Genomic DNA, 229,332 nt, shown 5'->3' on the forward strand with positions numbered 1-229,332 from the left:
GGCGCAGTTCGCCCTGGGCCTGGGCCTCGGCAGTCTGGCGGTGTGGCGCGGCCGCTGGCCGGCCGTCGTCCTGCTCGGGGCGGACGCCCGGATCCTGCTCGACCCGAGCGTCTACACCTACTACACCGCGTCGATCATGCTCGGCACGCTGCTCTGGGACACGGTGGGGCAGCGGCGGCTGGTGCCGTGGTGGAGCTGGATCGCCCTGGTCGCGCTGTACGGGGGCACGCTGTTCCTGCCGTCCGACCCGGCGCGCGGACTGGTCCGGCTCGCGTTCGTGGTTGTCTCGGCGGGGTGCGTACTGCTCCTGCCCGCCCAGCGGCAGCGCGGCACCGGCCGCCGTCCCCCGGGCCGGGGAGGTTCCGGGGGCGGGCCCGGCGGTGGCCTCCCGCAGCAGCGGACGGGTCGGCGGCGGGCCGGCCGGCGGCGGACCGCGCCGTCCCCGGCGTCCCCGGCGTCCGGGCGGCGGGCCACCGTCCAGGCTCCCTAGGGCCGGTCGGACACACCCCGGGAGCTGCCGGACCACCCGTCCTCCCGGCCGTCGAACAGCAGCGCCGCCAGGCCGAGCCCGGCCGCCGCTCCCGCGCACTGCGCGAGGACGAAGCCGGGGACCGAGCCGGGCGCGATCCCGGTCCAGCCGTCGGTGAGGGCCCGGCCCAGGGTCACGGCCGGGTTGGCGAAGCCGCCCGAGGAGGTGGCCCAGCAGGCCGCGACCACCCAGAGGCCGACCAGCGCCGGGACCAGCCGACCCCGCCCGGCGGCGGTCGCCCCGGTCACCACCAGCAGCAGCGTCCCGGTGGCCACCGCCTCACCGAGCCACAGCGCGCCGTTCCCGCGCGGCACCGCCGAGAGCCGGAACACGGGGTGCCCGAACATCGCGTCGGCGAGTCCCGTGCCCGCCACCGCGCCGACCGTCTGCGCGGCGGCGTAACCGACCGCCTCGCGCAGCGGGAGCCCGGCGGGGGTGCCGCGACCGGTCCACCAGGCACCCGCGGTGATCAGCGGGTTGAGGTGCCCGCCGGAGACCGGGCCGAACAGGGTGATCAGTACCGTCAGGGCTGCCGCGGCGGCGCCGGCGTTCGCCAGGAAGCGCAGCCCGGCGTCCGAGGTCAGGGCGTCGGCCTGGCGGCCGGAGCCCACCACGACGAGGGCCAGCAGCGCGGTCCCGACCAGTTCCGCCGCCAGCCGTCGGCCCGGCGGCGGCGGTGCGGCGGTCCGGTCGGTCGGACCGGTCACGGCGGCCGGGGAGGAGGCGGTCGACCGGGAGACGATCGCCAGCGAGTCGGTCGGTGGCGTGGGCCCCGGCAGCGGCGCTCCGGGCGGCACGGGCGGTACGGGCGTGGTCACGCGCACATGCTGGTGGCCGTCCGCCCGTCCCGGCAATTGGCCGGACCCCACAAACCGGGGCCCGCCCGGCCCGGCCGGATCGGAGACTTCTCCACCGGAACCCGACACTGGACTTGACCCTCACGCAACGGGAGGAGGCAGGGTCGTGGTCAGCACGAAGGGAGTACCCCGATGAACAGCGAGGACGAGGGCGGCCGCACCGGACACACGGTCGGCGCGGTGGCGCGGATCGCCAAGGTGACCGTCCGGACCCTGCACCACTACGACGGGATCGGCCTGCTGTCCCCCCGGGGCCGCACGCGGGCCGGCTACCGACGGTACGACGAGGCCGACCTCGGGCGGCTGCAGCGGATCCTCTTCTACCGCGAACTCGGGTTCCCCCTGGAGGAGATCGCGGCCGTTCTGGACGACGACTCGGTGAGCCCGAGCGAGCACCTGCGGCGTCAGCACCGACTGCTGACCGACCGCATCGCCCACCTGCGGAAACTGGCCGCGGCCGTCGAACACGCCATGGAGGCAGAGAAGATGGGTATTCAGCTGACCCCGGAGGAGAAGTTCGAGCTCTTCGGCGAGGACTACCGCGAGGAGTGGGAGGGCGAGGCCGAGCGGCGCTGGGGCGACACTCCGGCCTGGGCGGAGTCCCAGCGCCGCACCGGTGGCTACGACAAGGGCGACTGGGAGCGGATCAAGGCCGAGGCGGACGCGCTCAACGCCCGCCTGGTCGAGCTGTTCACCGCCGGCGAGCCCGCCGACGGCGGCCCGGCCACGGACCTCGCCGAGGCGCACCGGCAGCACATCCGCGACAACTTCTACGACTGCACCTACGAGATCCACCGCGGTCTCGCCGGGATGTACGTCGCCGACCCGCGGTTCACGGCGGTCTACGAGCAACTCGCCCCGGGCCTGGCCCAGTGGTTGCACGACGCCGTGCTCGCCAACGCGGCCCTCCGCACGGGCGGCGGGCAGGACTGACGGCGGGCAGGACCGACGGCGGCCCGTCCGTCGGGGCGGCCCGTGCGGCCGGTGCCGTGCGGTACGTGCCGCGCCGGGCACCCGCCCGGGAGGTCACGCCACGCCGCGGCCGAAGGAGCGGCGGTAGGCCGTCGGAGAGGTGCGCATGACGCGCCCGAAGTGGTGCCGGAAGGTCGCGGCGCTCTCGAACCCCACCGCGCCGGCGATCTCCTCGACGCTGCCGTCCGGCGCCTCCAGCAGCGGCAGGCTGGCCGCGACGCGCTGGCTGATCACCCAGCGCATCGGGCTGGTGCCGTTGCGGGCGGTGAAATGACGCAGGTAGGAGCGATCGGACATCCGGGCGGCCCGGGCGAGCGCGGTGACCGTGAGCGGGTCCGCGAGGTGGTCCAGCGCCCATTGCATCGAGCGGGCGACGCCGTCGTCCTCCTCCTCGACCGGCCGGACGGCGGCCTCGATGAACTGGGCCTGGCCGCCGTCCCGGTGCGGCGGCACGACGAACCGGCGGGCCACGCTGTTGGCGACCTTGGCGCCGTGGTCGCGCCGGACCAGGTGCAGGCAGAGGTCGATCCCGGCCGCGCTGCCGGCACTGGTCAGCACCGATCCGTTGTCCACGTAGAGCACGTCCGGGTTGACCCGGACGGCCGGGTGGCGCTGTCGCAGCAGTTCGGCGTACCGCCAGTGGGTGGTGGCCTCGTGGCCGTCGAGCAGGCCGGCGGCGGCCAGGGCGAAGGCCCCGGAACAGATCGAGACGATCCGGGCGCCGCGCTCGTGGGCGGTGCGCAGCGCCTCCACCAGGGCGGGGGAGACCGTCCCGCCGAAGGCGTTCGGCACACCGGGGACCACCACGGTGTCGGCGGCGGCGAGGTCGTCGAGGCCGTGCTCGGCGGTGAGGGTGAACCCGCCGACCGAACGGAGCGGCGTGCCGGGGCGGTCGGCGCACACCCGCAGCCCGTACCAGGGGGAGGCCAGCAGCCCGCTCAGCTCGGGCCGGGCGAGGCCGAACACCTCGACCACGACGCCGAGTTCGAACGGGGTCATGCCGTCGAAGGCGTAGACCGCGACCTCGTGCACCGGCTCCGGCCGACGCCCGATGGTGACGGCCACGGGGCCCGTGACGGTACCGGGGGCGGTACCGGCGCCCGCACCGGCGATCACGGCATCGGCGGCGGTCGCGCGTTCCTCGGGCATGGGACCCCCTGCTGACGGGTGCTGGCGGAATGCCGGTGAGTGTAGCCGTTCCGGCCAGTTCGAAATTTCCTTCGAACCATCCGCAACTCCTGGGGAGGATGGGCGTCTGACAGGGTGAGGGCCGATCCGGCGCGGGCACGACCGCACCGGTGCCGGGCTTCGCTCACCGGCCGAGTCCGACTACCACGGGGAACCCACCATGCGTCCGTCCACTGTTCGGCGTCTCGTCAGGACCGTTCCACTGGCGGCCGTCGTCGCCGGCGCGGCCGGCTACGCGCTGCTGCCGGCCGAAGCGGGCGCGGGCGCCCGGTCGGTCCGGAGCGCGGCGTCGGCACCCTCGGGCGTGGCGCTCGTCGCACCGGTGGCCGACGCGCGGTCCGCCGAGGACGGGATGTCGCCCACGGCGGCGGCGCCGGGCGCGAGCACCCCGGCCGGGACGCCGGGCACGGGTCCGGCGGGCACCGCGTCGGTCGCACCGACGGGGTCCGCCCCCGGGGCGGCCGCCCCGACCGCCGGGACCGGTCCGGCGTCCGCGGCCGCGAAGCCGGCCGGTCCGGTCCCCGGGGCAGGGCCGGCACCCGCCGGGGCCGCCCGACCCTCGGGCCTCACGTCGGGCCCGGCCCCGGTCACCGCTCCGAACGGCGGCCCGTCCCCCGTGTCCGGCACCGCCCCGGCCTGGCCGGAGGAGATGCCCGGCACGGTCGCCGAGCGCGTGGACGTCTCGATCCGCTCGGTCAGCGGCGCCTGGGAGATCCGCGGCGGCGGCAGCTACTTCGAGTTCGAGGTGACCTGGGCCAACGCCACCGACCGGCGCTTCGACGAGATCGTCCCGGTGGTCCGGGTGCTCCCGTTCGACCACCCGGCCGCCGTGGCACGGCTCGGTGCGACGGCCAAGGGCCTGCTGGACCGCAAGGACATCGACGAGTGGCGCGAGGTCAAGCCGGACCAGAAGGGTGTGGACAGCGGGCCCCAGCAGGGCGCGTTCGCGCTCGACCCGGGCGAGAGCCGGGCCGTCCGCTACCGCCTGACCCTGGCGGCCGACAGCATGTCGGGTCGGCTGCCGATCCAGGCCGACGGCTATGTCGGGCGCGGTGCCAAGGCGGTGTCGGTCGGCGGTACCCAGGCGCGGATGAACGTGACGACGGGGCAGCCGGTCCGGTTCTCGGCGACGAAGGCGACGGACATGACCGCCGGCCGGATCCCCACCGAACTGCGGGTGGAGCTGGCGAACCTGGACGCCACCGGCGACCACACCGTGTCGCCGCTGGTCAGGGTGACCGACCCGCTCGGCCGGAACACCACGCACGGCCTGGTGCCGGGCGACCTGTCGGCCGAGGTGCTGGTGGACGGTGAGTGGCGCCGGCTGTCGGGCGCGCTCGACGCGGACGGTCAGGTCCGGCTGGACACCGGTGGGCTCACCCGGGTGCTGGCGCCGGGCGAGACGGCCGTCTACCCGTTCCGTTTCAACGTGCCGAAGGGCTGGAGCGCCGGCAGTGGACTGGAGTTCACGGTCGGCGGGACGGCCGACGGCGGCGCCCTCCCGACGCAGAAGGCCCGGCCGCGGATCACCTGGATGGCGGACGACATGCCGAAGGCGTCCTCCTAGCCGCGCGCCGGAGCTCCGGCGCACCGCCGGCTGAGCCGAACGGCGCACGCCCCGCTCCGGTGCCTGACCGGTCCGGTGCGTGACCGGTCCGGTGCGTGACCGGCCCCGGCCTGCGGGCGGTCGCGAACGACACCGGGCCCGCCACCCAATGACGATGTCCTGACGCACCGGCCGAGCCGGGCCGCGGTCGGGGGGAAAGCGAAGACGGATGTCCATGGCCATCGGGCGCGCCGCCCAGGACGCCGACGGGCGGGGGTTCGGCCTCCGCCGGCTGGCGGCGCTGCTGTTCGGCGCCCGGGAGACACAGGGCGCGAGCGAGATCCTCGACGTCCCGGTCACCACGCGGACGGCCGGCCGGCGCCGGGCCGGCTTCCGGCTGCTCGCCGGCGGCGGCACCCGCGAGGCCGGGCCGACGCTCACCGAGCTCTACCTCACGCACCGGCTGAGCCTGGTCCGGCTCGCCGTCCTGCTGGTCGACCATCAGGACCAGGCCGAGGATGTCGTGCAGGAAGCTTTCGCCAAGCTGTACCAACGGCACGGGGACGAGCTCGACGACCTCGACAACGCGCTCGCCTACCTGCGCACGGCCGTGGTCAACGGGGCGCGCTCGGTGCTGCGTCGCCGTCGCACGGCCCGCGACTACGTGCCGCCGCACGTGGCGGACGCGCCCTCGGCGGAGGACCACGCCGTCCTCCACGACGAGCACCGCCGGGTGCTGGTGGCCATGCAGGAGCTGACCGCGCGCCAGCGCGAGGTGCTGGTGCTGCGCTACTGGTCCGACCTGTCGGAGTCGGAGATCGCCGAGATCCTCGCGGTCTCGCGCGGTACGGTGAAGTCGACCGCGAGCCGGGCTCTGGACGCCCTGGAGCGGAAGCTGGAGAGCGCCCGATGAGCGACGACCGCCCTCCCGCGTCCGGCCATGAACCGGACGGCGCCGGTTCCGACTCCCAGCACCCCGACCCCGAGCACCCCGATCCGGAGTGTCCCGATCCCGAGCATCCCGAGCCCGTCCGCCCCGAGGCCGTCCGCCCCGAGCCCGTCCGCCCCGAGCCCCCGCGCCCCGGCCCCCACGGGGACGGTCCGCGCGGCAACCGGAGTGCCGCGGGCGGCGCCGGCGTCACCGCCCCGGTCGGCGGGGAGTCGCCGATGGAGCGGCTGCTCCGGGAGGCCCTGGCGGCCCGGGCCGCCAGGATCACCGCCCAGGACCTGCGCCCGGCCGACCCGCCGAAGGGGCCCCGCAACCGCAGACGGCCCGCCTACCTGGTCGGCCTGCCACTGATGGGGCTGGCCGCGGCGATGGTCGTCGGCGTGCTCACCGTCCCCTCCGACACGCTCGCCGACAAGGGCGACGACGCGCCGGCGGCGACGATGAGCGACGGTCCGCAGCCGACCCGGGGCGGGGACGGGGCATCCCCGACCGGCTTCGCCGCGCCGCCCGCGGACGGGACCGCCGGTCCGGTCGGGGAAGCGGACCGGGCGACGGCCGGAGGTCCGCCGCCCGCGCCGGGAGCCGGCACCGGACCGGTCCCGCCCGGTGAGCAGGGGGACGTCCCCGCGGCGCCGGGGGCCGGGGCGGGAGCGCCGGTCCCGCCGCCCGGCGGTGCGGGGGCCGGGGCGCAGTCCGCTCCACCGCCCCCGGTGGCACCCGCGCCCGCCCCCTCGGGAACGGTTCGCCCGGGCGGCGGTGTCACGCTGAGCTTCGACGGCCTGGCGGGGACGGAGGCGATCGTCGGCGCCGGTCCGACGACCTTCTCGGTGACCTGGCGCAACACCACCCAGCGGCCGTACGACGCGGTGGCCCCGGTGGTGTCGGTCCGGACGCTCACCGGCACCGTCCGGTCCGGCCGGTCGGTGCGCGGCCGGCTCCAGCGCGAGGAGGAGGGCGGCGGCTGGACGGACGTCCCGCTGACCGTGGGTTCGGGCGCCTATCTGGCCTCGGGCGACGCGGCCGCGTTCCCGCTCGCCGCGGGGGCCGTCCGGACGGTCCGCTACCGGCTGGACCCCGCGATCGACAGCGCGGAGGGGACCCTGCTGATCGAGGCCCTGGCCGTGCTGTCGACCACGCCGGAGCGGTACGAGGAGGGTTCGGCGCTGGCGCCCCTGCTGCTGACGAGCGCCCCGGCGGCCAGCCGGACGGCGCCCGAGCTGAGGATCACGTCCACGCCGAGCGACGGGGTGATCGCCGGGCGGCCCAGCTACTTCTCGATGACCATCAGCAATCCGGGGGCGGCGCCGCTGGCCTCGGTGGTGCCGACCCTGGTGCTGACCGGTGCGGACGCGGCCAAGGTCGTCGTCGAGACCAGGTACGGCGGGGGCGCCGCGGTCCGCAGGCTCCCGGTCGCGCCGGACGGCAACGGCCAGCTGGTCGTCGACACCTCGCTGCTGGAACGGCTGATGCGGCCGCGCGACTCGAAGTACCTGGAGTTCCAGTTGAGCGTCCCGGAGGACTGGAGGCCCGACGCCGACTTCGCGATGGTCGTGGGGGCCAGGGGCGACGGCCGGGACGCGGCTCCGGTGGTGCTCCGACCGAGGTTCGTGCCGGCGGCGGCGGACTTGTGACCGTCCCGGCCGGCCCGCGGCCTCCGTTCGGGCCTCCGCGTCGGCCTCCGTACCGGTCTCCGCACCGGCCGACGGACGTCGGCGGTCCGGCCCCACTGCTCGGGGGCCGGACCGCCGACGTCCGGGTCGTCCGGGTCGTCCGGGTCGTCCGGGGCTCACCCGCCCCGGCGCGCCGTCGGACGCGGGCCGTCGTCAGCCCTGGTTGAACGAGGCCATCCACGCCTCGACGTCCTCGGCCCGGCGCGGCAGGCCGGCCGACAGGTTCTCGTTGCCGTCGGCGGTGACCAGGATGTCGTCCTCGATCCGGACGCCGATGCCGCGGTACTCCTCGGGGACGGTCAGGTCGTCCTGCTGGAAGTAGAGGCCGGGCTCGACGGTGAGCACCATGCCCGGCACGAGCAGCGCGTCGACGTGCTCCTCGGTGCGGGAGTGGGCGCAGTCGTGGACGTCCAGGCCGAGCATGTGGCCGGTGCCGTGCAGGGTCCAGCGGCGCTGCAGGCCGAGCTCCAGGACCTTCTCGACGTCGTACACCGAGGCGTCCAGCAGGCCCCAGGCGAGCAGCCGCTCGGCGAGCACCCGCTGCGAGGCGTCGTGGAAGTCGCGGAAGCGGGCGCCCGGCTTCACGGCCGCGATCCCGGCCTCCTGGGCATCGTGGACCGCGTCGTAGATCTTGCGCTGGAGCTCGTCGAAGCGCCCGTTGATCGGCAGGGTGCGGGTGACGTCGGCGGTGTAGAGGGTCTCCGTCTCCACGCCGGCGTCCAGCAGCAGCAGCTCGCCGGGGCGGACCTCGCCGTCGTTGCGCACCCAGTGCAGAGTGGTGGCGTGCGCGCCGGCGGCGCAGATCGAGCCGTAGCCGACGTCGTTGCCCTCGACGCGGGCGCGGCGCCAGAAGGTGCCCTCGATCCAGCGCTCGGAGGTGGCGACGGCCTGGCCCAGCTCGCGCACGCAGTCGGTGAAGCCGTTGACGGTGGCGGCGCAGGCGGCGCGCAGCTCGCCGATCTCCCACTCGTCCTTGACCAGCCGCAGGCCGCTCAGGAACTCCTTGAGTTCGGCGTCCTTGTCGGCGTCCAGCACATCGGCGAGCGCGGCCTCCAGGCCGGCGTCGTAGCCGCGCACGATCCGGGTCGGCACGCCGTCGGCGGCGCGGTCGGCCAGCTCGTCGGCGGCCTTGCGGACGTCGCGGACCGGCAGGCCGAGCAGCTGCTCCTGCTCGGTGAGGCTGTGCCGGCGGCCGACCCACAGCTCGCCGTAGCCGTCGAGCCAGAACTCGCCGTTCTCGCGGTCGGAGCGGGGGAGCAGGTAGAGGCCGAAGTCGTGGCCGGTGGCACCGGTGGGCTCGGCGACCAGCACGGCGTCCTCGGTGCGGTCACCGGTGAGGTGCACGTACTCGCTGGAGGCGCGGAAGCCGTAGTCGGTGTCGTTGGAGCGGATCTTGAGGGTGCCGGCCGGGACGACCAGGCGTACGCCGGGGTGGGCGGCGGAGAGCGCGGCGCGGCGCTCGGCGGCGTAGGCGGCCTGCGGGACCGGGGTCAGGCCGTGCAGCTCGGTGTCGGCCCAGCCGGACTTCATCGACGCGGCGAGTTCGTCGGAGACCTCGGAGTAGAGGCCGTTCTTGCGGCCCTTGAACTGCTTCGGTTCCTCGTCGCCGCCGGCGGCCTCGGGGTTCTCGGCCACTGCCGGGGTGCGGTCCTCGGTCACGTACGTCGCCTCCTTGCGCGTGGTGCCGCCCGGGGCGCGTCGGATCACGACACAGGTGGGCGGCCGTGCGTCCATGGTACGGACGCCCGGCCGTTCACCCGTTCGGGCCTTCACTCGAACGTGTCAGGCCGGGTCGGGGTGGGCCGTGCGGGGCGGGCCGTGCGGTGCCGGGCACTGGTACCGACACCGGTACGGCACCGGCACCGGGCGGTCACTCGAAGCGGGCGGCGAGCAGCATCAGGTCGTCGGTGGCCGAGGCGGCGCCGGAGCGCCGGGGGGCGGCCGTGCCGTCCCGGTCGGCCGGGTCCTGGCCCGCCGCGCGGCGGTCGGCCCGCTCCCGCCGGTCGGCCTCCCGCTCGGTCGCGGCCGCCAGCAGGTGGGCGCAGAGCCGTTCGGGGTCGGTCCGGACGTCCCGGGGCGCGTCGGCGGCGGCCCGGCGCAGATCGGTCTGTCCGGAGTGCAGGGTCGGGCCGAAGCGGCGGGCCAGCCCCTCGGTGTAGAGGATCAGCGTGTCCCCGGGCTCGGCGGTGAACTCGACCCCGGGCGCCTCCCAGCAGGAGAGCATGCCGAGCGGCGCCGAGAGCGAGGTCTCGACGAACTCGGCGCCGTACCTGGTGACCAGCACCGGCGGGCAGTGGCCGGCCCCGGCCAGGGTGACCCGGCGCTCCTCCGGCTCCACCCAGGCGTACACGGCGGTGGCGCTGCGGGTCGGCTCGGTGGTCTTGAGCAGCAGTTCGAGGTCGCCCAGGACGGACACCGGGTCCTCGCCCTCCAGTACCGCGTACGCCCGCAGCGCGGCCCGGACCCGGCCCATCGCGGCGGCCGCGCCGGGCGCGGAGCCGGGGCCGGCACCGGGGCCGTCGCCGGAGACCGACCCGACGGTCAGCCCGACGGTGCCGTCCGGCAGCGGGATCGCGTCGTACCAGTCGCTGCCGCAGGAGCGGTCCAGTCCGGCCGGGGCGAGCCGGGCGGCCAGCCGGAGCCCGGCGGGCTGCGGGAGGCGGTCGGGCAGCAGGCCGCGGCGCAGCGCCTCGGTGGTGCGCCGGACCTTCTCCGCGTCCAGCTGCTTGGCCAGCAGCGGTGCGGCGACCTCGGAGTAGCGGCGGGCCAGCTCGCGGCGGCGGTCGGTGGGGTCGGCGGGGCCGTCGTAGAACCACAGGGCGGCGGCCAGCGGACCGTCCTCCTCGGTGGCGAGCGGCAGGCCGTAGCAGCCACCGAGGCCGAGCTGCCCGGCGAGCTCGCGCAGCCGGGCGCCGATCGCCGGGTCCTCGGCGAGGTCGTGCGACCGCACCTCGGCGGGCCGGTCGTGCTCGCGCAGCAGCCGGGCGAGCAGGCTCTGCTCGGGCGGGACGGTCTCCAGCGCGCCGAGGCTGGAGCGGTCCAGGCCGAGCCCGACCGGCTGGCTCGGGCCGCCGCCGGGCAGCACGGTGACCAGCAGGGCGCGGTCGGCGCCGAGCAGCGCGGTGCCGGAGGTGAGGACGGCGTCCAGGGTGGCGGCGAGGCCGCGGGCGCGGGCGAGCCGCTCGGTGTGCTCGTGCAGGCTGGCGAAATCGGACAGTCGTCCGGCCAAACGGTCCTGCACACCGCTCGCGGCCGGGGCCGTGTCGTCGGTAGCGCCGGGGTCCGGTGCCGCGTCCGGGTCGTCCTCCGGGCGGCGGTCCGCGCCCTCGGGGCGTCCGCCGCCCGGCTGGGCGGCCGTGGCCGGGCCGTGGAAGCCCGGCGGGTCGAGGACGGAGAGGCCGCTGGTGCCGCCGGGCTCGACCGGCTCGGAGGACGCCGACGGTGGGGGGGACTCGGTCATGCCGCCACTCCTGACGCGGTGGTACGTGTCACGCGGATCATGCGGAACCCCCCGGGAACGGCCGTTGTGGAGCGAGTACGGCCAAAGGGGCGCGTTTCGCCTCGATTCGCTACTACTCGTCATTGATCGACAGCAATGCCACCACTTCTACACAGGCCATTCGGGGCATGTCCAGAGTCATGACAAGGCGGGTGGCCGGTTCCGGGCCCGGTGGGGCCGGTCGGGGGGCGCGTTCTGCTCCGCGCGCGCCGGTCGGTCGCGCCACGGTTCGTCGGGGCGCGACGGCTCCGCTCGGCGGGCATGGAGCGGCCGGTCAACGGGCAGAACCGAGGGGACGGTTCCGGCGGCCGTCCGGATCGTATGCCTTTACCGCCGGCCGGCCGGGCCGGCCGGAAGCGACTCACTCGTACGGTGGAACCAAGCGCGCCCGGGCGGCGTCCATCCGGTCGCATACGGGATTCTCGTTCCAAGGGCTGTTCTATTCCACGGCCCTTTCACATCGTGCTCCACCGCGTGCTCCAGGCCCGCGCCGCAGTTCGAACCGCCGTCCGCACCGCCGCTCGCCCCGTCCGCCGTTCGGCCCCGGCCCGGCCCCCGGTCCGTTCCCTCCGTCCGGTGCGCGGGCCGTCCGGCGTCCCCGGCCGGTGGTGGCGGCCGGTCCGGCGGCCGCGGGCCGGAGCCATCGAGCGGTCACGGAAAGGAACGGGTGCCAATGCGTGACAACCCACTGCGCGACGACCCGAGGAACCGGGCGGCCCGGGCGGCCCGGCTGGCCGGGGCCCTGTCGGCAGCCACCGAACACCGCTGGCCCGTGGTCCCCGGGACCGTCCTGCTCGCCGGCGGACTCTGCTCCTGCGGCGACCCGGACTGTCCGGCCCCGGGGGCCCACCCGCACGACCCGACCCTGCTCGCGGCCACCACCGATGCCCGGATGGTGCGTTGGTGGTGGGAGCGGCGCTGCCCCGACGCGCCGGTGCTGGTCGCGACCGGCCGGACGGTCTCCGCGGTCAGCCTGCCGGCGGCGGCCGGGGCCCGCGCGCTCGCCTACCTCGCCGCGCTCCGGCTGCGGCTCGGCCCGGTGCTGGCCATGCCCGACCGCTACGCGATGCTGGTCGCCCCGTACTCGCTCGACGCGCTCGGCGAGATGCTCGTCCAACTCCCCTGGGTGCCGGGGTCGTTGCGCTACCACGGAAGTGGCGGATTCCTGCCGCTGCCGCCCGGCGGCGGGGCCGGCGACCGGGTGCGCTGGGTACTGCCGCCCCGTCAGGGCGCCGACGGCGGCGTCTGGCTGCCCCAGGTCGGTCCACTGCTGGGCGAGTTGGTCGACGCGGCGGTCCAGCTCGACAGCGGCCGTTCGGCGTACTGACGGCGCGGCCGGGCCGTTGCCCGCGCGGTGCGACCGGGGACCGCCGGCGTATCGATCGGGCACGGCCGACCCGCGTTGGCGTGGGATGTTCGGAAAAACAAAAGATCCGGCCGCTGGCGACGGGGGATGCACCAGCGACCGGACTCTTTAGACAGTAACAAGGATCCGCGCCCGCGCCAATTTCCAAGACGCCCTCGCAGCCCGGAAATTGCGGGTTTCGGGCGACAATGTGACGCGTATCACGTCGATCGGGCGGGCGGCCGCCTTCCTTGCGACCCGCCTTTAGTTCAGGGTGACCTGACGGTTCACCAGGTTCGCGCGGGCCCGCCGCTCGTCCGCGGTCAGCGGGGCCGGGTCGGCCAGCGTCGCCGCGAGGAGTTCGGCGAACTCGGCGGCCGGCTTCTCGCAGTCGGCCGCGGTCATGTCGAGCGGCAGGTCCCAGACCGGCACGGTCAGGCCGTGCGCCCGGAACGAGCCGACCAGCCGGGTGTCCGGGCCGAGCGAGGACTTCTCGGCGGCGGTCAGCCGGGCCAGCGCGTCCAGCAGCTGCTCCTCCGGCACGGTCATGACCCAGCGCAGGTGGTTCTTGTCCGGGGTGCCGCACCAGTACGCCGAGTCCAGGCCGGCGAGCTTCTCGGTCGGGATCGCCGAGGCGTTGGCGCGCTCCAGCGAGGCGGCCACCTCGCCGGTGGCGGTCTCCGCGTCCTCCAGCCAGAACTCGAAGCCGGTGTGCACGGCCGGCTCGAAGGCGGCGGCGGGGTCGAGCAGGTCCTGCAGGCGGCGGCCGCCCGGCACGGTCCGGCGGGCCGGCACCGGCGAGCCCGGCTCGGCGGCCAGGGCCAGCTCCAGGGCGTCCCCGAGGTCGCGGCTCAGGTCGCCGGAGGAGGACTGGGTCTGCAGGCCCAGCAGGATCGAGCCGTCCTGGCGGCGCAGCGCCGGCCAGGCCAGCGGCAGCACGGTGGCCAGGGTCACGGACGGGACCTCGCCGTTGGCGGCCTCGGCCACCCCGGCGGCCAGCGTCAGCGGGACGGTGGCGGCGGGCACCAGCTCGCGCAGCGCCACCCAGTCGGCCTCGCCGGCCAGGCCCTCGAACGGGCGGTGCACGAGCTCCTGGACCGCGTGCGAGGCTTCGCGGCCGTGGCACGCCTTGTAGCGGCGGCCCGAGCCGCAGGGGCAGTCCTCGCGGGCCCCGACCACGGGGATGTCGCCCGTGACGGCGGGGGTGGACTGGCTGCGCTGCGGCGCCTTCTTGGCGGCCTTCTTGCCCATGGTGCGGCTCTCCCGGGAACGGTGGTGTTGTGCTCCGGGCAGCCTACTGACGTTCCCCGGGAGTGTGGCGCACACCGGACCCGGCTCCGGACCGGGATCCGGGCCGGGACGCGGGTACGACCCGTCGCCGGGCGGCGCCCACCGGCGGCCGAGCCGCCGTCGCCCACCGCCGACCGCGCGGTGTCCGCCCGCGTGGCCGGTGCCGTCCGTCGTCCGTCGGCCGTCGGCCTCAGGGCTCCCGGTGTCCGCCGGCCGTCCGCCGGGCGTGCCGGGCGCGGGCCGGCAGGGCCGCCCACACCGTCACCTCGCCCGGGGCGTCGCGCACGCCCCAGTCGCTCGCCAGTTGGTCCACGATGCTCAGCCCTCGGCCGCCGTGCGAGGTCAGCGAGGGGCTGGACGGTGACGGGCGGGTCGGCGACCCGCCGTCGGTCACCTCCAGGGTGAGCACCCCGTCGGCGTGCATCTGCCACCGGACCAGGACGCCGCCGGTGTCCTCGCCGGGCTCGCCCGCGGCGGTGGCCGGGCCCGCCGGGCCCGCGGCCCGGGACGGCCCGCCGACCAGCAGCGGTTCCGCCGCCTCGGCGCGGGCACCCCGGCCGAGGGCCGGCAGCGGCCCGAGCGGCCTGGCGTAGCGGCAGGCGTTGCTCAAAAGTTCGGAAAGGATCAGAACAGCATCATCAATGACCGGTTCCGGTATCTCGCGGTCTCCCAGATCTCGACGCAGTCGGCGCCGTGCGACCCCGACACTCGATGGGCCGTGCGGCACTGCCATGGTCGATGAAGTCGGCACTTCACGCGCCACCATCAACGCCACCCCCGGACCTCCTTCAGCGTATGCCGAGGGATGGATGCCCCTTGGCAATACGTCGGAAACGACCGGGCGGCGATCCCGCACGGACATTTCAGGCCGGTGCACCGACGGTGCGCGACAGGTGATTCGGCGCTCACCCTCCGTCGTGAAACTGTATGAATTGCGCCAGAAATCGTTGCCGAAAGGTTTGAGTCCCTACCAAGACGGTCAACGAGTCACGGTGGTTGAACGGTTCACCACGGCTTCACGACCTGCCCGTGCGCCACGGCACCCCGTCCGGCGGCCGGCTCGCCGCGGTACCGCGCGGCCCGGCCCCGCCGCCCGGCGATGCCGGTGCCCACGGCCCGGACCACGGCTGCGGACGTCAGCGGCCGAGCTGGGCCAGGACCTCCGCCGGGCGGTTGGTGATGATCGCCGACACCCCGAGATCCAGGCACAGCTCGACGTCGGCCGGCTCGTCGACCGTCCACACGTGCACCTGGTGGCCCAGTTCGAGCAGCCTGGTCACCAGCCCCGGCCGGGCCCGCACCAGGTCGATGCCCGGCCCGGCGATCCGCGCCCCGCCCGGCAGCGGCGCGCCGGGGCGCAGCCGCCCGCGCAGCACCAGGCCGCGCTCGAACAGGAACACCCGGGGGTACTGCGGCGCCGCGGCCGCCACCCGGGCCAGCGCGACGGAGGAGAAGCTCATGATCCGGGCGTTGACGCCGTGGCCCGCGCCGGTCCCCGCCGTCCCGGCGCCCCGGCCCCCGGTCGCGCCGCCGATGCCGAACCGGTCCAGCGTCCGCAGCAGCTCGGACTCCACCCGGCCGCGGAACCGCACCGGGTGCTTGGTCTCGATCGCGAGGTCCACCGGCCGCCCGGAGTCCACGACCAGCTCCAGCAGGCTCTCCAGCCGCAGCACTCCGCGCAGCTCCGGGTCCTCGCTCGGCCGCCCGGTCTTCCAGGCGCCGAAGTCGTGCGCCTCCAGCTCGGCCAGGGTCATCGCGGACACCGTGCCCCGGCCGTCCGAGACCCGGCCGATCCGCCGGTCGTGCACGCAGACGAGCTGCCCGTCGGCGGTCACCCGGACGTCGCACTCCAACGCGTCCGCGCCCTCGGCGAGCGCCCTGCGGTAGGCGGCGAGGGTGTGCTCGGGCAGGGCGTGCGAGGAACCGCGGTGGGCGATCACCTGGACGGGCCGGGTGGTGCGGGCCGTCACGGGCGAGACATCAGGGCTGGTCACGCCCTCCACGATAGGCGGCGGAAGTGACGCGGAGGCGACGTCGGCCCCAACCCGGAGGGCCGACTTCGTCACTCCGTCGCGCGTTCGGGGTCATTCCGGCCGGCGCGTCGGAGGGCGCCCGGGCCGCCGCGCCCGGGGCGTTCCGGCGGCGGTGCCGGGGTGTTCCGGCCGGTGCTCCGCAGGCGTTCCGGCCGACGTTCCACCGGTGTTCCGTGGGCGTTCCGCCGGAATTCCGCGCGCATTCCGCCGCAATTTCCGGCCGCCCTCGGGTCGGCCTCGGTCCGGCCGTCCGGTCAGCGCGCGTCGGCGGCGGTCCGGCCCCGGGTGAGCGGGGTGAGCGCCCAGGTCGCCAGGGCGGGCACCAGGAAGCCGAACAGCGAGGCCGAGGTCCACTCCTGCGGGGTGAAGTGCAGCACCTCCTGCGCGGACGTCCAGAAGTCCGTCCACCAGCCGGCCACCGCGGTCGGCGCGATCAGCTGGTAGACCGCGAAGCCGAGCGCCCACGGCAGCAGCATCAGCCAGCGCGACGGTGCCTCGTCCGAGAGGTCCCAGCCGCGCCGCCCGGCGCCGAGGAAGTAGTCGACCGCCAGCACCGCGAACATCGGCACGAAGACCGAGCCGATCAGCCCCAGGAAGGCGTAGTACGAGTCGGTGAACGCGGTGATCTGCAGCGCGAGCACGGTGATCAGCGCACCGGTGGCGCCCGTGAGCACCCGGCGGTCGACCTTCGGCAGCAGGTTGTGGATCGACATCGCGGTCGAGTAGACGTTCGCGAAGGACTGGTCGGTCTCGCGCAGCACCAGCACCAGCAGGAACAGCCAGCCCGCCCACACGCCCAGGAAGGAGTCGAAGATCCGGTCCGGGTCGCCGTCCGCCTGCAGCAGCGCCATCAGCCCGAGCACGTAGCACCAGACCTGCGCCACCGTGTAGCCGGAGAAGCTGCCCCAGAACGCCGAGCGCGGGGTCCGCGAGTGCCGGGTGTAGTCGGCGGCGAGCGGGACGAAGGAGATGGACACCGCGATCATCGCGTCCGTCGCCCGCAGGAAGCCGTGCCAGTTGCCCGCGCCCGGGTCGGTGATGCCGTTCCGGCCGAGCTGGACGGTGAAGTAGACCATCGCCACCGCCACCGCGACGGCGACGAAGCGGCGCAGCACGGCGATCGCGCCGAGCGGCCAGATCGTCAGCGCGGTGGTGACCGCGCCGGCCAGCACGACGAAGAGCCAGCGGTAACCCTCGGTGCCGACGACGGTCTGCGCGCCGAGCGCGATCGTCAGCAGCTCGTACACGCCCCAGCCGACGCACTGGACGATGTTGAGCACCGTCGGCACGTAGGACAGCCGGGTGCCGAACAGTCCGCGCAGGGTGGCCATGGCGGGCGCGCCGGTGCGGGCGCCGATCAGCGCGGCGACACCGAGCATCGCGGTGCCGACCACGGTGCCGGCCACGATCGCGGTCACGGCGGCGGCCAGCGACAGCTCGCCGCCCTTGGCGCCGAGCACGGTCGCGGCGGTGCTGAAGCCGATCAGCGAGACGCCGAGGTTCATCCAGAGCGCGAAGTGGTCGCGGAAGCGGAGGGTGCGGGGCGGCTCGGTGTCCAGCACCAGCGGCGCCTCGACCCGGGCGGCGGGTTCCAGGACGGCGGTTGCCGAGGACGAGGACGTCGAAGCAGGCGGCATGGCCGATTTCTCCCTACGCCGGCATTACCCGGACAGGTTCCGGCGGTCTGCGCCCCCTCGACGGCTGTCCACGGATCCCGTGGCGTACGGTCGACCGGCGCACTCTCAGCCTGGTGGGTCCAAGCTCCCGCGTGTCAGTTCGAAGCGACAGGCTAGCGGGCACGGCGAGGAACGCCAAGGCCAGGGGGCCGGACGGGCGGCGCCGGGGGGCGTCCGTCTGGCCGGGCTAAGGATTCTTATGAGTTCTTCAGAAGGCTCCTTACGGCAATCGAATCGAGTGTGCGAAAAACTATGGTTGTTGGTCCTGTCAGCGATGGAGGTCGTCCGTGAGCAGCGAGCGCGAGGTTGGGTCCACCGGGCCGCAGGGGGAGCAGCCCTCCGGCGGCCAGGGGGTGGTGGGTTCCCCTGCTGACGGTCCGGCGCAGCAGAGTGCGGCGGTCCCGGCGCCCGCGGCGGAGCAGCCGGCTCCGGCCACCGAGGGGGGTTCCGGCGGGTTCACGCCCACCGTGGCCTTCGGCAAGCTGACCGCCCCCGAGCCGGCGGCCCCGCCGGCCCCGGCGCCCGCCGTGCCCGGCGCGCCGCCGGCCGTCGAACCCGGCTACCTGGACGCCCCGCCGCCGGTCCTGCCGCCGGCCGCGCCCGCCGCCCCGGCCGCCCCGCAGGGCGGCAACCCGTACGCGACCCCGGCCCCCGGCACCCCGGTGCCCCCGGCCCTGGCCGCGCACGACCCGTACGCGGCGCCGTCCGCCCCGCACGACCCCTACGCGGTGCCCGCCGCCGCGCAGCACGACCCGTACGGGGCGCCGGCCGCCCCGCCGGCCCCGGGCGCGACCGGGCAGCACCACCACCCGTTCGGCGCCGGCCAGCCGCTCGGCGGCTGGGGCGCCCACGACGTCACCCCCGGCGCGCCCGGGGCCCCCGGCGGCCCCGGCGGTCCGCACGGCTACCCGGGCGACTACCCCGGCGCCCCCGGCCACGGCGGCCCGCGCAAGAAGCGCGGCGGTGGCCTGATCGCGCTGGTCGCGGCCGTGGCCCTGGTGGCCGGCGTGGCCGGCGGCGCGGTCGGGGTGGCGATCGCCGACCGCGACGACAGCTCCGTCAGCGCCGCGGCCGACCGCAGCTCCACCACGGTCCAGGCCAACAACACCCAGAAGAACGAGCCCGCCCCGGGCTCGGTCGCCGGCATCGCGCAGAAGGCGCTGCCCAGCGTCGTCACCATCAAGGCGCAGGGCAACGGCGAGTCCGGCACCGGAACCGGTTTCGTCTTCGACACCGAGGGCCACATCCTCACCAACAACCACGTGGTCGCGCCCGCGTCCAGCGGCGGCAAACTGACCGTCAAGTTCGCCGACGGCAGCTCCTACGGCGCCTCCGTGCTCGGCCGCGCCGAGGGCTACGACGTCGCGGTGATCAAGCTCGACAGCCCGCCCAAGGGCAAGCTGACGCCGCTTCCGCTGGCCGACTCCGACAAGGTCAACGTCGGTGACTCCACCATCGCCATCGGCGCGCCGTACGGCCTGGAGTCCACCGTCACCACCGGCATCATCAGCGCCAAGGACCGCCCGGTCGCCTCGGGCGACGAGACCGGCTCGCAGGCGTCGTACATGAACGCGCTGCAGACCGACGCCTCGATCAACCCCGGCAACTCCGGCGGTCCGCTGCTGGACTCCTCGGGCGCGGTGATCGGCATCAACTCCGCGATCCAGTCCAACGCCTCCGCCAACGGCCGGGCCGGCTCCATCGGCCTGGGCTTCGCGATCCCGGTCAACCAGGCCAAGTGGGTCGCGGACACCCTGATCAAGACCGGCAAGCCGGTCTACGCCAAGCTCGACGTGCTGCGCAACGACGACTACAAGGGCGACGGCGCGCAGATCCAGACCCGCGACGTCCAGGGCCAGCCGGCCGTCACCCCCGGCGGCGCCGCCGACCAGGCCGGCCTCAAGCCGGGCGACGTGATCACCAAGCTCGGCGGCAGCCCGATCGAGAACGGCCCCGCCCTGGTCAGCAAGATCTGGACGCACAAGCCGGGCGAGACCGTGGACGTCGAGTACACCCGCAACGGCCAGACCGCCACCACCAAGGTCACCCTCGGCACCCGCGTCGGCGACAACTGACCCCCGCCCCGCCCCGGAAACCCGGTGCACCGAACCCCGCCGGACCCGTTAGGCTGACCTCCGCCTGGAGAGCTGCCCGAGCGGCCTAAGGGAACAGTCTTGAAAACTGTCGTGCGGTGACCCCGTACCGTGGGTTCGAATCCCACGCTCTCCGCCGGTAGGAGATGAACCACCTGCTCAAGGCGGGTGTCGACCTGAGGGTCGGCACCCGCCTTTGTGCTTGTCGGGGGTGGGGAGGTGTCCCGTTTTCACCTGAACGGGGGGTTTGTGGGGGATGCGTCGTTCTGGGGAGGGCCGGGTCTCGTGTGTTCGGGCGTAAGGGGCGAACTGCCCTGGGCCCGGCAAGGAGAGACGCATGGCCTGGTACCCCGGCGCGGAGAAGATGGAGCTCCAGCCAGAGTCGGACGAGCAGCCGGCGATCACGCCGACGCAGGTGATCTTCCACAGTGTGGCGGCGCCGTGGACGCCGCGGCGGATGTACGAGTACTGGCGGGACTCGACCAACCTGGAGTCGCACTTCGGGGTCGGATACGACGGCGGCGTGGGACAGTTCGTCGGCACCGAGACGCGGGCCGACGCCAACATGGGTGCCAACCGCAGGGCCGACGGCACCGGCGCGGTCAGCGTGGAGACGGCCAGTGACGACGGGAGCACCGATCCCTGGACGGACGCCCAGGTCGGCGCTCTGATCGCGCTCGGGGTGTGGCTGCACCAGCGGCACGGCGTCCCGGCGCGGATCTGCCCGCGGTGGGACGCGCCCGGATTCGGGGTGCACCGGATGTTCCCGGAGTGGTCGGACGGCGGCACGGCCTGCCCGGGGGACGCCCGGGCCCGGCAGTTCCGCGAGGTGGTGCTGCCCGGCATCGTCGCGGTGATCGGCGGCGCGCCGGTGCCCACGCCGCGCGGGGACTCCGGTCCGGCCGGCGACCCCGGACCGGCCCGGTACCGGGTGACGATCAACGGCCTGGAGTACGGCTACGGCGCGCACGGGCCGCAGGTCCGGGAGGTCGGCGAGGCGCTCGTCCGGCAGGGCTTCGGCCGGCACTACGCGTCCGGTCCGGACGAGGACTGGCGGGACGCCGACACCCTCAACTACCAGGACTTCCAGCACGGTCTGGGGTACTCGGGGCCGGACGCCGACGGCGTGCCGGGCGAGGGGTCGCTGCGCCGACTGCTCGGCCGGCTGCCCTCGTCGCGCCGGGTGTCGCTGGCCCACGTGGTCGCGGCCGCCCGTACCGACCCGGGCGCCGAGCAGGGGCACCAGACCTACGGGGGCGAGGTGCGGATCGTCGAACAGGCCCTCGCGGACGAGGGCTTCCTGGAGCAGCGCTGGGTGGACGGCTCGCTCGGCACCCGGACGGTCCAGGCGTACGCGGCCTTCCAGCGCAGCCTCGGCTACGCGGGGGAGGACGCCAACGGGCTCCCCGGCCAGCGCAGTCTGCGCACGCTGGGGGACCGGAGGGGGTTCGATGTGACCGACTGAGCGCCGCCCGCCGGGGACGGCGGGACCGGCGGTGGTCCCGGGGCTTGACCATGACACGGTGTGAGGGCCTGCACTGGAGGGACCATGTTGAACATCGGAGACTTCGCCAAGCACGGTCGGGTGTCGGTCCGGATGCTGCGTCACTACGACGCCATCGGGCTGATCCGGCCGGCCCGGGTCGACCCGTCGAGCGGCTACCGCTGCTACGAGGCGGCCCAACTCGCCCGGCTCAACCGGGTCATCGCCCTCAAGGAACTCGGCTTCACGCTGCAGCAGGTGCGGGCCGTGCTGGACGAGGAGGTGGACCCGGCGGAGCTGCGCGGGATGCTTCGGCTGCGGCGGGCCGAGCTCGCCGCGGCCATGGCCGCGGACGCCGAACGGCTGGCCCGGGTCGAGGCGAGGCTCCGGACGATCGAGAGCGAGGGGACCATGTCCGCACAGGACGTCGTGGTGAAGCGGCTGCCGTCGGTCCGGGCGGCCGAGCTGGCGGGTGTCGCGGCGAGCTACGAGCCGCAGGACATCGGGCCGGTGATCGGCCCGCTGTTCGAGGAGCTCTGCGGTCGCCTGGCGGCGGCCGGCGTCGCGGCCGCCGGGCCGTCCGTCGCCCGGTACGAGGACACCGGGGAGGGCGACGGTTCGGTGCTGATCCGGGTGGCGGGGGGGGGGGCCCCCGGGGGCCGCCCCCCCCCCCGGGGGGGGGCCCGGGGGGGGGGGGGGGCGGGCCCCCGCGGGGGGGGGGGGGGCCGCGGGGGGGGGCCGGGGTGGGGGGGTGGGGGGGGGGGGGGGGGGGCCGGGCCCGGGCGGCCCCCCCCCCCGCCACGGGAGAGGAGCACGGTTTCGCGGTGGTCGACCTGCCGGCCGTCGAGGCGGCGGCGACGGTGGTGCACCGGGGCCCGATGGACGAATCGCTGGGCTCGTTCCAGTCGCTGGCGCGGTTCGTCGAGGAGAACGGCTTCCGCTCGGACGGGTACGCCCGGGAGCTCTACCTGGAGTGCCCCGAGGACCCGGCGCACTGGGTGACCGAGCTGCAGGAGCCGGTGGTCCGCGCCTAACCGGCACCGTCCCACCCGTCCACCGGCCTGTCGCCCGCCCGCCCGCCTCGTCCCGAGCGCTCCGGCCCGACCCTTCCGCACCGCCCCGGCGTACTTGCCGGTCGGTCGGGCGGCGGGCAGAGTGCGAGGACGGGGCGGGCGGCGGACGGCGGAGGCGGCGATGAGTGATCTGACGGACCGGCTGGCGGAGGGCCTCCCGCCCGGCGCGATGGCCGTGGACCCGGACGTGACGGCCGCCTACCGGCACGACATGGCGGACTTCTGCCCGGCCGGCACCCCCGCCGTGGTGGTCTTCCCGGAGACGGTCGAGCAGGTGCAGCACGTGCTGCGCACCGCGACCGCGCTGCGCGTCCCGGTGGTTCCGCAGGGGGCCAGGACCGGTCTGTCCGGCGCCGCCAACGCGGTCGACGGCTGCGTCGTGCTGTCGATGCTGCGGATGAACCGGATCCTGGAGATCGACCCGGTGAACCGGATCGCGGTGGTCGAGCCGGGGGTGGTCAACGCCGAGCTCTCCCGGGCGGCCGCCGCCGAGGGGCTCGCCTACCCGCCCGACCCGTCGAGCTGGGAGTCGTGCACCATCGGCGGCAACATCGGCACCGGCGCGGGCGGGCTCTGCTGCGTCAAGTACGGCGTGACCGCCGAGTACGTGCTCGGCCTCGACGTGGTGCTGGCCGACGGGCGGCTGCTGTCCACCGGCCGCCGGACGGCCAAGGGCGTGGCCGGCTACGACCTGACCCGGCTCCTGGTCGGCTCCGAGGGCACCCTGGGCGTGGTGGTCCGCGCGGTGCTGGCGCTGCGGCCCGCTCCCGCCCCGCAGCTGGCGCTGGCGGCGGAGTTCCCGAGCACGGCCTCGGCGGGCGCGGCGGTGTGCGAGGTGATGGCGCGAGGCTTCACGCCCTCGCTGATGGAGCTGATGGACCCGGTGAGCGTGCGCGCGGTCAACGAACTGGGGCGGATGGGCCTGCCGGAGTCGACCAGGGCGCTGCTGCTGGTCGCCTTCGACGGCCCGGACCGGGTGGCCGAGCTGGCCGCGGTCGGCGAGCTGTGCCGGGCGGCCGGGGCGACCGAGGTGGTGCCGGCCGAGGACCAGGCCGAGTCCGAGCTGCTGCTGGAGGCGCGCCGGCTGGCACTGCCGGCGCTGGACCGGCTGGGGACGACGATGATCGACGACGTGGCGGTGCCGCGTTCACGGCTGGCCGAGATGCTGGAGGGGGTCGCGGCGATCGGCGAGCGGACCGGGCTGACCATCGGGGTGGTGAGCCACGCCGGGGACGGCAACACCCACCCGATCGTCATCTTCGACGCGGCGGACCCGGAGCAGTCGGCCCTGGCGCAGCGCTCCTTCGACGAGATCATGGCGCTGGGACTGGAGCTGGGCGGGACGATCACCGGGGAGCACGGGGTGGGGCTGCTCAAGCGGGAGTGGCTGGCGCGGGAGCTGGGACCGGTGGCGATGGAGCTGCAGCGGCAGCTGAAGGCGGTCTTCGACCCGCTGGGGATCCTCAATCCCGGCAAGGCGGTTTGACCTCCCCCCGGCGCCGGGCAACGAGGTATTGTTCTCCGGATTTTCAGACTGTCGCAGGATGGCTGGAATTATCGACACGGTAGCGTGACCGCACCGGCGGGGGGCGTGTTTGTTGTCGTCGCGCGCCAGGGTGGTGCGCCGGATTGTCCGTGTGCCCCCCTCGCGCCACCCCAGGAGACTCGGTCGTATCCGACCGTTCGGGCGAAATCGCAGGTCGGTGGCGGTGTGTCGGCGCGCTTCCAGGGTTGGACGCAGTTATGCGCGGGGCTGCTGGATATCACGCTAAAGGGCGAAAAGGGCACTGGGAGGTGGTGCTTTGTCGATTTGTTGCGGAAGTCTGTGACCCGGCGTCGCAGCCCGCAGGTGTTCGTCTGGCCGGCGAACTCCCGCACCCAATGCACGATTACCGTTTCTTGGAGGCTCCCATGGCTCGCAACCGAATCCGTCGTACCGCCGGTGTGCTGCTCGCGGCCCCGCTCGCGGCCGGGCTGCTGCTCGCCGGTGCCGGCGCCGCAGCCGCCGACAACGGCGCGCTCGCCAACGACGGGTCGAACAGCGGGGTGGTGTCGAACGTCGGGACGGGCAACGTCTTCGGCTCGGTCGACGGCAACTACATCTCCACCCAGCAGACGGCGACCGGCTCCGGCGCCTCGAACCAGGCCAACACCCTCGCGGTGAAGGACAACTCGGGCACCATCCTGGCCGGCCAGTCCAACAAGAACTACAGCATCGTCTTCGCCCCGATCTTCCACTGAGCACCCGGGTGATCGGGCACCGGGACGCCCCGGGTGCCGGCACCGACCGGGAGCCGTCGACGGCGGGGGCGCCGTCGGCGGAGGACCGGGGCCGGCCGGGGCGGACGCGGGTGGGCTGAGCACCCGCGACGGGTCCGGAGCGGACCGCGAAGTGGATCGGAAGAACCGCGATCGGAACGGATCGCACAGCGCGCAACCGGGCAGCGGAAAGGGTCACCGCGAACCGGTCCCGTGGGCGGCACCGAGCATCGGTGCCGCCCACGGGCGTGTCCGGGCGTGTCGCGGTGTGTCCGCACGTGTCCGCACGTGTCGGGACGTGTCAGGACGTGGCCCGGCGCCCACCGGTGCCACCCGCGCGGGCCGCGGTGCCGGGACCGGGCCGGTGCGGGGCCCGCGCCCTGGGCCGTCACCGTACGGCGGTACGGTTGCGCTCCGACAGTGCACCCCCGAGCCCGGCGCCCCCCGGCGGCCCGTCCGGCGAGGGGCTGCGGCCGCGGCAACCGGAAGGAAGGGCGCGATGGCAGCCGAGGACGAGGGCCCGAGCGGCCCGGGCGGGACCACGCCCGCACCCGGCTCCGGGCCGGGCCCGGAGCCGCGCCCGGAAGCGCGGCCCGAGCCCCGGTCCGTGCCCGAGCTGATGCTGGGCCGCCCGCCGATGGCCCGCCCGCTGCCCGGCTTCGACACCGCGGCGGCCCCGGCCGAGCCCGGCCCGCTCCTGGTCGACTGGCTCGCCACCGCCCTCGACGCCGGGGTGCTGGACCCGCAGGTGTTCACCCTCTCCACGGTCGACGCCGACGGCCTGCCGGACGCCCGCGTCCTGGTGCTGCGCGACGTGGACCCGTCCGGCACCGGCTGGGTCTTCTCCGCCGCGGCCGACAGCCCCAAGGGCCGCCAGCTCGCCGACCACCCCGCCGCCGCGCTCACCGTCTACTGGCCCCGACTGGGCCGCCAGGTCCGGGTCCGCGGCACCGTCGAACGGGCCGCCGACCTGGTCGCGGCCGCCGAGTTCGCCACCCGCTCCCCGGACGCCAGGATCGGCGCGCTGGTCGGGCGGCAGAGCGAGCCGCTGGCCTCGCCGGCCGAGTACGAGGAGGCGGTGGCGGTGGCGCGGCGCCGACTGGAGGCCACCCCGGACGCGGTCGCCGCCGGGCACGCCGTCTACACGCTCTGGGCGCACGAGGTCGAGTTCTGGCAGGGCGAGGCCGAGCGGCACCACGTCCGGCTGCGGTACACCAGAACCGGTCCGGTGCTCACCCCGGAGTGGTCGCGCACCCTGCTCTGGCCCTGAGGCGGGTCCGAGGCGCCCCGAGGGACTGAAGCACCCGAAGGACCTGAAGTACCCGAAACACCGCGGCGGACGGCCGGGGGCACGCATCGACCGGATACGCGTCCCCGGCCGTCCCCGGCCGTCCCCGGCCGTCCCCGGCCGTCCACAGTCGGACAGTTGGGGCCCTCAGGTCGTCGGGCCGTCGGGCCCCCGACCGCCCGTCTCGGCGCCGCCCGTCTCAGCGCCGCCCGGTCAGGGTGGCCCCGACACTGGCCACCACCACGCAGCCGATCCCCGCCAACTGGGCCGCGCCCAGCAACTGCCCGAGCACCACCAGCCCGACCAGCGCGCTGACCGCCGGCTCCAGGCTCACCAGCACACTGAACACCCGCTGCGGCATCCGCCGCAGCGCGGTCATCTCCAGCGCGTAGGGGATCACCGGCAGCAGCAGGGACACCCCGGCGACCGCGAGCAGCAGCATCAGCGGCGAGGCGTCCGGCGCGGACAGCCCGTCCCACGCCTCGCCGAGCCCGAACGGCGCCACCACCAGCGCGCCGACCGTCATCGACACGGCCAGCCCCTGGAAGCCCTGGAACGCCGCCCCGACCTTGTCGGTGAACAGGATGTACGCGGCGTAGCAGGCCGCCGCCCCGAAGGCGCAGAGCAGGCCGACCGGGTCGAGTCCGGCGCCGCCCTCCCCGCCCTCGCCGAGCAGCGTCAGCAGGGCCACGCCGCCGGCCGCGAGCAGTGCCCACAGCAGGTGGCTGGCGCGGCGGGCGAAGTACAGCGCCACCGCGAGCGGACCGAGGAACTCGATGGTGGCGGCGGTGCCCATCGGCAGCCGGTCGATCGCCCCGGCGAACAGCAGGGTCATCCCGGCCGAGGCCATGCCGAGCAGGCCCGCGGCGGCCAGGTCGCGCGGCCGGCGCCCGCGCAGCCGGGGCCGGGTGACGGCGAGCAGGACGACCGCCGCGAAGCCCAGCCGGAGGAAGGTGGTGCCGCTGACCCCGAGCGGGCCGAACAGCGGCTTGGAGAACGCGATCCCGGTCTGCACCAGGAACATCGCCGTCAGACAGAGCAACGGCGCCGGGATCCTCTCCGGGCGCCGCAGGAAGTTCGGGAACCGTCGGCCGGACGGCCGGCCGGGTCCCGGGTCCGGTGGCAGCCCCTCCGCGGGCGCCCCGCCTCGTCGCCAGCCGCCCCGCTCGCCGGCGGGCTCGCCCTTCGGGGCGGGCGGCATGGCAAGCGCCTCGGCGACGGCGGTGGCCGTCGTCGGGGCGGAGGTTTCGCTGAGGTGGGGCGTGGGCATGAAGGCGAGTTTGCCGTAAGGAGCCACTGGGCGGCAAGCTCGTTACAAATATCGGGACGGATACGGACGGGTGCGTCCGAAAGGGTGGGCTTTCCCGGTGCGTACGGCGCGGCGGCCACGGTTGTCCGACGTTCCGTCAGTATCAAGGCGGCGTGCGCTATCTCCGTCCCGCGGCCCTCGCCGCCGCCTCCTTCGTCCTGCTGCTGGCCGCCGGCGGTCCGGGCGCGAGCGCCGACGAGACCGCGCCGGTGGTCGCCGCCGTCCCCCGGATCCGGGCCACCGTCCTCCCCGACCGGGTCGGCCCGCCCACCGCCCGGGCCCGGGACCTCTTCACCGGCGCGGCCTTCGACGCCTGCACCGCGCCGCCGCTGGAGACCATGCGGGCCTGGCGCGACTCCTCGCCGTACGGGGCCGTCGGCATCTACACCAGCGGGAGCCAGCGCGGCTGCGCCCAGCCGAGGCTCGGCGCCGACTGGGTGCGGCAGGCCAGGGCCATGGGGTGGCGCTTCCTGCCCGTCCACGTCGGCCTCCAGGCGCCGTGCAGCGAGCTGAGCCGGAAACCGAAGCGGATCGACCCCGCCCGGGCCGTCCAGCAGGGCCGCGAGGAGGCGGCCGAGGCGGTCCGCGGGCTCAAGGCGGTCGGGCTGGGCAAGGGCAGCCCGGTCTTCCTGGACATCGAGTCCTACCCCGTGCGCGACCCCGCCTGCGGGCAGGCCGTGGTCGACTTCACCCTTGCCTGGACCCAGGCCCTGCACCTCGCGGGCTACCGTTCCGGCTTCTACTCCAGCCTCGATTCCGGCGTCGCGGACCTCGCCGCGGCCGCCCGGGCCGGCAGTTCTCCGCTGCCCGACACCCTCTGGTACGCCCGCTGGGACGACCGGGCCGACACGGCGGGCGGCGGGCCGCTCGCCCCGGACCTCTGGGTCGGGCACCAGCGGGTCCACCAGTACCGCGGCAATGTCGAGGAGACCTACGGCGGGGCGACGCTCACCGTGGACCGCGACCAGGTCGACGCCCCGCTGGCCGGCTGAGGCGGCGCGGTCGCTGCCGCCGGGCGGGGCCGGTCCCCCGGCGCGGGCCTACTCCCGCAGGGCGAGCCCCAGGAAGCCCAGGCCGCCGCAGTGGGGGCAGGTCTGCGGGATGTGCCCGGTGCCGGTCCGGCCCGCGCGCAGGCCCATCCGCGCCTCCGTCCGCACGCCCTCCGCACAGCAGGGGCACGGCATCCGGAGCCCGGTCGGCGGTGATCCCGCCCTTCGTTCGTCACGCCCGTCACCCATGCCCCCAGTATCCCGTCCGTCCCGGTGGCCGTGATCGGGGCAACTGGGCGGGAATGCTGACAGCGAGGGTGCGGCGCGGCACAATCGGGCTCTACTGCCCCGTATTACCGCCCAGTAGCCGGTCTCCGGTCGGGCCGGGGGCAGTACCGCCGCAGTGCAGCCCAGGTCGAGGAGGACCCGTGTTCAGCACGATGCAGGACGTACCGCTCACCGTCGCCCGAATCCTTGAGCACGGGTCGACCGTCCACGCCCGCTCCACCGTCACCACCTGGGACGGCACCGGACCGGTGGTCCGGACCTACGCGGAGGTCGGGGCACGGGCCGCGCGGCTGGCCTGGGCCCTGCGGGACGAGCTCGGCGTCACGGCGGACGACCGGGTGGCCACCCTGATGTGGAACAACGCCGAGCACCTGGAGGCGTACCTCGCGGTGCCGGCGATGGGCGCGGTGCTGCACACGCTCAACCTGCGGCTCCCGGCGAACCAGCTGGCCTTCATCGTCGATCACGCCGCCGACCGCGTGATCATCGTCAACGGCACCGTGCTCCCGCTGCTGGCCGCCGTGCTGCCGCGGCTCGCCCCGACGCTCAAGCACATCGTGGTCAGCGGCCCGGGCGACCGCTCGGTGCTGGCCGGCTTCGCGGGCGGTGTGCACGACTACGAGGAGCTGATCGCCGACCGGCCGGTCGAGTACCCCTGGCTCACCGACATCGACGAGCGCCGGGCCGCCGTGCTCTGCTACACCTCCGGCACCACCGGCGACCCCAAGGGAGTGCTCTACAGCCACCGGTCGGTCTACCTGCACTGCCTCCAGGTCAACACCGGCGACAACTTCGCCTTCACCCCGCGCGACACCGCCCTGCCGGTGGTACCGATGTTCCACGTCAACGCCTGGGGCATCCCGCACGCCGCCTTCATGTCCGGCGCCAACCTGCTGATGCCGGACCGCTTCCTCCAGCCCCGGCCGATGGCCGAGATGATCGCCGCAGTGAAGCCCACCGTCAGCGCGGCCGTGCCGACGATCTGGAGCGGGCTGCTGGACGAGCTGGACGCCGGCGACTACGACACCTCCAGCCTGCGGATGGTCGTCATCGGCGGCTCGGCCTGTCCGCCCTCGCTGATGCGGGGGTACGAGGAGCGCCACGGCATCCGGGTCATCCACGCCTGGGGCATGACCGAGACCTCGCCGCTCGGCTCCTTCGCCCAGCCGCCGGGCGGCCTCACCCCCGAGGAGGAGTGGCCCTACCGGGTCAGCCAGGGCGTCTTCCCGGCCTCCGTCGAGGCCAGGCTGATCGGCCCGGGCGGCGAGCGGATGCCCCACGACGGGGCTTCGGCGGGCGAGCTGGAGGTGCGCGGCCCGTGGATCGCGGGGGCGTACTACGGCGGCGCCGGGCAGGATCCGGAGCGCCCGGACGACAAGTTCGCCGAGGACGGCTGGCTGCGCACCGGCGACGTCGGCACCATCACCGCGGACGGCTATCTGAACCTCACCGACCGGGCCAAGGACGTGATCAAGTCCGGCGGTGAGTGGATCTCCTCGGTGGACCTGGAGAACCATCTGATGGCGCACCCGGAGGTGGCCGAGGCCGCCGTGGTGGCGGTGCCGGACGAGAAGTGGGGCGAGCGTCCGCTGGCGACCGTCGTGCTGCGGCCGGGCGCCACCGCCGGGCTGCCGGAACTGCGGGCCTTCCTGGCCGGGCGGATCGCGTCCTGGCAGTTGCCGGAGCGCTGGGCGATCGTCGAGGCGGTGCCGAAGACCTCGGTCGGGAAGTTCGACAAGAAGGTGATCCGCGCCGACTACGCGGACCGGAAACTGGACGTCACGCTGCTCGGCAAGGACTGACGCCGCCGGAACCGCCAGGGCCGGCCGCCCCCGGGAAGGGGGTGGCCGGCCCTTGGCGCCGGTCCGGTACCCGGGCCGCTCCCGTGCCCGGTCAGCCGGCGGCGGCGACGCCCGCCTCGCCCATGGAGCCGATCCGCCCGAGCAGGTCGACGATCCGGGACTGGACGTCCTCCCCGGTCGAGCGTTCGGCGAGGAAGAGGACTGTCTCGCCGGTGCGCAGCCGGGGCAGCTCGCGCGGGTCGAGGTCCACCGAGGTGTAGACGACGAGCGGGGTGCGGTGCAGCCGGTCGTTGGCGCGCAGCCAGTCCAGCAGGCCGACCCGGCGGCGGCGGATCTGGAGCAGGTCCATCACCACCAGGTTGGGCTGCACGCTGCTGGCCCGGGCGACGGCGTCGTTCTCGTCCACCGCGTGCTCGACGTGCATGCCGCGCCGTTCCAGGCTGCCGATCATCGCGACGGCGATGTCCGGATCGCTCTCGACCAGCAGGACGCGCGGGGCGTGGTTCTCGCCGTCGCGCGGGGCGAGGGCGCGCAGCAGCACGGCCGGGTCGGCGCCGTACGCGGCGTCCCGGGTGGCCTGGCCGAGCCCGGCGGTGACCACCACCGGAACCCGGCTGTTGAGCGCGGCGGTGCGCAGCGACTGCAGCGCGGTGCGGGTGATCGGGCCGGTCAGCGGGTCGACGAAGAGCGCGGCGGGGAATCCGGAGACCTGGGCGTCCACCTCCTCGCGGGAGCGGACGATCACCGGATGGTAGCCGCGGTCCTGCAGTGCCCGGCTGGTGGCCGGGTCGGGCTCGGGCCAGACCAGCAGTCGGCGAGGTCCGCCGTCGGGGGCGGGCGCCAGTGCCGGGCGTTCACCCGGCTCGGTGCCGCCGGCCGCCGGGGCGATCGGCAGGGCCGTCGGGGCCGTCGGAGCGGGCGCGGCGGCCAGCTCGGCCATCGGTCTCGGCGCGAGTCGGACCTCGGCGGGCGCGGACCCGGCCGCGGGTACGACGGCGGCACCCGGTCCCGGTCCGCCGGGGGTACCGGGACCGCCGGCGCCGCCGAGCGGCCGCGGCGGGGCCAGTTCGCCCAGTCCGGTGCCGACCGGCCGCGGTCCGCCCTCGCGGCGGTCGCCGCCGGGTGAGCCGGGGGTGTCGGGGCCGACCGCGTCCGGCAGCGCCGGGGCCGCCGATGGCAGCGCGGGCAGTGCCGCGGGCGTGCCCGCTCCGGGGCCGTCGGGTGTGCCCGCTCCGGCGCCCTCCGGCGCGGCCGGGCCGCCGTTCTCGCCACCGGGACCGGGCGGGACGGCCAGTCGGCGGCGGCGGCCGGTCGGCGTGGGACCGGCGGGCTCGGCCGGGGCCGGGGCCGGGCCGGTCGGCAGGGCGTGCTCCAGTCCGGGGTAGACCGGGGTCTCGGGGACGCCGGGCAGGGCGAGGCCGCCGGAGGAGTCCTCGGCGCCGGGCAGCGCGCGGCGGCGCCGGGACGGCCGGGGCTCGGTGCCGGAGTCGTCGGGGCCGACCGCTCCGTCCGGACCGCCGCCGGTGGCCGGGTCCTCGGAGGAGGGGCCGGGGCCGAGGGCGATCGGCGTGCGCGGGCCGTCCGCGCTCCGGCGCGCTTCGTCCGCGCCGGTGTCCCCGTCCCCGTCGCCGGGCTCCGGGGCCGGGCGCCCGCCGTCGACCGGGACGGCGTAGGCGGTGCCGGAGCGGCCGTCGTCCTTGCCCCAGGGGTCGCTCTGCGGGCCGCTCGGGCCGCCGAGGACCTGCCGCCCGTACGCGGGGTCGTTCCCGGTGCCGTTCCACTGCTCGGGGACGGCCCGCTCGACCCGGGCCGGGGCGTTCGGCCACTGGTCGGCCGGGATGTCGGGGGAGCCGCCGGGGCCGGGGGAGTCCTGGGCGGGGTCGCGGTCGGCGGCCGGCAGCTCGACGGCGGGGCGTCCGCGTCGGCCCCGGCGCTGCTCGGGGGCCGGGGCCCGGTCGGTGCCGGGCTCGGCGGCCGGGTCGGCCGGCGGACCGTCGGGGGCGGAGCCCGGGGAGTCGGCGCGCCCGCCGTCCCGGGGGGTGCCGTCCGCCGGAGTGCCGTCCGCCGGAGTGCCGGCGGGGATGCGATCGGCCCCGGGGCCGGCCGCGTCGGGACCGGTGGCCGGGGAGCCCTCGGCCGCCGGCTCCTCGGCGCGCGCGGTGGGCAGCTGCGGGATGCCCGGCAGGTCGGGCAGGACGGCGCTGTCGCTCTCCTTCGGCCGGTCCGAGCGGCCCTCGGCGCCGGCGCGCTCGGCGGCGGCCTTCGCGGCGACCGGGTCCAGCGGCAGTTCGACGACATAGGTGGTGCCGGCGCGACCCGGCAGCTCGTGCGGCTGGAGCACCCCGCCGTGGCGCTCGACCACCGCGCGGGCTATCGGCAGGTGGACGGGGCTGCCGCCGCGTCCGGGGCCGCGGATCTCGACCCGGGCGACCTCCCCGCGCTGGGCGGCGGCGAGCACCACGGCCGGGGTGGTGCCTCCGCCGGTCGGCAGGGCCGGGGTGCCGGGGGCGGCGAGCCCGGGGGAGGGCAGGTCGGGCTCGGCGTCCAGCGACAGGCCGACCCCGCTGACGTCCGCGACCAGGTGGGCCAGCGCCTGGGCGAGCCGCTTCTCGTCGGCGATCACCTCGACGGCGGCGGCGTGCACGGAGAACCGCACCCGCCCGGCACCGACCAGCTCGCCCGCGAGCTCGACGGCCCGGCGGACCACCTTGTCCAGGGCGACGGGGACCCGCTCGGCGGGCTTCTGCCCCTCCTTGCCGTCCTTGCCCTCCTTGCCGTCCGCGCCCGCGGCGCTCTCCTCGGCCTCGGAACGCTGGTGGGCCAGCACCCCGTCGATCAGCTTGCCGAACCGGCGGCACTCGTCGGCGAGCCGGCGCAGCGTCCAGTTGGCCTCCGGCCAGAGCTGTCCGGCCGGATCGGCGGCGAGCGCGTCGATCCGCCGGTGCAGCGCGGTCAGCGCCCCGCCGAGCTCGCTCTCCAGGACGGCGGTGAGGTGCTCGTTGCGGGCGACCAGCGCGAGTTCGCGGCTGCGGTCGGTGAAGGTCATGACCGCGCCGACCAACTGGTCACCGTCCCGGACCGGGGCGGTGGTGAGGTCGACGGTGACCGGCCGGCCGTCCTTGCGCCACAGCACGGTGCCGCGCACCCGGTGCTTGCGCCCGGAGGTCAGGGTGTCCAGCAGCGCGGACTCCTCCAGCGACAGCGGGGTGCCGTCGGCCCGGGAGTGCTGGATCAGCGGGTGCAGCTCACGGCCGCCCAGCTCGCTGGCCCGGTACTCCAGGATGTGCGCGGCGGCCGGGTTGACCAGGACGCAGCGGCCTTCGAGGTCGACGCCCAGTACGCCCTCGGCGGCGGCCCGCAGGATCATCTCGGTCTGCTTGTGCTGGCGGCGCAGCTCGGCCTCGATGCCGAGCCGGCCGGTCAGGTCCCGGACCAGCAGCAGGAGCAGGTCGGAGGAGCGGGAGCCCTCGCGGTACGGGTCGTAGGGGACCATCGGGGAGGCCGCGTAGCCCCGGCCCTCGCTCGCGCCGGAGCCGTCGTCGTCGAAGTCGTTGCCGGAGACCTCGACCGGGAAGGTGGTGCCGTCGGTGCGCCGGGCGGTCATCCGGACCGGGCGGTCGAGCGCCTCGTCGTCGCGGGCGGCCGGTCGCATCGAGCCGGGGATCCGGCTCGGGTCGAACTCCGGGAGGAGATCGAGCACGCCCATGCCGACCAGCGAGGTGCCGGGCGCCTGGAGCGCGTGTACGGCCGCGTTGTTGGCGTCGACGACCGTGCCGTTGCTGTTGACCAGCAACAACGCGTCGGGCAGGGCGTCGAGTATGGCGGCGAGGCGAGCAGCGCCTCGGATCGGCCTGCTGCTCACGTCGACAGGTCTCCTCGGCTTCAGGGCAGCTCTCTCCGGAGAGGGCAGTATCTCATTCTTCTTTGCGGCGAGGACGACCCGCCTAGTAACGTTGTCGGCGGTTGGTGCCGGGCCCCCGGGTTGTGGCATCATCACTGGCACAAGGAACGGGTCCGCGCACGCGGGCTTGCTCCATGTGGAGGAGGCTTCGCCTAGTCCGGTCTATGGCGCCGCACTGCTAATGCGGTTTCGGGGTTATTCCTGATCGAGGGTTCAAATCCCTCAGCCTCCGCAGCCGGGAGCCCCGTCGACGATCTTGTCGGCGGGGCTCTTCGCATGTCCGGACCCGGCCGGTGGGGGCGTCCGAGGTGCCCGGATCAATCGATTTCGTCCCGCGCCGCAGGTCATGTAATGTTGTTCCCGCACCGCCCCGCTGGCAACGTTCACCAGGGCGAGCGCTCATAGCTCAACGGATAGAGCACTTGACTACGGATCAAGAGGTTGCAGGTTCGAATCCTGCTGAGCGCACCAAACCCCGCAAGGCCGGATCCGTCCGGCACTTGCGCTCATAGCTCAACGGATAGAGCACTTGACTACGGATCAAGAGGTTGCAGGTTCGAATCCTGCTGAGCGCACCAGAAGAGAACCCCCGGCCCTGGCGGCCGGGGGTTCTTTCGTTTCCGGTCCGGCTCGGCCCGTGCCGGACCGGACCGGACGGGGCCGGGGCGGCGCTCCCGCTGTCGAGGCCGGCGGTCCCGGCGGTCCCGGCCCCTCCGGCGTTCCCGGCCGTCCCGGCACGAAGGACGCCCCGGCACATCCCGGCTCAATGGGTGGAATGCGGTCCTTTCGGGTACATCCCGTCTCGCCGGGGCCCCGAGGCTGCCAATCGGGTGTCATACGGCCCACAGCGCAAGTGTCGCGGTATGACCGGACCAGGATCGTGATTCCGTTTTGTCACATCTTGTGTCCAGACTGCCCGGCCATCCAGGTCGCCCGGCAGCCGATGTGAAGGAGAGCCGGATGAACCGACAGTTCCCGGCTGCGGCCGGTGCCGCCGCGGTCCTGGTGGCCGGGCTGCTGATCGGTTGGAACCCGCCGCCCTCGGCCGCCCAGCAGTCCCCCGGGGCCTGGACCGCCGAACGCGGCGCGGTGCTGCCCTCCGGACTCTCCGTCCGACTGGACTTCTCCGCCGACCCCGGGATGTCGGTCACCGCCGGCCCGGGGAAATTGGCGGACCGCGCCGGCGGCGGCCGTTCCCGCGCGCTCTACGCCGACGGACTCCGGCCCGGAGACCCCGCCCAGGCGTTCCGGATCGCCGAGGACCGTCCGCAGGCGGACGGTTCCTGGCGCACCGTCGGAACACTGCGGCTGACGTTCTCCCGGGCCGTCCGCAATCCCCGGCTGCACCTCAGCGGGCTCGCCGGAATCAGCACCGGGAGGACCGGTTCCACCGGCACCGCGACCAGGCTCACCCTGACCGGGGGCTCACCGGCCGCCCCCACCCTGGTCAACCGCACCGACTGGCCCGGCTGGACGGTCGACGGCAACACGGTCGCCCCCGCCCGGGCCGACGGCGGCGCCGACGGTGACCCCGGGTCCGCGGCCGAGGGCAGTCTGGAGCTGGCCGGCACCTTCCGCTCGGCGATCTTCCGGGTCGAACGGCGGTCGACCGCCCGGGCCGGCTCCACCACCGCCCCGCCCCCGCTCACCCAGGCGTACACGGTCACCCTCGACGAGGGGGTCGGCACCGCGCCGCAGGGCTACGGCAACGCCTCCCACCTGCTTTCCGACCTCTATCTGGGCGGTGACGCCGCCACCCAGGGCGCCAAGGCCGACGGGCGGCCCAGCTGGCTGTTCCGGCGGCCCGACGCCGGTCGGGCGGACGGAGTCGGCGGCGGCCCGGAGGGCGGCTCCGCGGCGGGGAGCGGCGGGGAGGACGGCGGGGCCAATCCGCCCCCGCCGCAGCTCCAGCCCGGCCGGGGCGAGTACCAGGGCGCCGACCCCGCCGTCGGCTACCCCGCCGAGGCGGCGATCGGCCACGACTACCGGCTCACCCTCCCGGTCGCCGTCGGCGACTCGTCCGCCACCCTGGCCGGCTGGGTCGACTTCGACCGCAACGGCCGCTTCGACGCCACCGAGCGGGTGCAGACCGAGATCACCCCCGGCGAACACAGCGCCTCGCTGAACTGGACCGTCCCCGCCGACGCCGCCTCCGGCGAGACCTGGGCCCGGCTGCGGATCGGCCGGGACGCCGCCCAGCTGGTGCCGGCCGGCGGCTTCGCCGACTCCGGGCAGGTCTCGGACCAGCGGATCCGGCTGACCGTCGGGGCCGCCCGTCCGGAGATCGTCGAACCGGTCGACGGCACCACCCTCGCCGACGCCCGCCCCCGGATCTCCGGCGAGGGCGCGGTGGCCGGCGCGACCGTCGAGATCCGCGAGGGCGACACCGCGCTCTGCCGGACCAGGGTCGCCCGGGGCGGCGACTGGTCCTGCCGCCCGGACACGGCGCTGACCCCGGGGCGGCACAGCCTCACCCCGGTGGAGACCACCGGGGGCGGCGTGGTGCTGCTCGGCGAGCCGGTGCGGGTCACCGTCAAGACCGCGCCCCCGGGCGCACCGGTGCTCACCCTGCCCGAGTTCACCAACGACCCGGGGCTGCAGCTGGCCGGTACCGGCGAGCCGGGCAGCACCGTGACCGTGGCCGACCGGTCGGCCGGAACGCGCGAGGCGGCCGCCGGTGGCGGTGGCGCCGGCGGCCAGGGGACCGACCTGTGCAGCACGGGGGTCCGGGCCGACGGCGGCTGGTCCTGCCTGCCGGTGGAGAACCTCGCGGACGGTCGGCACCGGCTCACCCCGACCGCCACCGACCTCGCCGGGAGCCGGACCGCGGGTCAGGCGGTCGAGCTGGTCGTCGACACGGTGCCTCCGGACCGGCCGGTGCTCACGGTGCCGACCGCCGGGGAGACCCTCCGGGTCGCCCGGCCCCGGCTCGCCGGGAGAGCCGAACCCGGGGCACAGGTACTCGTCACCGCGCGGCCGGAGCGCGCCGCCGAGACCGCGCGGATCGTCGCCTGCGGGACGACGGCGGCCGTCGACGGCAGTTGGGCGTGCACGGCGAACCGTGATCTGCCGGAGGGGGAGCAGTGGCTGGTCGTCACCGCGACCGACCTGGCGGGGAACGGTACGGCGGCCGACGCCGTGGGCGTCACCGTCACCGCGGCGGGTGCGGCGGCCACGCCGACGCCGACTCCGGACCCGACTCCGGACCCGACGCCCACGGTGACTCCCTCGGCGGCTCCATCGGTGGGTCCGGCTCCGGTGGCGACCGCCGTGCCGACGCCGGTGCCGACGCCCACGGGGGCCCCCACGGCGGTGACGGTCGTGCCGTCCTCGTCCCCCACGGCCGAGCCGACGGCGTCCGCGCACCCGACGCCCACGCTCTCCCCGTCGCCGACCACGGCGGTTCCGTCCGTGGCCGCCTCGCCCTCGGTACCGGCGCCGTCGACTCCGACGGTGTCGTCCACTCCGTCCAGCCCGTCGACCCCGTCCACCCTGTCCACGCCGCCCATTTCATCGGCTCCGTCGGTGCCGTCGGTGACGGTGGCCGAGCCGGTTCTCGATCCCGTTCCGCCGGGGTTGCTGCCGGTTGTCGTTCCGCCGGTGGTGGTCCCGCCCGCGCCGTCCGCCGCTCCGGTGACGGCGGCTCCGACCGTGCCGTCGAACCCGTCGAACCCGTCGAACCCGTCGAACCCGTCGACCCCGTCCGCACCAGCCACACCGTCGAACTCGTCCACGCCGTCGACTCCGACGGTGTCGTCCCCTCCGTCGGCTCCGTCGGTGTCTTCGGCTCCGTCGGTGCCGTCGGTGACGGTGGCCGAGCCGGTTCTCGATCCCGTTCCGCCGGGGTTGCTGCCAGTTGTCGTTCCGCCGGTGGTGGTCCCGCCCGCGCCGTCCGCCGCTCCGGTGACGGCGGCTCCGGCCACCGGCGGCCCGTCCCCGACCATCTCCCCGACCATCTCCCCGACCGCTTCCGCCCCGACGTCCCCGAGCCCGACCACGCCCTCGACCCCCGCCCACACCACCGCACCGACGCCAACGTCTACGGCCACCGCCGTCACCACCCCGAGTCCGACCGCGACGGCGACCGCGACGGCGGCCGTCGCTCCGACCACCGGGGCGGACCCGGCTCCGGCGGAGGTCTCCGTCCCGGATCGGGACCGGTCCGACCGGGCCCGGGGTCCGGCCGCCCCGCCCGAGCGCGGGCAGCAGCGGGCGACCGAACCGGTGGACCCCTCGTCGCCGGTGGCCGCCGACCAGCAGCGGTCGGACGCCTGGCGCGGTGCGTTCGCCGGAATCCTGCTGATGCTCACCGGGATCGGACTGATCACCCGTCGGGTGCTCGCCCGGGGAACCGGGGTCCGGCGGCGCTGAACCGCTCCCACCATCCGCTCATGTGCCTGCGCGTCAGCCCGGCTTCGGATGATTCGTCAGGAAATGTCGACACACATAAGCTCAAATGTCGCATTTGATGACGTATGAACTTAGCCTGGCTCTGGCACTGCCCGTCAGATCCGGGCCGCCCGTTGCGCGACACACTGAACCTGAGGATCCGTGCATGGACGTCACCCGCGACTCTTCGCAGCGACCCGACCACCTGCCCAAAGCACTTCCCCCGGCCCTGCCGGAACGTTCCGCCTCCGGCTCCAGCCCGCTCGCCAAGGTGCTGCGGACAGCCGGGGCGGCCGACGGCGGTCCGCCGACCACCCCGCTGACGGTCCTCCCCGGGCCCGCCGGTTCCTCCGTCGACCCGCGCGATCCGCTGGAGGGGGGCGGGCCGGCCACCCGGCCGGTCCCGGTGGCCCCGGTGCCCCCGGTTCCGGCCCAGGACCCGGAGGCGGGCCGGGCCGGGACGTCGGCCGCCGCCACCTCGCGCCGGCCGCCGCGTGCCGACCAGGCTCTCCGCGAGCGGAGCGCGGCCGTCCTGCCCGGCTGGGTCGCCCTGCTGGCGCTGCTGCTCGGCACGGCCGCCGTCCTGCTGGTGCTGGTGCGCGACGGGGTCGTCCCGCACTGGGACGTGCTGCCCGACCTGCGCCCTGACACCGTCCGGGCCGACGGCCGGGCCGAGGTGACCGCTCGTTCGGTGGCCGCCGTGACCGCCGCCGGGCTGCTCGTCGTGCTCGCGCTCGCCGGACTGCTGGCCAACGCCGGTGGTGAGACCCGGGTGCTCACCCGCTGGGGCCGCTACCGGGGCACCGTCCGCCGCACCGGCCTGGTCTGGGTCAACCCGCTGCTGCGCCGTCGCCGGGTGGACGTCCGGCTGCGGCACTGGCGCAGCGAGCCGGCCAAGGTGGTCGACCGCACCGGTACGCCGATCGTGGTCCGGCTGCTGATCGTGTGGCGGGTCAAGGACACCGCCCGCGCGACGCTGGCGATCGAGGACCACGAGGGCTATCTGCGGGAGCAGGTCCAGGCGGTGCTCACCCGGACGGCCTCCACCCTGCCCTGCGACAGCAACGCGGCTCCCGGGCCGGCCCTGCGCGACGGCCAGTGGTTCGCCGACGAGCTGACCCGGGCGCTGGCCGCCGAGGTCGCCCCGGCCGGGCTGGAGGTCTACTCGGCGCAGCCGCTGGCACTGGACTACGCGCCGGAGGTGGCCGAGTCGATGCGCCGCCGGCGGCTGGCCGACCTGGACGCGGGCCTGCGCACGGTGCTGGTGGACGACGCGGTGGAGGCGGCGGCGCTCGCCGTGCGCCGACTGGAGCGCGCCACCGCGCACGAGCTGGACGAGGCCGCCCGGAGCGCGCTGATGGAGCACCTGCTGGTCGCCTTCGTCGCCCCGGCCGGAGTGGCCGCCTCGGTACCGCCCCCGGCCGCCCGGGCCGGGCGGAAGGAAGGACGACCGGCATGAGGATAGCCACCGGTACGGACGTCGGCCTCGCGTTCGTGGACGGGACCGCCGACGGGCTCGACACGCTCGACACGCTCGACGGGTACGACGGGTACGACGCCCGCCAGGGCTTCGAGGGCCCCGGCGGTTCCGAGGGCCTCGACACCCCGGACGGTTTCGAGGAACGCCTCGGCGGCGGTCCCGCGATCGCGGGCTGCGCCTGCCCGCACTGCGCGGCCCGGCCGCGCACCGCCGGACCGGCGCGGCCGTCCGGGGGCGGCCGAATACACCGGGCGGTGCGCACCGCCTGCCTGGCCACCACCGTGCTGGCCGGTGCCGGGGTGGTCGGACTGACCGCCGGAGCCGGGACGGCCCAGGCGGCGCCGGGCAAGCAGGGCTGGGACGGTTCCAAGTACTGGTTCAAGAACGCCCGGGGCGAGTGGCGCTGGACCGACCACTACAGCGTGTACGCGAAGGCCGTGGGCGGCTCCGCCTCCGCCGCCGGCACCTCGTCCGGCACCTCGTCCGGCTTCGCGGCCGGTGCCCAGGCCGGTTCCGGCGGGTCCACCGCGCAGCCCGCCGCACCCGAGGGAACCGTCCGGTCCGCCGGCCCGCGCCAGGGCTGGGACGGTTCCAGGTACTGGTTCAGGAACGCCCGGGGCGAGTGGCGCTGGACCAGCCACTACGACATCTATCTCGACCGCACCGGCCGGTCGGGCGGGGGGACGCCGGCCCCGGGCCCGACCGCCTCCTCGGACCGGGCGGAGTCGGTGATCGGCTACGCGCTGGCCCAGCTCGGCAAGCCCTATGTGTGGGGCGGCAACGGGCCCTCCGGCTTCGACTGCTCCGGTCTGGTGCAGCAGTCCTTCCGGCGGGCGGGCGTCGAGCTGCCGCGGGTGGCCGACGACCAGTACGCGGCGACCACCCCGATCACGGAGGACCGGCTGCGCCGGGGCGACCTGCTGTTCTGGTCGGACAGCGGCCGGGCCTCGGGGATCCACCACGTGGGGATCTACCTGGGCGGTGGGAAGTTCGTCGAGGCACCCCGGCCGGGGAAGCCGGTCCGGGTGTCGACGATCAGCGACGGCTTCCGGCCGACCCACTTCGGCCGGCCCTGACGGCAGTGGCTCCGGCGGCCCGCGTCGTCCACAGCCTGTGGACGACGCGGGCCGCCGGACGACCGGCCGAGGGTCGGTCGGCCGAGGGTCAGGCGGAGGCGTCGTCCAGCAGCGCGGTCTGCGCCGGGGTGAGCTCCAGCGCGGTGGCGGCCAGTAGCGGCGGGAGCTGGTCGACGGTGCGGGCACTGGCGATCGGGGCGGTGACGGTCGGCCTGGCGGCGAGCCAGGCCAGGGCGACGGTGGCGAGCTCGGCGCCGTGCTCGGCGGCGACGGTGTCCAGCGCCTCCAGGACCTTGGGGCCGCGCGGGTCGTCCAGGTAGCGGCCGGCCCCCACGGCGCGGGCGCTGCTCACCGCGGCGCCGCCCGGGCGGTACTTGCCGGTGAGGAAGCCCGAGGCCAGCGCGTAGTAGGGGAGGGTGGCGAGGCCGTGCGCGGCGACCACCTCGGCCAGCGGGCCCTCGAAGGTGTCGCGGGAGACCAGGTTGTAGCGCGGCTGGACGGCCACGTACTTCGCCAGGCCCTCGCGCTCGGCGAAGGCGAGGGCCTCGGCGAGCCGGTCGGCGCCGATGTTGGACGCGGCGACGGCGCGCACCTTGCCCTCGCGGACCAACGCGTCCAGGGCCGTGACGAACTCCTCCACCGGGGTGTCGTCGTCCTGGTGGGTGTAGTAGAGGTCGATGTGGTCGACGCCGAGACGGCGCAGCGAGCCCTCGGCGGAGGATTTGACGGTGGCCGCGCGCAGGCCGCGGGCCTCGGGGTGCAGGCCGACCTTGGTGGCGACCACGACGGAGTCGCGGTTGCCGCGGCTGCGCAGCCACTTCCCTATGATCGCCTCGGACTCGCCGCCGGTGTTGCCCGGAACCCAGGAGGAGTAGGTGTCGGCGGTGTCCAGGAAGTTGCCGCCGGCCGCGGCGTAGGCGTCGAGGACGGCGAAGGACTCGGCCTCGTCGGCGGTCCAGCCGAAGACGTTGCCGCCGAGGGAGAGCGGGAACACCGAGAGCTCGGAGTCGCCGAGCTGCGCGTAACGGGGGGCGTCGCTGCGGGAATCGGTCATGGGCCGAGTCAACCCGATCGGAGGGGCGGGCATTCCGGGGTCGTGGGGGACTTCACATGCTTGTCGCACAGTCGTAGCGCCGAGACCGGGTGTCGTGGCGGTCCGCGGATTGGTTAGAGTCCCTGCCATGGCTGACAACGACTACGACCCCGCCGGCAGCACCCAGATGTTCCGGGCCTTCGTCGACGAGACCCCGGCACCCCAGGCGCCGGGCTCCGTCAACACCTACGGCGCCAGCGGCGGCCGCACGGGCAAGGTCGCGGCGATCGCCGTGGCCGTGCTCGTGGTGCTGGGCGCCGTCATCTGGCTGGCGGTCAAGTAACCCTCGTGACGGGTCGCCTGGCGGCCCGGCGGCCGTACGGCCGCCGGACCTGCGTCAGCAGGGCTTCCGCCAGGCGTCCAGTTCGAGCTTCTTCTGCATCGAGCTGAAGCCCAGGGCCTTCGTCTTCGCGCAGAAGCGGTCCGTGCCGAGCTTGTACTCGACGTGGAACACCGCCTTGCCCGCCTGGATGAACGGCGAGAGGCGGCCGCACTCGTCGAACTGCGCGCACTCCTCGTTCACCGCGAAGTCGAAGTCGCCCAGCAGGGCGGGGATCTGGTCCAGATCGTTCTTCAGACCGATCGCCAGGCCGCGTTCGTGGGCGAGCGTGGCGAGCATGCGGTTGTAGCGGAGCTGGTCGTCCGCGGTCAGCGGGAAGCCGCTGTTCTGGTTGTACGCCTCGATGGTGTCGGGTTCGACGGCGTCGAAGCCCTTCTGCCGGCACATGTCGAAGCGGGCCGCCATCAGCGGCCGCAGCTGGTCGAGCTTGCGGATGTCGAACCACTTCTCGCCCTTCCAGCCGTTGCCCGAGCCCTGGAGGGCCTGGGCGAAGGCGGCGGCGTCGGGGCGGAAGTCCTCCCAGGAACCGGCGTTGATGTAGCAGATCACCTTGCGGCCCTTGGCGTGCAGCGCGGCGACCACGGCGGCGTCGGTCTCGAAGCCGTCGATGTCGTAGACCGGGACGTCGACGGACTGGTCCACGCCGCCGCCGAGCTGCCACTGCCAGGCGAGGCCGGGCGTGGGCTGCCAGCGGGCTCCGGCGGGTGCGGCCGGCGTGCCGGGCGCGGCCGGAGTGCCCGGGGTGCCGGGGACGGCCGGAGTACCGGGGGTGCCGGGTCCGGTCGGGGTGCCCGGCGTGACCGGGCGGCCCGGAGTGGCGGGCGTGCCGGGTGTCCCCGGGGTACCGGGCGGGACCGTCGGCGTGCCGGGAGCCGGCACCGTCGGCGAGTCCGGGGCGGCGGGGGAGGTGGACGTGGCGTCCGGGGTGCCGGGGGTGCCCGGCACGGGGGCGGCGGTGGCCGCCGGGGGCTGCGCGCCGGTGGCGTCGGCCGAGGGGTCGTCCTCGTCCTCCGAGCCCGAACTGCTGCACGAGGTCGCCAGCAGGGCGACGGCGGTGGCGAGGGCGAGGGCGGCGGCCAGGGGCCGGGTGCGGCGGGTCACGGTGCTCGAACTCCGGGTGGGGTCAGGTGGGTTCGGTGACGGGCCGACCGGCGGTCAGCTCGTGCGGCAGGGTGCGCCAGGGGTTGTCCCCGGTGCCCGGCACGGCGCAGCCGACGCCGGCCCGGCGGGCGGCGATCAGCGCGGCCGCCTCCCCGGAGCGTTCGGCGGGCACGTCGTAGACCAGGTGGCAGAACCGGGCGGCGGCGTGCCGACCGGTCCACAGCGGCAGGGCCAGCTCCTGGTACGCCGTCCAGTCGCCCTCGAAGGTGACCAGCAGGTCGGCCAGGCCGACCTCGGCGTACCCGGGGTCCGGGTGGTCCCCGTGGCCGAACACGACTGTGGTGCAGCCGGCGGCGCGGGCCGCGGTCGCGAGGCGCCGGTAGTGCGGCAGCGCGCCGGGCGCGGCCGACACCTGGTCGAGGTAGACGCCGGTGATGCCGTGGCGCTGACGGTACGTCAGGATGTCGCTCACCACGGCGGCGTGCGGTCGGCGGCCGTAGTCGGTGTCGGCGTAGCCGAGCAGTGGCAGCCCGGCCGCGCGGAGCTCCTCCGCGGCCTCGGCGAACACGTGGTCGGGGTCGCCCGGCCCGTCGGCGAGGTTGAGCACGACGGCGGCGATCCGCCGCGGGTCGGCGGCGGCGACCGCCTGCCAGGCCGCCGGGTCCACCGCGGGGTGGACGTACAGCGGCACCAGCAGGCGGCCGTCGTGGTGGCTCGCGCCCGTCATGCGGTGACCAGCGGTTCGGTGGAGAGCCAGAGGTCGCGCAGGGTCTCGTCGAGACCGGTCTCCGGGTGCCAGCCGAGCGCCCCGGCGGCGGCCGACACGTCGGCCTGCTGCCAGGAGACGGCGGCGGAGCGCTCGGAACCCGCTCCGCTCTCGTCGATCCGGCCGGTGAATCCGGCGGCCGCGACCAGACCCTCGGCGATCGCCCGGACCGGCCGGGCCCGCCCGGAGGCCAGGTTGAGCAGCCGGGGCAGCGGACCCTCGGCGGCCACCGCGAGGGCGACCGCGCGGGCGATGTCCCGGGCGTCGACGAAGTCGCGGTGGGCCGAGAGGTCCCCGACCCGCACGACGCCGTCGGTGCCCTCCGGCGCGGCCCGGCGCAGCTCGGCGGCGAGCCGGCCGGGCAGCGAACCGGCCGGGGCGCCGGGGCCGACCGGGTTGAACACCCGGAGCACCACGGCGTCCAGCGGCGAACCGGCCACCGCGAGGGAGCCGGCCAGCTTGGTGGCGCCGTAGACGCCGACCGGGCGGGCGTCGGCGTCCTCGGCGAGCGAGCTGCCGGGGGCGCAGACGCCGTACTCGCCGGCCGAGCCGATGTGCACCAGCCGGGCCTTCGGGGCGCCCTGTTCGAGCGCCTCGCAGAGCACGGCCGGGCCGCGGGCGTTGACCTCGGCGAGCTTGACGGCGCTGCCGGCCACCGCGCCCGCGAAGTTGACCACCGCGTCCGGGGCGTGCGCGGCCAGTTCCTCGCCGAGCGGGCCGGCCTGGGCGGTGGCCAGGTCGAGCCGCAGGTCGTGGTCCGGCCGCCGTCCGGCGGTCAGCACGGTGGCACCCGGCAGGGACCGCAGGGCGGTGGCGGCGTGGCGGCCGAGGAAGCCGTCGGCGCCGAGCAGGAGAATCCTCACGCGGCCCGTCCGTCGTTCTCGGGGCCGGTCGGTACCGCCGCGGCCGGCTGCCCGTCGGCGTCGACGGCGGTGCGGGGGGCGGGGACCGGGTGGTCCTGGCCGTTCGGCACCGCGTACAGGCCCTCTCCCGCGGCAGGAGCGGCGGCGGCCGGCCCGTCCGGGAGCAGCAGCGAGCGGTTGAGCGGGAACTCGGCGTTGGCCCGGTCGTAGTCGTCCGGGCGGCCGATGTCGAGCCAGTAGCCGTCGAACTCGTAGGCGGACGGCGGGGTCTTCGCGGCCAGCAGGTCCAGCACCAGCTCGTCGAACCCCAGCGGCAGACCCGGGGTGTACTTGGCGAGCGCGGTGCGGGAGACGCCGTACACGCCCATCGAGACCCGGTAGTCGATGCTCGGCTTCTCCTGGAACCCGGTGATGGCACCGTCCTCGGCGGTCAGCACGCCGAAGTCGATCTTCACCTGACGGGCGTAGGTGGCGATGGTGAGCGGGGCCCCGGACGACTCGTGGTGCTTGAGCACCCCGGCGAAGTCCAGGTCGGTGAGGACGTCGCCGTTCATCACCAGGAAGTTGTCCGGCAGTCGGTCCTGCATGGTGAGCAGCGGACCGAGGGTGCCCAGCGGGCTGTCCTCGACCGCGTAGCCGACCCGCAGCCCCCACTGGGAGCCGTTGCCGACGTAGGCGCGGATGATGTGGCCGAGATGGCCGATGGCCAGGGTGACGCTCTGGAAGCCCGCCGCGGCGAGCTGGCGCATCACGATCTCCAGGATCGCGTGCTGGTCGCCGATCGGGACGAGCGGCTTGGGAAGCGCGGTGGTGTACGGGCGGAGTCGAACGCCCTTACCGCCGGCGAGGATCACTGCGTGCATGGTGGTTCCCCCACGGAAGTCGGTGCGACAAGGGGCCTTCGGTGCCGGAGCGGACGGAAGGCGGGACCGGGTCAGACGTTGTAGATGTCGGTCTTGTAGCGGGCCAGGTTCGACGGGTCGCGGAAGAACTCGATGGTCTGCTCCAGGCCCTCTTCGAGGGAGTACTGCGGGGTCCAGCCGGTGGCGGCGCGCAGCCGGGAGGCGTCCGCGACCAGGCGCATGACCTCGGAGTTGGTCGGGCGGATGCGCTGCTCGTCCTCCTTGACCGTGACGTCGACGCCCATCAGCTTGCCGACCAGGGTGACCAGGTCGCCGACCGAGATCTCGCCGCCGGTGCCGGCGTTGAAGGTGCGGCCGACGACGGCCTCCGCGGGGGCGGTGCCGACGGTGCGGAAGGCCAGCGCGGTGTCCTTGACGAACATGAAGTCGCGGGTCGGGCGCAGGTCGCCGAGGGTGATCTCGGTCTCGCCGGCCGCGAGCTGGGCGATCACGGTCGAAATGACGGCACGCATCGACTGGCGCGGGCCGAAGGTGTTGAACGGGCGCAGGGTGACGACCGGGGTCTCGAAGCTGGCGTGGTAGCTGTCGGCCAGCCGGTCCCCGCCGGCCTTGGAGGCGGCGTACGGGGACTGGGTGTTGATCGGGTGGTCCTCGGAGATCGGCACGGTCTGCGCGGTGCCGTAGGTCTCGCTGGTCGAGGTGTGCACCAGACGGGGGATGTCCAGGTGGCGCACGGCCTCCAGGACGTTCAGGGTGCCGGTGACGTTGGTCTCGATGTACGAGTGCGGGGCCTGGTAGGAGTAGGGGATCGCGATCAGGGCGGCCAGGTGGTAGACCGCCTCGGTGCCCTTCACCAGGCCGTTCACGGAGCCGGGGTCGCGGACGTCGCCGAGGACGATCTCGACGGAGTCCAGCACCTCCTTGGAGAGGGTCTCCAGCCAGCCGAAGGACGAGAACGAGTTGTACTGGACCATCGCGCGGACATGGTGCCCGTCGGCGACCAGGGCTTCGACGAGGTGGGAGCCGATGAAGCCCTCGGCTCCGGTGACGGCGACGCTGCTCATGGTGATTCGCTTCCTGTGTCTTTCGGGGACGTGTACTGCACGGACCGGCCGGGTGCGATGACGGTGTGGTGACCCGGCCGGAGGTGGTTCGGTCGGTACTGGTTCCGTGGTGCGCTGTTCAGCTGTGCGGCGGTGCCTGTTCAGCGGTGCGGGTTCAGCGGGCTCCGCGTCAGCGGTGCCTGGTGGTGCGGCCGAGCACGGGCCCGGCGATGGCGGTGAGGACGGCCGCCGCGGCCCCGCAGCCGATCAGCTGCAGGACGGTGGGGTCCGCACCGGTCAGCAGTCCGGCGCACTCGGCGCCCGCGGCTGCCAGACAGATGAGGGCGGTGCTCCAGCTGAGCCCGAAGGCGTTCAGCAGCAGCGCCAGCCAGAGCGAGCCGCCCAGCAGCAGCAGCGCGCCGAGCTCCGGGACGCCCAGCGCGGGGGCGCCGGGCCAGAGCACGGTGGCGGCGGCGTCGAGGGCGGCCACGGTGGTGAGGTAGATGAAGAGGCAGCCGAGCAGCACTCCGCCGGTGCGGCGGGCGAACTCGACCGGGGTGTGACTGGTGCGCAGCGCGGCCACGGCCATCGCCCGGTAGCGGAAGAGCAGCCACTCGGCGAGCCCGAGGCTCAGCGTCAGGGCGATCATGGCCGGCCCCGTCGGGCTGGTCGAGACGCCCTCGGCGCTGCCGGTGCGCACCGCCTGGTGCACGGTGACACCGAGTCCGGCGATCAGGGTCAGGGTGCCGACCGCGAGTCCGAACAGCAGGTGCGGGAGCTCCTTGGCCAGCGGCAGCCGCAGCGGGACCGGCTCGGCCTCGCCGCGTCGGCAGCGCAGCAGCTCCCGGGCGGCGAGCCAGACCGCCAGTCCGAGCGAGGCCAGCAGCACCGCGGTGCGGACGACCTGCGGCACGTCGACGGCGAGCACGACCCCCGCTCCGACGGCCGACGGCGCCAGCGCCAGCAGCAGGAACTTCTCCCGGCCGAGCACCAGCAGCACGGTGGCCGCCGCGAGGTAGCCGGACTGCCCGGCGGCGAAGCACAGCGCGCCCAGTGGTCCGCCGACGACGTAGCCGGCGCCGGCGGCGGTCAGCGCGCCGAGCGGCGCCCCGATCGCCAGACAGGTCGCGGCCGACCGCCGCCGCCCCCGGCCCAGCCAGGCGTAGGAGCGGTGGGCCAGGGCCTGGTTCCAGGACCAGCTGACCAGGGTCGCGACGGACAGCGCGAGCATGCCCGAGGGCAGTCCGAAGCGCATCCGGTCGGCGGCGAAGAGGTTGGCGCCGAGCAGGTAGCCGAGGCCGGGCAGGGCGAAGACCAGGCCGCGCACGACGCACCGCCACGGATCGGCCCGCCACGGGTTGGCGAACTCGGCACTCGGGCCGGGGTAACGGCGCTCGACCCGTTCGAACAGCTCCTCGGCGAGGGTGAAGGAGTCGGGGCGACCGTACAGCAGGGCCGCCTGCTCGTCGGACAGGCCGTCGGACTCCAGGATGGCCGCGATCTCGTAGGGGTGGACCGCGTCCGAGCAGATGTCGCGCAGCCGGTCGGCGAGTTCGTCCAGCGGGTCGGCCGAGAGGTGGAGCTGGTCCGGCACCGCCGGGCTCTGCTCCGGCAGGGTCGGGCGGCGTCGCTTGAGCGGCAGCACCCGCAACTGGACGGTCTCGTCGACCGCCTCGTCGGGAACAAGACGGAGAGGACCACTCACGCGGTCACCTCGCTGCGCTCGGAGAGACCGGCGTCCTGCTCCCAGTCCGGCTCCGGCGGGCCGTCGGTGACGGCGACCACGCCCTCGGGGAGCCAGCGGGCGGTGCCCAGCAGCTCGGTGTAGATGCCGCGGAAGCCGTCGATGTTCTGGCGGAGCGTGAACTGGTCGATCACCCGCAGCCGGGCCTGCTCGCCGAGCCGGGCCCGGCGCTCCGCGTCGCGCAGCAGCTCGATCGCGGCCGCTGCCATCGGCTCGGGCTCGCGCGGGGGGACGACCAGGCCGGTGTCACCGACCGCCTCGCGCACACCGCCGACGTCGGTCGAGACGGTGGCGCGGCCGCAGGACATCGCTTCGATCAGGGTGAACGGGAAGCCCTCGCTGATCGAGGAGAGCATCACCACGTTCCCGGCCGCGTACGCGTCGGTGATGTCCGCGACCCGGCCCTCGAAGATCACCGAGTCCGCGGTGCCGAGCTCGGCGGCGAGGGCCTCGCACTTCTCGCGGTACGCCTCGCCGCCCTTGGGCGTGCCACCGAACAGCCGCAGCCGGGCGTCGGGTATCTCGCGCCGCACGATGGCGAACGCGCGTATCAGCGTCTCCAGGTCCTTGATCGGGTCGACCCGGCCGGCCCAGCTGAGCGTCGGGGTCTCCGGCTCGGGCCCGGCCGGCGGGAAGGCCGCCGGGTCGACGCCGTTGTACACGGTGCGGATGTGAGTGGAGGGGGTGCCGCCGCGCTCCTCCCAGCGCCGGTTGTACCGGTTGCCGGGGGTGACCAGCGCGGCCCGCCGGTAGCTCTCCTCGGCCAGCATCCGGTAGAAGCCGAGCAGCAGTGCCTTGACCGGCCAGCGGTACGGACCGGTGCGGTAGCCGAGGTAGCGCTCGCGCAGGTAGATGCCGTGCTCGGTCAGCAGAAACGGTACGCCGTACTGCTGCGAGGCGATCAGGCCCGGCAGCGTGGCGAGGCCGCCGCTGGCGGCGTGCGCCACGCCGTCGCGCGGCGGCTCGACCGAGAGCGGACGCAGGGCGTGCTCCAGCAGGTCGGTGGCGTTCAGCGCGTCGTGCATGGTGGGCCGGGAGACGGCGGTGGAGAGGTAGTCGCGGGTCCACACGTGCTGGAGGGTCCGCAGGGCGCGCTCGCTGCGCAGCGCCGGGCTGAGCAGCCCGCGCCGGGCGAGGTCGGCGAAGCCGTACAGCTCGGTGCCGAAGTGGGTGGTGTAGACCGGGTCCAGGATGGAGTGCAGGAAGCGCTCGTAGGCGTTCAGGAAACGGCGCATCTCCTTGCCGCGCGGTGCCTTGGCCTCCGAGGCCGGGCCCCACAGCGGTGCCGTGGTGACCGACCGCACGTTGGCGGGAAGCTCCCAGGCCAGTGCTTCGTGGCCGGTACCGGTGACGGCGACGATGTCGAACTCGACGTCCGGCATGCCCTGTACGAGTTGGTCGCACCAGACACTCACGCCGCCGTGCTGGTGCGGGTACGTCCCCTCGGTGAGCAGGGTGACGCGCATTTCTGTCCCCCCTCCTGTTCTTGCCTCAAGCGCCCGGCCGTGTCGGCCGGTGGGTGGTGCCGGTGGCGGGCCGGGGGAGCCGACCCGCCACCGGGTTCACCTGTCTAGCGGGTGCCGGGAGTACCGGCGTTCTTCTTCACGGTTTCGGTCTTCCCCCCGGAGACCTTGCCGTGCGGTGCGGTGTCGCCCTTGCCGGCGGCCTTCCCGGTGGTACCGGTCGCCTTACCAGCAGTGGTACCAGCAGCGGCGTTCTTGCCCGCCACCGGGGCCCCACTACCGGGGACGAGGGTCGGCGCGTCGGTGCGGTCGGTGTCGCCCGGACCGGCCGGGACGGCGTCCGCGGTGCCCTGCGGAACGACCTTGGTGTCGGCCGGCGCCGGGGCCACGACGGACTTGGCCGCGACCGACGGGCTGGTGCCGGCCGGAGCGGCCGGGACGGCCGCCGAGGCGAGCTGCAGCTGGACCGAGCTCTGCAGCTGGCCGGGCTTGACCCAGCCGGACAGCGAGCCCGCGTAGGCGGTGCCGAACGCGGCGGTGCCGATCGCGAGCTGCTGGACCGTGCCGGTCGGCATGGTGGCCTGGACCTGGACGCCCGACGGGGCGGTGACCCGGACCGTGTCGCCGACGCGGTAGGCGGTGACCTGGCCGGCGGTGACGGCGTTGCTCCAGGCCGCGCGGCGCTGGAACTCCAGACCGAGGTCCTTCTGCGCCAGGTTCACGACCGGGGTGTTGTCCGCGTGCAGCGAGCGGTAGGTCGAGAGGACCTTCTCCAGCACCGGGTAGACGATCCGGTCCTCGGACAGGTTCGACTGGTGGATGAAGTGCGGCCGCGGGTCGTTGTTCAGCACGTGGCCGAGGTCGATCCGGGCCTCCAGCGGCACGATGTACGACTGGTAGCCGGTGTTCACGTCGAGCGGGGTGGGCAGGCAGGTGGAGTTGGCGTTGTTCTCACAGACGCCGCTGCCACCGTTGGCCACACTGGTGTAGATCCAGTTGTACTCGTCGGTCTCCTCCTTCGCCGTGGCGGCGTTGTAGAAGACGTTCATCGGGTAGCGCGGAACGGTCAGCGCCGCGCCGACGGCCCGCTGGGCGGACTCGCGGGAGGCGTCGCTGGCGGTCCACTTGACCCCGTTGGCGGCCAGCGACGGGGCCAGGTACGGGTTGTCGCTGGTCTCCTGCGGCGCGGTCAGCAGACCGGAGTGCTCGCCGGTGACGAGCTCGCTCTTGTCCAGCTGCAGGCCCCGCGCGGCCGCCCAGTCCAGGTTGTTCTTGATCTGGGAGGTGATGGTGGCCTGGTCGACCCAGACGGTGCTGCCCGCGGCGTTCTTGGTGCACTTCCACGGGACCACCGTGACGTCCTGGAGGCAGCCCAGGTACGGGTGGGTGTAGGTGTGGTTGACCCACCGGTAGCTGCTCTGGTCGGCGATCATCTGGTCGACCACCGGGTCGGTGGTCGTCTCGTGGTCGGCCTTCCAGTCCTCGCTGCCGCCGCCGTTGAACACCATGTCCATGGTGAAGTTGTTGGCGGTCTGCCACTGCTTGGCGTACTGCGCGTCGGCGACCGTCATCCGGATCGGATTGGCGGTCTCCGGGGTGCCGGGCGGGCAGGTGACGTCACCGGGGGTGCACTTCAGCACCGTGTCCCAGCGGTCGTCGGCCAGGAAGACGTCGTCGACGTGGGCCGCGAAGTAGTTGCGGTCGTAGCCGAGGTGGACGCCCTGGGTGATCCAGTCGACGATGCCGCGGGCCAGCAGCCGGTACTGCTGCTGGTACTGGTTGTAGACGAAGGTGACGACGAGTTCCTTGCGGCCGTCGTGCGCGTACTCGCCGACCAGCGAGCCCTTGGCCGTGCTGCCGGGGATCGGCACCTCGACCAGCGGCGTGAACGTGGAACCGGCCGGCAGGTCGGTCCGCGGGGTGGACAGGTAGCCGTAGCTCTCGGAGATGGCCGGGTCGTTGTCCTCGAAGGGTATGGTGCCCTTGAGGTACCCGAACGATCCGCCCAGGCCAGTGGTGGTGACCTGGCCCTGGAAGCCGTCCAGGGTGCCCATGTACCCGGGGTTGACGGCCCAGTTCAGGCCGACGTCGGGGCGGGCGTAGGTGTACGCGTCGACCTGGCGGACGCCGAACGCCGCCTCGTAGGTGGCGATCGCGGCCATCTCGGCCGAGCCGGCCGTGAACGGGTTGTCGTTGGGCAGGACGATGCCCTGGTACTTGCCGCGCGGCTGGCCGTTCAGCGTGTCGCTGAGGAAGGCCGCGTCGATCACCGGACGCCCGGCGTCGTTGAGATCGACGAGCTTGTACGGGGTGCCCTGGCTCTTGAGTTCGGCCGCGATGGCGGCTGTGGCCGGACCGCCGTCACTGATCACCAGGACGGTGAGGTCGATCCGGGGCGCGGTGGTGGCGGCGTGCGCGAGGGACGACTGCAGGCCACCGGCCAGCAGAACGGCTGCCGCGCAGGCGGCAACTCTTCGGGTCGCTCGACCCATGTTGTCTTTCCTCCCCTGGGCAGGGCGCTCCGCTGCTCGCGTTCACCTGCCCTGTAGCTGTTCGAGGGCAGCAGGCTGCCCGGCGCCCATCCTGGTGGAACTTGCGTTCCTGGCGGGACCGAATGGGCAGGAGTGCAGCGAATCTGTTACCAACGTTCATGGTCGGGCCATGAGCGCGCTGATTGTGGCCGAAACCGTACCGGCTGCGCAAATAATCAATTAAAAATTAAAACCCTGGAACCGAGCGTTACCGCTGATCACCCATCGTGTGACCAGGTGGATGAACCGGACCCTACACTGGCCGCGTTGCCCGTGACACTCTCGCACATCCTGCCGTTTTGATGGGCAGGTTCATGCAATATCGCTCACGGTTGTGCCATGTCACCGTCCGAATATCCAATGGGGGTCGCAGCGTGACCGATCAGCCGACCGGGGCCGCCGATATCCCGGCCGCCCGCAGCCTGGGCCTGTTCGGCGCCGTCAATGCCCGCGACCTCGGCGGCTACCGCACGGCCGAGGGGACGGTGCTCCGGGCCGGCGTCGCGCTGCGCAGCGACGGGCTCCACCGCCTGACCGACGAGGACCTCGGGCGGCTGGCCGGGCTGGGCCCGCTCCGCATCGTCGACCTGCGCAGCGGCGACGAGGTCCGCGACGCGGGGGCGGACCGGACGGCCGACGGTATGACCTCGCATCACCTGCCGGTCTTCGCGGCGCACTTCGACATCCACGCGACACTGCGCTCGGCGCTGGCCGATCCGGATCCGGCCGGGCAGCGCGCCCTGCTCGGGGACGGCCGGGCCGGGGCCATGATGACCGGCCTCTACCGGTGGTTCGTCACCGATTCCATTGCCCGCGAACAATTCGCCCGGGTGCTGCGGCTGCTGGCCGAGCCGGGTGCCGCGCCGGTGCTGTTCCACTGCTCGGCCGGAAAGGACCGGACGGGGTGGACGGCGGCGGTACTGCTGACCGCTCTGGGGGTGGACCGGGAAACGGTGTTCACGGATTATCTGCTCACCAACGAGCGTTCCGCCGCCGTGGTCGGGACCGTCCTGGAGAGCCTGCGGGCCGGCGGTCTGATGAGCGAGCCGGAGCTGCTGCTTCCGGTCCTCCGGGCCGAGCGGCACTACCTGGAGGCGGCCTTCGAGGAGGTCGCGGCCGGCTGGCCGGACTTCGACGCGTTCTGGGCGGACGGACTCGGGCTGGACCAGGGCGTGCTGGCGGGCCTGCGGGCCAATCTGCTGGACGCCGGGGCCCCGTCGGACCTGGTGGCCCCGGTGGGCGCGACGGCTCCGCGGACGGCTCCGCAGGCGGCATCGTAGGGTGGCTTCGCAGGTGTTCCCGTGAGCGTTGCTCGGGAGCTTGGAGGCGCCTTGCGGCGCCCGGGGCGGGGCCCCGGGCCGCCCGGCTCACCCCTCGGTGGTCAGTCCCTGGCGCAGCTGGGTGAGGGTCTTGGTGAGCAGCCGGGAGACGTGCATCTGGGAGATGCCGATCTCCTCGCCGATCTGGGACTGCGTCAGATTGCCGAAGAACCGCAGCATGATGATCCGGCGCTCGCGCGGCGGCAGCTTGGCCAGCAGCGGCTTGAGCGACTCCCGGTACTCCACGCCCTCCAGCGCGAGGTCCTCGTAGCCGAGCCGGTCGGCCAGCGGGCCCTCGCCGTCCTCGTCGCTCGGGCTGGAGTCGAGCGAGCTCGCGGTGTAGGCGTTCCCGACCGCCAGGCCCTCCACCACGTCCTCCTCGCTGACACCGAGGCAGGTGGCCAGCTCGGCGACGGTCGGGGAGCGGTCGAGCCGCTGGGCGAGGTCGTCGCCGGCCTTGGTGAGCGCCAGCCGCAGTTCCTGGAGGCGCCGGGGCACCCGCACCGACCAGCTGGTGTCGCGGAAGAAGCGCTTGATCTCGCCGACCACCGTCGGCATCGCGAAGGTCGGGAACTCGACCCCGCGCTCCGGGTCGAAGCGGTCGATCGCCTTGATCAGGCCGATCGTGCCGACCTGGACGATGTCCTCCATCGGCTCGTTGCGGCTGCGGAACCGCGCCGAGGCGTAGCGGACCAGCGGCAGATTGAGCTCGATGAGGGTGTCGCGGACGTAGGTGTGCTCCGCGCTGCCCGGGGCGAGGGCGCCCAGCCGCAGGAACAGCGAACGGGAGAGCGTCCGGGTGTCGAGCGCGGCGTCCGGCGCGGTGGCCGGCCCGGCCCCGGCGCCGGGCCCGGTGTCCGGTGCCGCCCCGGAGCCGGCCGTGGTGTCCGGCGCCGTTCCGGAGTCCGGCGCTGTCCCGGCCCGCTGGAGCGGGATCTGCGCGGCGGAGGCCGCTTCAGCGTGGATCTCCGCAGTGCCCAGGTCTCCGGACATGCACCCACCCCCTCGTGACTGACGGTCCAACGGGTGCCGCCGGGGGAACGTTCCCGTCTCCCGGCCGGCCCTCTTCCCCCCTGCATACCGGCTCACGCTCCCCGGCAAACCCGAACGTCGCAAGATGTCACGCGGCGGTGACGCCGCGTCGTCGGGCCGTGACGCGGCGGACCGGTCAGTCGTCCCAGGAGTTGCCGGTCCTGAGCCTGGTCAGGATCCGGGACAGCAGCCGGGAGACGTGCATCTGGGACATCCCCAGCTCGGTGCTGATCTGCGACTGGGTCAGGTTGGCGAAGAAGCGCAGCATGACGATCCGTCGCTCCCGCTCGGGCAGCTGCACCAGCAGGTGGCGGACCATGTCCCGGTGCTCGACCTCGGCCAGCGCGGAGTCCTCGTAGCCGAGCCGGTCGAGCAGGGCCAGGCCGCCCTCGTGCTCCTGGGCGGCCTCCAGGGAGGCCGCGTTGTAGGCCCGCCCGGCGTCCAGGCAGGCCCGGACGTCCTCCTCGGGGATGCGCAGGCTGGCGGCGATCTCCGGCACCTTGGGAGTCCGGCCGTGGACCACGGTGAGCTCCTCCATGGCCCCGCTGACCTGGACCCAGAGTTCCTGGAGCCGGCGCGGAACGTGCATGGTGCGGACGTTGTCGCGGAAGTAGCGCTTGATCTCGCCGAGGATGGTCGGCAGCGCGTAGGTGGGGAACTGCACGCCGCGGCCGGGGTCGAACCGGTCGATGGCGTTGATCAGGCCGATCGTGCCGACCTGGACGACGTCCTCCATCGGCTCGCTGCGGCTGCGGAAGCGGGTGGCGGCGTACCGGACCAGCGGGATGTTCGCCTCGATCAGCGCCGCCCGGACGCGTTCCCGCTCCGGGGCGTCGGGGGGCAGTTCGGCGAGCCGCTCGAACAGCACCCGGGTGAGGGTCCGGATGTCGACGGCGGGACGCCCGCCGGGGCCGCGCAGGCCGTCCGGGCGGAGCTCGCCGGCCGGGCCGATCACGGTGGCGAGCACCTCGTCGTCCGGTGCGCTCCCTGGTGTCCGCACGGACACGTCACCCCTCCCAATGTCGACAACGGTGGGACCTGCGGCCGAGGGTCCCGTCTCGCTCACCACCTCGCCATGTCCGGCAAAACCGGTCATAGCATCACAAGGCGGGCGCATGTCGGGCAAGTACCGCGCGGAGGTGTGTTGATGCGGCGCCCGGCGCCGACCGGTCCCGCCGGGGGCTCGGCGGGGGATCAGCGGGGGCTCGGCGGGGCGTAGGCGGAGATCGTTCCGGGACAGAGCAAGGCGCCCCGCCCGGGTGTCGGGCGGGGCGCCGCGGGCCGTCCGGGGGACGCGCCGGCCGGGGCCGGGGCGTCCGCCGGACGGGCCGCCGGGGTCAGACCTCGATGTCGGCGATCACCCAGGTGGCGAACTCGCGCCACTGGGCGGCCGCGGCCTGGTGGGCCGGGTGGGTGAGGTACGCCTGGAGGGCCTCGCGGTCCTCGACCAGGCTGTTGATGGCGTAGTCGTGGGCGATGTCACGGTCGGTGGTGTTCCAGCCGCACTCCCACTCGCGCAGCTCGGGGACGACCGGGCCGAGCTCGGCGAAGGCCCGGGCGCCGGCGAGCGCGCGCTCGTCGTCCTTGCCGATGCCTTCGTTGAGCTTGAACAGGACCAGGTGGCGGATCACGGTGCCGCTCCTCGCGGACGGGGTCGGATGTCGGGCCCACCGTAGCCGGTGGGGCCCGGCCTACTTCACCAGGCCGGTCATGAACGTCCCGATCGCCTTGGCGGCGTTGGAGATGCCTTCGAAGCCCAACTGCACCAGCTCGGCCGAGCGGGCCGGCGAGGTGATGATCGTGTAGAGCACGAAGATGAGCAGGAGGACCATTCCGATCTTCTTCGCCTGCGCCATCCGGTGACCTTCCTCCCTGCTGTGGGCCGCCGTCCTCCGGTCCCCGAGCGGCCCGTGCAACGGGCAGCTTATCCACCCGGACGGTCTATCAAGTGAGCGACGCGTTCACCCGGCGGGACGAAGGTCCCCGCGACAGGGGCCTTTCTCCGGGTGCCGGGGCCGGTCGCGGACGGCAGGATGGGTGATGTACCGAGGATCTGGCAGGAATCACCGGTACGTGGATCCGGGGCCCCCGCTGTGGGACCGGGCGCTGCGACTTCCCCCCGACGCGGCTCCCGGTTGTGGGACCCCGCCGGGGGAGCGGTCAGTCCCCCCGAGCCGCTCCCCCCTTCCAGGCTCCGTACTCGACAGGCGTTGGTGGTCATCGGCCGACGGGTACGGAGCCCTTTTTCATGCCCGGGGCCGGGTCCGCGCCGGTCGGAGGGCGCCCCGCTCGCCCCCGGCGCGCGGAAACGCCGAGGGCCCGTCCGGTTCAACCGGACGAGCCCTCGGTCTTGCTGGCGGTAGCGGTGGGATTCGAACCCACGGTGAAGTTGCCCCCACACACGCTTTCGAGGCGTGCTCCTTTGGCCGCTCGGACACGCTACCGAGGGGAACTCTACCGGACGGGTGGCGCGGGGACGAAATCCGTATCGGGGGCCGTCGGCGCCGGTGGATCAGCGGTGGGTGTCGAAGAAGGCGCGGAGCTGCTCGCCGCATTCGTCGGCGAGGACGCCCGGGATCACCTCGGGGCGGTGGTTGAGCCGCCGGTCGCGCATCACGTCGAAGAGCGAGCCGGCCGCGCCGGCCTTCTCGTCGAGGGCGCCGTAGACCACGCGGTCGATCCGGGAGAGCACGATCGCGCCCGCGCACATGGTGCAGGGCTCCAGGGTGACGACGAGGGTGCAGCCGCTCAGCCGCCATTCGCCGACCCTGCGCGCGGCCTCGCGGACCGCCACCACCTCGGCGTGGCCGGTCGGGTCGCCGACGGCCTCGCGCACGTTGTGGCCCCGGCCGAGGATCTCGCCGTCCGGGCCGAGGACGAGGGCCCCGACCGGGACGTCCCCGGCGGCCGGCGCCAGGGCGGCCTCGGCGATGGCGAGACGCATCGGCGCCGCCCAGCGGTCGCGGACCGGGTCGGGGCGGACGGGGGCGGGCAACGGCGGGATCGGGAGGGCGGACTGCATGGCATCCAGTGTCCGGCACGGTGCGGGCCGGGCGGTCCGGGTGGTGGACACGGGGTGTTATCGGACGGCCTCCAGGACCTCGCCGCAGCCGAGCGCCTCGGCGATCTCCTCCAGGGCGTCACCGGGCACCGCGCCCTCGCCGCTGAGGGACAGCAGGGCGTCCGCGGCGAGTCCGAACTCGGTCAGCAGATGGGCGTCGCCGAGCGGGCCGACCGGGACCCCGCCGTGGCCCTCGCCGTCCTCGTCGTCGTTCTGCTCGGCGGCCTCGGCCTCCTCCTCCAGCTCGGCGACCAGGTTGTCGAGGTCGCCGAACTCGCTCTCACCGGCCTGGTCCACCAGTTCGTCGGTGAGTACCGAGCCGTAGGAGCTGCGGGCGGCGGCGGCGCCGTCCGACACGAAGATCCGCGGGTCCTCCTCGCCGTCCACCCGGACGATGGCGAACCAGGCGTCCTCCTGTTCGATGAAGACCAGGACGCTGTCGTCGTCCTGGGCCGCCTCGCGGGCCAGTTCGGCCAGGTCGGCGAGGGTTTCGACGTCGTCGAGTTCCGTCTCGCCCACATCCCACCCGTCCTCGGTGCGAGCAAGCACTGCAGCGAAGTACGCCACCAGGGACACTCCCAAGATCTCGTCTCGGCTGTCGGCGCGCTCGGGCGACGCGGAACTGGCCGCCCCCGCGCCAGAGGCGGTCCGCTGTTCGGACCGTCCCATCGGAATCGTGACAGAAAGCCAGGCTCTGCGGGGGGTGTTCTGCAGCGCGTCTTTGCAGGTCGTGTCGGAAGGGTTGGCCGCCGGACGGTGTACGGCGACCGGGTGGCAGCGGGACTGTGGAGAACCTGTGGAGGGCCCGTCAGATCCGGAAGGTTCGCATCCGCATCGCTTCGCGCATCCGGCGTTCCTTGGTGCGGCGGGGTTGGACCCGCTCGCGCAGTTCGCGCGCCTCGGTGAGCTCGCGCAGGAAGACAGTGCGGCGCCTGCGGCGCTCCGCCTCGGTCTCCGGGCGGTCCGGGGGCGGGCCCGAGAGGCCGCCCGACGAGGTCGGGGCCTCGTCCGCCGAGCCGTTCCCGGGGTTCGGGTTGCTCGTCATAGGACCTGACTTTCCCAGATCGGCCGGGTTGATACCACAGGAGGCCGTTCCGTCCGGACATTCGCGGTGCGTCACCGCGCGTCACGGCAGAGTGAGCACCGGACGGCGCGGCGCGCGGCGCCGCCTGGCACGGCGTGTCGTACGGGCGTCCGGGCGCGGGCTAACCTCGACGCATGCGGATCCACGTCGTCGACCACCCCCTGGTCGCCCACAAGCTCTCCACCCTGCGCGACGAGCGCACCGACTCGCCGACCTTCCGTCGTCTGACCGACGAGCTGGTGACCCTCCTCGCGTACGAGGCCACCCGGGACGTCCGCACCGAGGAGGTGGAGATCACCACCCCGGTGGCCGTCACCACCGGTACCCGGCTGTCCTACCCGCGCCCGCTGGTGGTGCCGATCCTGCGGGCCGGCCTCGGCATGCTGGACGGCATGACCCGGCTGCTGCCGACCGCCGAGGTCGGGTTCCTGGGCATGGTGCGCAACGAGGAGACCCTGGAAGCCTCCACGTACGCCACCCGGATGCCGGACGACCTGTCCGGCCGCCAGGTGTACGTGCTGGACCCGATGCTGGCCACCGGCGGCACCCTGGTCGCGGCGATCCGGATGCTGATCGAGCGCGGCGCGACCGATGTCACCGCCGTCGTGCTGCTGGCCGCCCCGGAGGGCGTCGCGGTGATGGAGCGCGAGTTGTCCGGCCTGCCGGTCACCGTGGTGACCGCGGCCGTCGACGAGCGGCTGAACGAGAACGGCTACATCGTGCCGGGCCTCGGCGACGCGGGCGACCGCCTGTACGGCACGGCGGGCTGAGCCCCTCCGCACTCCTCCGGCGCCGTCCGGAACCCGTCCCGACACGCGGACGCGACGGAGCCCCCCGGTGGTGAACCGGGGGGCTCCGTCGCGTCCGCGTGTCCGGGGCTCGCCCCCGTGCGGCTCAGCAGCTGCCGGTGCTGCTCGGGGCGGGGACCGGCCGGGTGGCCAGGGCCAGCGCGGCGGCGGCCTGGGTGTCGTCGAGCAGCGTGTTGTAGCTGTCGCCGATGACGAAGTCCACGGTGCCGTCGGTCCGGGCGTCGGCGGTGCTGGTGGCACCGGCGATCACCGAGCCGACCAGGGTGGCCGCTCCGGCGCCGGTCGGGCCGGCGACCACCTGGGCGGTGCCGGGCACCTTCTTGTCCAGCTCCGCCGGGGCGTTGCCGACCTTGCCGATGGTGAAGCCGCGCTTCTTCAGCTCCTCGGCGGTGCGGGCCGCCAGGCCCGCCTTGGCGGTCGCGTTGTAGACGTTCACGGTGACGGCCGCGGGCTGCGGGACCGCCGCGGGATCGATCGGGGCGGTGGCCGAGCCGGGGACGGTCGGCGCCTCCGGGGTCGGGGCGGCCAGCGGTTTGCCGGAGGGTCCGGCGCAAGCCTGGGCGGAGGCGTTCTTGCCCTTGCCGCTGAAGATGTCCCAGAGCTGGACGCCGCCGAGTCCGATCAGCGCCAGTGCGAGCAGCGCGCCGAGCAGGGCGAAGACCTTGCGGCTCTTCTTCGGTGGACGGCCCAGCCGCGGATACGCGTTGCCGGTGATCCGGTACTGCTTCCCCTTCAAACCTTGGGGAGTCAACATGCTCACGGTTTGTCTCCCCCTCGTGCCGGGGCGGGGATCGGGTGACGGTGGGCACGGCGTCGCGGGAAGGCGATCGCGGCCGTAGTCAGCAGATTAGTGCCGTACAGCGGTGAAGGTACTAAACGATCATCATCCGGAGTACTCCGAGACCCGAATGGCGGCACCCGGGGACGAACGGACCGCCCCCCGGTACTGACCGGGGGGCGGTCCGACACGTGCGGCCGGGTGGACCGGCCCGGTGGTCATTCCATTTCGAGGACACGGGCGTGCAGCACCTGGCGCTGCTGGAGCGCGGCGCGGACGGCCCGGTGAAGTCCGTCCTCCAGGTACAGGTCGCCGTGCCACTTCACGACATGCGCGAAGAGGTCCCCGTAGAAGGTGGAGTCCTCCGCCAGGAGGGTCTCCAGGTCCAGTTGTCCCTTGGTGGTCACCAACTGGTCGAGTCGCACCGGGCGCGGGGCGACGTCCGCCCACTGGCGGGTGCTGGTACGGCCGTGATCCGGGTACGGCCGACCATTGCCGATGCGCTTGAAGATCACACGGAAAGCCTACCGTTTGGGCGGCGGATGGCCCAGCAGCCGTGGCGTCGCCACGCGCACCGGTGCGAGCTGCGGGCGGAGGATTGCGGCTGTTTCATGGGAAATGTCGTGTAGATCCCCAGGGATCGAATCCCGTTCCTGCGGCCCGCGGGGCCGCCGCACCGCCCGGGAGGGTGCCCGATGTCCGATCCCGTTCCGTCCGCCGTCCGGGAGATCGCCGACGGGTACGCCTTCACCGGGCCCGTGCTGGACCTCGGCGCGGTGCTGCTGGACGGCACCGCGTACGCCGGGGCCCCGGTGCGGCTGCCGCTCGCGGTGCTCAACCGGCACGGGCTGGTGGCGGGGGCCACCGGCACCGGCAAGACCAAGACCCTCCAGCTGATCGCCGAGCAGCTCTCCGCCCAGGGCGTGCCGGTGTTCCTCGCCGACATCAAGGGCGACGTCTCCGGGGTGGCCGCGCCCGGCGAACCGGGGGAGCGGACCGCCGCCCGCGCCGCCGAGGTGGGCCAGGACTGGCAGCCGCGCGGCTGCCCGGCCGAGTTCTACGCGCTCGGCGGCCTGGGCACCGGCATTCCGCTCCGGGCGACCGTGACCAGTTTCGGTCCGCTGCTGCTGGCCAAGGTGCTGGACCTGAACGAGACCCAGGAGTCCTCGCTCGGCCTGGTCTTCCACTACGCCGACCGCAACGGTCTGGAGCTGTACGACCTCAAGGACCTCACGGCGGTCATCACCTTCCTCACCTCGCCCGAGGGCAAGGAGGAGCTGAAGGGCATCGGCGGCATCTCCGCCGCCACCGCCGGGGTGATCCTGCGCTCGCTCACCCTGCTGGAGAACGAGGGGGCGGGGGCGTTCTTCGGCGAGCCCGAGTTCGACACCGCCGAACTGCTGCGGACGGCGGACGGGGGCGCGGGCGTGGTCTCGGTGCTGGAGCTGCCGGCGGTGCAGGACCGGCCGCGGCTGTTCTCGACCTTCCTGATGTGGCTGCTCGCCGACCTCTACCAGGAGCTGCCGGAGGTCGGGGACCTCGACCGGCCGAAGCTGGTGTTCTTCTTCGACGAGGCGCACCTGCTGTTCAAGGGCGCCTCCAGAGCCTTCCTGGAGGCGATCACCCAGACCGTCCGGCTGATCCGTTCGAAGGGCGTCGGCATCTTCTTCGTCACCCAGACGCCGAAGGACGTGCCGGCCGACGTGCTGGCGCAGCTGGGCAACCGGGTGCAGCACGCGCTGCGGGCGTTCACCCCGGACGACGCCAAGGCGCTGAAGGCGACCGTCTCGACCTTCCCGAAGTCGACCGCCTACGACCTGGGGGAGGTGCTGACCTCGCTCGGGACCGGCGAGGCGGTGGTCACGGTGCTGTCCGAGAAGGGCGCGCCGACGCCGGTGGCGGCGACCAGGCTGCGGGCGCCGCAGTCGCTGATGGGGCCGATCGGGCCGGCGGCGTTGCAGGCCGCGGTGGACGGGTCGGCGCTGGTCGGGAAGTACCGGGACGCGATCGACCGGGAGTCGGCGTACGAGAAGCTGGCGGCGCGGGCGGCCCGGCCGGAGGCGGAGCCGGTGCCGGACCCGGCTCCGGCGCCCACGGACGGCGGGGAGCCGGTGCGGGAGCGGGCGCCGGGGCGGGCCCAGGAGCGGGAGCAGGAGGGCGGTGGGCTGCTCGGGGCGCTGATGAGCAACCCGGTGCTCAAGTCCTTCGCCCGGTCCGCGGGGACGCAGCTCGGGCGGGAGATCTCCCGGAGCCTGTTCGGCACCTCCCGACGGCGGCGGTGACCCGGTGCCGGTGGTCGGGGGCCGGTGAGGGGCCTCAGGACAGGGCGGCGCCGATCCGGTCCAGCGAGGACAGCCGCATCAGGCCGTAGTGGTAGAACTCGACCTCCGGCACCCCCAGGCCGCGCAGCACGGCGATCTTGGCGGCGAGGTTCTCCGCTCCGTCGCAGTCGGAGGCCATCGGCCGCAGGATCACCGCCATGTCCTGCGGGCGCACCCCGTGCAGGGCGAAGGCGGCGACCTTTTCGCGGACCGCCTCGGGCGTGCGGGCGTAGCCGAGCGTCTCGATCTGGTGGGCGGCCTTCGCCAGGCCCGGCAGGTCGATCCCGGACAGCCAGCCGGTGCCCGGTCCGCCGCCGTCCATGAAGCTCAGCCGCATGCCGTGGCGGGTCGCCTCCTCGGCCAGTTCGGCGGCCAGGGAGGTCACCGTCGCGGCCGAGGCGTCCACGTACGCGGCGACCGCGCCGTCCGCCAGCTCGTCCAGCGCGGCCGGCTCGGCGGCCGCCGCCTCGTCGGCCAGCCGGCGGCGGAGCTCGGCGCGGACCGTCGCGGCCACCTCCTCGGCGGGGACGCCCGCGCGGACGGCGGCGGCCCGGCAGTGCGCGCAGAAGCAGAGCCCGAGCAGCGCCTCGGCGGCCGGGCCCAGCTCCTCGAAGTAGCGCTCGTGGTGGTAGCCGTGGCGCAGGCCGTGGAAGTGCAGCGACTCCGCCCGGATCGCGTCCACGCCGTACCGGGCCAGTTCGGTGACCAGGGTGCGGGCGTACTCGCGGACCTCCGGGTGGGCCGGGCACAGCTCGGTGAGGTGCCGGTCGCCGAAGGCGTTGGCGGGGGCGCAGTCCGGGTGCTCGAAGCCGAGCCGGTCGTTGTGGCAGAAGACCGTCCACGCGTGCAGCTTCAGACCGCGCCGGCGGGCCTCCCCGGAAGCCTCGGCGAAGGGGTCGCGGTCGCCGATCGCGGTGGACGGCGCGGGCCGCAGCCGACGGCCGGACCAGCGGGCCGGGTCGGGCCGGAAGTACGCCGCGCCCGGCTCCAGGTAGCGGATCACCCGGCGGGGGTTGTGCGGGAAGACGTCACGGGCCTCGTGGTAGACCGAGGCGAGGGTGACACCGCCGACCCCGGCCCGGTCGGCGAGGTTGCCGAAGAAGGTGTCGGCGCCCTCGTCGAGGAGGTCGGTGGCGAAGGCGAGGACGGACGACTCCACGGTGCGGCTCCGGAGCAGGGGGCGGGTGCTCGCCCACGCTAACCGGCGGGGTGCGGAATGGTCTATACCTGGCTGCGGTGGCGCGCCGGGGGCGCCCGCCCGGGGCCGGGGGTCAGATGCCCAGGTCGTCGAGTTCCTTGAGCAGCGCGGAGGCCGGGCCGCTGGGGGCGGCGCCCGCGGCGGGAGCGGGGGCGGCCGGCGCCCGCCGGGTCCCGCGGTCGCGCAGCAGCCAGGCGCCGAGGAGCCCGCCGACCAGTCCGCCCAGGTGGCCCAGCCAGCTGACCCCCTGGGCGCCCGGCAGCACGCCCAGCAGGAGGTAGGAGTAGAGCGCGGCGACGACCACGCCGATCACCGTGTCCAGCGGGTTGCGGTCGAAGATCCCGCGCAGCACCACATAGCCGAAGTACCCGTAGACCACGCCGCTGGCGCCCGCCGTGACGGCGTCCGGACGCTCGAACCACCAGACCGCCAGCCCGCTGGACAGCACGATCAGCGCGGTCGCGAGCAGGAAGCGCCGCATGCCCCGGTACGCGGCCAGGAAGCCGAACGCGAACAGCGGCCAGGAGTTGGCCTCGACGTGCTCCCAGCCGAAGTGCAGGAACGGCATGGTGAGCAGGTCGGGCAGCTCGTCGAGCCGGCCCGAACTCATGCCGTACTCGTACGAGAGCCGGTAGTCGTCCAGCCAGTTCGCCACCTGGACGGCCCAGATGACCGCCAGCACGCCGAGCATCGTGAACAGCGCGGTACGGGAGTCACGGAGCGGTCGGGCGAATCGCGGAGCCATGCTCCGACTGTAGGGCCGGGCCGGGGGGTTGGTCACCCCACTAAGGTGAATCCTGTCCCACGGTCCGCGTGTCCGGACCCGGGCCCCCCTTTCCCGCCGTGCCGAGAGGTGACCCTCCATGAGTGTGCGTCCGCCGCTGCCGTACGAATTCCTGCCGCAGGTGCCGTCCTTCGAGCTGACCAGTGAGGACATCGCCGAAGGCGGCACGCTGGCCGAGGAGTTCATCCACGCCGGGGGCAACCGGTCGCCGCAGCTGGCCTGGTCGGGTCTGCCCGAGGGCACCCGCTCGATCGCCGTCACCTGCTACGACCCGGACGCGCCGACCGGCTCCGGCTGGTGGCACTGGCTGGCCCTCGGCCTGCCCGCCGACACCGCCGGGCTGGCCCGCGGCGCCGGGGCCTCCGACGGCGACCTGCCGGGCGAGCGCTCCTTCCACGGGCGCAACGACTTCCCGGGCAACCAGTACGACGGCGCCGCTCCGCCGCCCGGGCACGCGCACCGCTACGCCTTCGCCGTGCACGCGCTCGACGTGGACGCCCTGGACGTCACGGCCGACACCCCGGCGGCCCAGATCGGCTTCCACATCACCTTCCACACCCTGGCGCGGGCCGTGCTCACCGCCGAGTTCGGGGTCTGAGGACCGCCGCCCCGGAACGTCGCCGACGTCGCCGCCGCCCGTTGACCCGCGGGCGGCGGCGACGTTCGTTTCCGGGCCCTCTCGGCTCGGGCCCGGTCCGGTCCCCGGTTCAGTCCCCGGTTCAGTCCCCGGTGCGGTCCCCCGTCCCGGCCGGGGCGGCGGCGCGGTCGGCGCGGTCGGCGAGGGTGCGCAGCAGGGTGCGCAGCTCGGGCGGCGAGTGGACCTCGAAGTCGCAGCCGGCCATCAGCAGGCGCATCGCCAGCCAGTCCAGGGAGTCGGTGCGGGAGCGCACCCGGCAGGTGTGCTCGTCGACCGGTTCCACCTCGGTGTCGCCGTAGCCGCCCAGGCGCTGCCGGGCGTCCTCGGCGGAGAGGCGCAGGGTGGCGTCCAGGGTGTGGGCGGAGGACTCCCGGCGGAGCTTGCTCGCGACGTACGCGGCGGCGTCCTCGGCCGGGAGCGGGCGCGGGGTGAAGCGGGCGCCGGTGGCGAACGGGTCGCTGACCCGGTCCACCCGGAACAGCCGCCAGTCGTCCCGGTCGAGGTCGAAGCCGACCAGGTACCAGCGGCGGCCGGCCGACACCAGGCGTTCCGGCTCGACCTGGCGGCGGGTCTCGGCGCCGTTGCCGGCCCGGTAGCCGAAGCGCAGGCGCTCGTGGTTGGCGACGGCGTTGGCCATCACGGTGAGGTCCTCCGGGTCGACGGTCGGGCCGTCCCCGCCGAGCAGCGGGAGGGTGGCCCGGTCGAGGGTGGAGACCCGGTGGCGGAGCCGGGAGGGCAGCACCTGGAGCAGCTTGCCGAGGGCGCGCACCGATGCCTCCTCGATGCCGACCACGGCGTGTCCGGCGGCGGCGCGCAGGCCGACCGCGATCGCCACCGCCTCCTCGTCGTCCAGCAGCAGTGGCGGCATCGCGGTGCCCGCGACCAGCCGGTAGCCGCCGACCGGGCCCATCGCGGCCTCGACCGGGTAGCCGAGCTCGCGGAGCCGGTCGATGTCGCGGCGGATGGTGCGGGGGCTGACGCGGAGCCGTTCGGCGAGCTCGCTGCCGGGCCACTCGCGCGGGGTCTGGAGCAGGGACAGCAGGCTGAGGAGTCGTGCCGGGGTGTCGGTCATGGGGTCCAGGGTGCCGGAAGTCGCGGCCAGGATCTGACCTACATGCTTCCTAATGTGGTCCACGTGCTGATGACGAACGGCGACGAGGAGCGTGCGGTGCAGAAGGATTCGGGTTCGGCCGGGGCGGCCGGACCGGTGACGGTGTCGGACCGGCGGAGGTGGATCGCGCTGGCGATCGTGATGACCGCCTCCTTCATGGACCTGGTGGACGTCACGATCGTGAACATCGCGATCCCGAGCATCCAGGAGTCCACCGGGGCGTCGTTCTCCGCGGTGCAGTGGGTGACCGGTGGCTACGCGCTGGCCTTCGCGATCGGACTGATCACCGGTGGCCGGCTGGGCGACATCCACGGCCGGAAGCGGCTCTTCCTGGTCGGCATGGCCGGCTTCACGCTCGCCTCCGTGCTCTGCGGTCTCGCGAGCGGCCCCGAGGTCCTGGTCGCGATGCGGATCCTCCAGGGCGGGACGGCGGCGCTGATGGTGCCGCAGGTGCTGTCGATCGTCCACGCGACCTTCCCGGCGGAGGAGCGCGGCAAGGTGTTCGGCCTGTTCGGCGCGGTGGTCGGCCTGGGCGCGGTGAGCGGGCCGCTGATCGGCGCGCTGCTGACGGAGTGGGACCTGCTCGGGCTCGGCTGGCGGCCGATCTTCCTGATCAACCTGCCGGTCGGGATCGCCGGCCTGGTGCTCGGCCGGATCTACATCGGCGAGTCGAAGGCCGAGCGGGCGCTCCGGCTGGACCTGCCGGGCGTGCTGCTGGCCAGCGCCGGACTGCTGATGCTGATCTACCCGCTGACCCACGGCCGGGAGGCCGGCTGGCCGCTCCGGGGCCACCTGATGATGGCCGGGAGCCTTCCGGTGTTCGCGCTGTTCGTCGCCTACGAGCGGTTCAAGACCCGGCGGGACGGCTCGCCGCTGGTGGAACTGTCGCTGTTCCGGGTGAAGTCCTTCGCGGCGGGCATCGGCGTCCAGCTGACCTTCGGTGTGGTGTCCGGGATCTTCTTCCTGGTCTGGACCCTCTACATGCAACTCGGCCTGGGCTGGAGCCCGCTGAAGGCCGGCGCGACCGGTGTCCCGTTCTCGTTCGCGGTGTCGACGGCGGCCGGTGTGTCGGTGCAGCAACTGGTGCCCCGGTTCGGACGGAAGGTGCTCCAGGCGGGGGCCCTGGTGATGGCCGTCGGCGTGCTCGTCTATATCGCGGAGGCACACCGGTACGGCACCGGCATCGCGCCCTGGCAGATGGCGCTGCCGCTGGTGGTGATGGGTGCCGGGATGGGCCTGATCGTCGCGCCGATCACCAACGCGGTGCTGGCGGACGTTCCGCCGGAGCACGCCGGCTCCGCCTCCGGCCTGATCAACACGGTGAACCAGGTGGGCCTGGCGCTCGGTCTGGGGCTGGTGTCGGTGGCGTTCTTCGACGCGGTGCCGTCCGGCACGGCCGCGGGGCCGGCGTTCGTGGGCGCGTTCCAGCACGCGATGTGGTGGGTGCTCGGGGTCCTCGCGGTGGTGTTCCTGCTGATGTTCGCGCTGCCCGGGCGGCAGTCGGCGCAGGCCGCCCCCGCCGCCGTCGGGGAGGCCGAGCGGGAACTCGCCCTGGTCTAGCGGCTGGCCCCTCGGTGGCAGCCGCGGGGCGGGGCCCCGACCGGAGGCTCAGGCGCGGACCTTGGTCCTCGCCTGGGCCTCCTTCGCCGCCTTCTCCTCCTTGGCGGCGCGCTTCACCTCCTGCTTGGTGGCCCGCACCTGCTCCAGCGACTCGGGGCCGGTGATGTCCGCGACCGAGCGGAACGCGCCGTCCTCGCCGTACGCCCCGGCCGCCTCGCGCCAGCCCTCCGGCCGTACGCCGTACTGCTTGCCGAGCAGCGCGAGGAAGATCTGCGACTTCTGCTTCCCGAACCCCGGCAGGGCGTTGAGCCGGCTGAGCAGCTCCCGCCCGGTCGCCACGTCCTTCCAGAGCGCGGCGGCGTCCCCGTCGTACTGCGCCACCAGGAACTGGCAGAGCTGCTGCACCCGTTTGGCCATCGCCGCCGGGTACCGGTGCACCGCGGGCTTCTCGCAGAGCAGGGCGACGAACTCCTCCGGGTTGTAGGTGGCGATCTCGTGCGCGTCCAGGTCCTCGTGCCCCAGCCGCCCGGCGATCGTGAGCGGTCCGGTGAACGCCCATTCCATGGGCACCTGCTGGTCCAGCAGCATCCCGACGAGCGCGGCGAGCGGGCTCCGCCCGAGCAGTTCGTCGGCCTCGGGCTGCTGCGCGAGCCGCACGGTGACGTTCATGGGCTGACCTCCTCGGAGCGTGGACTCGGGTCGCGCCCAGTCTGCTGGACGGGCGACGAGGGGGCCGCGTCAACACGCCATGACCAGCTGATTCCTTGGAACGGGCGGTTGGTTCGTCGGCGGACTCCCGCGCGCCGGCGGCGCCGTCACTCCAGCCCGAGGGTCAGATGGGGGTACCCGAGGCGGATCCGCTCGCCGAGGCCGGTGTCGGCGCCGGGGCCGAGGCCGGCGATGAACGCCTCCAGCCGGGCGGTCGCCTCGGGGACGCCGGTGGCCTCCCCCTTGAACTCGAACTCGACGAACTCGCCCAGGCCGGCGACCCGGTCGAAGGCGACCGCGACCCCGTCGACGTGCCACTCCTCGCGGGTCTTGTCCACGACCGTCAGCTCGGTGAAGTCCAGTGAGGCGAGCAGCCGCCGCACCGCCTCGGCGTCGGCCACCGTGCTCTCGTACTCGTCGCAGTGCGTCTTGAGCGGCGAGGCGATGGGGTGGAACCGCTTGAAGTTGACCGACGCCGCCCCGTCCTCGACCCGCACCCGCAGCCACTCGGAGACCACCTCCTGGCCGAGGAAGTCCCGGTGCGGCGCGTTGTAGTACGTGTCGACCTGCCGGGACGGCCGCCCCGGCCTCCCTCCGAGCGCGACCAGCCGTTCCTTCAACCCGGCGGCCGGGCCGACGAGTCGGAACTTCTGCTCGACCTCGGTGTACTCCACGGCGGTGTGCCCCTGTCGGTGGTCGGATGCCGGATTCGCCGGTGCGGCCCGGGTGCTGGCGCCCTCGGCCGGTGCGGTCCGAGCGTAGTGGGTTGGTGGGGGGAAGGGTGGGGTGGAGCCGATCAGTCGTACGGGTGATCCATTTCAAGGGGGAGGATTGGTCAGGTGTTCGACTGGAGCGGGCCTAACTGGGCTATCTCATATGACTGTTCCGGTTCCGCGCCTGGGAGCGTCGGAGTCGGGTAATGCTGAGTCGGCCTTGTCGACGCGTCCAGAAAGGCTCGCCCGGTGTCCCAGCCGTTCGAACTGCCCTCCTTCTACGTGCCGCACCCGGCGCGGCTCAATCCGCATCTCGACGAGGCCCGGACCCATTCCTCGGCGTGGGCACGGGAGATGGGGATGCTGGAGGGGTCGGGAATCTGGACCGGGGCGGACCTGGAGGCCCACGACTACGGGCTGCTCTGCGCCTACACCCACCCCGACGCCTCGGCCGAGGTGCTGTCGCTGGTCACCGACTGGTACGTGTGGGTGTTCTTCTTCGACGACCACTTCCTGGACGTCTTCAAGCGGACCAACGACCGGGTGGGCGGCAAGGCGTATCTGGACCGGCTGCCGCTGTTCATGCCGACCGATCCGGCGGCGGCGGTGCCCGAGCCCACCAATCCGGTCGAGGCCGGGCTGGCGGACCTCTGGCGGCGGACCGTGCCGGCGATGGGCGAGGACTGGCGGGCGCGGTTCGCCGAGAGCACCCGGAACCTGCTCGACGAGTCGCTCTGGGAGCTCGCCAACATCAACGCGGGCCGGGTCGCCAACCCCGTCGAGTACATCGAGATGCGCCGCAAGGTGGGCGGCGCGCCGTGGTCCGCCGGGCTGATCGAGTACGCGGCCGGTGCCGAGGTGCCGGCCGAGGTGTCGGGGTCGCGCCCGCTGCGGGTGCTGATGGACGCCTTCTCGGACGGCGTCCACCTGCGCAACGACCTGTTCTCCTACCAGCGGGAGGTCGGGGAGGAGGGCGAACTCAGCAACGGTGTCCTGGTGTTGGAGAAGTTCCTGGAGTGCGGCACGCAGGAGGCCGCGGACGCCGTCAACGACCTCCTCACCTCGCGGCTCCAGCAGTTCGAGAACACCGTGGTCACCGAGCTGCCGCAGTTGTTCGCCGACACCGGGCTCGACCCGGTGGGCCGAGCGAGGGTGCTGGCCTACGTCAAGGGGATGCAGGACTGGCAGGCCGGCGGGCACGAGTGGCACATGCGGTCCAGCCGGTACATGAACGGCGGCGGCACGGCGGCCGACGGGCCGACCTGGTGGGACCCGTTCGCGATCGGCGGGGTCGGGACGTCGGCGCTGGACGTCCTGCGGTCCGGCGGGGCGCTGGACGATCTGGCCGATGAGCTGGGCTCGTTGAGCCGGAGCGGGCCGGTGACGCGGGACTGGGCGCCGACGGTCGGGGCGTCGCCGGTGGCGGCCCTGCTCGACGCGCTGCGGGGGTCGGGTGCCTCGCTGGAGTCTCCCGGAACCGGACTGATCGGCGGCTCGCACGGGGACGTCGGGCCGGGGATCCGGCGGGCCCGGTCGCACGCGCATGTGCCGTTCCAGGCGGTCGGCCCCTCCCTGCTGCCCGAGTTCCGGGTGCCGTTCACGGTCGAGCCGAGCCCCTATCTGGAGGCCGCGCGGCTCAACGTCATCGCCTGGGCCGACCGGATGGGCCTGCTGGAGCCCCGGCCGGGGGACCCGACCGCGGGCGCCTGGGACGCGGCGAGCACGGCCGACTACGATCTCGCGCTCTGCGCGGCCGGCATCTACCCGAATGCCAGCGCGGACCAACTCGACCTCGCCACCGCGTGGTTGATGTGGGGCACCTACGCCGACGACTGGTTCCCGAAGGCGTTCGGCCAGCCCACCGACCTGGCCGGCGCCAAGGCCCTGCGGGCGCGGTACCTGCTGCTCATGCCGGTCGACGGCGAGCCGGGCGCGGAGCCGCTCAACGCCATGGAGCGCGGGCTGGCCGACCTCTGGGCGCGGACCACCGGGCCGATGGCCGCGCCGGACCGCGCGACGTTCCGCACCGCCGTCGACACGATGCTGCTGGCCTGGATCTGGGAGATCGACAACCAGGGCCGGAACCGGATCGCGGACCCGGTCGACTACCTGGAGATGCGCCGCGCCACCTTCGGCTCCGACCTCACCATGAGCCTGTCCCGGCTGGCGCACGGCAAGGTCGTGCCGGACGAGGTCTACGCCAGCGGTCCGATGCGCTCGCTGGAGAACGCGGCCGCCGACTACGCGGCCCTGATGAACGACCTCTTCTCGTACCAGAAGGAGGTGGAGTTCGACGGCGAGCTGAACAACGCCGTCCTGGTGGTGCAGAACTTCTTCGACTGCGACTACCCGGCGGCGGTGCGGATCGTCGACGACCTCATGCACTCCCGGCTGGACCAGTTCCGGCACGTGGTGTCCGAGGAGTTCCCGGTGCTGGCCGAGGACTTCGGGCTGGACGGGCCGGCGCGGGCGGTGCTCGCCGGGTACGTCGAGGAGCTGGAGAACTGGATCGCGGGAATCCTGCTCTGGCACCGGGGCTGCCGCCGGTACGGCGAGGAGGACCTCCGGCGGCACTTCGGCCGGGACGCGGCCGGTGCGGCGGAGGTGGCGGTGGAGCCGGTGCCGCCGGCCGGCGGCGTGGTCGGCGCGCCGCTGGGGCGGCCGACCGGGCACGGGACCTCGGCGGCCTCGCCGACGGGCGGCCTCGGCCGGGTCGCGGTCGGGTCCTGACCGGGCGCGGGGCCGATCGGACGTCCGCGGCGGCCCGTCGGGGGCCTGGTCCCCGGCGGGCCGCCGGGCTCTGCGCGCGCGTACCGGCGGGGTACTGGCTAGGGTGGCGAATCGGGACAAAATGCCACACGAGAGGCTTCGCCATGCCCGTGCTACCCGAGGGAACGCCCTGCTGGGCCGACGCGATGTTCACCGACCTGGAGGGCGCGAAGACCTTCTACGGCGACGTACTCGGCTGGACCTTCGGTGAGTCCTCCTCCGAGTACGGCAACTACACCCAGGCGTACTCCGACGGCAAGGCGGTCGCGGCGATCGTCCCGCCCATGCCCGGCCAGGACGGGACGGCGGTGTCGGCGTGGTGCCTCTACCTCGCCTCGCCCGACGCCGCCACCACCGCCGAGAAGATCCGCGCCGCTGGGGGCGAGGTCCTGATGGGCCCGATGGCGGTCGGCGAGTTCGGGTCGATGGTGATCGCCAAGGACCCGGCCGGGGTCGTCTTCGGCGTCTGGCAGGGCGGCACCCACGAAGGCTTCGAGAAGCAGGGCGCGTCGGGCGCGTACACCTGGTCCGAGGTCATCACCCGTGACCCGGCCGCCGCCGACCGCTTCTTCCCCGCCGTCTTTCCCTACGCCGTGAAGCGGATGGACACGGAGCAGGCGGACTACAAGATCTTCCACGTCCGGGATCAGCCGGTGCTCGGCCGGATGCTCGCCGGGCCGACCGACCTGCCGCCCGAGGCGCCGAACTACCTCAGCGTCTACTTCGCCGTGGACGACTGCGACGCCACCGTCGCCAAGGTCACCGAGCGGGGCGGGAAGCTCTACTTCGGCCCGATGGACAGCCCGTTCGGCCGCTTCGCGGCGGTCGGGGACCCGCAGGGCGCGGCGTTCGGCGTGATCGACCTCGGGCGTACGGCCGGCGACATGCCGGTCATGGTCGCGGAGTGAGCGCGCCGCCTCCGGCGGGGGCCGCCGGGCTCGGCGGGGAGCGGGCGGACCTGCTGCAGACCCTCGACAAGCACCGGGGATTCCTGCGCTTCACGGTCCGCGACCTCACCGACGAGCAGGCCGCCCGGCGCACCACGGTCAGCGCGCTCTCCCTGGGCGGGCTGATCAAGCACGTGGCCGGGACGGAGGCGGTCTGGACGCGGTTCATGGTCGGCGGCGCGGACGCGATGGCGTCCGACCCCGCCGACTGGGAGGCGCAGTTCAGGATGGCCGAGGGGGAGACCCTGGTCGGGCTGCTCGCCGGGTACGAGCAGGTGGCCGCGGCGACGGACACACTGGTGCTGAGCCTGCCCGACCTGGAGCAGGCGCATCCGCTGCCCGCCGCGCCGTGGTTCGAGCCCGGCGCGGTCTGGTCGGCGCGGCGGGTGCTGCTGCACATCATCGCCGAGACGGCGCAGCACGCCGGGCACGCCGACATCATCCGGGAGTCGCTGGACGGCGCGCGGACGATGGGCTGACCCGGGCGGTGGGCCGATCCGGGCGAGGGCGGCCGAGGCGGGCCGTGCGGGCCGCGGTTCAGGCGGGCAGGGGTTCAGGCGGGCAGGAGTTCCACGCCGAGCAGCTCGCGCAGCGCCCGCTCGCCGTCCGGCGTCACCCGCAGCGCGCGGCCGGAGCCGATCCGCTCCACCCAGGCCCGGTCCAGCGCCGTCCGGCAGAGCAGCGCGCCGAAGGTGCCGCCCAGGTGGTTGCGCCGCTCCGTCCAGTCCAGGCAGGTGCGGACCAGCGGGCGGGCGCCGGGGCGTCCGGCCCGGGGCGGCAGCTCCGCGCCCAGCTCGGCCAGCCACGCCCGGCCCCGGGCGGTCAGGGCCGGGCCGTCCTCCTCGGTCACCAGACCGCGGGCGAGCACGGCGTCGCCGACCGTCACGCCCAGTCGGCCGGCGAGGTGGTCGTAGCAGGTCCGGGCGCGGGCCTCGGCGCTCAGCCGGGTGCTCTCGCGCAGGGAGCGCGGGCCGGGCGCGCCGGTGTTCGCCGGTCCGGCCGCCGCTCCGCCCGGCGTGACGGCCGTCGGCCCGGCCGGGGGCGTGAAGGCGGAGAGGTCCTCGATCAGGGTGGCGACCTCCGGTCCGGCCAGCCGGACGTAGCGGTGCCGGCCCTGCCGCTCCTCGGCCAGCAGACCGCCGTCGATCAGCCGGGAGAGGTGCTCGCTGGCGGTGGACGGTGCCACGCCCGCGTGTCGGGCGAGTTCGCCGGCGGTCCAGGCGCGGCCGTCGAGCAGGGCCGTGCAGAACGCGGCTCGGGTGGGGTCGGCGAGCAGGGCGGCCAGTCGGGCGAGGGACATGCGTCCATGGTGCCCCCGGGACGGTTCGGTGCGGGCCGAAACGTTCCCGCCCTAGCCTGGGCTCCATGGCCGACACCACCGCTGCCGTCACTCCCGGCGCCTCCGGGCGGGACGACCGTCCGCCGGGCGCCGTCCCGCTCGACACGCCGTTCGCCGCCCTCCACCGCCGCCCCGGTGAGCCGTTGCTGCTCCCCAACGCCTGGGACCACGCCTCCGCCGCTCTCCTCGCGGAGCAGGGCTTCGCCGCGATCGGTACCACCAGCCTCGGTGTCGCGGCGGCGGCCGGGCTGCCCGACGGGGCCGCCGCCACCCGGGACGAGACGCTGCGGCTGGCCCGGCGCCTCGGCCGGTCCGGGCGCTACCTGCTCTCCGTCGACGTGGAGGGCGGATTCAGCGATGACCCGTCCGAAGTCGCCGCGTTGGCGGTCGAGTTGGCCGAGGCCGGAGTGGTCGGCATCAACCTGGAGGACGGCCGTCCGGACGGCACGCTCACCCCCGTGACCGTGCACGCCGCCAAGATCGCCGCGATCAAGGCCGCCGTGCCGGCGCTGTTCGTCAACGCCCGCACCGACACCCACTGGCTCGCCGTGCCGGATCCCGCCGAGGAGACCGACCGCCGGCTCGCCGCCTACGAACGGGCGGGCGCGGACGGCCTGTTCGTCCCCGGGCTGACCGACCCGGCCGCCGTCGCGCGGATCTGCGGCACCGTCACCGCCCCGCTGAACGTCCTCCACTCCCCGGCCGGCCCCACCCTGGCCGAACTCGCGGCCCTCGGGGTGGCGCGGGTCAGCCTCGGATCGCTCCTCTACCGGACGGCCCTCGCGGCCGCCGTCTCGACCGCCCTCGCCGTCCGTGACAGCGCCCCGGCGGCCACCGCGGGAACCCCCGGGTACGCGGTCGTCCAGGCGCTGCACGCCGACGGGCGGTGAGAGCGGAGGCGCCGCACCCGTGCCGGGGCTCCGGGGCGGTCGGAGGGATCAGTCGTCGGTGAGGTACCGGCGGCCGGGTATCTGCTCGAAGATCAGGTTGGTCCGGGTCTGCGCCACCGCCGGGTGGGTGGTGAGGTGGTCCACGACGAAGTCGCGCAGCTCCTCCGGCCCGGCCACACCGACGTGCAACAGGTAGTCGTCGGACCCCGCCATGTGGAACACCGCCAGGACGCCGGGCAGGTCGGGCGCGGTGCCGCGGAAGCTCTCGTTCTGCTCACGGGTGTGCGCCCGCAGCCGGACCGAGATCATCGCCTGCAGCGGCAGCCCGATCGCCGCCGGGTCGATCTCGGTCCGGAAGGCGCGGATGATGCCGCGTTCGCGCAGGACGCGCACCCGTGCCAGACAGGTCGAGGGGGCGATGCCCACGGCCTCGGCGAGCGCGTTGTTCGGCGTGCGGGCGTTCTCGGCGAGGACGCGCAGAATCGCGCGGTCGACGTCGTCGACGGGCGCCCGGTGGGCCTGCGGATAATTCGGCACGCCGCCCAGAGTCGCCGACCCGGCCGCAGATTGGCAAGGCCGACCCGGTCGATTCCGAATCTTGTGCGGAAGACTTTCGCGGAGGCGGGGAGAAGTTCCATCCTGGCGGGCGAGCGGCTCCGGCCGACCCCCGCCCAGTGAACCCGGAGTGCCGCGCCCATGAGCCCCACGACCGCCCCTGCTCCGGTCCCCGCCCCGGCCTCCGTCCCGGCCCCCGCGAACAGCCCGGACAACGCCGCCCCCGCCGCCCCCGTCGCCCTCGCCGACCTCGACGCGGAGCCGGAACGCGGGGACTTCGCGATACCCGCCGAGGGGCTCACCGACGGCGAGCGGCTGCGCGCGCTCGACCGGATGGACGGCTACCTCACCCGCAAGCGCCGGCACCTGGTCGGTTACCAGGCCACCCAGGAGCTCGCGGGCAGCGCGCTCGACCTCGCCCGCTTCATGCTGAGCAACATCAACAACCTCGGCGACCCGTTCCAGAGCGGGGGCTACAAGCCGAACACCAAGGTCGTCGAACGCGCGGTGCTCGACTACTACGCCCGCCTCTGGCACGCCGGACCGTCCTACGACCCGGCCGACCCGGAGTCCTACTGGGGCTACATGCTGTCCATGGGCTCGACCGAGGGCAACATGTACGCGCTCTGGAACGCGCGCGACTACCTCACCCGGCCTGGCGCGCCCCGTCCGGTGGCCTTCTACTCCGAGGACACCCACTACTCCTTCGCCAAGGCCGTCCGGGTGCTCGGCGTCGACACCTTCGCCGCCGTGGGCGCGGCCGACTACCCCGGTGAGTGCCCGCTCGGCGGGGACTGGCCCGCCGAGGTGCCCTCGACGCCCGGCCCGTCCGGCCTCTCCTGGGACGGCTCCGGGGCGGTCGACATCGACGCGCTCGCCGTCCTGGTGGAGTTCTTCGCGGCGAAGGGGCACCCGGTCTTCGTCAACTTCAACCTCGGCAGCACCTTCAAGGGCGCCCACGACGACGTCCGGGGCGCGTGCGAGCGGCTGCTGCCGGTCTTCGAGCGGCACGGACTGCTGCCCCGCGCCGGGGACGACGCCCGCCGGGGCTTCTGGATCCACGTGGACGGCGCGCTCGGCGCCGGCTACGCACCCTTCCTGCGGATGGCCGCGGCCGACCCGGCGTTCGGCTGGACGCCGGAGGCCGATCTGCCGGAGTTCGACTTCGGCCTCACCCTGCCGACCCGGGAGGGCGGGCAGGTCGACCCGGTCGCGTCGATCGCGATGAGCGGGCACAAGTGGGCCGGGGTGCCGTGGCCCTGCGGCGTCTTCATGACGAAGACCAAGTACCAGCTCGAACCGCCGACCCAGCCCGAGTACATCGGTGCCCCGGACAGCACCTTCGCCGGATCCCGCAACGGCTTCTCGCCGCTGGTGCTGTGGGACCACCTGTCCCGGCTCTCCTACCGCGACCAGGTCGACCGGATCCGCCGCTCCCAGGAGCTGGCCGCGTACCTGGAACGCCGGCTCCGCGAACTGGAGGACGAGACGGGCGCCGAACTCTGGCCCGCCCGCACCCCGGGCGCGATCACCGTGCGCTTCCGCAAGCCCGGCGCCGCGCTGGTGGCCAAGTGGTCGCTCTCCTCCGAGAACGTCTCGACCACCCCCGGCGACCCGGCCGGCCTGCGCGGCTACGTGCACGTCTTCCTGATGCCCTCGGTCGACCGCGCCAAGCTGGACGCCCTCCTCGCCGACCTCGCCCGGGACCCGGTGATCCTCGGCACCGACGGCCGGGCCTAGGCCCTACACCTGCTCCCCGGCCTGGTCGGCGCCCCCCGTGCGGGCGGTGATCAGGCCGGACTCGTAGGCGGCGATGACCGCCTGGGCGCGGTCGCGGACGTCCAGCTTGCCGAAGATGCTGGTGATGTGGTTCTTCACGGTGGAGTTGCTGATGTCCATGGACCGGGCGATGCCGGCGTTGTCGAGGCCGGTGGCCATCAGTCGCCAGACCTCCACCTCGCGCGGTGTGAGTTCGCCGGTCACGGCGGTGTCGACGGGCGGCGGCGGGGTGTCGACGGGCGCCCGGACGTAGGTGGAGATCAGCCGGGAGAGCAGGCGCGGCGCGACCACCGCCTCGCCGGCGTGCACGGTGCGGATCGCCGCGCCGAGGTCCTCCGGCGAGACGTCCTTGGGGAGGAAGCCGTGGGCGCCGGCCCGCAGCGCGGCCACCACGTACTCGTCCATGTCGAAGGTGCTGAGCGCCAGGACCTTGCAGCCGGGCAGGGTACGGGCGAGCTCCTCGGTGGCGCCGACGCCGTCCAGGACCGGCATCCGGATGTCCATCACCACGACGTCGGGGAGCAGCCGGTGGGCGAGGGCGACGGCCTGTTCGCCGTCCTCGGCCTCGCCCACCACCTCGACGGACGGGTCGGGCGAGAGGATCAGTGACAGACCGCGCCGGACCAGCGGCTGGTCGTCCACGAGGAGAACCCGGATCGGGGGCGTCGTGGTGGTCATCGGGGCACCTTTCCGTGCTGGACGGCCGCCTCGGCGGTCTCGTCCGGGGCCAGCGGCAGTTCGGCGAGAACGGCGAAGCCGCCCTCGGGCCGTGGACCGGTCCTCAGCGTGCCGCCGTGCAGGGCGACCCGTTCGCGCATGCCGACCAGGCCGTACCCGCCGCGCTCCCCGACGGCCGGGCCGGTGTCCGACGACGCGAAGCCCGCCCCGTCGTCCAGGACCTCGACGGTGATCCCGTCCGGGCGGTAGTCGAGCCGGACGGTCGCGCGGGCCGGTCCGGCGTACTTGCGGGCGTTGGTGAGGCCCTCCTGGACGATCCGGAACACGGTCAGGCCGACGGTCGGCGGCAGCGGCTGCTGGGCGCCGCGGACGCTGAGTCCGGTGGGCAGTCCGGCCCGGCAGGACTCCTCGACCAGCCGGCCGAGGTCCTCCGCCCCGGGCTGGGGCGAGGGCGGGGCGGCGTCCGGTTCGTCGCCGGCCCGCAGGACGTTCAGCAGCTGGCGCATCTCGCGCAGGGCCAGCCGGCCGGAGGACTCCAGGGTGACCAGGGCGTCCCGGACCACCTCCTGGTTGTTCAGGTTGGCCCGGGCGCCGCCCGCCATCAGCTGCATGGTGGTGATGTGGTGGGCCACGATGTCGTGCAACTCGCGGGCGATGCGGCGGCGTTCCTCGGCCACGGCCCGGTCGGCCAGCAGTTGGCGGTTGGCCGTGACCTCGCGCTGCCAGCGTGAGATCGCGAGGCCGCCGGCGGACACCAGCGCGGTGGAGGCGGTGGCGGCGATGAACTGCTCCCCGGAAGGGACGCCGAAGCCACCCTGGCTCAGCATCGTCGACACCGCCGTCACCACGCCCGCGACGGCCGTGACGCGGCCGCTGCAGTGCCGGGCGACGGTGTACACGGCCACCGTGATGACGGCGCCGAAGCGGGAGCCCATCGGCGCCAGCACGTTGGCCAGGGTCTCCAGGACCAGGACGGCGGCGAGCGCCTGGGCGGGGTACTGACGGCGGGCGAGCAGCGGCAGGCCCGACAGCAGGAGGACGAGGAAGCCCGGCACGCTGATGCTGGTGGAGCTGTTGACCTGGCTGAAGAGCAGGTAGGCCATCAGGTCGAGCAGGCCGGCGCCGACGGCGACCATCGCGTCGGTATGGCTCCACGGAGTGCCGTCCGTGAAGCGGGCCAGCAGCGGGGAGCCGGACGGGTCCCCGGGACCGGGCCGGCCGTCGGGGTTGTCCGTGGCCGCTCCGGGGCGCTGACGCCCGTCCATCTCGGTCCTCCCGGGCTGATCAGCGATGACGCCCCCCATTCTGGCACCGGCATGCCGGACCGGTCGTGGTCCCCGGGGCCGAGAGCAGGGGGCCGGGCCCAGGACCACGGTCCCGGGCCCGGGCGGGCCGGGGGAGCAGGACCCCCGGCGCGGATCGTCCGTCGCCCCGACGCCCGGCGCCTTCCGGGCTGGTGTTCTGGGAACAGGCCGGGAACCCCCGGTTTCGAAGCCGACGTTCGCGTCCAGCCACCGGAGGGCAGCGTGATCCGCGCACTGACCCGTTTCTCGACCAGGAACGCGTGGAAGGTCATCGTCCTCTGGGCGGTGGCGGGCATCGGGCTGACACTGCTGAGCCCGATGCTGATCTCCCGCGTCACCCAGTCGCAGAGCGGCGACTTCCTGCCCGCGAGCTACGACTCGGCGGCGGCCCTGCGGATCGCCGAGAAGAACTTCGGCATCGACCCGGACGCCACCACGGTGACGGTGCTGGTCGCCCGGACCGACGGCAAGGCCCTCACCCCCGCCGACGAGAAGCGGATCGGGGCCGAGGCGGAGAAGCTCGCCCAGCGCCGGGTGGAGATGCCCCGGGAGAAGGACGAGCCGGCCTTCCTGGTGCCCGACCGCTCGCAGACCCCCAAGGTCGCCCCGGCGATGGTCGCCCCCGACCGGACCTTCGAGCTGCTGTCCGCCGAACTGACCGGCAACGCCGCGGACGGCGGGGTCCAGAAGGTCTACCAGGCGTTCCGGGACGCCACCCGCGCGCAGTTCGCCGAGGCCGGGATGCGTACCGGCTTCACCGGCGGCCTGGCGGAGGTCTCCGACTCGGCGGAGGACAACAAGACCGCCACCACGATCGGCGGCGCCCTGGTGATGGGCCTGATCGTGCTGCTCAACGTGCTGGTGTTCCGCAGCGTGCTGGCCGCCGTGCTGCCGCTGCTCGCCGTCGCCTTCATCAGCGGCGCGGCCACCGGTGCCGTGGCCGGCGCCGCGTCGCTGACCGGGCTCAAGCTGGACGCCTCCACCCCGGGCCTGATCGCCGTGGTGCTGCTGGGCATCGGGATCGACTACCTGCTGTTCCTGCTCTTCCGGTTCCGCGAGCACCTGCGGGCCCGGCCCGACCAGCCCGCCCGGGAGGCGGCGGCCGAGGTGGCCGGCCGGGTCGGTACGGCGATCACCTCCGCCGCGCTGACGATCGTGGCCGCCTTCGCGACCCTGAGCGTCGCCAGCTTCGGCCAGTTCCGCTCGCTCGGCCCGGCCATCGCGGTCGCCGTCCTGGTGATGCTGCTGGGCAGCCTCACCCTGATGCCGGCCATGCTCGCCGCCTGCGGCCGCAAGATGTTCTGGCCCTCCCGCAGCCTGCGGCAGCAGCCGCGGGAGGGTGTCGCCGCCCGCTTCGGCGCGCTCGTCGCCCGTCGGCCCGCCGCGATGCTGTTCGCCTCCCTCGCCCTGCTCGGCGCCCTGACCGCCGGGACGGTCGGGATCCGGATGGACTACGGCCAGGGCGGCGGCTCGAAGACCGCGGCGGCGGCCACCGCCGCCGAGATCTCCCGGGCGCTGCCGGCCGGCGTGTCCGACCCGACCGGCGTCTACGTCACCGCCGCCGGCAACGGTGCCGTGGACCCGGGCAAGCTGGCCGGCCTCTCCCGCGCCCTCGGCGGGGTCGAGGGGGTAGGCCAGGTCGGCGGCACGGTGCTGAGCCCGGACGGCCGCGCCGCCCGGATCGACCTCTACCTGACCGCCGACCCGCAGAGCGCGAAGGCTCGCGAGCTGGTCTCCGGCCCGGTCCGCGACGCCGTCGCCGCGAACACCCCGGCCGGTACGAGCGCCCATGTCGGCGGCACGGCGGCGATCTTCGCGGACATCTCGGTCGCCGTCGACCACGACCTGGCCGTGGTCTTCCCGGTCGCGGCCGCCCTGATCGCCCTGATCCTGCTGCTGCTCCTGCGCAGCCTGCTGGCCCCGCTGGTGCTGATGCTCGCGGTCGGCCTCGGCTTCGCCGCCACCCTCGGCGCCGCGACCCTGCTGTTCCAGCACGGGCTGGGCAAGCCCGGCGTCAACTTCACCCTGCCGCTGGTGCTGTTCCTGTTCGTGGTGGCGCTGGGCACGGACTACAACATCCTCATCACCGACCGGATCCGGGAGGAGATGCAGCGGCCCGGTCCGGTCCGCGGCGCCGTGGCCCGGGCCGTCCGTCACACCACGCCCGCCATCGCCACGGCGGGCCTGGTCCTGGCCGGCTCCTTCGCCACCCTCGCCACCACCCCGGGCAGTGAGCAGGTCGCCTTCGCGATGACGCTCGGCATCCTGCTCTCGGCGCTCGTGCTCTCGCTGGTGCTGGTCCCGGCGCTGGCCGTGCTGCTGGGCCGGGGACTCTGGTGGCCGCTGCGGCCCACCCCGCGCCACGCGTCGGACCGGGCGGAGGCGGTGGCGCCGGACCGGGAGCCCGCCCCCGAGTGGACGAACGTCTGAGCGGCTGAACGCCCGCCGTCCGAACACCCCTCGTAGCCCCGGTGCCCGGCCTGCCCCCGCAGGCCGGGCACCGGTCGTTACGGGAGGTGTCCGGCCTCCGTCACCGTTGCCTCCGCCGCGGCCGCCACCTCCGCCGTCGCCACCTCCGCCGTCGCGCTCGGCAGCAGGCGCCGGTAGGCGACGCCGAGTTCGGCGATCCCGCGGGCCAGCCCCTCGCAGCCGACCGTCGCGTAACTGAGGACCAGGGCCGGCGGCCGACCGGTGTCGCTGAGGGTGTGGAAGCGCCCGCCGCGGATCAGCACGGAGCGGCCGCGGGCCGCGCGGATCAGGGCGTCCTCGTCCATGGCGGGCGGGAGTTCGAGGTACGCCTGCAGCCCACCGTCCCCGCCGAGCACCCGGGTGCCGGGCAGGTGGCGGGCGACCTCCCGCCGGACGACCTCCCGCCGGCCGGCGAACTCCGCGCGCAGACGGCGCTGGTGGCGGTCGAGCCCGCCGGTGTCGATGAAGCGGGCGAACGCGAGCTGCTCCAGGCCCGAACAGCCGATGTCCCAGCCCGCGCGCACGTGCTCCAGCGAGGCCATCAGCTCGGACGGCGCGGCGAGCCAGCCCAGCCGCAGCGCGGGGGCGAGGACCTTGCTGGCGCTGCCCGCGTAGACGACCCGGTCCGGCGCCAGGCTCTGCAGGGCCGACGGCTGGCCGGAGCCGCTCCGGAAGGCGTTGTCGTAGTCGTCCTCGATGACATAGCCGTCGACCGCCCGGGCCCAGGCGATCAGTTGCTCCCGGCGGGCCCGGCTCAGACAGGCGCCGGTGGGGAACTGGTGGCCGGGGGTGGTCAGGACCGCGCGGGCGCCGGACCGTTCGAGCAGGTCGACGCGGATGCCCTCGGCGTCGACCGGGATGCCGACCGGCCGGACCCGGGCGCTGGCGATGAACTCCCGCTCGCCGGGGTGCCCCGGGTCCTCCACGGCCAGGGTCCGGTGGCCCCGGTCGCCGAGGACGCGGCAGAGCAGGGCGAGGCCCTGGGCGAAGCCCGAGGTGATCATGAGGTCCTCGGAGCGGGTGCGCACCCCGCGGACCCGGCCGAGGTAGCCCGCCAGGACGTGACGGGTCAACGGGACCCCGGCGGGCGGGGAGTAGCTGAGCTCGCGGTGACCCGCGCCGGCCAGCGCGACGGTGACGCTGCGGATCCACTCCTGGCGCGGGAAGGCGAGCAGGTTGGAGGTGCCGGTCCGCAGGTCCCAGGCGGCCTCGCTGCCGTCGCCGTCCACCGGGGCGGAGGCGGAGGTGGCGGCCGCGGCGGTGAGCGCGGAGGACACCGGGGCCAGGCCGCCGCCCTCGGCGACCGAGGTGCCCGAACCGCGCCGGGTCACGAGGTAGCCCTCGGCGGTGAGTTGTTCGTACGCCTCCACCACCACGCTGCGCGAGACGCCCAGGTCGGTGGCGAGCTGACGGCTGGAGGGTAATCGCGTTCCGGCGCGCAGGGTCCCGTCCTCGACCAGGCGACGGACCGAGTCGCGCACCTGGAGGGCCAGCGGGACGCGTGAGCCGCGATCGACGTCGAGGGCCAGATGCCAGGCCAAGTGGCCTCCTGTGCAGAGGGCGAAGTGGTATGGACCGAGCATTGTCACATTTGATGGACTCCTTCCGCACAGGCATTCGCCGCGCGGGAACGCGCGAGGGGCCCGGGGCATGCCGCGCGGGCGGCAGGGCCGTCGACCGGGTTCCGCCGAGTGGCCGAGTGGACGGAAGTGGCACCAACAGATGTCCGGGAATTGGCCGCAGTGGACGCGGCCGGGCTCCCTATCGTCGGTCAGGTCATCAACCCAGCTCGGACGCGAAGGACTCACCTCATGGACCGGACCAGCGCCCTGAAGGTCATCGTCGACGAAAGTCTTCTGGCGCGGGTGCCCGGCTACGTCCTCGGACTGATCGCCGTCCCGGTGGTCGACGTCGCGGCGGCCGCACCGGAGGTCGACGACCTCCTCACCGCCGCCGAGGACGCCGTCCACGGGCTCTCCCTGGGCAAGGCGGAGGTCTCCGCCCTGCCCCCGATCGCCGCCTGGCGGGACGCGTACCGCAGCGTCGACGTCAACCCCAACCGCTTCCCCTGCGCGGCGGAATCGGTGCTGCGACGGGTGGCCAAGGGCGACCGGCTGCCGCGGATCAACGCCCTGGTCAACCTCTGCAACGCCGTCTCGCTCGACAGCCGGCTGCCGGTCGCCTCCTGCGACGTCGGCGACATCACCGGGGAGCTGGCCGTCCGGCTGGCCCACGGCGGCGAGACCTACCTGCCGCTGGGCGCGCCGGAGGCCCCGGAGCAGCCGGAACCGGGCGAGGTCGTCTACGCGGACGCCCAGGACCGCGCGCACTCGCGGCGGTGGAACTGGCGGCAGAGCGAGGTGATCAGGACCGACGTCGGCCGACGCCGGCTGCTGCTCACCGTCGAGGCGGTGCACGAGGGCGGACGCGCGGACGTGGAGCGGGCGCTCGACCGCCTCGCGGCCGCGCTCGACGCGCTCGGCGCGGTGCGTCGGCGGCCGGTCGTGCTCGACGCCGCCGAGCGCGGGGCCGAGCTGTTCGCGCCGGACCAGGACGTCGCGGGGCAGGACGTGCCGGAGCAGGACCTGCCGGAGCAGTCGGCCGCCGAGTCGTCCGTCGTCGCGGGTTGATCGTCGTGGGAACCGGCCCCGGTGCCGGACCGACCGCTACCTCCAGGAGAACCCGATGAACCCCGCGATCCTGATCGTCTACCGCCCCGCCGCCGGCCGCTACCTCGCCCAGTTCCGCAGCGTGGTCCAGGCCGCGACCGAGCTCGGCCACCACCCCGTCGTCCTCGTGCCCACCGGTGAGGTGCCGCCCGAGGTCGAGGGGCTGACGGTGCGTGAGGCCGAACTCGACTCCACCCCGGCCTTCCGGGCCGCGGTGGACGCGATCGCCGCCGAGTACCGCCTGGTCCGGATCTTCCCGCTGTTCGAGGGCGACGTCCTGCCCGCCGCCCGGTCCCGCCGGGACCACGGCATCCCGGGACTGACGCCCGACCAGGCGCTCAACTTCCGCGACAAGAACGTGATGCACCGCCGCGCCGAGGAACTGGGCGTCCGGGTGGCCCGCTCCTGCCGTCCCGACACCCTGGGCGCGGTCGAGGAGTTCGCCGGCCGGACCGGCTACCCGCTGGTGATCAAGCCCTACGCGGGCTGGGCCTGCGGCAACACCTACCGGGTCGACGGCCCGGAGCGCCTGGCCGAGGTGTGGGCGGAGATGGGCGACGACCGGCACGAGTACCGGGTCGAGGAGTTCGTCCGCGGCACCGAGTTCCACGTGGACTCGCTGCTCCAGGACGGCGAGGTCGTCTTCGAACAGCTGTCGCGCTACACCTACTCGGTGCTGGAGTACCGGGACGAGCCCGGTGGCACCATCTCCCGCAAGCACGACCTCAGCAAGCGCGAGCAGCGGATCCTGGAGCTCAACGCCACGCTGCTGCGCGGCTTCGGGATGCACACCGGCGTCGCGCACGTCGAGTTCTTCCTGCTCGACGACGGCGAGGTCGTGTTCGGCGAGGCGGGTGCCCGGGCCGGCGGCGGCTCGATCGTCCCCGCGATCCAGGCCGGGCGCGGCATCAACCTGGCCGGCGAGTGGGCCCGGCTCGACCTCGACCCGGGGCACCGCACCGAGGCCCGGCTCGGCCCGGAGATCGGCACCGAGTACCTGTCCTCGGGCAAGTACGGCCGGATCACCGGGATCAGCTCGCCCGGGGACCTCAACGCGCTCGACGGCGTCCTGGACGCGGACGTCTGGAAGGGCGTCGGCGACGTGCTGGCCCCGCCGGTCGCCTCCAACGACGTGCTCGGCTGGTACGTCTGCGAGGGCAGCGACTACGACGACGTGCTGGCGCGGTTCGGCACCGTCCGCGACGCCTTCCTGGTCGAGACCGAGTCGGCGGTCTGACCGGGATGGCCACGAGCACCGGAGAAGGGACCGCCGCCGCCCCGAAGAGCTGGCCGGCCAGGTTCAAGGAACTACCGCTCCCGCTGCGGGTGCTGTTCGTGACGTCCTTCGTCAACCGCGCGGGCATGTTCGTCTTCCCGCTGCTCGCCGTGTACCTGGTGCGCAGCAAGGGACTCGGTACGGCCGAGGCGGGTCTGCTGATCTCGGTCGGCTCGACCGGCCTGCTGGTGGGCTCGCTGCTCAGCGGTCCGGTGTGCGACCTGCGCGGCCGCCGGGACGCCCTGGTCGCCGCCCTGGTGCTGAACGCCGTCGGCTACCTCGGCCTCGGCACCCTGGACGGCCCGCCGTGGACGTACGCGCTGTACCTGTTCGTCGCCCTGGTGGGAATGGGCATGTTCGGCCCGGCGGCGAACACCCTGATCGCCGACCTGGCGACCCCCGAGCAGCGGCCGTTCTCGTACACGGTCAGCTACATCGGCAACAACCTGGGCATGGGCATCGGCCCGCTGCTGGGCGGGGTCGCGGCCGCGTACTCGTACCACGTGATGTTCGCCGGCAACATCGCCGTCGGCCTGCTGTGCGCGGTCGTGATCAGGGTATGGGTGCCCCGGGACACCCGCACCGGCACCGCCGCGCCCAAGGCGGCCCGCGGCGGGTTCCGGTTCGGCGGCGTCCACGGTCATGTGCTGTGGATGGTGCTCGCCTCGTTCTTCTACGTGGCGCCGCTGATCGGGCTGGAGTACGCGCTGCCGCTGGCCGTGACCACCGAGCTGAACGCCTCGGCGGGGCTGGTCGGCGTCGTCTACACGGTGAACAGCGTCGTGGTGGTGGGTCTCGGGCTCCAGTTGGAGAAGCGGATCGCCAGCTATCCGATCCGCACCCTGCTGCTGGTGGCCGGGGTGCTGTGGGCGCTGGGGCTGGCCGTGCTCGACTTCGGCTTCTCGCTCGCGGCGGTGCTGGCGTCCACCGTGGTGTGGACGCTCGGGGAGATCATCGCCTCCGTGGTGGTGCCCACCTACATCGCCGACCACGTCGACGAGCACCGGGTCGGCCGCTTCATGGCGCTCAACGGCTTCGTGCTGGGTCTGGCCCGGCTGGTGGTGCCGTTCGGCCTCGGGCTGATCTGGCAGAACCACGGCGCGCGTCCGGTGCTGCACACCATGCTGGTCACGCCGCTGGTCGGCATCGCGGTGTTCGCGGTGCTCCGTATCCGGTCCTCGGCCGCGAGCGCTCCGGCCGGTCCCCAGGACGCGCCGGTCGGGCCGGGTTCCGCTCCGGCCTCCACCTCGGCTTCCCCCTCCACCTCGGTTTCCCCCTCAGCCTCCGCTTCCGTCGAAGCCGGACCCGGACCGGCCGATGCCGTCCGCTCCGGCGCCTGAACCGTGTGACCGTCCGATCGACCGCCGTATTCACGCATTCCGGGAGGGCCCGATGATCACCAAGTTCTTGCTGCCCGAGGACCGAATCCCCACCACCTGGTACAACGTGCTGGCGGATCTGCCGAAGCCGGTGCCGCCGATGCTGCACCCCGGCACGAGGGAGCCGCTCACCCCGGCCGACCTGGCGCCGCTGTTCCCCGAGTCGCTGATCGCCCAGGAGTTCAGCACCGAGGCCGAGATCGACATCCCCGGCGCGGTGATCGACGTCTACCGCCAGTGGCGGCCCAGCCCGCTGGTCCGGGCCCACCGGCTGGAGCGCTCGCTCGACACCCCGGCGCGGATCTACTTCAAGTACGAGGGCGTCAGCCCGGCCGGCAGTCACAAGCCCAACACGGCCGTGCCGCAGGCGTACTACAACAAGCAGGCCGGGGTGGAGAAGCTCACCACCGAGACCGGCGCCGGTCAGTGGGGCAGCTCGCTCGCGATGGCCTCCGCCTACTTCGGCCTCGAATGCGAGGTCTTCATGGTGAAGGTGAGCCACCAGCAGAAGCCCTACCGACGGGCCCTGATGGAGACCTTCGGGGCGACGGTGCACGCCAGCCCCAGCGAGCTGACCGACGCCGGCCGGGCCGCGCTCGCCGCCGACCCCGACGCCAGCGGCAGCCTGGGCCTGGCCATCTCCGAGGCCGTCGAGGCCGCGGTCAAGAGCGGCGGCCGGGCCAAGTACGCGCTCGGCTCGGTGCTCAACCACGTGCTGACGCACCAGACGGTGATCGGCCAGGAGGCGCTGCTCCAGATGGAGTTGGCGGAGGACTACCCGGACATCGTGATCGGCGCGGCGGGCGGCGGCTCCAACTTCGGCGGCCTGGTCCTGCCGTTCCTGCGCGAGCAGCTGCGCGGGGGCCGCTCGGTGCGGGCGCTCGCCGTCGAGCCGGCCTCGTGTCCGACCCTCACCCAGGGCCGCTACGAGTACGACTTCGGCGACACCGCGGGCCTCACCCCGCTCACCATGATGCACACCCTCGGCCACGACTTCGTCCCGCCGAGCATCCACGCGGGCGGCCTGCGCTACCACGGCATGGCGCCCATCATCAGCGCCCTGAAGGACCTCGACCTGCTGGAGGCGCGGGCCGTCCCGCAGACCGCCTGCTTCGAGGCCGGCGTCCTGTTCGCCCGCAACGAGGGCATCGTCCCGGCGCCGGAGTCCACCCACGCGGTGCGGGCGGCCATCGACGAGGCGCTGGCCTGCAAGGAGAGCGGCGAGGCCCGCACCATCCTGTTCACGCTGTCCGGCCACGGGCACTTCGACATGCAGGCGTACACGGACTACTTCGCCGGCAAGCTCAAGGACTGACGGGACGGCTCAAGGGCCGGCGAACGCCCAAGGACCGGCGATACGGCCCAAGGACCGGCGATACGGCCCAAGGACCGGCGATACGGCCCAAGGGCCGGTGAACGCCCGAGGATCGGCGAGAAGGCTCAAGGACTGACGAGTACTGAGCGGTGACAGGCGGGCGAACAGCCGGACGGGCCCTCAACACGGGCCCGTCCGGGCGCCCGTCCCCGTAGGGGCAGACTACGAGGGGGAACCACGTGCAAGGAACATCTCCGCATCCGATCGTGCTCGGGATCTGCGGCTCCGAGCGGCCGGGCGGCAACACCGACCTCGCGTTGGAGTACGCGGGCCGCCTGGTGCGGGAACGGGGCGCCGAGTTCCGGACCGTCCACCTGCGCGAGCACCGGATCTCGCCGTGCAGTCCGTGCGGCGACTGCAACCAGCGGACCGCACCCTGCGAACTCCGCGACGACATGCCCGCGATCGTCGAGCAGATGAAGCAGGCGGACGCCATCGTCTACGCGACCCCGGTGCACGGCTTCGGCCCCGCCCATCTGATGCAGATCTTCATCGAACGGGCCGGCGTCGGCTTCCTGCGCTTCGACCGCCCCCTGGCCAACAAGGTGGGCGGCATCATCGTCGTCTCGCGCCGCTACAGCGACGCCGCGGTGCACAGCCAACTGGTCGACAACCTGCTGCTCAACCGCATGATCCTGGTCGGCAGCGGCTTTCCGGCGCTGCTTCGCAACACCTCGCCGCAGCCCCAGCTCCAGGACGCCGAGGGCCTGGAGGCACTGGAGCGGATGCTCCACCGCATGATCGACATGACCCAGCTGCTCCGCCGCCACCAGACGGCCGACGGCCGGCCCGTCCTGCCGGTGGACGACCGCAACGAGCGGGTGTCCCGCGCCCCGCGCGTCGTCCTGCCGGGGCAGCGGACCTCCTCGGAGAAGCAGGTCAGCTGAAGCACCGCCGATCCACCGATACCCCTTTACCGACGTGTTGTTGAGGAGTGCCATGTCCACCGAGACCGAGATCGGCGACCAGACCGGCGACCGGACCGGCGACCACACCGGCGATCTGGCCGGCAGCCGGAGCGGCAATGAGAACAGCGGTGCGACCGGGACCGGGGCCCCCGTCCTGGTCGGTGTCGACTTCGACCTGATCCCCTGGGAGAAGTGGCAGAAGCCGGGAGCCGAGGGCCGGGTGAAGATCGCCTACACCCAGGGCCTGCGGGTCCGCCTGATGGAGCTGCCGGCCGGCTTCGACGAGCACGAGTGGTGCCTGCGCGGGCACCAGGGCTACGTGCTGCAGGGCGAGTTCACCATCCACTTCGAGGACCGTTCGGTGCCGTGCCGCCCCGGCATGGGCTTCGTGATCCCGGACGACGAGAAGCACCGTTCGCAGGGCGCGGAGGGCGAACCGACGGTCGTGTACGTCGTCGACAAGGTGGTGCCGACCGCATGAGCGCCGACACCACGGGGGCCGACCGTACCGGGGGCGCCCCGGCGTCGCCCGCGATCGATCCCCGGATCGACGAACTGCGGCTCTCCGTCGACGCGCTGGACCGCCGGATCGTCGCGCTGCTGGCGGAGCGCACCGCCGTGGTGCGGGAGCTGACCGGATTCAAGCGGGACGAGGAGACCGTCCGCTCCCCGGGCCGGGTGGAGCAGGTCGTCGCCAAGGTCCGGGGTCTGGCGGACGAGCACGGCATGCCGCCGGGGATCGCCGAGGCCACCTACCGCACCTTGATCGACGAGCTGACCCGGATGCAGATGGTGCTCCTGGAGGAGCGCCGGGCCGCCGCGGCCGGTTCCGGCGCCGGTTCCGGGGGCACCGCCGGAGAAGGGCCATGAGCCGTCGGCATCCGGCCGACCTGCGGGCGGCGCTGGCCGCGCTGGACCTGATGCCAGGAGAACTGGTCCGGGTCCGGGAGGAGGTCCCGGCCCGGTTCGGGGTCTCCTCCCGCTACGCCCGGTGGGCCGGCGCCCCGGCGGCGCCGCCCACCGGCCCCGGCCCGGCCGTCCTGTTCGAGCGGGTGACGCCCTCGGGCCTCGCCGCGGGGGAGGACGGCACCACGTCCGGGGGCGCCGGGCCGGCCGAGGACGGCATCACGTCCGAGGACGGTGCGGAACCCGGGGCCGGGGCCGTCCTGATGGGCCTGTACGGGACCAGGCGCCGGGCGGCCGCCCTGCTCGGCGCCACCCCCGCCGAGCTGGCCCACCGGCTGCTGGACGCGGTGGCCGCACCGCTGCCGCCGGTACCCGCCGCCGACCCGGACCGGTGGGCCCGCAGCGACCGGAAGCCGGACCTGACCACCCTGCCCGTCCCGGTGCTCACCGACGAGGACGCCGGCCCGTACCTCACCCTCGGCGCGGTGCTGGCCACCGATCCGGCGACCGGTGTGCGCAACCTGTCGATCCACCGGATGTGCGTCCAGGGCCCCGACCTGCTCACCATCTGGATGGTGCCGGGGCGGGACCTGGAACAGGCCCACCGCAACTCCCTCGACGCCGGGCGGCCGCTGCCGGTGGCGATCCACCTCGGCCTCGGCCCCGCTGTCCTGCTCGCCTCCTGCTGCCCCACCTCGCTCGTCCCGACCGGGACCGACGAACTGGCGGTGGCCGGGGCGCTCGCGGGCGCGCCGGTGGAACTCCTGCCCTGCCGCACGGTGGACGCCGAGTACATCGCCCACGCCGAGTACGTGCTGGAGGGCGAACTGCTGCCGGACACCATGCCGGAGAACCCCCGGGGCGCCGCCGCCACTCCGGAGTTCCTCGGCTACCAGGGCACCGCGCACCCGGCCCTGCCGACCGTCCGGATCACCGGGATCACCGCCCGGCGCGGCCCGATCCTCCAGGCGGTCTCCGGCCCCGGCCACGAACAGTCCGTCCTGCTCGGCTTCGGCATGGAGGCCGCGGTGCTGGCCGTACTGCGCCGCCGCGGCGCCCCCGTCCGGGCGGTGCACTGCCACACCGCCGGCGGGGGACAGCTGATGGTGGTGCTCCAGTGGGCGGCCAAACGCTCGGCCGAGGACGACGCGCTGGTGCGGGAGGCGTCGCAGGCCGTGCTGGAGGAGTTCCGGATGGCCAAGCTGGTGCTGTCCGTGGACGAGGACGTGGACGTGGAGTCCGACCAGGACCTCTGGTGGGCGATGGTCACCCGGTGGCAGGCCGACCGGGACCTGCTGGTCCTGCCGGACCGGGAGGGCTTCCCGCTCGACCCGAGCCAGTCGGTCGCCTACTCGCCCGCGCTGTCGGCGGACGGCCGGACCGCGAAGGCGGTGTTCGACTGCACCGTGCCGTACGCGCAGCGGCACCGCTTCCGGCGGGCCCGGTTCACCGAGGACCCGGGCCCCGGCTCCGGCTAGCGGCGGTGGCGGCCCGGACCGTCGTGGCGGTCCGGACCGTCGTTGCCGCTCGGGCCGTTGTGGCCGCTCGGGCCGTTGTTGCCGCCCGGGTGGTCGTGGCTTCCCGGACCGCCGTGGCCAGCAGCGCCGTGCCCTCGGCGATCCGGGCGCCCGGGAGGGCCGCGTAGCCCATCAGGAAGGTCGGTTCGGCCGGCGGCTCCCCCACGAAGTACCCCGAGGCGGGGTACACCCGCACACCGAGCGCCGCCGCCCGGCGCACGATCTCGTCCTCGCCGACGCCGCGCGCCCCGGTGAGGGTGACCAGGACGTGCAGACCGGCGGCCGCCCCGGAGATCCGCACCTCGGCGCCGAAGTGCGTGTAGAGGCCGTCCAGCAGCGAACGGCGGCGTTCCCGGTACAGCCGGGTCATCCGGCTGACGTGCCGGGCGTAGGCCCCGGTGGCGACGAAGTGCGCCAGCGCCTCCTGGGTGACCGTCGGGGTCAGCCGGTCGGTGATCCACTTGATGCCGAGGAACGGCTGCACCAGTCGCTGCGGCACGATCGCGTAGCCGATCCGCAGCGCCGGGAAGAGCGTCTTGCTGAAGCTCCCGACGTAGACCACCGTGCCCTGGTGCCGGGCGGCGGCCAGGGCCGGCAGCCGCTCGGCGGCGAAGGTGAACTCGTTGTGGTAGTCGTCCTCCAGCACCGTCGCCCCGCGCCGCCCCGCCCAGGCCAGCAGCGCCCGCCGCCGGGCCTCGGACATGATGAAGCCGGTCGGGAACTGGTGCGAGGGCGTCACATAGACCAGCCGCACCCGGTCCGGGTCCTGACCGTGCGCCCGGACGTGGGCGTCGATGTCCGCGACCCGCAGCCCCTCCTCGTCCACCGGCACCGGCACCACCGTGCCGGAGGCGGAGCCGAAGACCTGGCGCAGCACGGTGTGGCTCGGGTCCTCGATCACCACCACGTCGCCCGGGCCGACCAGCAGCCGGGCCAGGATGTCCAGCGCCTGGGTGGCCCCGCTGGTCACCAGGATGCTGTCGGGCGGGGCGTCCAGCGCCCGGCTCTGCCGGACCAGCGTCGCGATCTCCGCCCGCAGCGCCGAGGACCCCTCCGCCGGCCCGTACCCGAGCGCGGCGACGTCCGCCCGGGCGTACGCCTCGTGCACCGACTGCCGCCAGCGCGACACCGGGAAGTTGGCCAGCGCGGGGGTTCCGTGCCGGAAGTCCAGCGCCGCGCCGGCCCGGTGCATCGGCGGCGGCTCCCACGGCTGCCACAGCGCGTCCCCGCCGTCGGTGGCGAGCGGCGGCTGCGGCGCCAGCGCCGTCCGGGCCGGACCGGGCTCGGACCCCTCCCCGGCGGCCCGCTCCGCCACCCTGGTCCCCGAACCCCGGCGGGCCGTCAACAGCCCGTTCGCGGTGAGCAGTTCGTACGCCCGCAGAACCACCGTCCGCGACACCCCGAGCTGCGCCGCCAGCTCCCGCGAGGCCGGTACCGCCTCCCCGGCCCGCAGTCGCCCCGACCTGACCAGCCCGGCGATCCCGTCGCACACCTGCTGCTGCAGGGGCGTCGCACTCCCCCGGTCCAGCACGATCAGCAGCTCCGACGATCCCACGCCTCTCCCTCCGGCCCCGTTTTCCCGAAGTGTCGCATGCACGACACCCCGTCAGCGCGGCCCGGCCGTCGGGAGATCGGCGCTACTTAGGACCGGAACTGACCTAGATGACTTCTACTGTCTGTTCCGAAGGCAGTGACCGGAACGGTGAGGGAGAGGGATCCACCATGATTCTCGTGATCGGTGCGACCGCGCACTTCGGGCGGCAGACGGTGGAGGCGCTGGCGGGCGCCGGGCGCAAGGTGCGGGCGCTGTCGCGCACGCCGGAGAAGGCCGGACTGCCCGAGGGCGTCGAGGTGGTCGCCGGGGACCTGACCCGGCCGGAGACGCTCGGGGCCGCGCTGGACGGCGTCACCGAACTGTTCCTGGTGCTGCCCTACGGCATGGACGTGCAGCCGCTGCTGGAACAGGCGCGTCGGTCCGGGGTGCGGCAGATCGTGTTCCTGTCCTCGGGCGCCGTCGTCGACGGCGCGGACCCGCAGCCCGACGTGATCGCGGCCTACCACGCCCGGGTGGAGCGGGAGATCACGGCGACCGGCGTCGACCGGACGTTCCTGCGGCTGTTCTTCCCCGCGATCAACTCGCTGTCCTGGGCGATGCAGTTGCCGGGCGGCGACGTCGTCCGCGGCCCGCACGCCGCGGCGGCCGCCTCGCTGGTCCACGAGCGCGACGTCGCCGAGGCGGCCGCCGCCGTGCTCGGCAGCCCCGAACACTTCGGCCGGGTGTACGAGCTGACCGGCCCCCAGTCGCTCACCCAGACCGAACAGGTCGAGGCGCTCGGCCGCGCCCTGGGCCGCGGGCTGAGCTTCGAGGAGGTCCCCGCCCCGGCCGTGCGGGAGCAGCTCGGCCGGTTCATGGACGCCGACTTCGTGGCCGCCCTGCTGGACCTGATGGCCGCCACCGCCGGCAAGCCGGCCCCGGTCAACGACACCGTCGAGCGGCTGACCGGCCACCCCGCCCGCCCCTACACCCGGTGGCTCACCGACAACCTGGCGGCCTTCCGCTGACGGGCCCGACCGCCGAAGGCCCGGACCGCCTGCCTCGGTCCGGGCCTTCGCGCTGCCATGGCCGGCGGGGCGGAGGAACGGCATGTCTGGTGATGCAGATGTACATCGGATACACCCCGCATGCTCAGCGGGGCATGCTCAAGATCCCCCGCCCGGACGCCCTGCGGATCCTCTACCGCCTCACCGAGCTCCAGCGAGGACTGGACGAAGGGGACACGACCGCCTTCGACATCAAGGCCCTGCAGGGGCACAGCTCGCGCTGGCGTCTGAGGGTCGGGGACTACCGGGTCGTCTGCACGATCGAGGGCGGCCGACTGATCGTTTGGGTCCTCGCCCTGGGCAACCGCCGCGACGTCTACCGAAACCTGTAGACGCCGGGCGCCCCGGCCGTCACGGGGTGCGCTGCAGCTCCTGGGCGGGTGCCTCCTCGGCGGGGGCGTCCTGGGCAGGGGCGGCGGCCGTGTGCCGCGGTGGGGTCGTGGCACCCGCTGCGGGGGACCGGCGGCCGCCGCTCGCCGAGGCCGGGCGCAGCAGCACGGCGCAGACGAGGGCGGCCAGCAGGGCGAGGGCGGCGGAGACGACCAGGCAGAGCCGGAGGCCGTCGAGGAAGGACCCGCTCAGCGCGGAGAGCGCCGGTCCGGTGGCAGGGCCCAGGTCGAGGCCGGCCACGGCGCCGAGCCCCTGCTCCCGGGCGACGGCGAGGACGTGGCCGCCGGTCTCCGCCGGCACCGCGGCGTCGGCGAGGCGGTCGGGCAGGGCGTCGAGGGCGCGGGTGGTGAGCAGGGCACCGAGCACGGCCGGGCCGAGAGCGCCGCCGAGCTGGCGGAAGGCGTTGTTCCCCGCCGCGGCCATCCCTGCCAGGTGGTGCGGGACGGAGGAGACGGCGGATGCCGTCATCGGGGTGAGCACGGTGCCCACGCCCAGGCCGAGCAGGACCAGGCGCCAGGCGAGGGACCCGTAGGAGGTGCCGGCGTCGACGCCGGTCAGCGACAGCAGCGAGCCACCCATCACCACCAGACCGGTGGTGATCATGACCCGGGCGGAGATCCGGTGCATCAGCCGTCCGACGGGGACGCCGACGACGAGGGACGTCCCGGACACCAGGATCAGCCGCAGTCCGGCCTCCAGCGTGGTCAAGTGCTGCACGAGGCCGAAGTACAGGCTCAGCACGAAGAAGAAGCCGATCAGCCCCAGGAAGCTGATCATGGCGATCAGCGAGGTGGCCGCGAAGGCGGGGCTGCGGAACAGCGCCAGGTCGAGCATCGGGCTGCTGCTGCGGCGCTCCACCACGACGAACAGGACCGCGCTCACGGCGCCGAGCACCAGTGCCGCCACCACCTGGGGCGTGCCGAAGCCGTCGGCGCCGCCCTCGATCACGCCGTAGACGACCGCGGTGACCGCGACGGCCGCCGTGATCTGCCCGGGCCAGTCCAGCCGGCGGCCGTGCGGCGCGCGCGAGTCGGGCAGCAGGAAGGCCGCGACGGCCAGTACGACCAGGGACACCGGGATCGGCAGGAGGAAGATCCAGCGCACCCCGACGTGCTCCAGCAGCACCCCGGCGATCAGCGGTCCCACGGCCAGCGAGGCCAGCATGGACGTGGCCCACAGGGCGATGAACCGGCCGCGTTCCCGGTGGTCGGGGACGGCATGGCTGATCAGGGTCAGCGTGGTGGGCAGCAGTGCCGCCGCCCCCAGGCCGGAGGCGGCCTGTCCGACCCAGAGCGCCTGCACCGAGTCCGAGGCCAGCGAGACGGCCGCGCCCAGCGCGCAGAACGCCATGCCCGCCTGGAACACCCGCTTGCGGCCGTGGACGTCGCCCCACACCCCGGTGGTGAGGATCAGCGCGGCCATCGGCAGCACGAAGGCGTCCGACACCCAGGACAGCTGGGAGGTCGAGGCGCCCATCGCCCGCTGGATCGCCGGCAGGCTCACCGAGACGGTGGTCACGGGCAGGTAGGCGACGAAGACGCCCAGGCAGGCCATGACGAGCGTGACGCCTCGTCCGGCCCCGGGGCGCTGCACCGTTGCGGAGTTCACGAAGTGGTTCCTTCGACTGCGGGGTGCCGCGCGGGCACCGGCTGTTGCGGGCGCGGACCAGCTTCACCCGGGCGGTCGAGAAATCCCCAAGTGATCCCCGGAGATGCGGAACAACATCCATATCGGCTTCTGACCGTGTGACCATTCCTCCATGTACGACGATCTGGACCGCAGGATCATCCACGGTCTCTACTGCGCCCCGCGGGTTTCCTTCCGCCGCCTCGGCGAGGTCGTCGGCGCGTCCGAACAGACCGTGGCCCGCCGCTACAACGCGCTGCGCCGCGACGGGGTGATGCGTGTCGTCGGGCTGAGCAACCCGGTCTCCCAGGGGCAGGTGGAGTGGATCACGCGGCTGCGGTGCCGCCCGGACGCCGCCGGGCCCGTCGCCGACTCCCTCGCCCGCAGGCCCGAGGTCGGCTACGCCAGCGTCGCCTCCGGCGGATCGGAGATCATCTGCACCATCCGCTCGGCCGCCGACACCGGGCGCGACGACGTCCTGCTGCGACAACTCCCTAAAGCCGCCTCGATCCTGGACATGAGCGTGGACCTCCTCCTGCACCAGTTCAGTCCCCCTGGCACGGCGGGCTGGGCCGGGGGCAGGCGCGCCCTCACCGACGAACAGGTGGGACAGCTGACGGCGCGGCGTCCCGTGCCCGTGCCCGTACCCGTGCCCCCTGTGCCCACGCCCGCCTCGACCGACGCGGACCGCCCCCTCTTCGAGGCCCTGGCCGAGGACGGCCGGGCCTCCCACACCCGCCTGGCCCAGGCCACCGGCTGGTCCGCGACCCGCGTCGCCCGCCGACTGGAGACGCTGGAAGCCGCCGGCTCCCTCACCTACGGCATCGACATCCTGGCCGAACGGCTCGGCTACGACCTCAACGCCGTCCTCTGGCTCCAGGTCGACCTGCCCGGGCTCCACCGGATCGGGGAGGAACTCGCCCGGCACGAGGAATGCCCCTTCGTCGCCGCCACCAGCGGCAGGCACAACCTCATGGCCGTCGTCATCTGCGAGGACACCCCCGCCTTCTACCGCTACCTCGGCAGCCGCCTGGCCGGCGTCGAGGGCATCCGGGGCTACGAGATCAGCATCCGCGCCCGCCGCCTCAAGCAGTCCGTCTCCCTCGTCCACCACGGCCGCCTGATCCACCCCGCCCTCGCCTGACACCGGCACACCGCCACCGGCCGGCCGCCGCAGGAGAAAGATGAAGGCCCGACCGTGTGACACGGTCCGGCCTTCTGCCCTCTGCCGTTCTTGGGCAGATCCCTCGTCGGTTATCTACAGCAGTCGGACGATATGCAGAGCAAGGACGCGGCGGTATTTCGACCTGAACTCGCGGATCCTTCCAGCGTCCGATGCAGTGATGAAGCGGTCACGCCTCTGTTTCTGCGGATGTGACCTCAGGCTGAAGAAGCTGAACTGGCACGGCGCTGGTGCCGTGCAATGATGGACTCACGCCGGAGATACCACAGCGTCCCGAAATGAGAGCTCAGGAGCGCAGAGAAATCATCGCCGGGGATGAGTTCCAGCCGGGGCTCTCTGGCGGCGAGCATCACCGCCCCTCGCGTGAACCGTCCGCAGGTGACCAGCACGCCTTTATTCGCACGCTCGGTCGACACCACGCCGAGCAGAGATCGGACGATCTCCACGCCGACCGGGGAAGAATGGGCTTTGCACTCGATCAGCACGACTTCTCGCTGCCCGGGACCTTCCTTCACGCTCACGACGTCACGGCCACCGTACCGCTGGGGCGGGGTGAGTGTTGCGGTGTAGCCCATGGCTTCGTACAGCGCGCTGGTCAGGCACTCCAACTCCCTGGGGCTGAGGGAGAAGAGCAACTCTCGCCCTTGGGCGTCCGGATCCAGCCGCCTTGCCCGAATGACCGCCATGGCGTCACTCAGGCCATCGATCCTCCCGTCCGGGAGCATCCAGAAGTGCGCGGCAAGATAGCCGTGAATCACGTCGATCGCGCCCTTCGGGGCGAAGGGCAGAAGATCAAGGCACCAGCGGACTCCGGGGTGCGGTCTGCTCTTCTTGCCCATCCACCGGTGCAGCCTGCGCACATATTCGAAAGGAGTATCGTCATAGGTGCTCTCGTCCTTGCCGCTCAGGATGGCTTTGAGCGTTCGGAAGTCCGCATCGAACGCGGCGTCCTCGAACAGGAATCGGCGAAGGAGTCGAAGTACGGATTCCTCGGAGCGTGAGCCTGCGGACGCGAGGTACGCGTCTCGCAGTTCGTCGGTCGGAAAGGACCAGTCCTGGATCTTTCCGGGCGGCTTGTGCTCGTGCTGTGCACGGCTCTTGACGTTCTCCAGCGGATCGGGCCCAATGACCGCGTCCAGCCATTCTTCGAGGCGTGTGTCCCAGTCGTGTCCAACTTGGATCTGGGCCTCGAAGTCCCCGTCCGTCGCTCCACTGCGCGCCATGCGAGTCATCCTGGCATTCCCCTGTGACACAGGGCTTGCGCACGATGCACTGAGTCGCCGCCCACTCGGGAGCAATGAAGGTCAGGGGCCTTCGATCAGGCGCAAGAGGCCCGAGCCCATGCGGCGGGCCGGCTCCCGCCCGGGCAGTCCCCGAATCTCGCGCTGGTACGGGCCTCCGCCGCGCACGCGTCGGCGTGCTCGACCTTTCTCCTCCTGCTCGATGTGCCGAGGCAGCCCGTGATGGCGATCACGGTCTGGTCCTCGATTGCCATGGCCCAGTACCAGCCCATCACCGAGCCGGTGTTGACCGGTGCCGGAAAGGGGATCGGTGACACGCTGCGGGGCGAGATCGTGAGCCCACGACGAGGATGCCCTGAGTGCAGTCTGCTGCGACTGCGTGGGGAAGCTCAAGGAGGGAAGCGGCGGCTCGGGGTACGTCCGGGGCGGACGTACCCCGAGCGATCACCCGGCGCCCGTCAGCACCGCCGAGTGGCGCATCGCCGCCCGGACCTCCAGCCCCCAGGACGGCATCGTCCACATCGGCGACACCGTTCATCTGTGGGGGCAGCGGCCGCTTCCTGGAGACCGGCCAACGTGACCGCCGCCGTGGGTGGCAGGGAACGCCGAAGGCCCCGGCCGGTTTCCCGGTCGGGGCCTTCGTGCTGCCATGGCTGGCAGAGGCGGAGGATACGAGATTCGAACTCGTGAGGGGTTGCCCCCAACACGCTTTCCAAATGTTCGTCCGACTGTCCAGGAGCGGTCGCAGGCGTCCTGACCTGCGGCGGAACGACTCGCCGGTCGGGCGCTGAACGCCCCCGGACGGGGGTGAATGCAACCAGAACTGCAACCACGACGGGCCGCAGTCCGGGACGGGGACCGGCAACCCCGTTGCTGCTCTGACCGCACCTTGGTAACTTCGCATGGCTATGCAGGCTCGGGCTCAAGTGCCGGGCGTGACGGCGACCCGCTTGGTCGACCATGCGAACGAGCACGTAGCTCGGGTGACACGTCGGTACGCGGGATCCTCTATTGCCCGCGACGGTGGTGCTGACGCACACGTGCGTTGTGCTGCCGTCTCTGAGACGTGAAGCGAGCCAAAAATGGTCCATTCGTTCATCGCGCACACGAGCCCGGGGCGATGCAGGGTATTCGCCCTCGTCAAGGACCCTGATGACCGGTTGGAGGTGGTCACCACGCTGGGGGCCGGCGATCTCCATCTGAGTGGCGAGCTCATCAGTGCGCTCAACGACTTCCTGTCCGACCGGGACAACGCGGCCCTCCAGACCGTGCTGGACCGTGCCCCGAGCCCGGTGCGTATGGCCGTGCAGCAATTCCTCAAGGACAAGTGCGCACCTGAGGCAGGAACATTCACCACATACGGGCCAATCGACATCGTCCGCCATGCCGTCTACTTCAGCAGGATCGACGAAGAACTCGAGGACTACCTTGAGGGCGCCTACATGATCGGGCTCGGCATCCGCATGTCGAACGAGCGCGGTACGGACGGCGACGTCGGTTGGGTGATTCAGTTGCTCAGCGACGAGGTCTCCGTGCCTGCCAGCGACGAGCCGCGTACGTGGGCGCTTCCCACAGAGGTGAAGCTTCTGAATACCTGGACCAGCAAGCAGCCGCTTGCCGGCCTCGGGCCCGTTCGCAGTGCGCTCAAGGCTGCGGCGGGTGCGAGCGCGGAGGGGCACTGGGTCAGGATTCACACCCTGCTCCACAGCGACCGCGACGAAGACTTCGAAGGCAGCGGGACTTCGGAGTTCGTCGTTGACGTCTTCGACGCGCCGATTCCGCTGCAGGAACTGGACGAGTAGGGCGCAAAACGTGATGTGCGCCCCGACCGAGGCTGGTCGGGGCGCATGTTTCAGGAGATCGATTCCGGCCTGCCGGTGTGTTCTAAGCCTCTGTCTCCGCCGTCGGCGCCCGCCCGATGATGGAGGAGAGCGCGCCCCGATACGTCGTGCCCAGCGCCGTGACCACACCGACCACTGGTCCTGGGCCGCTGCTCATGCGGCTCACGTAGTTCTCCGGGAGCAGTACTCGGTCGCCCACTTTGAGGTGATCGCCACCTCGCCACCGGTACGCGTACCCACCGACATCTACGACCTGATCGCCGCCGACTTCATAGATGCGAGTGGCCTCGTCGATCCGTTGCTCGAGTTCCTTAACCCGCCGCTCCAACCACTCGATCTTCAGCTTTGATGAACTGGCTCCAGACTCGCAGCCGACCTTGTACCCCTCGCTCCAGCCCTGTCGATGCGCCTTCGCTACTGCGCGATCTTCGTCCGTCGCGTGCGTACCACAGGCGACATCCGAACCGGATATGCGAACGCGGCACGGCTTGCCAGTGCGCGTCGGCCGCCCACAGGTTCGCTCCTCGTTTTGCGCCATGCTGGCCCTCCAGTGGTCGAGTGGATCGACCATAGTCCCAAGCGCCCGTCCAGGCGTACGAGTTCAGTGCAACGGAGACCACAAGCGAGGCGTTCGAGAAGGCGAATTGTGAGGGGTTGCCCAAACATGCTTTCCAATTCTCCCGAACGCCGTCCGCCGGGGTTCATACCTGTCCTGACCTGCAACGGAGCAAACGGCTGGGCGACGGCTGAACCTGGCTGGACGGGGATGAATGAGACCAAAACTGAGACCAGGATCCGTCGCCCAGCGGGCGGTCTGTTGCTAGCCGACCGACACTTGATCATGTGCTTAGACCACCGGACCGAGCGCCGACCTCGTTCACAGTGTGTGATCGGCTCGTGGTGCGACGATTCGCCGGGCGCGACTCGGTGGAGGAGCTGACGAGCCTCCTCCACCGTGCCTACGCCGATCATGCTGCAGCAGGGCGGGCCTTCTTTGCCTCCTACCAGTCGGTGGAGGACACGGCCAGCCGACTGGGAAAGGGCGAGTGCTGGTCGGCAGTGCTGGGGGCAAAGCTGGTGGGAACCGTGACGCTGGCGGCCCCACACAAGGTGCCGGACGGCTACCCAGCTCCGGCGGGCGCGGGCTCGTTCTGGCAGCTGGCGGTGGACCCCGCGTATCGGGGGACGGGGCTTGGGCAACGGCTGTTGACCCTGGCGGAGGAGCGGATCATAGCTCTCGGGGCGACCGAGGTGGTCATCGACACGTCGGTCGAGGCGATCGAGTTGGTCGACTGGTACCAGCGGCGGGGATATGTGCCGGTTGGGACCTGGCGGTGGGATGTGACCAACTACGAGAGTGTTGTGCTCCTGAAGGGCCTTGCCGCCAGCTGACTGGTGGGTCAAGCGGGTCGTACCGGAGTCGATCAGATCTTGGCCTTGCGCCATGGAGCGGCGGGATCCGAGAGCGTGTCGAGAATCAGCTCGCACCAGGTCACGGCAGCATTGACCGTCAGGCGAGCATGACGTACGCCAAGCCCGGACGGTGCGCTCGCCTGACCGTGACCGCTGCCGAAGCCCTGGTTTCGCAGCTCGGCAACGCCGATCGCGATGTTCACCGATCCCGAAAGGATCTTCTTCACGGCTTTGCTGCCGTCGGGCCCGTCGGGAGCCGAGGCGGCATCGAGCTTCAGCGCCTTCTGGACTGTGCTGATCAGAGCGGGGAGCGCGGCGTTCCTATCGACCTCGACGTTCAGCTCCCGAAGGGCTGTCTTCGCCGTCGCCTCGATGAGCTGCTTGGCCGCGCCAATGGCCCCGTGTGGGTCGGTCGTCAGGTCTCGCCGAATTCGTTCCAGCTCGATCGTGATGCCCGAGGCATCGCTCAGGGTGCTGAGGTCCCGGACAAGTACCGGGGGGTTGGACCAGGAGATCCTCCCCTCCCTGTCGAGGGTGAAGCCGTCCCGCTCCAAGCGCACCCTGATGTCGTCCAGCCATTTCGGCGTGCCCTGGTCGTCCGGGTTCCGGTATGCACGGATGAAGTCCTCGAAGACCAGGAGCGCACGCCGTACGTGGTTCGGATCCGACCAGTCCACGCCCTCCGCGTACAACATGAACTCGGTCCGCCGCTGGCCTGGGTCTTGGTACTTCAGCTCGTCTGGCGGAATGGGCGCGAACCCGTGGTCCTCCCACAACTCGGCCACGATCCGGACAGTCAGGTCCGTGGCCAGAGAGCGGAAGGCGTTGCGGGTTGCGGGGCTCACCAGCTCCCGCCGTGCGGTGACGGTCATGGTCTGAAGATAGGAGCAGACCCCCATGCCGTCACGGTCTTTTCCCGAAAGGGGCAGCCGCTCCCTGCTGCAACTGTCTGACCAGTCAGTCTCGGCCACCGAAGCTGAGACCTTGGCGAAGGGTTGTGGGCGCGGTTCCGGGATCGGAAACGCGCCCACAACGCGCAGATGTCGGGCGTGGGACCGCTACTGGGCGAGGTGCTGTGCGGCCTCCTGGGCGGCGATCGTGAGGGCTTCGTCGAGGGCTTCGGTGCGGCGGCCTCCGGCGCTGGCGATGGCTCCCTTGCCGCCGGCTCCGCCGCCGACAGCACGGGCTGCGGAGGTGAGGATCTGGCTGGCCTGGGTGTCGGCCTCGTGGAGACTGCGGGTGATTGCGGCGGCGAGCAGGGCCTTGCCCTGGTGCTCGGTGCCGAGGACGACGACGGCTCGGCCGTCGTCGAGGAGGTCGACGGTCCCACTGGCAAGGCGACGGAGCTCGTCGGGGCCGAGGCCGGTCACCTTCTGGGTAGTGATCCGGCCGCCGGCGACTGGGCGCGCCGCTGCGGCGAGCCGCTGGGCTTGGTCGCGCAGCTCGGCATCCTTGAGACGATCGAGTTCCTGCTGGGCGGTGGTGAGGGCGTCGAGGCGCTTGCGCAGGGCTTCGGGAGCGTCCTTGGGGCGGGTGCCGAGGAGAGCGGAGAGTTCTTCGAGGAGGCGGCGTTCGGTGTCGTAGTAGTTGAGGGCGTCGCGGCCGGTGAGGGCCTCGATGCGGCGGAGGTTGGAGCCGATGGAGGCTTCGCCGAGGATACGGACGGGGCCGGCGTTGGAGCCGTGGCCGACGTGGGTGCCGCCGCACAGTTCGCGGGAGAAGTCGCCGATGTCGACGACGCGGACGTGGTCGCCGTACTTCTCGCCGAACAGTGCCGTCGCCCCGGCGGCCTCCGCGTCGGCGCGGGAGGCGTGCCAGATGCGGACCTCGGGGTCGTCGAGCAGGTGGTCGTTGACCAGGGCCTCGATGGCGGCGAGCTGGGTGGGGTCGACGGCGGAGAAGTGGGCGAAGTCGAACCGGAGCCTTCCGGTGTCGACGAGAGAGCCGTGCTGGCGGGCGTGGTCGCCGAGGGTGCGGCGAAGCATGGCGTGCAGCACGTGGGTCGCGGAGTGGGAACGCGCGACGGCATCCCGGCGCCCGCCGTCGACGACGGCCTCGGCGGCCTGGCCGCTGCGGATCTCGCCTTCGAGGACGCGCACGGTGTGGACGTGGAAGCCCTCCAGGCCGAGCCTGGTGTCGAGCACCTCCAGGACGGCGCCGCCGCCGGTGCGGATGATGCCGGTGTCGCCGACCTGGCCGCCGGACTCGGCGTAGAACGGGCTGCGGTCGAGGACCAGCTCGAGGGTGCTGCCCTGCTCGGCTCCGGGCACGACGGTGCCGTCGGCGATCAGGCCGAGGACGCTGGCCTCGATGGTGAGGCGGTCGTAGCCGACGAAGTCAGTGCGGCCGTGGCGGGCGGACAGCTCGCGGTAGGTGTCCTGGCGGCGCAGGGCCTCGGCGGTCTTGGCTTTGCCACCGGCCTTGGCACGCTGCTGCTGCTCGGTGAGCAGGGCGGCGAAGCGGTCCTCGTCGACGGTCAGGCCGGCGTCACGGGCGGCCTCGACGGTCAGCTCGACGGGGAAGCCGTACGTGTCGTGCAGTTCGAACGCGGTGTCCCCGGCGAGGGAGGTGGAGCCGGTGGTGCGGGTGTGGGTGATAGCGGCGTCCAGCAGCCGGGTGCCCTGGGTGAGGGTGCGGGTGAAGGACTCTTCCTCGGCGGTGACGACCTGCTCGATCAGCGTGGACTGGGCGTTCAGCTCGGGCCAGACGTCGCCGAGGTTGCTGACCACGCTTGCCGTGGCGGCCTGGAGGACCGGGCCGTCGATCCCGAGCAGGCGGGCGTGGCGGACGGCGCGGCGCATCAGGCGGCGCAGGACGTAGCCGCGGCCGTCCTTGGAGGGCAGGACACCGTCGGCGATGAGGAAGGCGATCGAGCGGGCGTGCTCGGTCACGACCTGGAAGGAGACCTTCTGCTCGCCGCTGCCGGGGTAGTCGCGGCCGACGAGCTCCTGGACGGTCTTGAGGGTGGGCAGGAGCAGGTCGGTGCTGCAGACGTTCTCGACGCCCTGGAGGATCGCGGCGAGGCGGTCGAGGCCGAGGCCGGTGTCGATGCTCTGCCGGGCGAGTTCTCCGAGGATCGGGAAGTCGCCCTTCTTGTCGCCCTCCCCGCGCTGGTACTGCATGAAGACGAGGTTCCAGATCTCCATGTAGCGCTCGCCGTCGACGGCGGGGCCGCCCTCGCGGCCGAAGGCCGGCCCTCGGTCGTAGTTGACCTCGGAGCAGGGCCCGCACGGTCCGGGGACGCCCATGGACCAGTAGTTGTCCTCCATGCCCAGGCGCTGGATTCGGTCAGCGGGGACGCCGATCTTCCGCCAGAGCTGCTCGGCTTCGTCGTCGTCCTTGTAGACGGTGATCCAGAGCCGGTCCTTCTCCAACTGGTAGCCCTTGGTCAGGAGTTCCCAGGCGAAGGCGATGGCGTCGGCCTTGAAGTAGTCGCCGAAGGAGAAGTTACCCATCATCTCGAAGAACGTGGCGTGCCGATTGGTGCGGCCGACGTTGTCGATGTCGGAGGTGCGCGCGCACTTCTGGATGGTGGTGGCGCGCGGGTACTCCGGGGTGACCTCGCCCAGGAAGTAGGGCTTGAACTGGTTCATACCGGCGTTGGCCAGCAGCAGGGTCGGGTCGGAGGGGATCAGCGGGCTGGACGGGACCTGGCGGTGACCGCGGGAGGCGAAGAAGTCCAGGAAGGTGGAGCGGATCTGCGTCGAGCGCATAGCGGAATGGCCCTCACGGAAGAGTCGTGGAGAGGTGGGGGGTGATCACACGCCGAGCCGGGCCGAGAACAGGGACTGAGGGGTTCTCAGTTCTCCAGCTCGACGCAGATAGCTCGCGCCCCCACGGTGTAGACCATGACTCCAGATCCATTGCTCTGAGGTGGCGCAGCCGACACCGGACGCAGCGGTCCGCTGCGACTGCACCACCAACAGTAGCGGGTCTGGGGTCAAGATCGCTTGGCGTACTCGTCGGATTGGCCGCTGCCCACCAGAAGGAGCAGCGCACCGGCGAGGTCGCCGGCATGGGGGAGGGCGAGGTCAGCGCCCGCCCGGGCCAGGGACTCGGCACCCGCGAAGCCCCAGCCAGCGCCGATGGCCCGTACGCCGGCTGCCCGGGCCGCATGCATGTCGACCTCCATGTCGCCCACGAACGCGGCGTCCCGCGGGGCGACGCCGAGTCGGCCGAGGGCGAGCAGCAGCCCATCAGGTGCGGGCTTGGGCGCGGCGTCCTCGTAGCAGACGACCGTGTCGATCAGGGCGAGAACGTTGGACGGGAGGAGCCAGCTGGCCCTGCGGCGGCTCCGCAGGGTCACGATGCCGGTGGCTGTACCGGACTCCCGCAGCGCGGCGAGGGTGCCGGTGACGAACGGGAAGACCTCGGCGTGAAGGCTGGCGGTGGCGGTCGCCGCGTCCCAGGCGTCCTCGTTGATCGCTCCCCGCATCCCGAGAGTCGCCAGTACCTGCTCGCGCGGTGTGGTGGCGGCATCGGCCGGGAGGTCGGCGACGGTGATCCGGCGGTCGAGGGCCGAGGTCGCGTATCCGGCCAGCGTGGCGAGTTGGGCGGCTCGGCTGTCGACGAGGACGCCGTCGAGGTCGAAGAGGACGGCCCGCTTCACGCGGCATCACCGGTCCGCTGGGCGGGCAGGTCGGCCTCGGTGAGCAGGGCGTGGAGGGTGACGCGGTGGTCGGCCAGCAGCATGCGGCCGCCGAGCGGGCGCTCCAGGACGCACAGGGCATCGGTGACCGGCACCCCGGCCATCCGCAACGTACGGGCCATGGTGAGCAGTTGACCACCGGAGCGGACGACGTCGTCGACCAGGACGGTGCGGCGGCCGGTGATGTCGGCACCCTCGATCTGGCGGCGGGTGCCGTAGCCCTTCGGGCGACGGCGCAGGAAGGCGGCGGGCAGGCCGGTGGCCGCCGACAGCGCGACGACGAGCGGGACTCCGCCCAGCTCGATGCCGGCCAGCGCCTGGGCGTCGTCGGGGATGAGAGCGGTCATCGCGCGGGCCGTGTCGCGCAGCAGCGAGGGGTCGGCGGCGAGGCGGTACTCGTCGAAGTAGGCGCTCAGCTGAGTGCCGTCGGCGAGCCTGAACGGGGCGTTCACGCAGGCGGTTTCGGAGAGGCGGGCGGTGAGGCCGGCCAGCGTCGGGCTGGTGGTCATGCTCCTCCGATCGGGCTGGTGTCGAGCGTTGTCAGGTGGGTGCGGAAGTCCTCGGCGGTCTCGGCGGTACGCAGGAAGCCGAGGGACCGGGTGGGCGTTTCGAAGAGCCACTTCTCCTCCTGCAGGAAGGCGAGCAGGCGAAGGGCAGCCGGGCCGGTGACGCAGAACGGCACGGGGCGGACGGTGGTCGCGTAGTAGAGCGCGGCGGTCAGCTCGTGGAGGGTGCCGACGCCGCCGGCCATGGCCACGATCACGTCGGCGTGCTCCAGGTAGTGGTTGAGCCGGGCGCCGAGGTCGGGCAGGTGGACGGACAGGGTGGCGTGACGGTTGAACGCGCCCCACTCGTCGTGCTTGCCGATCAGGGTGACCGCGGTGACGGTGGCGCCCTGGGAGGCGGCTCCGCGGGCGGCTGCCTCCATCAGGCCGTTGTAGCCGCCGTGCAGCAGCTGGTACCCGGCCTTAGCCAGGCTCCGGCCGATCTCCTCGGCCAGGGTCTCCTCCGCGGCGGAAGCCGGGACGACGCCGCCGAAGAAGACGGCGGTCAGGGCCTCGCGGGCCCGGCTGGCGGCCGGGCCCGCAGGGTGGAGTGCGTTCACACCAACTCCTGGTACGTGCGGTAGGCGGTGACGGCGTCGTGCAGGTTGTGGAGCGCATGCGGGCAGGCCCGCTCCACCAGGGCGAGCACCCGCTCGATCGCGCCGTTGACGTCGGTCGCCTCCGGGATCGCGGGGCCGCTGATCGCCGCGTCCAGGTCGCCCAGGCAGGCCCGGCCGATCGGGGTAACGGCGATCTCCTCGCGCAGCTGGTACCAGCCCCAGAACTGCGAGGCCGGCGCGAGGGCGGTCTTGATGAGGTTCTTCGTCGCGGTGTGCAGCCGGTGCCACTCCGAGTACGCGACGAACCGCTGACCACGCTTGATCCGCTTGTGCAGGAGCACGGCCAGGACCAGGTGCTCGATCAGCAGCTCGGTGCACGTGCGCGGCCGTGCGAGGAAGGCGGCGGTGAAGCTCTCCGCCACCGCGACGTCCGGCGTGGCCGCCGGTGCGGGTTCGCGGTCGAGGATGACGGCGCTGCTGACCGTCTCCCGCAGACGCGGGATGCGGGAGGCGGGCGCGAGGTAGAGGTCGATCTGGTGGAGTCGTCCGTCGTCGGGGACTAGGAAGACCATCCCGAGGCCGCCGAGGTCGGCGACGATCGTGTCGCGCCAGCCGGGCAGCAGGGCCCCGGCCTCGACGGACATCAGGGTGTCCAGGGCCTCGACGAAGGCCGGCAGCTGGGCGTCGTGCACGCCGACGACGAAGTCGAGGTCGGAGAGGCGGTCGGCGGTGCCGTGGGCCAGCGACCCGCGGACCATCAGGTGGGTGACGGCCGGGGAGGTGGCCAGGATGTCGGCGAGCTTTGACAGCAGCGGCAGCTGGGCGGGCCGGTTGGCCTGGGTGATCTCTGCCAGTTGCAGGGTGGGCATGCGCTTCTCCCTTCGGAGTGTGGGATTCGTGGGCGCGGGCTGCTGAGGCAGTCAGAGCGTGAGGGCGAGGAGGCGGCGCTTGGCCGCCGTCCAGCGCGTCGCGGCCTCCATGTCGCCGAGCGAGGTGTGCAGTTCGGCGATCAAGTCGTAGGCCGTTCCTTCCGGCAGGTCGTAGGTGTAGAAGAGCCGCAGCAGCATCCGCTCGGCCGCCTCGGTGTAGCCCAGGGTGGCCATGTTGCGGGCGGTCTCCAGCCGTTCGGCCAGGACCGTCTGGTCGGCGGCGGGCAGCGGCTTTGCGACCGTCGGGTGGAGCGTGGGGCGGCGGGCGAGGCGCCGGTAGGTGTCGTCGGCGTACACGTCGGCGATCAGGTGGATCCGGTCCGGGCCGAGCAGGTTGCACACCCCGTGCGCGTAGGTCGGGGTGAGTCGCCAGATCCGGCCGCCCGCCATGTGCACCTTGGTGCCGCCGGTGACCAGGAAGGCGGAGCTGTTGGTGTGCAGCGGGATGTGCAGCCGGTGCCGCTCGACCTGGTCGAGTTCGTCGTAGTCGCGGTGTTCCCAGAGGAAGGCGTTGCCCTCCAGCCGGGCGAGCCGCACCCACATGAAGTCCAGGCCGAGCTCGGCCAGGAATGCGGCGGTGGCCGGCATCTTCCCCAGCAGGCCGGTCGGGCGGGCGGCGCAGTCGCCGATCGTCACGTCGGCGGCGTCGCCGGAGGCGTTCATGAGCGAGGTGGTCCACCAGCCGCCGGACTGGTAGGCGCCGTACTCTGCCTTCCACGGCGCCTTGGCGGTCAGGGCCTCGTGGCGCATCCGCTCCAACTGGGCGGAGTCCACGGAGTCCAGCTGGGCGATCTGCCCGGCCAGAGTGGTCAAGGTGCTGTCCATCGGTTCCCTCCCGTTGCCGGCCCCCGAGCGGCGAGCCGGTGTGCACGTAGTGCTGGATGGGGCGGTTCGGACGGCGCTACCGTTCGCAGCTGCCGATCTCACGCTTCGCTGTCGGAGATTCACGGAAAGCGAAGTGCCGCTCAGCATGGCCTCGGAGGCGGTGGCACCGATACGACGTGGCCGCCGTCACGAATACGCCGTCATCTCCGGCGCTGAGGCGTGGTCGATGGCGTCGTGCGTCATGACTGCCGTCATGGCTGCCGTCATCTGGGCCGCAAGGCCGCCGAAGGGGTTTCCTGCCGAACGCTCGTGGCTATCGTCGAATCAGACGAACGGGGACCGGAGAGGATCTGCGGTGGCTGAAACTCCCACGCTCTTACGGGTCTTGACGCTGAGGCGGCACTGGCAGGTCTACGAGACCTTCAAGATTCGGTTCGAAGGCGCCGCAGCCCGCCTCGCCAAGGCCGAGACCGACCCGCGCCTGGCAGGGCTGTCGGTCTCCAAGCGGCAGTTCGAGCGCTGGTACGGCGGCGCCGTGAAGACCCGGCCCTATCCGGACCAGTGCCGGGTCCTGGAAGCCATGTTCGGCGGCATCAGCGTCGACCAACTACTCGGACCCGCACGCCCGCGGCCCGATGTCCGCGGGGTGTCCCCGCTCGTCGTCCCGCCGCCACAGCCGGTCCCTGTCCTCCTCCCATCCGAGCAGGCACAGGTACTGCCTGCTGGTGGCCTGTTCAGCAGCGAGGCCCGCCTCGACGCGGGCACCACGGAATTGGAAAGGCAGGTCGCGATGGCGGCTCGTCGTGCGCTTCGCTTCACCGCGATGGCGGAAGGAAGCAGTATCGGCCCGGAGACCCTGGGCCAGATTCAGGACGAGGTACGGCGACTCACCGTCGCGTATCCCAAACTCGCCCTGCCGACCCTGCTCGGCGACCTCGTCGAGGTCCAGGATCTGACCTTCCGGCTCCTGGAACACGGCCGCGTCAAGCCCCTGCAAGCCCGCGAGCTCTACCTGCTCGCCGGCATCACCTGCGGCATGCTCGCCAAGGCCAGCCACGACCTGGGCAACCCGAGCGCCGCCATGATGCAGGCCCGCACCGCTTTCGTCTGCGCGGACAACGCCGACCACCACGCCATGCGCGCCTGGGTCCGGTCGCTGCAGTCGCTCATCTCCTACTGGGCGGGCCGCCCGGCCGAGGCCGCCGACTACGCCGACCTCGGGCAGGTCGCCGCCGGCACTGTCCGAGGCACCACGAGCGTCTGGCTCGCCTGTCTCTCCGCTCGCGCCCACGCCCTGCTCGGTGACGGCGAGGCGACCCGCGCTGCCATCCAGCGTTCCGAGGACGCCCGTGCCGTGGCCCAGCCCGACGACCTGGACGGCTTCGGCGGCATCATGACCTTCCCCGTGCCCCGACAGCTCTACTACGTCGCCGAGGCCACCGTGCACCTCGGCGAGGATCCCGCGCTCGGCGAGCGCCAGGCGGAGGCCGCCGTCGCCGCCTACCGCACCGCGACCGAGGACGAGTGGGCCTTCGGCGACGAGGCCGGCGCCCAGACCGACCTCGCGCTCGCCCGCCTCGCCCGAGGAGAGATCGACGGCGCAGCCGAGGCCGTCCGGCCCGTGCTCGACCTGCCTATCGAGCAGCGGAATTTCGGCATCATCAGCAGTGCCCAGCGCGTCTACGCGGCCCTGCCGTCCGGCGGCCGACGAGTCGTCGGGGCGGTGGCCGATCTGCGTGAGGAGATCGAGGCGTTCACCGCCACCCCGACCTCGGTCCTCATCCGGTGACCGCGCAGGTAGGCTCCGCGGCCATGACCCCAGTCCACCTGGCCGGCCCCCGCCTGGCACTGCGCGAGATCGAACACGAGGACACCGACGCCCTCCTGGCCATCTACGGCGACCCCGAGGCCACGCGGCACCTCAGCTTCGAACCCCGCACGCGAGACCAGGTCCAGGCGATTGTCGACCGCTCGATGAACTCCGCGCAGGACAACCCGAGGACCGAGTTCGCTCTCGCCGTGACCCACCTTGGCGAGCACCGGCTGATCGGGTACGCGCGCCTGGCCGCCGAACCCCAGCAGGCCGCCACCATCGGCTTCGCTCTCCACCAAGCGGAGTGGGGCAAGGGGCTCGGCGTCGAGATGGTCGACCTCCTGTGCGCGCTCGGCTTCAAGTTTCTGGGTCTGCACCGCATTTGGGCCGCACGCTCACCGCTCAACGAGCCTTCTGCGCGAACGCTCCTGCGCGCGGGTATGACCGAGGACGGCCGCATCCGCGACCACGTCTTCGTCCAGGGCGCGTGGCGGGACTCGATCACCTATTCGATCCTGGAGCACGAGTGGACACCGGTCGACGGACTGCAGGCCGTTGGGACGGTCGTGTCCGATGGTGCGGAGAGCGCTCAGTCACCCGGCGGCCGACCTGGCGGAGATGTGCCAGGGGAGAGGTGACGTCGTGCTGACCGAGTTTTCCGTGCCGCACATGGTGATCCCTGGTGTAACTGAGTTCGCCCGTGGAGGGCTGCCCGACCCGCCGTCGACCGATGACGGAAACTGCCGGGTCGGCGAGGATGCGCTGGGCGTGGTCGGGGACGGCTGAGCGGATGTCGCCGGCGAGGGTGTTGGTGATCTCCGGCTTCGGTTGGCGGTGGGCTAGGGCTGCGGCCTGGTCGTAGGCGGTCTGCTGGACGGCCTGCTGGGCGTGGCTGCATGCCTGGTGCCAGCGGCCGGACACGGCCATGGATTGCCTCCTGCCGGAGGAGCGGTGCCCGGTGGGAGCGAATGCGATGGCTCGGCCAGAGAGGCTGTCAGTCGGATGCGGGCGTGTCGCCGCCCCATCCGGTGGATCTCTGCAACTGCAAACCAAAACTGCAACCATGCAACGCCGAAGGCCCCGGCCGGTTTCCCGGTCGGGGCCTTCGTGCTGCCATGGCTGGCAGAGGCGGAGGATACGAGATTCGAACTCGTGAGGGGTTGCCCCCAACACGCTTTCCAAGCGTGCGCCCTAGGCCACTAGGCGAATCCTCCGTGGGAGAGCTTAGTACATGTTTTGGGGTGCTCGCGACCACGTATCTCGCAGGTAGGGGGTGGGGGTGGCCTGGGGATGGTGGGGCGGGGTGGTGGTGGAGGGGAGGGGCCGGGATCCGGTAGTGTTGGGGCCAGCCCCTCGTGTGGCGCTAACTCTCTGAACTCCCCCAGGGCCGGAAGGCAGCAAGGGTAGGAGGGCTCTGGCGGGTGCACGAGGGGTCTTCGCGTTTCCGGGGGCCGGTGGGGCACGGGGTGTCGAGGGGCGACGCGTTTGTCGGTCCGTCCCGATATCGTCGGGGGTGTGTCCCTAGCCCTGTACCGCCGCTACCGCCCCGAGACCTTCGCGGAGGTCATCGGGCAAGAGCACGTGACCGCTCCGCTCCAGCAGGCCCTGCGCAACAACAGGGTCAATCACGCGTACTTGTTCAGTGGCCCGCGCGGCTGCGGCAAGACGACGAGCGCGCGCATCCTGGCCCGCTGTCTGAACTGCGAGCAGGGGCCGACGCCGACGCCGTGCGGTGAGTGCCAGTCCTGCACGGACCTCGCCACGGGCGGGCCCGGGTCGATCGACGTGATCGAGATCGACGCGGCCTCGCACGGTGGTGTGGACGACGCCCGGGACCTCCGCGAGCGGGCGTTCTTCGCGCCGGTGCACAGCCGGTACAAGATCTTCATCCTGGACGAGGCGCACATGGTGACCTCGGCCGGCTTCAACGCGCTGCTGAAGGTGGTGGAGGAGCCGCCGGAGCACCTGAAGTTCATCTTCGCCACCACCGAGCCGGAGAAGGTGATCGGGACGATCCGGTCCCGGACCCACCACTACCCGTTCCGGCTGGTGCCGCCCGGCACGCTGCGGGACTACCTGGCGCAGGTGTGCGGCCGGGAGGGGATCCAGGTCGAGGACTCCGTGTTCCCGCTGGTGGTGCGGGCGGGCGCCGGTTCGGTCCGTGACTCGATGTCCGTGATGGACCAGCTGCTGGCCGGCGCCGCCGAGGGCGGTGTGACGTACGGGATGGCCACCTCGCTGCTCGGGTACACGGACTCGGCGCTGCTGGACGAGGTGGTGGACGCGTTCGCCGCGCACGACGGGGCGACGGTGTTCCAGGTGGTCGACCGGGTGGTCGAGGGCGGTCACGACCCGCGCCGGTTCGTCGCGGACCTGCTGGAGCGGCTGCGTGACCTGGTGATCCTCGCCACGGTGCCGGACGCGGGGGAGAAGGGGCTGATCGACGCCCCGGCCGACCGGATCGCCGTGATGCAGGCGCAGGCGGACGCGTTCGGGGCGGCGGAGCTGAGCCGGGCGGCGGACCTCGTCAACACCGGGCTGACGGAGATGCGCGGCAACGCGGCGCCCCGGCTCCAGCTGGAGCTGATCTGCGCCCGGGTGATGCTGCCGGGCGCGTACAGCGACGAGCTGTCGTTGCAGGCGCGGCTGGACAAGCTGGAGCGGCGTGCCGCGAGTGGCGGTTTCGCCGGCGGCGGGGGTTCCGGCGCTCTCGGCGCTCTCGGAGGTGTCGGCGGTGTCGGCGGTCTCGGAGGTGCGGCCGCGGCCGCACCGATGACGGTGCAGCCGGTGGTGCAGCCGGTGCAGGCGCCGCCGGTGGTGCCCGAGGTGCCGCAGGTCGCGCCGCAGCCGTCCGTGCAGGCGGCGCCCGCCCCCGCGCAGCCGGCCGCCCCGGCGCCCGGGGCGTGGCCGATCAAGCGGAGTTTCCCGCCCGCCGGGGAGGCGCCCGCGGCGGAGACCCAGGCCCCCGTGGCCGCGCCGGCCCCCGCCCAGCCCGCTCCGGCCGCCACCCCGGCACCGGCACCGGCCCCCGTCGCGCCCGCGCCCGCCCCGGTGTCCGGCGGGCAGCCGTCGGCGGCGGCGCAGCAGGGCGCGGGCCAGGTCCGGCAGCTGTGGCCGCAGATCCTGGAGGCGGTGAAGAACCGGCGCCGGTTCACCTGGATCCTGCTCAGCCAGAACGGCCAGGTGGCCGGATTCGACGGCAGCGTGCTCCAGGTCTCGTTCATCAACGCGGGTGCCCGCGACAGCTTCGTGAGCAGTAACAGCGACGACGTGCTGCGGGCCGCGCTGGCGGACGCGCTCGGCGTGGACTGGCGGATCGAGTGCATCGTCGACCCGTCCGGCGGCACGGCGGGCCCCGGTGGCGGCTCCGGTGGTGCCGTTGCCCCGAGCGGCAGTGGCGCCGCGGGCGGCTGGGGTGCCGCCCCGGCGCGTCCGGCGGCGCCCGCGCCCCAGCCAGCACCGGTCGCGCCGGTTCCCGCGGCCGCGCCCGCTCCGGCACCCCGTCCGGCCGCCGCGCCGATCCCGGCCCCGGTCGCGCCGGTGCCGCCGCCCGTCCAGGCGCCGACCCCGCCGCCCCCGGCGTACCCGTCGCAGGCGGTGGCCCCGGAGGACGACGTACCGGAGGAGGACGACCCCGATCTGAACGAGGACGTCTTCTCCGGGCAGGAGCTGATCATCCGCGAGCTGGGCGCCACGGTGCTGGAGGAGATCCGGCACGGTGGCAACTGAGCAGCACGTAGGCTCGTCGAGGACGTTGTAGGAGCGGACCGAACGCAAGGAGTGAGCCGTGTTTCCCGGTGGTGGCCAGCCCAACATGCAGGCGCTGCTCAAGCAGGCGCAGAAGATGCAGCAGGACCTCGCCCAGGCGCAGCAGGAGCTGGCCGAGGCCAAGGTGAGCGGTTCGGCGGGCGGTGGCCTGGTCGAGGCGACGGTGACGGGGTCCGGCGAGCTGGTGGCGCTGACCATCGCGCCGGCCGCCGTCGACCCGGAGGACACCGAGACGCTGGCGGACCTCGTCCTGGCGGCCGTCCGGGACGCCAACCAGGCCGCGCAGAAGATGCAGGCCGAGCGGATGGGTCCGCTGACCCAGGGCCTCGGCGGCGGGATCCCGGGCCTGCCGTTCTGAGGGTGAACGGAACCGTGACACTGGGTACGGCCCGGGGCACCGGAGCGTACGGGGCGGACGGCCGGGTCCGGAGTTCGGACAACGGACCTGTGTGATTAATGCGGGAGTCGGGCGTCGGGCGGTGCGCCCGGCGCCCGATTCGTTGGATGATGGCACCGGAGCACCCCGCGCGGGTGCCACCGGTCCAACCCGAGGGAAGGCGCGACGTTGTACGAGGGCGTGGTTCAGGACCTGATCGACGAACTGGGCAGGCTGCCCGGCGTCGGGCCCAAGAGCGCGCAGCGGATCGCCTTCCACGTCCTTCAGGCCGACCCGGTCGACGTCCGCCGGCTGGCGCACGCGCTGCTGGAGGTCAAGGACAAGGTGCGGTTCTGCGCCGTCTGCGGCAATGTCGCGGAGGCCGAGCGGTGCCGGGTCTGTCTGGACCCGCGCCGCGACCTCACGGTCATCTGCGTGGTCGAGGAGCCCAAGGACGTCGTCGCCATCGAGCGCACCCGGGAGTTCCGCGGCCGCTACCACGTGCTGGGCGGCGCGATCAGCCCGATCGAGGGCGTCGGACCGGACGATCTGCGGATCCGCGAACTGCTGTCGCGGCTCGCGGACGGCACTGTCACCGAGCTGATCCTGGCCACCGACCCCAATCTGGAGGGGGAGGCGACCGCCACCTATCTGGCCCGGCTCTGCAAGCCGATGGGCCTGAAGGTGACCCGCCTGGCGAGCGGCCTGCCCGTCGGCGGGGATCTGGAGTACGCGGACGAGGTCACACTCGGTCGCGCCTTCGAAGGGAGACGACTGCTCGATGTCTGACCGGACGATCAACCAGCAGCCCCACGCGCCCCATCAGGCCGGGCCGGAGGAGGAACGGGACACCGCGCAGGTGCCGCGCCCTCCGCACACGCACGCGCACGGCTCCGAGCCGGACGACTTCGCGGTGCAGATCGCGGACTCGGTGGAGAGCTTCGTGCTCTCGGTGACCGAGGTCGCCAAGGGCGACGAGCCCGGCAGCGCCGTCTCCCTCCTCCTGCTGGAGGTCTCGCAGCTGCTGCTGGCCGGCGGCCGGCTGGGCGCCATCGAGGACGTCGTCCCCGAGGACCGCTTCGAGCCCGACACCGGTCCGGAGCCGGACGGCGAGCAGCTGCGGGAGCGGCTGGCCGTGCTGCTCGCGCCGATCGACGTCTACCACGAGGTCTTCGACCCGTACGGGCCGCCGGAGAAGCCGAGCGCGTTCCGGATCTCGGACGACCTGGCCGGGGTGGTGAGCGAGCTGCAGCACGGGCTCACCCACTACCGCGAGGGCCGGGTCAGCGAGGCGCTCTGGTGGTGGCAGTTCTCGTACCTGTCCAACTGGGGCACGACCTGCACGGCCGTCCTGCGGGCGCTGCAGTCGCTGATCGCGCACGTCCGGCTGGACAGCCCGATCGGGGCGGCGCCGGACGGGGCGGACACGGACAACGACGGGCTCACCGACGAGCAGCTGGAGCAGCAGGCCGGTGACCTGATGGCGGCCGAGCTCGGCCGGGGTCTCTAGGGGCCGGCGCCCGGGCGGGAAGCACGGGGACGCGGGCCGCCCGGGGCCCCGGGCGGCGGGAGTGTGACGGAAACCTCACTCCTGGCCGCCGGACGGAAAACCCCGGGGCGGCCGTCCCTCCCCCCGTCGATTCTTCGGAACGGCGCACGCCTGCCCGCAGACCTGCCGGTGGCGGTATCCACACCCCCGCTCACCTGCCGAAACGTGTGTCTCATCATATGGAAAGCGGAGGTCGGGGCACCCCCGCTCGGTAGACTGGCGCCGACCGCACAGCCCCCGCCACCCGGGGGTGCGGGGGCCGAGCGCCCCCGGAAACGACACAAGTCGAGGAGCGCACGTGGGCCTTGTCGTGCAGAAGTACGGCGGCTCATCCGTTGCGGATGCCGAGGGCATCAAGCGCGTGGCCCGTCGAATCGTTGACGCCAAGAAGGCCGGCCATGAGGTCGTCGTCGTGGTGTCCGCGATGGGCGACACGACGGACGAGCTCATCGAACTCGCGGAGCAGGTGTCACCTCTCCCCGCCGGCCGCGAGTTCGACATGCTGCTGACCGCTGGAGAGCGCATCTCCATGGCGCTGCTGGCCATGGCGATCAAATCCCTGGGCCACGAGGCGCAGTCGTTCACAGGGAGCCAGGCCGGCGTCATCACCGACTCCGTCCACAACAAGGCGCGCATCATCGATGTGACGCCGGGCCGCATCCGCACCGCCCTGGACGAGGGCAACATCGCGATCGTGGCCGGCTTCCAGGGCGTCTCGCAGTCGAGCAAGGACATCACCACGCTCGGCCGGGGCGGCTCGGACACCACCGCCGTCGCCCTCGCCGCCGCCCTCAAGGCGGAGGTCTGCGAGATCTACACCGACGTGGACGGCGTGTTCACCGCCGACCCGCGCGTGGTGAAGAAGGCCCGCAAGATCGACTGGCTCGCCTACGAGGACATGCTGGAGCTGGCCTCGTCCGGTTCCAAGGTGCTGCTCGACCGCTGTGTGGAGTACGCGCGCCGCTACAACATCCCGATTCACGTACGCTCGTCGTTCTCGGGTCTTCCCGGGACGATCGTCAGCAACGACAACCCGCACCAGCCCGAAGGGGGCGAGATGGAGCAGGCCATCATCTCCGGAGTCGCCCACGACACGTCCGAGGCCAAGGTCACGGTCGTCGGCGTCCCGGACAAGCCGGGCGAGGCGGCGCGCATCTTCCGCGCCATCGCCGACGCCGAGGTCAACATCGACATGGTCGTGCAGAACGTCTCGGCGGCGTCGACCGGTCTGACCGACATCTCCTTCACCCTGCCGAAGGCCGAGGGCCAGAAGGCCATCGACGCGCTCGACCGGGTCCGGGAGGGCATCGGCTACGAGTCGCTCCGCTACGACGACGCGATCGGCAAGATCTCGCTGGTCGGCGCGGGCATGCGCTCCAACCCGGGCGTCACGGCGACCTTCTTCGAGGCGCTCTCCGCGGCCGGCGTCAACATCGAGCTGATCTCCACCTCGGAGATCCGGATCTCGGTGGTCACCCGCGCCGACGACGTCAACGCGGCCGTGCAGGCCGTCCACTCCGCCTTCGGGCTGGACAGTGAGACGGACGAGGCCGTGGTCTACGGGGGCACCGGGCGATGACCCGGCGGCCGAACCTCGCCGTCGTCGGCGCCACCGGCGCGGTCGGCGAGGTGCTCCTCGGCCTGCTCTCCCTCCGTCAGGACATCTGGGGCGAGATCCGTCTCGCCGCCTCCCCGCGCTCGGCCGGCCGCAAGGCGTTCGTGCGCGGGGAGTCCGTCGAGGTGCTCCCGCTGTCGGAGGAGCTCTTCGAGGGGGTGGACGTCGCGCTGTTCGACGTCCCCGAGGAGATCGCCGCCCGCTGGGCGCCGATCGCGGCCGCCAAGGGCGTCGTGGTGGTCGACAACTCCGGCGCGTTCCGGCTGGACGACGCCGTTCCGCTGGTGGTGCCCGAGGTCAACGCGGCCGCCGTCCGGATGCGCTCGCGCGGGATCGTGGCGAGCCCGGACTCCACCACGCTGACCATGATCGCGGCGATCGGCGCCCTGCACGCCGAGTACGCCCTGGAATCGCTGGTGGTCGCCTCCTACCAGGCCGCCTCCGGGCTCGGCCGGGACGGCACGGACGCCCTGCGCGCGCAGCTCGCCCAGGTGGCCGGCACCGAGGTCGGCGAACAGACCGGCGACCTGCGGGCGGTGATCGCCGACCACGGACCGTTCGCCGCTCCGCTCGCGCTCAACGCGGTGCCCTGGGCCGGTGTGCTGACCGACGGCGGCTGGTCGTCGGAGGAGCGCACCGTGCGCGACGAGTCCCGCAAGATCCTCGGCCTGCCCGGCCTCAAGGTCTCGGCGACCTGTGTGCGGATCCCGGTGGTGCGCACCCACGCGCTCGCCGTGCACGCGGTGTTCGAGCGCGAGGTCACCCAGGAGCACGCCCACGAGATCCTCCGCGACGCCCCCGGGGTGCTGCTGTACGACGACCCGGCGGCGGGCGAGTTCCCGACGCCGAACGACGCGGTGGGGACGGACCCGGTCTGGGCCGGCCGGCTGCGGCGCGCCCTGGACGACCCGAACGCGCTGGACCTCTTCCTCTGCGGCGACAACCTGCGCCGGGGCGCGGCGCTGAACGCCCTTCAGATCGCTGAGCTGGTGGCGCGGGAGATCGCCGAGCGGGCCGCGGTGACCGATGCCGATGACGCCCGCGGTGTCGCCGCCGGCGCGGCCGGTGCCGGTGGTTCCGATGGTTCCGGTGGTGCCGGAGCGGGTGCCGATGCTGCGGGGGTCGGCGCCGAGGGTGCCGGGACGGGTACGGACGGTGTCGGCGCGGCCTGAGTCCGCCCGTCCACCCGGAGTCTGCGCGGTTTGTTCGCGGACTGCTTGACGAATCCTCGCCGAATTCCCTGGAGGGGCGTTCGGCCCATGCGCGAGAATGTGCCGCGGGCCGGGCAACCATGACAGGGGATCGAGTGTCCAACGGGCGTGGCGAACGTGATGGTGGGGGCAGGAGCGGGTATCTCGGCGGCAGCCGCGGTGACGTTCCCGTCGCGTGTCCAGTGGCCTGCGGATAGGCCGGAAGAAAGCCAGATGACGGCAGTTGCACCCGGTGCCGCGGGTCCTGGCGCCGGTACCGCTGCCGGTGCCAGCGAGGACCTGCTCACCGAGACCTATCAGGCGCACTACCGCTCCTTGCTGCGGCTGGCGGCGCTGCTCCTCGACGATCTGTCGAGCTGTGAGGACGTGGTCCAGGAGGCGTTCATCCGGGTGCACGCGGCCAGGCGGCGGGTGCGGGAGCCGGAGAAGACCCTCGCCTATCTGCGGCAGACCGTGGTCAACCTGTCCCGGTCGACGCTGCGGCGCAGGATCCTCGGGTTACGGCTGCTGCCGAAGCCGATGCCTGACATGGCCAGTGCAGAAGAAGGCGCCTACGATGCGCTGGAGCGGGACCAGTTGAAGGTCGCGCTACGGGGTCTGCAACGCCGTCAGCGGGAGGTGCTGGTGCTGCGCTACTTCGTGGACATGACGGAGGCGCAGGTCGCCGAGACCCTCGGCATCTCGCTCGGTTCGGTGAAGGCGTACGGCTCACGGGGGCTCGCCGCGCTGAGGGTCCAGATGGAGGCCGGGCATGGCTGAGGGCGGTCGGATGGATGACGGCGATCGGACCGGTGACGGCGATCGGGCCAGTGGCGGTGGCAGGGCGGCCGACGGCGGCAGGTTCGGTGACGGTGGCGGTGTGGGCGGCGGTGGCACGGCGGCCGGGGGCGGCCGGGCGGACGCTCCGGCGTCGGCCGGCCACGAGGAGCTGCTGGTACGGGAGTTGATGCTGCGGGCCGTCGCCGAGGTCCAGCCGGAACCCGGCGGGCTGCAGCGCATCCGGCGGGCGGTGCCCCGGCGGAGGGCAGCCCGGCGCGGGGCCTGGACCGGCGCCGCCGCCGTGGCGGTGGTCGCCTCCTTCCTCCTGCCCGCCCTGCACACCACGGACCACCTCGGCCTGTCCGGCGGCCCGGGCGCGTCCGGCGCCGGGAGCGGCAGTTCCTCCCCGAGCGTCGCGGGCACCCTCCCCGGCGGGGGAGTCGGCACGGCCCACCGGCCGCCGGTTCCCGACAGCGGGACACCGACCGCCCCCGGCAGCCCGTCCGGCAGCGTCGGCAGCGAGCCGAGCGCCGGCGCAAGCGGTACCGGCCAGGCGTCCGGTACCTTCGCCCCGAGCCCCGGCACCACCGGCGGCGAGGCCGACAGCCCGGTGCTGGCCCTGTGCACGCGGGCCGACCTCGGACAGGGCACCGCGCAGATCGGTGCCCCGGACGCGAACGGCCGCGTCTACGGCTCCTTCACGATGACCAACGTCTCCGGCCGCAGCTGCCGGCTCGGCGGGCCCGGATCGGTCACGGTCACGGGCCGGACGGGACCCGCCGGCGCCGCCGGCACCACGGGCGCGGACGCCGGGAGGATCCGGATCGCCTTCCACACCGCCGGCGACCCGGCGACCGGTCTGCCCGTACCCGGGCCCTCGGCCGGCCCGGCCGCGGGGAGCGATGCCGGGAGCAACGGCCTCGTCCTCGCGCCTCGCGCCGCCTACCGGGTCGACATCGCGTGGATCCCGGACCCGGCGGGATGCCCCGTCCCGGGCGGGACGACCTCGCCGAGCGCCTCCGCCGGGTCCGGGGGAGCGGGCTCGACCGGCGGCGGTACGGCGGGCGGGGGCGGAGCGACCGGCGGCGGCGCCACCGGGTCCGCGACGGGCGAGGGCGGTGCGACCGGCGGCCCGGGAACGGGCGGGGGCGGCGCACTGCCGGGGGCGGGCGGCGCCAATGGCGGGAGCGGTCCGACCGCCTCAGGTTCGGGCGCGGGTTCCGGTTCGGGCTTCGGTTCGGGTTCCGGGCCCGGCGCGGGGGCGAGCTCGGGCGGCACCGGCACGGGTCCCGTCGGCATCGCGGCGACCGGTGCCCGGCCGGGCGGCGGGCCGGGGATGTCGACGGGCGGCCCCGCCGGGGCGGGCCTGGCGACCGAGGCGGCTCCGCCGGCCGGTCCCACCGGGGCGCCGAGCACGGCACCGCAGCCGAGCGGCTCGACGACCGGGGGGAGCACCGGGACCCCGAGCCCGTCCGCGAGCCCGGCGCCCGGGCCGGGCAAGGCTTCGGCGAGCGTCACCCTGGCGTACACGCCGGCTCCGGGCAATCCGGCCGCCGCCCGCGTCGTCCTGGCCGACGCCTGCGCGGGCACGGTCTACCGCACCGCGCCGCGGGCGGTGGCCCCGGACGCCCAGGCCCCGACGCCCGACGCCTCGCCGTCGGCGGGGTGACGGGCGGCGGGTGACGTCCTCGTCGGCGCGCCCGCTGACACCCGCCCGTCGCGCACCCGCCCGCCACGGCCGCCCGCTTCACCCGCCCGCCTCGGGCCGGGCGGGAGAAGTCGGCGGGGCCGACTTTCAGGCCGAGATGGGGGCCGGGGGACGGGCGGAGTGTGAGGAGTGGTTACCGTGGGGGGTGTGTACCGGTTTCTCCTCACCCCGCGCTGGCTGAGCGGCACCGCGCTGGCCGTGGCGGCCGTGGCGGTGTGCGTCTGGCTCGGTTCCTGGCAGCTCGGCCGGTTCGAGGACCGGGTCTCCTCGCACGAGGAGATCAGCCGGGCCGTGAGCGACGCCGGCGCGCCCCGTCCGCTCGGCGAACTGCTCGCCGCCGACCGGCCGCAGGTCACCACCGACACCGTCGGCCGCGCCGTGACGGTCACCGGCACCTTCGACCCCGAGCACCAGCTGCTGGTCCCCAACCGGGTGCTGGACGGCCGGCAGGGTTACTACGTGCTGACCCCGCTGCGCACCGCCGACGGCCGGACGGTCGCGGTCGTCCGAGGCTGGGCACCCGGGGCGCCGCCGGCCGGGGCGACCGCGCCCGGGGCGCCGGCGGACGCGCCCACCGGTGAGGTGACCGTCGGCGGACGGCTCCAGGCCGGCGAGACCAGCGGCAGCAACGGCGCCGTGGCCGGCGGCCTCCCGGACGGTCAGCTCGGCACCATCAACCGCGCCGCCCTCGTCAACAAGCTCGCCCTCGACGGTTGGTACGACGGCTGGGTGTCCGCCGACGTCGCGCCCGACGGGCTGACCCCGGTGCCGACCGTCCAGCCGCAGGGCGGCGACGGCCTCTCCCTGCGGGCGTTCCAGAACCTCGGCTACACGCTGGAGTGGTTCGTCTTCGGCGGTTTCGTGGTGTTCATGTGGTTCCGGCTGCTGCGCCGCGAGGCGGAGGCCGAGCAGGACCGGGCCCTCGGACTGGACCCGGTCCTGGACTGACCGGCCGACGGCGGCGCCCCGCGCGAGGGGCGCCGCCGTCGTCGCGTCAGCGGGTCGGCTTCGCGGGCGGCACGGCCGGAGCCGCCGGCTTGGACGGGGGCACCGGCTTGGTCGGAAGCACCGACGGTGCGGCGCCCGACGGCGTCGGCGACGGTGGGACGGTCGGCGACGGTGAGGTGGTGGGCGGCGGGTTGTCGCACCGGCGACCGTTGCCGTTGCCGCTGCCGTTGGAGTCGTCGTCCGAGTCGTACCGGTCGGTGTGGTGACGCGTCGTGCGGCCGCTCTTGGAGCTCTTCGACCCCTTGGACCCCTTCGAGCCCGACTTGGCGAGCAGCACCGCACCGCCCTCCGGCCCGCCCCCGGCCACCGCCGTGCGGAAGGCCGCCTTCACCACCGTGCCGCCGGCCGTCGGCGTGGCGCCGACGGCCGGCGCGGACGAGGCGGGGGAGGAGGGCGAGGAGGAGGACGATGTCGACGGCGAGACCGGCGGCGGGCAGGCCGCGCTCCCGCCGCCACCGCCGTCCTGCCCCGAGCAGCCGGTGAGCACCAGTGCTCCGGCCACCCCCGCCCCCAGGATCGTCAGCAGGCGTCTCACCCGTGTCCCCCGTTCGCTACTTCTCGCTGTCCGCCCGATTCTCGCCGACCGGGAGGCCGCCGAGGTGCCGACGGACGAAGTCGATCTCCAACCGCAACTGCTTGATCCGCTCGTCCACGACCAGCGAGCCGTGCCCGGCGTCGTACCGGTACACCTCGTGCGGCTTGCCGAGCCGCTCCAGCCCCTCGACGTAGTTGTCGATCTGCTTGATCGGGCAGCGCGGGTCGTTGACCCCGGCACTGATGTAGACCGGCACCGCGACCCGGTCGAGGTAGGTCAGCGGGGAGGAGGCGGTCCAGCGCTCGGGCACCTCCTCGGGCGTGCCGCCGAAGAGCGTGCGGTCGATCGCCTTCAGCGCCTCCATCTCGTCGTCGTACGCGGTCAGGTAGTCCGCGACCGGAACGGCGGCGACGCCGAGGCTCCACAGCTCGGGCTGCACGCCGAGCCCGAGCAGCGTGAGGTAGCCGCCCCAGGAACCGCCGGCCAGCACCAGCCGGTCCGGGTCGGCCAGTCCGCTCTCCACCGCCCAGCCGCGCACGGCCGCGATGTCCTCCAGCTCGATCAGGCCGACCCGCTCGCGCAGCGCGTCCGTCCACGCCTGGCCGTAGCCGGTCGAGCCGCGGTAGTTGACCCGGACCACCGCGAAGCCGTGGTCCAGCCAGGCGGCCGGCCCGGCGGCGAAGGAGTCGCTGTCGTGGTGGGTCGGGCCGCCGTGGATCTCGAACACGGTCGGGAACGGGCCCTCGCCCGCCCCGGCCGGCCGCTGGACCAGCGCGTGCACCCGGCCGCCCGGGCCGTCCACCCAGACGTCCTCGACCGGCACCGAACCGGGCGGGACGGCGCCGGGCGCGCGCAGCACCACCGTGCCGGCGGTCGACCGCACGGCGGACGGGTCCGCGGCGGAGGACCACAGGAACTCCACCGTGCCGTCGGGGCGCGGGGTGGCGCCGCCGACCGTGCCGCGCGGGGTGTCCAGGCGGGTGAGCACGCCGTCGTCCAGGGAGTAGGAGAACAGCTCGCTGCGCGCCTCGTACTCGTGCTCGATCAGCAGCGCGCGGGCACCGGGACGCCACTGGGCGGAGAGGTCGCCGGGCAGTTCGCGGCCCTGCTCGTCGCGGAGCGCCAGGGCGGTCTCGGTGCCGGTCGCGACGTCCCAGATCATCGGCTCCCAGCGGCCGGTGCGCTGATGGGCGACCAGCAGCCGGGTGTCGCCGTCGACGGGGGCGAAGCCCAGGCAGGCGACCCCGCGCGGGTGCTCGTGGCCGGTGACCTCGTCCAGCTCGGCGACGGTGGGAACGGTGGTGGGGTCGTCCGCGCCGTCACCCCGGGCCGCTTCCTCGCCCTCGCTCTCGCCCTTGCCGGAGAGGCGGACGACCCGGATCGCGCCGTGCATGGCGTCACCGTGCTCGGTGTGGTCGATGGCCAGCAGGGTGCCGTCGTGGCTCAGGTCGCCGACCCCGCCGTACTCCGCGTGCCGGTAGATCTCGACGGCCTCGGCCGCGCCCGGGCGGCGCAGGTGCAGGGTGGTGCCGTCCTCGTCGGTGGACCGGCCGACCACCACGGTGCCGTCCCGTCCCAGCGCCAGACCCGCGTCGTAGGACGGGGCCAGACCGGGGACGGCCTCCTCGTCCGGACCGGTGGCGCCCTCGGGCCGGCCGGCGAACGGCTGGCGGCGCCAGACGCCGTACTCGTCGCCGTCGCTGTCGTCGAACCACCAGATCCACTCGCCGTCCGGGGACAGCTCGGCGTCGGTGGTGCCGTTCGGCCGGTCGGTGGCCCGCCGGTGGGTGTCGGTGGCGCGGTCCCAGGCGTAGACCTCGTAGGTGCCGCTGGAGTTGGACACGTACAGCGCCCGGTCGGGGGCGTCCTCGGCCCAGTCCGGCAGGGAGACCCGTGCCGCCCTGAACCGCTGCTCCCACGCCGGTACCGCGCTCTTCTCCTCGCTCATCCACCCACCCAACCAGATCGGGGCGAGGAAACGGAACGGGACGGGGAAACGGGGGTGGGGAGGACCGGTACGGCCCTCCCCACCCCCGTTCGTTCGTGCTCCCCGGTCCGCCGCCCGGTCCGCTCCGCCGATGCGCTCGGTCGATGCGCTCACCCCGTCCGGCGGGGCAGCAGCTGGACCAGGCCCGCCAGCAGCACCTCCAGGACGGCCAGCGCCCCCAGGCTGTGCCCGAAGGCCGCGGCCGGGTCCGCGGCGCCGTAGTAGAGGATGCCGATCAGCGCGACCCCGAGCGCTCCCGCGACCTGCTGGACCGTGGCCACCAGACCCGCGGCCGAACCGGCCAGCCGGGGTTCGACGCCGGCCAGCACCAGCGAGGTCACCGGAGCGATCACCAGACCCATCCCGAGACCGTCCACGAACAGGCCCGGTGCCAGCCACCAGACGCCTCCGGCGGAGCCCGCCAGGTGCACGGCCGCCCCGAGCAGGCCCAGGCCGGTGGCCATCAGCACCCCGCCCAGCGCGATCGTCTGCCGGCCGAGCCGGGCGGCCACCCGGTGCGCGGTGGTGGAGGTCAGCAGGTAGCCGAGCCCGATCGCGGTGAAGACCAGGCCCGCCCCGAGCGCGTCCAGGCCGAGGCCCGGCTGCAGGTAGAGGGCGAGCACCAGGAAGAACGGTGCCTGGCCGAGCCAGAAGACCAGCTGGGCGAGCAGGCCGACGGTGAACCCGCGGTCCCGGAACAGCCTGGTGTCGATCAGCGGCGAGCCGCCCGCCCGTCCACGCCGGTGCTGGTGGACGACGAGGAGCGCGAGCAGCGCCGACGTGCCGCCCAGGCAGAGGCCGGTCCACAGCGGCCAGCCGCTCTCGCGGCCCTGGATCAGCGGCAGCACCAGCCCGGTCAGAGCGAGGGAGACCAGCACGACGCCCACCGGGTCGAGGCCCGGCCGGTGCGGGGCGCGCGACTCGGGCAGGCAGCGCCGCACCAGGGCCAGAGCGGCCAGGCCGACCGGCAGATTGAGCAGGAAGCAGCTGCGCCAGTCCAGGCCGAACAGGTCGGCGCGGATCAGCACTCCGCCGATCAGCTGGCCGAACACCGCGCCGAGCCCCATCGTCAGCCCGTACATCGCGAACGCCCGGGCCTGCGCCGCGCCGCTGTACGCGGTCCGCAGGATCGCCAGCACCTGCGGGCCCATCAGCGCCGCGGCCAGGCCCTGGGCGACCCGGGCACCGACCAGCGCGCCCGCCGTCGGGGCCAGTCCGCAGGCGGCCGAGGCCAGGGTGAACAGGGCCAGGCCGAGGCCGAACATCCGGCGGCGGCCGTACCGGTCGCCGAGGCGGCCGGCGGTGATCAGCCCGACGGCGAGGGCGAGGCCGAAGCCGGCCACCACCCATTGGACGGCGGCGGGGCCGGCTCTCAGGTCGGTCTGGAGGGAGGGGATGGCGACGTTGACGACGAAGACGTCGAGGGCGGTCATGAAGGTCGCGGTCAGCAGGATCGGCAGCAGACCGCGCGGGGCGGGGGCGGTCGGGGCACCGGTCGGGGTGGTGGTCGAGGCGGTGGTCCGGGCGGGGCGGGCGGTCAGGGTGCTGGACAAGGTCTGCTCCAAGGGGGCGCGGTGGCGTGTGCGGGGTGGGGCCCGGGATCAGGCGGCGGGACCGGTGAGGGGACCGGGACCGGCCGGGGCGGGCGTCGGTGCCGCCCGCCCCGGTGGTGCTTCCGTCCTCCGGCGTTCTCCGGCGTCCGCCGAACGCCGGAGGACAGTGGAGGACAGCGGCCGACGCCGGACGGTTCAGGCGCCGGGGACGCGGTCGAGGAAGCCGTACACCGAGGCGATCCGGCCCTCCGCGTCGGCGACCAGCACGTCGAAGCCGATGACCAGCGGCTCCTCCCCGGCCGGGCCGAGGTTCCACGTGAAACGGGCGATGTCGTGGTGGGCGTCGACCGGGCCGAGGGTGAACACCAGGCCGGGGAACTGTCCCTGCGCCGCGCCGATCAGCGCGTCGACGCCCTCGCGCCCGGTGACGGCGGCCAGCGGGTCGGTGTAGCGGCCGTCCTCGGCCCACGCCTCGTCGATCAGCTTCCGGCGGGCGGCCGGGTCGGTCTCGTTCCACGCGGCGAGGTAGCGGGCGGCGAGCTGTCCGAGGTCGGTGGTCAGGTCGGCGGTCATGGTCTTCTCCCTTGTCCGGTGCGGTGGTTGGCGGGCTGTTCCCCGCTGGTCGAAAACTTACGGACGCCGGGCGGCGGGCGAATCCGTCACGGATAGGTAGGGGGTACCGAGGTGGGCGCCAGTAGGGTCGGACCAGCGGGGTTGCGGGGAATCGGGGGAGGGAGTCCGGAGTGCTGTACGGGCGGGAACGGGAGCGGGCGGCCGTCGACGCGCTGCTCGACGGGGCGCGCGGCGGGCGCAGCGGCGTCCTGCTGCTGCGCGGCGAGCCGGGGATCGGCAAGACGGCGGTGCTGGAGTACGCGGTCGCGGCGGCCGGTGACGGGTTCCGGGTGGTGCGGGCGACCGGTGTCGAGTACGAGGCCGAGCTCCCCTTCGCCGGGCTGAGCCTGCTGCTGGCGTCCGGACTGGACCGGTTGCACGCCCTGCCCGGACCGCAACGGCGTTCACTGGAGGGCGCGTTCGGGCTCGGCGAGGCCACCGGAGGCGCCGACCGGCTGCTCGCCGGGCTGGCGACGCTCGGGCTGCTCGCCGAACTCGCCTCCGAACAACCCTTGTTGTGCGTGGTCGACGATGTGCAGTGGCTGGATCGCTCATCGCTGGACGCGCTGTTGATCGCGGCGCGTCGGCTCCAGGCCGAGGGCGTCGCCCTGCTGCTCGCCGCCCGGGACGCGGGGGCCGGTGTGGATGTCGGCGCCGGGGCGGACATCGGCGGCGTGAGTGTCGGTGGGGCGGGCGGCGGTGCCGGGACGGACCTCGGGCCGCTGGCCGGCCTGCCCGAGCTGCGCCTCGCCGGCCTGGACGAACCGGACGCCGACCGTCTGCTCGACGACCGCACCGGTGCGGCCCTCACCGGTCCGGCCCGCCGCCGGCTGCTCGCCGAAGCCGCCGGAAATCCGCTGGCCCTCGTCGAACTCCCCTCGACCGAGGCGGAACTGGCGTCCGGCGGGCTCGCCCTCAGCAGCCGGCTCCGGATCGCCTTCCACGGCCAGGTCACCGGCCTGCCGCCCGCGACCCAGACCCTGCTGCTGGTCGCCGCCGCCGAGGAGAGCGGCGAGCTGGACGTCGTCCTGGCCGCCGCCGCGGCCCTCGGTGCGGGCACCGAGGCGCTGGCGCCCGCCGAAGGGGCCGGACTGGTCGCCGTCGGCGCCGACCGCCGGTTCGCCTTCCGGCACCCGCTGGTGCGCGCCGCGATCCTCCAACGGGCCCCGCTCCAGCAGCGGTTGGCCGCCCATCGGGCGCTCGGCGGGGTGCTGGAGGAGGGTGACCGGCGGACCTGGCACCTCGCGCTCGCCGCCACCGCGCCCGACGCCGGCCTCGCCGCCGCGCTGGAGCGGACCGCCGCCCGGGCCGAGGCCCGGGGTGCCCACGGCGGCGCGGCCGCCGCGTACGAGCGCGCCGCCGGGCTCACCCCCGACCGCGACGGCGCCACCCGACGTCTCGTCCTGGCCGCCGAAGCGGCCACCGAGGAAGGGAAGTTGGACCTCGCCGAGGCGCTCGCGGACCGGGCCGCGGCGCGTACCGACAGCGTCTTCGCGCACGCGCTGCTCGACCAGGTCCGGGCCGTCGCGCACTTCTGGCGCGGTGCCTACCCGGCCGCGTACCGGCTGCTGCTGGACGCCGCCGCGACCGACATCGAACCCGCGCACGCGGCCCGGATGCTGCTCCAGGCGTTCCACGCCGCCTGGTACGTCGGCGAGGGGCCGGTGGCCACCGTGCTCGACCGGCTGGCGGCCCTGCCCCTGGGGGCCGACGAACCGCTCGCCCCGCTGGCGCGGCACCTGCCGGCCGCCGTGCTGCCCGCCCTGGGGCGTCCCGCCGGCCCCCTGCCCGACGTCCGCGCCACCGCGGCGGCGGCACGGCGGGCCGGGGCGGAGAGCCCGGTCGACCTGGTGCAGCTGTGCGGCGCGGCCCTCGTGCTCGGGCGGGACCACGAGACGCTGGAGCTGGCGGCCGAACTCACGGCCGAGGCCCGGGCCAAGGGGACGGTCGGGGTGCTGCCGACCTTGCAGTTCTTCCTCGCCGAGGCCGAACTCTTCCACGGCCGGCACCGCGACGCCGAGGTGACGGCGTCGGAGGGCCTGGCGCTCGCCCGGGACACCGGGCAGAGCCAGTGGACCAGCCAACTCGCCTCGCTGCTGGCCTGTGCGGCGGCCTTCGAAGGGGCCGACGAGCGGTGCGCGGAGCTGGCCGCGGCGGCGCTGGTCCCCGGTTCGGCCGCGCCCGCCGCCGGGGAGCCGTGGGCGCACTGGGCGCTCGCCCTGCTGGACCTCGGCCGGGGTCGCGCGGCGGCCGCCGCCGACCGGCTGCACGCGCTGACCACCGGGCCGTACCGTCACCATGTCGGGGCCACCCGGGCGGTCCCCGACCTGGTCGAGGCGGCCGTCCGGCTGGGCGAACCGGAGCGGGCGGCCGAGCCGTACGAGCGCTTCGCCCGCTGGGCGGGCGCGGCCGGCACGCCCTGGGCGGAGGCCCTGCGACTGCGCTGCCAGGCGCTGCTCGGGCCGGACGAACTCGCCGAATCCGCCTACCGGGCGGCGCTCGACCTGCACGAGGGCGCCCACCGCCCGTTCGAGCGGGCCCGCACCGCCCTGCTGTACGGCGAGTGGCTGCGGCGGGAGCGCCGCCGGACCGACGCCCGCCCGCACCTGGCCGCCGCCCTGGAGACCTTCGAGCGGCTCGGCGCCGCGCCCTGGGCGGACCGTGCCCGCACCGAACTGACCGCCACCGGTACCGCCGTTCCGGCCCCGGCCGTCGTCGAGGGCGAGGGTGCGGGCGCGCTGGCGGCGCTCACGCCGCAGGAGTTGCAGATCGCCCGGCTGGCGGCCCGGGGGCTGACCAACCGGGACATCGCCGCGCAGCTCTTCCTCAGTCCGCGGACCGTCGGGCACCACCTCTACAAGGCGTATCCGAAGCTGGGGATCGCCTCGCGGACGGAGCTGGCGGCGTTGTTCCGGGCCTGAACCGGAATCGACCCCATTGCAACGGAGTGCGGGGCGGGCATTGCCTTTCGACTTCGTCTTCATTGCAACGAAGTGCCAGTTCTCCCGTATATGAAGGGCTTCATGGCTCTTGAGTCGTTGACGAAACCATAAACGCAATGTAGCTTCCTGGGTGTTCGAAGGTTCACGAACACAATCGGGTGGGAGCGTCACCATGACCAGCAACAGCAATGGCTTCACCGACGAGGGTCTGCGCAAGGTGCGCGAGGTGCTGACGAGGCACGTCGAGTCGGGCCGGGTCCCCGGAGTCGTCGCCCTGATCGGCCGGGGGGACGAGACGCACGTCGAGGCCATCGGCACCATGCGCCACGACGGCGGCGCACCGATGGGCCGGGACACGATCTTCCGGATGGCCTCGACCTCCAAGCCGGTCACCATGGCCGCGGCCGCGGTCCTGCTCGACGAGTGCCGGATCCGGCTGGACGACCTCGTCCAGACCTGGCTGCCGGAGCTCGCCGACCGCCGCGTCCTCAAGCGGATCGACAGCCCGCTCGACGACACCGTTCCGGCCCGGCGGCCCATCACCGTCCGGGACGTACTGACCTCCACCTTCGGCCTGGGCATGGACATCACGGCGCTCGGCACCCCGATCATGGGCGCGATCATCGAGAACGGCCTCACGCCCGATCTGCCGCAGCCGATGCCCGAGCCGGACGAGTGGCTGCGCCGCCTCGGCACGCTCCCGCTGATGCACCAGCCCGGTGAGCGCTGGCAGTACCACATCGCCAGCGACCTGGTCGGAGTGCTCGTCGCCCGGGTCACCGGCCAGTCGTTCGAGAGCTTCCTCCGCGAGCGGGTCTTCGGCCCGCTGGGGATGACGGACACCGGCTTCCACGTGCCCGCCGAGAAGATCGACCGACTGCCCGACCTCTACGCCCCCGACCCGCAGACCGGGGAGTTCCACGTCTGGGACCAGGCGGCGGACGGCCGTTGGAGCAAGCCCCCGGCGTTCCCCGGCGGTGGCGGCGGCCTGGTCTCCACCGTCGACGACTACCACGCCTACTTCCGGATGCTGCTTCGCGGTGGCCTGCACGGCGGCGAGCGGATCCTCTCCCGCCCCGTGGTCGAGCTGATGACCACCAACCGCCTCACGCCGGAGCAGACCGCCCTGCGCGAGGCGCTGGCCAAGGACAACGTGCACCTGTCGTACGGCCAGGGGCAGCACGGCGGTTGGGGCCTCGGCTCGGCGGTGCGGACCTACCGCGGTGACTACGCCCCCATCGGCCAGTTCGGCTGGGACGGCGGCAGCGGCACCTCCACCTACGCCGACCCGGAGCACGGCATCGTCGGTCTCGTGCTCACCCAGGTCGGGATGACCGTCCCGAACCCGGCCCGCCTCATCCACGACTTCTGGACCACGCTCTACCAGGCCGTCGACGCCTGACGGGCCGGGCCTTCCCGCTCCGGTGGCCGCGGTGGCCGGGCCCGGTGGCCGGTCGCGGTGGCGGGGCTCGGTGGCTGGGCGCGGTGCTTGGCTGCAGCCGTCAGGCGGAGTCCCGGAGGGCACTCCCGGAGGTCCCCCCGCCCCGGACGGCCAGGTCCCGGCCGAGCGCGTACGCGGCCGAGACCAGCGTCATGTGGTGGTGCCAGCCGGTGAACGAGCGGCCGGAGAAGTCCAGCAGGCCGAAGTCCGCGCCGAGCCGGTCCACGGTGCCCCGGGTGGCCGAGGTGGCGTCCAGCAGCCCGAGCACGACCGGGGCGTCCTCGGCCAGATCGGTCAGCCAGTACCGCTGCTGCCCGCCGTCGTCGCCGTCGCACTGCGCCCACAGCCGGTGCACCGCTCCGCAAGCCGCCCCGGGAGCCGCACCCGCCGCGCCGGGCGGCAGGACGGGAGTGCCGCGCAGCACCGGCTGCGGGTCCGCCGCCGTCCGCGGCCGTCGCCGGGGGAAGAGCGATTCGGCGGACACGGCTTCCTGGTGCACCCGCCCGTGCCGGCCCGTGGTGGCCTGGAGCACCGGTCGGACGGCCTGGCCGCCGCGGACCTCCAACAGGTACGGGACCGAGCGGTGGGCGAGCGCGGCGGCCAGCCGGACCGGGTCCTCCGCCGCGTCGAGGCCGACGACCAGCGGCGCCACCGGATGGTGCGCGGCGAGCCGGTCCACCATCCCGACCAGCAGTTCACCCGCCGACCGCGGACCGACGTCCCCGGGGATCCGGGCCCGGGCGCGCCGCTGCGGGTCGTCCGTCCAGCTCGGGTCGAGCAGCAGCGCCCAGTCCACCGGGACGGCGTCCCGGTCCGTGGCCACGAAAAGGCCGCTCGCCGCCTGACATTTGACGGTCCGTCCGGTCGCCGGGTCGAATCGCCGATGGACACCCACCACCTGGTCGCCGCGCCTGGGCACGACCACCAGCGCGGCGGTCCAGGCCCGCACCGCCCGGGGCCCGGCGGCGAGCTCGGCGAGCACCCGCCGGGCCGGACGCCAGTCCCAGGGGCTGCCGTTGATGAACTGCTGCAACGAGAGCGACACGGTGGCCGCCGCCGGTCCGGTGGCCAGGCCGGCGGCCATGTTGGCCAGCGACTTGCGGCCCGGTACCGCGAGCAGCCCCTGCAGATAGGCCCGGGCCCAACGCCGCTGGTCCGTCCGCCCCAGATGGGCGAAGACCAGCTCGGCGAACCGGGACACGGCGGCTTCGCCGACCGGTGAGAGGGGTTGCACGTCCATATGCTGAGCTCCCCGCGAGCGTACGGTGCCGTTCCCCGGAGGATAGTGAACGATCCCCCCGCCCCGACCCCCCGCCGCCCCCACGACCCGCTTTGGCGAATTCCGACCTCCCCACTGGCCGACGCCCACGCCACCCCCGCAGCCGCCGCCGCGGTCGCCGCGTCCCCGGCCGCAACCGAAACGTGAGCACCCACCAACGCTCCCGCCCTCCCTGCGGCACCGTCACTCGCAAGGCCGGGCAGCAACGACAGAGGCTCTGCCGGATCTCTCCGGCAGAGCCTCTGCACTGGGTCGGGGTGGCGGGATCTGAACCCACGGCCGGGAACCGGGGCACGTGCCCGACGTCGGCGGGTGTCCGTGGTAGCGCTGTTGGCCGCTCAACCGGTCCGGCAGTCCGAGTCGAGCGGAATCCCTCACTGACGCCAGCGCTTGCGATGCTGCCGTACGCAATTGAAGTCGATCTTGTGCTTGGGGTGCGTCCGAAGCACGCCCATCTCGATGCCTCCCTTGACGATCGTGAGATCGTCACTCAGGACGATGGCACCTGAGTCAAGCATGACGTGGCAGTTCGGGCAGAGGCAAAGAACGTTCGCGGTGACATCAGGCCCGTTGTGGGGGCTGCCAAGGGCTTGGATATGGGCGCCCTCGCTGTAGCTGCCGCCGGGAACCTCAATGCGCAATGCGCAGATCTGACACTGGTTGTCGTGCCATGCCTTGACCTGCCGCTTCACAGCGCTACTGCGGACGATGCGCTGCACCGTCGTGGCTACCCGGTCGGGCGTTTCACTGCCAGTGGAAGGTTGTCCGGAGTCGCCGTCGAACGGGAGTTCGTCGATCTCCGGTAGGTATGCCGTCTCTATGGCGGGCGGGACCGGGGTCCCCTCGTGTGCCTCCATGCGGAACTGCCATATCAAGTGACCGTCAATGCCGAGCTTGCTGCCGTAGCTCGTGACGCGGAACAATCCGTCGTACCGATAGCCCGACTTGGGCGCATACTTGGACCCCTTGTGCGCCCCGCGCAGCACTCGGACGAGGAGTCCTTCCAGATAGCTTGTGACCAGGGCAGCGTTCCCCGGGTCCTCCAAGGTTTGATCGGCAACCTGGTTCTTCGACGAGTCCTGTCCACCGTGGCCGGTGTAGACGACTACGTCTCCGTGGTCCTCGTCGTCCTTGTAGCCACCGGAGAGGACGATCGATTCAGCGCCGGTCGCCTTCGTGCCACAGATGCCAGCCTGTAGCGGACGATGCACACCCGCCGCATGGGCCAGGCGGCGGGTGCTGAATTCCTGGCCGACGTAGGCGTCGCGCGGCTCACCAATCATGGACCCAGCCTCGCACGGTGTGATGACGACCTGCGCGCGATTTACGCGGCGTACGATCACGGCCATCACGCTTGATTCATGGCGCGGGGCGTAGCGGCGGGTGGTGCCCTCGCTGGCCGCCGTCAGCTCAAGCTCGACACCCCCGCCTGCACACTGGCGCGCTGTGCGCCCTTGATCCGCCTCGCACCCTCCAGGTGTTCCGGGCGGTCGTCGGTACGGCAGAAGGGATCAACGCACCGGGCTTCGCGTGAGCCGGGACACAGCTTCGTGTCCCTCTTCTCCCGAGGTACTGAGGCTCGGTCACCCAGTCGGACACGCACAACGCCAGAGGGCCTATCGGATCTCTCCGATAGGCCCTCTGGACTGGGTCGGGGTGGCGGGATTTGAACCCACGGCCTCTTCGTCCCGAATTATGGGCTGGGTGGTCGCTGAGGTCATCTGGGCAGGTCAGGGGTGGTGCGAAGAGCGTTGAAGGCCACTGCGGGACGGACTGGTTGCTGTACTTTGCTGCTGTACTTCTGGAGCCTGCCGATGCAGGCTGCGAGCCGGTCTCGGCGCCCTCACGGCCAGGTGCCGACCAGCACCGGCTCGGGCAGCAGCGCGATCCCGGTGGCGATCTCGACCTGGGCCGAGAGTTCGGTGAGGGCCCGGGCGAAGCTCGTTGCCGTCGCTCCGTCGTGGGCGGTGAGGGTGAGGGTGCGGTGTTCCGAGCAATGGATGCCGGTGGCGATCTTGTAGCCCGGGCGGTAGCCGATGTGTTCCAGCAGCCAGCCTGCGCTGGCTCGGAGCTGTCCGTCGCTGTCGGTGTGCGTGGGACAGCCGGCGGCGGACAGGCGGGTGGCCTGGGTGGTGGTGACGGGCGGGTTGAGGAAGACCGATCCGGCCTGGCGGGCGGCGGGGCCGTGGGGGTCGAGGAGAAGTCCGCGGCGGTGGCGGTTGGCGAGGACGGCGGCCGTCACCTCGGCGACGGGTGGTCGGGAGCCGACGCGGACGCCGAGTTCGTCGGCGAGCGGCTGGTAGGTGATGGCGGCGGCCGGTGAGCGGGTGAGGCGGAAGGTCGCTGTGAGGATGGTCCAGCGGCCGAGGTTGCTCTTGAACCGGCTGTTGCGGTGGCGCAGGCGGCACGCCCTCGCAGGCAGGGTCCGCATGCGGGCCGCCTCCCAGTCCCACACCGTCAGGTGGTCGAGGGCGTCGGCGATCTGCTGGCCGTAGGCGCCGGCGTTCTGGACGGGGGCGGCCCCGGTGGTGCCGGGTATGCCGGCCAGGCACTCGATCCCGGCCAGGTGTTCGGAGGCGGCCCAGGCAGTGAGGTCGGTGAGCGGGTGTCCGGCCTGCACGGTGACGTTGGCTGTGGTGTCGTCCACGCGGATGGCGGTGATGCCCCGGGTGTTCATGACCAGGACGGTGCCGGGATGGCCGTTGTCGGAGGCGATGACGTTGCTGCCGTGGCCCAGCACCACGGGTGCCTGTTCGTGGCGCTGCCCGATCGTCCTGACGGCGTCGGCCCAGTCGGCGGGGGTGGAGATCGTCAGAACGTGCTCGGCTGGGCCGCCGAGCCGCAGGGTGGTGAGGGACGCGAGCGTGGTGCTGGGCACGGGTGGCCCTCCTAAGGTGCGTCGGTGATCGCCTTGAGAGCGAGGGCCCGGAGCGGGGCGAGGCGGGTGCGGTTGTCCTGGTGGTGGTAGACGGCGTTGGTGCAGATGGCCAGGTACCGGCCGGTGGTCGGGGCGAGGTAGAGGCTGGTGCCGGTGAAGCCGTGGTGATAGGCGACCCGGCCCTCGTCGGCGAGGATCCAGGCCAGGCCACGGTCGAGGCCCGGCTCGATCTCGGCCTGCGGCTGCATGCTGTGGGCGAGCCAGCGGCCCAGGGGCCCATCGGTGGCGTGCGAGGTCAGCAGGTGGGTGGCGAAGGTGGCGAGGTCGGCCGGAGTGGTGAACACCCCGGCATGGCCGGCGACTCCGCCGAGCAGGGCGGCGTTGTCGTCGTGCGGCATGCCCCACAGCCGGGGCCCGCCGGTCAGCCGCTGCTCGGTCGGGGCGACCTGAGCTGAGCGCGGCACCGGTCCGTAGGTCGTGCTGGCCATGCCGAGGTGCTGCCAGAGCTCTGCTGCCAGCTCGTCCAGGCGCTGGCAGCGGTAGCGGGCCAGGGCCAGGCCGAGGAGGATGAAACCGCGGTTGATGTAGCGGTGACCGCCTCCGGGCTCGGCGATCAGCGGCTCTCCGCAGATCAGGTCGGCCAGCGGCTCGGTGCGGTTGCGGTACTGGTCGAGGCGGGTGTCGGCCCGCAGGCCGGAGGTGTGCGACAGGATTTGGCCGACCGTCACCTGGCCGCCGGGTGCCTCGGCCGGGATGCCGGGCAGCAGCTCGCGCATCGTGGTGTCCAGGGTGAAGCCGTCCATGTGGGAGGTGCCGGCCAGCAGCCAGGTGGCCAGGACCTTGGTCAGAGAGGCCACGTCGTACACCGTGCCCGGCCCCGGACGGGCGCCGCCGCACTCTGGGGCGACGACGCCGGAGGCCAGGTAGCCGGGTTCGGTGTCGAAGGTGCCGTGGGCGATGATGCCGCCGGGCACGGTGCCGTCTGCGGTCATCAGGTCCAGGCAGTCGCGCAGGTCGGCGAGCGCGTTCGGGGTCCACGGCGCGGTGAGGGTCACGGTTACTCCTGGTCGATCGTCAGGTGGGCACCGAGCGCGGCCAACTTCGGCAGCAGGCTGCCGTATCCGCGCCGCAGGTGGTACATCCCTCGGATCGTAGAGGTGCCCTCGGCGGCCAGGGCGGCGATCACGAGCGCGGTCACCGCCCGGATGTCCTCCCCGGCCACGTCGGCGCCGCTGAGGGCGGACCGGCCTCGGACGGTGATCACCGAGCCGCTCGCGTTGACGGCGGCGCCGAACGCGGCCAGGGCCGGCAGGTGGGTGTCGCGCTGGGTGTAGATCCGCTCGTCGATGCGGGAGTTGCCCTCGGCCTGGGTGAGGAAGGCGGTCAGCTGCGGTTGCACGTCGGTCGGAAAGCCCGGGTGCGGGCCGGTGGCCATCTGTACCGGTCGCGGCCCGGCCGGGGTGCTCACGGTCGTTCCGCCGTCCAGCGGGTCGAGCTGGATTCCGGCGTCGGCGAACACCGACACCAGCCCGTCCGGGAACGCGGCCGGCGGGAAACCGTCCAGGTGGACGGTGCCGCCGGTGATGGCGGCGGCCAGCGCGAGAGTGGCGGCCTCCAGACGGTCCGGTGGGACGGTGAACACCCCGCCCCGGATGTGGTCGATGCCGGTGACGTTCAGGGTCTTCCGGCCGCGCCACTCGATGCCGACGCCGGCCTGCGCGAGCAGGGCAGCGGTGTGGGTGACCTCGGGTTCCACGCTGGGGTTGAGGATCACGGACGTGCCCGAGGTTCGGGCGGCCAGCAGCATCGCGGTGACCGTCGCGCCAAGGCTCGGCCCCCACGAGCGGGTCTCGGCGTCGGTGGTGAACGGCAGCCGTTTGCCGGTGAATCGGGCCCGTACCCGGCCCCGGCTCACCTCGACCTCGGCCCCGGCGGCTTCCATCGCGGCCAGGTGCCGGTCGATGTAGCGGGCGCAGAAGGCGTCCCCGCCAGGGGTGGGGAAGGTGACCTTGCCGGCACGGGCCAGCAGGGCGCCGCCCATCACCGCGGTGGTGCGGATGCGCCGTCCGAGGTCGTCCGGGATGACGGGGAAGTAGGAGTCGGCCGGTCGGGTGGCGAACTCGTCGCCGGTCACGGTGGCGCGGGTGCCGGTGCGGTGCAGGATGTCGGCGACGACCAGGGTGTCCAGGATCTCGGGTGCACCGGCCAGGGTGAGCGGGTCGTCGGCGAGGATCGCGGCGGCGTACAGGTGCAGGGCGATGTTCTTGCTGCCCTGGACGGTGGCGGTGCCGGCGAGGCGGCAGCCGCCGGTGATCCGCACGGCCCGCTCGTCGGTCGTCGTGGTGGTGGCGGTGGTGGGCATGGTCACCTTCCCTGGCTTCCGGCCGGGAAGAAGCCCCCGACCTGGGTCTTCGGGTAGAGCAGGGTGTGCGCGCCGATGAGGGTGGCGGGCTGGAGGACGGTTCCGGCGGGGACGATCACCCCGTCGCCGATCACGGCGCCGAACTTGGTCTGGCCGGTGGCGACCCGGTGGCCGTCGAGGTGGGCGCAGACCTCTTCGGTGGCCGGTTCGGTGACCGGCCCGGAGGTGACCCGCAGGCCGGTGGTGGACACGAACGCGCCGATGTTGACGCCGAGGCCGAGCACGGAGTCCCCGACGAAGCTGGTGTGCTTCATGAACACCCCGCCGGTGAGCAGGGAGCGGGTGACCTCGGCGCCGAAGCCGATGCGGCAGCCGGGGCCGACGACGGTGTTGTCGCGTACCCGGGCGCCGGCCTCGATGACCGCACCGGGGCAGACCAGCACCGGTCCGGTGACGAACGCACCTTCGGCGACGACGGCCCCGGGCGCCACGATCACGTGGCCCCGGACGCTGGCACCGGGCTCGATGATCCCGGTCGCCTCCGGCAGCGGGATGTCCAGGTTGCCGGCGAGCAGGTCGGTGATCGCCTTCTTGATGCCGAAGACGGTCGGGCAGCAGTTCAGCAGCTCCAGCACGACCGGGTCGGTGACGTGTTCGGTGTCGAAGTAGTACTCGGGGGTGGTGCGGTAGTCGATGCGCTGCAGCTCGGTGTGCAGCGCGGGCGCGTCGGTCAGCCGGTGCATGGCTGGATCTCCTCTCGGGCGAGCGAGTGGAAGAAAGGGGCGGGGCCGTCACGGCGGCCCCCGGGGCCTCAGGAGGCAGGAAGGTCGGGCACGGTCGCCGCCGCCTGGGGGCCGGCCTCGGCCGTGTGGTTGTGGACAGCCAGGCCGAGCAGGGCAAGGACGGGTAGGTGCAGGGCGGCCCAGGAGGCGGTGAGGAATGCGCCGAGCCGGTCGCGGTCCGGCGGGGCGGCGTGCCGCCGGCTGGCGGGCGGCGGGGAGGTGCTGGGCGTTGGCATGGGAGGGCCTTCGGCAGCAGGGGGAAGGGTGGACGTTCCCCAGTGAACCGCCGGGCGAAAGGCCGGATCCGTAGCCGGACTACGGGCCGTAGTCCGGCTACGGGTCAGATGATCTGGACGCCCGCTCGGGCGGCGAAGTCCCGGACACCGGGCAGCTTGTGGTCGTGCCGCAGCAGGGTGGTAGCGAGGTCGCGGACGGCACCCCGGCGGATCTCCTGCGGGGCTGCCTCCTCGGCGGCCAGCAGGGCCCGGTAGCACTGTTCGGGCTTGCCCCACTGGTCGAACGCGCGGGCCACGTCGGTGAAGAAGCGGGCTTGCCGCTCGGCGGTTGGCAGTGCGGTGGGGTCGATCGTGGAGGCCAGCTCGATCGCCCGGCCGGCGTCGCCGAGCTCGTAGTGCACCGACAACTCGTGCAGCGCGACGCCTTGGACACCGTCCACCAGGCCGGAGGTCCGGCCGGCAGCAGCAGCGCTGTCGGCGGCTTCGCGGATCAGCGAGTGCGCGTAAGCGCGGTCGCCGGTCTTCGCGGCGGTGTAGGCCGCGGTGGCGTACAGGTCGCCACGGACGGCCAGGCGGGCGGACTCGGGCACCGTGGTGTCGGCGAGGAGGTCCTCGGCGGCGACCACCACGATGTCGGTTGCCCGCGCCAGGCTGCCCTGGCGGCGCCAGGCGCTGGAGACCATGCGCTGTGCTTCGGCGACCACCAGCGGGTCGCCACCGTCCCGGGCTGCGGTGAGCGCGCGGTCGGCGGTGATGGCCACCAGGTTGTTGTCGCCGATCTTGATGCACAGCCGAGCCGCGAGGTTGTAGAGCCGGGCGACGTTGCGCGCCCGCTCCTCGGTGCTGCCGACCATCTGGGCGGCGGCGATCCGGCTCGGCAGGGCCTCGGCGAGCGCGTCGTACTTGGCTGCCTTGAACTCACGACGGGACGTCAGGAGGGAAGCGGCAACCGTCTCGTGGGTGAGCCCGCTGCGGGGCGCCGGAACCCGCCCTGTCCCGTAGAGCAGCAGGTCTTCCAGGCCGGCCAGTGGTGAGGCTGCCTCGGCGTGCGCGGCCTGCTGGCCGGCGACCGGGGTGAACAGGGCGGCAGCCGCCAGGGTCAGGAACGGGCGGCGTCGCACATCGTCCTCCTCGGCAGCGGAACTGCTCGTCAGCGTAGCCGAGGTGGACTTGCGGGGGCGGGACCTCGGCCGGTCGGAGGCCGGTTGCGGTAAGGCCATCAGCTCGCTGAGCTCGCAGCTCAGTACCTCCGCAAGGCGCCGGAGTAGGGTCAGGTCCTTCACCTGCTGCAAGTCCCGTTCGACCAGCGACATCCAGACCTCGCTGCGGTCGAGCTCAGTGGCGAGGCGGAGTTGGGTCCACTCCATCTCGGCGCGACGGAGCGCGATGAACTTGCCGAACGTGATGCCGTTGCCCCCCACGCTGGCCCCCGGTGCCGTGTTGAAGCCACTACGGATCGCTACCGTACCGATGGTCGGGGCCACGGTGTAGGGCTTTCGGACCGGAGCTGGCATTGACCGCGTTGTTCGGGAAGGTGTGGCGCTGCTGGTTCGTGGGCTGGCCCTGGAAAGCCTGAGGCCCGCCGTGTAGGCGAGCCTCAGGCTGTGGATCACGACCAGGTGGTGCCGGCGAGCAGGCCGTCGAAGGTGAGTGCCCGCATGGCCGTGTCGTAGTCGTCCTATTCGTGTTCAGGGGCGGTGAAGTGCAGGTCGAAGTACGCGCGGGTGAGGTCGGGCTCGTGCCACTCGGCCGCGCAGCGGCATCGGACGAAGACCTGGTGGCGAACGTTGGGGAAGGGCCGGTCAGCTGTGCTGGCTTGCCTCTTGATGCTGGGCTTCGACGGCGATGAGGCGGATGGCGAGGGCGCGTCCCTCGGTGGTGAGGCCGTCGAGGACCTGGCGGGTGTGGAGGCTGTCGGGATGGCGGGCGAGGTCCAGGAGGGCGCCCCAGTGTTCGGCGATGGCGGTCAGCTGCTGCTGGTCGCGGCGGACGGCTTCCTGCCGCTGGCCGAGAGCCTCGGTCGCGATGTCGAGGGTGAGGTGGCCTTCGGTGACCTGGACGGCGAGGTCGGGAGCAAGCAGGCGCAACTGGTCGTGCTTGGCCTGGGCGGCCTCGGTCGCGGCCTTCCGCTGGCGGACGATGTCGGCGGCGGCATCGAGGCTGGCCTTGCCATCGCGGACCTTCTCGGCGAGGTCGGGGGCGTTCTTGAGCACGGTATTGGCGAGGGACAGACGGGTGCGGCTGATGTCGTGGAGCTTGGCATGGCCGCGAAGGGAGTGTCCCGAAAGTGAAAGCGCCATGGCGTGGATCATGGCGCGCTGGCCCTCGCTGAGGTGTCGGCGCCGCACGTTGGCGGCGATGATGTAACTGGTCTGGTCGGTGCCGGTGTAGGTGGTGAAGCGGGGTTCGGCGCCGACGATTTTGCAGGCGGCGAGGCGGTTGCGGCCGTCGAGGAGGACGCCGTCGGGGTCGAGGACGATGGGCATCTGCAGGCCGAACTCCTTGATGGATTCGGCGAGGTCGTGCATCTCGTGCTCGGGGATCATCGGGAAGTTGGCGGCGAGCGGGTGGACCTTCAGAGGTAGCTCCGTGGTGGGTGGGGTGCCGGGGCACCGGGTCGGTGCCCCGGCGTGAGGAGTCGGCCGGGCGCGTGGGCTCAGCGGGTTCGGTGCTGAGAGCTGGCGGGTCGTGCGGCGGCCGGGGGGATCGGGTTGACGGGGTCGGTGGGGGTGGTGTGCGCGGCGGTTCGGGCGGTGGCGGCGCGTACGCGGGCGGCTTCGGCTGCGGGGTTGTGGTTGGGGTTGCGGCTGGTGTGCTGGATGCGGCCGAGGAGGACCTTGGCAGGCAGGCGGGCGGTGGTGAGTTCGCGTTGGGCGGCGGCCTCCTGGAGAAGCTGTCGGGGCTGGTGGCCGAGGGCGGTGGCGTCGGCGAGGACGGTGGCCAGGGCGGGCCAGTTGGGGTCGGTGAGGATCCGGGTGGCGTGGTCGGGGACGGCGGAGCGGACGTCCCCGGCGAGGGTGTTGGTGGTCTCCGGCTTGGGCTGGCGGTGGGTGAGGGCGGCGAGCTGGCCGGCGGCGGCCTGGTCGTAGGCGGTCTGGAGGTGCTGGACGGCCTGCTGGGCGGCGTGGGCCTGCTGGGCGTGGCCTCGGGCGGCGTGCCAGCGGCTGGTGAGGATCGCCGCCCATACGAGGGCCGCGATCATCACGGTGAGCGCGTTGCCGTCGGGCCCGTCGCCGGCGTGGAGGATGTCGCGGGCGGCCCGGCGCAGGTCGGCGGCGCTCTGGTGGTGGGCGCGGACCTGGGAGCGCTGGGCGCGGGCGAACACCCGGGTGGCGGCTCGCAGTTCGGCCCGCAGCTCGGCGGGGGCCTGCTGGGCGGTGGCGTTGATGATGTCGCCCAGCGCGGTGATCTGGGCCTGCGCGAGCGCGCCGCCGTCCTCGCCGCCGGTTCCGCCGGTGGTGTCCTCGGTGAGGTGCCGGTGGACGGTGTCGAGGGTGTCGGTGGCGCGGTGCCAGCTGGTGGTGGGCCGGTTGCGCCGGGCGGTGGGGTGATCCTCCGGTGCGGTGGCGGCGAGGCGGGCCTGGAGCTTGGGCAGGGAGAGGTCGGGGGCGATCTTGCCGCCGGGGATGTAGATCTGCTCGCCCTTGGCGTTGGTGTCGCCGGGTCGGCCGACCGCGTAGCCCTGGAGGTCTCCGGAGGGCAGGCGGCGGGGCTTGACCTCGACGCCGTCTGCCTGGAGATAGGCGAGGAGTTCCTCCACGTTGCCGGCGTGGGGGATGGCATCGCGGATGCGGTCCTGCAGCCAGGCGCGGCTGGTCTGCTGCCAGCCGAGGCGGTCGGCCTTGTGCATCTCGGCCTGGGTGGGGCGGCGCTCGCCGGTGCGGTCGCCCGGCTTCACCTGGTGGAGGCCGAGTTCCTTCTCGATCTTGCGGGCTTCGGCCTGGGCGTGCTTGCCGCTGTTGTGCTGCTTGGGGCGGCGGCCGTCCTGGCGGACGGTGGTGGCGAGGATGTGGATGTGGTCGTCGGCGTGGCGTACGGCGATCCAGCGGCAGCCGTGCGGGTCGTGGTCGGGGGCGATGCCGGCGGCGTGGACGATGCGGCGGGCGATCTCGCCCCACTCGGCGTCGGAGAGGTAGCGGTCGCTCTTCGCGGCGCGGACAGGGCAGTGCCAGACGTGGTCGGTGACCTTCTTGCCGAAGCCGCTGTTGTGCAGGTTGACCGGCTCGTCGAGGATCCGGGCGAGCTGGGTGAGGGTGGCGTTCGGGTTGCGGCCAGGGTCGCGCAGGCCGAGCGGGCTGAAGGAGGCGACGATGTGCGGGTCGGTGTGCTCGTCGTGGCGGCCGGGCCCGTAGAGGTAGGCGAGCAGTCCGCGGGTGTTGTGGCCGGGGGCCTTGATGGAGGGAATCACGCTGCCAGGCATCCTTCCGGGGCGTGGTGGGTGGTGGGTATGAGCAGGGCTTCGGCGATGTCGGTCAGCAGTCCTTCGAGGCGTTCCAGGCGCTCGCGGCTGTCGGGTTCGAGGCGGTCGTCGCGGTGCAGCACGTGAACCATCTGGTTGATGTTGTTGCCGACGGCGTTGATCTCCCGGAGGACCTCGGCCCGGAACTCCTGGAGGGCGAGGCGGTCGGCGTGTAGGGGCAGGTCGACGGTGAACTCGCCCCGGATGAACGCCAGCGAGATGTCACCGACGTATCCGGAGACCGTGTTCCCGTATCCGTGGCGGTCGGCGGCGTCCAGCAGTTCGGCGTGTTCCGGCGGGGTGTAGCTGACCGGGCCGACCCGCTTGCGGCGGCGCTTGCCGGTGTGCTTCCGGATCTTGCCCTTGGGCATCGGCTGGGCGCCCTCGGGGGCGTTCAGTTTCGGGACGTCGAGGGCTGCGGTGTTCTCGTGCAGGAATGCGGTACGGGCAGCGCGAACGCTCTCGTCGTCGACGGCGGCGGGCGTCTCGTCGGCGCGGGCATGGGCGAGGATGTCGAGCTGCAGGAAGTTGAGTTCGTCCGGGCCGAGGGCCTTTACCTGGCCTGGCGCGCCCTCGCGCCGGGCCTCCTCCGCCACCCCTGGGGCGGAGGACCCCAGTCCCGCGCGAAGTTTCGGAGACTGGGTACAACTGGCTCCGCCAGGAGCCGAGTTACCGAAAGCGCGGAGCAGACGGCCGAGCAGCCTACCGCCCTTGGGGCCCTGTTCGGGAACGGTACGGGCAGGGTCGTGGTGGGGCTGCGGGTCGGGCACGGGATCCTCCGGACTTCTGTCGGGACAGGCGGGTGCGGGCACGGGGTGCGTGCGGGATACGGGGTGATGGTCGGGCCGGAAACCCGGTTCGGCGGTGCCGGATATCCGGTGTAGAAGCCGGGGGTTCGGGACTTCCGGAACACCCGGCTGGCGATATGCGGGGCCCGGTGATCACCGGTCAGCGCCGGTGAGGGGCCACTCGCCCGGTCCGGCAGCGGCCGATGCTCGGGCGAGCGGCCGGGGCGTCAGGCGGCCGAGAGGCTGGTTTGCGCGTCGGCCTGCCGGGCGGCCTGTTCGTCCTTGAAGCGCTGGGTCAGCTTGCCGAGGCGGTCGCTGGCGATCGGTATGCCAGCCTTGCGCAGGGCGGTCCTGATGACGGCCTGGGTGGGGCCGTGCTCTTCGACGGCGGGGCGGACGGTCTCGGCCAGCTCGTCCATGGAAGCGGCGGGCTTGCGGCCGGTGCGCTTGGTGCCTACCACCGGTTCCCGCTCGTCGGGTCGGACAGCGCCGTCGGGGCCGAGCACCGGTTCGTCGCCGGGCGGGCCGTCCTGCTCCGCGTCCTCCACCGGTGCGGGCTCGGCCGCCGGGGTGGGCTCGGGGCTTTCACGGAGCGGGCGTTCGCCCTCGGTGCGCTTCGGGTCGGTGGTGGTCGCGGTCGCGGTGGTGTTGTGGGCGAGGAGGGTGCCGCCGAAGAAGGCGAGGGCGGGCCATCCGGCGACCAGGATCCGCAGCCAGGCGGGGACGTGGGCGAGGTCGAGGAGTCCGGCGGTGGCGACGTTGGCGCCGAGGGAGGCGGTCAGGGCGATGGCGAACCAGGTCCAGGCGGTGCCGGCGGGTCGTCCGGTGGTGCGCAGGGTCCGCATGCGGTGCCAGGCGGCGACGAGCAGCAGGTCGACCGAGACGGGGTAGGCCCAGGCTTTCCAGTCGTGTTGTCCGGCGGCTTCGGCGATGTCGTGGAGGTGGGCGAAGGACAGGGCGCCCGCGATGGCGGCCTGTACGAGGACGGGGTCCAGGCGGGCGCGGCGCGGTGGAGCGGTGGCGGTCATGCGGAAGGTGGTCCTCGCGGGTCGGGGTGGTGGTTTGCGGGCTTGCCGTCTTGCCGTCCCGGCCGCTGGGGAAGGGGTTCCGGCTGGGGCGGGTGAGGCTGGCCGGGGGTGTCACGGCTGCGGCGTGTTCAGGTTCGGGACGGTGTGTGCATCCGTCTTGGGACTCGTATCCGTCCCGCCTTCATGGCCTTTGACCTGCTGTTTTACGGCAGGGACGGCTGGGACGGCACAAGACGGATGTGTTTCCCGTCCCCGAGGTGGCCCGCCGCTCGCGCTGTGGTTTGGGCGGCGGCGGGCCGGTGGAGGCGTGGGCCGGTTGCCGTCCCGCTGCCGTCTTGGCCGGGCGTGGTGCCGTCTTGGTGCGGCGATCAGTCCCGGTGGCAGGTGCTGTGACCTGCGCTGTTACGGCAGGGACGGCAAGGACGGCAGTTCGGCGATGGGGTCATCTGCTGCGCGCGCCCGCGTTCTCGTCCGTGGCCGTGGGGGTGCTCGGGTGGACGGTGGGGCAGTAGCGGCGCCAGGCGTCGAGGAACTTGTGGCGCGTATAGCCCTTGCGCTGGGTTCCGTCGCCGAGGCGCACGTTGCCGGAGGTGATGCCGAACTCGCGGAGCATCGAGCCGAGCCCGCGCGGGGTCAGCCCACCCCGGGCCGACTCGGCCCACGGGGCCTCGTCGAGGCCGTTGAGCGTGAACAGCAGTTGGTCGGTGGTGACGCTGTCCGGGTCACCGGCAGCGTGGAAGCTCCGCCGGATGTCGGCGAGGATCCGGGCGCCGCCGGGGTTGTCCTCCTGGCGGGCGAGGCGGGGCCAGGGGCCTCCGGCGAGGTCGGCGGTGATCACCAGGGGCTCCCAGGTGTCAGCCGCGCGGTCCTCGACCGGCATAGTGGGCTCCAGGCAGAGGGCCTGATCGGCGAGCGGTGCCGTCCAGCGGGCGATCTTGTCGCGGATCGCGTGCAGGGCGGGACGGTCCCGCATCGTCCGGTACGGGCAGACGCTCTCACCCTCGGCACGGCGGCGCATCCGGATCACGACCGACCGGTCCATGATCGTGTCGGGGAGGTCGCCGATGCCGGCGATGGCCGCCATGGCGAAGGTGTGGAACCTGCGGGGGGTGTGGTCGTTGCCGACCACGCGCAGCACGTACCGGTCGCGCTGGTGCCCGGCGTTGAGCAGGCCACGCATCTCCTCGTTCTTCTCGGCCATCTTCGGGCTGCCGAAGATCGTGTCGGCCTCATCCACCAGCAGGGTGGGCGGCTCCTCGGTGATCGAGCGGAAGACCGCAGCCGGGGTCGAGTTCACCGTCAGCACCGGCTGGTGCACCGTCTCCGTGAGCACGTCGAGCAGGCGCGACTTGCCGCACCGCTTCGCCGGGCCGACTACGGCCAGGCGCGGCGCGTGCTGCCACGAGCCCTGCAGGTGGGTCGCGGCGACCCACAGCGTCGCGGCGTCCAGCGCCTCCTCGGAGGGCAGGATCACGAACTTCGCGATCAGGGCCCTCAGCTGCGCGAGCAGGTCGGTGCCCTCACTCGCCTCGGTGTCCGGTATCAGGTCGGTCCCGTCAGGCGTAGCGGGCTCGGCCGGTGCCGCCTCGGCGTCGGGTCCACAGGCTGTGGACAGCTGCTCGCTCTGCTGGGCGAGCAGGTAGGTGCCGGGCTCGCCGGCCTTGGCGACGGGCGGCCAGCCGCCGACGGTCGGCGTGGTGGTGGGGGCTTTGGTGGTGGGGCGGGAGGCAGTACTCTCGGTCATGGAGATCCTCACTCGGTGGCTCCGGGGGGCAACCCGGTCCGCCGTAGGTCGACTGTCCTGGGATGGGCGGTGGCGAGGTTTTCGATCAGCCCCCGGTGTTCGTAGCGCCGGGGGCTTCGCGTTTTTTATCGGGACACTCGGGCCGCTGCCCGGCCCGGTGCAACCTCCTTTCGGTTGAGTTCTTCATGCTGTCGAGGAACAACGTAGCGGCAGGCGGGACTCCCGATCAAGCGATTCAGGCATGAAGATCTCAACCCTTTGCCGCATGTTTGCAGGTGGACGTGACTCGTGGAGGGTTTGTGTAGACCTATCCCAACCCTTTGACGGTTGGATATTCCATGCTGCTACTGTCGACCCCGTCGCCGCGTCGCACCTGCTCGCAATCGAAAGGAGGTTGGTATGGTCAACCCCATGGTGCATCGGTATAAGGCCCTGGAGGGCGAGGCCCTCGTGGCCCACAACCTGAAGGTCTTGCGCAAGGCGGCCCGCCTCTCCCAGGAGGACGTGGCCGAGCGCATGACCCGGCTCGGCTTCAAGTTCCACCAGACCCAGGTCGCCAAGATCGAGAACGGAACCCGCCCGGTCCGCTTCGACGAGGTGATCGGCCTGGCCAGGGCTCTCAGCGTTCCGGCTGGCAACTTCATGACCGAAGCCGTGGCCGGCCCGGACGAACCGGACTACGAGCTGCAGGAAGCGGGCTTCGCCGTTGAGAAGGCCGAGCAGGAGTGGAGAACCGCCCACGACCTCGAACAGGCCGCCAAGGCCCGGTACGGAGAGGCCCTGCGCACCTACGAGGAGATCGCCGAACGCCTCGAAGCCCAAGGCATCGACCTCGGCCCCTCCGGCGCTGAGCCCACGTGGTACCCGGCCCCCAACTCCCAGTGGGACCCGCTCCGCAAGGGCCCCTCGGCCGACCGGTAAGCGAGCTCGCCCAGCTCGCCCAGGGAGCGACGGCCTCGCGGAGCATCATCGCCGCGACCCGGCTCGCAACCTAAAACGGTCAGCCCGGCTCACGGGTCCAAGATCGTTTTAGGTGCCGAGCCGAGGCCGCCGTAGTGTGCCCGTCCCACCCACCACCTACCTCTGCTGCCCGACCCTCGGCGCTACGAACGCCGAGGGCCATCGGCAGCCCACCAACCCACCGCCCATCCCACACAGTCGCCAACGGCAGCGCGTTGCCCCGCGCCGCCGCGAGAGAGGACGCCCATGTCCACCCCCATGACCGCCATCGAGCGGAAGTGGTTCACCACCGCCGAGGTCGCCGACATGCTCGGCTTCGGCCTGTCCAAGACCAAGATGCTCGTCCTCAGCGGCCAGATTCGCTCGGTCGTCATCGGCCGCAACCGCCGCATCCTGCCCGCCTGGGTCGACGACTACGTCGCCCGCGTCGTCGCCGCCGAGGAGGTGGCTGCCTGATGGGCAAGCGCGGCAACGGCGAGGGGTCCATCTACCCCTACCGCAACGGCTTCGCGGCCTACGCCTGGGTGACCACGCCCACCGGCAAGCGCGACCGCAAGTACGTCTACGGCAAGACCCGCACTGAGGTCCACGACAAGTGGCTCAAGCTCCACAACGCCGCCAAGGCTGGCCCCGTCGCCACCAGCACGCCCACCATGGAGCAGTACCTCGCCTTTTGGCTGAAGGAGGAGGTCGAGGTCAACCTCAAGCCGCTCACCGCAGCGACCTACGAGACGGCCGTACGCCTCTACATCGTGCCGTTCCTCGGCTCGAAGCGGGTCGACAAGCTCAGCGTGCGCGACGTGCGCGAGTGGCTGAACAAGCTCGGCACCGCGTGCCAGTGCTGTGCCCAGGGCAAGGACGAGCGCAGGGACAAGGACCGGCGCAAGTGCTGCGCGATCGGCCAGTGCTGCGAGCAGGTCCTGTCCAAGCGCTCCGTCGCCGACGCCCGCACGGTCCTGCGCAGCGCGCTCACCTACGCGATCAGCGAGGAGATGATCTCGCGCAACGTCGCCCAGCTCGTCAAGATGGCGAAGCCGCGCAGCCGCAAGGTCGTCCCGTGGTCGGTCGAGGAGGCCAGCCGCTTCCTGGAGTCCGCCCGCACCGCGCGCGACCCGCTGTACGGCGCCTACGTGATGATCCTGGTCCTGGGTCTGCGCAAGGGCGAGGTGCTCGGCCTGCGCTGGTCGGACGTCATGCTCGACCGTGGCGAGATCCTCGTCCAGCAGCAGCTCCAGCGCGTGCGGCGTCGGCTGCTGCAATCCGAGGTCAAGACCGACGCCTCGGAGTCGATGCTCCCGTTGCCCGAGATCTGCCGCGCCGCGCTGCTGCTGCGTCAGAAGCGACGCGAGGCCGACAAGCTGGCCGCCGGCGAGCTGTGGACCGACTCCGACCTCGTCTTCACCACGCGATACGGGACGCCGATCGAGCCGCGCAACTTCAACCGCCGCTTCGAGTTCCGCTGCAAGGAGGCGGGCGTGCGGCTGATCCGTGTCCACGACACCCGCAAGACTTGCGGCACACTGCTGGCGGCCCTGGACGTCCACCCGCGTGTGGCGATGCAGATCCTCCGGCACTCGCAGTTCGCGGTGACCATGGAGATCTACACCCAGGTCCCGTCCGAGGAGACCCGAAAGGCCCTCCGCAAGCTCGGCGCAACGCTCGACAGCGGCCACGCTGCGAGTTCGGGAGACGGTGGGGGCGAGGTCGCAGAGGAGGCGCCCGGCAAGGCGCAGTGACCCCTGTGCGCCGTCAAGGCCCGCGGGCCCAGTTGCGGAGACGCGACTGGGCCCGCGGGCCTATCTGGAAGAGCCGTGACTACATCAACGTCAGACCGGCTTTGTGGCATCGCCCTTCTCAGCATGATCGGCCACAACGGCGTAGAACCACTTGGCGATTTCGGCGATCAGCTGTGCCCGACCCGGGGTGCTGGTGAAAAAGTAGTCGCTCATCTTGTTGTGTGCGCCCTGGTTGTCTGCGACCGCACCCGTGACGGCATCGTCGAAGTCGGGGGACTCGGCGAACTGAGTCGCGGTGTTGACCTCGGCCTGCCGCACGAGGTCCTCATCGTCCAACAGGGCGCCCAGCAAGGTATCGAGGAAAGCCACCTTCTGGGAAGCCGTGAAGTCCTCGTTGCCGAACAGGTCGTTGAGTCGATCCAGGACAGCCTGGAAGGCGACCAGCTTCGGATCATTCTTAGTTGCCGACCCCGCCCCCGACATGCCCTTGAGGGCAACGTTCTCCCTGCCCAAGGCGATGTCGGTCTTGCCTCTGTCGACGTGCTTGACGCTCTGCAGCACGACGTCGGACAGGTCAATCGGGGCAGTGAAGTTGTCGGGCCTGATCCGGCGTTCCAGCAGCCGCAAGTAGATGGAGCGCTTCTCCAGATCCGCATCGCCGTAGTCGACGATCTGGCTCATGAAGTCATACAGGCGCACGAACGTGCCGACGTCCTTGCGGAACATGTTGAGCTCTGCCAGAGCAGCCTTGTCCCCCTCGCCGCCGTTCGCGACAAGGGCAGCGGTGTACCGGTCCTGGAACTTTCGCTTCCCGGGGCTTACAGCGGCCGCCAGGGCGTTGTTGCCCTTGTTCTTCACGAACGCCTCGGCGCACTGGTCGAGCTCGGCCAGCGTGTAGATCCCGGAGGTATCGAGTTTGGCGGAGAGATCGTGCACCAGATTCGGGTCAGTGGACTGCTCCAGGTGCGCGTCCGTGTAGTACGGCTCGAACGCCTTCTGGATCTTGCTCGGTTCGTTCGTGAAGTCGACAACCTGCGTCATTGCCGTGGTCTTCTGAACACCTGACGGGGTGACATAGGTGCGGTTCAGGCGTGAGAGTGTCTGCACCGCTGTAACGCCCGACAGCAACCGGTCGACGTACATGGCGCACAACAGCGGCTGGTCGAAGCCGGTCTGGAACTTGTTGGCGACTATCATGACCTTGTACTCATCGCCCTTGAACGCCGTGCGCAGGTCATGCACTCCCGGGTTCATCGAGGACTCAGTGAAGTCATCCGGGCCGGACTCGGAGTCCTCGACCTTTCCGGAGAACGCCACCAGGGTGCCGTAGCCCAGGCCCTTCTTGGCTATGTAGTTGTCGATTGCCAGCTTGAAGCGCACGGCGCCTTGGCGGGAGTCGGCTACAACCATTGCCTTGGCGTGTCCGTCCAACAGGTGCGCGATGTTGGAGCGGAAGTGCTCGACGATGATCGCGGCCTTCTGGGCGATGGTCTGCGGGTTGAGCTTCACCCATCGCATGACCTGCTTGGTTGCTTCGCTCTGGTCGACCTCCGGGTCGCCGGCGGCAGCGTTCTGACCGACCTGGAAGGCCAGCTTGAATGCGTGATAGCCCCGTAGGACGTCCAGGATGAAGCCCTCCTCGATGGCTTGCTTCATCGAGTACACGTGGAACGACTGCGGAGGCAGGTCTGTGCCGTCGGACACCCGGCCGAACAGCTCCAGCGTCTTGCCCTTGGGCGTGGCGGTGAACGCGAAGTAGGAGATGTTTTCGCTGGCGGCTCGTTCGGAGGCTTCGGAGGCCAGGATCGACTCGATGTCGACTTCTCCGCCTTCCTCGATCTCCTTGAGTTCTTCGGAGGTCAGTACGGCCTTGAGCTTGGCGGCAACCTGGCCGGACTGGGATGAGTGCGCCTCGTCGGCGATGACTGCGAACCTCTTGCCCTTCAGGCCCTTTGACTGCCGGATCTCGGCCATAGCGTGGGGGAAGGTCTGGATGGTGACGACGATGATCAGTTTGCCGTCGGCCAGAGCCTTGGCCAGCATCCCCGACTTGGAGGAGCCCTCGCGGGCGGCCTCCCTCCGGTCGATGGCCAGCACGATGCCCTGGTCGTTGTCGATCTGCTTGATCGCGTCCTGCAACTGTCCGTCCAGCACGGTGCGGTCGGTGACCACTATGACCGAGTCGAACACCTTTGTGTTGTCCACCTGCAGGCGGGCCAGGCGATGTGACAGCCAAGAGATTGAGTCGGTCTTCCCCGAGCCGGCCGAGTGCTGGATTAGGTACCGGTGCCCGGCGCCTTCCTGGAAGACCGCGTCGGTCACCTGTGTGACCGCCTCCCACTGGTGGAAGCGCGGGAAGCGCAGCACGGCCGACCGTGTCGTTTTGCCGGAGATCGGGTCGGTGTGCCGGTCGTGCTTGATGTACATGAAGCGGCCGAAGATGTTCAGCCACGCATCCCTCTGCAGCACCCGTTCCCACAGGTAGGACGACGGCGACCCACCGGGGTTGAGCGGGTTGCCCGCTCCGCCGTCCTCGGTACCCCGGTTGAACGGCAAGAAGAACGTCTTGTCCCCGGCGAGCTTCGTGGTCATCCAGACCTCGTCGTTGGACACCGCGAGGTGCACCAGCGCGCCGCGCCCGGAGGTGAACAACGGCTGGACGTGCTTGCTGCCTGGGTCCTTCGGCTGCCGGCTGGTCTTGTACTGCCGCTTGGCGTCCTCGACCGTCTGCGTGAAGTCCGTCTTGAGCTCGGCCGTCGCCACAGGCAGGCCGTTGATGAAGAACACGAGGTCCACGCTGCGCTGGTCGGCGGTGGAGAAGTGCACCTGCCGCATCACGCGTAGCCGGACCTTCTCGTAGTCGGCCAAGGTCTTCGCGTTCAAGGTGGATTCAGGCTTGAACTGGCACATGCGGAGCTTGGCTGACAAGTGCTTGAAGCCGTGGCGGAGCACGTTGAGAGTGCCACCACCATTCTCCATGTCAATCGACAGTAACTTCACAAGCCGATCCAGCACTTGCCCGCGCTGCTTGGCCTCGTCCGCAGCGCCCGCCTTGACGACCTTGGCCAGCTCACCTGCCTGGGTGTCTTGGAGCCACCCGAAGAAGTCCTCTGGAAACAAGGCGCGTTCACGGTCGTAGCCAGTGTCGTCCTTGGAGTAGAGCCAGCCATCGCTAGCCAGGTACTCGCACAGTTCCTTCTCGAACTCGACCTCGTTGTGCTGGGCCATCAGCCCTCCTGACGGACGTCGATCTGACCGGTCACGGCCGCAGTGATGAGAGCAGCGCGCCGTTCTTGGGACAGTTGGATCACGCGCTCGGATTCGGTGATCAGGACATCGATCCGAGCGATCTGCTCACGCATGCGCGACACAGCCTGGCGCTGAACGTCCAGCGAAGGAAGGTCCATTGGTAGGTTGAGGATGTCCTCCAGGCTGATGTTTTGCATCGAGTGAGATGCGCCAGTGGCTTCGACTTCGATCAGCCCTCTGAGGCGAGGAGTTCCCAGAACCGTCGCCACGTAGCGCGGGTCTGCCGTTTCCTTGTCGAGGTCGAGGGCATACAGCTTGTCGGAGAGCATCAGGCACGGGAAGTCGCCTTCAACGACCGCTGCGCTTCCCAGCAGATCACGGGTGTTGGCCCGGGAGATCACCAGCTGACCTCGCCGGACGACCCGGTCAGGCCGGGGCGCCTGGTCCTTGGGAAGCTCCTTGTTCTCGTCTGGCCGGAAAACCCCGCCATTAGCGGCGCCAGCCTTCAGGACCGCCCAAGTCTCTACGCCGTCGGCGGGCCACGGGTAGCACTGCGGACTCCAACCCTGCGTCACTCCGGTCACAACGTGCTTCAGCCGCTGCCCAGTGGTGAGAGGCACAACCGAACTGAGTACTGCCGTGCTCACGGCGCCACGCCGCTCGCGCAGCAGGTCAACGAGAAGCTGCTGTTCCTTGATCAGTGTGTCGATCTGCGTGGTTTCACGGTCGAGGTAGTTGGCGATCCACTCCTGCTCATCGAGGGTCGGCAAGGGGATGCGGATGTCACCCATCTGGTCCCAGTACAGCCGCCATTGGGAGGGCCTGATCCCCGTTGAGCGCACTCTGTACTCCCCGACCATGTGTCGCGATCGGAGTGCGTAGTGCATGTATCGGCCCGAGACAGAGCCGGGCACAGGGCGGAGGACTTCGTAGTCCCCGCTGACGATCCCTCGGTACTCGGACACTCCGAGAGACCCCTGCCAAGCCTTCATCCTGTTGACGACGAGGTCACCAGGACGGACGAGCAGGTAGCGTTCAACATTCTCGGGGGTTTTATTGAAGTTGTCGGCCCGGGACGACTTGGGGATTACCCCGTGGTCACGGTAGACGGAGAGGACTTCCTCGTCCGGACGATTGGCCTCTCCTGACGGGACATAGAGGTACTTCAGGCGGATGTGCCGAGTCCCTGTCATGCCTCGACCTCCTGCAGCAGTCCCATGATCTTGGCGATCTGCGCTTCCAGGTCGCGGTCAATTTCAGCAAGCGGGCGCGGTGGGGTGTATGTGTAGAAGAGTCGGGTGAAGGGGATCTCGTAGCCGACCTTCGTCTTCTTCGTGTCGATCCATGCGCCCGGGACGTGGGGTGCTACCTCAGCCTCGAAATACGTCTTGACAGTCTCTTCCCGCCCGATATCGCCGAGTGTGTTGCCACCGTATGTGAACGGGACATTTTCTGTGTCGCGCTTGGGGACGTCCGGCTCAGGATTGCCCTTGGCGTCCAGAACGATCTCTGCCGAGTCGTCCGGCTTCCCCAGGCCGATGGCCAGGCTGCGGTACTGGGAGGGGGTCAGCTTCAGCCCGGCTGCGCTGAACGTCCCACGAACAGCCGCAACGAACGTGTCCCGGCTCAGATAGACCCGGTTACCCACGTCAGCAAGCACAGTCAGGAACGGTGCCGGGTCACTGCCCTTGCCGAACGCCTTGGCGAGCGCCTGGTCGTCCAGATCGGCGGCGCGGGACGCTGAGAAATTCAGGCGCAGGGGGCGCTCGACGGTGATCGTCCAGTAGCCGAACTCCGAATTCTTAAGGATCTTGGAGTTCTCGTTCTCGGTGAAGGCGTCGTAGAGCTTCACGATCCGCTCGCGGGCGGATGCGTCGATCTCCTTGCGCTTGGCGCCCATTCCCTTGGGCATCTTTGTCCACATCTCGGACGCGTCGATCAGCTGCACCTTGCCGCGGCGGTTTGCCGGCTTGGCGTTGTCAAGGATCCAGACGTAGGTGGGGATGCTGGTGTTGAAGAACATGTCGATGGGTAGCGCGACGATCGCGTCCACCATGTCGTTCTCCAACAGCCACCGCCGGATCTCCGAGGATCCGGACTCCGCAGCGCCGGTGAAAAGCGGGGAACCGTTCAGCACGATGCCAGCGCGACCACCACCCTCGCGGGCAGGGCGCATCTTGTGAGCCAGGTGTGCCAGGAAGAGCATCTGGCCGTCCGAGACTGGTGGCAGACCAGGGGCGAAGCGGCCGGTCGGCCCGCCCTTCTTCTGCTCCCCCTTAACCGCCGTTTCTGATGCCTTCCAGTCCACCCCATAGGGGGGGTTGGACATGCAGAAGTCGAAGGTCTTGTCGAAGAACTTGTCGTCAGCCAGGGTGTCGCCAAGCCGGATGTTGCCGACGTCTTGTCCCTTGCCGATCATGTCCGATTTGCAGATGGCGTAGGACAAGTCGTTGATCTCCTGCCCGTACAGCCGCAGGCGGGCCTGGCGGTTGCGCTCCAGGAGACGTTCCTCGGCCACTGAGAGCATGCCGCCCGTGCCAGCGGTGGGATCGTAGATCGTGCGGATGGTGCCCGGCTCGAGCAGGGCCTCGCTGTCCTCTGCGAACAGCAGATCGACCATGAGGCGAATCGCGTCGCGCGGCGTGTAGTGCTCGCCGGCCTCCTCGTTGGAGGCTTCCGCGAACTTGTAGATCAGGTGCTCGTACAGGTCGCCCATCGCCGCGTTGGGGACGGTGTCGGGGTGCAGGTCGACGTCGGCGAACTTGGAGACGATCAGATACAGCCGGTTCTTCTCGTCGAGCCGGTTGATCTCGGCCTCGAACCCGAAGCGCTCGAAGACGTCGATGTTGCCGGAGAAGTGCGAGATGTAGTCGATCAGGTTGGCGCGCAGGCCCTCGGGGTCCTCAAGCAGCCGAGCGAAGTCGTACTCCGAGGTGTTGTAGAAGGTCAGGCCGGTCTTGCGCTTGACCTGGACATCCAGGGCTCCGCCCTCGTGCTTCTCGGCCAGGGCGCGGACCTCGTCGCGGGTGGGTTCGAGCAGGCAGTCCAGGCGTCGAAGGATCGTGAACGGGAGAATGATGCCGCCGTACTGGTGCGGCCTGTAGACGCCCCGCAGCTGGTCGGCGATCGACCACACGAAGTTACCCAGGATGCTCAACTCAGTCCCGCTCTCTGACTGCCGGTGGTGTGGGCCAATCATCGCGGAGGCCACCGACACGCTCGGCTGAGTCGCCGTTGGTAGCGCGAGGGGGCGTCCGGCCCTGCCGACACTTCCTCAGCAGCCGTTGCTGGCGGTCGGGGAAGGCCAGAGCAGTTGCTGTACTTCCGTGCTGGCAGAGACGCCAGAGGCCCTACCGGATTTCTCCGATAGGGCCTCTGACCTGGGTCGGGGTGGCGGGATTTGAACCCACGGCCTCTTCGTCCCGAACGAAGCGCGCTACCAAGCTGCGCCACACCCCGGTCCTGCTGTTTGTCGCTCCGTCTCCTTTGCGACGAGTAGAACTCTACCGGACGCTTGCCGAGAGACGAAATCCGGTTTCTCGGCGGGTGGGGCGAGCGGGGTGGGTGGGTCAGTGGGGGGTGGGGGTGAGGGTGAGGAGGGTGGCTTCAGGGGGGCAGGCGAAGCGGACGGGGGTGTAGCGGTTGGTGCCGCAGCCGGCGGAGACGTGGAGGTAGGAGCGGCGGCCGCCGGCCTGGTGGGTGGAGAGGCCCTTGACCCGCTTGGCGTCGAGGTCGCAGTTGGTGACGAGGGCGCCGTAGAAGGGGACGCAGAGCTGGCCGCCGTGGGTGTGGCCGGCCAGGATCAGCGGGTAGCGGTCGGCGGTGAAGGCGTCGAGGACCCGGAGGTACGGGGCGTGCACGACGGCGAGGGAGAGGTCGGCGTCGGCGGAGGGGCCGCCGGAAACCTCGCTGTAGCGGTCGCGCCGGATGTGCGGGTCGTCCAGGCCGGTGAACTCCAGGTCGAGGCCGGCGACGGTGAGGCGGCCCCGGGTGTTGGTGAGGTCGAGCCAGCCGGCGGCGTCGAAGGCGTCGCGCAGCTTCTCCCAGGGGTTGTGGACGGCGCCGGTGATGCCGCGGCGGGCGGTGCCGTCGGCGTTGTTCATGCCGTGGCTGCCGCTGCGCATCGCCTGGAGGTAGCGGGCGGGGTTCTTGCGGGCGGGGCCGTAGTAGTCGTTGGACCCGAACACGTAGACGCCGGGGAAGTCCATCAGTGGGCCGAGCGCGTCGAGGGTGGCCGGGACGCCTTCCGGGTCGGAGAGGTTGTCGCCGGTGTTGACCACCAGGTCGGGCCGCAGGCCGGCGAGGCTCTGCAGCCAGCGCTGCTTCCTGCCCTGGCCGCTCACCATGTGGATGTCGGAGACCTGCAGTACCCGGATGGGTCGGGCGCCTCGGGGGAGGACCGGGACCTCGACCCGGCGGAGGCGGAAGGAACGGACCTCGTACCCAACGGAGTAGGCGAGGCAGGCGGCGCCGGTGGCGGCGATTCCGAGGGGAACGGAGTACAGCGGTCGCATCGGTCCATGCTCTCAGACGGCGGATCAGCAGGTGAACTGTCGGGGTGCGCCCGGGGACACGTCAGGTCACTCCTCGGGCCGTTCGCGGCGGGCGCGCAGGGCCCGGACCTTGTGGCGGTTGCCACAGCGTTCCATCGAGCACCAGCGCCGGCGGCCGGGGCGTGAGGTGTCGACGAAGAGCAGTTGGCAGTTGTCGGCGCCGCATTCGCGGATCCGGTGCGCGTGCGGGCCGGTGAACAGGGCGATGGCGTCGCGCGCGAGGGTGGAGGCGAGCTGGTCGCCGTCGCCGGGCAGGGGTGGCGCGGAGGTGCCGTCGGGGGCGATCTGCGGGGCGAGGGGCGGTCTGGCGGCGGTCCGGTTGAGGAGGGCGTGGTCGGCGGGTTCGTCGGGGGCGCGGGTCCCGCTCGCGCGGGCCGCGGTGAGGCGCCAGAGGGTGTCCCGCAGGGCGCGGACGGCGGTCAGCTGGTCGTCGCTGATCCGGACGGTGCCGGGGGGCAGGGCGAGCCGGGACTCTTCCAGCCATTTCAGCAGGTCGGACGGCTGGTGCAGGATCTCGTACCGCGAGTGGCGGCCGGGGCCACCGGTGGGCAGCAGTTCCAGGCAGAGCGCGCCGGGGTCGAAGTGGAAGCGCGTTCCGCCGGGGGACTGCAGGACCAGGCCGGGGGTTCGCTCGTCCGTCATGTAACCAGTTTAAGAGGTTATTAATGGTGGAGGGAAGGGGAGAGGAGGGGCGGCGGGGCACGGGGTTAATGGTGCGCATCGGATCGTGGCAGGTGGGAGACTCGGGGCCATGACGACGCTCAAGGAGCAGCTGCACGAGGACCTGACGGCTGCGATCAGGGACCGGGACGAGCTGCGCTCGTCCACCATCCGGCTCACGCTGTCGGCCGTCACCAGCGAGGAGGTGGCGGGGAAGACGAAGCGCGAACTCTCCGACGCCGAGGTGCTCAAGGTGATCGGTCGGGAGGCGAAGAAGCGCCGGGAGGCCGCGGAGGCGTTCGGCAGCGCCGGCCGGGCCGAGCAGGCCGCCCGTGAGGTGGCCGAGGGTGAGCTGCTGGCCGGCTACCTGCCGAAGCAGCTGTCCGACGACGAGCTGGCGGCCATCGTGGCCGCCGCCGTCGCCGAGAGCGGGGCGACCGGTCCGCAGGGCATGGGCGCCGTGATGAAGCTGGTGCGGCCGAAGGTCGACGGTCTGGCCGAGGGTGGCCGGGTGGCCGCCGCGGTGAAGTCGGCCCTGGTCGGCTGACCGCTCCGGGAACCGCCCGAGGCGCTGACCGCTCCGGGAACCGCCCGAGGCGGAGTACGGGGCGGAGGACGAGGCAAAGGGGCGCCCCCCGAGCGAGATGCTCGGGGGGCGCCCCTTTCGTCCTGCCGGAGGCCCCGCGGGCCGTCCGGTCACAGGGACCGGTCAGCGGGTCCCGTCAGCGGTGGCCGTTCAGCGGTGGCCGTTCAGCGGTGACCGTTCAGTGGTGGCCGCGCCCGCCGTCGCCGCCGTTCCCGCCGATGACCCCCGGCGGGAAGGTGAACCCGCCGCCGATCACGCCGCCGGCGTTGGTGCCGCCGGCGCCGGGGTTCGGGTTGGCCGGCGGCGGCGGGTTGCCGCCCGCGTTCGGGTCGCCCGGGTTGGGCGTGGCAGGGGCGGTCGCGCCCGGGGTGGCGTTCGGGTCCGGCTTGGGGGCCGGGTCCGGGATGTCGATGGTCTGGAAGGTCTCCTTGGGGGAGCCCTTCAGCGCGCCGTCCATGGCCATCTTCCAGATCGGACCGGGGCCGGTGGCTCCGAAGACGCCGTCGGCACCGTAGTAGGTGTCGCCGATCTTCATGTTCTTCATCTCGACGCCGCCGGTGGGGCCGCCGATCCAGACCGCGGTGGCGAGCTGCGGGGTGTAGCCGCTGAACCAGGCGGCCTTCTTCTTGTCGGTGGTACCGGTCTTGCCAGCGATCTGGCGGCCGTCCTCCAGGCCGAGGGTGGCGCCGGTGCCCTTCTCGGTCACGTTGAGCAGGACGGTGTTCAGCGCGTCGGCGGTCTGCTCGGAGAACGCCTGGGAGCAGGTGGTCTGCGGGACCTTGACCTCCTTGCCGTCGACCGTGCTGATCTTGTTGATCGCGATCGGGGTGCAGTGCTTGCCGCGGGCGGCGAAGGTCGCGTAGACGTTCGCCATGGTCAGCGGCGACATCTCCTTGGTGCCCAGGGTGATCGAGGGCACGACGTCCAGCTTGGCACCGGAGGCGGTGGTGGTGATGTTGAGCTTGTCGAGCATCTGCTTGACGGGGCAGAGCCCCATGTCCTGCTCCATCTGGACGAAGTAGGTGTTGACCGAGAGGGCCATCGCCTGCTTCAGCTCGTAGGGGCCGACCTCGCTCTTGCTCTCGTTCGGGACGTAGCGCTCGTTGCCCTTGTAGGTGTTCTTCCAGGTGCCTTCGCAGGTCTTCATCGTCGGCCACTCGATGCGGTTCTCGGACGGGTACGGCTTGGTGGGCGCCATACCGTTCTCGAGCGCGGCCGCGGCGATGATCGGCTTGAAGGTCGAGCCGGGCTGGAAGCCGTTGCCGCCGCCCATCGCCGCGTCGACGTTGAGGTTGACGACGGTCTGGTTCTTGGACGGCTCCAGGCCGTACGGGCGGGTCTGGGCCATCGCCAGGATCTTGCCGGTGCCCGGCTCCATCATGGTCGCGGCGGCGGACACCGGGTCGGTGACCTTGACCTTGCCGGTGACGGCGGCCTGGGCGGCGGCCTGCTTGTCCGGGTCGAGGGTGGTGTAGATGTTCAGACCGCCCTGGTCCCAGAACTTCTTCCGGTCGGCGGCGTTCTTGCCGAAGGCCGGGTCCTGCTTGACCACGTGCCGGACGTAGTCGCAGAAGAAGCCCATGCCCGCCTGGGCGGTGATGCAGCCGTTCTGCGGGTCCTTGTACTTCAGGCCCAGCGGGGCGGCCTTGGCCTCCTTGGCCTGGTCCGCGGTGATGTGCTTGTTCTCGACCATCTTGTCGATCACGGTGTTGCGCCGCTTCACCGAGTTGTCCGGGAAGCGCACCGGGTCGTAGAGGGAGGGGTTCTGCACCAGGCCGGCCAGGGTGGCGGCCTCGGCGACGGTGAGGTCCTTGTTGCTCTTGCTGAAGTACCGCTGGGAGGCGGCCTCGATCCCGTACGCCTGGTGACCGTAGAAGGTGATGTTCAGGTAGTTGGTGAGGATCTGGTCCTTGGTCAGATCCTCCTCCAGCTTGATCGCGACCTTCAGCTCCTGGATCTTGCGGCCCAGGGTCTTGCGCTGGGCCTCCAGGACGGCGGCCTGGTCGTCGCCGGCCTTCTCGACGTTGACGTTCTTGACGTACTGCTGGGTCAGCGTCGAGGCGCCCTGGGAGGCGGTGCCGCTCTCCGCGTTCTTGCTGATCGCGCGGAGCACGCCCTTGAGGTCGACGGCGCCGTGCTCGTAGAAGCGGGCGTCCTCGATGTCGACCTGGGCCTGCCGCATGTACGGGGACATCTGGTCGGCGGTGAGGACGGTGCGGTCGCGCTCGTAGACCTTGGCGATCAGCCCGCCCTTGGCGTCGAAGATCTGGGTCGCCTGGGTGAGCGGCGGCGTCTTGAAGTCGTCCGGGATGTTGGAGAAGCCCTCGGCCGTGTTCTTGGCGGTCAGGCCGAGCGCGCCGACGGCGGGCAGGGCCATGCCCGCCAGCAGCACGCCGGACAGCACGCTGACCCCCAGGAACTTCACTCCGTGTCCCGCGTAGCTCAGCGGTGACCCGCGGCGCTTGCCGCGCGGAGCTCCGGTGTTGCCTGGGGGCTGGGGTGCCTGGGGGCGCTTCGGTGCCATGGGGAGAACCCTACGTTGCCGAATGCCGCACACCGGGGCAGGTGTTCGCCTAGGCTTGTCACAAGCTTGCGACAGCTTCGCTGCGTCAGCATTGATCACTCTTGTGAGTGATGAGAATTGCCCGAATTATCTACCTTCGGGGCGTTTTTGAGGCAGCTGTTGGTCGCTGCACCCCTGTGTCCGGTAGCACTGTGTGACGGCTCGCGTGGCGAGAGTGGTGAACGCGGCCCTGGCAATGCTTGCGACCTGCGATCACTCCAACGAGTGAGCTGATCGCCACCCATAGTCCAATCGGGTCATTCGAGATTGAGCCCGAAGGGGCTGTTGCAAGCTGTCGTTCTTCCGTAACGTCCTCAACTGGCAACGGTGAATATGCCGTTGCCGCCGTGGGGGAGCCTCGATTCGGGAGAGGACGGCGCCGGCATGGGCTGGGTAGACGACTGGAGTGCGCAGGCCGCCTGCCGCACGAGTGATCCGGACGAACTGTTCGTCCAGGGGGCGGCACAGAATCGCGCCAAGGCGGTGTGCAGCGGGTGTCCCGTGCGCACCGAGTGCCTGGCGGACGCACTGGACAACCGGGTGGAGTTCGGGGTCTGGGGCGGAATGACCGAGCGCGAGCGCCGGGCGCTGCTGCGCCGTCGGCCGACCGTGATCTCGTGGCGGCGGCTGCTGGAGACGGCCCGTACCGAGTACGAGACCTCGCTGGCCACCGGCGTGATACTGACGGACTACGCCCAGGCGGGCTGAGTCACCGTCGCACGGTCCTCGGCCGTGCGGAGCACAGCTGGGACGCACGACCCGGGTCGGGGGGCTCGGGTCCGGAGGTCCGGGTCGACGGCCCGGACCGTACCGGGTGCGACGACGCTGAGCGGTACGACACACGGACCGGACCCGCTCGTGGGTCCGGCCGGACGGGTCCGTCCTCGGACGGGTTCGGTCCGCCGGGCCGGAGCGCGGCGGCGAGCGCCGGGTGTCAGTCCGCTGATCCGCTGAGCCGCTCGCCGATCGTTCGCAGTCCTTCCAGGTCGTGGACGTCCCCGGGCAGCGCGGCGACCTCGACGATCGGCACGTCCGGGTACACCGAGACGAAGCGGTCCCTGGTCCGCCGCTCGCGCACCATCACCTGCATCCGCTCGGCGTGCAGCCGCAGCAGCCCGGCCGCCAGCAGCTCGGCGTCCGGCGACACCTGCTCCGAACCGTTCTCCTCCAGTGCCTCGGCCGCGGCCAGCGCCCGCTCGGCGGTGAGCTGCGGCGCGCCGGTCCCGTGCACCCGGTTGAGCACCAGTCCGGCCAGCGGCATCCGGTCGGCGGCCAGCCGGTCCACGAAGTACGCCGCCTCGCGCAGCGCGTCCCGCTCCGGGGCGGCCACCACCAGGAACGCCGTGCCCGGCGCCTGGAGCAGCTGGTAGGTGCGGTCCGCCCGCTCCCGGAAGCCGCCGAACATCGAGTCCGTCGCACTGACGAAGGTCTGGACGTCGGTCAGCAGCTGAGCGCCGAAGATCTTCCCGAGGGTGCCGGTGAGCAGGCCCATCCCGGCGTTCAGGAACTTCATCGCGGACCGCCCGCCGACCTTGGCCGGGGCGGTCAGGATCCGGATCACCTTGCCGTCGAGGAAGGAGCCGAGCCGGTTCGGCGCGTCCAGGAAGTCCAGCGCGGACCGGGACGGCGGGGTGTCGACGACGATGAGGTCCCACTCCTCGGCCGCCCGCAGCTGGCCGAGCTTCTCCATCGCCATGTACTCCTGCGTGCCCGCGAAGCCGGCCGACAGGGACTGGTAGAAGGGGTTCTCCATGATCGCGCGGGCCCGCTCGGGGTCGGCGTGGGCCAGCACGACCTCGTCGAAGGTCCGCTTCATGTCGAGCATCATGGCCTGGAGCTCGCCGTCGCCGGTGACGCCCTTGACGATCCGCGGGGTGTTGTCGAGCTCGGTCAGACCCATCGACTGCGCCAGCCGCCGGGCCGGGTCGATGGTGAGCACGACGACCTTGCGTCCGCGCTCGGCCGCCCGCAGGCCGATCGCCGCCGCGGTGGTGGTCTTGCCGACACCGCCCGAGCCGCAGCAGACGATGATCCGGGTCTTCGGATTGTCGATCAGCGCGTCCACGGCGAGCCGGCTGCCGTCGCCGCCCGCGCCGTCCGGTCCGCCGGTGCCGTTCCGTCCGCTGTCGTTCCGTCCGCCGCCGTTCTGTCCGGTGGTGCCGGTCCGCCCGCTCACGCTGCCCCCTGACGCTTCAGTTCGCCCGCCAGCCGGTAGAGCGTGCCGAGATCGACGCCCTCGCCCAGCAGTGGAAGTTCGTACGTCGGGAGCTTCAGGTGTTGCAGGTCGGCACGCCGGGCGCGCTCCAGTTCCACCCGCTCGGCGTGCTCCCGGGCCTGCGCCAGCAGTGGATCGATCAGCGGTTCGACCGCGGCCCGGACGGTCTCCGGCTTGCGCGAGCGGCCGCCGAGGCCCGCCTCGCCGAGGGCCAGCGCGACCTCCTCGCGGTGGTCGCCGTCGACGGCCGCCACCGCCGCCGCGTCGAGCAGCGGCGGCCGGACCATGTTGACCAGCACCCCGCCCACCGGCAGACCGGCCTCGCGCAGCTCGGCGATGCCGTCGACGGTCTCCTGGACCGGCATCTCCTCCAGCAGGGTGACCAGGTGCACGGCGGTCTCCGGCGACTTCAGCACCCGCATCACGGCCTGCGCCTGGCTGTGGATCGGCCCTATCCGGGCCAGCCCGGCCACCTCGGAGTTGACGTTCAGGAACCGGGTGATCCGGCCGGTGGGCGGTGCGTCCATCACCACCGCGTCATAGGTCCGCCGTCCGTCCGGGCCCTTGCGGCGGGCGGCCTCGCAAGCCTTGCCGGTCAGCAGCACGTCCCGGACGCCGGGGGCGATGGTGGTCGCGAAGTCGACGAAGCCGACCTTCTGCAGTGCCTTGCCGGCCCGGCCGAGCTTGTAGAACATGTCGAGGTATTCGAGCAGGGCCTGCTCGGTGTCGATGGCGAGCGCGTGCAGCTCCCCGCCTCCCGAGCCGCCGGCCGAGCCGCTTCCCGAACCGCTGCCGGAGCCGCCGGCCGGGCCGCCGCCGGAGCCGCCTCGCGAACCGCCGGCCGAGCCGTTCGCCGGCAGGCCCAGCTGGGCCGGGGTGACGGTGGCGATCCGGCGCTCCTCGTAGGGGAGTGCCGCTATGCCGAACAGCTCGGCGATGCCCTGCCGGCCCTCCACCTCGATCAGCAGGGTCCGGCGGCCCTCCGCGGCGAGCGCCAGCGCCAGCGCCGCGGCCACGGTGGTTTTCCCGGTCCCGCCCTTGCCGCTGACCACGTGCAGCCGTACGCCCTCCCAATCGGGATCGCGCCGGGCCGCCTGGCCGGGGGTGCGTGCCACGCTCCGTCTCCGTCCGTCTCCGAGGGCCGGCACCACGCAGGTGCCCTCCCGCGAGGGTAACCAGGGACCGCACCGGATGCCGGGACTACCCGGGGCGCCGGACCTGAATCATGCCCGCTTTGTGGGCCACCTCACACGCGGGAGCGCGCCCGGGCCCGGACCGGGGCCGATCGCCGGGACGGAACGTCTAGAGTCTGGCCATGACCAAGTGGGAATACATGACGGCACCTCTGCTGGTGCACGCCACCAAGCAGATCCTGGACAACTTCGGCCACGACGGCTGGGAGCTCGTCCAGGTCGTACCGGGTCCGAACCCGGAGCAGCTGGTGGCCTACTTCAAGCGGGAGAAGCAGGCATGAGCAAGGTCGAGGAGAAGCTGGCCGAACTGGGTCTGACCCTGCCGCCGGTGGCCGCCCCGGTCGCCGCCTACGTGCCCGCGCTGCGCACCGGTGACTTCGTCTTCACCTCCGGCCAGCTGCCGATGGTGGCGGGCAAGCTCCCGAGCACCGGCAAGGTCGGCGCAGAGGTCACCCCGGAGGAGGCGAAGGAGCTCGCGCAGATCTGCGCGCTGAACGCCCTGGCCGCGGTCAAGTCGGTGATCGGTGACCTCGACCTGGTCGAGCAGGTCGTCAAGGTCGTCGGCTTCGTCGCCTCCGCCCCCGACTTCACCGGCCAGCCCGGCGTGATCAACGGCACGAGCGAGCTGCTCGGCAAGGTGCTCGGCGACGCGGGCGTGCACGCCCGCAGCGCGGTGGGCGTCACCGTGCTGCCGCTGGACGCCCCGGTCGAGGTCGAGATCCAGGTCCGCGTCCGCGCCGGAGCCTGACCGGAAGACCGGAAGACCGATGAACTGATGGACCGGCCGCGTCTGCGGTCGGACCCGAGCGCCCCCGGTGTCCCCGGTACCCCGATCCGGCGGACACCCCCGGGGCGCCCGACACCCTCAACGCCCCGCCCGCCCCGGACCTCGTACGGAGTCCGGGGCGGACGTGTGTCCGGCCAGGACGGCCGGGACGGCCCCGGTCCCGCGGAGGGACGGTCCCGCACAACGGATCACCCCTGTCCAAGCCCGCCCCCGGGCGCTTAGCATCCGGGCATGGACCAGCGAGCAACGACGCTCCCGATGCCCCCCGGCTGGCCCGCCCGGATCCGGGCGGCCGACGCCGGTGAGCTGACCCCGCCCGTGCCCCGGCAGTCCGCCACCGTGGTGCTGCTCCGCGACACCGGGACGGACGCCGGCCCGGAGGCGTACCTGCTGCGGCGGCGGACGTCGATGGCGTTCGCGGCCGGGATGTACGCCTACCCGGGCGGCGGGGTCGACCGGCGGGACGCGGAGGCCGAGCTGGGCTGGGCCGGTCCCGGCCCCCAGGAGTGGGCCGGACGACTCGGCGTGGACGCCCGGACCGCGCAGGCCGTGGTCTGCGCGGCCGTCCGCGAGACCTTCGAGGAGGCCGGCGTCCTGCTGGCAGGTCCGGACGCCGACAGCGTCGCCGAGCCCCGGGACTGGACCGCCGAGCGCGCCGCCCTGGAGGCCCACGAGCTCTCCTTCGCCGACTTCCTGCGCGACCACGGGCTGCTGCTCCGCAGCGACCTGCTGGGCGGCTGGGCCCGGTGGATCACGCCGGCCTTCGAGGAGCGCCGGTACGACACCTGGTTCTTCGTCGCCGCCCTGCCGGCCGGCCAGCGTGCGGCCCGGGAGGTCGGCGAGGCGGACCGGGTCGCCTGGCTCACCCCGGCCGAGGCCGTCCGCGGCTACGAGGAGGGCCGGTTCGGGATGCTGCCGCCGACCGTCACCGTGCTGCGCGAACTGCTGCCGGTGCGCAGCGCCGCGGAGGCGCTGGGGGCGGCGGCGGACCGTTCGCTGGAGCCGGTCCTCGGCCGGGCCGAGGTGCGCGGGGAGCGACTGACCGTCCGCTGGCCGGGGTACGACGAGCTGACGATCGACGGTACGTTCCCCGAGGGGCGCGTCGGCTGACCGGCGTCCCGCCCGTTCCGCCCGCACGCGTTCGACCTCGTTCCACCCTGCTCCATCCCTGTCCCGTCCCTGTCCCACCCCGTTCCGACCCGTTCCGCCCCTAGTGATCCGTACGAGAAAGGACCGACGCCCGATGACCCACAACGACGTGGCTCGCCGGACGGCACCCGAGATGCCCGCCCGCCGCCTGAACCCGCGCCGCCCTGCCTGCGAGAGCGACTCCGTCAGCTTCACCGAGGTGGCCCAGCGCGCCCTCACCCGGGCGCTGCCGCTCCGGGCCCTGCCGCTCAGGGCGCTGCACCGCGATACCGGGGACCGCCGGTGAGCGGACTCCTGCCGGGCGACCCCGCCGCCGGGATCGGCGGCGAGGCAACCCCCCGTGCGCTCTGCGTGCTGGCGCCGAACCCGTCCCCGATGACGCTGGACGGCACCAACACCTGGCTGCTCTCCGAGCCGGGCTCGGACCTCGCGGTGGTGATCGACCCGGGCCCGCTGCACGAGGGCCATCTGCGCCGGGTGATCGAGACCGCCGAGCAGCGGGGCAAGCGGGTGGCGCTCACCCTGCTCACCCACGGGCACGCCGACCATTCCGAGGGGGCGGCCCGGTTCGCCGAACTGACCGGCAGCGAGGTCCGCGCGCTGGACCCGGCGCACCGGCTCGGTTCGGAGGGGCTCACGCACGGGCAGCGCCTCGACGTCGGCGGCCTCGATCTGCGGGTGGTCGGCACCCCCGGCCACACCTCGGACTCGCTCACCTTCCACCTGCCGGCCGACGGCGCGATCCTCACCGGCGACACCGTCCTCGGGCGGGGCACCACGATGGTCGCCCACCCGGACGGCAGGCTCGGCGACTACCTGGACTCGCTGCGGCACCTGCACGGCATGGCCGCCGAGCACGGCGTCCGGACGGTGCTGCCGGGGCACGGGCCGGTGCTCGCGGACGCGCTCGGCGCGGTGGACTACTACCTGGCGCACCGGGCCGGCCGGCTGGCCCAGGTCGAGACCGCCGTCGAGGCCGGCTGCCGGACGGCGGCCGAGGTGGTGGCGCGGGTCTACGCGGACGTGGACCCGGCGCTGTGGCCGGCGGCCGAGCTGTCGGTCCTCGCGCAGCTCCAGTACCTCAGGGACCACGGGCTCATCCCCGACTGACCGTCCGCTGCATGCGTGCCTGCGTGCCTGCGTGCCCGCGTGCGTGCCTGCCCTGCCTTCCGGGCCTGGAACCGGAACCGGAACCGGAACCGCGAAAGGGCCCGTACGCCGGAGCGTACGGGCCCTTCGCACGGGCTCGGGGCCGTGGACTAGCGCGAGCGGCGGGAGAGCCGCTCGACGTCCATCAGCACGACCGCGCGGGCCTCCAGCTTCAGCCAGCCGCGGCCGGCGAAGTCGGCGAGCGCCTTGTTGACCGTCTCGCGGGAGGCGCCGACCAGCTGGGCCAGCTCCTCCTGGGTCAGGTCGTGCGCGACGTGGATGCCCTCGTCGGACTGCACGCCGAAGCGGCGGGAGAGGTCCAGCAGGGCCTTGGCGACGCGACCGGGCACGTCGGAGAAGACCAGGTCGGACATCACGTCGTTGGTCCGGCGCAGGCGGCGGGCGATGGCGCGCAGCAGGGCGATCGAGACCTCGGGGCGCGCGTGCAGCCAGGGCTGGAGGTCGCCGTGGCCGAGGCCCAGCAGCTTGACCTCGGTCAGCGCGCTCGCGGTGGCGGTGCGCGGGCCCGGGTCGAACAGCGACAGTTCGCCGATCATCTCGCTGGGGCCGAGGACGGCGAGCATGTTCTCGCGGCCGTCCGGCGAGGCCCGGTGCAGCTTGACCTTGCCCTCGGCGACGACGTACAGCCGGTCGCCGGGGTCGCCCTCGTGGAACAGCGACTCGCCGCGGGCGAGCGTCACCTCGGTCATGGAAGCGCGCAGCTCGCCGGCCTGTTCGTCGTCGAGTGCCGCGAAGAGTGCGGCGCGCCGCAGAACGTCGTCCACGTGCTTCCTCCTTCTCGGCCGGCCGGCCGTCAAGCCCTCCGGCACAAGTTCGTACAGTGCTCTGCATCACCAAGCATGGCGCATGTCGCTCCGATCATATGAGGAGGGGGTGTGCCGAGGTGTGTTGCGCGGGGCCATTCGTACCGCCGGAACGGCCGCGGCCCCCGGCCCAGGACGGCTCGGGCACCGGCTGGAGGACCTGCCGGAGGACCGGTTCGGGGACCGGCCGGGGAAGCGTCGGACGGTCCCCGGGCTCACCCGGTCCGGCCGGCCGCGTCCACCGCGAGCAGCGCGTCGGCGACGGCGGTGCGCGCGTGCAGGACGGCGTGCCCGGCCCGTCGCGCGCTGGTCAGCCCGGCCGCGCGGAGGGCGGTGAGGTGCTGGGAGGTCCCGGCGGTGGAGAGCCCGGTCCGCCGGGCCAGCTCGGTGGTGGAGGCCGGCGCGTCGAGTTCGGCGAGCAGTCGGGCCCGGGAGCGTCCGAGGACGGCGGCGAGCGCCTCCGCCGGGTCGGCGACCGGTCCGGACTCCCACAGGGTGGCGACGCCGCGCGCCGGGTAGGCGAGCTGCGGCGGGTCCGGCGGCAGCGTCCGGGTCAGCACCCGGGGCCAGGCGAACACCGAGGGCACCAGGACCAGCCCGGCCCCGGCGTCCAGCCGCTGGACCGCGCAGTGCCGCTGCTCCAGCCGCAGCGCGCCGCCGTCCCAGTGGACCGTTTCGTGCAGGTCGTCGAGGACCCGGGCACTGCCGCGTCCGGCGGCCTGCCGGGCCCGGTGCAGCACGTCCGCGTCCAGCAGCGCGCGGATCCGGGTCCAGTGCGGTTCCAGCGCGAACTCCCAGTACGCCTCGATGTCGGCGACCAGGTGGGGCAGCCGGTCGGCCGGATCGCGGTGGAGGGGTTCGAGGACGGCGGGCAGCCGGCCGCCGCGCTCGGCGGCCAGGATGTCGAGATCGGCCCGGACCAGGTCGGGCGGGGTCGCGGCGATCATGGCCAGTTCCTCGGCGAGCGCGGGGGCGGCTCCGGCGGGGACCGGGGTGAGGAAGTCCGGCAGGTGGCCGGCGGCCGGGACCAGCGCGGCCAGCCGCTGCAGGGCGGGCCCGGTGGCCTCCGCGACCCGGTCGGCCCGCGTACCCGCGCCGACCTGCGTACCCGCGCCGACCCGCGCGTCCCGGCCGAGCTCCGCCGCCCGGCGGACCTGCGCGGCCCAGGGCCGGTGCAGGGCGGGGACGGCCCGGTGGGCCAGCACCCGGAGGCTGGTCACCACCTCCCACATGGGCGAGACGGCGAACCTGGTCCGCGCCAGGTCGTCCGTCGAGAACGCGAGTTCGGTCCGCATCGGTGCCCGCCCACCCTCCCGTCCCGGACCACGGACCGGCCCAGGATTCGGCCTCAGCTTAATCACTGGAGGGCGCCCGCCGACCGGTCGCAGGATGTCGACGGCGCGCAACCGCCACTCCCTCCGGGGCCGTTCCCGAATCCCTCCCGAACCGAAAGCCGGTACCCCTCATGTCCAGCTCCGCCCCGCTCCCGTCGTCCACCCTCCGCGCGCGGGCCGAGCGGCTGCGGGCACTGGTCGCGGACGGCGTGCTCGTCCTGCCGAACGCCTGGGACGCCGGGAGCGCCGCCGTGATCGCCTCGGCCGGCGCGGTCGCGATCGCCACCACCAGCGGCGGCGTGTCCTGGTCGCTGGGCCGGGGCGACGGCCAGCGCCTCGACCGCGCGACGGCCGTCGAGGCCGCCCGCCGGGTCGCCGCAGCCGTCGACCTGCCGGTCACGGTGGACGCCGAGGGCGGTTACGGGCCCACGCCCGCCGATGTCACCGAGACGGTCCGGGCCCTGGTCGGGGCGGGTGCGGCCGGTGTCAACCTGGAGGACTCGGCGGCGCCCGGCGGCCCGCTGTTCACGGTGGACGAGCAGGCCGGCCGGCTGCGCGCCGCGCGGTCGGCGGCGGAGGCGGCGGGCCTGCCGGAGCTGCTCGTCAACGCCCGGACGGACGTCTTCCTGTTCGGGCTGGGCGGGCTCGACGACGTGCTGGTCCGCGCCGAGGCGTACGCGGCCGCGGGCGCGGACGGCCTCTTCGTCCCCGGGCTGCTGGACCTCGACGCGCTGGCCGCGCTCTGCGCCCGCTCGCCGCTGCCGGTCAACGCGATGGCCGTGGCGGGCGGGCCTGGCGTCGCCGAACTCGCGGCCGCCGGGGTGCGCCGGATCAGCGTGGGCACCGCGCTGACGCAGTTCGCCTACACCGCCGCCCGCCGCGCGGCCGCCGAACTGCTCGGCGCTGGCACCCTGACCGAGCCGGCCGGCGCGCTCGGCTACGGCGACGTCGACGGGCTGTTCCGGGACTGACGGGCGCGGCCGTCCCGGAGCGCGTCGTCCGTGCTGCTTCCCCGCCCGACCCGGCCCGGCCCCGTTCTTCCTTTCACCGCCCGGCCCCGCTCTCCTCGTCCTTCCGTTCACCGCCCGGTCCCGTCCTGGCCGATCCGCCGCAGGAGCACGGCCGTCCGGCGTAGCCTTCACGCATGGCAGAGAGCAAGGTCCGGACGACCGCGTCTGCGGGGAAGCCGGTGGGGAAGGCAGGCGGGGCGCCCAAGCCCGAATCGCGCAAGCCCGAGTCGCGGCTGGCGATGGTGCGGCGGGCGCGGAGGATCAATCGGGAGCTGGCGGAGCTGTACCCGTACGCGCACCCGGAGCTGGACTTCGACAACCCGTTCCAGCTGCTGGTGGCCACCGTGCTGTCGGCGCAGACCACCGACCTGCGGGTGAACCGGACGACGCCGGCGCTGTTCGCGAAGTACCCGTCGCCGGAGGACATGGCGGCGGCGAACCCGGCGGAGCTGGAGGAGATCATCCGGCCGACCGGGTTCTTCCGGAACAAGGCGAAGTCCCTGATCGGCCTCTCGATCGCGCTGCGCGACGAGTTCGACGGCGAGGTCCCCGGCCGGCTGGCGGACCTGGTCACCCTCCCCGGGGTCGGCCGCAAGACCGCCAACGTCGTCCTCGGCAATGCCTTCGGTGTCCCCGGGATCACCGTGGACACCCACTTCGGCCGCCTCGCCCGCCGGTTCGGGTGGACGGCCGACGAGGACCCGGTGAAGGTCGAGGCGGCGGTCGCGGAGATCTTCCCGAAGTCCGAGTGGACGATGCTCTCGCACCGCGTGGTCTTCCACGGCCGGCGCATCTGCCACTCCCGGAAGCCGGCCTGCGGGGCCTGCCCGATCGCCCCGCTCTGCCCCTCCTACGGAGAGGGCGAGACCGATCCGGAGAAGGCGAAGAAGCTGCTCAAGTACGAGATGGGCGGACAGCCGGGACAGCGGCTGCGGCCGCCCGCGGACTTCCCCGGGGAGGCCGCCGCCCGTGCGGACGCCGCCGCCCACCACGGCGAGGTCGCCGACCTGGCGGTGGCCGGGTGAGTGACCGGGGGATGGCGCGGGGGGTCGAACGGGGCGGGCTGCCGAGCTGGCTGGAGCCGGTCCGGGACGCCGCGGAGCGGGTGCTGCCCGAGCAACTGAGCCGCTTCCTGCCGCCGGCCGACGGCGGCCGCGCGGCCGCCGTGCTGATGCTCTTCGGCGAGGGCGCTTCCGGCCCGGACCTGCTGCTGATCGAACGGGCCCGCTCGCTGCGCTCGCACGCCGGCCAGCCCTCCTTCCCCGGCGGTGCGCTGGACCCGGAGGACGGCGACCCGACGGGTCCCGGCCCGGTGGCGGCGGCCCTTCGCGAGGCATGGGAGGAGACCGGCCTGGACCCGGACGGGGTGCAGGTGTTCGCGACGCTGCCCGCGCTGTACATCCCGGTCAGCCGGTTCGTGGTGACGCCGGTGCTCGGCTGGTGGCGCCGGGAGTCGCCGGTCCGGCCGGTGGACCTGGGCGAGACCGGCGCGGTGTTCCGGGTGCCGATCGACGAGCTGACCGACCCGGAGAACCGGGCCAGGCTGCGGCACCCGTCCGGCCACATGGGGCCGGCCTTCGCGGTCGGGGGCCGACTGGTCTGGGGCTTCACCGCAGGGGTGATCGACCGGGTGCTGCACCACAGCGGACTGGAGCGGCCGTGGGACGCCGACCGGATCGTCGAGCTCTCGGACGAGGCGCTGGAGCTGGTGCAGGGCGACCGTGAGCGTTCCCGGGCGGTGCTCGGCCGCGACCCCGGGGCGCAGTGAGCCGGACGGCGGGCGGTGCCCGGCCGCGACGCCGGGACCCGGCGCGTCGGACCGGGGGCGGATTCGCCGATCGCCCGCCCGGCGGGGTGGTCCGTCGTGGGAGGGTGTCCGGGTGAATGTCCTGGATGTGCTGTTGATCGCCGCCGCGATCGGATTCGCCGTGTCGGGCTACCGGCAGGGCTTCGTGGTCGGCGTGCTGTCGGTCCTCGGCTTCCTGGGCGGCGGCCTGCTCGCCGTCCAGTTGCTGCCGCTGCTGCTGGACCACCTCAGCCCCGGGACGACCGCCTCGGTGATCGCGGTGGTGGTGGTGATCGTGCTGGCGGCGATCGGCCAGGCGGTCACCACCCACTTCGGCTGGAAGCTGCGCGGTCACATCGACCGCCGCCCGGCGCGGGCGCTGGACGCCGCCGGCGGCGCCGTGGTCAATGTGATCTCGATGCTGCTGGTGGCCTGGCTGATCGGTTCCGCGCTCGCCGGGACGTCCCTGCCGACGGTCTCCAAGCAGGTCCGTACCTCGGCGATCCTGGGCGGGGTCCAGGACACGCTTCCCTCCGACGCGCCCAACTGGTTCTCGGACTTCTCCAAGGTGCTGGCCCGCAACGGCTTCCCGCAGGTGTTCAACCCCTTCGAACACGAGCCGATCACCCAGGTCGACATCCCCGACCCGGCGCTGGCCGCCAGCCCCGCGGTGGCCAAGGCCCGGCAGAGCCTGGTCAAGGTCGTCGGCACCGCCACCTCGTGCGGCAAGACGCTGGAGGGCAGCGGCTTCGTCTACGCCCCGCACCGGGTGATGACCAACGCCCACGTGGTCGGTGGCGTCAACGAGCCGACCGTGCAGATCGGCGGGGTCGGCCAGCTGTACGACGCGACGGTGGTCCGCTACGACTGGCAGCGCGACATCGCGATCCTCGACGTGCCCAAGCTGAACGCGCCGGCCCTCACCTTCGCCGGCGAGGCGAAGACCAACGACAACGCGATCGTGGCGGGCTTCCCGGAGAACGGCGCCTTCAACGTCCAGCCGGCCCGTATCCGCGGCCGGATCCAGGCGAACGGGCCGGACATCTACCACCGCGGCCAGGTGGTCCGCGACGTCTACTCGGTGCGCTCGCTGGTGCGCCAGGGCAACAGCGGCGGGCCGCTGCTCACCCCGGACGGCCAGGTGTACGGGATGGTGTTCGCCAAGTCGCTGGACAGCGCGGACACCGGGTACGTGCTGACGGCGGCCGAGGTGCGTGACGACGCCGAGCAGGGCAGCGTGGCCACGGGCCGGGCGGACACCCAGGGCTGCGCGCTCTGATCCGCGGGCCGGTCACCGGCCGGTCGCCCGCCCGCCACCGGGCCCGTTCGTGGGCCGGGTCGGCGGGCGGGGTGCGTGCGTGCGGGTGGGTTCCGTGGGCCGGGTCGGCGCTGCGATCAGGTGTCGCGGCGGAGCCGGGCGCCCACCCAGCGGGCGCGGCGGCCGAGGATGCGCGGGATGCCGAGCCGGTCCTGCGCCGCGCGGGGGTGGTCGTCCGGGCCGTCGAAGCGGCCGTCGTACCCGCTGTCGAAGCCGTTGTCGTAGGGGCGGTCGTAACCGCGGTCGTGGCCGCGGTTCTCCGCCCACTCGGGACGGCGGGCGGAACGCTGCGAACTGTCGCTGTGCTGTCGGCCGCGCGGGGCGCTGCCGCGATCGGGCATCCAGGTCATACCGCAATGGATGCCCCTGGGCCGACGGGGGTAACCGCCCGTCCGGCCATCAACGTGGCCTATGCGCTTGTCATATGTACGTCAGCTGAAGGGAGTTGGGACCTCGGACCCGGTTCCCCCGATCGGGTGCTGGGACCTTCTGCCCCGGTCCGGGGTCCCCACACCGCCTCAGTCCTTGTGGCGGCCGATCCAGTCCAGCAGCTCGGCCGTGAACTGCTCCGGGGCCTCCTCGTGCGGGAAGTGCCCGATCCCCGGCAGCAGCCGCCAGCGGTACGGCGCGGCCACGTACTCGCCGCCGCCCAGCGCGGTGTGCGACAGCAGCACCGGGTCAGCCGCCCCCTGGACGTGCAGGGTGGGAGCGGTGATGGGCTTCTTCATCCGGCGGGCGAACTGGATGCCGTCCGGCCGGGCCATCGAACGCAGCAGCCACCGGTACGGCTCGATCGAGCAGTGCGCGGTGCTGGGGATCCGGATCGCCTCCCGGTACGCGGCCACCGCCGCGCGGTCCAGCTGGTTGCGCCCGGTCCAGGCGTCCAGGTAGCGGCCGACCAGCGCGGCGTCGTCGGCGACCAGGCGGCGCTCCGGTATCCACGGCCGCTGGAAGCCGAGGATGTGCTCGAAGGCGGCCATCTGCCGGCGGTCGGTCAGCAGCGCCCGGCGGAGGTCCCTGGGGTGCGCGGCGGAGACCACGGTGAGGCTCTGGATCACCGAGGGCCGCATCACGGCCGCTACCCAGGACAGCGTGCCGCCGGAGGCGTGGCCGACCAGGTGCGCCCGGTTCTCGCCGAGGGAGCGGATCACCCCGGTGATGTCCAGCGCGAGGTTGCCCGGATCGTAGCCGCGGGGGGTGCGGTCGCTGCCGCCGATGCCGCGCAGGTCCAGGGCGACGGCCCGGTAGCCGGCCTCGGCGAGGGCGGTCAGCTGGTGCCGCCAGGCCCACCAGTACTGCGGCCAGCCGTGGACCAGCAGGACCAGCGGGCCCTCGCCGATCTCGGCGATGTGGAAGCGGGCGCCGTTGGCGGCGAGGTCGCGGTGGGTCCACGGCCCGGCCTGCCGGACGTCCCAGGCGGCCGGAGGCGTGCCCTGGGCGCCGTCGCCGTCACCGGGGGCGGTGCCGCCGGAACTGGCGGACGGCTGTGCGGGCACGGGCTTCTGGTCGAGCGACATACCGAGAGCGTGTCACATCCGCGTGCCGGACACGCGCCCGGCACTCGGACTCGGGCCGTTCGGGCCCGCCGAGCGTCGGCCGCGTGTCCAGGACGCTGAGGCCGGGCCTACGGGATGCGGCCCAGGGCGCGGTCGATCTCCTCCTTGGTGGCGGGACGCGGCCGCGCGTTCTTCAGGACGTCGGCGGTCTTCTGCGCACCCTCGATGGTGCGGACCGGCTTCTCGATCTTCTTGAACGAACGCAGCGCCAGCAGGCCCAGCAGCACGGCCAGCAGCAGGTACGCGCCGGCCACGACCAGGAACGACCAGCCGAGCGAGAGGCCCAGCGCGTGGATGCCGAAGGCCGCTGCGGCGCTGAGCATCGGGACGGCGGCCAGGGCCACCACACCGGCGACGGCCAGCGAGACGCCGCCGGAGACGCCGCGCTTCACGTCGGCGCGGATCTCGGCCTTGGCGAGCGCGATCTCGTCGTGGACCAGGGCGGACAGGTCGGCGGTGGCCGCGGCGAACAGCTGCCCCACCGAACGCTCGCCCTCGTAGGGCGCCCGGCCGTTGCTGAACGGGTCTGCGGCTCCTGCGGGCATCAGCGGTTCTCCTCTTCGGCCGTGCGGCGAGTGACGCCGCCGCACGGTGCGGCTCCCCGGCGGTTCCCGGGTACCGGGGCGGGCCCGGTGGCGTCGGTGGACTGTCGACAGTTCAGAATCATGCCCCTACCGGACGAGCGGACACCACTCCGGGGGGCCCGCCGAGGGACGTGTTCCGGGCGGATCCGGCTCAATGCGGTCGGTGCGGGCCCTCGTCGGCCGGGCGAGTGGCCTGTTGCGGGTCGCCCGGCCGGCCCTGCCGCTCGGCCATGCGCGCCTGCCAGGCCGGGTCGTCCAACTGGTAGACGTCGGGGATGCCGTCGCCGTCGAGGTCGCGGTCCTCCTCCTCGCACAGCTCGCGGTAGTGCCGGTTGCGCAGCTTCAGCAGCACGGTGGCGATCAGCGCGCAGAGCAGCGAACCCACCAGGACGGCCGCCTTGGCCCGGTCGGCGAGGGCCGGATCCTCGGGGAAGGCCAGTTCGCTGATCAGCAGCGAGACCGTGAAGCCGATGCCGGCGAGCACCGAGACGGCGAACATGTCCGCCCACTTGAGCTGCGGGTTCAGTTCGGCGCGGGTGAAACGGGCGGCCAGGCGGGTGCCGCCGAAGATTCCCACGGTCTTGCCGACCAGCAGGCCGAGCACGATGCCGAGCGGGGTCGCCTGGGTGAACACCTCGCGCAGCGCCGGCCCGGAGATCGTCACCCCGGCGGCGAACAGCGCGAAGACCGGTACGGCGAACCCGGCCGAGAGCGGGCGGACCAGGTGCTCGATGTGCTCGCCGGGGGAGTGCTTCTCGTCGCCCTCGCGGTGGCAGCGGAGCAGCAGGCCCATCGCGACGCCCGCCACCGTGGCGTGCACGCCGCTCTCGTGCATCAGCGCCCAGATCACGAACGCGAGCGGCACGAACAGGTACCAGCCGTGGACCCCGCGCCGGTGCAGGAACCAGAACAGCACCAGTCCGGCGAAGGCCAGCCCGAGCGCCCAGAACTTGATGCCGGAGCTGTAGAAGACCGCGATGATCAGGATCGCGATCAGGTCGTCCACCACCGCGAGGGTGAGCAGGAAGGCGCGCAGGGCCGAGGGCAGGTGACTGCCGACCACGGCGAGCACGCCGAGCGCGAAGGCGATGTCGGTGGCGGTCGGGACGGCCCAGCCGTTCGGGTGCCCGCCGGGGCCGGCGTTGGCCACCGCGAACACGATCGCGGGCAGTGCGACGCCGCAGACGGCGGCGATGACGGGGAGGATCGCGGCGCTGGGGCTGCGCAGCTCGCCCGCCACGAACTCGCGCTTGAGCTCGATGCCGGCCACGAAGAAGAAGATCGTCAGCAGGCCGTCCTTGGCCCACGCGCCCAGACTGAGGTCCAGGTGGAGCGGGGCGGAGGGGCCGACGGTGTGGTCCAGGACGGACTCGTAGGCGGCCGGCCAGACGTTGGCCCAGATCAGTGCGACGACCGAGGCGAGGAGGAGCAGTACGCCGCCGACGGTCTCGGTGCGCAGCGCGTCCGTGATGTAGGTGCGCTCGGGAAGGGACAGCCTGCCGAGGAACTGGCGGCGTCGGGTCGTCGGCTCGTGGACGGGCGGCTGGCTGGCCACGCGCGGCCTCCTGGGGGCGGGGACGGTATGGAGATGCACCGGTGGTGCATTGCCGACCAGACTTCCCGGCTCGCCCTGTGACACGAATCTTGCTGTGACACGAATCTTGACGCGTCGTTGACAGTATAACGGGAACAACAAGGCGACATCCGGATTGTCATACTTCAGGACCTAAGCCTGGACGGCCTGTTGTGCACCCGTCCGTACGGCCGATCGACACCCGAACGGAGTCGGTGGCATGCAGACGGGTGAACGGCTCCCTATCGTCGATCGCAGGGCCCGATCGAGGTCGGTGCCCCGGCCCAGGGGTTTCCCGGGGTCCCCGCCCTTTCGCGCTGTGGAGGCGCCGCCATGCCCAGACCGCCCCTCTTATCTTTCCGTTCGTATACGTCGCTGTTCGGCGCGTGCCCGTGCCGGGTCGGCCGTCGGAACCGCCGCCACCGGAACCGCCGGAGCACCCTCCGATGAATGCCCCGCTGTACGGCCCGCCCGACCCCGAGCTCGACCGCCTGCTCCGCCCGCTGTTCCGCGCCGCCGCACCGGGTGGCGGCGCCGCCGTCGTGGTGATCCGCGGCGACCAGCGGACCGTCGCCTGCCGAGGCCACGCCGTCCGCTCCACCGAACGCCCGGTCCGCGCCGACACCCGGTTCGAGCTCGGCTCCGTCACCAAGACCTTCACCGGGCTGCTGCTCGCCGAGATGGCCGCCCGCGGCGAGGTCGGCTACGACGATCCGATCGACCGCTACCTGCCCGCCGACGCGGCCCCCGGCTACCCGCAGGAACGCCCGATCACCCTGCTCCACCTGGCCACCCACACCTCCGGTCTGCCCCGGCTGCCGGACGGGGTGCTGCCCGGGCAGGTCCCGCGCTGGTTCACCCGCCCCTACGCCACCTTCGGACCGGTCCACCTGCTGCGGGCACTGCCCCGGACGGCGGTGCGCGGCACACCGGGCACCCAGGTCCGGTACTCCAACCTCGGCTGCGGACTGCTCGGCCTGTTGCTCGCCAACGCGGCCGGTCAGCGGTACGACGATCTGCTCGCCGCCCGGGTCTGCGGGCCGCTCGGCCTGATGGACACCTCCTGCGGCCCGGGCCGGGAGGAGGACGCCGGCTACCGGCGCGGCCGCCGGGTGCCGTCCTTCCGGCTGCCCGCCCTGCCGGCCGCGGCCGCGCTCCGCTCCACGGCGGACGACATGCTCCGCTACCTCCAGGCGCACCTCGCGCTGGACGCGGTTCCGCTCCCCGAACGGGCCGACGCCGCGGCGCTGCGCACCGCGCTGAACGAGGTGCGGCGCCCGCGCACCGGCGGGCGGCGTGGCGGGCCGCGGATCTGTCTGGGGTGGAACCACCGTGCCATTCCGGGCGCGGCGGAGCTGCCTGAGGGTGGTGCGGCCGGGGTGTCCCGGGTAGCCAGGGGGGCCGGGGAGGCTGATGTGGCCGAGGGGGATGAGAGGGGCGAGGAGGATGTGGACGTTCTCCGGCCCGGGGCGTCCGGGGCGTCCCGGGCGTCCGGGGCGCCCGGGAGAGGGGCAGGGGCCAGGGCGGCCGCGGTGTCCGGCGGGGCGGGGGTGCCCCCGGGCGGTGCGGGGCCCGTCGAGGCCGACAGGTCGAGTGACGCAGGCGATGTCGGCGTTGTCGGCGATGCCCGTGATCTCGGCGAAGTGGTCTACCACGTGGGTGCCGCGCGGCGGTCCACCGCATTCGTCGGGTTCAGCCCCCGGGCCCAGGTGGGTCTGGCGGTCCTGGCCGGCGGTCAGCCGCTGCGCAGTCGCGCCCTGGTGCAGAGCGCGCACGAGACGCTGCGCCTACTGATCGCCGAATTCGGCGAGGGCTGATCCACCCGGACGTGGTCCGGAGCCGACGGCGCCCCGGGCGGTGGGTGACTACCGCCCGGGGCGCCGTCGTGCTCGGAGCACCGTCGTGCTCGGAGCACCGCGCGACGTCCGGGGAGTGGCGCGGTGCTCCGGCGCGGGATCCGATCTTCGGATCAGCCCTCGGAGCCGGCCGGCGGGAGCTGGGCCTGGATGAGGTTCATCACGTTGGAGTCGGCCAGCGTGGTGGTGTCACCGATCTCGCGACCCTCGGCGATGTCGCGCAGCAGGCGGCGCATGATCTTGCCGGAGCGGGTCTTCGGCAGCTCGCCGACGACCTTGATCTGCTTCGGCTTGGCGATCGGGCCGAGGGTGCGGCCGACGTGCGCCCGCAGCTCCTCGACCAGCTCCGGGCTGTCGGCGGCGTTGCCGCGCAGGATGACGAAGGCGACGATCGCCTGGCCGGTGGTGGCGTCGGTGGCGCCGACGACCGCCGACTCGGCCACCGAGGGGTGCCCGACCAGCGCCGACTCGACCTCGGTGGTCGAGATGTTGTGGCCGGAGACCAGCATGACGTCGTCGACCCGGCCGAGCAGCCAGATGTCGCCGTCCTCGTCCTTCTTGGCGCCGTCGCCGGCGAAGTAACGGCCCTCGAAGCGCGACCAGTAGGTGTCGATGTAGCGCTGGTCGTCGCCCCAGATGGTGCGGAGCATGGAGGGCCACGGCTCGGTGAGGACGAGGTAGCCGCCGGAGCCGTTGGCGACCTCGGTGCCGTTGTCGTCGACGACGGTGGCCGCGATGCCGGGCAGCGCGCGCTGGGCGGAGCCGGGCTTGGTCTCGGTGACCCCGGGCAGCGGGCTGATCATGATGGCGCCGGTCTCGGTCTGCCACCAGGTGTCCACGATCGGGGCGGTGGAGGCGCCGATGTGCTCGCGGTACCAGATCCAGGCTTCGGGGTTGATCGGCTCGCCGACGCTGCCCAGCACCCGCAGGGAGGACAGGTCGAACTTGGCGGGGATGTCGTCGCCCCACTTCATGAAGGTGCGGATCGCGGTGGGCGCCGTGTAGAGGATGGTGACGCCGTACTTCTGCACGATCTCCCAGAACCGGCCCTGGTGGGGGGTGTCGGGGGTGCCCTCGTAGATGACCTGGGTGGCGCCGTTGGAGAGCGGGCCGTAGACGATGTACGAGTGCCCGGTGACCCAGCCGATGTCGGCGGTGCACCAGTAGACGTCGGTCTCCGGCTTGAGGTCGAAGACGGCGTTGTGGGTGTAGCTCGCCTGGGTGAGGTAGCCGCCGGTGGTGTGCAGGATGCCCTTGGGCTTCCCGGTGGTGCCGGAGGTGTAGAGGATGAACAACGGGTGCTCGGCGTCGTGCGCCTCGGGGGTGTGCTCGGTGGACTGGCGGGTGGTGAGCTCGTGCCACCAGACGTCCCGGCCCTCGGTCCACGCGGTGTCCTGGCCGGTGCGGCGCACGACGAGCACGTGCTCGACGCCCTCGGTCTTGGTGAGGGCCTCGTCGATGGCGGGCTTGAGGGCGGAGGGCTTGCCGCGCCGGTAGCCGCCGTCGGCGGTGATGACGAGCTTGGCCTGGGCGTCCTGGATGCGGGAGGCGACGGCGTCGGCCGAGAAGCCGCCGAAGACCACGGAGTGGGTGGCACCGATGCGGGCGCAGGCGAGCATCGAGACGACGGCCTCGGGGATCATCGGCAGGTAGATCGCGACGCGGTCGCCCTTGGCGACGCCGAGTTCGAGCAGGGCGTTGGCGGCCTGGGAGACCTCGTCCTTGAGCTGGGCGTAGGTGATGGAGCGGCCGTCGCCGGGCTCGCCCTCGAAGTGGATGGCGACGCGGTCGCCGTGGCCGGCCTCGACGTGGCGGTCGACGCAGTTGTAGGCGATGTTGAGCTTGCCGTCGGCGAACCACTTCGCGAAGGGCGGGTTGGACCAGTCGAGGGTCTGCGTGGGCTCGACGGCCCAGGTGAGACGGCGGGCCTGCTCGGCCCAGAACCCGAGGCGGTCCTCGGAGGACTGGGCGTACGCGGCCGCGGTGACGTTGGCGGCTGCGGCGAGCTCTGCCGGCGGTGCGAAACGCCGCTCCTCCTTGAGCAGGTTGGCCAGGCTCTCGTTGCTCAACGCGCACTCCTCATGAGTCATGATCGGGGTCGTTTCCCGTGCGTGGGGATTGTCCCGTGTGTCCCAGCGCACAGCTCACCAGGCGAAGAGGTCAGTTGACAAGAGGCTCTGGCTAATTGGTGTAGACCTTTGATCACGCATCGAACGGCAGCCCGAGGTCGGAGGGGTCTCGGACGGCTTGAGGAGGTGGGCCCGCGTCCTTGGCCCGCCCGGCCGGACGCGGGCCCGGCTCTCAGGCGGCCAGGCCGGGGCCGCCTCCGTCCCTGGCCGGATCCGCGGTGACGGTACCGGTGGTCGGAACCTGTTCGAATTCATTCACTCGTTCGGGCGTGTCGTGCTCTCCGTGCGGGGTGGACGACAGTGCTGCGGGCGCGGCGGTGGGTGCGGCCGCGGCCGCGACCGCGGATGCGGCGTCGGGCGCCGGCGTCAGCGCCTCGACCGGGCTGAACCGGCCGCTCTCCGGGTCGAGCACGTAGGTCTGCGCGGTGGCGAAGTCGAAGTACATCCCGACCAGCCGCAGGGTGCCCTCGGTGACCCGCCGCTCCACGGCCGGGTTGGCCATCAGTTGGTCCAGCTGCTGGACGACGTTGGTGATGCAGAGCTGCTCGGTCACATCGACCACCGGACGGCCGGTGAACTCCGCCGGGATCCGGCGCAGCCGGTCCAGCGAGCCCCGGCCGTTGCGCAGCCAGCGGGCCAGCGGGGTGGGCCGGCCGGGTTGCTCGTGCACCCCGTCCAGGAGCGCCTTCATCGCCCCGCAGCCCGAGTGCCCGCAGACGGTGATCGACCGCACCTCCAGCACCTCGACCGCGTACTGAACGGCCGCCGCCACCGAGTCGTCGGCCGCGCCCGGCTCGTGCGGCGCCGGTACCAGGTTGCCGACGTTGCGCACGGTGAAGAGGTCGCCCGGACCGCTGTTGGTGATCATGCTGGTGACCAGCCGGGAGTCCGCGCAGGTCAGGAACAGCTGGGAGGGCGTCTGCCCCTCCCGGGCCAGCCGGGCCAGTTCGGGCCGGACCAGCGGGGCGGTGTGGAGCTGGAACACCCGGACCCCGTCGAGCAGCCGGCCGTGCGGGTCCTCCTGCTGCTCGATGCAGTGGTGGCCGACCCAGGGCGTCCAGGCGCGGCAGCGGTGCGGGCCGGGGGAGCTTCCGGTGCGGACGGTGCCGTCCGGATCGAGCACCTCGTCGTCCTGGCGGCGGGTCACCATCGACACCCGTCCGCCGCCCCCCTGGTGGCCGGTGCGCCAGCTGTGCAGCGTCTCGTAGGCGGCGTGGTCCAGGAAGGAACCGTCGTGGACCACCGCGACCTCGACGCCGGCCGGGACACCGGCGAGTGCCCGGCTCAGCCGGGGCACGGCGGCGAAGGTCAGCGGGCCGTGCGTCTCCACGGTGAACGCGCCGTCGGGGCCGGCCAGCACGTCCACGTGGGCGCGGGTCAGCCGGTAGAGCGCGAGCAGCACGGCCGTCGCCGCTCCCAGCGCCACACCCGGCAGTACGCCGAACAGCAGCACGGCGACCACGGTGGTCAGGTAGACCGGGAACTCCCGGTGCCGGTGGACCTTCCGGATGTGCGCGAAGCTCACCATCTGCAGGCCGACGACCATCACCAGGGCGGCGAGCACGGCGAGCGGGATCCGGCGCAGTCCGCCGGTGAGGGCCAGCGCGGCGGCCAGCACCCACACTCCGTGCAGGACCGAGGACCAGCGGCTGCGGGCCCCGGCCCGGACGTTGGCGGTGCTGCGCACCGCGCCGCCGGCGATCGGCAGCCCGCCGACCAGCCCGCTGATCATGTTGGCCAGGCCCTGGCCGCGCAGCTCGCGGTCGAGGTCCCCGGAGCGGTGCGACATCCGGTCGACCGCGACGGCGGAGAGCAGCGATTCGACGCTCGCCACGGCGGTGACGGTCAGCACCGCGGCGAGGACGGCGAGGGGCGGGCCGTGCGGCAGGTCGGGGACGAGGTCGTGCGGCTGCCAGGCGGGCAGGTCGACCCGGGCGAGCCGCAGGTCCAGCGTGACCGCGAGCGCGGTGGCGGCGGCGACGGCGGCCAGCGGGCCGGGGACCTTGGTGAGCCGGGCGCCGAACTCGCCGAACCGGCCCGGGAGTCGGCCCAGCCGGGGCCAGCCGAGCAGTACCGCGGCGGTGACCGCGCCGATGGCCAGGGCGGACGGGTGCGGGGCCGCCAGCTGGCTCGGCAGGGCGAGCAGGTTGGCCAGGGCCGAACTCTGCGGGGATCCGCCGAGGACGACGTGCAGCTGCGCGATCGCGATGGCGAGGCCGACACCGGCCAGCATGCCGTGCATGATGGCGGGCGAGACGGCCAGTGCGGTACGGGCCACCCGCCTTACTCCCAGCAGGAGTTGGAGCAGGCCGGCGGCGAGTGTGATGGCGCAGGTCGCCTGCCAGCCGTACTGGGCGATCAGCCCGGCCGTGATCACGGTGAGGGCGGCGGAGGGGCCGCTCACCTGTAGCGGGGTGCCGCCGAACAGCCCGACCACGATGCCGCCGACGGCCGCGGCGGCGAGGCCCGCGGTGAGCGGGGCGCCGGTGGCCAGGGCGATGCCGAGGGAGAACGGCACGGCGATGAGGAAGACCACGAGGGAGGCCGAGAGGTCCTGCGCCCAGGAGGCGCGGGGACGTCGCCCCGGCGGGGCGTGGTCGGTGGTGTCGGAGGCGATGGGGGCGCTGGAGATGTCGAGGGTCATGGGTCTTCCCGTCTGTCCGGGGGAACGAACGCAGTCAGGTCCGGCGGTGAGTCCGGTCATGGGCTCGGTGGAGCGGATCGGCTGTCGTGGGTCGCGACGGTGTGGCGGGATGGTGCGGCCGGGCCGGGAGTGCGGGTGTCACCGGTCGGGCCTTGGACCATCGGGGCCCCGGCGGTCGCTCGGCGGGGCGCTGGGAGGAGCCAGGCCACGGCGAGGAGCGCCGGAACGGATGCGGAACATCAAGACTCGGTAAACCGAGGGTAATGAGAGCTTTGCACAGCGTCATCCGGAGCGACAGGCAATATCCACCTGATTCACCCCATTGGGTGGTGGTCGAACGGACGGGAATCTGCTGGTTGCGGCGCTGCGGCCGTGGCTGCCGTGCTGCTGCGGGCGGCACCGGCGCGGACGCGCGAGGGCCGCGGCCCCGTTGTGGGACCGCGGCCTGTGGTCGCTGTGGTGGTGCCGTGCGGCGGTGCTCCGCGTCGGCGCCGGGCGGTGCCGGTCCGGTCAGACGGCCGCGCCGGCCGCCGCGGGCTCGTTGCCGAGCACGAAGTCCGGGTCGACCTGGGTGGCGAGGTCGATCCCGACCTTGGCGTTCGCCCAGCTCTCGGCGTTGCGCAGGTGGAAGAGGACGGCCTGGTCGGTGTAGCGGCGCGGGTCCCGCAGGTCGTACGCGGCGTCCGCCACCGTCCTCAGCTCCTCCAGCACCGCGCGGTTGGCCGGTTCGAGGGCGCGCAGCGGCGGCTGGGCCCCCTGCTCCAGCCGGCGCACCCAGTCGGAGTGCCCGAAGGCGGTCAGCAGGTCCTCCCCGACCTCCCGGCGAAGGAAGTCCAGGTCGTCCTGGCTCTGCACCTTGTTGCCGACCACCCGCAGCCGGACACCGAAGTCCTGCGCGTAGTCCCGGTACTGGCGGTACACCGAGATGCCCTTGCGGGTGGGTTCGGCGACCAGGAAGGTGAGGTCGAAGCGGGTGAACAGGCCCGAGGCGAAGGAGTCGGAGCCCGCGGTCATGTCGGTCACCACGTACTCGTCCCGGCCGTCGACCAGGTGGTTGAGCAGCAGTTCGACCGCGCCGACCTTGGAGTGGTAGCAGGCGACGCCGAGGTCCTCCTCGGTGAACGCGCCGGTCGCCAGGAGCCGCACCGAACCCTCGTCGAGCGCGACCGGTCGGGCGCAGGCCGCGTAGACCGGGTTCTCCTCGACGATCCGGAGCAGCCGTGAGCCGCGCCCCGGCGGGGTGGTCTTGATCATTTCCTCGGCGGAGCGGATCAGCGGGTTGCCGCCGCGCAGGTACTCCTTGATGCCGGGCAGGTGGGCCCCGAGCGAGGGCAGGACGGCGCACTGGTCGTCCGTCAGCCCGAGGGCCGGGCCGAGGTGCTGGTTGATGTCGGCGTCGACGGCGAGGACCGGGCGGCCCGCGGCGGCCAGGTGGCGGATGAACAGTGAGGACAGCGTGGTCTTGCCGCTGCCGCCCTTGCCGACGAAGGCGATCTTCATCTTGGGACTCCGGCTCTCGCTCCTGGACCCGCCGCGTCCGCGGTCCGGGTCGCGGCGAGGTCGACGATCTCCCGAGTTGGAAATCGTTATCGTCTTCGACAGTCATGCTATCCGGGGTTTCGGGCCGTTTGCGGGAGGGAAGTGAGGATTGCCTCTAACGGGTGATGCGTGGTTGCTGTTCCGGCGGAGGCGTCCAGGTCATTACTCTCGGGTAGGTGAGCACTGGAACAGATCCCCTCGCCCCGCTGGCCCAGCTCCCCGGGGTGCCCGACGCGGTGGCCGAGGTGCGCAAGGCCGTCGACCGCCTCTACGGCCACCGGGTGATGCGCCGCCGCGCGGCCGAGGTCACCTCCGAGTCGGCCCTGCGCGGCGCCCGGGCCTCGGCGGCGCTGGCGGGCTCGGACTGGCCGCTGGAGGAGGTCCGCCGTCGCAGCGACTTCGGCGCCGACCCCGAGGCCCGCACGCTGGGCGCTTCCCTGCGGATCGCCGCCGAGGCGGGGCAGCTGCTGAGCGTCTGGCGGCACTCGCCGCTCCAGGTGCTGGCCCGGTTGCACCTGCTGGCGGTCGGCGACGCCGATCCCGTGGCGGGTCGGCCGAGGCAGGCCGGGGAGGGTGTCGAGGACCTGTTCCCGTTGGCGCTGAAGCCGGCCGAAGGGGTGGCGGCGGACGCGGCTCCGGGTGCCGTGACGGACGCGCCGGAAGGGCTCGTGCCGGCCCTGCCGACGGCGCCCGGCCCGGAGGAGGTCGCCGCCCGGCTGGACCAGCTGTCCCGGCTGCTGGTGGCCCGCGCCGAGGGCCAGGGCGTCGGGACGCCGGCCCTGGTGGTCTCCTCGGTGGTGCAGGGCGAACTCCTGGCGCTGCGGCCCTTCGGCTCGTACAACGGCCTGATCGCCCGCGCGGCCGGGCGGATCGTGCTGATCGCGGAGGGCCTCGACCCGAAGTCGATCTGCCCGGCCGAGGTGGGGCTCGTGGAGCTGGGGACGGACGCCTACCGGCGGGCGCTGGCCGGCTACCTGGCGGGGACGCCGGAGGGGCTGGCGGCCTGGATCACCCACTGCGGGCGGGCGCTGCGGCTCGGGGCCCGGGAGAGCACGGCGGTCTGCGAGGCGATGCAGCGCGGCATGGTCTGAGCGGGCCCGGTCGGCGCGCGGGCGCCGCGGGTGAGGTGCGCGCGGTGCGTGAGGTGGGGGCGTGTCGACCCCGGTCGGCGCTCCGACGGGTCGTGAACACAAGGATGCGGCGGCACCTGATCCTGCCGGGTGCCGCCGCTGGCACAGATGCCGGGTGACCATGCATGCACCGGAAAGTGCCGATCAGACGGGGATCCTGCCCGTTCGTCTGGTCCAGCGGCCCGACAGCGGGTCGGCTGCATGTGGGTGCTCGGTTATCTGTGCACACGGTCCGTGGGGCCTGAACTGCGTTGTCGGTTTGACCTCTTAAGGTCCTGACCGGGTCTCGCGGGCCGTGATTCCTTTGTATCGCGTTTCGGGCGAAAGGGGAACCCGAAATGAGAAGTCTTCGACTTTTGCCCGTTTTGTCCAAGGGTCCCGGTCCCGGTCCCGGTCCCGGTCCCGGTCCGGGGCCGGGGCCCGCGCGGCCGCGGCCCCGGCCACGACCGGGCCGGCGTCCCCGTGCGGTCAGGCCGAGGGGCGATGCCGCCGCCGGGTCGCGTACCAGACGACGCCGGCCGTCAGGAGCGCGGCGCCGACCGCCACCGCCGTCAGCACCGGGCGACTGGGCGCCGAGAACTCGGGGAGCCGTCGCCGGAGTTCCACCGGCCGGTCGAAGACCAGCACCGGCCACTCCCGCGCCAGCGCCTCCTTGCGCAGCGCCCGGTCGGGGTTGACCGCCGAGGGGTGGCCGACGGCCTCCAGCAGGGGCAGGTCCGTCGACGAGTCGCTGTAGGCGTAGCACTCGGCCAGGTCGTAGCCCTCGACCTCGGCCAACTCCCGGATGGCGGCGGCCTTGTTCTCGGCGTAGGCGTAGTACTCGATCTCGCCGGTGTAGCAGCCGTCCTCGATCTGCAGCCGGGTGGCGATCACGTGGTCCGCGCCGAGCAGTGCGCCGATCGGCTCGACCACCTCGGAGCCGGAGCTGCTGACGATGACCACGTCCCGGCCGGCCGCGTGGTGCTGCTCGATGAGCGAGGCGGCCTCGTCGTAGATGATCGGATCGATCAGGTTGTGCAGGGTCTCGGCGACGATCTCGCGGACCTGCTGCACGTTCCAGCCCCGGGTCAGCGCGGAGAGGTACTGCCGCATCTTCTCCATCTGGTCGTGGTCGGCGCCGCCCACCAGGAAGACGAACTGGGCGTACGCACTTCGCAGGACGGCCCGACGGTTGATCAGGCCGCCCTGGTAGAACGGACGGCTGAACGCCAAGGCACTCGACTTGGCGATGATCGTCTTGTCCAGGTCGAAGAAGGCCGCGGTCCGCGGGCCGGCCGGGCGCGGTCGCGCGGCCGCCGGACGGGCCGCGGACGGGCCGGAGCCGGTCTCTCCGGGCCGCGTGCCGGTCACGGCCGTCCCGTCGGCCCCGGAGGCCCCTTCGGTGCCGGCGGCGGCTGCGGCGGTGGAGTCCGGGGACTCGTCGGCGTACTCGTCGGCGTTCTCGGTGGTGTCCACGGGAACCGAGGATAGAGGGCTCCGCAAAACTGCCCGCCATTCGGCGTACTCGCGGGCGTGCGGGTTTGTGTTTCTGGCCGCTCGGGTACACCATGGAAGTCACGGATCGTTCGCGACCGTGCTAACCCGGTCCGGCTCCTCCCCCCCGAGTCGGGCCGTGGATAGACGACCCCCGCTCTCCCCCCCGGCGGGGGTCGTCGCACGTCCGGAGCCATTTTCAGGGCTCGGGCGGTGGGTCCGGCGGATCCGCCGGTTGGTCCGGGCGATCTCTACGGGGGGTGTCGGCCCGCTCGGGCATCTTGACGTTTTCGTCACTCTCCGTAGCGCTTTGGTCGTGTCCGGCTCCGAAGCCGCCGTCCCCGGGAATGGGGCCCGGACCTGCTCCGGGGAGCCCTCGGTGTGTGTGTCGCTATCGGGACCCGCCGGGTATGGCGGTTCATCTCCGTGAGCCCGATTAGTCAATTCTTTGTCCAATAGCCCCCCGTCCGGGTGAACGTTTTCTTCCACAGCCCCGAGTTGTCCACAGGGATTCGGAACCCCGGAGACGGAATCGGGATCACCGTCCAACGTGATGCCCGGCAGCGGTTGCCGGGCCCGAACCCGTGGGCCCCCGGCCGCCTGCCGGACCTTTCGTAGGTGTGCCCGGCCGCCGACGCGGCCGGGCACCGGGACAGGGGAGCCGACATGTCGAAGCCCATCACCGACCACGCCGCCACCGGCGGGCCCGAGCCCGCCCGGCCGCTCGTCCTCACCGGCAACGAGGCCCTGGCCGAGCACCTGCTGCGGATCTGCGCGGCGGCCGGCACCGAGCCGAGGCTGATCCGGGGCGCGCCGCCGCGCGAGCTCTGGGAGAGGGCCTCGCTGGTCCTGGTCGGCGACGACCGGGCCGGGCAGTGCGCCGCGATGCCCCGCAGACCGGGGGTGCTCCTGCTGGGGCTGGACCTCGACGACGCGGGCGTCTGGGTCAGGGCCGTCCAACTCGGCGCGGAACACGTGCTGTTCCTGCCGGACGCGGAGACCTGGCTGCTCGACCGGATCGCCGACGCCGTCGAAGGCGTCGGTCCGCCGGCCCGCACCGTCGCCGTCCTCGGCGGTCGGGGCGGCGCCGGTGCCTCCGTCCTGGCCTGCGCGCTCGCGGTCACCGCCGCCCGGCGGGGCCTGCGCACCGTCCTCGTCGACGGTGACCCGCTCGGTGGCGGGCTCGACATCCTGCTCGGGGGTGAGACGGCGGCGGGCCTGCGCTGGCCGGACCTCGCCGGTTCCCGGGGCCGGGTCAGCGGCGCCGAACTGGCCCGGGCGCTGCCCGCGCTCAAGCGGCTCGGCACGCTCGCCTGCCTGTCCTGGGACCGCGGCGACACCCCGGCGGTGCCGCCCGAGGCCATGCGCAGCGTCCTCGCCGCCGCGCGCCGGGGCGGCGGCCTGGTGGTGGTCGACGTGCCCCGGCGGCTGGACGCGGCGGCCGGGCAGGCCCTGGAGCAGTCCGACACGGCCCTGCTGGTGGTGCCGGCCGAGCTGAGGGCGGTGGCGGCCGCCGACCGGGTGGCCGGGTCCGTGCGGATGCGGATCGACGACGTGCGGGTGGTGGTGCGTCCACCGGGGCCGTTCGGACTCCCCGCTCACCGGATCGCCCGGGGGCTGCGGATGCAACTCGCCGGAGTGCTCGACCCGGAGCCGGGTCTGGCCGTCGACCTTGAGCAGGGGGTGCCGCCCGGCATCCGCGAGGGCGGGCCGCTCGCCCGGTTCTGCGGGGCCTTCCTCGACGAGGTGCTGCCGACGGTGCCGGCGGTCGAGGGAGGTGTGTACTGATGGTGCGACTGCGGAGGGCGGGCGGTGCCGGGGATTCCGGCGCCGGGCGACCGGGTGCCGACCGGGCCGGTGGAGCGGCGCCGGCCGGCGGACACGGGCCGGAGCACGGGAGCGGTGGTTCGCGCGAGCAGCGGGTGCTGCGGGGCCTGCCCGGCCCCGGCCTCGGTCACGGCCTCGGGAGCGGCCCGGCGGCGCGGCCGGGTCCGGAGCCGAACCCCTACGGGAGGACGGCGCGGGAGGAGCGCGCTGCCGCGCTGGTGGACGCCGTCCGCCTGCGGTTGGCCGAGTCCGGTGCCGTACCGACCGCCGGTTCGGTGGCGACCGCCCTGCGGGCCGCCCGGCCGCCGCTCGGTGGTGACGACACCCTCGACACGGTGCGCTCGCTCTGTGCCGAACTGGTGGGCGCGGGCCCGCTGGAGCGGCTGCTGGCGGCGCCCGACGTCACGGACGTCCTGGTCAACGGGCCGGACGAGATCTGGTTCGACCGGGGCGGCGGCCTGCGCCGGGCCACCGGCGTCCGGTTCGCCGACGCCGAGGCGGTCCGGCGGCTCGCCCACCGTCTCGCCACGGCCGCCGGGAGGCGGCTCGACGACGCGCGGCCCTGGGTGGACGCCCAACTGCCGGACGGCACGCGACTGCACGCCGTGCTGCCGCCGATCGCCGCCGGATGCACCCACATCTCGCTGCGGGTGTGCCGCTCCCGCCCCTTCACCGTCGACGAGCTGGTGACGGCCGGGGCGCTCCCGCCGCGTGGCGGCGAACTGCTGGCCGCCGTCGTGCGGGCCCGGCTCTCGCTGCTGGTGAGCGGTGGGACCGGCAGTGGGAAGACCACGGTCCTCGCGGCGTTGCTCGGGCTGGTCGGTCCGGAGGAGCGGATCGTCGTGGCCGAGGACTCCGCCGAACTGCGGCCGGACCACCCGCACGTGGTCCGGCTCCAAAGCAGGCCGCCCAACCAGGAGGGACTGGGCGAGCTCACCCTGCGGGACCTCGTCCGCCAGGCGTTGCGGATGCGTCCGGACCGGCTGGTGATCGGCGAGGTGCGCGGAGCCGAGGTGGCCGACCTGCTGGCCGCCCTCAACACCGGTCACGAGGGCGGTGCGGGGACGGTCCACGCCAATACGGCGGCCGACGTACCGGTCCGACTGGAGGCGCTCGGTTCTCTGTCGGGGATGGACCGGCCGGCCCTGCACAGCCAGCTCCGGGCCGCTCTCGACCTGGTGGTGCACCTGGTGCGGGAACCGGGAACCGGGCGACGCCGGGTCGCCGAGATCCACACCCTGGGTGGTGACCGGCACGGGCTCGCCGTCACCACCGCCGCCGTGACGTTCACGGCGGACGGCGGCACGGTGGCGGGGCCCGGCTGGCCCCGGCTCGGCCGACTGCTCGCCGCTCGTGGGGTCGTCCTCGTGGACGGACCGCCGTGACGGCGGGTCCGGTGGAGGGGGCGTTCCTGCTGCTGCTGTGCGGCTGCGCGGTGGGTGCGTCGCTGCTCCTCGGGCCGGGGAGCGGGCGGAGGGGTCGGCGGGATCGGAGGGGTCGAAGGACGGTGGGTGGCGGTCGGCGGCGCTGCGGAGGTCGGCCCGGTGGGTGGCCCGGCAGCCGGTGCGGCAGCCGGTGCGGTGGTCGGTACGAGGAGGGAGGCAAGGGTCTTGGGACTGTACGAGATGGCGCTCTGGTGGCTGGTGCTGGCCGTGGCCGCGGCGGTGGGGTGGTGCCGCCTGCAGCGGCGGGTGGTGGGTGTTCGTCGGGCCGATGCGGTGCTGACCGCGCCCGCGACCGCAGGCGCGGGCGGCTCCGGCGGGTGCGAGGGCGAGGAGGAGGGCTGTGCCGGGGCGCGACCGGTGGCAGCGGTCGTGCGGTGGTCGGGCGCTCCTTGGCGGGCCGTCCGACGGGCGCCGGAACTGCTGCTCGTCCCGGGTGGGTTGGCGGCGGGGTGGGCGACGGCGTCGCCCGTCCCGGTCCTGGCGGCGCTCCCGGCCGTCCTGCCGGCGCGCAGGTGGCGGTCGCGCCGTGCCGCAGCGGCCGAGGCGCGCCACCGGTCGGCCGCCGTTGTGGAGCTGTGCGCCGGACTGGCGGGCGAGTTGCGCGGCGGGGCGACACCCGAGCAGGCGCTCCACCTGGTGACCACGAGGATCGCGGGCGACCGGGTGGAGCTGGAGCGGATCGGTGCCGAACCGGTCGCCAGACTCGCGGCCGGCCGGTACGGCGCGGATGTGCCGGCGGCGTTCCGCCTGCTCGCGGAACGGCCGGGCGGGAGCGGGGCGGCAGCGGTGGCCGCCTGCTGGGAGGTCGCCTCCGCCGGGGGGTCGGGTTTGGCGGCCGGACTCGACGGAGTGGCGGAGGCGCTGCGCGTCGAGCGGGCGCTGGCGGAGGAGATCGCCGCCGAACTCGCGGCGCCGCGCGCCACGATCGCGGTGCTGGCGGCCCTGCCGCTGGCGGGTCTGCTGCTCGGCGCGGCACTCGGCGCCCGACCGCTGGAGGTGCTGCTCCACACGCCCGCCGGGCTGGCCTCGCTGGTGGTGGGCGCGGCCCTGGAGGGGCTGGGCCTGGTCTGGACGGCCCGCATCGTCCGGGCGGCTGCCCAAGGGGCGCTGGCGGCGGCCCCGATCCCTGAGCCGGGTCGGAGGCCGGGCGAGGCGCCGGGCGGGGACGGCGTCGGTGGTGGAGACGCCGCCGGGCCCGAGGAGTGGCGCTGCGGGATCACCCGCACCCGGGTCCGTACCCGCTCCGGCCCCGCGCGGCCGAGCGGGGCGTTCCGACGGGAGGTACTGCCGTGGTGACCCGGGCGATGGGCCACGCGTGCGTGGCGTCGCCGGGGCCCGGGGCCGTCGGCGGGAGCGGGCGCGGCGGTGGGCGCGCGGGAGTGGGTCGGTCGGGAGGAGGGACGCGGATGGACTGGGTGACGGCGGGCGCGGCGCGGTCGGTGGGCTGCGTGGTGGTGCTGGTGGGAGCGGCAGCCGGGGGCCGGGCCCGGCGACGGTGGCGTGCGCGTCGGAGGGCGGCCGCCCTGCTCGGTGACGAGAGGCCGTCGCGTCGAGGGCGGGTCGGCGGGCGGAGGCCGCGGCGCCGGCCGACGGCACGGGGGAGTCCGGTCCTGCCGGGGTGGCTCCGGCGGGCGGCGAAGGCGCTGGTCACCGGGCTCGGCGCGGCGGTCTTCCTCGGCGGCACGGCGGGGCTGGTGGCGGGTGGACTCCTGACGGTCGGCCTCTACCGGTGGCTGCCCCGGGCGAGGTCGCCGACGGAGCGGCGGGCCGAACTGGACGGGGCGAGGCTGGTACGGCAGTTGCCGCTCACCGCCGAACTGCTGGCGGCCTGTCTCGGTTCGGCCGCCTCGCCGGCGGAGGCCGTCGCGGCGGTGGGTCGGAGCGTCGGTGCCCCGATGGGGCCCCGGTTGCTGTCCACGGCGGCCGAACTCGCCCTGGGAGCACCCCCGGAGCTCTGCTGGCAGCGGCTCGGGAAGGAGCACCCGCCGCTGGCGCCGCTGGCCAGGTGCCTGGTCCGGACGAGTCTGAGCGGGGCCCCGGCGGCGACGGCGCTCGCCGGGCTGGCGAGCGGCCAACGGGCGGAGGCCGTCCGGGCGGCGCACGCCCGGGTCCGGCGGGCGGGAGTGCTCGCGACGGCGCCGCTCGGGCTGTGCTTCCTCCCGGCGTTCGTCCTGATCGGTGTCGCGCCGGTGGTGGTGGGGCTCACCACACGTTTCTCGCAGTCGATGTGACGCATCGCCCGACGGCCCGACGGCCCGACGGTCCGCCGATCGGTCGGTGGTGGGTGGTCGGCGGTGCGGCGGTCTCTTGTCGGATTCGAAGCAAGGAGTAGTTCATGAACCTGGTGATCAGCCCCGTGGCGGTGGCGGGTGCGGGGCGCAGGGCGGTGGCCGTGGCTGCGGGCCGTGGTGGTGTGCGTCCGCCCGGGAGGTCGACGGGCCGGAACCGGCGTCCGGCGGCGCGCCCGGTCCGGCTCGTGGTTCCGCACCTGGTCCCGCACCCTGTCCGGCGCGCGGTCCTGGATCCCGTCCGGCGTGCGGTTCGGCGTCGGGGCCGGATCGGGCCGGGCGGTCCGGACGCGGGAATGACCACGTCGGAGTACGCGGTCGGCACGCTCGCGGCGTGTGCCGTGGCGGCCGCGCTCTACAAGGTGGCGACCAGCACGGCGGTGATGGAGGCGTTGCAGGCCGCTCTGGACCGTGCGCTCCATGCGACCTGACCCCCCGTCGAGGTCGCCCCTCGGGCCCGGGCCGCCCGGGCCACCGGGGCCACCGGGGCGGCGACGGCGCGGCGACGCCGGGTTCGTCACCGCCGAGACCGCCGTCGCGCTGCCGGCGCTGGTGCTGCTGGCCGCGCTACTGGTCTGGGCCGTTCTCGCGGCGGCCGCCCAACTCCGCTGTGTCGACGCGGCACGAGTGGGAGCCAGGGCGGCCGCGCGCGGGGAGGCCGATGCCGCCGGAGTGGCGCGGGCGGCCGCGCCGCCCGGGGCGGCGGTGCTCGTCGACCTGGAGCCCGACACCGTTCGGGTCACCGTGGACGCGCCGTACGGGGCACCGGGGCGGTTCGCGGAGGTGCTCGCGGTGCGGGTGAGCGCCACGGCGGTAGCGGCCAGGGAGGACACCCTGCGAGGAGCGGAGGGAGGCGGTGCGGCGTGGGCGGGGTGAGGTCCCGGCGGCGGGACACCGGTTCGGCGACGGTCTGGCTGCTCGCGGGTGTGCTGGTCGGCTGTGTGGCGTTCACCGCCGCGCTCGCGCTGGGCGTGGTGCTCGCCGCCCGCCACCGCGCGGAGTCCGCCGCGGACCTGGCCGCGCTGGCGGCGGCCGACCGGCTGTTGGTGGACGCGGACGGGGGCTGCGGCCGGGCGAGGGCGGTGGCGGCGGCGCAGGCGGCCGCCGTGGTCTCCTGCGCGGCCGACCTCGCGGCGGACGCCGTGGAGGTGGTGGCGGAGGTGCCGGTCACGGGGCTGCCGCTGCGGCTACCGGTCGGCCCGGCGCGGGCCCGGGCCCGCGCCGGACCGCTCCGGGCCGCGGTCCCGCCGACGGACGAGGACGCGCGGGCGGCCCTGGGCGAGGCCGGTACGGCCGGGGGCGGCCCGTGAGCCCCCGGCCGGGTGGCCGCCCGTCGGGCCCGCCGGGGCAGGCCGATCGGCCGGTCAGCCTGCGGATCGGTCGGTGGATCCCTCGGTGGCCTCGCCCATCTCCCCCGAACCGGAGGCTTCCGCGTCCGCCTCCTCCGGGACCTCGGGGTCCTCCGTGGCCCCGAGGCCCTCCGGATACCCCGCGGCCTCCATGTCCCCGGCCTCCACGCTCCCAGCCTCCACGCCCCCGGCCTCCGCCGCCCCGGAGGGGTCGGGAACGCCGGCGAGCAGGATGTCCAGCAGCCGGACGGCCGCCGCCTTGTCCAGCGGGTCGTTGCCGTTGCCGCACTTGGGCGACTGGACGCAGGACGGGCAGCCGCGCTCGCACTCGCAGGCGGCGATCGCCTCCCGGGTGGCGGTGAGCCATTGCACGGCCCGGCGGAAGCCGCGTTCGGCGAAGCCGGCCCCGCCCGGGTGGCCGTCGTAGACGAACACCGTGGGCAGCCCGGTGTCGGGGTGCAGCGGCACCGAGACGCCACCGATGTCCCAGCGGTCGCAGGTGGCGAAGAGCGGGAGCAGGCCGATCGAGGCGTGCTCGGCGGCGTGGGCGGCGCCGGGCAGTTGGTCGGGCGGGATGTCCGCGTCGATCAGCTGGTCCTCGGTGACGGACCACCAGACGGCCCGGGTGCGCAGGGTGCGGGGCGGCAGGTCGAGCTTGCTCTCGCCCATGATCTCTCCGGTGGAGATCCGCTTGCGGAGGTAGCCGACCACCTGGTTGACCACCTCCACCGAACCGAAGCAGAGCCGGCCCTCGCCCCAGTCGACGGTGGTGTCGGTGGAGAGGACGGAGATGGAGGTGATGTCCCTGGCGGCGGTCGTGTAGGGCGGATCGGCGGGTTCGACCAGGGCGATCGAGTTGTCCAGGTCGAAGTCCCGGACCAGGTAGGTGCGGCCCCGGTGGAGGTGGACGGCCCCGGTGTGCACGGTGGTGTGGGCGGCGGAGGCGTCCACGGTGCCGAGCAGTCGGCCGGTCGGCGCCTCGACGATCTGCACCGGGTTTCCGCCGCTGCCCCGCAGGTCGACGGCGTCGGCGGCCCGCTCGCGGCGGGTCCAGTACCAGGCGTCGCCGCGCCGGCGGAGCAGCCCGCGGCGCTCCAGGACCGGCAGCAGCGGAGCGGCCGAGGGGCCGAACAGCTCCAGGTCGGCATCGGTGAGCGGCAGCTCGGCGGCGGCGGCGCACAGGTGCGGAGCGAGCACGTGCGGGTTGTCCGGATCCAGCACGGTCGCCTCGACCGGGGTGGCGAACAGGGCCTCCGGGTGGTGCACCAGATAGGTGTCCAGCGGGTCGTCCCGGGCGATCAGGACGGCCAGCGCGCCCTGGGCCTCCCGCCCCGCCCGGCCGGCCTGCTGCCAGAGCGAGGCCCGGGTGCCCGGGTATCCGGCCATCAGGACGGCGTCCAGACCGGAGATGTCGACCCCGAGTTCGAGGGCGGAGGTGGAGGCGAGGCCGAGCAGCCGGCCGGAGTGCAGTTCACGCTCCAGGGTCCGCCGCTCGTCGGCGAGGTAGCCACCGCGGTAGGCGGCGACCCGGTCGGCGAGCGGGCGGCCCAGCTGGTCCTGGGTCTGGAGCGCGACGAGTTCGGCGGCGCGGCGGGAGCGGACGAAGACGACGGTGCGGGTCTCCCGTTCGACCAGGTCGGTGAGCAGATGGGCGGCCTCGGCGGTGGCGGTCCGGCGGACCGGCGCGCCCTGCTCGCCGACGTTCTCGGTGAGCGGCGGTTCCCACAGCCCGAAGACCATCGGGCCGCGCGGGGAGGCGTCCTCGGTGACCGCCGCGGCGGGCAGGCCGGTCAGCCGGCGGGCGGTGACGGCCGGGTCGGCGGTGGTGGCGGAGGCGAGCAGGAAGACGGGGGAGGAGCCGTACCGGGCACAGATCCGCCGCAGGCGCCGCAGCACCTGCGCCACGTGGGAGCCGAACACGCCGCGGTAGCTGTGGCACTCGTCGACCACGACGTAGCGGAGCGTCTTCAGGAAGGAGGACCAGCGGGCGTGCGCGGGCAGGATGCCCCGGTGCAGCATGTCCGGATTGGTGAGGACGTAGGAGGCGTACTGGCGGACCCACTCGCGTTCCTCGGGCGGGGTGTCGCCGTCGTAGAGGGCGGCCCGGACCCGGGGCGGGGCGAGTTCGGCGGCCCGGCGGCGCTGGTCGGCGGCGAGTGCCTTGGTGGGGGCGAGGTAGAGCGCGGTCGCCCCCCGGCCGTTGCGCGCCTCGGTGCCGTCCAGCAGGTCGGACAGCACCGGCGCCAGGTACCCGAGCGACTTGCCCGAGGCGGTTCCTGTGGCGATCACCACAGATTGACCGGATTTGGCCAGATTCATCGCCTCGGCCTGGTGGGCCCAGGGTTGCCGGACGCCCAGGTCCTGGGCGGACGAGACGATCTCGGGCCGGATCCACTCGGGCCACGGTGCATAACGGGCGGGCCGGGCGGGAAGGTGCTCCGTATGGGTGAGCCGGTCCGACCGCCCCCGGGCGGTGGACAGGCTCATGAGCAGTGCCTCGGGCAGGCTGTGACGCGGCGGCATGAGGACCCAGTGTGTCACCGGCGTGACGGAGAATCGTCCTAAGCCATCGTGCGGTCATGGTCGCAAGTGGTTGAATGTGGCGGTGACGGCCGTACGGCCGGGGGTCGCAGCGCTGAGGCTTGCCACGCATTCGCTGGTGTGCCCGGGGTTCGCGACCATGCGGTGACGGCCGTCCGGCCGAGGATCGCAATGACGTAGCAAGGCAAGGTGCTGGAGGTTCCGTGGACCTGTCCCTGTCGACCCGTACAGTCGGCGACCGCACGGTCGTCGAGGTTGGCGGCGAGATCGATGTGTACACCGCCCCCAAGCTGCGCGAGCAGCTGGTCGAGCTCGTCAACGACGGCAGCTACCACCTCGTCGTCGACATGGAGGGCGTGGACTTCCTGGACTCCACCGGCCTCGGTGTGCTGGTGGGCGGGCTGAAGCGGGTGCGTGCCCACGAGGGCTCGCTGCGCCTGGTGTGCAACCAGGAGCGCATTCTGAAGATCTTCCGGATCACCGGTCTGACCAAGGTGTTCCCGATCCACACCTCGGTCGAGGACGCGGTCCAGGCGACCGACTGATCAGTCGACCCGATCGACCGGACCGGGCCGGTCCTCCGTGACCGGCCCGTCCGATCTTCATGCGTCCGGGCGCCGGGGCCGTGTGGCCCCGGTCCGTCCGGTCGTCCCGGGTCGGTCGTTGCCGGCCCGCAGCGACCGGGGCCGTAGGTCCGGCCTCGGTCGGAGCACCCCGAGGGGGAAGACATGGCAACCGTCGAACTTCGATTCAGCGCGCTCCCCGAGCACGTGCGGACGGCCCGGCTGGTGGCTGCGGCAGTGGCCAGACGGGCAGGGGTCGACGAGTCGGTGCTCGACGAGGTGCGCCTCGCCGTCGGCGAGGCGTGCTCGCGCGCGGTCGGCCTGCACCAGCGCGGCGGCGTGACGGGAGCGGTTCGCGTCGCTCTGGTCGACCAGGAGAAGCGTTTCCTCATCGAGGTCGAGGACGAAGCCGGCCTCGACACCGTCCCGGCCTCCGCGGCCGACGGTGGCGACCCGGACGAGGACACCCTCGGCCTCGCCGTGCTCACCGGTCTGGTGGAGGACCTCGAGGTCACCAGCGGTGCCGGCGGCGGTCTGATCCGGATGAGCTGGCCGGTCCCGGCGGACGCGCTCGCCGTCTGAAGCGCGGCGGGCCGGCGAGCGAGCAAGCCGGTCGGCGGGCAATGACCCGTGACCGATGGCCCGTGACCGCTGTTTCGTGACCGCTGTTTCGTGACCGGTGGTCCGAACACCTCCGGGTACGCCGGAGCCGGTGGGCGGACGAGCGGGTTCGAGCGGGACAGCGGGTCCTGGCGGGGAGCGGGGGTCGAGCGGCGGCCGTGTAGGTTCGCAGTTCGACGACCGCAACCGAAAGGGCTCTCCCGGTGAACAAGCGACTGCTGGCCGTACCCGCGCTCGGGGCGCTGCTCGCGTTCGGCGCCGTCGGCTGCGGCGACGACAACAGCAAGCAGCTGGAGTCCTGGGCGGCGAACGTGTGCGGCGCGGCCAAGGACCCGATCGCCCAGGCGCAGACCGCCCTGGCGGACACCGGCCAGGTGAAGACCGGAGAGGCCCCCGCGGACCTCCAGAAGCGACTCTCGGCGGACATCGGCCGACTCGCGAAGACCAACCAGGACATCGCCGCCGCCATCGACGGCGCCGGCGCGCCCAAGGTCGACGAGGGCGCCGGCCTGCAGAAGGACACCGTCACCGAGCTCACCAAGGCGGCCGACGGTTACCTGGAGGTCCAGAAGAAGCTGGACGCGCTCCCCAACGCCGACCAGGCGAAGTTCGCCGACGGGCTGCGCAGCGTGGCCGACCAGGTGCAGCAGCTGGCCTCGCTCTCCACGCAGGCGCAGGGCAAGCTCCAGCGCGGTGACCTGGGTTCGGCGATGGCCAAGCAGGAGGGGTGCAAGCCGGGTTCGGCCGCGGCCGCTCCGACGTCCCCGGCGACCGGTGGCGCGGCGACGGACAGCCCGTCGGACGGGGCCACGGGCGCGCCCGCGGACGGCACGGCCGGCGGTGCGAGCCCGGCGGCGGGCGGTGCCTCCGGCACCCAGGCGCCGTCGGCTCCGGCCCCCACCGCCTCGGCGAGCTGATCCCGCGCCGACCCGAGGTCGCCCGCTTCGACCCACCGCACGACCGCACGCAACCCCGCCCGCCCGCACGCGATCCCGCACGCCCGCCCACGCGGTCCCGACCCGGCCCGCCCGACGCACACCCCCTCGGCCATCGGCCGCGGGGGCGGCGGTGCTGGGGACCGGAGAGTCGTGCGGGCGGGGGACAATGACGGGGTGATCAGTAGCCCCGTTCTCGACCCGACCCGCCTCGCCAGACTGCGCGAGGCGCTGCTCGCCGCCTCGTACACCGCCGACGGCTGCCTGGACCTGCTCGGGCCCACCGGGTACGCGGCGCTGGCCCGCAGCGAAGCCGTGCCCGCACTGCGGGCGACCCGTGGCGGCAGCCCGCTGGAGACCCTGGTGCGGCTCTTCCTGTTGCAGCAGCCCGTGCCCTACCGGGCGGCCGCCGCCGCGCTGCCGGTGGAGGAGTGCCTGGCCGACGGCTGGCTGCGCCCGGACGGCGACTCGGTACGCGCCACCGTGGACGTCCGGCCCTATGCGAACGAGGTCGCCGGGCTGCCGAGTTCGGACGCCTGGGTGGTCTCCGACCTGGGCTGCGCGGTCGGCGGCGCGGGCGGGATCGGCTCCGGGGAGACCGCGCACGGCGTGGCCCGCAAGGACCTCGTGCTCGGGGTGGGCGGCGCGTCCACGACCCTGGCCAACATCACGGTGCGCCGACCGGTCCGCTCGGTGCTGGACCTCGGTTCCGGCTCGGGCGTGCAGGCGCTGCACGCCGCCCGGCACGCCCAGCGGGTGACCGCCACCGACCTCAACGCGCGGGCGCTGCGCTTCACCGAGCTGACCCTGGCGCTGTCCGGTTTCGACAATACGGAGACCGTCGCCGGCAGCCTCTTCGAGCCGGTGGGGGAGCGGCGGTTCGACCTGATCGTCTCCAACCCGCCGTTCGTGATCTCGCCGGGCGGACGGTTCACCTACCGGGACGGCGGGATGGCCGGCGACGAGCTGTGCCGCAGCCTGGTCCGCTCGGCCGCCGACCACCTGGAGCCGGGCGGGCACTGCCAGCTGCTGGCCAACTGGCAGCACGTCAAGGGCGAGGACTGGCAGGACCGGCTGGCCGGCTGGGTGGCCGGGACCGGGTTGGACGCCTGGATCGTCCAGCGCGAGGTGCAGGACGTGGCCCAGTACGCGGAGCTGTGGCTGCGCGACGGCGGCGACCACCGCGGCGCCGGCGGCGACTACCAGGCCCGGTACGCGGAGTGGCTGGACGCTTTCGAGGCCGGCCGGGTCGAGGGCATCGGATTTGGCTGGATCACCCTGCGCGCGAGCGGGGCCGAACGCCCCACCGTCCGGGTGGAGGAGTGGCCGCACCCGGTGGAGCAGCCGCTCGGCCCGCACATCGAGGAGTGGTTCGACCGGCAGGACTTCCTGCGCACCCACGACGACGCGGGCCTGCTGGCGGCGCGGTACGTGCTGGCCGACGAGGTGGTCCAGGAGCAGGTGGGCGCCCCGGGGGCGGAGGACCCGGAGCACGTGGTGCTGCGCCACAACCGCGGGATGCGGCGGGCGACCAAGGTGGACACGGTGGGCGCGGGCTTCGTCGGTGTCTGCGACGGGACGCTGTCGGCGGGCGAGATCGTCGACGCGATCGCGCAGCTGCTGGGCGAGGACCGGGTGGTGCTGCGCGACCGGGTGCCGGAGTCGCTGCGGCTGCTCACCGAGGAGGGGTTCATCAACCCCGCGTCCTGACCGCGGAAGGCCGGGCCGGGCGTGGGGCGCGCCCGTGCCCGGGCATCGGCATGCCCCGACGCCGCAGCTCCCACCGTCGAAGCCCCTGCACCGGGGCCCCGCACCGGGGCCGTCCGCCGGGGGTTGCGGCCGCCCGTCGACGGCATCCGGTTCACCCCACTGTTTCCCCCGGTTCGCCGGGTGGTCGTCGAACATCTCCCCCTCGTTGGTGCGGGACTGTGAGGCTCTGTCCACAGGCTGTGGACAAGGCTGGGGGCGGACCGGGGTGGAAACGACGACGGCGACGGCGGGGGGCGTGATGTTCGCCCTCTTCGGCGGCGCACTCCTGCTCTGGTGCGCCGCCGAAGCACGTGTGCGCCACCGGATCCGGCGGCGGGGGTTGCCGGCGGTCGCCACCGTGGTCGCCGAGTCCGACGTGCACGGGGCGCTCGACAGCGCGCCCCTGCTCTCCTTCGTCACCCGCCCGGTGTCCGGCGCCAGGATCGGGGGCGTGCCGGGTGTCGAGGCCGGTGAGCTGGTGCTGACCCGGCCCCGGGGCCACACCCCGCTGCGTCGCCCGGCCCACCTGGTGCCGGGCGGTTCGGTACGGATCGCCTACGATCCAAGCCGCCCCGGCCGCGCGGTGCTGGCGGCGGAGGAGGCCGGTCCCCGGGCGCTGGTCGCCGACCTGCTGTGGACGGCGCTCGGCCTGGGCTGCCTGGCCGCCGGGGCGGTCCTGCTCCTCGCCGCGGCCTAGGACTCTCCCCCTCGGATCCTGTCGCGCGGTCCCCGGCGGCCCGCGGCGGTCCCCTGCGGTCCCCGGCGCGCCCGAGGGCCGCCAACACCTACCACCCGCGGCGCCCGGGTGCACCCGTATTCCGTTGACAGATTTTGAAATCCGTCATTCCATCCTTCGAAACCCGCCGAAGCCCCCCTCCGCAGGGCGCGATCCGTCGTCGTCGGGTTACCGTTCGAGTGGCGTCGGTCGGCCTTGCCGGTGAAATCGCGGGAACCGTCCGTTTGACAAGGGTGGCCGGGGTACGGTCACACTCCGCTGGTGGGGTCGTCGTACAGCGGCGCCCCGGGACGGTGGAGGGGTCGGGCGGAGCGCAGCCCGTGCTGCCGGCGCCGACCAGCTCACGTAACGACCGGGAGAGAAGAGCGAAGGTGTCCCCGAGCAGCGAGACCGCGCACGGACAGCGACTCGTCATTGTCGAGTCGCCGGCCAAGGCGAAGACGATCAAGGGCTACCTTGGCCCCGGCTACATCGTCGAGGCGAGCGTCGGGCACATCCGTGACCTCCCGAGCACGGCCGCCGAGGTCCCGGACAAGTACACCGGCGAGGTGCGCCGCCTCGGAGTGGACGTCGAGCACGACTTCGCCCCGATCTATGTGGTCAACGCGGACAAGAAGTCCCAGGTCAGCAAGCTGAAGTCGCTCCTCGCGGAGTCCGACGAACTCTTCCTCGCGACCGATGAGGACCGCGAGGGCGAGGCCATCGCGTGGCACCTCCAGCAGGTGCTCAAGCCCAAGGTGCCGGTGCACCGGATGGTGTTCCACGAGATCACCAAGGCCGCCATCCAGGAGGCCGTGGCCAACCCGCGCGAGCTGAACCAGCGGCTGGTCGACGCCCAGGAGACCCGCCGCATCCTCGACCGCCTGTACGGCTTCGAGGTCTCGCCGGTGCTCTGGAAGAAGGTCATGCCGAAGCTGTCGGCGGGCCGCGTGCAGTCCGTGGCGACCCGGCTGGTGGTCGAGCGCGAGCGGGAGCGGATCGCGTTCCGCTCGGCCTCGTACTGGGACCTGGTCGGCACCTTCGGCACCGGCCGCACCGCGGCCGACGCCGCCAGCCCGGAGAACTTCGGCGCCCGGCTGTCCTCCGTCGACGGCAAGCGGATCGCCAGCGGCCGCGACTTCGGTCAGGACGGCCGGCTCAAGGCGGGCAGCACCAACACCCTGCACCTGGACGAGCAGGCCGCCCGCGCGCTGGCCGCCGCCCTGGAGCAGACGGCGTTCTCGGTGCGCGGCGTCGAGTCCAAGCCGTACCGCCGCTCGCCGTACGCGCCGTTCCGCACCACCACGCTCCAGCAGGAGGCCAGCCGCAAGCTGGGCTTCGGTGCCAAGCGGACCATGCAGGTGGCCCAGAAGCTGTACGAGAACGGCTTCATCACCTACATGCGTACCGACTCCACCACGCTGTCGGAGACCGCGATCAACGCCGCCAGGGCGCAGGTCACCCAGCTGTACGGCGCCGACTACCTGCCGGACGCGCCCCGCACCTACGCCTCCAAGGTGAAGAACGCGCAGGAGGCGCACGAGGCCGTCCGCCCGTCCGGCGAGCGCTTCCGCACCCCGGCCGAGACCGGCCTGGCCGGCGACGACTTCCGGCTGTACGAGCTGATCTGGATGCGCACCGTCGCCTCCCAGATGAAGGACGCGGTCGGCCAGTCGGTCACCGTGAAGGTGGGCGGCCGTGCCGCCGACGCCCGGGACGTCGAGTTCTCCGCCTCCGGCAAGATCATCACCTTCCACGGCTTCCTGAAGGCGTACGTCGAGGGCGCCGACGACCCGAACGCCGAGCTGGACGACCGCGAGCGCCGGCTGCCGCAGGTCACCGAGGGTGACCCGCTGGCCGCCGAGCAGCTCACCCCCGAGGGCCACGCGACCAAGCCCCCGGCCCGCTACACCGAAGCCTCGCTGGTCAAGGAGCTGGAGGACCGGGAGATCGGCCGCCCCTCCACCTACGCCTCGATCATCGACACCATCATCGGCCGCCGGTACGTCTTCAAGAAGGGGACGGCGCTGGTGCCGTCGTTCCTCTCCTTCGCCGTGGTCAACCTGCTGGAGAAGCACTTCGGCCGACTGGTCGACTACGACTTCACCGCGAAGATGGAGGACGACCTCGACCGGATCGCCGCCGGTGAGGCGAAGTCCGTGCCGTGGCTGAAGCGCTTCTACTTCGGCGAGGGCGCCGGCGAGGGCCTGATCGCGGGCGGCGCCGCCGAGGCCGGCAACGGTGACGGCGACCACCTCGGCGGCCTGAAGGAACTGGTCACCGACCTCGGCGCGATCGACGCCCGGGAGATCAGTTCGTTCCGGATCAGCGACGACATCACGCTGCGGGTCGGCCGCTACGGCCCCTACGTGGAGCGCGCCTCCGAGGTCGAGGGCGAGCCCGGTCAGCGCGCCGACATCCCGGACGAGCTGCCGCCGGACGAGCTGACCGTCGAGCTCGCCGAGGAGCTGCTGGCCAAGCCCAGCGGCGACTTCGAGCTCGGTCCGGACCCGGTCTCCGGCAACATGCTGGTCGCCAAGGACGGCCGCTACGGCCCCTACGTGACCGAGATCCTGCCCGAGGGCACCCCCAAGACCGGCAAGAACGCCGTCAAGCCGCGGACGGCCTCGCTGTTCAAGACGATGTCGCCGGACACCGTCACCCTGGACGAGGCGCTGAAGCTGCTCTCGCTGCCGCGCGTGGTCGGCGTCGACCAGGAGGGCGTGGAGATCACCGCGCAGAACGGCCGCTACGGCCCGTACCTCAAGCGCGGCACCGACTCCCGCTCGCTGACCGACGAGGAGCAGTTGTTCACGGTCACGCTGGAGGAGGCGCTGGCGATCTACGCCCAGCCCAAGCAGCGCGGCCGGGCCGCCGCCGCGCCGCCGCTCAAGGAACTGGGCACCGACCCGGTGAGCGAGCGCCCGGTCGTGGTCAAGGACGGCCGGTTCGGCCCGTACGTGACCGACGGCGAGACAAACGCCACGCTCCGCAAGGACGACGAGGTCGAGACCATCACGCCCGAGCGCGGCTACGAGCTCCTCGCCGAGAAGCGGGCGCGCGGGCCGGTGAAGAAGACGGCGAAGAAGGCCCCGGCGAAGAAGGCGGCCGCCAAGAAGACGGCGACCAAGACCGCGGCCAAGAAGACCACCGCGTCGGCCACCGCGGCGAAGAAGACCACCACCGTGAAGAAGGCCGCCACCAAGACGGCGGCGGCCAAGAAGACCACCGCGAGCAAGGCCGCGGCGAGCAGCACCACCGCCACCGACGAGGGCTGACCCCCGGTCGGAGGCACCCGGGCCCGCGTCCGCTCCGGCGGCCGCGGGCCCGGCCCGTTTCACGGCCGGGGCGTGACGGGGGCGTACGCGCTCTGTCACAACCCGGTGGCGGCGCCCGCCCGGAGCCGTGCTCCCCTCTTTTGCGCCATGCCCCGACCGCTACGCTGACCGTATGACGAGCGAGGAGCAGCGCACCCCCAGCGCACCGGTGGCCGGACCGGGCGGCAGGCCCGACCTGCCGGAGGTCGCGCCCGCCGGGACCGCCGGCGAGCGGATCCGGGCGCTGCTGAGGCTGCGCCCTTACCGGCGCCTGTGGACCACCCAGCTGATCGGCGGCACCGCGGACCGGCTCGGCCTGCTGGTGCTGCTGATGCTCACGGTGATCGCCGCCGTGCTCGGCGGCCAGTTCGGTGACCTGCCGCGCGGCCTCGCCTTCGCGGTCGCCGCCGTCCTCGCCACCCGGTTGGCCGCCACCGGTCTGGTCGGCGCCGCCCTGCTCGGCCCGGTGCACGGGCTGCTCACCGGCAAGCTCGACCGGCGGTGGACGCTGTTCGGCGCCGACGCGCTGCGCGTCGTGCTGATCGGCCTCGCCCCGTGGTGGATCGTCTGGCTGGGCTCCGGCCCGAAGCCCTCCGGCGCCGCGACCTGGGTGCTGCTCGCCACCGTGTTCCTGACCGGTGCCGCCGAACGGGTCTGGGCGATCGCCAAGGCCGCGGCCGTCCCGGCCCTGCTGCCGCCCGTCGATCCCTACGCCCCGGCCGGCGAGCGGCGCCCGTCCGCCGCCAACCTGGCCACCGTCCGGACCCTCGACCACCGCACCGGGTGGGCGAGTCTGCCGCTCGCCGCCACCGCGCTGGTCGTGCTCACCCTGCTGAACAACGTCTTCGCGGCGCTGGGCTCGGACTGGCTGCGCGCCCACCAGAGCACCTTCGCCGCCCTGGGCGCGGCCGCCCTGTTCGCCGTCTCGGCCGCCCGGGTGTACGTCCAGGAGCTGCCGGGCGGTCCCGTCCGGGTGCCGCCGTCCTCGCCGCTGCGCGGGCTGCGCGCCCCGACCGACGCCACCCCCGGCCCCGCCCTGGCCAAGGGCCGCACCGGCGCCGCCCCGTACTTCACCTTCGCGGTCTCCGCCGGGTACGCGACCATGGCCGGTGTCGCCGCGCTCTCCCTGCTGACCGCCGCCGAGCACCGCGCCGGGCCGATCGGCTACGGCATGCTGGTGCTGGCCGCGACCGGCGTCCCCGCGCTGGGCGTCCGGATCACCCGGGCCGTGCTGCCCACGCTCTCCCGCCGCCGACTGCTCGCGCTGGCGCTGCTCACCGAGGGTGTCGCGCTGGTCCTGGCCGGGCTGGTGCTGGACTTCGTGCTCCTGCTGCTGCTCACCGTGCTGGCCGCGCTGGCCGCCGGCGTGGTGATCTCCGCCGGCCGCAGCCTGCTCGCCCTGGAGGTCGAGGAGGCCCGGCTGCCCAAGGTCACCGAGCACCTCTACGCGGTGCTGCGGATCGTGGTCGCCGCCGCGCTGGTCGGCCTGCCGCTGATCGCCGCCGCCTACGGCGACATCCAGTACGGCGCCGTCGAGCCCGGTTCGTTCACCTTCATCCACGGCGGCGCGGCCCTCGCCGTCGCCACCGCCGGACTGCTCACCCTCGTGCTGGCCGTCGTCGTCCTGCTGCGCACCGACGACCGGCGCGGCACCGTGCCGTTGGCCCGGGACCTGGTCGACTCGGTGCGCGGCGCCACCGGTCCGGCCCCGCACCGGGCGGGCACCGGCTTCTTCATCGCCCTGGAGGGCGGCGACGGCGCCGGCAAGTCCACCCAGGCCCAGGCGCTCGCCGAGTGGATCCGGGGCAAGGGCCACGAGGTCGTGCTCACCCGGGAGCCCGGCGGCAGCCCGATCGGGCAGCGGCTGCGCAGCCTCGTCCTGGACGTCGGCAACACCGGCCTCTCGCACCGCGCCGAGGCGCTGATCTACGCCGCCGACCGGGCCGAGCACGTCGAGAACGTGATCCGTCCGGCGCTGGCCCGCGGCGCGGTGGTCATCACCGACCGGTACATGGACTCCTCGATCGCCTACCAGGGCGCGGGCCGCGATCTGGCCGCCACCGAGGTGGCCAGGATCTCCCGCTGGGCGACCGGCGGGCTGATGCCCGACCTGACCGTCGTCCTGGACGTCGACCCGACCCGGGCCCGGGAGCGGTTCACCGAGGCGCTGGACCGGCTGGAGTCCGAGCCGACCGAGTTCCACCAGCGGGTGCGCTCCGGCTTCCTGGCGCTCGCCGCCGCCGACCCGGCGCGCTACCTGGTCGTCGACGGCAGCCAGGCCCCCGGCCTCGTCACCACCTCCATCCGCCACCGGCTCGACCGCGAGCTGCCGCTCTCCGAGCAGGAGAAGGCCGCTCGCGCCGAACAGGAGCGCAAGGCCGCCGAGGAGGCCCGGCGCCGGGCCGAGGAGGAGGCCCGCAAGCGCGCCGAGGAGGAGGCCGCCGAGCGCAAGCGCCAGGAGGTGCTGGCGCAGCTGCGGGCCGAGCAGGCGGAGAAGGAGCGGCTGGCCGAGGAGGAGGCCGAGCGGGTCGCCGCCGAGGCCGCGCGCAAGGCCGCCGAGGAGGCGCGCCTCCGGGCGGAGGCGGAGGCCCGCAAGCGGGCCGAGGAGGAGGCGAAGCGACGGGCCGAGGAAGAGGCGCGCCGGGCCGTCGAGGAGGCCGAGCGCAAGCGGCTCGCCGAGGAGGCGGCCGCCCGGGCGGAGCTCCAGCGTCAGCGCGAGCTGGCCCGGGAGGAGCAGCGGCGCCGCGCCGAGGAGGCGCTGCAGCGGGCCGAGGAGGCCCGGCTGGCGCAGGCCGCCGCGCTGGCGGCTGCCGCCGCGGCGGCAGCCGAGGCGGCGGAGCGTGCGGAGCGCGCGGGCCGGGGCGGGCACGTCCCGGGCGCCGGTGCGGCGGGCCCGGACGACGCGGTGACCACCGAGCTGCGGGTCGTGAAGGACACCGGGCCGTCGGAGCGGCGGGACGGCGGTGACGCGACCAGGGAGCTCCCGGTGCTGGGCGGGGGTGCCGACGGACGGTCCGCCGACGCGGCGGACGCCGCCGAGACGTCGGTGCTGCCGCGGGTTCCGGCGGACGAGACGGCGGTGCTGCCGCGGATCCCGGCCGACGACGCCGAGCGGACGTCGGTGCTGCCGCGGGTTCCGGCGGACGAGACGGCGGTGCTGCCGCGGATCCCGGCGGACGGAACCGCGGTGCCGCCGCGGATCGAGCCCGGCCGCCCCGGGGACCGGGCGCCGTCGGACCAGCTGCCGCCGGGCCTCTGGCGGGACGCCCGACCGGCCGGTGGATCCCGTCCGGCGCCCGCGGACCGTCCGGTGGAGAGCACCCGCGAGCTGCCGGTGGTCGACCCGCAGCAGCCGCCCGCCGCCGACCCGAGGCCCCGGCCGGAGTGGGCGGAGGAGACCCCGCTCGACGATCTGCCGAGTCTCACCGACACCCTGCTCGGCACCCACGAGGAGTGGGCGCACTGGGGCCAGGGAGGTCAGTCCGGCCCGTCGGGGCAGCCGGGGCAGTTCGGTCCGGCCGGTCCGGGGAGCGGCGGCGGTACCGGTGACGGGCGGCGTGACAGCGGCCAGGACGACGGCAAGGGCAAGGGACGGCGCTGGGGCCGTCGGAGCTGACGGGCCGGAGCTCACGGGCCGGAGCGGTAGGCCCGGTAGCGGTCGGCCGGATGCCGGTGGGCCGGGTCCGGACGCGCCGGGCGACGTCGTACCGGGCACGTATGCTCGACGGCGGGAAGCGGGAGCCGAAGGCCGGACGGGTCCGTCCGGCGGCCTCCGGTTCCCGCCGTCGCCGGTGTGGGCGGGGGCGGCAGGTCCGTACCGAGCGTGGGAGCAGCAGTGGCCGTCTGGGACGACCTGGTGGGCCAGGAGCGGGTGGTCGAGCAGCTGACCGGCGCCGCCCGCGCGGCCGGGGCGATCGTCGGCGTCGGGCGGGGCGCCGAGCCGGTATCCGGCGCGAACGCCTCGCAGATGACCCACGCCTGGCTGTTCACCGGACCTCCCGGGGCCGGCCAGACCACCGCCGCGCGGGCCTTCGCCGCCGCGCTCCAGTGCACCAGTCCCGACCTCGCGCTCGGCGGCACTCCCGGCTGCGGCTTCTGCGACGGCTGCCACACCGTTCTCGCGGGCAGCCACGCCGACGTGAAGTACGTCCGCACCGACGGTCTGTCCATCGGCGTCGGCGACATGCGCGACCTGGTGCTGCGCGCCTCCAGCTACCCCACCGGCGGCCGCTGGTCGGTGATCCTGGTCGACGCCGCCCACCGGCTCACCGAGGCCGCCGCCAACGCGCTGCTCAAGGGCGTGGAGGAGCCCTCCCCGCGCACCGTCTGGCTGCTCTGCGCCCCCTCCGTGCAGGACGTGCTGCCGACCATCCGCTCCCGCTGCCGGCTGCTGGTGCTGCGCACCCCGGCCGCCGAGGCGGTCGCCGACATGCTGGTGCGGCGCGACGGCGTCGATCCGCAGACCGCCCGGCTGGCCGCGCTGGCCGGGCAGGGCGACATCGAGCGTTCGCGCCGGCTGGCCGTCGACGACCAGGCCCGGTCGCGGCGCGCCGAGGTGCTCCGGATCCCGCTGGAGGTCGCGGACATCGGCGGCTGCCTCGCCGCCGCCCAGCGCCTGGTCGACACCGCCAAGGCCGACGCCGAGGCGCTCGCCGACACCCAGGACAGCAAGGAGACCGACGACCTCAGGGCCGTGTACGGGGCCGCCGAGGGCGGCAAGGCACCGCGCGGCATGGCCGGCGCGGTCAAGGAACTGGAGAAGCGGCAGAAGAGCCGGGCCACCCGGACCCGCCGCGAGACCCTCGGCGTCGCCCTGCTGGACCTGCTCGGCTTCTACCGGGACGTGCTGGCGCTCCAGCTCGGCTCGGCCGGCACGCTCGCCAACGAGGACCAGCGGCAGGCGCTGGACCGGGTCGCCCAGGCCGGTCCGCCGGAGTCGACCCTGCGCCGGATCGAGGCGATCCTCGCCTGCCGGGTGGCGCTGGACCGCAACGTCGATCCGCTGCTGGCCGTCGAGGCGATGACGGTGGCCCTGCGCGCGGGCTGACCGCCGCGCGCCGCCCGGGGGCCGGTGCGGCTGCTCGCGTCGGGGTCGGTACGGCTCTGCTCGCGTCGGGACCGTGCGGCTTCGCGCGCCGGGACCGGTACGGCTCTGCTCGCGTCGGGTTCGGTACGGCTTCCCGCCCCAGCGCGCGTCCCACCTTCGAGTGAACGAGCGATACGCGCCGGGCACACCGTCGTACGACGTCCCGCTCGACCTGCACGCTGGGGCCGACTGCGCCCCGACGCCGGGGCCGTCGCGTCCCGTACGGTGCCGGGCCCGACCGCCCGTCCGGCCCTCTTCCGAGGTGGTGCGTCCCATGGTCCGTTCGCTTCTGCTCGTTCCCCTGCTCGCCGCCGCCGGGGGAGGGGTCTGGTTGGCCCGCGGCGCCCTGGTGCGATGGCGGGACCTGCGGGTCGCCGAGACGTACGAACTCAGCGGGGACCAGTGGCCGATGCTGGTGCGGGCGGCCGGGGCGATGCTCTGCGGGATCTGCGTGACCGTGCTGACGCTGCTGACGGCGCTGGGCGCGTTCGGGACCCTCGACGGCGGGTCCGACGGGCGGACCGGTTCGGCCGCCGAACGGTTCGAGGGGACGGGGGCCGACAGCGGGTTCGGTGGCGGGGGCGCCGGGCCGGGCGGGGGCCGTCCCGCCGCGCCGCCGGTCGAGGCCGTCGACGCGGTGGCCCCCACCACCCCCGCGAGCGCGCCGACGCCCGCCCCGCTGCCGGTGGTCAGCCGGTTCGACAGCGTCGGCCACCCGGGCGGCGGCGAACTGCTCCAGTCCGCCGTCCCCGGCCCCGACGGCCACCCGCGCAACGTCCGGGTCTGGCTGCCCGCCCAGTACGCGAAGGACCCGAACGCCCGCTTCCCGGTCGTGGTGATGCACGCCGCCACCCCCCGGAAGACCGCGGACACCGAGGTCCCGGACGTCTTCGACGGCCTCGCCTCCGCCGTGCAGAGCGCCAAGTCCAAGCCGTTCATCCTGGTCGCCCCCGAGGCGCCGAACGGCACCGCGCACCCCTGCGAACTGCTCGCCGCCGCCCCGATGGCCGTCGCCGACGACGCCGCGCTGCGCACCACCATCGCGGCCACCTTCCGCACCCTGCCGCCCGGACCGGCCGCCTGGGGCACGCTCGGCGTCGGGGACGGCGCGCCCTGCGCGGCCGCGGCCGGCCTCGCCCGCCCCGACCTGTACGGCGCGGCGGCCGCCGTCTCCGGCCGCTACGACCCCGCCGCGCTCGCCCGGACCGGCGCCGAGGCGCCCGCGACCGGGACCCCGAAGCTGCTGCTCGCCGCCGGGAAGGCCGACACCGCCGGGTTGGACGCCGCCCGGAAGCTCCAGTCGGCCCTGCACGGCGGCACCGGCGCCGCCGCCCGGGCCGAGGTGCGGATCTCCGACAACGCGACCGACTACTCGGCGGACCGGGTCCGGCTGCGGCTGGTCCGGCAGGCGGCCCAGTACCTCGGCGAGACGCTCGGCAAGGCGTCCTGAGCGGCTCCGGCGCGAGCACTACGCTTTTTCCGGTACCCCGGGCGGTGGCGCGACCACGACCGGGCGTGGACGGCTGAGGGGATCCCAGATGCGGGCCGACGTGCGGCAGGACGTGTCATCGCGGGCGCGGGGGCGGCGTACGGGAGTGGTGGCGGCGGTCGCGCTGGCGGTCGCGGCCGGTCTGGTGGCGGGCGGCTGCTCGGCCGGTGGCGCGGGGACGCCCGACGCCGCGCCTTCCCCCGCTTCGGCCTCCTCCTCTTCCTCCTCCTCCGGCACCGCCCCGTCGGGCGCCGCCCCCGCGGACCTGGCCGGGGCACCCGGCGGTGCCTCCTCCGTCACCCCGCTGGAGCCGTTGCCGGCCGCCGTGCCGTCCGAACTCGCCCCCTACTACGCGCAGCGGCTCGACTGGACACCCTGCGACGACGGCTACGAGTGCACCACCTTCCGGGCGCCGCTCGACTACGACCGCCCCGCCGCCGGCGACCTCACCCTGGCCGCCGTCCGCGCCCCCGCCGTACCGGCCGGGACCGGCGGCACCGCCACCCCCGGCACCGCCGCCCCCGGCCAGCGGCTCGGCTCGCTGCTGCTCAACCCGGGCGGCCCCGGCGGCTCGGCGATCGAGTACGTCGAGGGCGTGGCCCGCACCTACGACCCCGGGGTCCGCGCCCACTACGACCTGGTCGGCCTCGACCCCCGCGGGGTCGGCCGCAGTTCCCCCGTCACCTGCCTCGGCGGGGAGCGGATGGACGCCTACACCGCCGTCGACATCACCCCCGACGACCCGGCCGAGGTCGACGCCCTGGTCGCCGCCGCCAAGGAGTTCGCCGAGGGCTGCCGACAGCGGTCCGGCGACCGGCTCGGCCACCTGAGCACCGTCGAGGCCGCCCGCGACCTGGACGTGCTGCGCGCGCTGCTCGGCGACGAACGGCTCCACTACGTCGGCAAGTCCTACGGCACCTTCCTGGGCGCCACCTACGCCGGCCTCTTCCCCGGCCGCACCGGCCGGATGGTGCTGGACGGCGCGATGGATCCCTCGCTCGACTCCCTCACCGGCAACCGCACCCAGGCGGGCGGCTTCGAGACCGCCTGGGCGGCCTTCGCCCGGGACTGCGCGAAACGCGAGGACTGCCCGCTCGGCCGGACCGAGCAGCAGGCCGGCGAGCGGCTCGCCGCCCTCTTCGCCGCCGTCGACGCCCACCCGCTGACCACCACCGACGGCGACCGCCGGCTCAGCGAGGCACAGGCGACCACCGGCGTCATCCAGGCCATGTACGCGGACTTCCTCTGGCCCCGGCTGCGCACCGCGCTGGCCGCCGCCGCGGCGGGCGACGGCACCGGCCTGCTCGGGCTCTCCGACGACTACTACGGGCGGGAGGCGGACGGCTCCTACCCCAACCTGATGTTCGCCAACATGGCCGTGAACTGCCTCGACCTGCCCGCGCCGTTCGCCGGTCCGGACGACGCCGCCCGCGCGGTGCCGGACTTCGAGCGGACCTCGCCGAGGTTCGGCCGCGACATGGCCTGGATGGCACTGACCTGCACCTACTGGCCGGTCCGGCCGACCGGCACACCGCACACCGTCCGGGCCGCCGGAGCCGCCCCGATCGTGGTCGTCGGCACCACCCGGGACCCGGCCACCCCGTACGCGTGGGCGCGGGCGCTGGCCGGACAACTGGAGTCCGGACGGCTGCTGACCCTCGACGGCGACGGCCACACCGCGTACGGCCGGCACGACACCTGCCTCGACGGCGCGGTCAACCGCTTCCTGCTGGGCGGCGAGCCGCCGGAGAACGGCACCACCTGCGGGCGGTGAGGGAGGGAGCGGGAAGCGACCGGGGAGCATCCGGGGGAGCGCCCGTTACGATGGGCGCCCCTCCCCTCCTCGCCCCACCCGGAGCCCACTGTGCTCGGAGTCAACGACCTGACGACCTACGTCCTCGGCGCCCTCGTCATCGTCCTCCTCCCCGGCCCCAACTCCCTCTACGTGCTCTCGGTCGCCGCCCGCAAGGGCGTCCGCACCGGCTACCGGGCCGCAGCCGGCGTCTTCGTCGGCGACTTCACCCTCATCAGCCTGACCTCGCTCGGCGCCGCCTCCCTGCTGAAGGCCAACCCGGCCGTCTTCGCCGTGGTGAAGTTCGGCGGCGCCGCCTACCTGCTCTGGATAGGCGTCGGCATGCTGCGCGCCGCCCGCGGCCTCTGGCGCGAGCACCGGGCCCCCGACGGGACCGCCGACGGCGCCACCGAGGCCCCGGAGTCCACCGAGCGACCGTTCCGCCGCGCCCTGGTGATCAGCCTGCTGAACCCCAAGGCGATCCTCTTCCTGCTCTCCTTCTTCACCCAGTTCGTCGACCCCTCCTACGGCAGCCCGGTGCTCTCCTTCACCCTCCTCGGCGGCATCCTCCAGGGCTTCAGCGTGCTCTACCTCTCCGTCCTGATCTTCACGGGCACCTCGCTGGCCTCCGCCTTCCGCCGCCGCAAGCGCCTCTCCGCCACTCTCACCGGCAGCGTCGCCGCCCTCTTCGCCGGCTTCGCCGCCAAGCTCGCGGTCTCCTCCGCCTGATCCCCCACCCCCCACCCCACCGCGTTACGGATCACCCGCGAACCTGTGTAGACTGGCCCGCGTTGCCGGGACATGCGGCAACGGTGCCGCCTTAGCTCAGTTGGCCAGAGCAACGCACTCGTAATGCGTAGGTCATGGGTTCGAATCCCATAGGCGGCTCAAGGTATAGCCCAACTCCCGCCTCTGATGCGGGAGTTGGGCTTTTTGTGACCATGGGATCCTATCCGTTTTGTCCGCTGGACCAATGCAACCAAGATCCGTCGGTTCTTGGTTGCTTTAGGTGACGGAGACGGTGGCGACTGCCTCGGCTCCTTGGCTTTGACCTGCGGCTTCTTGTCTTTAGTGGGCGGCAATGCGTTATTGCTCTGCGTGATGGCGTTCTTGGACGTGCCCGTAACTTGCCCGTGCGGGCAGTGATCATGGGATCGATCCGGTGCCGGGTCTGTCCATTGGCGAAAAGGTCCGGACAGTCTCGCGCGTGGCGATGAAGATCATCCTGCACTCGCAGTTCGCGGTGACTGTGGAGATCTACGCCCAGGCCCCTTCGGGCAGACGCGCAACGCGCTCAAGAAGCTCGGCGCCCTCGGCAGCAGCTCAACCCATTCCCACCTGCTGTGGCCGAGGACGACCCGCTTGACCCGACGACTGGTGAAAATCCCCCAGGAGGCGGACCCGTTGCCGTAGCCGCCGAGGCGCCCTGCGGGCGGTTACTGTCAGGGCGCCTTTAAGAAAACGATCTCGCTCTTCTCAGATGGCCTGGCGTAGGTCGTGGACGAGTCCGAAGACCAACCCGGCGTGACGCCCGCCGAACGCCGTCGCGGCCCGGTGTGTGACGCTAGCCTCATCCTCATGGAGTCCGCGATCGCAACCGTTGTACAACGACTTGTTGAGGGGCCTGCCTTCCTCCTCCTAGGTCAGGCCTTCAACGATTCCGGTGTCCCGATTCCGCAGCCAATGCTGCTCGGCCCGGACGGCGCTACGGCCTACGCCGTATATGACCAGTCGACAGGGGTGCAGCCTGTGCCCGATTGGTTGCCGGACACCGCGGACTACCCGTGGAACGGGGTGTTCACCTCCCGCGTGGACTCCGGACTGCTCGAGGTCTTCCGGAGGGACTGGCGCCGCGTGGTGCCGACCGCGCAGGCACAGGTCGGAAGGCATCCTCGGTCGGCGACGGAGCTACATCTGCGATATCTCTTCGGTGGATTGGGGCTGCCGGAGGACGAGCGGCCCCCGGTTGGGCCCGTTGCCACTGCCGAGGCGCGCGCCCGCGCAGCCGAGGTGTTGACCGCCCTGGCAGATGCGATCATCACACCGCGGGGCATTCTGGTCATCGACGGGTACACAACCAACGACTGGCTGCGGCCAGAGGACCTGTTCACCTTTGTGACCCGGCTCCAGGCGTGTCAGGCTCACCTCTTCTCCGCCACCGACGACCTGCTCGCCGACCCGTACCTCCACGCCGCGCAGGAGCGTGGCGTGCTGGTGGCGCACCGCGAGCCGTTTGCTAATTTGCTGGCCGAGCTCGAGGAGACGGGGCGGCTGCAGCGGTCAGCGGCCGGGCGCGGGGCCCAAGGCGGGCGGTTTATTCCGGTGGGCGACACCTTTGCCGAGATCGACGTCGACACCCGGAACCGAGTGATCGGTGCGGCCCGGCCGGTCGACACCGACCTACTCGAGCCGTTTGCCTCTGCCTCGTCCGCGATCCGGTACGAGCGATTCCGGCACTTCCTCGGCACAGGCGAAGGGCAGCCCCAGTGGAAGGCCGTGGCCAGCGGCTACAACCTACAGCGAGACTTCGAGGCCGGTCTGCTGCAGCGAGTGCAGTTGGCGCTAGAGGAGCTGGGCCTGCCTGAGCCGATCATCGTCGCTGGACAGACGGCGACTGGCAAGACCATCGCCCTGACCGCGCTGGCGCTCGAGGTGGCGCGATCCGGTCGCGCGGCCGTGTTGCACCGCTCGGTGCGAGGCGAACGGCCGACCCTGGCCGACATCGAGGCCTTCGCGTCGTGGGCCGATCGGAGCCACAATCTGCCGACCCTGCTGGTGTGGGACGGCATGGTCGACAGCGACGAGTACTACCTGCTCCAGCGGCAGCTGGGCTCGCGCGGACAGAGAGTGGTCATAGTCGGCAGCAGCTATTTGCCGCCTATGTCCGCGCGTAAGCGCAAAAGCATCATCACAGTCGAGCCGGTGCTCAGCGCTGCCGAGGGCAGGCGGCTAGCACCATGTCTGTCCTCGTTCGGTGTGTCGGTCCCGAAGAACCAGATCGACAGGCTCGACTCCTCGTTCCTTGCGCTGCTCTACCTGCTGCTCCCGGAGACGGAGTGGAGTTTGCGGCACGGCCTGGTCACCGAGGTACGGGCGGCCGAAATTGGGCTCGAGCGGCTCTCACGGGCTGCGGCCAGGAACAGCGAGGCACGGCTCACAGCTGTCGCACGCGCGCTGCAGGACGCGGGCGTGAGTATCAGCGTATTGCGGCCTGCCGAGCGCCCGAACGCGGAGCTGATCAACCTCTCGTTCGACGAGCGCAGCGCGGCCGAGCAGATCACCTCCATGATCCTGGTCGCCGGCCGTCGCGGGCTGCGCATCCCGCTTGAGCTCGCGCTTCGGGTGCTGGGCCGCGAAGGCGCTGATCGGCTGGTCGACCTCGTGAAGAACTTCGACATCTTCCGCTGGACCGAGGACGACAGCGGCGGCCAGTTCCTCGGCACCCGCACCCCGCTGGAAGCCGAGCTGCTTGCCCGGGAGGACCTGAACCTGCCCACCGAAGTCGAAGTCGCAACCCAGCTGATCACCAATATCCGACCGGAGCTGAACCGGTGGGGCGGCGGCGAGGTCCAGTTCATCGCGGACCTGCTGGATCGGATTGGCCCGCAGTCCGACGACCGCCGCTTCACGCCGCACTATCTCGAGCTGGCCGAGGCTTTCCGCGAATTGCGGCTGACCCGGGACTACGCGCACCCCCGCCTAGCGTTGCTGGAGGCCAACCTCACCCGCGAGTACGTCAAGTGGGCGCAGCGGAACGAGGCTATCCCGCGCAAGGAGCGTCTCCAGTTGGTGCGGGATGTCCAGCGGATGCTGGAAGCCACGCTGGAGGACTCCGACCCCTCACCGCACTCTCGGCTAAACCTGCTCGTGGAGTTGGCCAGTGCCGAAGGGGCACAGATCTACGAGCTGTCGGCATCGCCGGACGAGGCGACATCCCCCCAGATCCTCACGCTCATGCGAGACGTGACCCGGGTGGCGCTGCAGGCCCGCGCCGTGGATCCGGAGAATGTGTACCCGGTCGACGTCATCGCCTGGGCCACCAGAGATGCGGTCCAGTCCGGCACGCTGACGCCAGACGATCGGCTCGACCTGCTGGCCAGCGCCCAGTCCTCGCTCGATTCCCTTGACCTCGGCGCGCTGAGCCCGAAGCAGGCGGCCAAATATGACGACCGGCATGTGGAGCTGGCCAAACTTCTGAACGATCCAGTCATGGAGGCCAAGCACCTGATCGCGTTGACTGAGAACGGCGACCCAGCCGCGTACTACTTTCTCGCGCTTCACGCGGCAAAGGTTGGCAAGGACGGGCCGCAGGTGGCCGTCGAGACGCTGCGGCGCGCACCGAGCGAGGTCCGCTCCGACTGGCGCTGCTCGCGGCTGCTGCTGGACCTGTTCTGGGAGTCGAAGGCCGGCCGGCGGTTCCTGCACGGCGAACGCGAGGTAGTGGCATTCAGCGACGAGACCTGGAGCGAGTGCCTGGCCATCGTGGATGCGATTCCAGAAACAGTTGGATACGACCGGTATCGGCGCGACTTCCTGCGTGGGTTGGCACTGTTCCACCTTAAGCAGTACCAGGCATCGAAGGAGGCGTTCGTCAGGCTTGACCGCGAGTCGCGGGACGTTGCCTCGCGCATCATCTCTAAATACCTCGCTTCGCAATCGGATGGCACCGCCCAGGTCTTCACCGGCCGGGTCCTGTCGGCTACACCGGACGGACGCCGCGGTACGGCTTGGGTCTATGAGCTGCACACCGAGGTGCCGTTCATCCCTCTGCGCTTTTCGATCTCCGATTACCGTAAGAAGAACGAGAGTCTGCCCTCGTTCCACATCGCCTTCAACATGCGCGGCGCGCTCGCAGACCCGATCACTGGCCGCCCGGGCCGCGTACTGCGGCGGTCCGCTGATGCACGCTGAATGTGAAGAGTTCCGCACCCGCTGCACCACTCTGGCTCAACACCGCCAGATCTCGGTCGGCATGGCACTGGACCTTTCGCTCCTTGGGGCGTGGCCTGACAATGTGCAGGACGAAGCAGGCTTCAAAGAACTGGTCTCGATGGCATACAAGCTGTGGTGGGAGACCTGGAAACTCGATGTGCGCTTCCTGATCAGCTACAGGCCACAGGGCGGTGCCCGTGACTTCAATGATCTGATCAACCTATTGCGCACCTCGTACCAGCATGTCGGCGCTGACAAGCAGGACAAGCAGGCCAAGCGCTGGGTCAAGACGGTATGCGGTGGCCGCGATCCGGCGACATCGGACGACTGGATGGCGTGCGGCAGCGCGCTGATGAAGACGTTCAACACCGCGATCGACATACTATGCCAGATCATCACGCAGAATCGGAACAACGAATTCCGAGTCGCTTGGCAGACTAAGGTGGCTGTGAGTGAAGAGGCCGTCGTTGTGCGGGTGGCGGCCGACCTCGGAATGCAGCTGAATGATGGGCTGCGGGGAATTCACGTCAGCCAAGTGAAGCGGAGGTGGGCAGGCTACAGGCTGCGAAAAGGAGAAGTCGCCGACGACATTCTGGCCGCGTTCGCCGAGGAGAGCCTCATCTCCCGAACCGGGAAGCTGCCTCGCAGCTACTACGACGTGTTGAGCGAACTCAAGGTACTCGGTACGCCCGAGGCGGTCCCCACGCTCCGCCTGGCGCATGCCGTGGCGGAACTCACTCGTGCAGTCGGCGAGTCCTACATGAAGCGGCTCAACGAAGTGTGGGCGTTGCTGCGCGGTTGATCCGAACAGGCGCCTGTCGCGGTTCCCACCCGTGCGGCTGGTGGCCTGAATACCGACTCGCTGCCGAGGCTCACGCGTCGCGGGAGCGAAGCCGGAACAGCGGCCTGAATTGGTGTCGGCGGCGGCTGAACTCTTTTTACGAAGCAACGACACTGTGCATGTCGATTGCCCCGACGAATTCCTCGACCGAGCAAGCGCGGTCGTCAGGATGATTAGAGGGTTGTTGCGCTGACTCTGGATCACGGAAAATCTCAATGCAGATGATGCAGCTGATTATTGTTCCGAGGCAGCTCAGATGGTGACCTCGGTTCAGCAGCGGTCGCGGCCGATGTAGGTGTGGAAGCGCTCAAGCCAGCGGCACCCGGTGCGGGGCTTGGTCCGGAGTCCGGCGTTGATACCAGGCGTTCAGGTGTGCCTCGACGACTGGAGGGCGCACGCCTCCCAGGAGAATCGGCGGAGTCGCGCCTGCTGGACGAGGGTCGCGGTGTCGCCGTAGCTGATGTTCAGGTGCCGGCCGAGGACGACTGCGGCAACGGTGCTCGCGCCGGCGGCTTTCAGGGCCGCGGAGGCGGACTGGAGGTGGCCGCCGGTCGTCCAGGTGTCGTCGATGAGCAGGACGTGTTCGCCACTGAGGGGTGAAGAGACATACCGCGCGGGCGATGCGGCTCTGCCGAGGCCCTGGGCCCCGGGAGTGGGCGTAAGTAGGTCGCGGTGGCGATCGCGGGTCGTGCCGACGGTCTGGGCCACCATCGTGTGCAGGGGATGGTCGACGCGCCCGCTGGTGCTGGGCACGGTGGTGACGACGTCGAAGCCGGGGATTGAGCACCTGTCTGCGATGCAGGCTTCGTGCAGGGCCAGGAAGCGCCACAGAACGGCCGCCAGGCCCATGCGGAAGTGCTCCTGTTGCGGGCCGGAGGTGTTCTTGTAGCGCCAGAGCTCGTTGGCGTACTGCTCTCCCTTGAGGGCCAGGCTCACGGGCACGACCGCGTCCGCCACTCCGGAACGGAGGATCATTCGGGCCTGGTGGCACTGCCAGCAAATCGGGTAAGGAGCGTTCGCCGGGCCGTGGCAGACCTCGCAGATACCCGGTCCAGGTAGCGCCGGGTGGATAAGGAAGTTGGCATAGCGGGCGGACAGTTCGCCGACAGTGGCCATGCGTGTCTGCCGTCAGGCCCAGGTCAGCTCGCCCACAGCGGGGACGAGCGAGTCGAGTTCCCGGAAGACGTCGTCGGAGCCGTCGACGACGGTGGTGTTCGGCCTCGCTGCATACTCGCGCGCCCACTCGTGGACCAGGAGGGAACGCATCAGGAACACCCTGCGCCCATGCTCCAGCGCGAGCCTGGCCTGCATACGGGCACCACTGCGATAGGCGGCCTCCACGACGACGGTGGCCAGGCTGTAGCCGCTCATCACGGCGTTCCTCATCGGAAACGATGCCTTCGAAGGTGGTGCATCCGGCCAGAACTGGGAGATCACCAGCCCGCGCTTACCGATTTCCTGCTGCAGGGGGGCGTTCGGCGCCGGATAGGAGCGGCGCAGACCGGTGCCGATAACGGCCACGGTTCGGCCGCCCACGGCGAGCGCGGAGCTGTGGGCAGCTGTGTCGATTCCTGCGGCTAGTCCGCTGACGACGGTGACGCCGCGCCTGGCGAGCCCGCCAGCGATGGCGCGGGCGTGGGCCACGCCTTCGGGGGAAGGGTGCCGGGTGCCGACGACCGCGACCCGGAGGTCTTCTTCCACTGGGGTGCCCCGCAGGAAGAGGAACGGTGGACGCTGGTGGACCAGCCGCAGATAGAGGGGGTATTCCTCGTCCAGGACCGTGACGAACCGCATGCCCTCGCGCTCCCAGCCGGCGATCTCCTCCGTGATGGCGTCCAGGTCGTCAGCGGGCCGGGTGTCGAACAGAGCGCCCTGCCCCGACGCGTCCAATGCGGCAGTCAGGACCTCGTACGCGCTGCCGACGGTTTCGACCTGGTCGGTCAGCTCAGGCCACGAACGGTCTCCCCGCCGCAGGAGAGCGACGAGGGCGGCGCGCTCCACCTTCGGGTTCATGGAGACCAGTATAGAAACCAGCACTGTCAGCGGAGCGGGAACGGCGGGGTGACTTACCTCGCGCCGACCGCGAACTCCACGGGCAGATTCCGGTGACTTCTTGGTCTGGCGGACGGCCTACGCTGCCGTCGCAGCCGAGGGAAACGCTGCTCCCAGCGGGCCCGGGCAGGTGCGGGGATGATCAGGTGCGGCCACAGCCGCTGCAGGGTGGCGCCGTCGAGATGGTCCTGGAAGTCCGCTGCGGACTGTGCTTCGCGGACCACGCGTTCGTACATGACGCGAGGTCTGCGTCGTTGAGGTCGTAGGCGTAGTCCGGGCCCCAGTCGAGGTGGCGCGGCAGCCGGATGGGGCGGTGGACCGGTCCTGTCAGTTCCGCCAGGGTGTTTGGGACGGCGTAGGGCTTGGTCTCGGCGTACCTGCTCACGTGACCAGGATTGCCCTATCTGGGCTTGGGGATGCAGGGACTGCGGCGGGCGGGCGAGCCGGGATGCCCGGCTGTTGGAGCAAGCTGCTTTCGAACCCGGCCGCAACCTCTTCGGCCCCGCCTCACTCCAACGAGTGAGGCGCGCGGCCGACGCGGCGGCGGAGGCCCGGGTGGGCGATGCAGAGTAGCGGTGGACGGTGTGGCCCTGCAGCTGCCGCTGTGAGGCTGGCCCAAGCGGAGCCTTGAGGAGGTCCCTCGATGGAGAGCACATCAGGCATACCGGCGGATGCTGGTACCGGGTCGGCCTGCCCGGAGTGGTGCGATGTCGGGCATCGGGAGCCGTCCGATTGGCACTACGGTTCCGCCCTGCTGTTGACCGCACCGGGTGGTGATGGACAGCCCGCGCCGTTGCTACTCAAGGTCGCGCTCATGGGCGAAGCCGACCCGGAGACGCCTCGGCCGTTCCTGCCGTCCGTCGACGTGGAGGGCATGGAGGAGCAGGCGCTGGACGCGGCAGGGCTGGAAGCGCTGATAGCGAGGTTCGAGCAGTACGTGACAGAGCTGAGAGAGTTCCAGCGTCGCTACGGCGCGATCACGCGTGCCGCCCAGCCCCGCGCGGCGTGACTGATGGGGGAGCCCATCGAACACTCTGAGTAACAGGCTCTGCGCCACCGGAGCAGGACGGAGCAGGGAGAGGTTACGGGATTCCTCCGGAGCAACTTGCCCGGAACTTGCCCGGGAGTATCCATAGCCACTTGGGACCAGCCGACCCGTATGGGACGAGCCGTCACGCACAGATGTGCCCTGACCAGGCAAAACTGGGACGCGGGCACGCCGATTAGGACGGGTCGGCGGATGATCAAGTGTGCTCGTAATGCGTAGGTCGCGGGTTCGAATCCCGCAGGCGGCTCTGTAGAAGCCCCAGGACTCACTCGCCGTGACCTGGGGCTTTTGCCTTCTCCGTGGCCGTCGGCACGGCCGCGGGCGGGCTGCCCGCGCGTTCCCGTAGGCGGGGTGGGCCGCCTGGGCGGAGTTGACGTAGGGCTGCACGGCCACGGGGACTTGTTGACGGTGTTGAACGTGGCAGGGGCGGTGGTGATGGCGTCCGCCCGGGGCGCCACAGGCCGGCGCCTGCATTTCTGCTGGCAGCCCGCTCGTCATCGACGATCGGATGATCGTCGTCGTGGTCGGATCCGGGCGGCTGGGGGCTGTCACCATGACGTCCCCAGCCGCTGAGGATTCCTGCTTCTTCTTCCGGAGGACGGGAACAGGATCAGCCTTGAAATGCCTTTGCCGCGGCTGCTTGTGACGTCTGCCCCAAGGTGCGGAGCGCGCGATCCAGCTGGTCCGTGATGAGAGCTGTGCTTTTCAGGCCCTCGTTGACGCGTCGGACGATCTCCTGCTGCTCCGGTACCGGCGGCAGCAAGAGCTCGGCATCCATGAGTGATCTCTGGTTCAGCTTCCGGCGTCCTGTGGAGCCCGAGGTCAGGGGGATGAAGTCGTAGAAGGACAGGAGGATATTGAGCGCCTCAGGTGAAATCTCGTCCGTGGCGCGGAGCACATGGGCATGGTTATTGACCCAGGAAGGGCCGGAGATCAGGTAGGAAAACGGCTTGGTCCGACCGGTGAACGTTTCGTCCTCCACGACCAGGACGAGGGTCTCGTCGAACAGCGGCTCATCGATCCAGCCGACCTGTCCATTTGCGCCGTAGTACGGGACGGGCCCGGGACGCTTTGCGCGCTCGACGTTGTTCACCGGTTTCCGGAGGCGATCCAGGCATTCGGTGATTTCTCTTACGCGAACGGTCTTCCAGCCGAAGGGGATCTCGGTGTCGGGCCCGTCCGTGTTCGCACGCCGCCAATCCTCCGTGAGGCGACCCGTGCACGCAGAGGCGTGCAGAGAACGGTTCACGCTGCTGATGATGCGCTTCGCGGTCGCCAGGTGTTCGGCGGCGGCCCGGGTGCGGTCGCTGATCGATCTCAGGTGGTCGACAATTTCACGCTGCTCATCGAGGGACGGGAGGGGGATCTCGGTGTCGCGCAGAAAGCCCGCGGGGACACGTGCCTGGCCGACGGACCCGGTCATGTGGGCCTCGGCTTCAACCCGATAGGATTTCTGGCGAACGAAGTTCCAGAGGTACTGGGCGTCGACCTCGGGGCCGGGGCGGAGTACGTGGAACTCGGTCGACCCGAACCCGTGACCGCCGGGGAGTTCCGGAACGGTGGCGGACTTGCCGTTCTCCATGCACGGCGTGATCTTCGCGAAGAGAACGTCCCCGGGTGAAAAGGTCCGGTAGCTCTTCGCCCGCAGTTCGCCCAGCGGACGCTCTTCCACGACGGAGATTTCGCCCGACGATTCGTCGACGGCGGCCATCGGAACGAAACCGACAACGTCGTCGTCGGTCAGCTCCTTGTACTTGGGCTTTGGTGGATTCACCTGTGCCACGTCGCCGATCGTGGTCATTCGCCACCTGGTCACGAGTCGGCTCCCTCGTCGCCGAAGAGCTTCTGCAGCGTGGTCATCTGGACGACTGCCAGCCGGAGCTCGGTCAACGCGTCAGCGATCAGATCTCCCGGCTCCGGAGTGTCCTCCAGCTCGTCGGCCTCTTCGTCGCGAAGCCATTTGAAGCTATCGATCTTGTACCCTCGCTCCTTGACCTCGTCGATTCCGAACGCGCGCCAGCGGCCTGTCGGGGAACTCGTTCCAGTGCGCGGCGACTGCCCGTTGGGATCCGAGCCGAAGCAGTCCTCGAACTCGGTGAAGTGGGAATCCGTGAGGGGGCGGGACCGCTTGGTAATGGCAGGGACGTTGGCGCGGGCGTCGTAGATCCAGACCCGGTCTGTCGGGCGGCCCTTCGTGAAGAAGATGACGTTTGTCTTGGTCCCCGGGGTGTAGGGGTTGAATGTTCCTCTCGGGCAGCGCAGCACTGTGTGCACATCTGCGTCTTCCATGAGAATCTTGAAAACTTCGCCGGCCTTGTCGGCAAAAAGGACGTTGTCGGGGACGACGACCGCGGCACGACCCCCGGGCTTCAGGACGGTGAGGACGTGCTGCAAGAAGTTGAGCTGCTTGTTCGAGGTTTCGACGGTGAAGTCGTCCCGGACGGGGATATTGCTGGCACCCCTGTTGCCGAACGGCGGGTTGGTCAGCACCACATCGAAGCGCTGGTCGCCGGGTGCTTCGTAGATGGAATCGCCCAGTGCGATGTGCGGCTCGACCTGGTGGAGAAACAGGTTCATGAGAGCCAGGCGTCGGGGGCGCGCGACCAGCTCCTGGCCGTAGTAGGTCGCTTTCTTCACGCGCGTGGCCGTGGAACGGTCCAGCGCGCCTCCGGTCCGATCCTTCAGCCACTCGTAGGCCGCGACAAGGAAGCCGCCCGTTCCACAGGCCGGATCGCTGATCGCCATGTGCACATGGGCCCGTGGATCCGGCTGCATGAGCCGCACCATCGAACGGATGAGCGGGCGCGGCGTGAAGTACTGCCCCGCGCCCTTCTTGCCCTCGGCCGCGGACTTCTCCAGGAGTCCTTCGAATGCTGCCGCCTTGACGTCGACTTCGAGACTGGTCCACTCGGTTTCGTCGATCACCTTGATCAGCCGGGCGAGCGAAGCCGGATTTGCAAGCCTGTTCTGCGAACCGGAGAAAATGTCACCGAGGATCCCGGGCTGCTTTCCCAATTTTCGCAGAGCGCTCTCGTACGTGTCGAGGAGTGCGATGCCGGACTTGCTGCGGATATGTGGCCAGTCCGTTTCGTCGGGCAGCTGCCGCCCCTGCTCGTCAGCCATTTTCAGGAACAGGAGGTAAGTCAGCTGCTCGATGTAGTCGCCGTAGTCGACACCGTCGTGGCGAAGCGTGGAGGCATAGCCCCAGAGTTTTCCTACGACGTCGGTCATACGGCAGCAAGTCCCTCGTTCAATTGTTCAATCAATTCGGGCAGATGGTCGTCGAAGACGCGGTTGGCCCGCCCCCAGCCCCCGCGGGCGGACAGGATCGGGATGAGATCGAAGTCCTCACGGTCGATCGACAGGTTCTCGACCAAGTGCTGCTCAATGTAGTCCATCCACCGCTGCTGATCCGTGGTGAGCCGGAGGCCATTCGCCACCTCGGCCACAGCCGACCGGACCCGCTCCTGGGCGGTCAGCAGCGGTGCGTCGTCGAGAACGGCGTGCTTGACCATCGAGATGATATCAACGAGCGCCTTGCCGTAGGTGGCACGAAAGGCTCGCTCCAGGTTGGCCTCGGTGAAGTGCTCGGGCGTACGGCTGAGCACATTGCGCAGCTCGGTCAGAACTCGGGGGTTCCAGCTGCTCGGCCTCTTGAGCAGCACTGAGACAGCCTCAAGAGTCTCACTCTCCCTGCGCACGTAGTCACTGAACGCCACCAGGTAGTCGGCCGGTCGGTACTCTTTTCCGGTGATGCCACGGATGAGCCATTCCGAGCTGACGTCGTCCATGGCGCTACCGGCCACCAGGAATGTCTTTCCGCCCCGAGGATAATTTTCGAGGAGGTCTTGGAAGGCCGGATCGCGGAGGATCTTCATCGTGCTGACGAACGATGTCCGAAGGAGAGTCGAGAGCTTGGACGCCCAGTCACTGATGTCGCCGTCCGGGATGAAGGCCGAGAACGCTTCGTACGCTTCACCGCTCATCGACTTGGCGATACGCTGGAGCCGCTTGACCAGGCGGCGGACGTTGTAGTCGCGGTCCTTGTTCTCCCAGATCTCCGCGATGATCCGGGGAGTGGACTTGTTGTCGCTCTCGGCCGGCTCGGCCGTGATCCCGGTGGTGTTCCTGAAATATTCCATCAGGCTGCCGTCGAAGCAGTCGAACACGACGAAGTGGTCCTTGCCCGGCGCTTGGGCACCGCCTTGCCGTGTTCCGCGACCGAGCATCTGCTCGAAGAGGATGCGGGACTTCACCGGGCGCAGGAACACCAGGTACTCCAGGT

Annotated in this window: 182 protein-coding genes, 8 tRNA genes, 1 other RNA gene, 2 pseudogenes and 1 riboswitch (2 of these 194 running past the window's edge); of the genes and pseudogenes, 99 read left to right on the plus strand and 94 right to left on the minus strand. The window is 72.8% G+C overall.

Translation table 11 applies throughout. From position 1 onward, the window contains the following. Window positions 1–490, plus strand: the final stretch of a protein-coding gene (locus ACIQ9P_RS11385; protein WP_402353356.1) for a hypothetical protein. It extends 842 nt beyond the left edge of the window; 490 of the gene's 1,332 nt are visible here — the last part of the coding sequence; its start codon lies beyond the left edge, outside the window; the stop codon is at window positions 488–490. Here the strand turns inward: ACIQ9P_RS11385 and ACIQ9P_RS11390 are convergent. After that, window positions 487–1,347 (minus strand): aquaporin, encoded by an 861-nt coding sequence (locus ACIQ9P_RS11390; RefSeq protein WP_402353359.1) that lies wholly within the window; start codon window positions 1,345–1,347, stop codon window positions 487–489. The genes ACIQ9P_RS11385 and ACIQ9P_RS11390 overlap by 4 nt on opposite strands. A 171-nt stretch (window positions 1,348–1,518) precedes the next feature. On the opposite strand from ACIQ9P_RS11390, the gene ACIQ9P_RS11395 reads away from it, so the two are divergent. After that, window positions 1,519–2,319 carry a MerR family transcriptional regulator gene (locus ACIQ9P_RS11395; protein WP_402353361.1) on the plus strand — a complete coding sequence of 267 codons (801 nt, stop codon included), beginning with the start codon at window positions 1,519–1,521 and terminating at the stop codon, window positions 2,317–2,319. A 93-nt stretch (window positions 2,320–2,412) separates the two neighbouring features. On the opposite strand, the gene ACIQ9P_RS11400 is transcribed toward ACIQ9P_RS11395, so the two are convergent. Next, window positions 2,413–3,507, minus strand: coding sequence for a helix-turn-helix domain-containing protein (locus ACIQ9P_RS11400; RefSeq protein WP_402353364.1), 1,095 nt, complete (start codon window positions 3,505–3,507; stop codon window positions 2,413–2,415). A gap of 270 nt (window positions 3,508–3,777) precedes the next feature. Then, on the minus strand, window positions 3,778–3,969 hold the full coding sequence (locus ACIQ9P_RS11405; protein ID WP_402353366.1) for a hypothetical protein: 192 nt from the start codon (window positions 3,967–3,969) through the stop codon (window positions 3,778–3,780). 193 nt (window positions 3,970–4,162) lie between these two features. Here ACIQ9P_RS11405 and ACIQ9P_RS11410 point away from each other — a divergent pair, with 193 nt between their 5' ends. From ACIQ9P_RS11410 to ACIQ9P_RS11420, 3 genes are all read left to right on the plus strand, one after another. Then, entirely contained in the window at window positions 4,163–5,113 is a 951-nt protein-coding gene (locus ACIQ9P_RS11410; protein WP_402353369.1) for a hypothetical protein, read from the plus strand. A 208-nt stretch (window positions 5,114–5,321) separates the two neighbouring features. Further along, window positions 5,322–6,005 carry a SigE family RNA polymerase sigma factor gene (locus ACIQ9P_RS11415; protein WP_402353372.1) on the plus strand — a complete coding sequence of 228 codons (684 nt, stop codon included), beginning with the start codon at window positions 5,322–5,324 and terminating at the stop codon, window positions 6,003–6,005. Beyond that, window positions 6,002–7,672 (plus strand): hypothetical protein, encoded by a 1,671-nt coding sequence (locus tag ACIQ9P_RS11420; RefSeq protein WP_402353375.1) that lies wholly within the window; start codon window positions 6,002–6,004, stop codon window positions 7,670–7,672. The genes ACIQ9P_RS11415 and ACIQ9P_RS11420 overlap by 4 nt, the downstream gene beginning before the upstream one ends. Window positions 7,673–7,864: 192 nt before the next feature. Here the strand turns inward: ACIQ9P_RS11420 and ACIQ9P_RS11425 are convergent, their stop codons facing one another. Together ACIQ9P_RS11425 and ACIQ9P_RS11430 are read right to left on the minus strand one after the other, a co-directional pair. Then, window positions 7,865–9,370: an aminopeptidase P family protein gene (locus ACIQ9P_RS11425; protein WP_402353378.1), complete on the minus strand. Its 1,506-nt coding sequence runs from the start codon at window positions 9,368–9,370 to the stop codon at window positions 7,865–7,867. A gap of 211 nt (window positions 9,371–9,581) precedes the next feature. Then, entirely contained in the window at window positions 9,582–11,171 is a 1,590-nt protein-coding gene (locus ACIQ9P_RS11430) for a PP2C family protein-serine/threonine phosphatase (RefSeq protein ID WP_402353381.1), read from the minus strand. Window positions 11,172–11,883: 712 nt separating this feature from the next. Here ACIQ9P_RS11430 and ACIQ9P_RS11435 point away from each other — a divergent pair. Continuing rightward, entirely contained in the window at window positions 11,884–12,537 is a 654-nt protein-coding gene (locus ACIQ9P_RS11435; RefSeq protein WP_402353384.1) for a bifunctional DNA primase/polymerase, read from the plus strand. A 282-nt stretch (window positions 12,538–12,819) separates the two neighbouring features. Here ACIQ9P_RS11435 and ACIQ9P_RS11440 read toward each other — a convergent pair whose 3' ends face one another. From ACIQ9P_RS11440 to ACIQ9P_RS11455, 4 genes are all read right to left on the minus strand, one after another. After that, entirely contained in the window at window positions 12,820–13,806 is a 987-nt protein-coding gene (locus ACIQ9P_RS11440; protein WP_402353387.1) for a DUF5926 family protein, read from the minus strand. 229 nt (window positions 13,807–14,035) lie between these two features. After that, window positions 14,036–14,620 (minus strand): ATP-binding protein, encoded by a 585-nt coding sequence (locus tag ACIQ9P_RS11445; protein ID WP_402353390.1) that lies wholly within the window; start codon window positions 14,618–14,620, stop codon window positions 14,036–14,038. 361 nt (window positions 14,621–14,981) lie between these two features. Continuing rightward, window positions 14,982–15,839 carry a glycerophosphodiester phosphodiesterase family protein gene (locus tag ACIQ9P_RS11450; RefSeq protein ID WP_402353393.1) on the minus strand — a complete coding sequence of 286 codons (858 nt, stop codon included), beginning with the start codon at window positions 15,837–15,839 and terminating at the stop codon, window positions 14,982–14,984. A gap of 293 nt (window positions 15,840–16,132) precedes the next feature. Further along, window positions 16,133–17,515 carry a purine-cytosine permease family protein gene (locus ACIQ9P_RS11455; RefSeq protein ID WP_402353396.1) on the minus strand — a complete coding sequence of 461 codons (1,383 nt, stop codon included), beginning with the start codon at window positions 17,513–17,515 and terminating at the stop codon, window positions 16,133–16,135. After that, window positions 17,509–17,656: riboswitch (TPP riboswitch) on the minus strand. Its footprint overlaps the gene before it by 7 nt. Before the next feature lie 185 nt (window positions 17,657–17,841). Between ACIQ9P_RS11455 and ACIQ9P_RS11460 the strand changes: the two genes are divergently transcribed. The 7 genes and pseudogenes from ACIQ9P_RS11460 (at window position 17,842) to ACIQ9P_RS11490 (ending at window position 25,732) form a co-directional block, all read left to right on the plus strand. Beyond that, window positions 17,842–19,629, plus strand: a complete 1,788-nt coding sequence (locus ACIQ9P_RS11460; RefSeq protein ID WP_402353399.1) for a S1C family serine protease — start codon at window positions 17,842–17,844, stop codon at window positions 19,627–19,629. A gap of 66 nt (window positions 19,630–19,695) precedes the next feature. Then, window positions 19,696–19,783: transfer RNA gene (locus ACIQ9P_RS11465), tRNA-Ser, on the plus strand. A 201-nt stretch (window positions 19,784–19,984) separates the two neighbouring features. After that, window positions 19,985–21,112, plus strand: coding sequence for a peptidoglycan-binding protein (locus tag ACIQ9P_RS11470; protein WP_402353402.1), 1,128 nt, complete (start codon window positions 19,985–19,987; stop codon window positions 21,110–21,112). 84 nt (window positions 21,113–21,196) lie between these two features. Next, a pseudogene (locus tag ACIQ9P_RS11475) lies at window positions 21,197–22,164 on the plus strand (MerR family transcriptional regulator). A 160-nt stretch (window positions 22,165–22,324) separates the two neighbouring features. Continuing rightward, entirely contained in the window at window positions 22,325–23,689 is a 1,365-nt protein-coding gene (locus tag ACIQ9P_RS11480; protein WP_402353405.1) for an FAD-binding oxidoreductase, read from the plus strand. A gap of 425 nt (window positions 23,690–24,114) precedes the next feature. After that, the gene (locus ACIQ9P_RS11485) at window positions 24,115–24,444 is read left to right on the plus strand and encodes a hypothetical protein (RefSeq protein WP_045938792.1); all 330 of its coding nucleotides are present in this window, start codon (window positions 24,115–24,117) and stop codon (window positions 24,442–24,444) included. A 517-nt stretch (window positions 24,445–24,961) separates the two neighbouring features. Continuing rightward, the gene (locus tag ACIQ9P_RS11490; RefSeq protein ID WP_402353409.1) at window positions 24,962–25,732 is read left to right on the plus strand and encodes a pyridoxal 5'-phosphate synthase; all 771 of its coding nucleotides are present in this window, start codon (window positions 24,962–24,964) and stop codon (window positions 25,730–25,732) included. A 217-nt stretch (window positions 25,733–25,949) separates the two neighbouring features. Here the strand turns inward: ACIQ9P_RS11490 and ACIQ9P_RS11495 are convergent, their stop codons facing one another. Further along, complete coding sequence (locus ACIQ9P_RS11495; RefSeq protein ID WP_402353412.1) at window positions 25,950–27,020, minus strand: EamA family transporter; 1,071 nt, start codon at window positions 27,018–27,020, stop codon at window positions 25,950–25,952. A 152-nt stretch (window positions 27,021–27,172) separates the two neighbouring features. On the opposite strand from ACIQ9P_RS11495, the gene ACIQ9P_RS11500 reads away from it, so the two are divergent. Together ACIQ9P_RS11500 and ACIQ9P_RS11505 are read left to right on the plus strand one after the other, a co-directional pair. Beyond that, the gene (locus tag ACIQ9P_RS11500; protein ID WP_402353415.1) at window positions 27,173–28,051 is read left to right on the plus strand and encodes a DUF1906 domain-containing protein; all 879 of its coding nucleotides are present in this window, start codon (window positions 27,173–27,175) and stop codon (window positions 28,049–28,051) included. 425 nt (window positions 28,052–28,476) lie between these two features. Beyond that, on the plus strand, window positions 28,477–30,138 hold the full coding sequence (locus ACIQ9P_RS11505; protein WP_402353417.1) for a long-chain fatty acid--CoA ligase: 1,662 nt from the start codon (window positions 28,477–28,479) through the stop codon (window positions 30,136–30,138). Window positions 30,139–30,229: 91 nt separating this feature from the next. On the opposite strand, the gene ACIQ9P_RS11510 is transcribed toward ACIQ9P_RS11505, so the two are convergent. Further along, a complete protein-coding gene (locus ACIQ9P_RS11510; protein ID WP_402353420.1) occupies window positions 30,230–34,000 on the minus strand; it encodes a PAS domain-containing protein in 3,771 nt (1,256 codons plus the stop codon). Between the two features lie 180 nt (window positions 34,001–34,180). On the opposite strand from ACIQ9P_RS11510, the gene ACIQ9P_RS11515 reads away from it, so the two are divergent. From ACIQ9P_RS11515 to ACIQ9P_RS11540, 6 genes are all read left to right on the plus strand, one after another. Further along, window positions 34,181–34,271, plus strand: a tRNA-Ser gene (locus tag ACIQ9P_RS11515). 163 nt (window positions 34,272–34,434) lie between these two features. Continuing rightward, window positions 34,435–34,510, plus strand: a tRNA-Arg gene (locus tag ACIQ9P_RS11520). A 31-nt stretch (window positions 34,511–34,541) separates the two neighbouring features. After that, window positions 34,542–34,617 (plus strand) — tRNA-Arg (locus tag ACIQ9P_RS11525). A 382-nt stretch (window positions 34,618–34,999) separates the two neighbouring features. Further along, window positions 35,000–38,410 carry an Ig-like domain-containing protein gene (locus ACIQ9P_RS11530; RefSeq protein ID WP_402353423.1) on the plus strand — a complete coding sequence of 1,137 codons (3,411 nt, stop codon included), beginning with the start codon at window positions 35,000–35,002 and terminating at the stop codon, window positions 38,408–38,410. Window positions 38,411–38,594: 184 nt separating this feature from the next. Then, window positions 38,595–39,887: an SPFH domain-containing protein gene (locus tag ACIQ9P_RS11535; protein WP_402353426.1), complete on the plus strand. Its 1,293-nt coding sequence runs from the start codon at window positions 38,595–38,597 to the stop codon at window positions 39,885–39,887. Next, the gene (locus tag ACIQ9P_RS11540; protein WP_402353429.1) at window positions 39,884–40,984 is read left to right on the plus strand and encodes a C40 family peptidase; all 1,101 of its coding nucleotides are present in this window, start codon (window positions 39,884–39,886) and stop codon (window positions 40,982–40,984) included. The genes ACIQ9P_RS11535 and ACIQ9P_RS11540 overlap by 4 nt, the downstream gene beginning before the upstream one ends. 88 nt (window positions 40,985–41,072) lie before the next feature. Here ACIQ9P_RS11540 and ACIQ9P_RS11545 read toward each other — a convergent pair whose 3' ends face one another. After that, window positions 41,073–42,038: an aldo/keto reductase gene (locus tag ACIQ9P_RS11545; protein WP_402353432.1), complete on the minus strand. Its 966-nt coding sequence runs from the start codon at window positions 42,036–42,038 to the stop codon at window positions 41,073–41,075. A gap of 127 nt (window positions 42,039–42,165) precedes the next feature. Here ACIQ9P_RS11545 and ACIQ9P_RS11550 point away from each other — a divergent pair, with 127 nt between their 5' ends. Continuing rightward, on the plus strand, window positions 42,166–42,360 hold the full coding sequence (locus ACIQ9P_RS11550; protein WP_402353435.1) for a hypothetical protein: 195 nt from the start codon (window positions 42,166–42,168) through the stop codon (window positions 42,358–42,360). 54 nt (window positions 42,361–42,414) lie between these two features. Here the strand turns inward: ACIQ9P_RS11550 and ACIQ9P_RS11555 are convergent, their stop codons facing one another. The 8 genes and pseudogenes from ACIQ9P_RS11555 to ACIQ9P_RS11590 form a co-directional block, all read right to left on the minus strand. Next, complete coding sequence (locus ACIQ9P_RS11555; RefSeq protein WP_402353914.1) at window positions 42,415–43,296, minus strand: endo alpha-1,4 polygalactosaminidase; 882 nt, start codon at window positions 43,294–43,296, stop codon at window positions 42,415–42,417. A 244-nt stretch (window positions 43,297–43,540) separates the two neighbouring features. Continuing rightward, window positions 43,541–44,245, minus strand: coding sequence for a spherulation-specific family 4 protein (locus tag ACIQ9P_RS11560; protein WP_402353438.1), 705 nt, complete (start codon window positions 44,243–44,245; stop codon window positions 43,541–43,543). Then, window positions 44,242–45,147 (minus strand): NAD-dependent epimerase/dehydratase family protein, encoded by a 906-nt coding sequence (locus ACIQ9P_RS11565; protein WP_402353441.1) that lies wholly within the window; start codon window positions 45,145–45,147, stop codon window positions 44,242–44,244. The genes ACIQ9P_RS11560 and ACIQ9P_RS11565 overlap by 4 nt, the downstream gene beginning before the upstream one ends. Window positions 45,148–45,308: 161 nt before the next feature. Further along, window positions 45,309–46,010, minus strand: a pseudogene (locus tag ACIQ9P_RS11570) (NDP-sugar synthase); the annotation flags it as partial. Window positions 46,011–46,081: 71 nt separating this feature from the next. After that, window positions 46,082–47,074: an SDR family NAD(P)-dependent oxidoreductase gene (locus ACIQ9P_RS11575; protein ID WP_402353444.1), complete on the minus strand. Its 993-nt coding sequence runs from the start codon at window positions 47,072–47,074 to the stop codon at window positions 46,082–46,084. Window positions 47,075–47,243: 169 nt separating this feature from the next. Next, a complete protein-coding gene (locus ACIQ9P_RS11580; protein ID WP_402353447.1) occupies window positions 47,244–48,758 on the minus strand; it encodes a hypothetical protein in 1,515 nt (504 codons plus the stop codon). Then, entirely contained in the window at window positions 48,755–50,263 is a 1,509-nt protein-coding gene (pelF, locus tag ACIQ9P_RS11585) for a GT4 family glycosyltransferase PelF (protein ID WP_402353450.1), read from the minus strand. The genes ACIQ9P_RS11580 and pelF overlap by 4 nt, the downstream gene beginning before the upstream one ends. Before the next feature lie 104 nt (window positions 50,264–50,367). Continuing rightward, on the minus strand, window positions 50,368–52,752 hold the full coding sequence (locus ACIQ9P_RS11590) for a hypothetical protein (RefSeq protein WP_402353453.1): 2,385 nt from the start codon (window positions 52,750–52,752) through the stop codon (window positions 50,368–50,370). 413 nt (window positions 52,753–53,165) lie between these two features. Here ACIQ9P_RS11590 and ACIQ9P_RS11595 point away from each other — a divergent pair, with 413 nt between their 5' ends. After that, window positions 53,166–54,071, plus strand: coding sequence for a tyrosine-protein phosphatase (locus ACIQ9P_RS11595; protein ID WP_402353456.1), 906 nt, complete (start codon window positions 53,166–53,168; stop codon window positions 54,069–54,071). An 87-nt stretch (window positions 54,072–54,158) separates the two neighbouring features. Here the strand turns inward: ACIQ9P_RS11595 and ACIQ9P_RS11600 are convergent, their stop codons facing one another. The 8 genes from ACIQ9P_RS11600 to ACIQ9P_RS11635 all read right to left on the minus strand — a co-directional run bounded on the left by ACIQ9P_RS11600 (window position 54,159) and on the right by ACIQ9P_RS11635 (window position 59,248). After that, window positions 54,159–55,103 (minus strand): RNA polymerase sigma factor SigF, encoded by a 945-nt coding sequence (locus ACIQ9P_RS11600; RefSeq protein WP_402353459.1) that lies wholly within the window; start codon window positions 55,101–55,103, stop codon window positions 54,159–54,161. Window positions 55,104–55,278: 175 nt separating this feature from the next. Next, complete coding sequence (locus ACIQ9P_RS11605; RefSeq protein WP_402353462.1) at window positions 55,279–56,148, minus strand: RNA polymerase sigma factor SigF; 870 nt, start codon at window positions 56,146–56,148, stop codon at window positions 55,279–55,281. Window positions 56,149–56,479: 331 nt separating this feature from the next. After that, window positions 56,480–56,773: a Dabb family protein gene (locus ACIQ9P_RS11610; RefSeq protein WP_402353465.1), complete on the minus strand. Its 294-nt coding sequence runs from the start codon at window positions 56,771–56,773 to the stop codon at window positions 56,480–56,482. A gap of 60 nt (window positions 56,774–56,833) precedes the next feature. Next, the gene (locus ACIQ9P_RS11615) at window positions 56,834–56,998 is read right to left on the minus strand and encodes a hypothetical protein (protein WP_402353467.1); all 165 of its coding nucleotides are present in this window, start codon (window positions 56,996–56,998) and stop codon (window positions 56,834–56,836) included. Window positions 56,999–57,496: 498 nt separating this feature from the next. Continuing rightward, window positions 57,497–57,586 (minus strand) — tRNA-Ser (locus ACIQ9P_RS11620). Window positions 57,587–57,654: 68 nt separating this feature from the next. After that, window positions 57,655–58,164, minus strand: coding sequence for a tRNA adenosine(34) deaminase TadA (tadA, locus tag ACIQ9P_RS11625; protein ID WP_402353470.1), 510 nt, complete (start codon window positions 58,162–58,164; stop codon window positions 57,655–57,657). A gap of 57 nt (window positions 58,165–58,221) precedes the next feature. Beyond that, window positions 58,222–58,722: a hypothetical protein gene (locus ACIQ9P_RS11630; protein WP_402353473.1), complete on the minus strand. Its 501-nt coding sequence runs from the start codon at window positions 58,720–58,722 to the stop codon at window positions 58,222–58,224. 289 nt (window positions 58,723–59,011) lie between these two features. Beyond that, window positions 59,012–59,248: a hypothetical protein gene (locus ACIQ9P_RS11635; protein ID WP_402353476.1), complete on the minus strand. Its 237-nt coding sequence runs from the start codon at window positions 59,246–59,248 to the stop codon at window positions 59,012–59,014. Window positions 59,249–59,421: 173 nt separating this feature from the next. On the opposite strand from ACIQ9P_RS11635, the gene upp reads away from it, so the two are divergent. Continuing rightward, window positions 59,422–60,057: a uracil phosphoribosyltransferase gene (upp, locus tag ACIQ9P_RS11640; RefSeq protein WP_030392574.1), complete on the plus strand. Its 636-nt coding sequence runs from the start codon at window positions 59,422–59,424 to the stop codon at window positions 60,055–60,057. Between the two features lie 124 nt (window positions 60,058–60,181). On the opposite strand, the gene ACIQ9P_RS11645 is transcribed toward upp, so the two are convergent. Both ACIQ9P_RS11645 and ACIQ9P_RS11650 read right to left on the minus strand, forming a co-directional pair. Continuing rightward, entirely contained in the window at window positions 60,182–60,832 is a 651-nt protein-coding gene (locus ACIQ9P_RS11645) for a LytR C-terminal domain-containing protein (RefSeq protein WP_402353479.1), read from the minus strand. A 260-nt stretch (window positions 60,833–61,092) separates the two neighbouring features. Beyond that, window positions 61,093–61,389, minus strand: a complete 297-nt coding sequence (locus tag ACIQ9P_RS11650) for a type II toxin-antitoxin system VapB family antitoxin (protein ID WP_030061387.1) — start codon at window positions 61,387–61,389, stop codon at window positions 61,093–61,095. Window positions 61,390–61,569: 180 nt separating this feature from the next. Here ACIQ9P_RS11650 and ACIQ9P_RS11655 point away from each other — a divergent pair, with 180 nt between their 5' ends. Next, window positions 61,570–63,156 (plus strand): helicase HerA-like domain-containing protein, encoded by a 1,587-nt coding sequence (locus ACIQ9P_RS11655; protein WP_402353482.1) that lies wholly within the window; start codon window positions 61,570–61,572, stop codon window positions 63,154–63,156. Between the two features lie 34 nt (window positions 63,157–63,190). Here the strand turns inward: ACIQ9P_RS11655 and ACIQ9P_RS11660 are convergent, their stop codons facing one another. Both ACIQ9P_RS11660 and ACIQ9P_RS11665 read right to left on the minus strand, forming a co-directional pair. Next, window positions 63,191–64,354, minus strand: coding sequence for a hypothetical protein (locus ACIQ9P_RS11660; RefSeq protein WP_402353484.1), 1,164 nt, complete (start codon window positions 64,352–64,354; stop codon window positions 63,191–63,193). Window positions 64,355–64,466: 112 nt separating this feature from the next. Beyond that, window positions 64,467–65,138, minus strand: a complete 672-nt coding sequence (locus ACIQ9P_RS11665) for a rhomboid family intramembrane serine protease (protein ID WP_402353487.1) — start codon at window positions 65,136–65,138, stop codon at window positions 64,467–64,469. Window positions 65,139–65,256: 118 nt separating this feature from the next. On the opposite strand from ACIQ9P_RS11665, the gene ACIQ9P_RS11670 reads away from it, so the two are divergent. Further along, on the plus strand, window positions 65,257–65,775 hold the full coding sequence (locus ACIQ9P_RS11670) for a YbhB/YbcL family Raf kinase inhibitor-like protein (protein WP_402353490.1): 519 nt from the start codon (window positions 65,257–65,259) through the stop codon (window positions 65,773–65,775). 121 nt (window positions 65,776–65,896) lie between these two features. Here the strand turns inward: ACIQ9P_RS11670 and ACIQ9P_RS11675 are convergent, their stop codons facing one another. After that, window positions 65,897–66,886, minus strand: coding sequence for a helix-turn-helix transcriptional regulator (locus ACIQ9P_RS11675; protein ID WP_402353493.1), 990 nt, complete (start codon window positions 66,884–66,886; stop codon window positions 65,897–65,899). A 180-nt stretch (window positions 66,887–67,066) separates the two neighbouring features. Between ACIQ9P_RS11675 and ACIQ9P_RS11680 the strand changes: the two genes are divergently transcribed. Next, a complete protein-coding gene (locus ACIQ9P_RS11680; RefSeq protein WP_402353917.1) occupies window positions 67,067–68,485 on the plus strand; it encodes an MFS transporter in 1,419 nt (472 codons plus the stop codon). A gap of 48 nt (window positions 68,486–68,533) precedes the next feature. On the opposite strand, the gene ACIQ9P_RS11685 is transcribed toward ACIQ9P_RS11680, so the two are convergent. Next, window positions 68,534–69,154, minus strand: a complete 621-nt coding sequence (locus ACIQ9P_RS11685; RefSeq protein ID WP_402353496.1) for an HhH-GPD-type base excision DNA repair protein — start codon at window positions 69,152–69,154, stop codon at window positions 68,534–68,536. A 146-nt stretch (window positions 69,155–69,300) separates the two neighbouring features. After that, window positions 69,301–69,867 carry a class IV adenylate cyclase gene (locus tag ACIQ9P_RS11690; RefSeq protein WP_402353498.1) on the minus strand — a complete coding sequence of 189 codons (567 nt, stop codon included), beginning with the start codon at window positions 69,865–69,867 and terminating at the stop codon, window positions 69,301–69,303. A gap of 288 nt (window positions 69,868–70,155) precedes the next feature. On the opposite strand from ACIQ9P_RS11690, the gene ACIQ9P_RS11695 reads away from it, so the two are divergent. The 3 genes from ACIQ9P_RS11695 to ACIQ9P_RS11705 all read left to right on the plus strand — a co-directional run bounded on the left by ACIQ9P_RS11695 (window position 70,156) and on the right by ACIQ9P_RS11705 (window position 74,101). Beyond that, window positions 70,156–72,636, plus strand: coding sequence for a germacradienol/geosmin synthase (locus ACIQ9P_RS11695; RefSeq protein ID WP_402353501.1), 2,481 nt, complete (start codon window positions 70,156–70,158; stop codon window positions 72,634–72,636). Window positions 72,637–72,779: 143 nt separating this feature from the next. Beyond that, the gene (locus ACIQ9P_RS11700; RefSeq protein WP_402353504.1) at window positions 72,780–73,583 is read left to right on the plus strand and encodes a VOC family protein; all 804 of its coding nucleotides are present in this window, start codon (window positions 72,780–72,782) and stop codon (window positions 73,581–73,583) included. Beyond that, window positions 73,580–74,101 carry a DinB family protein gene (locus ACIQ9P_RS11705; RefSeq protein WP_402353507.1) on the plus strand — a complete coding sequence of 174 codons (522 nt, stop codon included), beginning with the start codon at window positions 73,580–73,582 and terminating at the stop codon, window positions 74,099–74,101. The genes ACIQ9P_RS11700 and ACIQ9P_RS11705 overlap by 4 nt, the downstream gene beginning before the upstream one ends. Before the next feature lie 74 nt (window positions 74,102–74,175). Here ACIQ9P_RS11705 and ACIQ9P_RS11710 read toward each other — a convergent pair whose 3' ends face one another. Further along, the gene (locus ACIQ9P_RS11710) at window positions 74,176–74,922 is read right to left on the minus strand and encodes an ArsR/SmtB family transcription factor (RefSeq protein WP_402353510.1); all 747 of its coding nucleotides are present in this window, start codon (window positions 74,920–74,922) and stop codon (window positions 74,176–74,178) included. Between the two features lie 65 nt (window positions 74,923–74,987). Between ACIQ9P_RS11710 and ACIQ9P_RS11715 the strand changes: the two genes are divergently transcribed. Then, the gene (locus ACIQ9P_RS11715; RefSeq protein ID WP_402353513.1) at window positions 74,988–75,851 is read left to right on the plus strand and encodes an isocitrate lyase/phosphoenolpyruvate mutase family protein; all 864 of its coding nucleotides are present in this window, start codon (window positions 74,988–74,990) and stop codon (window positions 75,849–75,851) included. Window positions 75,852–75,899: 48 nt separating this feature from the next. Here ACIQ9P_RS11715 and ACIQ9P_RS11720 read toward each other — a convergent pair whose 3' ends face one another. Further along, window positions 75,900–76,388 carry an Lrp/AsnC family transcriptional regulator gene (locus ACIQ9P_RS11720; protein ID WP_402353516.1) on the minus strand — a complete coding sequence of 163 codons (489 nt, stop codon included), beginning with the start codon at window positions 76,386–76,388 and terminating at the stop codon, window positions 75,900–75,902. 159 nt (window positions 76,389–76,547) lie between these two features. On the opposite strand from ACIQ9P_RS11720, the gene ACIQ9P_RS11725 reads away from it, so the two are divergent. Next, the gene (locus ACIQ9P_RS11725) at window positions 76,548–78,146 is read left to right on the plus strand and encodes a histidine decarboxylase (RefSeq protein WP_402353518.1); all 1,599 of its coding nucleotides are present in this window, start codon (window positions 76,548–76,550) and stop codon (window positions 78,144–78,146) included. Window positions 78,147–78,149: 3 nt separating this feature from the next. Here ACIQ9P_RS11725 and ACIQ9P_RS11730 read toward each other — a convergent pair whose 3' ends face one another. Continuing rightward, window positions 78,150–78,863 (minus strand): response regulator, encoded by a 714-nt coding sequence (locus tag ACIQ9P_RS11730; RefSeq protein ID WP_402353521.1) that lies wholly within the window; start codon window positions 78,861–78,863, stop codon window positions 78,150–78,152. Continuing rightward, window positions 78,860–80,128, minus strand: a complete 1,269-nt coding sequence (locus tag ACIQ9P_RS11735) for a sensor histidine kinase (RefSeq protein ID WP_402353524.1) — start codon at window positions 80,126–80,128, stop codon at window positions 78,860–78,862. The genes ACIQ9P_RS11730 and ACIQ9P_RS11735 overlap by 4 nt, the downstream gene beginning before the upstream one ends. 261 nt (window positions 80,129–80,389) lie before the next feature. Here ACIQ9P_RS11735 and ACIQ9P_RS11740 point away from each other — a divergent pair, with 261 nt between their 5' ends. Continuing rightward, on the plus strand, window positions 80,390–82,597 hold the full coding sequence (locus ACIQ9P_RS11740) for an MMPL family transporter (RefSeq protein ID WP_402353527.1): 2,208 nt from the start codon (window positions 80,390–80,392) through the stop codon (window positions 82,595–82,597). Window positions 82,598–82,674: 77 nt separating this feature from the next. Here ACIQ9P_RS11740 and ACIQ9P_RS11745 read toward each other — a convergent pair whose 3' ends face one another. Next, entirely contained in the window at window positions 82,675–84,177 is a 1,503-nt protein-coding gene (locus ACIQ9P_RS11745; protein WP_402353530.1) for a PLP-dependent aminotransferase family protein, read from the minus strand. 270 nt (window positions 84,178–84,447) lie between these two features. Here ACIQ9P_RS11745 and ACIQ9P_RS11750 point away from each other — a divergent pair, with 270 nt between their 5' ends. From ACIQ9P_RS11750 to ACIQ9P_RS11785, 8 genes are all read left to right on the plus strand, one after another. Next, window positions 84,448–85,266: a B3/4 domain-containing protein gene (locus ACIQ9P_RS11750; protein ID WP_402353533.1), complete on the plus strand. Its 819-nt coding sequence runs from the start codon at window positions 84,448–84,450 to the stop codon at window positions 85,264–85,266. Between the two features lie 55 nt (window positions 85,267–85,321). Continuing rightward, window positions 85,322–86,542, plus strand: a complete 1,221-nt coding sequence (locus tag ACIQ9P_RS11755; protein ID WP_402353536.1) for an ATP-grasp domain-containing protein — start codon at window positions 85,322–85,324, stop codon at window positions 86,540–86,542. Window positions 86,543–86,547: 5 nt separating this feature from the next. Beyond that, window positions 86,548–87,921 carry an MFS transporter gene (locus ACIQ9P_RS11760; protein WP_402353539.1) on the plus strand — a complete coding sequence of 458 codons (1,374 nt, stop codon included), beginning with the start codon at window positions 86,548–86,550 and terminating at the stop codon, window positions 87,919–87,921. A 52-nt stretch (window positions 87,922–87,973) separates the two neighbouring features. After that, window positions 87,974–89,275 (plus strand): TrpB-like pyridoxal phosphate-dependent enzyme, encoded by a 1,302-nt coding sequence (locus ACIQ9P_RS11765; protein ID WP_402353542.1) that lies wholly within the window; start codon window positions 87,974–87,976, stop codon window positions 89,273–89,275. Window positions 89,276–89,541: 266 nt separating this feature from the next. Then, window positions 89,542–90,222 (plus strand): flavodoxin family protein, encoded by a 681-nt coding sequence (locus ACIQ9P_RS11770; protein WP_402353545.1) that lies wholly within the window; start codon window positions 89,542–89,544, stop codon window positions 90,220–90,222. A gap of 52 nt (window positions 90,223–90,274) precedes the next feature. After that, window positions 90,275–90,724: an AraC family ligand binding domain-containing protein gene (locus ACIQ9P_RS11775; RefSeq protein WP_402353548.1), complete on the plus strand. Its 450-nt coding sequence runs from the start codon at window positions 90,275–90,277 to the stop codon at window positions 90,722–90,724. Beyond that, entirely contained in the window at window positions 90,721–91,113 is a 393-nt protein-coding gene (locus ACIQ9P_RS11780; protein WP_402353551.1) for a chorismate mutase, read from the plus strand. The genes ACIQ9P_RS11775 and ACIQ9P_RS11780 overlap by 4 nt, the downstream gene beginning before the upstream one ends. After that, window positions 91,110–92,627 carry a UbiD family decarboxylase domain-containing protein gene (locus tag ACIQ9P_RS11785; protein WP_402353554.1) on the plus strand — a complete coding sequence of 506 codons (1,518 nt, stop codon included), beginning with the start codon at window positions 91,110–91,112 and terminating at the stop codon, window positions 92,625–92,627. The genes ACIQ9P_RS11780 and ACIQ9P_RS11785 overlap by 4 nt, the downstream gene beginning before the upstream one ends. On the opposite strand, the gene ACIQ9P_RS11790 is transcribed toward ACIQ9P_RS11785, so the two are convergent. Continuing rightward, window positions 92,596–94,221, minus strand: coding sequence for a PLP-dependent aminotransferase family protein (locus ACIQ9P_RS11790; protein WP_402353557.1), 1,626 nt, complete (start codon window positions 94,219–94,221; stop codon window positions 92,596–92,598). The genes ACIQ9P_RS11785 and ACIQ9P_RS11790 overlap by 32 nt on opposite strands. Before the next feature lie 167 nt (window positions 94,222–94,388). On the opposite strand from ACIQ9P_RS11790, the gene ACIQ9P_RS11795 reads away from it, so the two are divergent. Together ACIQ9P_RS11795 and ACIQ9P_RS11800 are read left to right on the plus strand one after the other, a co-directional pair. Continuing rightward, window positions 94,389–95,228, plus strand: coding sequence for an NmrA family NAD(P)-binding protein (locus ACIQ9P_RS11795; RefSeq protein ID WP_402353560.1), 840 nt, complete (start codon window positions 94,389–94,391; stop codon window positions 95,226–95,228). A 98-nt stretch (window positions 95,229–95,326) separates the two neighbouring features. Next, on the plus strand, window positions 95,327–95,599 hold the full coding sequence (locus ACIQ9P_RS11800) for a type II toxin-antitoxin system RelE/ParE family toxin (RefSeq protein WP_402353563.1): 273 nt from the start codon (window positions 95,327–95,329) through the stop codon (window positions 95,597–95,599). A 19-nt stretch (window positions 95,600–95,618) separates the two neighbouring features. On the opposite strand, the gene ACIQ9P_RS11805 is transcribed toward ACIQ9P_RS11800, so the two are convergent. After that, the gene (locus ACIQ9P_RS11805; RefSeq protein WP_402353920.1) at window positions 95,619–97,211 is read right to left on the minus strand and encodes an MFS transporter; all 1,593 of its coding nucleotides are present in this window, start codon (window positions 97,209–97,211) and stop codon (window positions 95,619–95,621) included. A 205-nt stretch (window positions 97,212–97,416) separates the two neighbouring features. Between ACIQ9P_RS11805 and ACIQ9P_RS11810 the strand changes: the two genes are divergently transcribed. Continuing rightward, window positions 97,417–98,427, plus strand: coding sequence for an Lrp/AsnC family transcriptional regulator (locus tag ACIQ9P_RS11810; RefSeq protein ID WP_402353566.1), 1,011 nt, complete (start codon window positions 97,417–97,419; stop codon window positions 98,425–98,427). 236 nt (window positions 98,428–98,663) lie between these two features. On the opposite strand, the gene ACIQ9P_RS11815 is transcribed toward ACIQ9P_RS11810, so the two are convergent. Then, complete coding sequence (locus tag ACIQ9P_RS11815) at window positions 98,664–99,689, minus strand: restriction endonuclease (RefSeq protein WP_402353569.1); 1,026 nt, start codon at window positions 99,687–99,689, stop codon at window positions 98,664–98,666. Between the two features lie 1,100 nt (window positions 99,690–100,789). Between ACIQ9P_RS11815 and ACIQ9P_RS11820 the strand changes: the two genes are divergently transcribed. Then, window positions 100,790–101,509 carry a hypothetical protein gene (locus ACIQ9P_RS11820; protein ID WP_402353572.1) on the plus strand — a complete coding sequence of 240 codons (720 nt, stop codon included), beginning with the start codon at window positions 100,790–100,792 and terminating at the stop codon, window positions 101,507–101,509. Between the two features lie 82 nt (window positions 101,510–101,591). Here the strand turns inward: ACIQ9P_RS11820 and ACIQ9P_RS11825 are convergent, their stop codons facing one another. Beyond that, window positions 101,592–102,086, minus strand: a complete 495-nt coding sequence (locus tag ACIQ9P_RS11825) for a hypothetical protein (RefSeq protein ID WP_402353575.1) — start codon at window positions 102,084–102,086, stop codon at window positions 101,592–101,594. 359 nt (window positions 102,087–102,445) lie between these two features. Between ACIQ9P_RS11825 and ACIQ9P_RS11830 the strand changes: the two genes are divergently transcribed. After that, the gene (locus ACIQ9P_RS11830; protein ID WP_402353577.1) at window positions 102,446–102,940 is read left to right on the plus strand and encodes a GNAT family N-acetyltransferase; all 495 of its coding nucleotides are present in this window, start codon (window positions 102,446–102,448) and stop codon (window positions 102,938–102,940) included. 32 nt (window positions 102,941–102,972) lie between these two features. Here ACIQ9P_RS11830 and ACIQ9P_RS11835 read toward each other — a convergent pair whose 3' ends face one another. From ACIQ9P_RS11835 to ACIQ9P_RS11865, 7 genes are all read right to left on the minus strand, one after another. Then, window positions 102,973–103,833: an abortive infection family protein gene (locus tag ACIQ9P_RS11835; RefSeq protein WP_402353580.1), complete on the minus strand. Its 861-nt coding sequence runs from the start codon at window positions 103,831–103,833 to the stop codon at window positions 102,973–102,975. Window positions 103,834–104,019: 186 nt separating this feature from the next. After that, entirely contained in the window at window positions 104,020–106,674 is a 2,655-nt protein-coding gene (alaS, locus tag ACIQ9P_RS11840; protein WP_402353583.1) for an alanine--tRNA ligase, read from the minus strand. 227 nt (window positions 106,675–106,901) lie between these two features. After that, complete coding sequence (locus ACIQ9P_RS11845) at window positions 106,902–107,570, minus strand: HAD family hydrolase (protein ID WP_402353586.1); 669 nt, start codon at window positions 107,568–107,570, stop codon at window positions 106,902–106,904. Further along, a complete protein-coding gene (locus ACIQ9P_RS11850) occupies window positions 107,567–108,118 on the minus strand; it encodes an orotate phosphoribosyltransferase (protein WP_402353589.1) in 552 nt (183 codons plus the stop codon). Before ACIQ9P_RS11850 ends, ACIQ9P_RS11845 begins: the two co-directional genes overlap by 4 nt. Continuing rightward, window positions 108,115–108,714, minus strand: a complete 600-nt coding sequence (locus tag ACIQ9P_RS11855; protein WP_402353592.1) for an LOG family protein — start codon at window positions 108,712–108,714, stop codon at window positions 108,115–108,117. Before ACIQ9P_RS11855 ends, ACIQ9P_RS11850 begins: the two co-directional genes overlap by 4 nt. Continuing rightward, on the minus strand, window positions 108,711–109,583 hold the full coding sequence (locus tag ACIQ9P_RS11860; RefSeq protein ID WP_402353595.1) for a hypothetical protein: 873 nt from the start codon (window positions 109,581–109,583) through the stop codon (window positions 108,711–108,713). Before ACIQ9P_RS11860 ends, ACIQ9P_RS11855 begins: the two co-directional genes overlap by 4 nt. A 51-nt stretch (window positions 109,584–109,634) precedes the next feature. Next, window positions 109,635–110,468 (minus strand): aspartyl/asparaginyl beta-hydroxylase domain-containing protein, encoded by an 834-nt coding sequence (locus ACIQ9P_RS11865; RefSeq protein WP_402353598.1) that lies wholly within the window; start codon window positions 110,466–110,468, stop codon window positions 109,635–109,637. 385 nt (window positions 110,469–110,853) lie between these two features. Between ACIQ9P_RS11865 and ACIQ9P_RS11870 the strand changes: the two genes are divergently transcribed. Genes ACIQ9P_RS11870 through ACIQ9P_RS11880 form a run of 3 tightly spaced genes read left to right on the plus strand, consistent with a single transcriptional unit; the run spans window position 110,854 to window position 113,067 of the window. Next, the gene (locus ACIQ9P_RS11870; protein WP_402353601.1) at window positions 110,854–112,257 is read left to right on the plus strand and encodes a hypothetical protein; all 1,404 of its coding nucleotides are present in this window, start codon (window positions 110,854–110,856) and stop codon (window positions 112,255–112,257) included. 23 nt (window positions 112,258–112,280) lie between these two features. Continuing rightward, entirely contained in the window at window positions 112,281–112,919 is a 639-nt protein-coding gene (locus ACIQ9P_RS11875; protein ID WP_402353603.1) for a GNAT family N-acetyltransferase, read from the plus strand. A gap of 4 nt (window positions 112,920–112,923) precedes the next feature. Beyond that, window positions 112,924–113,067, plus strand: a complete 144-nt coding sequence (locus ACIQ9P_RS11880; RefSeq protein WP_402353606.1) for a hypothetical protein — start codon at window positions 112,924–112,926, stop codon at window positions 113,065–113,067. A 343-nt stretch (window positions 113,068–113,410) separates the two neighbouring features. Here the strand turns inward: ACIQ9P_RS11880 and ACIQ9P_RS11885 are convergent. Next, window positions 113,411–113,495 (minus strand) — tRNA-Ser (locus ACIQ9P_RS11885). Between the two features lie 133 nt (window positions 113,496–113,628). Between ACIQ9P_RS11885 and ffs the strand changes: the two genes are divergently transcribed. The 10 genes from ffs (at window position 113,629) to ACIQ9P_RS11935 (ending at window position 124,215) form a co-directional block, all read left to right on the plus strand. Continuing rightward, window positions 113,629–113,719: signal recognition particle sRNA small type (ffs, locus tag ACIQ9P_RS11890), an RNA gene on the plus strand. A gap of 77 nt (window positions 113,720–113,796) precedes the next feature. Continuing rightward, window positions 113,797–116,010: a DNA polymerase III subunit gamma and tau gene (locus ACIQ9P_RS11895; protein WP_402353608.1), complete on the plus strand. Its 2,214-nt coding sequence runs from the start codon at window positions 113,797–113,799 to the stop codon at window positions 116,008–116,010. A gap of 58 nt (window positions 116,011–116,068) precedes the next feature. Then, window positions 116,069–116,407, plus strand: a complete 339-nt coding sequence (locus tag ACIQ9P_RS11900) for a YbaB/EbfC family nucleoid-associated protein (RefSeq protein WP_078879765.1) — start codon at window positions 116,069–116,071, stop codon at window positions 116,405–116,407. Between the two features lie 207 nt (window positions 116,408–116,614). After that, complete coding sequence (gene recR, locus ACIQ9P_RS11905) at window positions 116,615–117,214, plus strand: recombination mediator RecR (RefSeq protein ID WP_402353612.1); 600 nt, start codon at window positions 116,615–116,617, stop codon at window positions 117,212–117,214. Beyond that, on the plus strand, window positions 117,207–117,935 hold the full coding sequence (locus tag ACIQ9P_RS11910; RefSeq protein WP_402353616.1) for a DUF5063 domain-containing protein: 729 nt from the start codon (window positions 117,207–117,209) through the stop codon (window positions 117,933–117,935). Before recR ends, ACIQ9P_RS11910 begins: the two co-directional genes overlap by 8 nt. 337 nt (window positions 117,936–118,272) lie before the next feature. Then, on the plus strand, window positions 118,273–119,553 hold the full coding sequence (locus ACIQ9P_RS11915) for an aspartate kinase (protein ID WP_402353619.1): 1,281 nt from the start codon (window positions 118,273–118,275) through the stop codon (window positions 119,551–119,553). After that, window positions 119,550–120,761 (plus strand): aspartate-semialdehyde dehydrogenase, encoded by a 1,212-nt coding sequence (locus ACIQ9P_RS11920; protein WP_402353623.1) that lies wholly within the window; start codon window positions 119,550–119,552, stop codon window positions 120,759–120,761. Before ACIQ9P_RS11915 ends, ACIQ9P_RS11920 begins: the two co-directional genes overlap by 4 nt. A gap of 252 nt (window positions 120,762–121,013) precedes the next feature. Then, window positions 121,014–121,559 (plus strand): SigE family RNA polymerase sigma factor, encoded by a 546-nt coding sequence (locus tag ACIQ9P_RS11925; RefSeq protein ID WP_266271797.1) that lies wholly within the window; start codon window positions 121,014–121,016, stop codon window positions 121,557–121,559. After that, complete coding sequence (locus ACIQ9P_RS11930; RefSeq protein ID WP_402353627.1) at window positions 121,552–123,228, plus strand: hypothetical protein; 1,677 nt, start codon at window positions 121,552–121,554, stop codon at window positions 123,226–123,228. Before ACIQ9P_RS11925 ends, ACIQ9P_RS11930 begins: the two co-directional genes overlap by 8 nt. Window positions 123,229–123,414: 186 nt before the next feature. After that, window positions 123,415–124,215: an SURF1 family protein gene (locus tag ACIQ9P_RS11935; RefSeq protein ID WP_402353630.1), complete on the plus strand. Its 801-nt coding sequence runs from the start codon at window positions 123,415–123,417 to the stop codon at window positions 124,213–124,215. A gap of 46 nt (window positions 124,216–124,261) precedes the next feature. On the opposite strand, the gene ACIQ9P_RS11940 is transcribed toward ACIQ9P_RS11935, so the two are convergent. The 4 genes from ACIQ9P_RS11940 to ACIQ9P_RS11955 form a co-directional block, all read right to left on the minus strand. Further along, entirely contained in the window at window positions 124,262–124,810 is a 549-nt protein-coding gene (locus ACIQ9P_RS11940) for a hypothetical protein (protein ID WP_402353633.1), read from the minus strand. A 16-nt stretch (window positions 124,811–124,826) separates the two neighbouring features. Next, complete coding sequence (locus ACIQ9P_RS11945; protein ID WP_402353636.1) at window positions 124,827–126,758, minus strand: S9 family peptidase; 1,932 nt, start codon at window positions 126,756–126,758, stop codon at window positions 124,827–124,829. 149 nt (window positions 126,759–126,907) lie between these two features. Continuing rightward, window positions 126,908–128,350 (minus strand): MFS transporter, encoded by a 1,443-nt coding sequence (locus ACIQ9P_RS11950; RefSeq protein ID WP_402353639.1) that lies wholly within the window; start codon window positions 128,348–128,350, stop codon window positions 126,908–126,910. Between the two features lie 195 nt (window positions 128,351–128,545). Further along, window positions 128,546–128,923 carry a nuclear transport factor 2 family protein gene (locus ACIQ9P_RS11955; protein WP_402353642.1) on the minus strand — a complete coding sequence of 126 codons (378 nt, stop codon included), beginning with the start codon at window positions 128,921–128,923 and terminating at the stop codon, window positions 128,546–128,548. A 170-nt stretch (window positions 128,924–129,093) separates the two neighbouring features. Between ACIQ9P_RS11955 and ACIQ9P_RS11960 the strand changes: the two genes are divergently transcribed. Further along, a complete protein-coding gene (locus tag ACIQ9P_RS11960; protein ID WP_402353645.1) occupies window positions 129,094–131,883 on the plus strand; it encodes an AAA family ATPase in 2,790 nt (929 codons plus the stop codon). Window positions 131,884–132,076: 193 nt separating this feature from the next. Beyond that, window positions 132,077–133,306 (plus strand): serine hydrolase domain-containing protein, encoded by a 1,230-nt coding sequence (locus ACIQ9P_RS11965; RefSeq protein ID WP_402353648.1) that lies wholly within the window; start codon window positions 132,077–132,079, stop codon window positions 133,304–133,306. 100 nt (window positions 133,307–133,406) lie between these two features. Here ACIQ9P_RS11965 and ACIQ9P_RS11970 read toward each other — a convergent pair whose 3' ends face one another. From ACIQ9P_RS11970 to ACIQ9P_RS12030, 13 genes are all read right to left on the minus strand, one after another. Further along, a complete protein-coding gene (locus tag ACIQ9P_RS11970; RefSeq protein ID WP_402353650.1) occupies window positions 133,407–134,585 on the minus strand; it encodes an IS701 family transposase in 1,179 nt (392 codons plus the stop codon). 413 nt (window positions 134,586–134,998) lie between these two features. After that, window positions 134,999–135,973 (minus strand): YDG/SRA domain-containing protein, encoded by a 975-nt coding sequence (locus ACIQ9P_RS11975; protein WP_402353923.1) that lies wholly within the window; start codon window positions 135,971–135,973, stop codon window positions 134,999–135,001. A 494-nt stretch (window positions 135,974–136,467) separates the two neighbouring features. After that, window positions 136,468–137,502, minus strand: coding sequence for a UDP-N-acetylmuramate dehydrogenase (locus ACIQ9P_RS11980; protein ID WP_402353652.1), 1,035 nt, complete (start codon window positions 137,500–137,502; stop codon window positions 136,468–136,470). 11 nt (window positions 137,503–137,513) lie between these two features. Continuing rightward, window positions 137,514–138,557, minus strand: a complete 1,044-nt coding sequence (locus ACIQ9P_RS11985; protein ID WP_402353655.1) for a serine hydrolase domain-containing protein — start codon at window positions 138,555–138,557, stop codon at window positions 137,514–137,516. Between the two features lie 2 nt (window positions 138,558–138,559). Beyond that, window positions 138,560–139,864, minus strand: a complete 1,305-nt coding sequence (locus ACIQ9P_RS11990; protein WP_402353658.1) for a UDP-N-acetylglucosamine 1-carboxyvinyltransferase — start codon at window positions 139,862–139,864, stop codon at window positions 138,560–138,562. 2 nt (window positions 139,865–139,866) lie between these two features. Beyond that, window positions 139,867–140,607, minus strand: coding sequence for a hypothetical protein (locus ACIQ9P_RS11995; RefSeq protein WP_402353661.1), 741 nt, complete (start codon window positions 140,605–140,607; stop codon window positions 139,867–139,869). Between the two features lie 68 nt (window positions 140,608–140,675). Beyond that, complete coding sequence (locus ACIQ9P_RS12000; RefSeq protein ID WP_402353664.1) at window positions 140,676–140,882, minus strand: hypothetical protein; 207 nt, start codon at window positions 140,880–140,882, stop codon at window positions 140,676–140,678. Between the two features lie 104 nt (window positions 140,883–140,986). Then, on the minus strand, window positions 140,987–142,303 hold the full coding sequence (locus ACIQ9P_RS12005; RefSeq protein WP_402353667.1) for a helix-turn-helix domain-containing protein: 1,317 nt from the start codon (window positions 142,301–142,303) through the stop codon (window positions 140,987–140,989). Window positions 142,304–142,684: 381 nt separating this feature from the next. Beyond that, on the minus strand, window positions 142,685–143,428 hold the full coding sequence (locus ACIQ9P_RS12010) for a ParB/RepB/Spo0J family partition protein (RefSeq protein WP_402353670.1): 744 nt from the start codon (window positions 143,426–143,428) through the stop codon (window positions 142,685–142,687). Window positions 143,429–143,538: 110 nt separating this feature from the next. Beyond that, window positions 143,539–145,290: a relaxase/mobilization nuclease domain-containing protein gene (locus ACIQ9P_RS12015; RefSeq protein ID WP_402353673.1), complete on the minus strand. Its 1,752-nt coding sequence runs from the start codon at window positions 145,288–145,290 to the stop codon at window positions 143,539–143,541. Beyond that, the gene (gene mobC / locus ACIQ9P_RS12020) at window positions 145,287–145,937 is read right to left on the minus strand and encodes a plasmid mobilization relaxosome protein MobC (protein WP_402353676.1); all 651 of its coding nucleotides are present in this window, start codon (window positions 145,935–145,937) and stop codon (window positions 145,287–145,289) included. Before mobC ends, ACIQ9P_RS12015 begins: the two co-directional genes overlap by 4 nt. 419 nt (window positions 145,938–146,356) lie before the next feature. After that, a complete protein-coding gene (locus ACIQ9P_RS12025) occupies window positions 146,357–147,157 on the minus strand; it encodes a DUF2637 domain-containing protein (RefSeq protein ID WP_402353679.1) in 801 nt (266 codons plus the stop codon). A 442-nt stretch (window positions 147,158–147,599) separates the two neighbouring features. Then, window positions 147,600–148,901: a DUF3631 domain-containing protein gene (locus ACIQ9P_RS12030; RefSeq protein WP_402353682.1), complete on the minus strand. Its 1,302-nt coding sequence runs from the start codon at window positions 148,899–148,901 to the stop codon at window positions 147,600–147,602. A 411-nt stretch (window positions 148,902–149,312) separates the two neighbouring features. Between ACIQ9P_RS12030 and ACIQ9P_RS12035 the strand changes: the two genes are divergently transcribed. From ACIQ9P_RS12035 to xerC, 3 genes are all read left to right on the plus strand, one after another. Continuing rightward, window positions 149,313–149,822, plus strand: coding sequence for a helix-turn-helix domain-containing protein (locus ACIQ9P_RS12035; protein ID WP_402353685.1), 510 nt, complete (start codon window positions 149,313–149,315; stop codon window positions 149,820–149,822). Between the two features lie 285 nt (window positions 149,823–150,107). Next, window positions 150,108–150,317: an excisionase family DNA-binding protein gene (locus ACIQ9P_RS12040; RefSeq protein ID WP_402353688.1), complete on the plus strand. Its 210-nt coding sequence runs from the start codon at window positions 150,108–150,110 to the stop codon at window positions 150,315–150,317. Further along, the gene (gene xerC, locus ACIQ9P_RS12045; RefSeq protein WP_402353691.1) at window positions 150,317–151,597 is read left to right on the plus strand and encodes a tyrosine recombinase XerC; all 1,281 of its coding nucleotides are present in this window, start codon (window positions 150,317–150,319) and stop codon (window positions 151,595–151,597) included. Before ACIQ9P_RS12040 ends, xerC begins: the two co-directional genes overlap by 1 nt. A gap of 90 nt (window positions 151,598–151,687) precedes the next feature. Here xerC and ACIQ9P_RS12050 read toward each other — a convergent pair whose 3' ends face one another. The 6 genes from ACIQ9P_RS12050 to ACIQ9P_RS12075 form a co-directional block, all read right to left on the minus strand. After that, the gene (locus ACIQ9P_RS12050) at window positions 151,688–154,825 is read right to left on the minus strand and encodes a type I restriction endonuclease subunit R (RefSeq protein ID WP_402353694.1); all 3,138 of its coding nucleotides are present in this window, start codon (window positions 154,823–154,825) and stop codon (window positions 151,688–151,690) included. Then, complete coding sequence (locus ACIQ9P_RS12055) at window positions 154,825–156,039, minus strand: hypothetical protein (protein WP_402353697.1); 1,215 nt, start codon at window positions 156,037–156,039, stop codon at window positions 154,825–154,827. The genes ACIQ9P_RS12050 and ACIQ9P_RS12055 overlap by 1 nt, the downstream gene beginning before the upstream one ends. Continuing rightward, complete coding sequence (locus ACIQ9P_RS12060; protein WP_402353700.1) at window positions 156,036–158,003, minus strand: N-6 DNA methylase; 1,968 nt, start codon at window positions 158,001–158,003, stop codon at window positions 156,036–156,038. The genes ACIQ9P_RS12055 and ACIQ9P_RS12060 overlap by 4 nt, the downstream gene beginning before the upstream one ends. A gap of 228 nt (window positions 158,004–158,231) precedes the next feature. Next, window positions 158,232–158,305: transfer RNA gene (locus ACIQ9P_RS12065), tRNA-Pro, on the minus strand. 110 nt (window positions 158,306–158,415) lie between these two features. Next, window positions 158,416–159,360: a metallophosphoesterase gene (locus ACIQ9P_RS12070; protein ID WP_402353703.1), complete on the minus strand. Its 945-nt coding sequence runs from the start codon at window positions 159,358–159,360 to the stop codon at window positions 158,416–158,418. A gap of 66 nt (window positions 159,361–159,426) precedes the next feature. Next, window positions 159,427–160,041 (minus strand): CGNR zinc finger domain-containing protein, encoded by a 615-nt coding sequence (locus ACIQ9P_RS12075; RefSeq protein ID WP_402353706.1) that lies wholly within the window; start codon window positions 160,039–160,041, stop codon window positions 159,427–159,429. A 109-nt stretch (window positions 160,042–160,150) separates the two neighbouring features. Between ACIQ9P_RS12075 and ACIQ9P_RS12080 the strand changes: the two genes are divergently transcribed. Then, window positions 160,151–160,606 carry a GatB/YqeY domain-containing protein gene (locus ACIQ9P_RS12080; RefSeq protein WP_402353709.1) on the plus strand — a complete coding sequence of 152 codons (456 nt, stop codon included), beginning with the start codon at window positions 160,151–160,153 and terminating at the stop codon, window positions 160,604–160,606. 217 nt (window positions 160,607–160,823) lie between these two features. Here the strand turns inward: ACIQ9P_RS12080 and ACIQ9P_RS12085 are convergent, their stop codons facing one another. Further along, the gene (locus tag ACIQ9P_RS12085; protein ID WP_402353711.1) at window positions 160,824–163,169 is read right to left on the minus strand and encodes a transglycosylase domain-containing protein; all 2,346 of its coding nucleotides are present in this window, start codon (window positions 163,167–163,169) and stop codon (window positions 160,824–160,826) included. 423 nt (window positions 163,170–163,592) lie between these two features. Here ACIQ9P_RS12085 and ACIQ9P_RS12090 point away from each other — a divergent pair, with 423 nt between their 5' ends. Then, a complete protein-coding gene (locus tag ACIQ9P_RS12090; protein ID WP_037779213.1) occupies window positions 163,593–163,916 on the plus strand; it encodes a WhiB family transcriptional regulator in 324 nt (107 codons plus the stop codon). 226 nt (window positions 163,917–164,142) lie between these two features. Here ACIQ9P_RS12090 and ACIQ9P_RS12095 read toward each other — a convergent pair whose 3' ends face one another. Both ACIQ9P_RS12095 and ACIQ9P_RS12100 read right to left on the minus strand, forming a co-directional pair. Further along, window positions 164,143–165,384, minus strand: coding sequence for an ArsA family ATPase (locus tag ACIQ9P_RS12095; protein ID WP_402353715.1), 1,242 nt, complete (start codon window positions 165,382–165,384; stop codon window positions 164,143–164,145). Further along, window positions 165,381–166,538, minus strand: a complete 1,158-nt coding sequence (locus ACIQ9P_RS12100; RefSeq protein ID WP_402353718.1) for an ArsA-related P-loop ATPase — start codon at window positions 166,536–166,538, stop codon at window positions 165,381–165,383. The genes ACIQ9P_RS12095 and ACIQ9P_RS12100 overlap by 4 nt, the downstream gene beginning before the upstream one ends. A 200-nt stretch (window positions 166,539–166,738) precedes the next feature. Between ACIQ9P_RS12100 and ACIQ9P_RS12105 the strand changes: the two genes are divergently transcribed. From ACIQ9P_RS12105 to ACIQ9P_RS12125, 5 genes are all read left to right on the plus strand, one after another. Beyond that, the gene (locus ACIQ9P_RS12105; protein ID WP_093860985.1) at window positions 166,739–166,897 is read left to right on the plus strand and encodes a DUF4177 domain-containing protein; all 159 of its coding nucleotides are present in this window, start codon (window positions 166,739–166,741) and stop codon (window positions 166,895–166,897) included. Next, window positions 166,894–167,364 carry a RidA family protein gene (locus ACIQ9P_RS12110; protein WP_030392643.1) on the plus strand — a complete coding sequence of 157 codons (471 nt, stop codon included), beginning with the start codon at window positions 166,894–166,896 and terminating at the stop codon, window positions 167,362–167,364. Before ACIQ9P_RS12105 ends, ACIQ9P_RS12110 begins: the two co-directional genes overlap by 4 nt. 270 nt (window positions 167,365–167,634) lie before the next feature. Then, window positions 167,635–168,513 (plus strand): NUDIX hydrolase, encoded by an 879-nt coding sequence (locus ACIQ9P_RS12115; RefSeq protein WP_402353723.1) that lies wholly within the window; start codon window positions 167,635–167,637, stop codon window positions 168,511–168,513. 133 nt (window positions 168,514–168,646) lie between these two features. After that, complete coding sequence (locus ACIQ9P_RS12120) at window positions 168,647–168,838, plus strand: hypothetical protein (RefSeq protein WP_402353726.1); 192 nt, start codon at window positions 168,647–168,649, stop codon at window positions 168,836–168,838. Beyond that, entirely contained in the window at window positions 168,835–169,662 is an 828-nt protein-coding gene (locus ACIQ9P_RS12125) for an MBL fold metallo-hydrolase (protein ID WP_402353728.1), read from the plus strand. Before ACIQ9P_RS12120 ends, ACIQ9P_RS12125 begins: the two co-directional genes overlap by 4 nt. Before the next feature lie 149 nt (window positions 169,663–169,811). Here the strand turns inward: ACIQ9P_RS12125 and ACIQ9P_RS12130 are convergent, their stop codons facing one another. Together ACIQ9P_RS12130 and ACIQ9P_RS12135 are read right to left on the minus strand one after the other, a co-directional pair. Then, on the minus strand, window positions 169,812–170,486 hold the full coding sequence (locus ACIQ9P_RS12130) for a Crp/Fnr family transcriptional regulator (protein WP_030392646.1): 675 nt from the start codon (window positions 170,484–170,486) through the stop codon (window positions 169,812–169,814). Between the two features lie 254 nt (window positions 170,487–170,740). After that, the gene (locus ACIQ9P_RS12135) at window positions 170,741–171,820 is read right to left on the minus strand and encodes a DUF5937 family protein (protein ID WP_402353731.1); all 1,080 of its coding nucleotides are present in this window, start codon (window positions 171,818–171,820) and stop codon (window positions 170,741–170,743) included. Between the two features lie 170 nt (window positions 171,821–171,990). On the opposite strand from ACIQ9P_RS12135, the gene ACIQ9P_RS12140 reads away from it, so the two are divergent. From ACIQ9P_RS12140 to ACIQ9P_RS12155, 4 genes are all read left to right on the plus strand, one after another. Next, window positions 171,991–172,830, plus strand: coding sequence for an isocitrate lyase/phosphoenolpyruvate mutase family protein (locus ACIQ9P_RS12140; protein ID WP_402353733.1), 840 nt, complete (start codon window positions 171,991–171,993; stop codon window positions 172,828–172,830). A gap of 173 nt (window positions 172,831–173,003) precedes the next feature. Next, window positions 173,004–173,894 carry an endonuclease III gene (nth, locus tag ACIQ9P_RS12145; RefSeq protein ID WP_402353736.1) on the plus strand — a complete coding sequence of 297 codons (891 nt, stop codon included), beginning with the start codon at window positions 173,004–173,006 and terminating at the stop codon, window positions 173,892–173,894. Window positions 173,895–173,905: 11 nt separating this feature from the next. Beyond that, entirely contained in the window at window positions 173,906–174,637 is a 732-nt protein-coding gene (locus tag ACIQ9P_RS12150) for an NUDIX hydrolase (RefSeq protein ID WP_402353926.1), read from the plus strand. Between the two features lie 112 nt (window positions 174,638–174,749). Further along, complete coding sequence (locus ACIQ9P_RS12155; RefSeq protein WP_402353739.1) at window positions 174,750–175,934, plus strand: MarP family serine protease; 1,185 nt, start codon at window positions 174,750–174,752, stop codon at window positions 175,932–175,934. Window positions 175,935–176,050: 116 nt separating this feature from the next. On the opposite strand, the gene ACIQ9P_RS12160 is transcribed toward ACIQ9P_RS12155, so the two are convergent. The 4 genes from ACIQ9P_RS12160 to nhaA form a co-directional block, all read right to left on the minus strand. After that, window positions 176,051–176,323: a hypothetical protein gene (locus ACIQ9P_RS12160; protein WP_402353742.1), complete on the minus strand. Its 273-nt coding sequence runs from the start codon at window positions 176,321–176,323 to the stop codon at window positions 176,051–176,053. Between the two features lie 168 nt (window positions 176,324–176,491). Beyond that, window positions 176,492–177,490 (minus strand): alpha/beta fold hydrolase, encoded by a 999-nt coding sequence (locus ACIQ9P_RS12165; protein WP_402353745.1) that lies wholly within the window; start codon window positions 177,488–177,490, stop codon window positions 176,492–176,494. 107 nt (window positions 177,491–177,597) lie between these two features. Then, window positions 177,598–178,074 (minus strand): phage holin family protein, encoded by a 477-nt coding sequence (locus tag ACIQ9P_RS12170; protein WP_375919601.1) that lies wholly within the window; start codon window positions 178,072–178,074, stop codon window positions 177,598–177,600. A gap of 190 nt (window positions 178,075–178,264) precedes the next feature. Further along, window positions 178,265–179,668 carry a Na+/H+ antiporter NhaA gene (nhaA, locus tag ACIQ9P_RS12175; protein WP_402353748.1) on the minus strand — a complete coding sequence of 468 codons (1,404 nt, stop codon included), beginning with the start codon at window positions 179,666–179,668 and terminating at the stop codon, window positions 178,265–178,267. 464 nt (window positions 179,669–180,132) lie between these two features. Here nhaA and ACIQ9P_RS12180 point away from each other — a divergent pair, with 464 nt between their 5' ends. Further along, window positions 180,133–181,503: a serine hydrolase domain-containing protein gene (locus ACIQ9P_RS12180; RefSeq protein WP_402353751.1), complete on the plus strand. Its 1,371-nt coding sequence runs from the start codon at window positions 180,133–180,135 to the stop codon at window positions 181,501–181,503. A gap of 152 nt (window positions 181,504–181,655) precedes the next feature. Here ACIQ9P_RS12180 and acs read toward each other — a convergent pair whose 3' ends face one another. From acs to ACIQ9P_RS12195, 3 genes are all read right to left on the minus strand, one after another. Next, window positions 181,656–183,632: an acetate--CoA ligase gene (gene acs, locus ACIQ9P_RS12185; RefSeq protein WP_402353754.1), complete on the minus strand. Its 1,977-nt coding sequence runs from the start codon at window positions 183,630–183,632 to the stop codon at window positions 181,656–181,658. Window positions 183,633–183,843: 211 nt separating this feature from the next. Beyond that, complete coding sequence (locus tag ACIQ9P_RS12190) at window positions 183,844–186,315, minus strand: SulP family inorganic anion transporter (protein ID WP_402353757.1); 2,472 nt, start codon at window positions 186,313–186,315, stop codon at window positions 183,844–183,846. 510 nt (window positions 186,316–186,825) lie between these two features. Then, window positions 186,826–187,815 (minus strand): ATP-binding protein, encoded by a 990-nt coding sequence (locus tag ACIQ9P_RS12195; protein ID WP_402353760.1) that lies wholly within the window; start codon window positions 187,813–187,815, stop codon window positions 186,826–186,828. Between the two features lie 215 nt (window positions 187,816–188,030). On the opposite strand from ACIQ9P_RS12195, the gene ACIQ9P_RS12200 reads away from it, so the two are divergent. Further along, window positions 188,031–188,945, plus strand: coding sequence for an oxidoreductase (locus ACIQ9P_RS12200; RefSeq protein WP_402353763.1), 915 nt, complete (start codon window positions 188,031–188,033; stop codon window positions 188,943–188,945). 507 nt (window positions 188,946–189,452) lie between these two features. Here the strand turns inward: ACIQ9P_RS12200 and ACIQ9P_RS12205 are convergent. Continuing rightward, window positions 189,453–190,229: an HAD family hydrolase gene (locus tag ACIQ9P_RS12205; protein WP_402353929.1), complete on the minus strand. Its 777-nt coding sequence runs from the start codon at window positions 190,227–190,229 to the stop codon at window positions 189,453–189,455. Window positions 190,230–191,123: 894 nt separating this feature from the next. On the opposite strand from ACIQ9P_RS12205, the gene ssd reads away from it, so the two are divergent. The 7 genes from ssd to ACIQ9P_RS12240 all read left to right on the plus strand — a co-directional run bounded on the left by ssd (window position 191,124) and on the right by ACIQ9P_RS12240 (window position 197,327). After that, entirely contained in the window at window positions 191,124–192,245 is a 1,122-nt protein-coding gene (ssd, locus tag ACIQ9P_RS12210; RefSeq protein WP_402353766.1) for a septum site-determining protein Ssd, read from the plus strand. Continuing rightward, on the plus strand, window positions 192,245–193,669 hold the full coding sequence (locus tag ACIQ9P_RS12215; protein WP_402353769.1) for a TadA family conjugal transfer-associated ATPase: 1,425 nt from the start codon (window positions 192,245–192,247) through the stop codon (window positions 193,667–193,669). Before ssd ends, ACIQ9P_RS12215 begins: the two co-directional genes overlap by 1 nt. 225 nt (window positions 193,670–193,894) lie before the next feature. Beyond that, on the plus strand, window positions 193,895–195,025 hold the full coding sequence (locus ACIQ9P_RS12220; RefSeq protein ID WP_402353771.1) for a type II secretion system F family protein: 1,131 nt from the start codon (window positions 193,895–193,897) through the stop codon (window positions 195,023–195,025). Between the two features lie 110 nt (window positions 195,026–195,135). Continuing rightward, complete coding sequence (locus ACIQ9P_RS12225; RefSeq protein ID WP_402353774.1) at window positions 195,136–195,960, plus strand: type II secretion system F family protein; 825 nt, start codon at window positions 195,136–195,138, stop codon at window positions 195,958–195,960. A gap of 353 nt (window positions 195,961–196,313) precedes the next feature. Further along, on the plus strand, window positions 196,314–196,448 hold the full coding sequence (locus tag ACIQ9P_RS12230) for a DUF4244 domain-containing protein (protein ID WP_402353777.1): 135 nt from the start codon (window positions 196,314–196,316) through the stop codon (window positions 196,446–196,448). Continuing rightward, window positions 196,438–196,893 carry a TadE family type IV pilus minor pilin gene (locus ACIQ9P_RS12235; protein WP_402353780.1) on the plus strand — a complete coding sequence of 152 codons (456 nt, stop codon included), beginning with the start codon at window positions 196,438–196,440 and terminating at the stop codon, window positions 196,891–196,893. Before ACIQ9P_RS12230 ends, ACIQ9P_RS12235 begins: the two co-directional genes overlap by 11 nt. Continuing rightward, window positions 196,881–197,327 carry an Rv3654c family TadE-like protein gene (locus ACIQ9P_RS12240; RefSeq protein WP_402353785.1) on the plus strand — a complete coding sequence of 149 codons (447 nt, stop codon included), beginning with the start codon at window positions 196,881–196,883 and terminating at the stop codon, window positions 197,325–197,327. Before ACIQ9P_RS12235 ends, ACIQ9P_RS12240 begins: the two co-directional genes overlap by 13 nt. Window positions 197,328–197,381: 54 nt before the next feature. Here the strand turns inward: ACIQ9P_RS12240 and ACIQ9P_RS12245 are convergent, their stop codons facing one another. Further along, window positions 197,382–199,889: a DEAD/DEAH box helicase gene (locus tag ACIQ9P_RS12245; RefSeq protein ID WP_402353788.1), complete on the minus strand. Its 2,508-nt coding sequence runs from the start codon at window positions 199,887–199,889 to the stop codon at window positions 197,382–197,384. A 221-nt stretch (window positions 199,890–200,110) separates the two neighbouring features. Between ACIQ9P_RS12245 and bldG the strand changes: the two genes are divergently transcribed. The 14 genes from bldG to ACIQ9P_RS12315 all read left to right on the plus strand — a co-directional run bounded on the left by bldG (window position 200,111) and on the right by ACIQ9P_RS12315 (window position 221,908). Further along, the gene (gene bldG / locus ACIQ9P_RS12250; protein ID WP_030392670.1) at window positions 200,111–200,452 is read left to right on the plus strand and encodes an anti-sigma factor antagonist BldG; all 342 of its coding nucleotides are present in this window, start codon (window positions 200,111–200,113) and stop codon (window positions 200,450–200,452) included. 183 nt (window positions 200,453–200,635) lie between these two features. Further along, window positions 200,636–201,052: an ATP-binding protein gene (locus ACIQ9P_RS12255; protein ID WP_402353792.1), complete on the plus strand. Its 417-nt coding sequence runs from the start codon at window positions 200,636–200,638 to the stop codon at window positions 201,050–201,052. Between the two features lie 242 nt (window positions 201,053–201,294). Further along, window positions 201,295–202,008, plus strand: a complete 714-nt coding sequence (locus ACIQ9P_RS12260; protein ID WP_402353795.1) for a hypothetical protein — start codon at window positions 201,295–201,297, stop codon at window positions 202,006–202,008. A 195-nt stretch (window positions 202,009–202,203) separates the two neighbouring features. Beyond that, window positions 202,204–203,736 carry a methyltransferase gene (locus tag ACIQ9P_RS12265; protein ID WP_402353798.1) on the plus strand — a complete coding sequence of 511 codons (1,533 nt, stop codon included), beginning with the start codon at window positions 202,204–202,206 and terminating at the stop codon, window positions 203,734–203,736. A 265-nt stretch (window positions 203,737–204,001) separates the two neighbouring features. Continuing rightward, the gene (locus tag ACIQ9P_RS12270; RefSeq protein ID WP_402353801.1) at window positions 204,002–204,472 is read left to right on the plus strand and encodes a DUF3592 domain-containing protein; all 471 of its coding nucleotides are present in this window, start codon (window positions 204,002–204,004) and stop codon (window positions 204,470–204,472) included. Window positions 204,473–204,882: 410 nt separating this feature from the next. Continuing rightward, entirely contained in the window at window positions 204,883–207,768 is a 2,886-nt protein-coding gene (gene topA / locus ACIQ9P_RS12275) for a type I DNA topoisomerase (RefSeq protein WP_402353804.1), read from the plus strand. A gap of 172 nt (window positions 207,769–207,940) precedes the next feature. Beyond that, on the plus strand, window positions 207,941–211,423 hold the full coding sequence (tmk, locus tag ACIQ9P_RS12280; protein ID WP_402353807.1) for a dTMP kinase: 3,483 nt from the start codon (window positions 207,941–207,943) through the stop codon (window positions 211,421–211,423). Between the two features lie 219 nt (window positions 211,424–211,642). After that, on the plus strand, window positions 211,643–212,854 hold the full coding sequence (locus ACIQ9P_RS12285; RefSeq protein ID WP_402353932.1) for a DNA polymerase III subunit delta': 1,212 nt from the start codon (window positions 211,643–211,645) through the stop codon (window positions 212,852–212,854). 313 nt (window positions 212,855–213,167) lie between these two features. Beyond that, on the plus strand, window positions 213,168–214,343 hold the full coding sequence (locus ACIQ9P_RS12290) for a hypothetical protein (protein WP_402353810.1): 1,176 nt from the start codon (window positions 213,168–213,170) through the stop codon (window positions 214,341–214,343). A gap of 88 nt (window positions 214,344–214,431) precedes the next feature. After that, complete coding sequence (locus tag ACIQ9P_RS12295) at window positions 214,432–216,156, plus strand: alpha/beta hydrolase (RefSeq protein WP_402353813.1); 1,725 nt, start codon at window positions 214,432–214,434, stop codon at window positions 216,154–216,156. Between the two features lie 90 nt (window positions 216,157–216,246). Next, window positions 216,247–216,903 carry a leucine efflux protein LeuE gene (gene leuE, locus ACIQ9P_RS12300; RefSeq protein ID WP_402353816.1) on the plus strand — a complete coding sequence of 219 codons (657 nt, stop codon included), beginning with the start codon at window positions 216,247–216,249 and terminating at the stop codon, window positions 216,901–216,903. A gap of 85 nt (window positions 216,904–216,988) precedes the next feature. Next, a tRNA-Thr gene (locus tag ACIQ9P_RS12305) sits at window positions 216,989–217,062 on the plus strand. Between the two features lie 690 nt (window positions 217,063–217,752). Further along, window positions 217,753–221,085, plus strand: a complete 3,333-nt coding sequence (locus ACIQ9P_RS12310) for a hypothetical protein (protein WP_402353819.1) — start codon at window positions 217,753–217,755, stop codon at window positions 221,083–221,085. 61 nt (window positions 221,086–221,146) lie between these two features. Continuing rightward, window positions 221,147–221,908, plus strand: a complete 762-nt coding sequence (locus ACIQ9P_RS12315) for a hypothetical protein (RefSeq protein ID WP_402353822.1) — start codon at window positions 221,147–221,149, stop codon at window positions 221,906–221,908. Window positions 221,909–222,313: 405 nt separating this feature from the next. On the opposite strand, the gene ACIQ9P_RS12320 is transcribed toward ACIQ9P_RS12315, so the two are convergent. Then, window positions 222,314–223,063: a hypothetical protein gene (locus ACIQ9P_RS12320; RefSeq protein WP_402353824.1), complete on the minus strand. Its 750-nt coding sequence runs from the start codon at window positions 223,061–223,063 to the stop codon at window positions 222,314–222,316. 12 nt (window positions 223,064–223,075) lie between these two features. Further along, window positions 223,076–223,960, minus strand: coding sequence for a DNA-processing protein DprA (locus ACIQ9P_RS12325; protein WP_402353827.1), 885 nt, complete (start codon window positions 223,958–223,960; stop codon window positions 223,076–223,078). A gap of 682 nt (window positions 223,961–224,642) precedes the next feature. Here ACIQ9P_RS12325 and ACIQ9P_RS12330 point away from each other — a divergent pair. Continuing rightward, complete coding sequence (locus tag ACIQ9P_RS12330; RefSeq protein WP_402353830.1) at window positions 224,643–225,008, plus strand: DUF6907 domain-containing protein; 366 nt, start codon at window positions 224,643–224,645, stop codon at window positions 225,006–225,008. Between the two features lie 649 nt (window positions 225,009–225,657). Here the strand turns inward: ACIQ9P_RS12330 and ACIQ9P_RS12335 are convergent. The 3 genes in view from ACIQ9P_RS12335 to ACIQ9P_RS12345 are tightly spaced (at most 11 nt apart) and all read right to left on the minus strand, a layout consistent with a single transcriptional unit that may run on beyond the window. Continuing rightward, on the minus strand, window positions 225,658–226,848 hold the full coding sequence (locus ACIQ9P_RS12335) for a restriction endonuclease subunit S (RefSeq protein WP_402353833.1): 1,191 nt from the start codon (window positions 226,846–226,848) through the stop codon (window positions 225,658–225,660). An 11-nt stretch (window positions 226,849–226,859) separates the two neighbouring features. Then, entirely contained in the window at window positions 226,860–228,278 is a 1,419-nt protein-coding gene (locus ACIQ9P_RS12340; RefSeq protein ID WP_402353836.1) for an N-6 DNA methylase, read from the minus strand. After that, window positions 228,275–229,332, minus strand: the end of a protein-coding gene (locus ACIQ9P_RS12345) for a DEAD/DEAH box helicase family protein (RefSeq protein ID WP_402353839.1). The gene runs 1,621 nt beyond the window's last position; only the last 1,058 of its 2,679 coding nucleotides appear in the window; its start codon lies off the right edge, out of view — the gene reads right to left on this strand; its stop codon occupies window positions 228,275–228,277. Before ACIQ9P_RS12345 ends, ACIQ9P_RS12340 begins: the two co-directional genes overlap by 4 nt.

The sequence above is a fragment of the Kitasatospora sp. NPDC094019 genome (genome assembly GCF_044764505.1).
Taxonomy (GTDB): domain Bacteria; phylum Actinomycetota; class Actinomycetes; order Streptomycetales; family Streptomycetaceae; genus Kitasatospora.

What these genes read in the sequence shown, in the direction of transcription:
- ACIQ9P_RS12000 (WP_402353664.1), bottom strand. Translation starts at nt 140,882, where the DNA reads ATGCCAACGCCCAGCACCTCCCCGCCGCCCGCCAGCCGGCGGCACGCC.
- ACIQ9P_RS11420 (WP_402353375.1), top strand. Translation starts at nt 6,002, where the DNA reads ATGAGCGACGACCGCCCTCCCGCGTCCGGCCATGAACCGGACGGCGCC.
- ACIQ9P_RS11825 (WP_402353575.1), bottom strand. Translation starts at nt 102,086, where the DNA reads ATGGCGCAAAACGAGGAGCGAACCTGTGGGCGGCCGACGCGCACTGGC.
- ACIQ9P_RS12230 (WP_402353777.1), top strand. Translation starts at nt 196,314, where the DNA reads ATGACCACGTCGGAGTACGCGGTCGGCACGCTCGCGGCGTGTGCCGTG.
- ACIQ9P_RS11760 (WP_402353539.1), top strand. Translation starts at nt 86,548, where the DNA reads ATGGCCACGAGCACCGGAGAAGGGACCGCCGCCGCCCCGAAGAGCTGG.
- ACIQ9P_RS11755 (WP_402353536.1), top strand. Translation starts at nt 85,322, where the DNA reads ATGAACCCCGCGATCCTGATCGTCTACCGCCCCGCCGCCGGCCGCTAC.
- ACIQ9P_RS11815 (WP_402353569.1), bottom strand. Translation starts at nt 99,689, where the DNA reads ATGGCGCGCAGTGGAGCGACGGACGGGGACTTCGAGGCCCAGATCCAA.
- ACIQ9P_RS12075 (WP_402353706.1), bottom strand. Translation starts at nt 160,041, where the DNA reads ATGACGGACGAGCGAACCCCCGGCCTGGTCCTGCAGTCCCCCGGCGGA.
- nth (WP_402353736.1), top strand. Translation starts at nt 173,004, where the DNA reads ATGGCAGAGAGCAAGGTCCGGACGACCGCGTCTGCGGGGAAGCCGGTG.
- ACIQ9P_RS11535 (WP_402353426.1), top strand. Translation starts at nt 38,595, where the DNA reads ATGGACGTCACCCGCGACTCTTCGCAGCGACCCGACCACCTGCCCAAA.
- ACIQ9P_RS11490 (WP_402353409.1), top strand. Translation starts at nt 24,962, where the DNA reads ATGGCAGCCGAGGACGAGGGCCCGAGCGGCCCGGGCGGGACCACGCCC.
- ACIQ9P_RS11685 (WP_402353496.1), bottom strand. Translation starts at nt 69,154, where the DNA reads ATGAACGTCACCGTGCGGCTCGCGCAGCAGCCCGAGGCCGACGAACTG.
- ACIQ9P_RS11990 (WP_402353658.1), bottom strand. Translation starts at nt 139,864, where the DNA reads ATGCCCACCACCGCCACCACCACGACGACCGACGAGCGGGCCGTGCGG.
- ACIQ9P_RS12290 (WP_402353810.1), top strand. Translation starts at nt 213,168, where the DNA reads ATGGTCCGTTCGCTTCTGCTCGTTCCCCTGCTCGCCGCCGCCGGGGGA.
- ACIQ9P_RS12195 (WP_402353760.1), bottom strand. Translation starts at nt 187,815, where the DNA reads ATGAAGATCGCCTTCGTCGGCAAGGGCGGCAGCGGCAAGACCACGCTG.
- ACIQ9P_RS11995 (WP_402353661.1), bottom strand. Translation starts at nt 140,607, where the DNA reads ATGCACCGGCTGACCGACGCGCCCGCGCTGCACACCGAGCTGCAGCGC.
- ACIQ9P_RS11560 (WP_402353438.1), bottom strand. Translation starts at nt 44,245, where the DNA reads ATGACGGGCGCGAGCCACCACGACGGCCGCCTGCTGGTGCCGCTGTAC.
- ACIQ9P_RS11665 (WP_402353487.1), bottom strand. Translation starts at nt 65,138, where the DNA reads ATGGCTCCGCGATTCGCCCGACCGCTCCGTGACTCCCGTACCGCGCTG.
- ACIQ9P_RS12170 (WP_375919601.1), bottom strand. Translation starts at nt 178,074, where the DNA reads ATGCCCGCAGGAGCCGCAGACCCGTTCAGCAACGGCCGGGCGCCCTAC.
- ACIQ9P_RS11415 (WP_402353372.1), top strand. Translation starts at nt 5,322, where the DNA reads ATGTCCATGGCCATCGGGCGCGCCGCCCAGGACGCCGACGGGCGGGGG.
- ACIQ9P_RS11925 (WP_266271797.1), top strand. Translation starts at nt 121,014, where the DNA reads ATGACGGCAGTTGCACCCGGTGCCGCGGGTCCTGGCGCCGGTACCGCT.
- ACIQ9P_RS12140 (WP_402353733.1), top strand. Translation starts at nt 171,991, where the DNA reads ATGTCCAGCTCCGCCCCGCTCCCGTCGTCCACCCTCCGCGCGCGGGCC.
- ACIQ9P_RS11715 (WP_402353513.1), top strand. Translation starts at nt 74,988, where the DNA reads ATGGCCGACACCACCGCTGCCGTCACTCCCGGCGCCTCCGGGCGGGAC.
- xerC (WP_402353691.1), top strand. Translation starts at nt 150,317, where the DNA reads ATGGGCAAGCGCGGCAACGGCGAGGGGTCCATCTACCCCTACCGCAAC.
- ACIQ9P_RS11750 (WP_402353533.1), top strand. Translation starts at nt 84,448, where the DNA reads ATGGACCGGACCAGCGCCCTGAAGGTCATCGTCGACGAAAGTCTTCTG.
- ACIQ9P_RS11540 (WP_402353429.1), top strand. Translation starts at nt 39,884, where the DNA reads ATGAGGATAGCCACCGGTACGGACGTCGGCCTCGCGTTCGTGGACGGG.
- ACIQ9P_RS11700 (WP_402353504.1), top strand. Translation starts at nt 72,780, where the DNA reads ATGCCCGTGCTACCCGAGGGAACGCCCTGCTGGGCCGACGCGATGTTC.
- ACIQ9P_RS11860 (WP_402353595.1), bottom strand. Translation starts at nt 109,583, where the DNA reads ATGCCCACCCTGCAACTGGCAGAGATCACCCAGGCCAACCGGCCCGCC.
- ACIQ9P_RS11735 (WP_402353524.1), bottom strand. Translation starts at nt 80,128, where the DNA reads ATGGACGGGCGTCAGCGCCCCGGAGCGGCCACGGACAACCCCGACGGC.
- ACIQ9P_RS12160 (WP_402353742.1), bottom strand. Translation starts at nt 176,323, where the DNA reads ATGACCTGGATGCCCGATCGCGGCAGCGCCCCGCGCGGCCGACAGCAC.
- ACIQ9P_RS12330 (WP_402353830.1), top strand. Translation starts at nt 224,643, where the DNA reads ATGGAGAGCACATCAGGCATACCGGCGGATGCTGGTACCGGGTCGGCC.
- ACIQ9P_RS11765 (WP_402353542.1), top strand. Translation starts at nt 87,974, where the DNA reads ATGATCACCAAGTTCTTGCTGCCCGAGGACCGAATCCCCACCACCTGG.
- ACIQ9P_RS11435 (WP_402353384.1), top strand. Translation starts at nt 11,884, where the DNA reads ATGCGTGACAACCCACTGCGCGACGACCCGAGGAACCGGGCGGCCCGG.
- ACIQ9P_RS12315 (WP_402353822.1), top strand. Translation starts at nt 221,147, where the DNA reads ATGGCACTGGACCTTTCGCTCCTTGGGGCGTGGCCTGACAATGTGCAG.
- ACIQ9P_RS11955 (WP_402353642.1), bottom strand. Translation starts at nt 128,923, where the DNA reads ATGACCGCCGACCTGACCACCGACCTCGGACAGCTCGCCGCCCGCTAC.
- ACIQ9P_RS11680 (WP_402353917.1), top strand. Translation starts at nt 67,067, where the DNA reads ATGACCGCCTCCTTCATGGACCTGGTGGACGTCACGATCGTGAACATC.
- ACIQ9P_RS12215 (WP_402353769.1), top strand. Translation starts at nt 192,245, where the DNA reads ATGGTGCGACTGCGGAGGGCGGGCGGTGCCGGGGATTCCGGCGCCGGG.
- ACIQ9P_RS12335 (WP_402353833.1), bottom strand. Translation starts at nt 226,848, where the DNA reads ATGACCACGATCGGCGACGTGGCACAGGTGAATCCACCAAAGCCCAAG.
- ACIQ9P_RS12110 (WP_030392643.1), top strand. Translation starts at nt 166,894, where the DNA reads ATGAGCAAGGTCGAGGAGAAGCTGGCCGAACTGGGTCTGACCCTGCCG.
- ACIQ9P_RS12135 (WP_402353731.1), bottom strand. Translation starts at nt 171,820, where the DNA reads ATGCGGACCGAACTCGCGTTCTCGACGGACGACCTGGCGCGGACCAGG.
- ACIQ9P_RS11850 (WP_402353589.1), bottom strand. Translation starts at nt 108,118, where the DNA reads ATGACCACCAGCCCGACGCTGGCCGGCCTCACCGCCCGCCTCTCCGAA.
- ACIQ9P_RS12295 (WP_402353813.1), top strand. Translation starts at nt 214,432, where the DNA reads ATGCGGGCCGACGTGCGGCAGGACGTGTCATCGCGGGCGCGGGGGCGG.
- tmk (WP_402353807.1), top strand. Translation starts at nt 207,941, where the DNA reads ATGACGAGCGAGGAGCAGCGCACCCCCAGCGCACCGGTGGCCGGACCG.
- ACIQ9P_RS11480 (WP_402353405.1), top strand. Translation starts at nt 22,325, where the DNA reads ATGAGTGATCTGACGGACCGGCTGGCGGAGGGCCTCCCGCCCGGCGCG.
- upp (WP_030392574.1), top strand. Translation starts at nt 59,422, where the DNA reads ATGCGGATCCACGTCGTCGACCACCCCCTGGTCGCCCACAAGCTCTCC.
- ACIQ9P_RS11530 (WP_402353423.1), top strand. Translation starts at nt 35,000, where the DNA reads ATGAACCGACAGTTCCCGGCTGCGGCCGGTGCCGCCGCGGTCCTGGTG.
- ACIQ9P_RS11600 (WP_402353459.1), bottom strand. Translation starts at nt 55,103, where the DNA reads ATGTCCGGAGACCTGGGCACTGCGGAGATCCACGCTGAAGCGGCCTCC.
- ACIQ9P_RS12235 (WP_402353780.1), top strand. Translation starts at nt 196,438, where the DNA reads ATGCGACCTGACCCCCCGTCGAGGTCGCCCCTCGGGCCCGGGCCGCCC.
- ACIQ9P_RS12085 (WP_402353711.1), bottom strand. Translation starts at nt 163,169, where the DNA reads ATGGCACCGAAGCGCCCCCAGGCACCCCAGCCCCCAGGCAACACCGGA.
- ACIQ9P_RS11635 (WP_402353476.1), bottom strand. Translation starts at nt 59,248, where the DNA reads ATGACGAGCAACCCGAACCCCGGGAACGGCTCGGCGGACGAGGCCCCG.
- ACIQ9P_RS11440 (WP_402353387.1), bottom strand. Translation starts at nt 13,806, where the DNA reads ATGGGCAAGAAGGCCGCCAAGAAGGCGCCGCAGCGCAGCCAGTCCACC.
- ACIQ9P_RS12325 (WP_402353827.1), bottom strand. Translation starts at nt 223,960, where the DNA reads ATGAACCCGAAGGTGGAGCGCGCCGCCCTCGTCGCTCTCCTGCGGCGG.
- ACIQ9P_RS12025 (WP_402353679.1), bottom strand. Translation starts at nt 147,157, where the DNA reads ATGACCGCCACCGCTCCACCGCGCCGCGCCCGCCTGGACCCCGTCCTC.
- ACIQ9P_RS11970 (WP_402353650.1), bottom strand. Translation starts at nt 134,585, where the DNA reads ATGGACGTGCAACCCCTCTCACCGGTCGGCGAAGCCGCCGTGTCCCGG.
- ACIQ9P_RS11965 (WP_402353648.1), top strand. Translation starts at nt 132,077, where the DNA reads ATGACCAGCAACAGCAATGGCTTCACCGACGAGGGTCTGCGCAAGGTG.
- ACIQ9P_RS11805 (WP_402353920.1), bottom strand. Translation starts at nt 97,211, where the DNA reads ATGGCCTGCCTGGGCGTCTTCGTCGCCTACCTGCCCGTGACCACCGTC.
- ACIQ9P_RS11945 (WP_402353636.1), bottom strand. Translation starts at nt 126,758, where the DNA reads ATGAGCGAGGAGAAGAGCGCGGTACCGGCGTGGGAGCAGCGGTTCAGG.
- ACIQ9P_RS11725 (WP_402353518.1), top strand. Translation starts at nt 76,548, where the DNA reads ATGAGCCCCACGACCGCCCCTGCTCCGGTCCCCGCCCCGGCCTCCGTC.
- ACIQ9P_RS12115 (WP_402353723.1), top strand. Translation starts at nt 167,635, where the DNA reads ATGGACCAGCGAGCAACGACGCTCCCGATGCCCCCCGGCTGGCCCGCC.
- ACIQ9P_RS12190 (WP_402353757.1), bottom strand. Translation starts at nt 186,315, where the DNA reads ATGACCCTCGACATCTCCAGCGCCCCCATCGCCTCCGACACCACCGAC.
- pelF (WP_402353450.1), bottom strand. Translation starts at nt 50,263, where the DNA reads ATGCGCGTCACCCTGCTCACCGAGGGGACGTACCCGCACCAGCACGGC.
- ACIQ9P_RS11670 (WP_402353490.1), top strand. Translation starts at nt 65,257, where the DNA reads ATGAGTGTGCGTCCGCCGCTGCCGTACGAATTCCTGCCGCAGGTGCCG.
- ACIQ9P_RS11810 (WP_402353566.1), top strand. Translation starts at nt 97,417, where the DNA reads ATGTACGACGATCTGGACCGCAGGATCATCCACGGTCTCTACTGCGCC.
- ACIQ9P_RS11455 (WP_402353396.1), bottom strand. Translation starts at nt 17,515, where the DNA reads ATGCCGCCTGCTTCGACGTCCTCGTCCTCGGCAACCGCCGTCCTGGAA.
- ACIQ9P_RS12165 (WP_402353745.1), bottom strand. Translation starts at nt 177,490, where the DNA reads ATGTCGCTCGACCAGAAGCCCGTGCCCGCACAGCCGTCCGCCAGTTCC.
- ACIQ9P_RS12245 (WP_402353788.1), bottom strand. Translation starts at nt 199,889, where the DNA reads ATGCCGCCGCGTCACAGCCTGCCCGAGGCACTGCTCATGAGCCTGTCC.
- ACIQ9P_RS12180 (WP_402353751.1), top strand. Translation starts at nt 180,133, where the DNA reads ATGAATGCCCCGCTGTACGGCCCGCCCGACCCCGAGCTCGACCGCCTG.
- ACIQ9P_RS12090 (WP_037779213.1), top strand. Translation starts at nt 163,593, where the DNA reads ATGGGCTGGGTAGACGACTGGAGTGCGCAGGCCGCCTGCCGCACGAGT.
- ACIQ9P_RS11485 (WP_045938792.1), top strand. Translation starts at nt 24,115, where the DNA reads ATGGCTCGCAACCGAATCCGTCGTACCGCCGGTGTGCTGCTCGCGGCC.
- ACIQ9P_RS11710 (WP_402353510.1), bottom strand. Translation starts at nt 74,922, where the DNA reads ATGTCCCTCGCCCGACTGGCCGCCCTGCTCGCCGACCCCACCCGAGCC.
- ACIQ9P_RS11470 (WP_402353402.1), top strand. Translation starts at nt 19,985, where the DNA reads ATGGCCTGGTACCCCGGCGCGGAGAAGATGGAGCTCCAGCCAGAGTCG.
- ACIQ9P_RS11865 (WP_402353598.1), bottom strand. Translation starts at nt 110,468, where the DNA reads ATGGACAGCACCTTGACCACTCTGGCCGGGCAGATCGCCCAGCTGGAC.
- ACIQ9P_RS12055 (WP_402353697.1), bottom strand. Translation starts at nt 156,039, where the DNA reads ATGACAGGGACTCGGCACATCCGCCTGAAGTACCTCTATGTCCCGTCA.
- ACIQ9P_RS11430 (WP_402353381.1), bottom strand. Translation starts at nt 11,171, where the DNA reads ATGACCGAGTCCCCCCCACCGTCGGCGTCCTCCGAGCCGGTCGAGCCC.
- ACIQ9P_RS11400 (WP_402353364.1), bottom strand. Translation starts at nt 3,507, where the DNA reads ATGCCCGAGGAACGCGCGACCGCCGCCGATGCCGTGATCGCCGGTGCG.
- alaS (WP_402353583.1), bottom strand. Translation starts at nt 106,674, where the DNA reads ATGCGCTCGACGCAGATCCGCTCCACCTTCCTGGACTTCTTCGCCTCC.
- ACIQ9P_RS11545 (WP_402353432.1), bottom strand. Translation starts at nt 42,038, where the DNA reads ATGACCGATTCCCGCAGCGACGCCCCCCGTTACGCGCAGCTCGGCGAC.
- ACIQ9P_RS11920 (WP_402353623.1), top strand. Translation starts at nt 119,550, where the DNA reads ATGACCCGGCGGCCGAACCTCGCCGTCGTCGGCGCCACCGGCGCGGTC.
- ACIQ9P_RS11975 (WP_402353923.1), bottom strand. Translation starts at nt 135,973, where the DNA reads ATGGCCGTGATCGTACGCCGCGTAAATCGCGCGCAGGTCGTCATCACA.
- ACIQ9P_RS11590 (WP_402353453.1), bottom strand. Translation starts at nt 52,752, where the DNA reads ATGGGTCGAGCGACCCGAAGAGTTGCCGCCTGCGCGGCAGCCGTTCTG.
- ACIQ9P_RS12150 (WP_402353926.1), top strand. Translation starts at nt 173,906, where the DNA reads ATGGCGCGGGGGGTCGAACGGGGCGGGCTGCCGAGCTGGCTGGAGCCG.
- ACIQ9P_RS11655 (WP_402353482.1), top strand. Translation starts at nt 61,570, where the DNA reads ATGTCCGATCCCGTTCCGTCCGCCGTCCGGGAGATCGCCGACGGGTAC.
- ACIQ9P_RS11550 (WP_402353435.1), top strand. Translation starts at nt 42,166, where the DNA reads ATGGCTGACAACGACTACGACCCCGCCGGCAGCACCCAGATGTTCCGG.
- tadA (WP_402353470.1), bottom strand. Translation starts at nt 58,164, where the DNA reads ATGCAGTCCGCCCTCCCGATCCCGCCGTTGCCCGCCCCCGTCCGCCCC.
- ACIQ9P_RS12050 (WP_402353694.1), bottom strand. Translation starts at nt 154,825, where the DNA reads ATGGCCCAGCACAACGAGGTCGAGTTCGAGAAGGAACTGTGCGAGTAC.
- ACIQ9P_RS12120 (WP_402353726.1), top strand. Translation starts at nt 168,647, where the DNA reads ATGACCCACAACGACGTGGCTCGCCGGACGGCACCCGAGATGCCCGCC.
- ACIQ9P_RS11795 (WP_402353560.1), top strand. Translation starts at nt 94,389, where the DNA reads ATGATTCTCGTGATCGGTGCGACCGCGCACTTCGGGCGGCAGACGGTG.
- ACIQ9P_RS11495 (WP_402353412.1), bottom strand. Translation starts at nt 27,020, where the DNA reads ATGCCCACGCCCCACCTCAGCGAAACCTCCGCCCCGACGACGGCCACC.
- ACIQ9P_RS12035 (WP_402353685.1), top strand. Translation starts at nt 149,313, where the DNA reads ATGGTGCATCGGTATAAGGCCCTGGAGGGCGAGGCCCTCGTGGCCCAC.
- ACIQ9P_RS11835 (WP_402353580.1), bottom strand. Translation starts at nt 103,833, where the DNA reads ATGACCGTCACCGCACGGCGGGAGCTGGTGAGCCCCGCAACCCGCAAC.
- ssd (WP_402353766.1), top strand. Translation starts at nt 191,124, where the DNA reads ATGTCGAAGCCCATCACCGACCACGCCGCCACCGGCGGGCCCGAGCCC.
- ACIQ9P_RS11820 (WP_402353572.1), top strand. Translation starts at nt 100,790, where the DNA reads ATGGTCCATTCGTTCATCGCGCACACGAGCCCGGGGCGATGCAGGGTA.
- ACIQ9P_RS11875 (WP_402353603.1), top strand. Translation starts at nt 112,281, where the DNA reads ATGACCCCAGTCCACCTGGCCGGCCCCCGCCTGGCACTGCGCGAGATC.
- ACIQ9P_RS11675 (WP_402353493.1), bottom strand. Translation starts at nt 66,886, where the DNA reads ATGACCGACACCCCGGCACGACTCCTCAGCCTGCTGTCCCTGCTCCAG.
- ACIQ9P_RS12225 (WP_402353774.1), top strand. Translation starts at nt 195,136, where the DNA reads ATGGACTGGGTGACGGCGGGCGCGGCGCGGTCGGTGGGCTGCGTGGTG.
- ACIQ9P_RS12080 (WP_402353709.1), top strand. Translation starts at nt 160,151, where the DNA reads ATGACGACGCTCAAGGAGCAGCTGCACGAGGACCTGACGGCTGCGATC.
- ACIQ9P_RS11730 (WP_402353521.1), bottom strand. Translation starts at nt 78,863, where the DNA reads ATGACCACCACGACGCCCCCGATCCGGGTTCTCCTCGTGGACGACCAG.
- ACIQ9P_RS12310 (WP_402353819.1), top strand. Translation starts at nt 217,753, where the DNA reads ATGGAGTCCGCGATCGCAACCGTTGTACAACGACTTGTTGAGGGGCCT.
- ACIQ9P_RS12320 (WP_402353824.1), bottom strand. Translation starts at nt 223,063, where the DNA reads ATGGCCACTGTCGGCGAACTGTCCGCCCGCTATGCCAACTTCCTTATC.
- ACIQ9P_RS12040 (WP_402353688.1), top strand. Translation starts at nt 150,108, where the DNA reads ATGTCCACCCCCATGACCGCCATCGAGCGGAAGTGGTTCACCACCGCC.
- ACIQ9P_RS12340 (WP_402353836.1), bottom strand. Translation starts at nt 228,278, where the DNA reads ATGACCGACGTCGTAGGAAAACTCTGGGGCTATGCCTCCACGCTTCGC.
- ACIQ9P_RS12010 (WP_402353670.1), bottom strand. Translation starts at nt 143,428, where the DNA reads ATGATCCCCGAGCACGAGATGCACGACCTCGCCGAATCCATCAAGGAG.
- ACIQ9P_RS12105 (WP_093860985.1), top strand. Translation starts at nt 166,739, where the DNA reads ATGACCAAGTGGGAATACATGACGGCACCTCTGCTGGTGCACGCCACC.
- ACIQ9P_RS11395 (WP_402353361.1), top strand. Translation starts at nt 1,519, where the DNA reads ATGAACAGCGAGGACGAGGGCGGCCGCACCGGACACACGGTCGGCGCG.
- ACIQ9P_RS11930 (WP_402353627.1), top strand. Translation starts at nt 121,552, where the DNA reads ATGGCTGAGGGCGGTCGGATGGATGACGGCGATCGGACCGGTGACGGC.
- acs (WP_402353754.1), bottom strand. Translation starts at nt 183,632, where the DNA reads ATGACTCATGAGGAGTGCGCGTTGAGCAACGAGAGCCTGGCCAACCTG.
- ACIQ9P_RS11575 (WP_402353444.1), bottom strand. Translation starts at nt 47,074, where the DNA reads ATGAGCAGCGTCGCCGTCACCGGAGCCGAGGGCTTCATCGGCTCCCAC.
- ACIQ9P_RS11780 (WP_402353551.1), top strand. Translation starts at nt 90,721, where the DNA reads ATGAGCGCCGACACCACGGGGGCCGACCGTACCGGGGGCGCCCCGGCG.
- ACIQ9P_RS11775 (WP_402353548.1), top strand. Translation starts at nt 90,275, where the DNA reads ATGTCCACCGAGACCGAGATCGGCGACCAGACCGGCGACCGGACCGGC.
- ACIQ9P_RS11785 (WP_402353554.1), top strand. Translation starts at nt 91,110, where the DNA reads ATGAGCCGTCGGCATCCGGCCGACCTGCGGGCGGCGCTGGCCGCGCTG.
- ACIQ9P_RS11910 (WP_402353616.1), top strand. Translation starts at nt 117,207, where the DNA reads ATGTCTGACCGGACGATCAACCAGCAGCCCCACGCGCCCCATCAGGCC.
- ACIQ9P_RS11800 (WP_402353563.1), top strand. Translation starts at nt 95,327, where the DNA reads ATGTACATCGGATACACCCCGCATGCTCAGCGGGGCATGCTCAAGATC.
- ACIQ9P_RS12070 (WP_402353703.1), bottom strand. Translation starts at nt 159,360, where the DNA reads ATGCGACCGCTGTACTCCGTTCCCCTCGGAATCGCCGCCACCGGCGCC.
- ACIQ9P_RS11615 (WP_402353467.1), bottom strand. Translation starts at nt 56,998, where the DNA reads ATGGCGCAGGCGAAGAAGATCGGAATGGTCCTCCTGCTCATCTTCGTG.
- ACIQ9P_RS12030 (WP_402353682.1), bottom strand. Translation starts at nt 148,901, where the DNA reads ATGACCGAGAGTACTGCCTCCCGCCCCACCACCAAAGCCCCCACCACC.
- ACIQ9P_RS12255 (WP_402353792.1), top strand. Translation starts at nt 200,636, where the DNA reads ATGGCAACCGTCGAACTTCGATTCAGCGCGCTCCCCGAGCACGTGCGG.